Below are 229,530 nucleotides of genomic sequence, written 5' to 3' on the forward strand. Positions count from 1 at the left end.
CGATGTCGTGCGACAGCTGGAGCGACACTGATCGGTCGGCGCTGTTGACGGCTTTGGATTCGCCGAAACTCGAAGTCGTCACCGAACCGTTGAACCGCAAGCAGTTCTTGATGCGCTTCCCGGACGCCATGACGGCCATCACCCAGAAGTCGATGGATAACCAAAAGTTCCTCAACTACGTGGTGCTTGCGACCGCCGCTGGCGTTATCTTGTGGGCCATCGTCAGCAACTAGTTTCCTCGCAACGGGTGCTAGCCTTCGAGCGTGCTTCCACTCCTCGTGCTGAGACCCGCTCATCCGCTGCGAGGTTATTTCAAGTCCGCCGCATTTCGCGCACACCTCCTCTTCCCGTTCGCGGTGTGGTTCGGGTACTTCGTCATAGCCCCGGCAAACGGGCGGACGAGTGCGGCGGGGATCGTCCTCATCGTCCTGTCTTTGGCCGCGGTTCCCTACGGGATCCGGCTCGCTCGCCACCTGTCGTTCGAGGTCAACGACGAGAACATTGTGCTCCGAACCACTCCCGCCCGCACAACCATCATTCCTCTTCGCGATATCGCCAGCGTGTTGCTGGTGCGGTCCCTCGCACAGCCGCTGGGGCCCGCGAACACCGTTTACATCGTTCGCAACGCAGCGGGCAACGCTCTGTTCAGGTGGGTACCAGACGCGTGGGCACCGGAACAGTGGACGGCGCTACTGCACCGCCTACCGCCTGGCCCTGTTGAAGTGGTGGACCAGCCCATCACAACCAAAGAACTGCGGGTTCGCTATCCGAATCTGGTCCGACCCGAGGAACTTGGCCGCGCTAAGAAGCAACAAAAGACTGCCCGGATCGTCCTAGCGGTCTCGGTCGGTGTTTTCGTTCTTCTGAACGTCACCAGGTTGACCGGGCGCTGAGCCCAACCCACTGTCCGCAGAACCGCGGGCCAGCACCAACACCCCGATGACGGCCACGCTCGCCGAGATGGTCATCACCAGCGCCATCGGAACGGCGGTGTCCTCCCCGCCGAGGCCGACTAGCGGCGCGACGATCGCTGCCAACCCGAATTGACCGGCGCCGATCACCGCCGAGGCACTGCCGATCGCTCGCGGAACTTGGTTCAACGCCAAGCCGGTGGCGTTACCCAGAATCAGCCCGACGCTGGCGCACGAGAAGCACAGCACCGGCAGCACCACCCACGGTGAACGCACTCCCGATGACGTCAACACCAACAGGCACGACGATCCGCCGAGGATACTCAGCACTCCTACGCGCAGGAGCGACCTTGCCGCAAAGCGAGAAACAAGTTGGGCGTTGAGGAACGAGATCGACGTTAGCGACAGGGCATTGACAGCGAACACCAGCGAAAACGACGTGTTGGACATTCCCAGAACGTTTTGCACCAAGAAGGGTGACGCCGAAATGTAGGCGAACAGCACCCCGAACCCGAAGCAGAAACCTGCGGTGTAGCCAAGGAAGTGGCGGTTCCGCACGACCGAACCAGCGGTGTGGACGAACTGGCGCAACCCACCGGAATGACGAAGTTCGGCTGGCAGAGATTCCTTCACCACGAACAGGATCGCGAGCACCATGACGGCGGCAATGCCCGAGATCACCCAGAAGATCCCGCGCCAGCCGATCCAATGGAACAGAGCGCCGCCGGCCAGTGGCGCAATGACAGGGGCAATACCGGTCACCACCGAAAGGAATGAGAACACCTGCACCGCAGCGATTCCCTTCGCCCGGTCAGACACCACGGCTCGACCCAGCACGATGCCCGCCGAGCCACCGAAGCCGGTAACAAACCGGGCGAGGATCAACAGCGACACCGTGGGCGCGAGCGCGCAGGCGATGCAGCCCAGCAAACACAACACCGACCCGATCAGCAGCAAGCCGCGCCGGCCCCAGCGATCGGACAGCGGACCCAGCACCAGCTGGCCGAGCGCGACCCCGAGCAGGAACGCCGTCAAGGTCAGTTGGATGCTGGTGGCGTCGGTCTTCAGCTCCTGCGCCATGGTGACGAATGCGGGCAGATACATATCGATCGACACCGGCCCGACAGCAGATAGGAGCGCCAAGGTTGCAAAGAGAGCCGCGGGAATCGCCTTCGCTGGTGCGCCCGTTGGCCCGGCAGTTTGCCCTGCCGTCTGACCTGCAGTTTGCCCGGCCGGCTGACCGGCAGTTTGACCGGCCGGCGGCCCGGCCGTCTGGCTCGCCGGGGACTTCTGCTGCATGACGGGACATCTCCACTCGCGTCTGGACGTGAATCAGGTATCGATAAGGGCGCGTACCAATGATGGGAATTCACGCCCGGGCAACAATAACTGCTGCGGCCGGTCCGGTCCTTGCACTGCGCAGCTTCCAGGCGCTCCGCAGCTTCCAGGCGCTCCGCAGCTGTCAGACGCTGCGCACCAGTCAGGCACTGCGCAGCAGTCAGACACTGCGCAGCTGCACGACCAACGCCCGGTGATCACTCGCGCTGGCACGAACAGTCCAGGTAGCAACGGCGCTGAAACTTTGCGGGTCGAGGATCACGTGGTCAATGGGGGCGGCCAGGAATGAGGGCAGCCACGAAGGCCATGTGCCGGACCCGCCGGCACCCGCCTGGGTCGCTGCGTCGGCACACGGCAGGAGTGCAAAAGCCGGGTGGTCCACGGTCGCATTGAAGTCGCCAGCGACAATCGTGTTCGAACCTGGGGTGCAGAGCCGAGCCGCCGTCGACGTCTCTGACCGCCATCCGGTAAGCGTCGACGTAAGCCCGGGATTGACCGGGTGCACCGCGATAATCGTTGGGGCAGAGCCGGATTCGCTGACCGGCTCGAGTTTCAACGAGCCATAGCTCAGTAGTGGACCGGGGGCTTGCCGGTAGTCGCCCATGCTTCTGCGGACCATCGCCGATACCGGCAAGGGGTAGGGCTCCGGGGTGCTCATCGAGAACACCTGGAAGATGAGGCCGCCAGCGGCGAGCAGCTCCGCGGCAGCCTCCGTGGTCTGCTGGTCAGCCTCCGGGAGCGTCACGATGTCGGCGTCGGCGGTTCGTACCAGGTCGGCGAGCTGCTGGGGGGTGGTGGCGGTGTCGAAGGTGTTGAACTGCACGACGGTGATGTCGGGGTCCGCAACAGGTTCGCTCTTGCCTCCCCGCGCCAACACAGTGCCGGCGTGAATCGCTCCGGTGAACAGCAGCGCTGCACAGATTGTCAGCACCACAGGCGACCGGAGCCGGCCGCGGGTCACTGCGACGACGGCCACCAGCGCCGCAAGTGTGGCGCAGACCAGACCAGCGATGACCTTGAGACTGATTATCTGGGCGAGGACCGGCCAGCCCGACACTCCGAGTGGCCGGGCTAACAGGCTCACTACACACAGCAGTACGACGATTGATGCTGATGTGCGACCTAACAACCGGGTCCAAGAGGTTCGCAAGCCCCGTTCGGCAGTATTCGTCATACTCACACCATGACATGAGCAGCAGCCGCCGCCTGATCTGATAGGGACATCTCCACGGCGCTTTTTGCTCGTAGACAGGGAGAGCCTTGTTTCAACTTCCATGCCCGGACTAAATTGCTCGACGGCCAACCCCGGGCTGTTGTTCACCGAGATTAGGCACGTGACCTGTCGCTCTGGTCCGTCAAGTTATCAGAGCGGCAACGCCCGTTGGACGCGATGGGTGGGTCTACCCGTAACCGGAGCCAGCAGTGCGAGCCGGGGCTGAAGCACAGACGGCGCGTGAGCAATTGCAACTGCGGGACATCAGTGGAGACGCCGGACTGGAACGTCGACCTCGACTGCACCGTGCCTGGCGGATTGCTCGACGCGCAATACGGCGCGTCCGGGCTGCTCCGCCACCGCCTCTACCAACTCACCATCGCGAAAGAGGATGGCGGCATAGTCGTCGACTGCGTATCCGTTGGCGAGCGACCCGTCGGCTACCCAACCCACGTACTTCTCACGCCGGCCGGGCTCCCCCAGGTAATGGGGGCAGGCACTGGCATTGATGAAGCCAAGGCCGTCTCCCAAGGGTGACAGCGGGCCGAACGAGTCGGTCGACGAACTCTCGAACCAGCAATTCATGCCAGCGCTGACACCGGCGAGGATCGCGCCTTTCGCGGCGGCCTCAGCGAGAATGGCGGGCAATCCGTGCAGCCGCCAGACGGCAAGGAGATTCGCAGTCGATCCCCCGCCGACGTAGATCACGTCCTGTTCCAGGAGCATTTCAGGCTTGGTGTAACCCCACGGGTCATGGCAAAACAGCGAGAGCACCGAGGTCTGAGCACGCCCGTTGAACGCAGCTTCGAATCGCTGACTGTAGCTATCAGCGTCGCCGCTCGCGGTCGGCACGAAACAGACTCGCGGGCGATTCTTGCCTGTAAGGTCCAGGAGGAAATCGTCGATGGCGGACTTGCCGTCATCGGACATCGAGAAGCCGCCACCGCCGAGCGCGAGGATTGTGCCAAGCATGCGCTCAGACTAACGCGATCCGTAGCCGGGGGTTGCATCTGAAGTGACTGAAGTTGGCACTCCTGAGGTCCTTGTCCGGACGCGAGAAGCCATGCCGGACGGAGCATTGGCGACCTTCATCGCCAAGAACTGGCTGGAGTCTCACTGCGGATCTGGTGGGCGTACGTCGCGATCTTTCTTACTCGGCGTTGCACCGCCGCTCGGCCTCGGCTTGCGCGGCACGCGAGCGCGCCGCCCTTCGGTCATAGATCATCTGCGCCGGGATCGATACGAACAGGATCAGCAGCGCCCAGAAGTTAATCGGTCCCACGAGCACACCGACTACCAGCGCGACCAAGAACGCGGCCGTGACCGCGACACTCGTAAATATCTGCAAGGCGGAGATCGGATTCGCTGTGTCCTCCAGCGTGGGATTCCGGTGTACCAGCAACACCATGGCCGTCAATACCAGCGCGTTCGCCGCCATCGTGCCGATGTAGAAGCCAACCGTGAGCGATGACGTTGGAAACTGCGAGATCATTTCGGTGGGAAACGGGAGCAGCACAATGGTGAAGACCCACACAATGTTGAGCAGCATTAACGGTGCGTTATAGGCCGCAACGTGCTCGAACGTTGAGTGGTGGGAGACCCACAGGCGAGCAATCACCGCGAAACTCATGGTGAGCCCGATGAGCTGTGACTCGTTCTGGGCTAGAAACTGCCCTGCGCTGTAACCAGTGGTCGAAGCTTTGGCGACTGAGTCGACCACCGGCAAAATTAGTAGCGTGATTGCGATGGCGGTAACTGCGTCCGTGAAGAACACCAGTCGATTCAGGCCCAGTGTTGTCTGCATGCACTTAGGCTAGAGCCTGAGTGAGAGCACAAGGCACGTTTGGAGCTCATACGGGAGGCGCTGGCGAAGGACGCCACATAAAACGGCACCCACGGCGTCTCACAAAAGGATGCAATGCTGGCGGCTTAGGAGCCAACCGGGAACAAGGACCTTGACGGGGAATTCACCGGGCGATAGCTGCAACTTAGCGCTCAGGGCCGTCCCCTCCCGTCGAATGGCCTTAGGGGTGCGGGAGGCAGGATCGACGCGCGAATGGTTCCGCAATCCGCGGCGGGAGGACAGCCAGCAGTAGTCTCCGCCGCCTGGGGTGACTACCTTTACGGGCCGCCGAGAAGGCCGTAGGACAGGTAACTATCGGACTCCTGCTGCACGTACATCACAGTGCTGCGGGTGGCCCCGCAGTCAGTGCGCTGGTCCTGCGAGGTGGTCTTCACCCACAAAGTCCAGCCAAGTACCGGAACGGCTGGCCTGATTGAGGACAGCGGATACGACGGACCTCCTGGCAGCGACATTGGGTCTGCGTCGATCTGTTCGCGCGTGGAAGTCGTACCTTGCGTTTGATAGTCGCGGTCGCAGTAAGTGATTCGCTCGGGGCAGCCCAGAAGGCGAAGGAGTGATACACGAGGCGGTATTACAGGAGTCCGCCGCCGCACAGCATCGCGAAGAGCAGCACAACGACCATCAGCGCCGTCCGCCACCGCCGGGCAAGCCACAACTCTGCGTTAGCCACAACACGACCCTAACAACGGCGGATGCCCCACGTGCCTCAACGCAAGAAGTCTTCATCGACCACCGAACCCAGCTCATGAGTGTCAGGCGAGAAGATCACGCTGATCTCCTACGCGCCGTTCGAGCACCCGTCTCTGTGGAGGGAGGTGGGACCCGTCTACATTCACGCGGCGCGCTGCGAAGGTTATGTATCGACCGGCAAGCTACCAGCGCAGCTGGCCGTCGGTCCCGTGTGCTGCGCACCCACCGAACCGATGGCTCGAACTAAGCGGATCTCAGTGGTGAACCACACAGCAGCAATCCCACCGCTTCAAGCCCACCATGAGGCGCAGTTTTCGGCCCGAATGATGAACGATGGCGGGCCCGGCAGAACGGCTAGATTTTCGCCATCTCGCTGGCGTACCGCCCGGATAAGTGATGACCTTCGCCACTTCTCGCGTGTCTGCGCATCATTTAGCGTGGAGCACAAGGCCGTGTGCCCTCACGATTGTGGGAGGGACTTCCATAACGATGTTGGCGCAGTCGCAAGCGGTGGGTGCCTTGGCTGGCAGGGATTACCTTCGGCGGCGATGCGGTGGCTAAGAATCTGGGCCATGTCCAACCAGGTCAAACATCGTTCGCCTTCGAGACACGAATCGCAGGGCCAACGAGCGGCGGGTCCGAGGAGGAAGAAATGGCACGTTGGCCCTTCTCCAATGACGCCCTCCGGGCCATGTACGCAGGGGGACACGGCAACGCGACCGCCCGCCGGTTCGCGCAGTTCTGGGCAACTGTCCAGAGCGCTGGTGTGGTCCCCAAACGGTGGGTGACCCTTGAGGTCGTTGGCCGCCGCACCGGCAGGATTACCCGGTTTCCGCTCGGCATGGCCGACTGCAACGGGAATTGGTACGTGGTGTCGATGCTGGGAAACGACTGTAACTGGGTCCGTAACGTGCGGGCAGCAGGCGGGTTTGTCACCATCCGACACGGGCGCTCAATGGCTCGCCGCTTGGTCGAAGTGCCAGTTGATGAGCGGGCTCCCATCCTTCGGCGGTACCTGCAGAAAGTTCCGGGGGCTCGACCGCACATGCCGGTACGTCCAGGAGCCCCCTTGGCGGAGTTCGAGCTGATCGCCTCGGACTACCCCGTTTTCCGCGTCGATGCTATTGCCCCTAACCCCCCGTCCCGTGCGCGCAGCGGCGCATAGACGTCAGCGGACGGATAATCCGAGCTGCGCCCCCTTCGACAAGCTCCGATGTCTGGCTGTGTCGCTTCCCACGGGAGGCAGATTGGTCATGACAGGCCCCCAGTGCAATAGAGCCGGAATGTGGCGATCATCGTCATGGCAGCAGAGAACAGCGCGGACGTCGGAGCTTTGAAAGTGCGCGGCTGCTGAGTGAAAGGGCCAGACACATTCAGAACTGATTCGTGAGGCGGTGGCGAATGACGCCGTCTGAAAGGGACAGCTCCCACCCCGGGGTCTCACCCGAGGACGCGACACAGGCGGCGGCGTGGCCGATCTGGATCGACGATCTCGACGGAAATTTGCCTGGGCGACACTATCGGTCCAGAGATTGTCAGCTCGCCGAGTTCAGAACTGCCCCGTGCCATCGCCCTTAAGCAGTCAATCTAATTACATAGACCTGTCTCTCACATGGCCCCACACGGTCCGATTCCAGCTTCGCGGCATACGACCCGCTAACATCAGCCAGCACTTGCGAATCCGCGTCGACAAGTTTAAAGCTAACAGCGTGTTTTGTTGAGCCATTTGTCAGCGTCGTGGCGATCGAGGCCCTGGTGCCAAGTTGACCGCCGAATTGGCTAGAAGCGCAATCCGCATCCAAACAAATACGCACTTCAAATGGCGCTATACCTTTTTCGGCAACATTTGTGAAATCAACTTCTAGCCCAGAGAACAGGGCAGACGCGTCGCAGGCGACCCCAGTCCCGCAAGATACAAGTGTGACCACTCCCGTAAACGTAGCCAACAATAACCGGCGACGTGCGAGGAAACCTCCTGTTAAAGCCATGAGGGAAAGCTACCTGACTTAAGCACCTAGTGAAAAATTCGAACTAAGAATACGGAGCTGAAATGCCTGCCCGATAGCAGAGGACTAGCTTCTGCTTGATTTGTTAATTCAGGCCCATGAGCGAGAGCGACTGCGTCCGGGAACCCGCCGACTTCGCGTCTTTTTACCGCGTGGTAAACGGAATGAGATTGCCGGGTGCCTCCGCGACTACTCAGACGGACCTGGTCCGGCGGGAGTCGTGGCCTGACGCCATCAACGTCATCAGGCGGATCTTCGACTAGCGGGACTCAGTGAAGGGGGAATGTCCTCGGCCCAACGGCGGGCCGACGGTCATCGTGGCGCTTTGAGCACCAACCTGACTTCAACGACCTGGTAGTTGGCCCTGTGGAAAGCTGCCGCCATCGGCAGGTTCGTCATATCCGTCGTTGCAGTGATCCGGTCGGCCCCCGCAGCGGCGTGCATGCGGGTCACCTCGCCTAGTAGGTCGTCTACCAGCCCCTTGCCGCGATAGCCCGGCAGCACACCGAGGTAGCCCACGTTGCGGTTGTACGGCGTCGCCGACGGGACGATGAACCCCACCGGTGTTCCGTCGCCGGCGGTCGCCACCTGCCACCATTGTCGGTCGCCGGGGCAGCTCTCGTAGAACTCGAAGTCGTCTTTGGCTTGGGTGACCTCGTCCATGGACTCCAAAGCCTGGAGCGTCTCGACGTCCAAGGTTCCCCGGGCTGCCGCACCGAACAGTTGAATGAACTCATCGTCCGAGCCGTGCCGGAACGTGACCCGGGTGCTGCTCGCCGGTACCCCGTTGTCCGGCGTCCAGGCGTATTGGCGCCGCTCAATCGAACCAACAATGCCCACGTCAGCCATAGCTGCGATCCGCCAGTCGGCAGCACGGACTGATTGCGGGTCGTCGCGCCAGCCGCCGCGCAGACGCACGGTGTACGGGGGCACACCGCAGTGGCCGGACGACTCTAAGTCAGCATGGCCAGCGCGCAACAACCCGACTGCGGCCGACCGGGGGTCTCCGACCTCGGGCAATAAGTCCAAAGCGTCCAAAGTGCTCGGCGAAGATTCGCCACGTCCCCACCACAGTGCGCGTCCCAGAAGCCGACCCTCATCCTCGATGACCCAGGACCACTCGGGCCGCATGCGGCCGGCCTCGAAGTCGTCGCGAACCTGCTTGCGGGACAGGCTCACCACTCCGGGGTCGTCGGGAAATTCAACAAGGGCATCGACGTCACCAGCGGTGGCTCGGCGAGTCTTCACACACTTATCCCTACCAGTGATGAAAATTTGCCGGCGGCCACTCCCCTGGAACTAAGACCGCAGACGCACAGCCGCTACCACACAGCCGGCTTCTGCCTCCGCGCACAACATGCGCCTACCGCAGGTGGGGTTGAGATAGATCCCGTGCAACCCGCGAGAGGCTCTGAACGGAGCTGTCGTCGGCTTCGATTTGATGCCCTCCGAATTTTTACGGTTTGAGGATTCGGACCCGGCTGAGCGCGAATGTCACCCAACCGAAGAGCACGGTGAAGGCGGCTATCGCGAGGCAATACAGAGCCACCGATCCGTAGCCGGTCGCCGGGTCCAAAAACGGATATGGCACCCAGCCATCAGTCGCACCGCGGATCAGGATCACGACCAGCCAGACGACGGGGTAGACCAGCACGATCCAGAGCCGCTTGTATGCCAGAGGCTTACGGTCGGCGAATAGCACCCAATCGACCAGAGCATAGATCGGGATGATGATGTGCAGGATGTTGCTCGACCACCGGAGGTCGAACGATCCGGCGAGCGAGGCGCCGGCCAAGAGCGTGTTGTAAACGATCCCGACAATCACGATGATTGTTGTCGCGACCGCGCGGAGGTAAATCACCCAGGGAGGCTGCTCCTTACGGCCAAAGATGAAATAGGCGGACGCCAAAAAGGCCACCATGGTGATGATGTTGCTCTGAATAGTGAAGTAACCGAAGAAATTGAACGGATTGATCACGGTGCGGGCCGCGCTATAGGCGTACTGGCCGATGACTGCCACCAGGATTGCGAGACCGGCTACGAGCCTGAGAGTCCCAAAGAGTCGCTTCACTGATGTCCACCAATCTGGTTGCACTGCGCGACCTCGATGAATAGTGCGTGCACCACAACTTTCGTTGAGCATAGTGTCGGGCGCTAGCCGTCCTGCACTGATGACGTATGAAATGCGAGCTTCTCGGACCCGCCCTTCTCGTCAAAACGGCTACTTCAAGGCCGGACTCGCCCGTGTACCCGCCGGCCCAGGGTCCTGGCAAACGGTCGAGAACCTCGAGCTCGCGACCCTCGGATGGGTCCACTGGCACAACATCCAGCGACTCCAGGGCTACCTCGGCGAAATCCCGCCCGCCGAGTTCGAGGACACGTTCTATGCTGGCCAAACCACGAGCACTCAGCTGGTGGGAATCAAATAGCGTAAGTCTCCATCAGACCCAGGGCGCTCCATCTAACTCCTCGAGGCACTTCGGTATGCACTTCAGTACCACCAAAGGGCACAAATGTGTCAGCCGAATTGCACCATGCGCTCCCTTGTCGCCGCCATCCTGACGCGGTAGGGAAACAATCACCATTGCGACTGGAGGCATCATGGGCAAGCTGATCTACGCGGCCAACATTTCACTGGACGGCTACCTCGAGGATGAGAGCGGCTCCTTTGGTTGGTCATTGCCGGATGCGGAAGTGCACCAGTTTTGGAACGAGCACGAGCGGCGCATTGGCACGTCCTTATACGGCCGTCGCATGTACGAGACGATGGCCGTCTGGGAGGACGACGACTGGTTGACGGGCGAGCCGGCCGTCGTCCGCGAGTACGCCAACATCTGGCGCGATACGGACAAAGTCGTGTACTCCAGGACACTCGACCGAGCCTCCACAGCGCGCACGAGGATCGAGCGGCAGTTCGAACCTGAGGCGGTTCGCAAGCTCAAGGAGACATCTCGCTCGGACTTGAGCATCGGGGGCGCGGAGCTAGGGGCGCAGGCGTTCCAATACGGGCTGGTCGACGAGTGCGTGCTCCTCCTGAGCCCCGCGGTCGTGGGCGGCGGCAAACCGGCGCTTCCCCGCGGCGTGGGCCTCACCCTCGAGCTACTGGACCACCGACGGTTCGCCAACGGCGTGATCTTCCTGCGCCACGCAATAAGGAGCGCATCGTCCGGAGCGGAGCTAAACGCCACTTGAAGGAACCAGTCGTAGACCGATTTAAGATTCAGGCAACTAGAGTGTGCGCGGTTTAGTCGATGGCGTCATTCCGACAATCTATTAAATTTCTTTCTAACATCTCCACGTGGATGGCAAGGGAGCCTATGAGTTCCTCTGCTCCGATAAGTCCAAACTCTCGGTTTGCCCAATTAGTTCTTCCGTTGTCACATCGTAGACGGAGTAATATACATGCGCTCAAAATCTCCCAATCCGGGAGGCCGATGGGAAGTCGGTGGCCTCATACGAGATCCGAAGCTCGGCGTGGCCGGACGAGAATATGTGTCGAGGATCCGGGCTACTTTCACCACCGCATCGGCTTGTCCGCTTTTATAAGCCCCCAACCATCCCCTTTCTAACTCGTCTGACATGTTGAGCGGACGAATCGGGACACCCACCGCCACCGACCACTGGAAACCCGCATTGAGTCGATTCCTCCTGCGACCAGTGTGCTGCAAGGCAGAGCGCCTAGATCCTCGTCGTGACCCAGCAACGCGGCGTGTTGCTGTTGATGAACTCCGCGCTCGGCCCCAGGTCAGACTGCGACCTTTCGAGCAGTCTTGTAACCGTGCGGTAATGGTGTCTCGCCGCGCCTGAGTGAGCGATGAGCTGACGCTCAAGCGGAACGGCTACTTCGGTTAACTGTCTCGCGCTCTCACGGAAGGGAGAACCTTGGCGATGATCACCACGAGCAACCCCACTACTGGAACGATCGTGAGTCCGAGGCGCAGCGTCGCGGCATCCGCTATCGCACCGACGAGAGGTGGCGACACGAGAAAGCCGATGCGCAGCAACCAGCTGACCAGGGTCAGCGCCGTTCCCGGGCGAAAGCCGTCGAGTTCGTCGGCGGCTTGCATCGCAGAGGGGATGAGCGTCGCGACGCCGAGGCCCGCGAGGCCGAAACCTACGATGGTTGCGGGTATCGACGGAAACCACAGCGCCATGCCCATGCCGACGACGACGATGGCACCGCCGCTACGGGCGACGGCACGCTGGCCGAAGCGGTCGACGAGGCGGTCGCCGAAGATTCGGCCCACGAACTGCATCCCTTGCAGGGCGACGAACCCGATGCCGGCGACGAAAGCGGATGCTTCGAGCGGCCCGTTGAGGTAGATCACCGACCATGACGCCCCTGAGTCTTCGACTATCGCGCCCGCAGAGGCGATGAGCACGAGTGCCACAAGGATCGCCCACTTCAGGACTCCCGCGCCGCGTCGAGGCGTGGGGTCGCTTGAGGTGACAGGGGGTTTGGCGACCTCCGCGGGTTCGGGTCCGGGGAGAAGAAAGCGATAGGAGAACACCGCAAGTCCGCCGAAGATTACCGCCGAGATCGCGAGATGCAGGGGAATGGGTATACGCGCCTGGGCCGCGGCCGCTCCGAGCACGCCGCCGAGTACGGCGCCGACGCTCCAGATGGCGTGAAACGAGTTGAGTATTGACCGGTTGAAGAGTCGCTGCACCCGCAACCCGTGTGAGTTCTGTGCGACATCGGTGATGGAGTCCATCGCGCCGGCCAATGCCATGCCTAACGCGAGAGTGAGCCAAATCGAGCCCGAACCTGCGAGGACGATGCCGGCCGCCGTGACAAGGGTCGACACCACTGCGACCCGGGATGACCGAAACCGTCTGACGAGGAAGCCTGCGCTGAGCCCTGCGACGAGCGCGCCCAGCGGAAAAGCCGCTACAGCGAGCCCGAACGCGGTGTTGGTTAGCTCAAGGTTGCGCATCACTTCCGGGTAGCGCGGCAAGAAGTTGGCGAAGAGAGCGCCGTTGGTCAGAAATAGACCGGAGACCGCGAGGCGAGCGCGACGGGTCTCGATACTCGGGCGGCTTTCGCTCCGCGCTGTCCGCGTCACATCTATCCCGTTTCACCTAAGAGAACCTACGAAAAACCGTGAACGTTCACGGCATCTTGTCACCACAGTACGGTGGGCACATGGCAACCATCAAACGCCGAGCAACGATCATCGACGTCGCGCGTGTCGCCGGGGTTTCGAGACAGACCGTGACGCGCGCACTCAATGGCCTGCCAGATGTGAGTCCCGCAACCCGAGCGCGTGTCGTGGACACCGCCCGATCTCTGAGATACCGACCGAACCGCGCGGCGCAGGGACTCGTTCACGGCGGCGGAGTGACGGTCGGCTTGGTGGTTGAAGACCTCCGTAACCCGTATTTTCCCGAGCTCGCGTCTGCCCTTAGCCGTATCGCTACCGATCGAGGCTGGAGCCTTGTGCTGTGCGACATTGGCGCCGAGGAAGGAAGAGCGCGACTAAGCCTGGCAGCCCTAGTGCATAGGGTGGATGCCCTGTTGCTTACTGGATGCCGGACGGACACCGTCGCGTTGTTGCCTCCCGAGGCATTGCGGGGGGTCGGGCTGGGAATACCTCTCGTGATGCTCGACGGTGAAGAAAGCCCCCATCTGGACGCGGTGGTGCGCATTGACAACAGAACAGGGGTTTACGCGGCACTATCCCATCTGCGCGATATCGGCCGTCGCCGAATCGGCTTTATCGGGTCCCTACTGGGAAGTTCCCTTCGGAACGATCTTTATCGCAGCTTCCTTACCGAGAACGGACTGGAATGGTCCGAGCAGTCCCAAGTCGTAGTTGAAGAAACTCATCAGGGCGGCATTGATGGGGCAGAACAGCTCATCGCTCAATACCCGGAGATGGATGCTGTGCTTGTCTACAACGACGTGATGGCAATCGGCGCACTGAAAGGCTTCCAGCACACCAAAGTCGAAGTTCCCGCGCGCATCGCGGTTATCGGATTCGACGGCCTCGATATCGGATCGCTTGTCAGCCCCGAACTGACGACGCTGTCGATTGACAAAAGTGAGATCGCTCGCCACGCCATTGAACTGGTATCCAACATTCTGGACGGAACTGCGACCCCCGACGATGGCAGTCGCGAAGTCGGATTGAGTCTGATCCTTCGCGGATCCGCCTGAACCCTCTCATGATCTCCGTCGCGATATGACGTGACGACCACTACGTCGATCTGAGGCGCTTCGGTCCGCTAATTTTCTGCCCCGGTTCGAAAGCCCCAGTTCGAAAGCCTCAGCCCGAAACACCCAGCCCGAAACACCCAGATGGACGGAGCCCAAGGCCTGTGTCACTATGGGGAAATGGCTCAGCGGCAGTTTCTTCTTGGGTACCGGATCCCGGTGCCCGTCAGCGGCTGAAGCCATCCGCCCCGACGACGCGCCCTGAGGTCCACCAGACCCGGGGTGTTTTTCATGTTCGGACCTGGACGCGAGCGTGGGCAGAATGAGCAATGACGATGAATAGTACTCAGATCGGAAAGGTCGCCATGAGCGAGAAAGATACGACCCTGCCCGTCGTGGAGGTTCCCACCGATGAGGCCGGAATTGGACTGCTCCGGGTCGAGATCGATGCCATAGACGCAGAACTCGTCCGCTTGATCAAGAAGCGCACCGCGGTGTCGCACGCCATCGGAGCGGCCAGGATGGCGCAGGGCGGGCCACGTATTTCATACTCTCGCGAAATCGCCATCCTCGATCGGTTCCGCGATTTAGGCCAGCCGGGCTCCGACCTTGCGATGTTGCTGCTAGCAATGGGCCGCGGGAAGCTGGGCCGCGGCACCGCCGCCAACCCCACTGGCTCGCAGGCTGCCTCCCCTGCTGCTGGCGATCCTGCCTAGATGAGACGGCGGTCCGTGGCCCACCTGGAAAGCTCGTAGCGGTTGGACATCTGGGTCTTACGCAGCACGGACGAGACGTGGGTTTCCACCGTTTTGATCGAAATAAACAGCTGCGAAGCAATCTCCTTGTACGCATACCCCCTGGCCAGAAGGCGGAGTACTTCGCGCTCGCGCGGCGAAAGCAGATCCAGCTCAGGATTTACCGCTGGAACGGCCCCGTCGCGGTCGGAGAAAGCATCAAGCACGAAACCCGCTAGCCGCGGCGAAAACACCGCGTCCCCGCCTGCGACACGGACAATGGCGTCGGCAAGTTCTGGTCCGGAGATGGTTTTGGTGACGTACCCGCGGGCTCCCGCTCTGATCACATTGATGACATCTTCGGCGGCGTCAGAAACGCTGAGCGCCAAGAACACTGCCTCTGGGTAGAGGGCATGGACCTTCTCGAGCACTGCTCGGCCACCACCGTCGGGCATGTGAACATCAAGCAGCACGACATTCGGCCGCTCGGCAGTGATGCGGGTGACGGCTTCTGCTACCGAACCTGCTTCGCCGACGATGGCGATGCGATCGTCATTGAGTCCAGCGAGTTCGGCTTTGACGCCGGCCCTGAAGAGCGCGTGGTCGTCGACGAGGAAAACCGTGGTGGGACAGGCTATTGGGTCAGACATGGCGCTCTTTCGTCATTTTGGTGCTCATTTCTCACATGGCCACAGAGCAACTCTGCGCTCATCATGCCGACACGGTCTGCTCAGGTTCCTCCTGCTCCGCACCAGCGGAAGGCACTCCTGACTGTTTCTTAACCGGCATCACCAACTCCACCTCGGTACCTTCGCCAGGTGTCGAGGTGATCCGCGCCCGGCCACCGTGACGCGTCATCCGGCCCCGAATGGAGTCCGCGAGTCCATGCCGGTCCTCAGCAACCTTGGATACGTCGAAGCCTATTCCCCTATCGCGGACAAAGACTTCAACCGACGAGTCCAAAACCTCCGCATAGACGCTAATGTCCACTCCCCCAGCGTGTTTGGCCGCGTTCACCATTGCCTCGCGAGCGGCCGCAACTACCGCCGCCACCTCTGGGTCCATCGCCACGTCGCCCACCACGACCGGGGTAACCTTCACCGCGTAGGTGTCCTCGACCTCGCCTGCTGCGACCGCCAAAGCGTCGCTCAGCATCTGCGGCCGATGCGACGACGCCCGGTCGGGGTCTGTCGCGTATCCGGCCGGGCCGTACAGCCAGGCACGCAACTCTCGTTCCTGAGATCGAGCCAGCCGCAACACTTCTCGACTGTCTGAGGATTGGCGTTGGATCAGCGCAAGCGTTTGCAGCACCGAATCGTGCAGGTGAGCGGCGATGTCTGCTCGCTCTTTCTGGGTGATCAACTGTTGACGCTCGAAGGTGAGGTCGCGAACCAGTCGCATCCACCACGGGATGAAGATGATCGCCACGCCAACGAGAGTGAGGCCCACAGCTACCAGCACACTGCGGGCAGCCGTCAGGTCGACTTGGCCAATGGAAAACAGCACAAGCCCGCCAACTACCAAGCTCGCGCCACCGACGACACGCCAGAGTGGCGCCCTGGCGGGTCGCACAAAACCTGCCGCACTACGACGCCAACGCTGGCGGCGGTTTTCGTCCGCTTCCCGCCAGATGAACGCGCCGCCGATGGCCATGACACCCAACGGACCTACCAACCAACTGATCGAGGTCCCCATCCCGGAGGCGGCGAAAACCAGAACAACCGCAGCGGCGATCGCCGCGATTCCTACGGCTTGGCGCCGTTCGGTGCTGGAGGGCTCCCGTCCTTTGATCTGGCTTACGGGTCCGGACACTAGGTCGCTGCCCTGCGGCACAAAGATCCATAAAAGCGAATACGCCAGCACCCCCACGCCGCCCAACACGGCAAGCACCCCGAACGCCACCCGTACCCACACTGCATTAACCCGCAGGTGATCGGCGATTCCCTTGGCCACCCCGCCGATCACCCGGCCGTTCTGAGCGCGAACGAGACGCGGTATGCCTTCGGCGGTGAACTGCTCCGGGCGTCCGCCGTGCACAGCGCGATACGTCGCAGCAGTGGGTCCTGCACCTGGATGCGGACCCGGATGAGCTGCGGCGCCCGTTGCACGCGCGTTGTCGGGGGAGGGACTCACCACTAGATGGTCTCAGGTGGCAGCTCCGAGCACACCAGGGATCGCCCTGATTGGGTAAACCAGGGTGATCCCCGATAGCGGCCAAGGCCGCGGGACGACAGAGTGATCACCATGAATGAAACGCAGAACGGCACGAACCAGGGCGGCAGTGATTGGTGGTCGCGTAGGCCCCGCCGCTCCCGTGAGGATCGCAAAGTCGCCGGGGTTGCTGGCGGCGTCGGTCGCTACCTCGGCGTGGACCCGGTGCTGCTGCGGGTCGCATTCGTGGTGCTCACCATCTTCGGGGGCTTCGGCCTGTTTGCCTACGCAGCGGGATGGCTGCTGTTGGCAGCGGACGGCGATGAGGTCTGCGCCGCTGAGGCGCTCGTTGGCCGCGGTAAATCCTCTGTCTCAACAGGTTTCGCGCTGGTACTGGGCTTCGTGTGCCTCACGAGCATCGCCTCCGCCTTCTCGTGGGGACTCCCGTTCTGGCCAGTGGTGATTACCGCTGGGGTGGTTTTGTACGTCGCCCGCAAGCGCGGCTCGGGGCCGTTCCGGCCGGGAAGTGACTGGCAGCAACGGATGCAGTTCGGTGGGCAGCAGTTCGGTGGGCAGCAGTTCGGTGGGCAGCAGTTCGGTGAGCAGCCGCAGGACGGCCGCACTCCACACTCCAGCGGGGTCTACGGTGAAGCACCGGCGAGCCCGTTTGACGCTCCCTCGTTGTGGGACCAGCCAGCCACACCTTCAGAGAACCCCACGCCGGTGTCGATGACGAAGACGGCGCAGCCCGGCGTCTCCCAGGTAGCCGCTCCCCCAACGCCACCGGCATGGGACCCGTTGGGCGCAGCGCCTTTTGCGTGGGACCTGCCCGACATCGACGTGGGACCGTATGGCTCCACTCAGTACAGCCCGGATCACTTCGGCGTGACGGGCGCCAGTTCCACCGCTGTCGCAACCAGAAACCGAAACTACGTCATCACTCGGTTGACCCTAGGTTTTGCTCTCCTCACTGGCGCTGTGGGCGCGTTGGGCGTCCTCGGCGGTTGGATCTCTTGGCCGTGGGCAGTGGTCTCGGCGGCAATGCTTGCAGTCGTGGCGTTAGGTCTCTTCGTCGCGTCGCTACGTGGCCGTGCACCCTCGCTGATCGGGCCCGGCATCTTCCTGTCGGTACTGACCTTGGCCCTGAGTGTGAGCGGCATATCTGGCACCGCCGGTTTCGGAAACCAGCTCTGGGTCATCAGCCAAAGCAGCCAACTGCAGCCCGAATACCGGATCAACGCGGGTGAGGGAGTGCTCGATTTGAGCGGCATCTCACTCACCGCTGGCGAGTCAGTCACGACCTCGCTCAAGGTGAGCGCAGGTTCCGGCAGTGTCACACTGCCTGCGGGTGTCAACCTGAACGTGCAGTGCCGCACCGATGCCGGCGACATGGATTGCCTCGGCGAAATGCGCGACGGACTCCGCAACGCCTACACCTTCACCGACCTTAAACCGACCTACACCGGCACCATCAACCTGACCGTCCAGGTCAACGCAGGAGAATTGAAGGTAAGCCGTGGCTGAGAATTGGTCTACCACCACAGGAACCGGCGCCCAGGCTAAATACCCGCCCGGCCAACGCGCTGATTTCCGCAAGGCCGGGGTCAGCGTTGCCGGGCTTGTCTTCGCGCTGGCATTCGCCTGCATCGCCTCAGTCGGGATCACCGGCGACCCATGGTGGCTCCTCAACCAAGGAACCAAGTGGGTAGCGGTCGGCCTCCTCGCCGTGGTGGGAATCGGCCTGGTGTTGACGACCTTGCCCGGTAGGGGCAAGCGGTAGGAGGTCCCCCGGCCTCAGCGACCGCTCACTCCCACACTGCCTACTCCCATTCCGCCTACTCCCACACTGCCTACTCCCACACTGCCTACTCCCATTCGATGGTGCCCGGCGGCTTGCTCGTAATGTCCAGCACCACACGGTTGACGTCAGCAACCTCGCCGGTGATCCGGTTCGAGATTTTCGCCAGCAGGTCGTACGGGATCCGAGACCAGTCGGCCGTCATGGCGTCCTCGCTGGAGACCGGCCGCAGCACGATGGGATGCCCGTACGTCCGGCCGTCGCCCTGCACACCCACCGAGCGGACCTCGGCGAGCAACACGACCGGGCACTGCCAAATTGCTGTGTCGAGGCCTGCCGCCGTTAGCTCCTCGCGGACGATCGCGTCCGCAGTGCGAAGCAATTCAAGTCGGGCGTGCGTCACCTCGCCGATGATGCGGATACCCAGCCCGGGTCCTGGGAACGGTTGCCTACCAACGATTTCCGGCGGCAGGCCTAACTCGGCGCCGAGCAACCGGACCTCGTCCTTGAACAATGCGCGTAGCGGCTCGACGAGTGCGAACTTGAGGTCGTCAGGCAGGCCGCCGACGTTGTGATGGGACTTGATGGTCGCTGTTCCGGTGCCGCCGCCGGACTCGACCACATCCGGGTACAGGGTGCCCTGGACGAGGAAATCGACGCCGCCTTCTTCCTGCGCTATGGAGGCAGCCGCGTTCTCGAAGCTGCGGATGAACTCACGGCCGATGATCTTGCGCTTCGCCTCCGGCTCGGTGACGCCAGCAAGTGCGGTGAGGAACTGCTCTTGCGCGTCGACGGTGACGAGCTTGATACCGGTGGCCGCGACGTAATCTCGCTGTACCTGCTCGCGCTCACCCGCGCGCAACAGCCCGTGATCGACGAACACGCACGTCAGCTGATCGCCGACGGCCTTATGCACAATTGCGGCAGCAACCGCCGAGTCCACCCCGCCGGATAGCCCGCAAATCACTTTGCGGTCGCCGATCTGCGCCCGGATCAGGTCAATCTGGTCGGTCAGAATCGAGTCTGCAGTCCAGCCCGGTTCCAAGCCGGCGACGTCGTACAAGAATCGTTTTAGTACCTCTTGCCCGTGCTCGGAATGCACCACCTCGGGGTGGTACTGGACGCCAGCGAACCTGCGTTCCAGATTCTCGAAGGCTGCGATCGGGGTGTCGACCGTGTGCGCTGTCACCGTGAAGCCGGCGGGGGCTTCGGCGACCGAATCTCCGTGGCTCATCCAGACGTTGACCTGGTCTGGCAGGTCGCGCAACAGACGTGAATCCTTACCCGTGACGTTCAAGGTGGTGCCGCCATATTCGCGCCGGCCCGTCTGATCAACGCGGCCACCGAGGGCGGTCGCCATCGCCTGGAACCCGTAGCAAATACCGAATACCGGAACGCCCGCATCGAAGAGGGCGGCGTCGATCTGCGGGGCACCTTCGGCATACACCGATGACGGACCGCCCGAGAGCACTACGGCCGCAGGCTCTTTGGCCAGCATTGCCGCTAGCGACATCGTTGACGGGACTATCTCGGAGTAGATGTTGGCTTCGCGGATCCGCCGCGCGATCAACTGCGCGTACTGGGCGCCGAAGTCGACCACCAAAACTGGGTGCGACTGCGTCTGCGAGGCCGGACCGCTGACAGCTGCTGACGCTTCGGATTGCGGGGACGTGGATGCTTCGGACACTCGTCCGCCTTTCGCTGCTGACACACGCGATGAAATGGTTCGTCGCGCAAGGGCAAAGTCTATCCTCGCCCGCAGCCGCGCACGTGCCCGTCAACGGGCTTGAGTGCCCGTTACGCTTGGCACACGCGGCACCAATACAACTTGCGGCCAGCTAACAGCTGCATGCTGACATCGGTTCCACACACCCGGCAAGGCAGGCCAGCGCGCCCGTAGACCCAATGCCGATCAACCCGGTCAGCCACGGCTGCTGCTTTGGCCTTTGCCGAGATCCCCTCCATCGTCAGCATTTTCCCGGTCCGGACGCCAATTTTCAGCAACCCCACCCAGTCCACCCACAACGCGGCGACAGCTTCCGCGCTGAGCTCGCGGCCAGTCACAAACGGATTGAGCCGAGCCCGGAACAGCATCTCCGCGCGGTAAACATTGCCGATCCCCGCCACCACCGACTGGTCCATCAGCAGCGCCGCGATGGGAACAGACCGGTTCGCGATTCGGCGGGCGAATTCGGCGGCGGCCTGCGCGCGGGTGCCCCGGTAACTCAGCGGATCCGGTCCCAGTTTCGCCATCACCGTTGCGGCAGATTGCGGGTCGAGAATCTCGCAGGTGTTCGGCCCACGTAGGTCTGCCATCCGCCACGCCGGTCCGGGGGTGAGAAGCCTGAGCCGGACTTGGCCAATTGGTTCCGGCGGATCCTGATCCGCGCCGACGAGAGGCTTTATCCCGGTCCGTCCGATCCTGGCGTCAACCTCCACCGGGCCGGCCATGGCGCCAGCGAAATCCCACATTCCGTAAATGCCCAGGTGTACGCGGAGCACGGTCGCGTCGCCGAACGTGAGGAACATCTGTTTGCCGACCGCCCGCGAATCAGTGAGCATCTTGCCCGTGATTTGTTCCGCGCCCGCCGAGAATCGACCCTGCGGTGAAGACGCCTCTATCGGTACCTGGGCAAAATCGGCTGCGAACGCCTTCGCGACCCGGTGAATCTTGTGCCCCTCAGGCATCCGCCGAGACCGCTCCACGAGGGAGGGCTTGGGGGCCCGGAACGTGAATGGCAGGCATCGGGTCGGCGATTACGGTTCTCACTCTTTAACTAATACCCCAATCAGATTCGGCGGCTATTCTCGTCGGCGTGACTGTTCTGATCGATCCACCGCGCTGGCCCGCACACGGTCGTCTCTGGGCGCACCTGGTGAGCGATGTTAGCTATGCAGAATTGCACGAATTCGCTGCTGCTCACGGCATCCCGGCCCGCGGCTTCGATCACGACCACTTCGACGTGCCGGGTGAGAGCTACCAGTTACTGATTGCTGCTGGCGCCGTGCCCGTTACCTCCCGAGAGCTGGTGGCGAGGCTTAGTGCGAGCGGGCTCCGGCGACCAAAACGGGAACGTCGTCTTGCCGCGTCCTCATAGCCAGCACTCACCTCGACAGGCGATGATGTGCTGATGGATCGAAACACCCAGACCCCTGCTGCGCAGAGCAGTGTCACGCACCACGCGGGCATCACTGGTGCCCCGCCACAAAGCACCCGGCCGCGGCACGTCATCGAGAACGATGCGGTCTCTTCTATCCGCTGGGTCAATCAACGAATCGAAACCTTCTTCAGCGGCGATATTCTCGCCGACCTCCTCAGCGACGCTCCTGAACCGGGCGATACCATTCGCTGGGTGCACCTGTTGCGTGCCTGCGCCGCGGAGATCGACCAACTGGCTACGCGGTTCTCACTCGACGGAGCGGCCGTCGAGGATCTGCTTGCCGAACATGAGCGGCCCAAGTACGACCTCGGAATACAAAGTCTGCTCATCATCACTCGTGGAGCACACTTCGATTCCGACAGCGGCGATGTGTCTACCTATCCCATTTCCGCGATCATGACGCCCACCGTGCTGGTGACAATCGCGGACGATCATTTCCCCCTTGCCGCATTCAGCGCCCGGTTGCAAAAATTGGACCGAAAGCTCAGCGGCGCAGCTCTATTGCACCAACTGATGGATTTAGTGGTGGACGATTACTCGCAAATATTTTTCGACCTCGCCGACACCATCGACAACCTTTCGGAACGAACTTTTCAAGACACACCGTTGACCCGCGACGAGCAAATAATGACCTTCCATCTTCGGCGAACCCTCACCGCGATGCGCCGAGTGCTTGGCCCCACCATGGATCTCGCGTCCTCCTTGGCGCTGGCATCAAAAAGCAAAAGCGCGGACGATGCGTTGGCTCTGATGCTGCCACCAGACACCGCCCGCGGCTTCGCGGACGTCAGCGAGCATGTGGCTCACACCAGCGACGGCATTAATGGGCTCCGCGAAGTGATGGGATCCCTGGTGGAGACCAACCTCTCACTCGCAGACTTCGCGCTGAACACCGTGATGAAGAAATTGGCGGGTTGGGCGGCACTGATCGCTGTCCCGACTCTGATCACAGGCTTCATGGGGATGAACGTCCCCTACCCCGGTTTCGGCACCACCACCGGGTTTATTGTCGCTGGGTTCGTCATGGTGGGAGCGGTTGGCGTGCTCTACAGCGCCTTCCGCCGCAAGGGCTGGCTCTAGTCGGCCTGACCTTGGCGAGCCTTAGCGAGCCTTAGCCCCGGACGGTGAGCCCGACCTTCTGGAAATCTTTCAGGTCGCAGTAGCCCGTCTTGGCCATCGCCCGGCTGAGCGCGCCAAAGATGTTGGTATCGCCCAAGGTTCCGGAAGCCGGGCCCGTGAGAAGCGTCTCGAGGGACACATCATTGGAGCCACAAAACCCGACGTGTCCACGAGGGAGTCGGGGATGTGCTGCGGCGCTGACCCAGTAGAAACCCTCGCCCGGCACGCTATCGGCAGCGGTCAACTGCTCGCCGAGCATCACGGCGTCCGCTCCGCAGGCGATAGCTTTCACCACATCGCCGCTCGTGGCCATATCGCCATCCGCGATGACATGCACGTAGCGCCCACCCGTTTCGTCCAGGTAGGAACGCCGAGCCGCAGCCGCGTCCGCGATCGCTGTGGCCATCGGGACGTGAATCCCCAACACCGAATCGGTGGTGGTAGTCGAGCCAGCGCCATAGCCGACGATGACGCCCGCGGCGCCCGTCCGCATCAGGTGCGTGGCCGTCTGATAATTCGTGCAAGCGCCAACGATCACAGGCACGTCCAAACCAGCGATGAAATTTTTGAGATTGAGGCCTTCGCCGCCGTCCTGGACGTGCTGCGCCGACACGATCGTGCCCTGGATGACGAGCATGTCGATTCCCGCAGCCACCACCAGCGGGGTCATCGCGGCAGCGTGCTGCGGCGACACCCGCACCGCCACCGTGTTTCCCGTGCTCTTCATTCCACGAATCACTTCAGCGAGCAGGTCGGGATCGATGGGCGCCGAATACAGCTCCTGGAGTTTGGCCACCGAGCCGTCAATGACGCCCTCGGACTCCTCCTCTTTGGCACCGTCCAGGATCTGCGCGATCTGGGCGGCCGGATCCGCATGGCGAGCCCACAAACCCTCTGCATCAAGGACACCCAGCCCGCCAAGTCGACCGACCTCGGCGATCACCGAAGGCGAGGACACCGCGTCCGTGGGGTGGGTCAACATCGGGATGCCGAACCGGTAGGCGTCAATCTGCCAGCTCGTCGAGACGTCGCCAGAGGAGCGGGTGCGCCGCGATGGCACGAGGGACACGTCGTCCAAAGTGAAGGTGCGGCGAGCACTGCGGCCCATCCCGATCTCGATGCTGTCCGCCACTGCGGGCTCCTCGTCATTGGTAGATCTACTGGGTTACATCTCTTGGATATTGCTTGACCAAAATCTCAAACATCGTGCAGCAGATGGTTTTTCAGCTAACCGTTGCAGTCATCAGTGGCCGAAGTAGTTCGGCGCCTCTGAGGTAATGGTGATGTCGTGGGGGTGTGACTCTTTGAGCCCCGCCGAGGTGATTCGCACCATCTTGGCTTCTTTCAGCTCGGCGATTGTCGCGGATCCGGTGTACCCCATGGCGCCCCGAAGACCGCCGACGAGTTGATGGGCCACATCTTGCAGCTTGCCCCGGTACGGAACCCGACCCTCGATACCTTCGGGCACCAGCTTGTCGTCGGAAAGTACGTCGTCTTGCGAGTATCGGTCTTTGGAATAGGAACGCGCGTCGCCGCGCGATTGCATCGCGCCGAGCGAACCCATCCCCCGGTAAGACTTGTACTGCTTGCCGTTGACGAAGATCAACTCGCCGGGCGATTCCTCCACACCAGCCAGCAATGAGCCAAGCATCACGGTGTCCGCGCCGACCGCGATGGCCTTGGCGATGTCGCCTGAGAACTGAAGCCCACCATCACCGATGACGGGGACGCCCGCTGGCCGACAGGCCTTGGACACCTCATGAATCGCGGTCACCTGCGGGACGCCAATTCCGGTGACAACCCTGGTGGTGCAGATAGATCCGGGCCCGACTCCGACCTTCACCGCATCTGCGCCAGCGTCTACCAAAGCTTGGGCGCCAGCGCGCGTTGCAACATTGCCGCCCACGATATCGATCCTGTGACCGACCTCCGCCTGCAGTCGGGCCACCATTTCCAGCACCCGTTGGGAGTGTCCGTGCGCCGTGTCCACCATGATGACGTCGATGCCCGCATCGACAAGAGTCATCGCGCGCGCGTAGCCTTCGTCGCCGACGCCGATCGCCGCCGCTACGAGCAACCGTCCGTCGTTGTCCTTGGTGGCGAGTGGGTACTGCTCGGTCTTGACGTAATCCTTGACCGTGATCAGACCGCGCAATTTGTTGTCGGCATCGACCAGTGGGAGCTTTTCGATCTTGTGCTTGCGCAGCAGACCCAGCGCTGCCTCTGCGGTGACACCGACCGCAGCGGTGACAAGCGGCATTGGTGTCATAATTTCGCGGACCGGGCGGGACCTGTTCATCTCGAACCGCATGTCGCGGTTGGTGATAATCCCGACGAGGTGCCCCTGCCCGTCGGTGACAGGGACCCCGGAAATTCGGAACTTCGCGCAAAGGCTGTCCGCGTATTCCAGCGTCGCGTCCGGTGGGCAGGTGATCGGGTCAGTGACCATCCCCGCCTCGGAGCGCTTGACGATTTCGATTTGAGCGGCTTGGTCATCGACCGAAAGGTTGCGGTGAAGCACGCCGATCCCGCCCTGCCGAGCCATTGCAATCGCCATCCGAGCCTCGGTGACGGTGTCCATCGCACTCGAAACTAACGGAACCTGAATTCGTACATTCCGCGTGAGCTGCGTGGAGGTGTCGACCTCGCTCGGCACCAAATCCGAGGCATCCGGTAGCAGGAGAACATCGTCATAGGTGAGCCCAATGAGGGCAAATTTGCTATCGAAGTAGGCTTCTCCGAATTCGGAGTCGCCTGGCCGGGAACCCTCGCTGTTACTCACTATTTACATGCCTTTCGTCCACGCTCACGTCTGGTGAGCGTTCTCGGCCCGCTCACGAAGCGAACCAACCCATCAATCCTAGTGCGTCCGTTCCGGTGCTCCGGCGACGTCCGTGACGGCCTGATAAACGGTGCGAAGGTCGCTCAGCCGGCGGCCGGTATCGTGCCCTCGGGGTGGCCGCGGGCGAACTGCTCACAGTGTCCGGGTTGCGTACAGAGTCCAAAACCGATTAAGAAGCTAGCGAGGGCTGGGTCGAGGTCAAGACCGCTGAGGCCCCTTCGACCGTCACAGACGGAGAACTTGAATCTGTGGTGGTTGGCGTGGTGGGGCCCGTAGTGGTGGGCTGCGTCGATGTAGTCGTGGACGAGGCGGACGTGCTCGGGTTGGCAGTAATTGGTGACGTTGCAGTTGGTGACGTTGCAGTTGGTGACGTTGAATTTGATGACGTTGTATTTGATGAAGTAGCAGGAGATGTCGTAGTAGGCGGTGTCGTAGGGGTTGACGTCGTAGTGGGGCTGGTAGTGGTCGAGGTCGTTGTCGAGTCAGCCGTAGTCGGGCTGGTGGTGGTCGACGTCGTCGGGTTCGAAGTAGTGGGTGATGGCGCAATAGTCGTAGCCGAGGTGGTGGGCACAGACGTCGCAAGCGGCAAGTTTGGCGTCGTGCCGGATGGCGGTGTGGCCGTCTGCTGGGTGCTGCTCAGCGAAGGAGTTGCCTGCGCTGAATCCGAGCTCGTTCCGGAGAACGGGGAGGAACCGCTCGCCGGCCCGCTGTCTGATAAGGGAGTGCCTGCTGGCTTCGATCCAGCCCCGGTTGAGACGCCTCCCGCCAGTGGACCACCGGTCGTCATTGCTTGAAGCGCGGCAGAGGCCCGGTTGTAATCGGACTGCAGCGTCTGCTTCCCGTCCTTTTCTTGCACCTTCGGAAGGATGACGGTAACGGCCTCCAGCGCCACGACAGCATCCTCGGGGTGCCCAGCCGAAATTGCCGCATTCGCGACATCAATGCCCTCGCGAGCATCCCTGCCCGCGACCACGGAGTCCGCACGGTCGTTCCAGATCAATTGGGTGACCGGCCAGAGCGCATCTCCCGGCGCGGCATCCCGCGCGCCAATCGCGGCAGAGCCCAGCAGCAATGCAAAGATTGCCGCCGCTATCGCCATCACGGGCCGGAGCGGACTTCTCGGATTCGGCGCGGAGAGAACCAACCGGCCAGCTTCGGCTAGCGCGATCGGAGCGGGCAACGCCACCTCGTTGATTTCGCCCTGCCACGCGCTTAACAACGCCCGTAACTCGGCGTCGGCTTTACTCCGCGCCTGCGTGCTAGGGAAGTCGTGCGTCCTGACGTCATCTGTGCTGGTGACGTCATCTGTGCTGGTGGCGTCATCTGTGCTGGTGACGTTCGGTGCAAGGATCCGCGTGTTCACGGGGCGAACTGGGTGCGCGGATACTGAGAGGTCGAAAAGGTCGCCCTCTCTCCCGCGGCCACTCTGCGAATGGGGCGCTTGTACGACTGAAGGTTGCTCAACGGCCTGGCTGAGCTGATCGATAAATGCGTCGTCAGCGTGGACGGCGGCGATGTCGATGGGGGCGTCTTTGGCGAAACGCGAGAAGATGCCCATCAGAGAAGCTCCTGCGTCAAACCGGCATCGGCCTCAAGAATGCTGCGCAGTTTTGCCAGCGCGCGGTGCTGCGCCACACGGACAGCACCTGGCGTGGTGGAAAGCGCCTCAGCAGTCTCCTCGGCGGTGAGACCGGCACCGATTCGCAGGCTGAGAATTTCGCGTTGGTTACTGGGGAGCTGGTCCAGCAACTGGAGCATCCGCGTCGTCACCGCTCCCTTCATCGCCAGCTCCTCGGGATCGGCGTCCTCAGAGACGACATCTGGAACTTCGGCAACCGGGTGGCTCCGCGAACGACTGGCACTGCGGTGCGCATCAACGACCTTGTTTCCGGCGATACCGTACACGAAGGCCAGAAATGGCCGGCCCTCTCGGCGGTACTTCGGCAGCGCGGTGAGCACGGCCATACACACCTCCTGGGCAACATCATCAGCGGTCGAGAGGGAACGGTGGCCATCGGACAAACGTGATCTGCAGTAACGCACCACCATCGGGTGGATACGTGCCAGCAACTCGCCCAACGCCCCGGTGTCACCACCGATCGCACGGTCGAGGACCGCATCGAAGTCGTCCTCTATTTGGTCCATCGTTTCAGAGCACGCTCCCGTTACACCCGGCTGGGCGAAAAGCCGGAGTGCCGGTTCACCCACAAGGCACTTTTGCCCAGACCACTGTGACGCTTTGCGATAGATTCCCCCGCCTGCCCAGCTCCCTGGGCCACGCGTGCGCCTCGGGTTCTAGCGAAGCAGGGGGCGCTCATGCGGTGAACCTTGTCAGGCAATTCGGCCGCTGCATCCAGGCTGCCCTAGGCCACGAGCCCCCGACGGAATCCAATCGCCACCGCCTGGGCGCGATCGCGCGCACCCAGTTTGCGGAACAGACGTCGCGCGTGGGTCTTCACGGTGTCTTCGGAGAGAAACAGTTCGCGCCCGATTTCGCCATTGGACTGCCCCTGGCTCATACCGCGCAGCACCTGCAGCTCGCGCTCGGTCAAGTTGACATGGCCGTCCTCGGCTGACCGGGGAGACGGCAGCCGATGAGAGGACACTGTGTCGGCAAGCGCGGAGATAATCTCCGGCTGCGTCGCGTCCCAACGGAGGAATCCACGCGCACCGCAGGCGATCGCAGCCGCAATCGATGCCGTGTCGTCGGGAGACCCGAAAACGATGACCACGCCGTTCGGGTGCACCGCCAGCAGTCGCCGTGTCGCCTCGATCCCGCCGGTCAAAGCGCGCTGCGTCCCGATGAGAACGATGTCGGCGCTCTCGCGGCCATATCGAGCGAGCAATTCGTCCCCGTCGGCGACACAGTCGATCGTGCCTACCGATGGGATTGCGTTCATGACCCGGGTAAGTCCATCGCGGGCACTTCGTCGCTCGTCACAGATTAAAACGCTGGTCACAGAGGACTTCTCTCTGGGGGCAGGGGCAGGGACAGTGGAAGGTGAAATGGCACTAAATACGGTGAGCGTAGATCTGGGCGCCGCACTACCCATGTTTGACGTAACGGCTGATGTGACGGCTGCGGTGGCATACCCCGTCGAATTTTGATTCATGGTGTTACTCCTGCTCCGCGGGAGGTGATTGCCGGTCGGCGGTGACTGCTGAACCGCTCGTAGCGAGGACCACAAAGTCCTGACGATTCATCCATACGAGTAACGTCTGATTCATCCGACAGCGAATCATCACCGTAGGTGTGCCTCAGCTTCGATTCCTCGTAAGGGGGAGCAGAAAATTTTGCACACTCTCTGGCTCGGGCGGAGGACATGCATGGATGGTAGCCCAACTTCGGGACACTGTCACTCCTTAGCGATCCGCGTTTCGTCACCCGATGGCATGACTTGAGCCAATCCCGCCCTGTTGCGTTGGCTTGGGGTCGCGTACCCGGTCCCCAAATTAGTGAAGACGCCTCCGCAGGTGTGTGGATCGTAGACACCGCGCCCAAACTTGCGCACGGTAGTGGCATCTGCCCCTACAGCGCAGCAATTGCGGAGGACTTAGCCGCACAGAGACCCTCAAATACCCCCAGCGCTCCCTACCGACTGCCTGCCGTCATTGGCACAACTGGTCACCCATCAGAATGATGACCTGTGGTTTTTCCCATCACATGCAGTCCTTGAGGATTCGACGGGCCTTGTTGCGCAACCTGTTCAGATCACGCACCTTGCGCAACAGAGGGCCAACCACGCGTGTGTCCCTCCTTTTAAGCACTGCGCCGCAACTCTGTCGTTATCTGTGGCTGCTCCCAGCCCCATCTACCGGCCGTAGGCAGGACGCGCGCTTGTGAGAAATGCGCTCCGACGAGGAGAGAAACAGACAGAGGCGAGGCCCAGCCTCACGGCCAAGCCCCGCCTCTGCACTGCTACACACAGCGTCACTGCCACACACAACTTCGCTGCAGATAAGAAGCAGCGAACTTACTAGTGGTTATGACCTGCGTGTCCGCCACCAGCAGCTGCCGGCTCTACTTCTTTGATGTCCACGATCGTCGTCGCCGTCGTCAGCAACATGCCAGCGATAGACGCGGCGTTGACCACGGCGGAGCGTGTGACCTTGACCGGGTCGATGACGCCGGCTGCGATCAGGTCGCCGTACTCTTCGGTCGCAGCGTTGTAACCGTGGCCCAAACCGAGCTCGGAGATTTTGCCGACAACAACGGAACCTTCGGCGCCACCGTTGGCAGCAATCCAGTAGGCGGGTGCGGACAGCGCACGGCGCACAATCTGCACTCCGAGTGCTTCGTCGCCGGTGAGGCCGATGCCGCCTTCCAACTCCTTGGCAGCGTGCACCAGTGCGGAACCACCACCGGCAATGATGCCTTCGGCGACCGCAGCCTTGGTGGCTGCGACTGCGTCTTCGATCCGGTGCTTGCGTTCCTTGACCTCGGTCTCAGTGGCAGCGCCGACCTTGATCACAGCAACGCCGCCGGACAACTTCGCGAGCCGCTCTTGCAGCTTCTCGCGGTCCCACTCGGAATCGGTTTTCTCGATCTCGCTGCGGATCTGCGCAGCGCGCGCGAGGACAGCAGCGGGGTCGCCGCCGCCATCAACGATGGTGGTCGCGTCCTTGGTGACAACGACGCGGCGCACTTTACCGAGAACATCCAGCCCGACCTCAGAGAGCTTGAGGCCCACTTCCGCGGACACCACTTCGGCGCCGAGAACGATCGCCAAGTCCTGCATGAAAGCCTTGCGACGGTCACCGAAGAACGGTGCCTTGACAGCAACAACTTCGATCGACTTGCGAACCGCGTTGACGATGAGAGTCGAGAGTGCTTCGCCATCAACATCTTCGGCGATGATCAACAGCGGCTTCTTCTCCGCAACGACCTTCTCGAGCAACGGCAACAGGTCAGCAAGTGCGCTGATCTTTTCCCGAACCAGCAACACAGCGGCATTTTCCAACACTGCTTCGCTGGCCTCGGCATCGGTGACGAAGTGCGGGGAGATGTACCCCTTGTCGAACTGAACACCGTCGGTGTACTCGAGCAAGGTGCCCAGGCCCGAGTGCTCCTCCACCGTTACGACGCCGTCGCCGCCGACTTTGGTGAGGGCCTCGCCCAAGAGCGCACCGATTTCTTCGTCACGCGAAGCAATGGTGCCGACCTGCGCGATAGCCGCCTGGTCGCCGGCAACCGGGGTGGCCCAGCCGGTCAGGATTTCGCTGACCTTGGCGGCCGCGGCCGAGATTCCGTTGCGCAGGGCTAGGGGGTCCGCGCCTGCGGTGACATTCTTCAGGCCTTCGGCAACAAATGCCTGGGCCAACACGGTAGCGGTGGTGGTTCCGTCACCCGCGACGTCATTGGTCTTGGTGGCCGCAGTCTTGGCCAACTGAGCGCCGAGGTTCTCCTGCGCGTCGTCGAGCTCGATATCGCGGGCGATGGTGACGCCGTCATTAGTGACGGTGGGGCCGCCGAACTTCTTATCCAGAACTACATAACGGCCGCGCGGCCCAAGGGTTACCTTGACCGCATCAGCTAGCTTGTCGACACCGCGCTGCAAAGCCTTGCGCGCCTCGGTATCGAAGTTGATCTGCTTCGCCATGGGGCGTTTGTCCTTCTTCAGTCATCACAATTTATTGGGACACAACTCACGCTGCCGGGGGCAGCTGGTGAAACAAGCAACGCCCCAGCGGCCTAAAGGATTAGACCGCCGGGGCGCAGATGCTCAGGCGGCGGGGTGGCCGGCTGCGAGATCAATCTCGCTTAGCAAGCAACACCGCCGCACATCACTTGGTGACCTTGGCCAGCACGTCGCGGGCAGACAGGATCAGGTAATCCTGGCCGCTGTACTTAACTTCGGTTCCGCCGTACTTGGAGTAAATGACGGTGTCGCCTTCGGCTACGTCCAAGGGGACGCGGTTGCCGTTGTCATCGATACGGCCGGGGCCCACTGCGAGGACGGTGCCCTCTTGCGGCTTTTCCTTGGCTGTATCAGGGATGACGATGCCCGATGCGGTTGTCGTCTCGGCCTGGTTGGCCTGTACGAGGATCTTGTCCTCGAGCGGCTGGATGTTCACGCTCGCCACGGTGTTCCCCCTTCTGGGGATCGACTCTTCAATAGATTGTCTTGGTGTGCAGAACCGCTCACGCTGACCCCGTCGTCGCGGGTTCCGGAGTCGATGCGAGTTGTTCAACTAGCACTCTAGCCATGAGAGTGCCAGTTCTCAACTGGAGGGCCGTGGGCAGGCTGTGATGAGTGCCCGGGCGGGTGATTCGCGCACTTCGTGCGCGCCATCCCGCTCTCCCCGGGTCTTCGCGTGCGCCATCCCGCCCTCCCCGGTGCTTCGTGCGCGCCATCCCACCCTCCCCGGTGCTTCGCGTGCGCCATCCCGCCCTCCCCGGTGCTTCGTGCGATCCAGTTATGTTGGCGCGACCCCAATAGCGATCGCGCGAACCCAAACCGATCGCACGAAGCGATATTCCCCGGCCAGAACCGAGCGAAGCCACCAACAATCAGCCCGCGAGCACCTGCGACACCAGCATCCCCGGGTTTCCCGACAGCGTGCCCGACGACGGGAAGGCCCCGGCCCGCACCACGTGCGCGCCGACGGCGGCGATCATCGCGCCGTTGTCCGTGCACAACCCTGGCCGTGGAATCCGCAGGGTCAGGCCCGCTGCCTCGCAGCGCTCAGCGGCCAGCGCTCGGAGCCGCCCATTGGCTGCGACACCGCCGGCTATCACTACCGTCGACAGCTTCAGGTCTGTGGCTGCGCGCACCATTTTGGCCGTCAGGACGTCCACCACGGCTTCCTGGAACGACGCGCAAATATCGTTGATGGGCAGCTCGCGCCCGTCCCGTTCGGCCTGTTCGACCCAGCGGGCCACTGCGGTTTTGAGTCCAGAGAACGAGAAGTTGTACCCGTTGTCGCGCCCTCCGGTGAGTCCGCGTGGAAACGCTATGGCTTTTGGATCGCCGGTGGCGGCTAGCTTGTCGATGACGGGTCCGCCGGGGTACCCCAAGCCGAGGAGTCGAGCGACCTTGTCGTAGGCCTCACCCGCAGCGTCGTCAATCGTTGTACCCACTTCGGTGATCTGCCCAGCCAGACTCTGCACGTGCAGCAGTTGTGTGTGGCCGCCAGAAACGAGCAGGGCCAACGTGTCCGACGGGAGCGGGCCGTGTTCGAGCGTGTCGGCGGCTACGTGGCCGGCAAGGTGGTTGACGCCGAAGAGCGGCACACCCCAGGCTGCGGCATAGGCCTTGGCCGCGGCCACCCCGACCAGAAGTGCACCAGCCAAACCGGGACCCGAGGTGACGGCGATGGCGTCGACAGCACCAAAGGGCACCCCCGCCTTGGTAAACGCACCGTGCACCGTGGCGGTCATCGCCTCGAGGTGGGCCCGCGAGGCGATCTCGGGGACCACACCGCCGAACCGCGCGTGTTCGTCCTGGGATGAGGCCAACTCCTGGCCCAACAGCTCGACGCCGTCCTCGGTGAGCCGGACAAGGCCAGCCCCAGTCTCGTCACAAGAGGACTCAAGACCCAGAATGACGGCGCCTGGGCCGAGGGTGACCAGGTCTGCGGATGCAGTCACGCTTTTCTCTCCATCGTGTAGGCATCAGCGCCGCTGGGCTGATAGTAGTTGCGGCGCAGCGAAAGTCGAACGAACCCTAAGGACTCATACAATGCAATCGCGGCGGTGTTGTCGGTGCGCACCTCGAGCATCACGGGCAAGCCCGCGGCCGCTTCGAGCAGGTTGTCCATCATGTTTCGGCCCAAACCGCGACCCTGATATGACGGATGCACCCCAATGGTCTGCACCTCGGCTAGATCGACACTTCGCGCCAGGCCGGCGTAGCCCAGGACGCGCTCCCCCTCGCGGGCGACTACGTAGTGGTGGCCCTGAGCCAATTCGGACCAGAACATTGCAGCAGTCCACGGAGAGTCGGCGGGGAACAGCACTTCTTCCAGGTGCGTGACCTGTTCGATGTCCCACCAGCGCATCGGTTCCAACACCGCACACCCCCGCTTTAGGTCGAGTCCTGTTGGGCTGGAAGGGCTGTGCGTCACTTGGCCCGCACTCATCTGCCCAATACCGACTTCCGCTTACCCGAGGGCTCGGTGGCATCCGGACGCCGCAAGTACAGCGGGGTCAGCGGGCCGGGCGTGCGGCCCGCAGCAATGTCTGCGGCGACCGCGGTGATCAGACCAAAACCGAGGTCCCTGGTGGGTACGTGCACCGGCAAATCGCAGAAGGGTTCCAGCAGTCCCGCTCCCGGACCAACGATGAATTCTGGGTGTACGTCGTTATCGGCGAGCAACTGCGGCACGGCGGCGGGGGTCACCGAGACCGGGCCGAACAAGGCGGTGCCACCTGGATGGAACACTGTGAGGAACACCTCTTTGCGCCGAGCGTCGGTAACAACTAAAAAGTCGCCCGCCGGTCCGTCAACAGCTAAACCGCGGTGCGACGGCACGCCGTAGACCCCGATACCGAGGCCGTCCCCCAACGCGGTGCCAGTGGCGATCCCTACCCGCAATCCTGTGAACGGCCCCGGTCCGATGCCCACGACGATCGCGCCAAGATCTGCGAGAGTGACGCTCGCTTCGGCCAGACACTGTTTTGCCAGGGGGATGAGTTGCTCCGCATGGGCAAAAGCGTTGTCCAGCTCTGCATGTCCCAGAAAGCGGACTTCAGCGGCTTCAGCGGTGGGTTCAGGCGGTGCGTCGATCTCAGCCAAGGTGAGCGTTATCAGGGGCGTCGAGGTATCCATCGCGAGCGCAAGCACGAGAACAATCTTATGGTGCGCTGCCAGCGCACTCTGACCGCGCGGGCAGCATGCTGCGGCCATTTTTCTTCACCGGGCACTGGTCGTACGTAACGCCCTGCGCTGAGAGTTTCTGAGGCACCGCGATGCGGCGCGTTTCGGATGGGTCAAATAGTGCGAAACTGACCCCACCACACATCGGGCGACAGGCGGAGCACCCGGATCACCTCACACATCCCGTCAGGCAGGAGAACGCAGATGGCCCAGCACGCGACACTGGCCGATGTTGCTCTGCTGGCGGGGGTTTCGCTCGCTACCGCCAGTCGCGCCCTCGCCGAGGGGCACGGCCGCACCGTCGGTGTGGACCTACGAGCCAGAGTCCACGCCGCGGCGCTGGAGCTGAATTACTCGCCCAACGCTAACGCGCAGGCCATGCGCGGGCGCCGGTTCACCATCGGCATGGTTGTGCACGATATTGCCGACCCCGTCGCTGCCACCATTGCCTCCGGGGTGCTCGCTGCAGCCCGCGAGAAGGGTATCCCAGTGAGCATTGCCACCACCGGCACCGACGCCGACGCCGAGGTGCGCCACGTCGAGATGCTCCGCCAGCTGCGGGTAAGCGCGATCATCCTGGCTGGCTCCCGGTTCGTCGAATCCAGTGCCCAACGGTGGTTGGAGGAAGAGGTTGCAGCGATGCGCGGCGGCGGCGGAAGCGTCGTGGTGATCGGTCAGCCACAACTTCACACCGACACGATCGCCGTCGACAACTTCGGCGGGGCAGCGCATCTAGCCCGTGTCCTTTGGTCGCAGGGATACCGGCGCTTCGCGGTTCTGGCTGGCCCCGAGGAGCTATTGACCTCACAAGATCGCCTCGCCGGGTTCCGACAGGGACTGGCGGACAACGGCCGTGCGCTCCCGGAGGAGAACGTTCTGAGTAGCGAAATGACGCGAAAGGGCGGCTACACCGCGATGACGGAGCTGCTCGAGCGAGACATCGATGTCGACTGCGTTTTCGCCGTCACGGACATGATGGCCGTCGGCGCGATGGCGGCGCTGCGCGACCAGAGACTCTCGGTACCCACCGATATGGCCATCGCCGGCTTCGGCGACATTCCGGTGCTGCGCGATATTCAGCCCAGCTTGACGACGGTTCGATTGCCGCTGGAGCAGATGGGTCGCCGCGCGCTGGCGCTTGCGATTTCCACCTCGGGTTCAGTGGACGTGACCGAACCTGTCGTGGAGAGCGTCGAAGGTGAAGTCGTCGTCCGGGCAAGTACCCCTGGGCTGGCCGGCTAAAAAAAGAGCCGTCAGCTCAGTTGCGCGAGCCGTTGTTCCCAGAATTGCCCCACGCCGCGCAGCTGGGCGCGCCGAGTATCGTCCGGAAGCCGCTCCAACGTCACCACCAAGTGGTCCCCAGCGAGGCGTTCGGCGACTCCCTCACCCCATTCGACCACCACTGCGGCCCGCTCCAAGTCGCTGTCCAAATCCAGGTCGTCAAGCTCCAACGGACCCGAAAGCCGATACGCATCAACGTGAACCAGGCCCGGACGTCCTTCCTCGCCGGCCGGGTGCACACGCGCGATGACGAACGTGGGTGACGTGACGAGCCCGATGACACCCATCCCCGCCGCGATCCCTTTCGTCATGGCGGTCTTGCCGGCCCCTAAACTTCCGGACAGGATGACGACGTCGCCGGCGTGGAGTAGCGCGCCAAGTCTGCGACCAAAAGCGTCGGTGTCTTCGGCCGAGTTCAGTTTCAGGTCAAGCACTTTTAGTCCTTATCGCGGCGAGGTCCATTGATCGGTGTAGCAACCTCCGGAGCGCGTCGTTGGTTTCCTCTGGAGCTTCCAACGGCGCCAAATGTCCGGCGCGCTCCACTATTACCAGCTCCGCATCGGGCAACGCGTTGGCGATAAACACCGATTGCTGCGCAGGCGTAATGCGGTCCGCATCCCCTGCGAGCACCAGGACCGGAATCCCCACCACATGAGCGAGCGAGGCGATCTGGTCGTGCGACACAATTGCAGGCACAAAATCCGCGATGACCTGAATAGACGTGCCGGTCAACATGTCATCGAGGTAGTCAACCAGTGCGCCCGAAACGTCCTTGCGCGCGAAACCTATCGCCCGCGTGAGGAGCCAGACAGCGTCGCGAGTGGACGCACGCCCCCGCTCAAGGAGGCCTGGGTATCGGACGGCTGTCGCGGCCACCACCCGCACCAACGCGTTAGAGCTGTGCAAAAACTCGCGCTTGATCTGTGGATTCGGGCGCTCCGAGACTGAGGTACAGAGCAAACCCACCCCCACCACCCGATCTCGAAAGAGGCCAGGGTTAATACCCGCGAGGGCGAGCAGCGCCATCCCGCCCATCGAGTGGCCCACCAATACCAACGGTCCGGTGGGCGCGCAAGTGGCGATGACCGCAGCAAGATCAGCGGCCAAGTCCGTCATGGTCGGGTGCTGGATTTTGGATTTGCCCGAAAGCCCGTGTGATCGGTGGTCATAGAACACCATCCGCACCTGCGGGGCCCGTGATGCAGACGTGCCCCCAGCACTTTTGCCCGCAACACTTTTCGACGCCATACTTTTCGACGCCATACTTTTCGACGCTGTGCTTTTCTCCGCTAAACCTTTCGCCGCTGTGCTTTTCTCCGCTACACCTTTCACCGCAGCTATCCCCGCGGCCGCGATCCCAGGCGTCGCCCCGAAGTCCGGGCCGGCAAGGCCCAGCCGCTGGAAGTGCCACGCGCCCAACCGCAGCGCCCAACCGTGCGCGAACACCACGGTCAGTGGTGCGTCGGCCGGGCCGGTCTCCTCGACGTGGAGTAACGCGCCGTCTTCGGCGAGAACGGAGTAGGACCTGTCGACCGGGAGAGCATCGAATTGGTCCGCAGCTTCCAACGTGACGGCACGGTATTTCTTCATTGCGGCGCGCTGGGCAGTGATCCCGCCGAGAGCCGCGGCTCCTACCACCCCGAGAACCACTCCGCCAGCGCCAAGGGCTCTACTAACCACGCTCATCGCGGATCCTGACCGACGTATTCGCGGCCGACCCGCGCACTGATCCTGGTAACAATTTCATAGTCGATAGTGCCCGCGGCATCCGCCCAATCCTGCGCAGTGGGTTCGCCCCTATCTCCGCTACCGAAGATCACCACTTCAGTCCCCGGCACCAGAGCCGGGTCCGGATCCGGCCCCAGATCGATCACCATCTGGTCCATCGCAATCTGGCCCACCACCGGGTACCTCCGGCCGCCGATCCAGACCTCGGCGTGGCCGCTCGCCGCTCGCGGGATGCCATCGCCATAGCCGAGCGGTACCAATGCCAAGACCGTCTCCCGCGGCGTGCGGAAGATGAAGTTGTACGAAACCCCATGCCCTGTAGGCACTTTCTTTGTCAAGGCGAGTGGCGCTCGTAACGACATCGCGGGTTTCAGGCCGTGGCGGCCCGATTTCCCGTGCGGATCGAGCGGGTCGAGTCCGAAGATGGCGAGCCCGCATCGCACCATCGTGAAATACGTCTCGGGAAGCATGAGAGTGGCAGCCGAGTTTGCCAGGTGCACGTGCTCGGGTTCTAGGCCAGCGGTATGGGCCACCCGGACGGCGTTGCGAAAGATCTCAAGCTGCTCGGCGACGCTGGGGTCGTCCAGCACTTCGGCGCTGCCCAGATGCGACATCACACCCGTTACCCGCACTGCACCGCGGTTTTCCGCCGCGGCGGCGGCCGCGACCAGATCGGTCCACTGCCAGCGGCTGGCGCCACCGCGCCCCAACCCGGAATCCATCTTGAGGTGGATGTGCGCAGGTTTCCCGTTACCGGCATCGGCGGCGAGGACGGCGGTGAGTTGCTCGAGAGACGAGACCCCCACTGTCACGTCCGCTGCCAGCGCCTGGGCGATGTCGGACGTGGGAGCCCAGAGCCAGCACAGCAGTGGCGCTGTGATTCCGGCCGCGCGCAACGCAACGGCCTCCTGCGGGAGCGCGACACCGATCCAGTCGGCGCCGCCGGCAAGCGCTGCGATCGCGGCGGCGACGGCGCCATGCCCGTACCCGTTAGCTTTCACTATCGCCATCAACGCTCGCGGGGGTTGGCCCGCCACTTGGACTCCTTCGCGGAGCAACGCCACGTTGGCCGCAATAGCGCCAACGTCCACGCGCGCAACGGTGGCGCCCAGAGAAGTGGCGCCCAGAGAAGCAGCGCCCAGAGAAGTGGCGCCCAGAGAAGTGGCGCCCAGAGAAGCAGCGCCCAAGGAAGCAGCGCCCAAGGAAGCAGCGCCCAGGGGAGCAGCGCCCAGGGAAGCAGCGCCCAGGGAGGTGGTGGGAGTGCGCGCGCTGGTCATGCTGTGATCCAAACACGATTACTAGCGGCAGCCAAACACGATCGCAGCGCCGCCGCTGGACCACCGTCACTAGCGCGAGCCACACAGGGGCACCACAATTGCGTTTGCGGCCCGCACCTCAGCGCAGGTGGTCCCAGAGTTGCGAAGCCCCCGCCAGCCCTGCCGCGTGCAGCCGTTCCCCCGCCAGACCATGCAAGAACACCCCTGCCGCGGCGGCAGTAAGCGGCGGCGCCCCTGTCGCCAGCAGCGACCCGATGACGCCGGACAGCACGTCGCCCGTCCCGGCCGAGGCCAACCATCCGCAACCCGTGCGGTTGACGAACGTGTGCGCTCCGTCAGAGATGATGGTGGCGCTTCCTTTAAGCACGACGACGGCGTGCGAGCGCAACGCCGCGGTCCGCGTGGCCGTCAGTCGATCCGAGAGATCAAGGTCTGGGAAGAGGCGCGCGAATTCGCCCTCGTGTGGCGTCAACACGGTGGTGCGCCCCCGAAGCTGGCGGCTCACCAGCAGGTGGGGGTGCCGAGATACCAGCGTCAGGCCGTCGGCGTCGACTAATACTGGCTCTGGCTTGTCGATAACCACCGTCAACCGATCCAGCGCATCCTGGTCCGTACCCATACCGGGCCCCACCACCCACGCCTGCGACCGGCCTGCCCCCGAGACCGTCCCGGTAGCAACGGCTTCCGGCCAATGACGGACCACCTCGGCCGCTTGGGGGCCGGCGTACCGCACCATTCCCGGCCGCAACCGCACGGCGGCTCCGACGCACAAAATGGCGGCGCCCGGATACGTCGTCGAACCCGCCACCACGCACACCACCCCGTCGCTGTATTTGTCGGCACGAGTCCCGGGATCACCCAGCAGACCCGGTATCTCAGTCAGGCTGCAGGCATCAACCGCCTCTGCAGATACGTCCATGCCGACTGCGGCCAAAACCAGCTCACCCGGCTGGGCCAGCAATCCTGTCTTTACCCCGCCGAAGGTCACGGTGACATCGGCGGCGAAGCTCACCCCGGGCGCCGCCCCCGTGTCGGGATGGACTCCACTGGGGATATCGACCGCGACCTTGTACGCGGATGTCGCATTCGCCAACTCGACTAGCGCGGCGGCAGCGGGTCGCAGCGGCGGTGTCGCCCCAATTCCCACCAGCCCGTCGATGATGACGTCGGCTCGCCCGAAAAGTGTTGCAACAGAGGTATTTTCCATCCCAACAACGACTCGCCCGCCCGCCTTCAGGAACTGCGCCAGCGCCGCCTCGTGCACCTGCTTCGGGTTCGCCAGAAACGCGGTCACCGCAACCCCGCGCCGGCGCAAAATCGTTCCCGCTACGAGCGCGTCGCCGCCATTGTTCCCACCGCCGACCAACAACAGCGCGCGACTGCCGGGAATGAGGTGGCCCGAAAGCCCGGCCAGTGCTGCCTGCGCCACTGCGAACGCGGCCCGATACATCAGCACCGTTGGACCATGTCGCTGCAGCGCCACGCTTTCAGCCCGCAGCACACCCGCCACGGTGTAGGCGGAGATCACAAGCCTGGGCCCTGGCCCAGCGCCACCACGACCGCCGCGGCGATGCCAGCGTCATGGGACATCGATATCTGCCATCGCGTAATCCCCGCGGCGACCGCCGCTGCCTGCACGGTGTCGACCGTCACCAGGCTGGGTGCGCCATTGCCCGAGCTGACGACACTGCAATGATGCCAATCCATCCCGGCTGGCACGCCCAACGCTTTGGCCACCGCTTCCTTCACCGCAAAGCGCGCGGCAAGTGATGCTGCCCGGCGCGGCGCACCGGTCGAGGTCACCTGCTCACCAGCGGTAAAGAGCCGCTCTCGGAGCGCGGGGGTCCGCACGAGCGAAGCAGCGAACCGTTCCACCGCCACCACGTCGATTCCCACGCCCAGCACGCGGGCATCGGGGGGAAGCGCCGGAAAAGAGGTCATCGGAGCTATTCGACCGTCACTGATTTCGCCAAGTTGCGTGGCTTGTCGACGTCGAACCCGCGGGCTCGGGCGATTTCCGCGGCAAGGATCTGCAGCGGAACTGTCGCGACCAGTGGCTGCATGAGCACCGGCACCGAAGGCAGCGAGATCAGCGTGTCCGCAAAAGGCGCCACGATATCGTCGCCGTCCTCGCAGATGACGATGGTCCGTGCGCCGCGCGCCTGAATCTCTCGAATATTGGACAGCAACTTCGAGTGCAGCAGCGGTCGCAGTTTCGGCGATGGCGTCACCACCACCACCGGCAGGCCCTCCTCGATCAGCGCGATCGGGCCGTGCTTGAGCTCGCCCGCGGCGAAACCTTCCGCGTGCATGTACGCCAGTTCCTTCAGCTTGAGTGCGCCCTCCAGAGCGACCGGGAACCCCACGTGCCGGCCCAGGAAGAGCACAGCCTTCGCATCCACCAGCTCCTGGCCGAGTGCCCGGACCGGATCCATGCGGGTCAACGTTTCCGCCACCGCAGCGGGCATCGCCGACAGGTCGGCAAAATCGCGGGCCACTTCGTCGCTGTACTTCACGCCACGGGCCTGCGCCAATGCCAAGCCGACGAGGTAGTTAGCAACGACCTGGGCCATGAATGCCTTCGTCGAGGCGACACCGATCTCCGGACCGGCATGGGTGTAAAGAACCGCGTCGGATTCGCGGGGGATCTGCGACCCGTTGGTGTTGCACACGGCGAGGACCCGAGCCTTTTGTTCGCGGGCATGGCGGACCGCCTCCAACGTGTCGGCCGTCTCACCAGACTGAGAAACCGCCACCACCAACGTGTCCCGCGTCAAAACCGGGTCGCGGTAACGGAACTCGCTGGCGAGCTCGACCTCTACGGGCAGCCGGGTCCAGTGTTCGATCGCATACTTGGCGACCAGCCCGGAGTGGTAGGCGCTGCCGCAGGCCACGACGACGACCTTGTCGATGGTGCGCAGCTCGTCGTCCCCCAGGCGCTGCTCGTCGAGCAGGATGGAGGTGCCGTCGAAATGGCCGCGCAGGGTGTTGGCGATCGCGTCGGGCTGCTCCTGGATTTCCTTGTCCATGAAGTACTCGAAGCCGCCCTTCTCCGCAGCCTCAGTGTCCCAATCGACGTGGAAGGCACGGAAGTCTGCGTCTCCCCCGGTAAACGAGCTGACTTCGTAGGTGTCCGGGGTGATGACCACCAGTTGGTCCTGGCCGAGCTCCACGGCCTCGCGCGTGTGGGTGATGAAAGCGGCGACGTCGCTCGCGACGAACATCTCCCCCGCACCCACGCCGATCACCAGCGGAGAGTTGCGGCGGGCGGCCACCAACACGTTCGGGACGTCTGCGTGGGTAGCAACCAACGTGAACGCTCCCAGCAGCCTGGCGCACACGGCGGCCATCGACGCTGGCAGGTTCCCGGCAGCTGTGCCGCTGTTGTACTCGCGGGCCAGCAGGTGCGCGACGACCTCGGTGTCGGTATCGGAGGTCAGCTCCACCCCAGCGGCTTCGAGCTCCGCGCGCAGCGGTGAGAAGTTCTCGATGATGCCGTTATGGATGACGGCCACTCTGCCGGAGGTGTCGCGGTGCGGGTGGGCGTTGCGATCCGTCGGGGCGCCGTGGGTGGCCCAGCGGGTATGACCGATTCCCGTACTGCCCGGGAGCGCCACGCTGCCGCCGTCGATCAGCCTTTCGAGGTTTGCCAGAACGCCAGCTTTGCGGGCGACACCCAAGTCCCCGTCGTTGTCCAGGATCGCGACGCCGGCAGAGTCGTACCCGCGGTATTCCATCCGCCGCAGGCCCTCCAAGACGAGAGGCAACGCTTGACGTGATCCGACATATCCAATGATTCCGCACATTCTGAGTATCCTAACGGCCCTCCCCTCGCGCTAAGCCCTTGCCAGGGTTCATTGCCAGGGTTCATTGCCAGGGTTCATCGGCCAGGTCATCGGCTGGCGTCAGCTTTCGATGGGTCGCCCGCCACGTTGTTTCACGACCTCCGCGTCCGGGACCGGAGCCACCACACTGTTCGCTGGCGTCACATACCCGGTTCGATCGGCCTTGGCAGAGGCCGAAACCGCTCGCACGTCGGCCCACTCCCGCAGGGCCGCGATCTGCTCGGACTGCGTCACCGACAATGGCACCGTGTTGCGAACGGATCGGTGTAGGTCGTCAACCTGGAGATGTCGCCGGCCGTCGAAAGCGTCAAAGCAGGCGGCGATCACGGCCTGTTCGATCTCGGCCCCGGAGAAGCCCTCCGTCATCAGCGCCAGATCCGTCAGGAGTTCGTCGGTGATTGGGAGAGGGCCGAGGCCTTTGCCCTTCCGGAGCCTGCTGTCCAGGTGCAATCGAAAGATGTCGACCCGCTCTATCGCGGTAGGCAGGTCGATAAAAAAGATCTCGTCGAATCTGCCCTTCCGCATGAATTCCGGGGGGAGCCGTGAGATGTCGTTCGCGGTTGCGATGACGAATACGGCCGCGGTGCGCTCCTGCATCCAGGTCAGGAATGATGCGAACACGCGGGCACTGGTGCCGGAGTCCCGCTCGCCGCCCGCGGAGCCGAATCCCTTCTCGATCTCGTCGATCCACAGCACGCAGGGGGCGATGGCCTCGGCCGACTTCAGCGCCGTGCGCATGTTCTCCTCCGATGCACCCACCAACCCGGCGAATACCTTGCCCACATCGAGCCGAATCAGCGGGATCTGCCAGGCCGAGGCCATCGCTTTGGCGGTCAACGACTTGCCACAACCCGGGATACCCGTCACCAGAACGCCTTTGGGCGAGGGAAGCGCGTATTCGGCGGCCTCGGCCAGCCACGCGCCGGACCGTTTCACTAGCCACGTTTTCAGATTTGCCAGCCCGCCAATGTCGGCTAACCGAATCTGCGAGTCCACCACCTCCAGCAGCCCGGACTTGCGAATGATCTGCCGCTTCTCTTCCAGCACCACACTCACGTCATTCACGGTGAGCCCGCCGTCGGCGCCCATCGCGCGAGCGAACGCGTTCTCGGCCTCTCCCAAGGTCAAGCCGAGGGCCGCCTTGGCGATCTGTTCTTTACCCGAGTCCTCGATATCAACCCGGACGGTGCCCGCGGCAGAGTTTCGCTCGATCATTCCGTCCAACAGCGTGCGGACTTCCGCCTCCGACGGCAACGGGAAGTCGACAATGGTGGCCACGTGTTCCAGCTCCGGCGGGAGACGCAGCAACGGCGACACCAGGATCAGCGTGCGCGCCTGCGAACCGTCGCGGTAGAGCTGTGCAATGTCACGAAGCTGCCGCACCAGCTGCGGATCAGCCGGTTGGTTCGGCGCACCCAACCACGGGTGGAGATCGAAAAAGATTGCTGCCGAACCCAGGTCGAGGTTTCGTGCCGAGTTCAACGCCACCTGGGGCTGTGTGGTTTCGGGCGGGCCGGGCTTGCCGAGCGCGGCGAAACCGTTCGTCACCGACCACGTATAGACCGTGCGGGGGCTCCGGATCAGCTCCCGGCTCGTGAAGAGTGCGGCCAATTCTGCCAACACCCGTGTCTCCTCCGATGTCTGGATATAGAGCAAGGGAAAACGAGCGCGGATCAGCTGCCGCATATTCTCTCGGAACACCGATACTGCTTCGGCCACGTGTGCCTGCCCCTCGTTGCACCACCGCGGGCTGCTCCCGCGAGGGCCTTAAGGCTATTCTTCCAGTAGGCAAGGCGCTCTTCGCAGACCCGGTGCGCCCACCACTTTCACCAGCACCACTTTCACCAGCACCACTTTCATAAGGAGGCCTCTGCCGATGGCTCGCACCGCTGCCAGCGTGGAAAACCCGTCGCTCGAGTACCTCGCGCACCTGGGCCCCTATCGGGTGGCGCGCGGCGAGCTCGCCCTCGCTGGGATCCCTGGAGTCGTCTTTGCCCCGTTGTCGGGAAAGAATCTTCCCGCCGTCGCCTTCGGTCACCACTGGATGCAGCCCATCGAGCGGTACGCGGACACGTTGCGCTACTTCGCTTCCTGGGGGATCGTCGCCATCGGCCCCAGCACCGAACATGGGCCCTTACCGTCGTTCGCCGGGCTTGCCGTCGACCTCGCGACCTCCCTCTCACTCATTGCGCACACCCGGCTCGCCGAAGGAGCGGTCACCGTCGACCCGGCGAAGATCGGTGTCGCTGGCCACGGCCTCGGCGGCGGCGCTGCCGTGCTGGCGGCCGCGCAGGACAGTGAGATCAAGGCCGTCGCTACGGTCAACGCCGCCAACACCCGTCCGTCGGCAATCACCGCCGCGGGCCTGGTGACCGTGCCCGGCTTGCACCTTTCCGGCGGCAAGGATGTGCTCTCCCCGCCGGAGGCGAATGCCACTCTCATCGCCGAAGGGTGGGCTGGCCCCGTCCAACTACGCACCATCAAGAAGGCCTCGCACTTGGGCTTGGCCGAGGGCAAGCACTGGACCAACAAGCTGACCGGCTCCGAGGCGGAAAGGGCGACACAGCAGGTGGCTCGGATGCTGATGACGGCGTTCTTCCTGCGTCATCTGGATGGACAAGAGCAGCTCGCCGACGACCTGGACGGCAAGATCAGCGGCACCAAAATTATCGAGATAGGCCACGGCTGAGAAGTTCTCGTCCTGAACTTCGCCCCATAGCACCCAGTAACCGCCGCTGCGCGCGGCCAACCACAGAAGGACTTCCATGACGGTCCCCGCAGCTCCCCGCTCCTTCCCCGACGGATTCACGTGGGGTTCGGCCACCGCGTCCTATCAAATCGAAGGCGCGGCAACCGAAGGCGGCCGCGGCCCCTCCATCTGGGACACCTTCAGCCACACGCCGGGCAAAGTTCTGGGCGGCGATACCGGCGACGTGGCAGTCGACCACTACCACCGGTACGAAGAAGATCTCGATGCGATGAAGGCGATGGGCCTTGGTGCGTATCGCTTCTCGATCGCGTGGCCCCGAGTGCAGCCGGGCGGCCGTGGACCGCTCAACCCCGAAGGCGTTGCCTTTTATTCGAAGCTGCTGGACGGCCTCATCGCCCGGGGAATCAAACCCGTTGCCACGCTGTACCACTGGGACCTCCCCCAGGAGCTGGAGGACGAAGGCGGCTGGACAGCTCGCGAGACGGCGCTGCGATTCGAGGAGTACGCCCGGCTGATCGTGGCTGCCCTGGGCGATCGAGTCCACACCTGGACCACCTTCAACGAGCCGTGGTGCACCGCGTATCTCGGCTACGCCTCCGGTGTCCACGCTCCCGGCCGCCACGACGGCGCCGCGGCCCTGGCCGCCGTCCACCACCTCAACCTGGCCCACGGGCTCGCCGGCCGGGCCATCAGAGAACTGGCGCCGAACGCGCAACTCTCGATCACCTTGAACCTGCACGTGATCCGACCCCGTTCGAGCTCGACGGATGATGCCCGGGCCGTCCAGCGATTGGACGACCTCGGCAACGGAGCCTTCCTCGGCCCACTGCTGGATGGTGCCTATCCGGAGCGCCTTTTCGGCGACACAGCAAAAACCACGGATTGGTCGTTCGTCCTCGACGGCGATCTCGAGCTCATCAACATTCCCATAGACGTGCTCGGCATCAACTACTATTCGACCACCAGAGTTGCGCTATGGGACGGGGTGTCGGACCGCGTGATGGCCGATGGCCACGGCGACTCCCCCTACAGCCCCTGGGTGGACTGCGACGACATCGACTTCCTCGTCCAGCCCGGTCCGTACACCGCGATGGGCTGGAATATTGACCCCAGCGGCATGACGGAACTACTGCTGCGCACCTCGAAGGCCTACCCGCACCAGCCGATGATGATCACCGAAAACGGCGCTGCCTTCGACGATGTCGTGGTCGACGAGGATGGGGTGGCCCGCATTCACGATCCGCTACGGGTCGACTACCTCTCCCGCCATATCGATGCAGTCGGGGTAGCAATGGACGCTGGCGCGGATGTCCGCGGATACTTTTTATGGTCGTTGCTGGATAACTTTGAATGGTCGTACGGCTACTCCAAGCGGTTCGGGATTATCGGTGTTGACTTCGACACCCAGGTCCGCACGTGGAAAGACAGCGCCCTCTGGTACCAGGAGCTGATCCGCACCCACCAGCTCCCCGCGATCTAGGCCTGTTGCACACCCGCCGAGCCTAGCGACAACAATCCGCCGAGTGGTGCCCTATCCGACCCGCTGTTGGGCGTAATAGTGCACCGCTCGGCGGTGCGGGGAACCGGGTTAGGACTGAGCGACCACTTCGGCAACGCGCTCCGCGATGGACAGCGCGAGTTCGGCAGTCGAGGCCTCCACCATGACCCGCACCAGCGGCTCGGTGCCAGAGGGGCGCAACAGCACCCGCCCACCCGCGGCTGCTAGTTCCAGCTCTGCCTGCGCGACCGCAGCGGCCACTGCGGCAGATGACGCGACCGCGGCCTTGTCGCCGACGCGGACGTTAATCAGGGTCTGCGGGAACATGGTGACCAGGCTGGCAAGCTCAGCGAGCGACTGGCCAGTCACCGCCATCTGCGCCATCAAATACAACGCGGTGAGTAGTCCGTCGCCAGTGGTGGCGTGCTCAGCTAAAATAAAATGGCCCGACTGCTCGCCGCCCAGCGTGTAACCACCCGACCGCATCTGTTCAAGAACGTACCGGTCACCCACCCCGGTGGTTTTGACCGTAATGTCGGCCAGTTCCATCGCTTTGTGGAAGCCAATATTGGCCATCACGGTGGTCACGACAGTATTGGACGCCAGTTCGCTGCGCGCCTTCATCGCGGTCGCGAGGATCGCTAAAATAGCGTCGCCGCCCACGTCGTTGCCGCCGGCATCCACAGCCAAGCAGCGATCAGCGTCGCCGTCATGGGCGATACCGAGATCGGCGCCGTGCTGGACGACTGCTTCGCGCAGGCCCCCCAGGTACGTCGACCCGACGCCGTCATTGATGTTGAGGCCATTGGGTTTTCCGGCAATCACGATCACTTCCGCGCCCGCCCTGCGATACGCCTCGGGAGCCACCTCGGAGGCTGCGCCATGGGCGCAGTCCACCACAATTTTCAGTCCCGCCAGCGAATGCGGCGTCGCGAGCAGGAGGTGATCCAGATAGCGGCGGCTCGATTCATCAGCCTTCTTAATGCGGCCGATGCCCGCGCCCGTGGGCAGAACCCGGCTGGCCACCTGCGCGGCGTTCATCCCAGCCTCGATGGCGTCCTCGGCAGCGTCATCCAACTTGTGGCCGCCTGCAGCGAAAATTTTAATGCCGTTGTCCGGCATAGCGTTATGCGAAGCGGAGATGACGACGCCCAAGGTGGCGTGCAATTCTCCGGTGAGAAAGGCGACCGCGGGGGTGGGCAAAACACCCAGTAGCAGCACATCGCAACCGGCGGAAGCGAGGCCGGCGGCGACCGCGGCTTCCAGCATTTCGCCGCTGGCGCGCGGATCGCGGCCCACCACCGCGACAGGGCGACGGCCGGAGAAACCGGAGTCGGCGTCACCGGAATCAGCGGGGTCGAGAGAGTCCGCGTCGGTGTGGTCGGTTGCGGGTACAAGACCAAAAATGCCCTGCCCCCGCCCCTGCGACAGCACGAATGCTGCCGAAGTGGCTAGGCGCAGGGCAGTTTCCGGAGTCAAGTCGACGTTCGCTAAACCGCGAACGCCGTCCGTCCCAAAAAAACGGGCCACGACTGATTAACGCTTGGAGTACTGAGGTGCCTTCCGGGCCTTCTTCAAACCGGCCTTCTTGCGTTCCTTGATACGTGCATCGCGGGACAGGAAGCCAGCCTTCTTCAGCGGCGGGCGGTCTTCCGGTTCCAAGTCGATCAGGGCGCGGGCGATGCCCAAGCGCAGCGCACCGGCTTGGCCAGTGTTGCCGCCGCCAACAAGGGTGGCGTGGATGTCGAAAGACTCAGCCTTTTCCAGCAAGACCAACGGCTCTTTGATCAGCTGCTGGTGGACCTTGTTCGGGAAGTACGAATCCATGGTGCGGCCGTTGAGGGTGAAGACACCGGTGCCAGCGGTCAGGCGGACCCGAACGACGGCTTCCTTGCGGCGACCCACTGTCTGGATCGGACGGTCAACGACGATGACGCGCGGCGCGGCCGGAACAGCTGCGGGCGGAGCGTCTTCGGTGCTGGCGTCAGCAACCTCGGAGCTGGCAACAGCATCACCAATGGTGTGCTCGAGCTCGGTAACCTCGGAGTACTTCTCTTCGCTCACAATGTCCTCAAGATTCTCAGGGGAGTTCTGCTCAGTCACTGGGAGACCTGAACGATCTCGAACGGTGCTGGCTTCTGCGCGGAGTGCGGGTGCACGGGTCCGGCGTAGACCTTCAGCTTGTTGGCCAAGCTGCGACCCAGCGGGCCGTGGGGCAACATGCCGGTGATGGCCTTTTCGACCAAGGTCTCGGGCTTGGTGTCGAGCATCTCGCCAACGCTGCGCTTGCGCAGACCGCCCGGGTAACCCGAGTGACGGTACAGGAACTTGGTCTCCCGCTTGTTGCCACTGATGGCAACCTTTTCCGCGTTGATAATGATGACAAAGTCGCCGGTGTCGACATGCGGGGCGAAGATCGCCTTGTGCTTGCCGCGCAGCAACTGAGCCGACTGGCTGGCCAACCGGCCAAGCACGACGTCGGTCGCGTCGATTACATGCCAGGCGTGGGTGATGTCGCCAGGCTTGGGGCTGTACGTGCGCACAGGTCTGCCTCTTCGTCTTATCGCAATTGTCTTCGGTCGTGAGGCTCTACTCCTGCGATGAGGCAAAAGTGGATAACCCTCAGGTGTTTCGCCGGTGAACTGCTGGCAGCAAAAAACTCTCGCGTACTCGCCTGTTCATGGGCAATGCAGACTTCGCTGCACACCGAAGAGTCAGATTACCGCGCCGAGTGCCTCGAGGTCAAAGTGAGCCAGAAATCGCTCGACCACTCAGCGCGTCGGAGCGGTTCATCCGCGCCCAGGTGGGGTACTTGTGCAGCGTAAGGCGCTCACGCCTGCCCGCATACAGGCTTTCCCTAGTGACTTATCTGACGTACTCAAGTTGCCCACCGGCAAACAACGCAACGTGCGCGACAGGCCGCCTTGCGCAAGAATCGGGCTATGAACCACGGGGGAACCGCCACGGGCCGCAGATCTGAGGATCACACATGCTGATTGGGTTTGGCTTAGCGGTCTTGGCCGCCGTGCTTTCCGGGTCCGGCTCCGTCCTGCAGTCGATCGGGGTACGCCGCGCTGGTAGCGCTGGCGGCTCAGCGGTGGCGCTGGCCGACCTGCGGAAGCAGCCTTTCTACTTCGCCGGGTTACTCTCCGACATTCTCGGTTTCCTCTGCGCCGCCACCGCACTGCACCGCTTACCCCTGTTCTTCGTGCAGTCCGTCGTAGCCTCCAGCGTCGGCGTCACAGCATTGATCTCGGTGATTCTCGGGACTCGGATTGGCCGCGCCGGATGGACGGCCCTGGCCATCGCGGGCGCGGGGCTTGTGGCGCTTGCCGCATCCGCTGAACCGGGCCCTTCCACGCCGCTGCCCCGCACCTGGCACTGGATCCTCCTGCTCGGCGTCGTCCCGATCGCTGGCATTGGCTACCTCGGCTACCGGGTGCACAGGCGGTACTCCGCGCCGGTTCTCGCGCTTGCGGCTGGCTTGAGCTATGCGGCCGTTGCCATCTCGGCTCGGTCGTTCCATGCACCGGACGAGTTCTGGCAGATTCTGGGCGAGCCGGCGGCCTGGGCGATTCTGGTCAACGGCCTGAGCGCTGCGATTCTGTTTGCGCTGGCCTTGCAGAAGGGTACTGCGACAACTGTTGCAGCAGTGGTCTTTTCAACGCAGACGGTGTTTCCCTCCGCGGTGGGTCTTTTAGTGCTGGGCGACAGTGTGCGCTCCGGGTTTGCCGTAGTGGCCGCCATCGGATTCTTCTGTGCCGTCGGCGGCGCGGTATCGCTGGCGCACTTCGCGGCGCAGAAGAAACATGTGCCGAGCATTCGGGCCGTACCCCGCGCTTAAGGCCGTCTGCGACTTACGAGTCAAGCGTGCGGAACGCTCTCGTCATCTGCGCTCTCGCCGCTAACTCGCTCGCCAGCGGATAGTCAACACCCATTAACGTCAACCCGCGTGCCGGCGCGACGTGGATCGCCGACGTTCGCTGCCGCGCAGCAAGCTTGACCGCTGGGTCGGTGATCGGCAAGCGACCTTCACCGACGGCCAGCAACGCGCCCACCAGTGACCGCACCATGGAATGGCAGAACGCGTCAGCGCTGACATCGATGGCTAGCACCGGCTCCTCGTCCAATGCGTTGACCACCAGGCGCTGCACTTCGCGCACGGTCGTCGCGCCGACCCGCGGCTTGCAGAATGCAGCAAAATCGTGCAGGCCAACAAGCCCATCGGCGGCCTCCTGCATCCGGGCTGCGTCCAACGCACGGGGCCAGCCCAGAGTGTCGAAGCGGCGCAACGGTTCTACCCCCGAAGGCTCGGCCGTGACGCGATAGCGGTAGTGCCGTCGCAGCGCCGCGAACCTGGCATCAAAGCCGCGGGGCGCAATCACTACCGTGCGGACGCGAATGTCCAGCGGCAGCAGACCGGCCAGCCGCCTGACGAGTCCCCGCAGCGGCTCGAAATACTGCAGAGCGGGGCCACGTGCTGCGCTCTCGGCGCCGGAGATCTTCGCGACTCCAGCGGGTGTCCGCGGAGCCAAGGCCAGTAACGCCGCGGCGTCGACGTCCGCGTGCGCCACCTGTCCCCTCGCGTGTACGCCGGCGTCCGTTCGGCCGGCAACGACTAAGTCGATGGGGCTGCGGAGCAAGGTATGCAGGGCTGCGGTGAGTTCACCCGCGACCGTTCGAAGATTTGGCTGGATTGCCCAACCGGAAAATGCTGTCCCATCGTAGGAAAGGTCTAGGCGGAGCCGAATAGTCTTCTCCGCCAACGACGAAGGCCCGCCACCCGGCGCGGTTCCCATGACGGGTTCCGGTCGGGCGGCGGGCCGCACGTTCGGGTCGAGATTTACTTCTTATCCTGCGCGTCGTCAGAAGCAACAGCGTCGTCAGAAGCAACGGCGTCGTCAGAAGCAACAGCGTCGTCAGCTGACGCGTCATCAGAAACAACAACATCCTCAGCCACAGCATCGTCAGAAACCACGACGTCGTCAGCTGCAGCGTCGTCAGAAACAACAGCATCGTCAGCCACAACGTCTGCGGCTACAGCATCGTCAGCGGCGTCAGACTTCTTGGCAGCCTTCGGGCGAGCGGCGTTACTGGACGTGCCAGCGGCGCGGCGGGTGACCCGACCGGCTGCGGAAGAAACGGTCTCTTCCTTGACGAGCTCGATGATGGCCATCGGAGCGTTGTCGCCCTGGCGAGCAAGGGTCTTGATGATGCGGGTGTAACCGCCGGGACGGTTCTCGAACAACGGTGCGATATCAGCGAAAAGCGTGTGGACCACGTTCTTGTCGCGGATGACCTTCAAGATCTCACGACGAGCGTGCAGATCGCCGCGCTTGGCGGTGGTGATCAGCTTCTCGGCGTAGGGGCGCAAGCGCTTCGCCTTGGCCTCGGTGGTCTTGATCTTGCCGTGCTCGAACAACGACTGCGCAAGGTTGCGCAGGATCAGGCGTTCGTGCTGCGGGGATCCGCCGAGACGGGGGCCCTTGGAGGGAGTAGGCATGTGGTGCTCCTGTAATCGTGTCCACACCCATGGCGGGTGCGGGTGGGGCGGTCGACCGGGAGCGAACTCCCGGCCACCGACGGTTTCCTCGTGTGTTCGGCCGGCCTCCGAAGAGGCAGACCGCCCGCCTCAGATCGAGGCGGACCGTACTGCGTCATTTGCGGGCGGTGAAAACCAAACCCGGAAAACTAGATTTGTTCGGTCTCCGCGTAATCCACGTCGGCCTCGCCAGCGGCAGCTGGCTGCTCGTCAACAACATCGCTGGCGGGCTCGGTTGCCTCTTCGTCGTCAGACCAATCGGCGTCGGCGTAGGCCAGCGCCACCGCGGTCGGGTCGAACCCGGCCGGTGAGTCCTTGAGGCCCAAGCCCAAGCCGTGGAGCTTGACCTTGACCTCGTCGATCGACTTCTGGCCGAAGTTGCGGATGTCGAGCAGGTCGGCTTCCGTGCGGCTGACGAGTTCGCCCACCGTGTGGATGCCTTCGCGCTTCAAGCAGTTGTAGGAACGGACCGTGAGGTCCATTTCTTCGATCGGCAACGAGAACGCCGCGATATGGTCTGCCTCGGCCGGTGACGGGCCAATTTCGATGCCTTCGGCGTCGATGTTGAGCTCGCGAGCCAAGCCGAACAGTTCCATCAACGTGGTACCGGCCGAGGCCAGTGCATCACGCGGGGAGATGGAGGACTTGGTCTCGACATCGAGGACCAAGCGGTCGAAGTCGGTGCGCTGCTCAACACGAGTTGCCTCGACGCGATAGGTGACCTTCAAGACCGGGGAGTAGATGGAGTCGACCGGGATGCGGCCGATCTCTGCGCCGACAGCCTTGTTCGGCGACGCGGGAACATACCCGCGGCCGCGCTCGACGACGAGTTCGATCTCCAGCTTGCCCTTTTTGGTGAGGGTGGCGAGCTTCAGATCGGGGTTGTGCACCGTGACACCGGCCGGGGGCGCGATATCGGCTGCGGTGACGTCGCCCGGGCCCTGCTTACGCAGATACATGGTGACGGGCTCGTCCTCTTCCGAAGAAACAACAAGTTCCTTCAGGTTCAGGATCAGCTCGGTGACGTCTTCCTTCACACCGGGGACCGTGGTGAATTCGTGCAGCACACCGTCGATGCGGATGCTGGTAACAGACGCGCCCGGGATGGACGAGAGCAACGTGCGGCGAAGGGAGTTACCGAGGGTGTACCCGAAACCGGGCTCCAACGGCTCGATGACGAACCGCGAGCGGTTGTCAGCAATGGTCTCTTCGGTCAAACCTGGGCGCTGAGAAATCAGCAAGGTGATGCCTCCAATGAAGTGATGCCGTCCGCTATATGACGACAAACAGGGATACAACGCGACCCGCAACTTGCGGCCGCTTGACACACCTCACCCGCCGGGGCGCTAAGCCACCGGCGGGCGAGGACAACTTTCGAGCTGGAAAGCTGAATTACTACTTGGAGTAGTACTCAACGATCAGCTGTTCGGTCAACTGCGAGTCGATCTGAGCGCGCACCGGCAGCTGATGGATCAGCACGCGGAGCGAGTTCGGAACAACCTGCAACCACGCCGGCGTCGGGCGGTCGCCGAAGGTCTGGCGAGCCAGCTCAATCGGGAACTTCTCGACAGACTGCTTGCGGATGTCGATGATGTCGTATTGGGAAACCCGGTAGGACGGAACATCGACGCGCTGGCCGTTGACGTGGAAGTGGCCGTGGGTCACGAGCTGGCGAGCTGCACGACGGGTGCGAGCCAAACCTGCGCGGTACACGACGTTGTCCAGACGCGATTCCAGGATCTGCAGCAGGGTCTCGCCGGTCTTACCCGGGCGGGATGCTGCTTCCTTGTAATAACGGCTGAACTGCTTTTCCATAACGCCGTAGGTGAAGCGAGCCTTCTGCTTCTCCTGCAGCTGCGTCAGGTATTCCTTCTCCTTGGTGCGCGCACGACCGTGCTGCCCGGGAGGGTAAGGACGCTTCTCGAATGCCTGATCGCCACCGACGAGGTCGACCTTCAGACGACGAGACTTCTTGGTGATAGGACCGGTATATCTAGCCATGAGTTATTTCCTTCCCCGTATCAGACCCGGCGCCGCTTGGGCGGCCGAGTTCCGTTGTGCGCCTGCGGAGTGACGTCGGAGATGGAACCGACCTCGAGACCAGCAGCCTGAAGTGAACGAATTGCCGTCTCGCGACCCGAACCGGGGCCCTTGACGAACACATCCACCTTCTTCATGCCGTGCTCCATCGCCTTGCGAGCGGCGGATTCGGCGGCCATCTGGGCGGCGAACGGGGTGGACTTGCGGGAACCCTTGAAGCCAACGTGGCCGGCGGATGCCCAGGAAATCACAGCTCCGGAAGGATCAGTGATCGAAACGATGGTGTTGTTGAACGTGCTCTTGATGTGAGCGTGGCCGTGGGCGACGTTTTTCTTCTCTTTACGTCGGATCTTCTTCGGCGCACCCTGGCGAGTCTTGGGGGGCACAGTTTTTACCTAGCCTTCTTCTTGCCGGCGATGGTCTTCTTCGGACCCTTACGGGTACGGGCGTTCGTCTTGGTGCGCTGTCCGTGAACCGGGAGGTGACGGCGGTGCCGGATTCCCTGGTAGGAGCCAATTTCCATCTTGCGGCGAATGTCGGCCTGAACCTCGCGGCGCAGATCACCTTCCACCTTGAAGCTGGCTTCGATGTGGTCGCGCAGTGCGAGCACATCTTCATCGGTCAGGTCCTTGGAACGCAGGTCGGGGCTGATGCCCGTCGCGGCAAGGAGTTCGAGCGCACGAGTGCGGCCGACCCCATAAATGTACGTAAGTGCGATTGCCATCCGCTTGTCGCGGGGCAGATCCACTCCGGCGAGACGTGCCATATGGCGCGGTACTCCTTCACGGCTGCAGAGGTGTCGGTCGCGAGCCACCCGGTGTCTATTCCGGCCCCGGCCTCTGCCCGGGGGTGTCCGTCACCACGTACATGACGGATGGTCTCGCGATGGAAATCTCCTGTGCCCGCTGGGGAGCTCAGGAGGGGCCTGCGATTGTCAGCCTTGGCGTTGCTTGTGGCGGACGTTCTCGCAGATCACCATGACGCGGCTGTGGCGACGAATCACCTTGCACTTGTCACAGATCTTTTTGACACTCGGCTGGACCTTCATGTGCCTTCTCTTTCTTAGGTCCGGACAGATGGACTACTTGTAGCGGTAGACGATCCGGCCTTTGGTCAGGTCGTAGGTCGAGAGCTCGACCACCACCCTGTCCTCGGGGAGGATCCTGATGTAGTGCTGCCGCATCTTGCCGCTGATGTGAGCAAGGACGCGGTGGCCGTTTTCCAGTTCAACCCGGAATGAGGCGTTTGGGAGTGCTTCCACTACCCGGCCTTCGACCTCGATAGCGCCGTCTTTCTTGCTCATATCCTCCGCAATCTGAAACCGTCAGAGCCGGGATTCTTGTTCGAACCTCAGCCACTTCTACTACCACTGGCAAAAACACTCCGCCCACTCCAGCCATCCGCACGTTTTCGCTGATCAGCGATAGTGTGAACACACCGTTCCAGGCACAGCTTTGCCCCCTTCAGCGTGAACTGATGGAGGCGATTGGCCAACAAAATGGGGCATCGAGACGCACTTGGGACGGCAGTGGCGAGAAGTACCTACCACTTGAGACCGACCATGCGCCGACACGACATGCTTGCCGAGGATCGAGTCTACGTTGAAAGGCCTGATAGAACCAACTCGGCAGCAGGGGGGCGCCCCCCGCTGGCTATCCCCGATCACTGTCACCTATCACTGTCGCGATCACTGCCGCCGAACTAGGCGCCCTTCTGCGACAAGTTGGTCAGGTACGCCGCCATTCCCGCTGGGGCCCTGCCCGTCATCCGCGCGCTGGTCAGCACCGGGCTCTCCCCCGTTCGGAGAATGCGACCACCCAGCCCTTGCACGGCCTCAGCCAGCAGTGCGTCTTCATGGGTCTGAACCGCCGCAAATCCACCGGAAGTTCGATACATCCGATTGCTAATCCCGAGATTCGCCCCATGGACATGGGGATGCCCGTCAATCAGCAGGTGTGCGTCCCGCCACCGCCGAAGCAGGTGGTCCTGCAACTCGTCAGGGTCGGGACGGACGGTTCCCAACAGCATGTCGAACCCTGCACTGGCGGCTTCCAGGTGCGTGCGAAGCCAGCGCGCAGGTACCACCGAGTCCGCGTCCGTACACGCAATCCAGCCGTCATCACCCAACAGCTCGCAGGCGTACCGCGCTCCCACATGACGGACGGCGCCGACCACGCCGAGTTCGCACTCCAGGATGTCCACCCCGCCGAATGCCGCGGCTATGTCGGCGCTTGCGTCGGTGCAACTGTCCAACACCAACACGATCCGCACGCACGCGTCCGAATACGACCGCACATCATCGACCGATTCGAGCACAGCCTCGAGACTGCGGCCCAGTCGGTCCGCCTCATTACGGGCCGGTATGACGACTGCTATCCCGTTAGTGGCAGCCCGAGTTCCCGGCCAAGACGTCATAGGAGCCCCTCACTGCGGGCCACGGAGGCGACATCCGGCCCGGCGAAGACGTCGAGCAGGAAGTCCTCCTCGACATGGCTTGCCAACACGGACAACTCGGAGCGCTCCCGCAATGCCGCGTGCACGTCATCCCCGCGCAGCGGGTAGTCCGCCACCGGGTGTCGCCAGTGGCACGCGAGGATGACGCCGCCGGGTGCGAGGGAGGAAACAGCACGGCTGATGAGCAACGCCAAGTCGGGGGTGTCGCAGTAATAACCGATCTCGGAAAGCACGATGAGGTCGAAGAGGGCTTCAGGCCACTCGGCCGGGACTGCGCGCTGCTCGAATCTCACCCCGAGCGCGTCCCCAAGCCGTTGGCGCGCAGCACTTAAGGGCTTTTCGGCGATATCGGTGGCCAGCACTGTGTCGCACCGGGCGGCCAGCTCGGCAGTGAGAACACCAATGGAGCAGCCGGGCTCAAACGCGGCGGCGAACCTCTTCCGGGGCAGCGCCGCGAGGGTCAGTGCGCGCTTTCGTGCTTCATACCAACGGGTTTCGAAACCCCAGGGGTCTGCGCGGTCGCCGTAGAACTCGTCAAAGAACGCGCGTGGCAGGCTACCGACCTGCAGCCCAGGGGCAGGAGCGCTCTCGAAGTAGGACTCGTACGGCCGATCGAAATGCGCCGCAAAGTCCGGCGGCACTATGCACTCATCCCCCGCTGCTGGCGACAGCGGCAGCAACTGGCTGACATGCGCCCGCATCGCGGCGCGCTTTTTCCGGAGCTCGTCAGGTCCGAGAACAAACTTTGCCGTCGGCAGGTCCGCCGCCTCGACCTGCGACGGGATGGCCCAATGCCACCACCAGATGGGGTACTCCCACAACCGCGCGCCGGTACCGGATACCAGCGCTGCCGCGGCGTGCCCGGCAGCTTGATGGTCCGGGTGCCCGTCCCCTCGCCAGGGGGCGACGACCAGCGTGGCGGCGTCACATGTGAGAGTGTGCAGGTCGCGTGTCAGAGCCGAAAGGTGTCGCTCCAGGCCGCCATCGGGCAGGCCGAGGATGCGCACCGATGCACGCGGCGCCACTTCCCCGAGCGCGGCGTAGAGCTCCCTTCGGCGAATTCGCGCAAGGTCGGCCGGCTCATGGGTCGGCGAACCCGGGTGGGACGCCTCCCCCAGGGTTGCCACCCACACATGGATTTCGATGCCCGCGCTGCTGGCCGCCGCCAACAGACCGCCGGCCCCGAGCGATTCGTCATCCGGATGCGCCGCCAGCACGATCAGTCGGGATACTCCCGCAAGGTTCACAATTGAGGCGGCTTCGGCGTCGAGCCGGACGTCCCAGACGAGTTCGTCAGTTCCCGCATCGCGGTGGTCGAACCGGGGTGCCTGGGCGGGCGTCACCATGGCAGATCACCGGCCAGCACGTCGCGGCCCAGAGCCGCCTCATCCTTTTCCGCATGATGTTGCCGCAGGTAGATCTGCAGGTCGGCCACTCGGCGAGCGTGGTCCTCGTCCAAGGCCAGAGGTGCCGGTCCGAGGAGATGCCCCACCCTCGTGATGACGTCTTCGGCAGCGTCCGCCACCACGCAGCGCACCCGGGTAGCGAGCAGGCTACCGGCGACGCCAGTCGCGGCGCCGGAATCTACCGCCATAGCCGCAGCGGCGAGCACCGAGCGCGCTGCGGTGAGCTGCACATCCACCGCTCCCACCTGCATCTGCGAGATCTGGTCCACGTCGCGCTCGGCCAGCTTTCGGAAAAGGAACCGGGCAATGCCCACGGCGCCGCCGTACCAACATGCTGCGACACCCATTCCGCCCCAGGCGAACCCTGGCCGCTGCAAATACCAGTCCTCGTCGCCGACCGGCGTTGCTGACACCTGGTCCAGCTCGATCGCGGTCGACACCACCTGCGCCAGACCCAACGACTTCCACGCGCCTGTCTGGACCTCTATCCCAGCATCACGCAGCGAGATGGCGAACAGCCTCCGGTGGCCACCGGGAGTGTGGGCGGTGACCAACGCATCGCTCACCGACCCCGCTAAGGAACACCAGGGCTTGGTGCCCGTCAAGAGCCAGCTGCCGTCCGGCCGCTCACGGGCATCGACGGTGGCTCCGGGAGCCTCTGCGGCAAATACTCCCCACGTCGACCCGGCTGCTGCAAGGTTCAGCCCCGCTTCGGACAGTATTGCCAGCGCGTCCAGGTGGGCCTCGGCGACACGGGCCGCAGTAAGGTCGATAGCCGCGATGTCGGACAACATCTGCCAGCGCGCCGCCGTCCCACCGGAACCCGGCATCGGCGCCGCTGCGCTGAGCTCACTGGCAAGCGACAACGCCTGTGCGGCATTGCCTTTGACCCCTGCGGCTTGCACCAGGAAAGCCTGGACATCGAACGAAGATACAACGGTGACCGGCATGGCGCCCCGATCCTGAAGGCAGCACACGCCGCACAGCGAGGAGGGCCATCTGTTTGACCTGTCGAACTAATAACCGTTACCGGGTGCGGGCAAACCTCCACCGCACGCGGTTCAGTCCAGGCTGATGGGCGTGATGCCGTACGGGGCGAGCATCGCCGCTCCAGCGTCGGCGGCAGTCAGGACGCTGATGCCGTCGTCGAGGATCGCCACCGAGTGTTCGACGTGGGCGGCCCGTGAGCCGTCCTTCGTGACCACCGTCCATCCGTCGTCGAGTTCTTTCGTGACCCCGGTGCCGAGTGTCAACATGGGCTCGATCGCCAACGCCATCCCGGCGACCAACTTCAAGCCCTTGCCCTGGCGGCCAAAGTTCGGCAGAAACGGATCCATGTGCATGGCGGAGCCGATGCCGTGACCGCCGTAGCCAGCTACCTCGCCGTAACCGCGGCCGTCCCGTCGCACACTCGCTTTCACGCTGCCTTCGATGGCCGACGTGACGTCACCCATCTTGCCGCCCGCCCTCATCGCCGCGATCCCTGCCCACATCGAATCCGTAGCTGCCTGAATGAGACCGACCTCCGCAGTCGGCGCCGAACCGCCCACGTGAAAGGAAATGGCCGAATCGGAGTGCCAACCGTCGACGATGCACCCGCAGTCGATCGAAATCAGATCGCCGTCAGCCAGCACCTTCGAAGGGGAGGGAATGCCGTGCACCACTTCGTCATTCACCGACGAGCAGATGGTGCCGGTGAACCCGTGGTAGCCCTTGAAGTTGGAGATAGCGCCAGCCTCGGTGATCACCTTCGAACCGATGGCGTCGACGTCGTACGTCGTCATTCCTGGTTCGACAGCCGCGCGCATCGTCTCCAGAGCCCGAATCAGGATCAGCCCGGACGCGCGCATTTTCCGCAGTTCGTCGCGCGACTTTATTTCTATACCTTTGGACATTCGGACGCTCCCTCAACTAGAGAAGGTCTTCGCGACCCAGTGCTACAAGAATGCGATTCTGGACGTCCTCGATGGCGCCAACGCCATCGACCCGCACCACCTTGGGACCGTAGTGGTCCAGCAGCGGCGTGGTTTCCGTGTGGTAGATGCTCAAGCGACGGCTGATAGCAGCCTCGGTGTCGTCGGCGCGGCCGCGGGCCATCATCCGTTCCAGCAGCACCTCGTCGGGGGCGGTCAGCAAAAGCACGGCGTCGAGAACCAACCCGCGCTCCTCGCATAACGAGTCGAACCACTCGGCCTGCGACAGGTTGCGGGGAAATCCGTCCAACAGAAAGCCTGTGGCATCCGGCTCGGCCAAGCGATCGGCCACCATGGCGCTGGTAATGGTGTCTGGAACAAGATTGCCCGCATCCATGAACTTCTGTGCTTGCAGCCCGAGCTCCGTGCCGTGCCCAACATTTGCCCGAAAAAGATCGCCGGTGGAAACATGCGGAACGTGAAGGTGCTCGGCGAGCAGCGCTGCCTGCGTTCCCTTGCCGGCGCCCTGCGGCCCAATGATGAGCAGCCGCATCAGCGCAAGAACCCTTCGTAGTTGCGCTGCATCAATTGGGTTTCGATCTGCTTAATGGTGTCCAGACCGACACCGACCATGATCAGCACCGCGGTTCCGCCGAAGGGGAAGTTCTGGTTGTTATTGCTGCCGGTGATCTCTAGGAAGAGGTTCGGCAAAATCGCGACGATACCCAAATACAGCGAGCCCGGGAGCGTAATGCGGCTCAGGACGTACTGCAGGTATTCGGCGGTGGGGCGACCCGGACGGATACCGGGGATGAACCCGCCGTACTTCTTCAGGTCGTCGGCGCGCTCGGTGGGGTTGAAGGTAATACCGACGTAGAAGTAGGTGAAGAAGATGATCAACGCGAAGTACAGCAGGATATGCGACCAAGAGCCCTGGTCGACGATGTAGCGCTGCACCCATAGTTGCCAGCCGCCGCCGACGTAATTGCCGTCTGCGTCTCTGCCGACACCGCCGCCGATCAGCTGGATGAGCAGCGTCGGGATGTAGAGCAGCGACGTAGCGAAGATGACGGGGATGACGCCGGCCTGGTTCACCTTCAACGGCAGGTAGGTCGAGGTGCCGCCGTATTGGCGTCGGCCGATCATCCGCTTGGCGTACTGGACTTGAAGTCTGCGCTGGCCCTGTTCCACGAACACGACGGCGGTGATAACGACGAGGGCGATACCGCAGAAGATCGTGAAGATGACACCCTTTTGGTTGGTCAGGATGTTCCCGCCCTCAGCCGGGATTCGAGATGCGATCGAGGTGAAGATCAACAGCGACATACCGTTACCGATTCCGCGGTCCGTAATCAGCTCACCCATCCACATGACGGCGGCGGTGCCAGCAGTCATCGTGAGGACGAGGGTGATCAGGGCCAGTGCGCTCTGGTCGGGGATCAGCTGGTCCTTCACGGCGCAGTTCGGGAACATGCTGCCGTTCATTGCCAAGGCGATAAATGCGGTGGACTGAAGGATGCCCAGAGCGATTGTTAAATACCGGGTGTACTGCGTCATCTTCGCCTGGCCGGCCTGGCCCTGCTTCTTCAGTTCTTCGAAACGCGGGATGACGACCGTCAGCAGCTGGGTGATGATGCTCGCCGTGATGTACGGCATGATGCCAAGGGCAAAAATACTGAGCTGTAGCAGTGCGCCGCCAGAAAACAGGTTCAGCAGCGTGTATACATCCGCGGTTCCGCCCACGTTTGCATCAATGCACTGGTTGATAGCCTTATACGACACCCCTGGGGAGGGGATCGATGTGCCGATACGGTAGATCGCCAACATCCCGAGGGTGAAGAGGATCTTCTTACGTAGGTCAGGCGTCTTTAACGCCGACACGAACGCGGTGAGCAATGATCCTCCTGATATCACCGTCCCTGCTACGTAGCAGGTCCGGCCTTCGCGGGCTGACGCCCGGTCTGGCAATCTTGGCTAATGCCGTCGCAGAGTGCGGCGACACTTGTGATGAAATTCGTGGGCCCGGTAAACCGCACCATGGGGCTTGTGAGGCCCTGCCAGCGTCGCTGCGGTGAGATCGCCGTCCGTCCCGCGCACGTGGCGCAGAACAATTGGGCGCGGAACCCTGCAGAGCGCTAACGCACCCGACTCCGAACTGTAACGCACCGCAAGCCAGAACCTGTATTTTTCGGATCTGTCGGACAGTGAATCGCCGCGAGGAAGGCGAACGAGCGGACACGCGCAGCGGCCCCCGGCTGCTCCCGTACAGGAGGAGCCAGGGGCCACTGGATGAAACTGGGCTACAGAGCCGAAACGCTTCCACCGGCGGCGGCGATCTTTTCCTTCGCCGAACCGGAGAATGCGTGCGCGGTCACGTCGAGCTTGACGCCGGCAATTTCGCCTTCGCCAAGAACCTTGACCAGCTTGTTGTCGCGAACGAGGCCAGCGGCCACGATCTCGTCAACGCCCACGGAGCCACCTGCGGGGAAGTGCTCGGCCAGCTGGCCGATGTTCACTACCTGGTAGCTGACGCGGAATCGGTTCTTGAAGCCCTTGAGCTTCGGCAGACGCATGTGAATGGGGATTTGCCCACCCTCGAAGCCTGCGGGGACGTTCTTCCGTGCGCCGGTACCCTTGGTACCGCGACCGGCGGTCTTACCCTTGGAGCCTTCACCACGGCCGACGCGAGTCTTGGCAGTCTTGGCTCCAGGAGCGGGACGCAGATGATGGATTTTAATCGTCATCTACTTCACTCCCCTTCAGTGTCTGAGACCGTCTCGACCGAGATCAGGTGACGGACGGTGTGGATGTACCCACGGTTCACGGCGTTGTCCGGGACAACGACCGTCTGGTGGATCTTCTTCAGGCCGAGCGAACGCACGGTTTCCCGCTGGTTCGGCTTGACGCCGATGATGGACTTCTTCTGAGTGACGGCGAAAGCCATATCAGGCCCCCTGTCCAGCACGCGCCCGCAACATAGCGGCCGGAGCGACGTCTTCGATCGGCAACCCACGACGGGCAGCGACCTCTTCGGGACGAACCAGACCCTTGAGACCAGCGATCGTGGCATGCACGATGTTGATCGGGTTGTCCGAACCGAGCGACTTGGACAGAATGTCGTGGATTCCGGCGCACTCCAGCACGGCCCGCACCGGACCACCGGCGATGACGCCGGTACCCGGGGAAGCCGGACGGAGGAGCACGACACCAGCAGCCGCTTCACCCTGGATGGGGTGCGGGATGGTGCTGGCGATACGCGGAACCTTGAACATGCTCTTCTTGGCCTCTTCAACACCCTTGGCGATTGCCGCGGGAATTTCTTTGGCCTTGCCGTAGCCGACACCGACGGAACCGTTTCCGTCACCGACGACGATCAGGGCGGTGAAGCTGAAGCGACGACCACCCTTAACTACCTTGGACACGCGGTTGGTGGCGACAATGCGCTCCATCAGCGGGTTCTTCTCTACGACAGCGTCGCGGCGACCGTCACGACGGCCTCCATCACGACGGCCTCCATCACGACGATCGTTGCTGGCACCGCCAGCACCGCCGGCGCCGCCTGTAGCCTGCGACGAGTTGCCGTCGCGGCGTTGGGGTCCGGGCATTAGATGTCCCTCTCGATCTTGTTCTTCATGATCAGAACTCCAGTCCGCCGCTGCGAGCAGCGTCGGCCAGGGCCGCAATGCGACCGTGATACTTGTCGCCGCCGCGGTCGAAGACCACGGAGGAGATGCCGGCAGCCTTCGCGCGGTCGGCGATCAATTCGCCTACCTTGCGGGCTTTGGCTGTCTTGTCGCCGTCTGCGCTGCGCAGGTCGGCTTCCAGGGTCGAGGCCGAAACAACGGTCTGGCCGATGCTGTCGTCAACAACCTGAACGAAAAGGTGACGCGAGGAGCGGTTGACAACCAGACGCGGACGAGCCGCGGTGCCGACAACCTTCTTGCGAAGCCGGAAGTGGCGACGGGTACGTGCGGCAGAGCGGACCTGCGAGATGCTCTTGCCGGTGCGCTTGCCGATCCTTGTGTTTACAGAGTTGGCAGCCATTACTTACCTGTCTTTCCGACCTTGCGCCGGACAACTTCGCCGGCGTAACGCACGCCCTTACCCTTGTACGGGTCAGGCTTGCGCAACTTGCGGATGTTGGCGGCGACTTCGCCGACCAACTGCTTGCTGATTCCTTCGACGCGGAACTTTGTCGGGGTTTCGACCACGAAGGTGATTCCCTCCGGCGCGATAACCGGCACCGGGTGCGAGTAACCGAGTGCGAACACCAGGTCCTTGCCCTCGACTGCGACACGGTAACCAACACCAACGATTTCCATTGGCTTGACGTAGCCCTCGGTGACGCCAACAACCATGTTGCTGACGAGAGTGCGGGTCAGGCCGTGGCGGGAGCGTGAGTCGCGCTCGTCGTTGGGGCGGGTGACGGCAAGGGTGCCGTCTTCTTCGCGGGTGACGGAGATCGGCTCGACAACCTGGTGGGACAAGGTGCCCTTGGGGCCCTTGACCACGATCGAAGCGCCGTCGATGGCTACGTCAACGCCCGCGGGGACGGTGATGGGCAATCTTCCAATACGTGACATTGTGGCTCTCCCTTACCAGACGTAGGCGAGAACTTCCCCGCCCACCTTCTGCTTCGCGGCCTGACGATCAGTCATCAAGCCGGTGGACGTGGAGATAATCGCAATGCCAAGGCCGCCAAGGACCTTGGGCAGCTCGGTGGAGCGGGAATAGATCCGCAGTCCGGGCTTGGAGACACGCTTGATGCCGGCCAGCGAGCGTTCGCGGCTGGGGCCGTACTTCAAGGTGATCTTCAACGTTTTACCAACGGTGGCATCTTCGGTGGTCCAGGAGCCGATGTAGCCCTGCTTTACCAGGATGTCCGCGATATTGCCCTTCAACTTGCTGAAGGGCATGGAGACCTCGTCGTGATACGCCGAGTTTGCATTACGGAGACGCGTCAGCATGTCCGCAATCGGGTCTGTCATTGTCATGGCAGGTAACGCCTTTCCCGCCGCGGTTCCTCTCACGCGATCACTCACGAGGGGCCTTCGACGAAGTGTGCTGGGCGTGATGCTCAGCGGTGCTTTCTGCTGGTCCGAATTGGCCAGCAGAATATCTGGGGCAGAACTGACTACCAGCTGGACTTGGTGATGCCCGGCAGTTCGCCGCGGTGAGCCATCTCGCGGGTCTTGATACGGGACAACCCGAACTTGCGGAGGAATCCACGCGGACGACCGTCAGAGGCATCGCGGTTGCGGTAGCGGGTAGCGCTCGAGTCGCGGGGCAGCTTCTGCAGAGCGGATTGCGCCGCCTGCTGCTCTTCCTGCGTCGTGTTCACGCCGACGATGATGGCCTTGAGTTCCGCGCGACGTACCGCGTGACGCTCAACCAACACCTTGCGCTTGTTGTTCTTGACAATCTTTGAAGTCTTGGCCATATCAGATCTCCTTGAAGGGGAAGCCCAGGAGCTTCAGCAGTGCGCGACCTTCGTCGTCGGTGGCAGCCGTGGTAACCACGGTGATGTCCATACCGCGCGGACGGTCGATCCGGTCGATATCGATCTCGTGGAACATCGACTGTTCGTTCAGACCGAAGGTGTAGTTGCCGTTGCCGTCGAACTGCTTGCCCGAGAGGCCGCGGAAGTCGCGGATACGGGGCAGCGCGATGGTCAGCAACCGGTCCAGGAACTCCCACATGCGGTCGCCGCGGAGGGTGACCTTTGTGCCGATGGGCATGCCTTCGCGCAGCTTGAACTGTGCGATGGACGTCTTGGCCTTCTTCACCTCGGGCTTTTGCCCGGTGATGGCTGTGAGGTCGCGAACGGCGCCTTCGATGAGCTTCGCATCACGCGCGGCCTCACCGACACCCATGTTCACGACAACCTTGACCACGCCAGGAATCTGCATGACGTTGCCGTAGCTGAACTGCTCTTGCAGGCTGCTCTTGATCTCGGCCGCGTAGCGAGCCTTGAGACGCGGAACTTCCTTGGCGTGTACGTCTTGGAATTCTGCGGTTGTCATTACAGGTCCTTCCCGGTGCGACGGGAAACGCGAACACGGCGCACCTTGTCGCCCGTTTCGTCCAGACGGGTTCCGACGCGGGTCGGCTTGCCTTCGGCATCAACAACCATGACGTTGGAGATGTGGATGGCTGCTTCCTGAGTCACGATGCCACCGGTCTTGGCGCCACGCTCGGTGCTGGAGACCGCGGTGTGCTTCTTGATCCGGTTGACGCCTTCGACCAGGACTCGGTTGGTGTCGGGGTAAGCCTGAATGACCTTGCCCTTGGCGCCCTTGTCCTTGCCGGCGATGACGAGGACGGTGTCGCCCTTTTTCACCTTCATACCCATGGTTACAGCACCTCCGGTGCCAGTGAAATGATCTTCATGTACTTCTTGTCGCGCAGCTCGCGGCCGACCGGCCCGAAGATGCGAGTGCCGCGGGGATCGCCATCAGCCTTGATCAGGACAGCGGCGTTCTCGTCGAACTTGATGTAGGAGCCGTCTTGACGACGCCTCTCCTTGACGGTGCGAACGATGACGGCTTTGACGACGTCACCCTTCTTGACCCCGGCGCCCGGGATGGCATCCTTGACAGTTGCGACGATGATGTCGCCAATGCCTGCGTACCGACGGCCGGAGCCACCGAGTACACGGATGCAGAGGATCTCCTTGGCGCCGGTGTTATCGGCCACCCGGAGTCGCGATTCCTGCTGAATCACTGCATACCGCTTTCTTATCGACTGCTTGCTGGTTCTGTCGCCGACACACTAAAAGGCAAGAGGAAGTTCAGGCGTCATACCTGACTTTTCACTCTTGCCCTGCTCGCCGCACTGCGGCGGGCTTTATGCTTCGGTTATTGACAGTTCCCTGGCGGGATTTCCGACCTCGCCAGGCCAGATACGAGACGCGGCTCTCGCGAGCCATGTCCCAATGGGCCAGACTACGGCATGAGGCGGGTCTGCGCTAATCAAGCGGCTGCTGTCTTGCGGCTGCTGTCTTGCCGCTGCTGTCTTGCCGCGGCGCGCTCCCTGTATTTACCGCCCAGTGAAGGTTTTCCACGCAGTATCACGTGATTCTGCGTGAGAAACCTGCACTCGAGAGGTCAGTGCGCCGGAATAGCACGGCCCTGCAGCTGGCTCAGAGTCTGCCGGATCGTCCGGACCACCCACGCGGGATCATTGACGATTTGGCGCCACGTGAAGCGGAGCACCGTCCAGCCCACCGCGGTGAACTCGGCGTCTCGGAGACGATCGGACTCGAACGCTGCCCGCGTTCCATGACTCTCGAAACCGTCGATCTCGATCAGCAGCGGGACATCTTCGAATCTGAGGTCGGGAATCCGGTACGCCTTGCCCACGCGTATTTTGCTGTTGGCCACCCACCCTCCGATGCCAGCGGCGCGAAGATCTGCGTGAAACCTCCGTTCGGCAGCGGACCAGGGATGAGTCGCGCACTGGGCGACCGCCTCCCTGGCAGCGGCCCATCCCCTGCTTCCGCGGCCGAGATCCAAGGTGCGCTCCAGAACCGGCGCCCTGAGCCTGCTCAAACGCGCCAACGTATCGAGCACGTCTGCGTTGCCCACCGCGCTCAGATCCACGGCTGTTCGATGCTGCGACGTCAACTGAAGTCCGTCATGAAAGCGCGTGTCGGCGGTAGGCACACTGCGCCGTCGCACGATTAGCCCGGATCGACCAGGTTTGCCTTGGCTGGGCGGGATCCACACCTCTACCGACGTTGGAGCCGAAGTGGTTACGCCCCACCACCAGGCCGCGGCATCCATGGCGATGACGGCGCGCTCCCCCGCCCACAACCAGGTAGCCCGAACACGCGTTCGGCCGTGGTCACGTGCGGCGTCTGAGTCGGCCAGGTACACGCCCGGATGCAGCCGGCGCCAGCTGCCACGAGTCACCCATTGTTCGTACCGCCTATCTGCGAGGCCGGTGGCTCGCGCCTGCGCCCTGGTAATCAGCCCCTCTTGGAGTTCGATGGTTTTATCGAGGCCGAATGTCTGTGCCAGGTCGATGAGGTTCATCGTCTCAGTGGACTGGGTTTGCTAGGGCGACACCGTTATGCCCGGGCGATTGTGGACAGCGGAGCGCTTGTGGACAGACCCCAACTTTGGCCGAGTGAATGTTTTCCACGCGGGAATGGGCATTTTTGCGTGGCATACCTGCACTCGGCGAGCATTTCCGGCTTGGTCGTCGCAGTGGTCCCCATCGCGGGATGGTCTGTGTGGCGCCCACCAGCGCAGGTTTCTTCAGCTGCCACGGGTCACGCGATGAATCTTCCGTGGTTCTGGACGAACGCATCACCGTCCAGAACCATCTGGACACCAGCGGCACGATCACCACCATCTGAATGAGGCCACCGCTTCGCAGGACGGAACCCTAGTTCAACACTGAGCGCCGTCTCTGGATCCCAAATAAGTCAATCGAACGGGTCCACCGGAAAGAGCGCGGTCTGATCAATGTGGCATTCTGCCGAGACCACGGCCCCGGACCGGTCCGGCCGCCCACGTCAGAAAGCACTTGGACCCGGCGAAGCGCTGACAGCACTTCTAGGCCGCGCGAGAACCAGGACATTCCCAGTCGAGGCCTGGACTTGGCCCACCGTAGGTGGGCCCTTCCCGAAAACCACAGCAGCCCCGGAGCCAATCGGCGCCGGGGCTGCTGGGTACTAGGACTACTTAGCCTTTTCGAGGATCTCGACAAGGCGCCACCGCTTGGTGGCGGACAACGGACGGGTCTCCATCACGAGAACGCGATCGCCAATACCGGCGGCGTTGGCCTCGTCATGAACGTGCACCTTGGAGGTGCGACGGATGACCTTGGAGTAACGCGGGTGCTTGACCCGATCTTCCAACGCCACGACAACAGTCTTGTTCATCTTGTCGCTGACGACGAGGCCTTCGCGGACCTTGCGGTCGTTGCGCTTGTCGACGGCAACTTCTTCGGTACCCGCAGCAGCGGTGTTCTCTTGCTCGCTCACGCGGATACTCCATTTCCTTCAGGTCCGGTCGAAAGACCGAGTTCGCGTTCACGCATCACGGTGTAGATGCGGGCGATATCGTGCTTGACCGTACGCAGCCGACGGTTGTTGTCCATCTGGCCAGTGGCCATCTGGAATCGGAGGTTGAAAAGCTCCTCCTTGCCCTCCCGCAGACGCAGAAGGAGTTCGTCACCGTTAAGCTCGCGCATTGCGTTCGCCGCAGTCTGTTCAGCCATCAGATGTCACCACCCTCTCGCGTAATGATCCGGCACTTCATGGGCAATTTGTGGATTGCGCGGCGCAGGGCCTCGCGGGCGATCTCTTCAGTCGGGTAGCTCATCTCGAACAGGACGCGGCCTGGCTTGATGTTAGCGACCCACCACTCCGGCGAACCCTTACCGGAACCCATGCGGACTTCCGCAGGCTTCTTTGTGAGGGGACGGTCCGGGAAGATGTTGATCCAAATCTTGCCGCCACGCTTGATATGACGGGTCATAGCAATACGAGCGGATTCGATCTGTCGATTGGTGACGTACGCGGGCTCGAGAGCCTGGATGCCGAAGTCACCGAAGGTGACGGCGGTGCCGCCGGACGCCATGCCGACCCTGTTGGGACGGTGCTGCTTCCGGTGCTTTACCTTGCGGGGAATGAGCATGGGTCAGCTCTCCGTGTTCTCAGCGGCAACCGGAGCTGCTGCTGTTTCAGGATCGGCTGCGGCACGGCCGGCCTCGGTGGAGGTCGGGGTGGTGCCGGAAGCGCCGGACCGTCGACGAGCCGGGCGCTCTGCGCGGTCGTCACGACGACCCGCCGGGGCACCAGCTGAACGCTGAGCTGCAGCTGCAGCTTCGGCCTTCTGCTCGCCAAGGGTGCCCAAAAGGTCACCCTTGTAGATCCAGACCTTGACGCCGATGCGGCCGAATGTGGTCTTGGCTTCGAAGAAGCCGTAGTCAATGTTCGCGCGCAGGGTGTGCAGCGGCACACGACCTTCGCGGTAGAACTCTGCGCGGGACATTTCGGCCCCACCCAGACGACCGGAGCACTTCACACGGATGCCCTTGACGCTGCTGGACCGCAGAGCGGTTTGCATCGACTTGCGCATCGCGCGACGGAAGCTCACGCGGTTAGACAGCTGCTCGGCAACACCCTGAGCGACGAGCTGAGCGTCGGACTCCGGGTTGCGCACCTCGAGGATGTTGAGCTGCACCTGCTTGCCGGTCAACTTCTCCAGCTGGGTCCGAATGCGATCGGCTTCGGCGCCGCGGCGGCCGATGACGATGCCGGGGCGTGCGGTGTGGATGTCCACCCGTACACGGTCCCGGGTGCGCTCGATCTCAACCTTGGAGATACCAGCGCGGTCCATGCCCTTGGACATGAGCTTGCGGATGGCAACATCCTCAGCGACGTACTCGGCGTATGCCTTGTCGGCGTACCAGCGTGAAGTCCAATCGGTGGTGATACCGAGTCGGAATCCATGCGGGTTGATCTTCTGACCCACTAGGAGGCCCTACCCTTCAAATTCTTGGTGCCGCTGGTGCGGCGGGCCCGTGAGCCATCAGCACCGGCCGGCACCGAGGCGACGACGATCGTGATGTGGCAGGTCCGCTTACGGATGCGGAAGGCGCGACCCTGTGCGCGAGGCTGGAACCGCTTCATGGTCGGACCCTCGTCGACGAACGCGGTCTGGATGAACAGCGAATCGCGGTCCAACCCATCGTTGTTCTCGGCGTTGGCCACGGCGGAGGCGATAACCTTGGCGACCGGTTCGGCTGCTGCTTGCGGAGCGAAGCGCAGGATAGTCAACGCTTCGGCAGCGGCGCGGCCACGGACCAGGTTGATGACGCGTCGCGCCTTCATCGGGGTCATGCGGACGTATCGTGCGGTGGCGCTGGCCGTCTGCAACGGCTCGGCGTTCTTATGGGACTGAGTCATGGAAATCAGCCTCTCCTTGAACGGCGGTCGTCCTTGACGTGACCCTTGAAGGTCCGTGTCGGAGCGAATTCGCCCAATTTGTGGCCGACCATCGACTCGGTGACGAACACCGGGACGTGCTTGCGGCCGTCGTGAACGGCGATCGTGTGACCCAGCATGTCGGGGATGATCGTCGAACGACGCGACCAGGTCTTAATTACGGCTTTGGAACCCTTGTCATTAGCGACATCCACCTTCTTGAGCAGGTGGTCATCGATGAACGGGCCCTTCTTGAGGCTGCGTGGCATCTGTGCTCTACCTTCCTACTCAGATTTGGGTTGCTGTTAATGGGGCGACGGTGAATTTCAGGCTCATCGCTTCTTGCCACCCTTACGACGACGACGAACGATCAGCTTGTCGCTGGCCTTGTTTGGCCTGCGGGTACGCCCTTCCGGACGACCCTTCGGGTTAACAGGGTGACGACCACCGGAGGTCTTACCTTCACCACCACCGTGCGGGTGGTCGACCGGGTTCATGGCGACACCACGGACGGAGGGGCGCTTGCCCTTCCAGCGCATACGGCCGGCCTTGCCCCAGTTGATGTTGGACTGCTCGGCATTGCCGACCTCGCCGATGGTGGCGCGGCAGCGGACGTCGACGTTCCGGATTTCACCGGACGGCAAACGAAGCTGAGCGTAAGGACCGTCCTTGGCAACGAGCTGCACGCTGGTCCCTGCGGACCGAGCGATCTTGGCGCCGCCACCTGGGCGGAGCTCGATGTTGTGGATGACCGTACCGACCGGGATGTTGCGCAGCGGCAGGTTGTTACCGAACTTGATATCAGCGCCCGGACCAGTTTCGATCGCGGCGCCCTGAACCAGCTTGTTCGGGGCAATGATGTAGCGCTTCTCGCCGTCCGCGAAATGCAGCAGCGCGATACGCGCTGTGCGGTTCGGGTCGTACTCAATGTGGGCGACCTTGGCGGGCACCCCATCTTTGTCCGCACGACGGAAGTCGATGATGCGGTAGGCACGTTTGTGCCCGCCGCCCTGGTGGCGAGCGGTAACTCGGCCGTGAACGTTACGACCACCCTTGGAGTGCAGTGGGGCGATCAGCGACTTCTCTGGTGTCGTACGAGTGATTTCAGCAAAGTCTGAAACCGAGGCGCCACGACGACCAGGAGTGGTCGGCTTGTATTTACGTATACCCATGGTGTTTTCTCTGCGTCCCTATTTTTCAGGCGCCGTTGAAGATCTCGATCGGCTTGCTGTCCTTAGACAGCGTGACGATCGCGCGCTTGGTCGACTTGCGTTGTCCGAATCCGGCCTTGGTCCGCTTGCGCTTACCAGTCCGGTTCAAGGTGTTCACGGAAACGACCTTGACGTTGAAGATCTTCTCGATAGCGATCTTGATCTGCGTCTTGTTCGAGTCCGGGTGCACAACAAACGTGTAGCGGCCGGTCTCGAGAAGTGCGTAGCTCTTCTCCGAAACTACGGGCGCCTGGATGATGTCGCGAGGATCAGTAAGGTCGCTCACTTGTCGTCCTCGCTTTCTTCTTTAGCAGCCTTCGCAGGCTTGTCTGCCTTTGCCGGCTTCTCAGCCTTGGGGGCCTTTTCTGCCTTTTCAGCCTTGGGGGCTTTCTCAGCCACGTCAGCCTTCTCAGCCTTGGGTGCCTTCACTGCGGCGTCAGCCTTGGGTGCCTTCTCGGTGCTGACCGATGCACCCGAAACAACCGCAGCTTCTTCGCCGTGGAAGGTCAGGAACTCATCGAACGAAGACTTGGTGAAAACCACGTCATCGGAGCGCAGCACGTCGTAGGTGTTGAGCTGATCGGCCCACAGCAGGTGAACCTGCTCCAGGTTGTTCAAGCTCTTCACGCCAACCTCGTCCTCACGAGAGATCACCACAAGGATGTTCTTCGCGGTGGACACGTAGCCGAGTGCGGAGCGAGCACCCTTCGTGGAAGGAGCTGCGCCAGCCACCAAGCTGGACAGGATGTGGATGTTTCCGCCGCGCGCCCGATCGGACAAAGCACCGCGCAGGGCGGCAGCCTTCATCTTCTTGGGGGTGCGCTGGTCGTACTTGCGCGGAACCGGTCCGTGCGAGATACCGCCGCCGACGAACTGCGGGGAGCGGGTGGAACCCTGGCGGGCGCGACCTGTTCCCTTCTGGCGATACGGCTTCTTGCCACCACCGGAAACCTCGCCGCGTGTCTTGGTCGAGTGGGTGCCCTGGCGAGCTGCAGCCAACTGGGCCACTACCACCTGGTGCATGAGCGGAATCGAAGCCTGAGCATCAAAGATGCTGTCTGGCAATTCAACGCTGCCCTCGGCCTTACCAGCGGGGGAAGTGATCTGAACGGTTGTCATATCAGGCACCCTTCACTGGCTTGGCGGTCTTCGCGACGCTCTTGATGGCGGTCTTCACCAGCAGTAGTCCACCCTTGGGGCCGGGAACGGCGCCCTTGATCAGGATGTAACCCTTGTCAGCGTCGACTGCGTGAACGGTGAGGTTCTGGGTCGTGACCTTGTCATGCCCCATCCGGCCCGCCATGCGCATGCCCTTGAAGACACGGCCGGGGGTCGAGCAGCCACCGATGGAGCCGGGGCTGCGGTGCTTGCGGTGCACACCGTGACCAGCGCCGAGGCCCTTGAACCCGTGGCGCTTCATTACACCGGCGGTGCCTTTACCTTTGCTGGTGCCGGTGACGTCAACTTCGACGCCAGCCTCGAACACCTGCGAAGCGGTCAGCTCCTGGCCGATTTCGTATCCGGATGTGTCATCGGTCCGCATTTCGACGAGGTGACGACGCGGCGTCACCCCTGCCTTGGCGAAGTGACCAGCCTCGGGCTTGGTCACCTTGCGTGGGTCGATCGCCCCGAACGCGAACTGGACGGCCGAGTAGCCATCCTTTTCTACGGTCCGGACGGCGGTGATGACGACCGGGCCAGCAGCAACGACGGTGACCGGGACAACCCGGTTGCTCTCGTCGAAGACCTGGGTCATTCCGAGTTTGTGACCCAGAATTCCCTTGATCGTGTTAGCCATAGTTGAAAAACCTTTTCTCCTCGAGATTTCTCATCCCAAGGGGTCGTGAGATCCCTACTGGATGTTGACGTCAACCGACGCCGGCAGATCGATACGCATGAGAGCGTCAACGGTCTTCGGCGTGGGGTCGAGAATGTCGATGAGGCGCTTATGGGTGCGCATCTCGAAGTGCTCCCGCGAGTCCTTGTACTTGTGCGGCGAGCGGATAACGCAGTACACGTTTTTCTCCGTGGGCAACGGCACTGGGCCGACCACACGCGCTCCCGTACGAGTCACCGTTTCCACGATCTTGCGCGCTGAGGCGTCGATCGCTTCGTGGTCATAGGCCTTAAGCCTGATGCGGATCTTTTGTCCCGCCACGCTTGCCGTCCTTTGTCTTGGGTGAAGCAATGGTCATTACTGGGGAATTGCCGTAATTTCTGGTGACGCTGTGGTTCTGGTGACGCTGTGGTTTTGGTGAAGCTGGTCGTGCAAGCGTGAGGGCGAAATTCACCCTGGCGGGGCAGCGCACGTCCTTAGCCAGGAGGCGCAACAAAAGCTGCCGTACGTATTCGTTTCCGCTGCCACTATTCACATGTCCGGGGTCCTCCGGTCCACGCTGTCGGGCGTGTCGCCCTACTGCGCTCACGCGCCATTCACCGTGGAGGCGACTGACGGGTGGGTGGACCGAATGCGCTCACGGGGAGCGCGGTGGTTCCTGGTGCTGCTGTCAAGTCAAGCTGTTGCGCTGGGATCGGGCTGCGTTGTCGTCATGCTGAAAGCACGTGTCACTAGCGAGCCCTACAAAAGGCAACCTGACGAGTATGCCCCATAGCGCCGGTCGAGGGCAAATCGACAGCCACACAGTGCTGCCAGACACACCTCCCCCTCCCCCGCAGACAAAGGAACCCCCGCAGCCAAGAGCTGCGGGGGTTCCTTCAACGAACTACGAGATCGTGGATCAGACCAGGATCTTCGTGACGGAGCCGGCACCAACGGTGCGGCCACCTTCACGGATGGCGAAGCGAAGGCCGTCTTCGATGGCGATCGGCTGAATCAGCTTCACGGTCATCTCGGTGGTGTCGCCGGGCATGACCATTTCGGTGCCCTCGGGGAGGGTAACGACGCCGGTCACGTCAGTGGTGCGGAAGAAGAACTGCGGGCGGTAGTTGTTGAAGAACGGGGTGTGGCGTCCGCCTTCGTCCTTGCCCAGGATGTAGACCTGAGCTTCGAACTCGGTGTGCGGGGTGATGGAACCCGGCTTGACAACAACCTGTCCACGCTCGACGTCGTCGCGCTTGGTGCCGCGCAGCAGCAGTCCGGCGTTGTCGCCAGCCTGCGCGTTGTCGAGCAACTTGCGGAACATTTCGATGCCGGTGACGGTGGTCTGGAAGGACTTCGGCTTGATGCCGACGATTTCGACAGTCTCGTTAACGTTGAGAATTCCACGCTCGATCTTGCCGGTGACGACAGTTCCACGACCGGTGATGGTGAAGACATCTTCGATCGGCATCAGGAACGGCTTGTCAGTGTCGCGGAGGGGCTCCGGCACGGACTCGTCGACTGCGTCCATCAGTTCCTGGACGGTGGCAACCCACTTGGGGTCGCCTTCCAGTGCCTTGAGGCCCGAGGTGCGGATGACGGGGACGTTGTCGCCGTCGAAGTCCTGCGAGGACAGCAGTTCGCGGACCTCCATTTCGACGAGCTCGAGGATTTCCTCGTCGTCGACCATGTCAGACTTGTTCAGGGCCACGAGGATGTACGGAACCCCAACCTGGCGAGCCAAGAGCACGTGCTCCTTGGTCTGCGGCATCGGGCCGTCAGTGGCGGCGACGACCAAGATCGCACCGTCCATCTGTGCAGCGCCGGTGATCATGTTCTTGATGTAGTCAGCGTGGCCGGGAGCGTCGACGTGCGCGTAGTGACGCTTCTCGGTCTGATATTCGACGTGCGCGATGTTGATGGTGATACCGCGCTGGCGCTCTTCCGGCGCCTTGTCGATCTGATCGAACGCCGCGGCGGCGTTCAATGTCGGGAACTTGTCGTGCAGGACCTTCGTGATGGCCGCTGTCAGGGTCGTCTTGCCATGGTCGACGTGACCAATGGTGCCGATGTTGACGTGCGGTTTACTCCGGTCGAACTTTGCCTTCGCCACTGCTGTCCTCCTCAGGACTATATTTTTTCTACCCGTGCGACTTCTAGGTTGTGACGTCTGCAGGGCTTGTACAAGGGTGGTAGCTACCGGGGCACATGAAGCGCACCGGCAGCCCGATCAATCGTAATGCGAGATGGGCCGAAACCCACTACTCACGTAAGTGGTGACTATTCGCCGTTCTGCTTGGCGATGATTTCCTTGGCCACGTTCGCGGGAACCTCGGCGTAGGAATCAAACACCATCGAATAGCTGGCGCGACCGGCGGTGCGCGAACGCAAATCGCCGACGTAGCCGAACATCTCAGACAACGGAACCAACGCGGTAACCACGCGGGCGCCACTGCGCTCGTCCATGCCCTGAATCTGGCCACGGCGAGAGTTAAGGTCGCCGATGACGTCGCCCATATTTTCTTCGGGGGTGACGACTTCGACACTCATCATCGGTTCGAGCAAGACAGGCTTGGCCAACCGGGCCGCTTCCTTCATTGCGATCGAACCGGCGATCTTGAACGCCATTTCGGACGAGTCAACGTCGTGGTAGGCGCCATCAACCAGGGTCAGCTTGACGCCGAGCATCTGGTAGCCGGCCAGGATGCCGTACTGCAGAGCATCCTGTGCACCCGCATCGACCGACGGAATGTATTCGCGAGGAATACGTCCACCGGAGACAGCATTGACGAATTCGTACGTCGCACCATTGGACGTGGTCATGTCCAACGGTTCGACGGTGATCAGGATCTTGGCGAACTGGCCGGATCCACCCGTCTGCTTCTTGTGGGTGTAGCTGTACTTTTCGACTGTGCCGCGGATGGTCTCGCGGTAGGCGACCTGCGGCTTACCGATGTTGGCCTCGACACCGAATTCACGGCGCATCCGGTCAACCAGAATGTCCAGGTGGAGCTCGCCCATACCGGAAATAACGGTCTGGCCGGTCTCTTCGTCATTCTCGACCTTGAACGTCGGGTCTTCCTCGGCCAACTTCTGAATGGCAGTACCCAACCGCTCCTGATCGGACTTGGTCTTCGGCTCAATAGCCACCGAGATCACCGGTGCGGGGAAGCTCATCGACTCCAAGATGATCGGGTTGGCCGGATCGGCCAACGTGTCACCCGTGGTGGTCTGCTTAAGCCCCATGACGGCAACGATGTCGCCGGCGCCGACCGAGGCCAGCTCCTCACGCTTGTTGGCGTGCATCTGGTAGATCTTGCCGATCCGTTCCTTGCGGTCCTTGGTCGCATTCGTGACCTGGGTACCGGCCTCAAGGGTGCCGGAGTAGACGCGGACGAAGGTCAGCTTGCCCAGGTGCGGGTCGGTCTGAACCTTGAACGCGAGGCCGGAGAACGGAGCCTTTGCATCTGGCTCGCGGATCGCCTCGGTCTCGCCGTCCTTCAGCAGACCATGGGTCGCACCGATGTCCAGCGGCGACGGCAAGTAGGCAACAACCGCGTCGAGCATGGGCTGAATGCCCTTGTTCTTGAACGCGCTGCCGCACACCACCGGATTGAGCTTGCCTGCAATGGTGGCCCGACGGATCGCGGCGTGAATCTGCGGGATGGTGAGCTCTTCGCCGGCCAGGTAGGACTCCATGGCTTCGTCGTCGCCCTCGGAGACCGCTTCGATCAGCTTTTCGCGCCACTCGACTGCGTCGTCATGCATATCGGCAGGGATCTCTTCGATCGAGTAGTCCTCGCCCTTGACGGTCTCGCCGCGCCAGGTCAACGCACGCATTTCGATGAGATCGACAACACCGATGAAGTCGCCTTCGGCGCCGATCGGGAGCTGCAGAACTGCGGGCTTGGCCTTCAGCCGATCGACCATCATGTCGATGCAGCGGAAGAAGTTGGCGCCCGTACGGTCGAGCTTGTTGACGAAGCACATCCGCGGGACCTTGTACTTCTCAGCTTGACGCCATACCTGCTCGGTCTGCGGCTCGACACCGGCAACACCGTCATACACGGCGACCGCGCCGTCGAGGACGCGGAGGCTGCGCTCCACCTCGACGGTAAAGTCAACGTGACCGGGGGTGTCGATGATGTTGATCTTGTGCTTCTTCCACCACGTGGTGGTGGCGGCGGAGGTAATGGTGATACCCCGCTCCTGCTCCTGCTCCATCCAGTCCATGACGGCGCCGCCGTCGTGCACTTCGCCGATCTTGTACGTGACACCGGTGTAGAACAGAATGCGCTCGGTCGTCGTGGTCTTACCCGCGTCGATGTGCGCCATAATCCCGATATTTCGGGTCATATCAAGGTCAAGGGCTATTGCCACTTGCGCTTCTCTTCTCGTCTTGTTGATGTGTTGTGCCGCAAGGCTTGTAGCGACACGCAAAGCTCAAAAATGCCAGCCTGAGCCAGCAGAACCCTCGACTACCAGCGGTAGTGCGCGAAGGCCTTGTTCGACTCGGCCATCTTGTGGGTGTCCTCGCGACGCTTCACTGCGGCACCAAGGCCATTGGAGGCGTCGAGGAGCTCGTTCATCAGTCGCTCGGTCATGGTCTTCTCGCGGCGAGCCTTGGAGAATCCGACCAACCAGCGCAACGCCAACGTGGTGCTGCGGCCGGCCTTTACCTCGACCGGGACCTGGTAGGTGGCGCCACCAACACGACGGCTGCGAACTTCCAGGGTGGGCTTGACGTTGTCAAGCGCACGCTTGAGCGTGACGACCGGGTCGGTCTGGGTCTTTTCGCGGCAACCTTCGAGGGCGCCGTAGACGATTGCCTGGGCGACGGAACGCTTACCGTCGAGCAGAACCTTGTTCACCAGCTGGGTGACCAGCGGGGAGTTGTAGACCGGGTCGGCGACCAGTGGGCGCTTCGGTGCTGGGCCTTTACGAGGCATATCAGTTGCCCTTCTTCGCGCCGTAGCGGCTGCGTGCCTGCTTGCGTCCCTTGACACCCTGGGTGTCGAGGGAGCCGCGGATGATCTTGTAACGGACACCGGGGAGATCCTTCACCCGGCCACCACGCACGAGCACGATGGAGTGCTCCTGCAGGTTGTGACCTTCGCCCGGGATGTAGGCGGTGACTTCGACTTGGCTGGTGAGCTTGACGCGAGCCACCTTACGAAGCGCGGAGTTCGGCTTCTTCGGGGTGGTGGTGTACACGCGAGTGCACACACCGCGACGCTGGGGCGAACCCTTGAGCGCCGGAGTCTTCGTCTTGGAGATCTTGTCCGTCCGGCCCTTGCGGACCAGCTGTTGAATCGTGGGCATGTACTAGTGCTCTTTCCTCGTTGGCTTGTGAATAATTCGGGGGTGTGCTGATCCTGGGCTAAAAGCCCAGGTCAACTGCGGCGCACCCTCCCCCGAGGTCGGGCGTGTCGCAAGCGGATGCCTACGCACGCCATGCAACGCAATTCTTGGCCTCACTGTTGAGTCTGCGGGAAACTCGAACTACCCCCGGCGGCGCAGTCAACTACGCGCGCGAAGGGTTTTGTGCAGGGCCTCTAGTGACGATACCGGTTAATCGCTCTGGGTTCAATCTGAGCGGGGTGGCCTGGGCTGAGTGGGGTGGACTGGGGCTGAGGCCCCGCCCTGGCGGGCTTGGTGCGATCGCATTCGTTTCGTGCGACCACTATTGCGATCGCACGAGCGGAAACCGATCGCACGAAGCGGGTCGCCCGCACCGCACCCGGCTCCACACCGCACCCCGCCTAGAAACGCCGAAAGGCCGGGACCCCCGCGGGGGTACCGGCCTCTCGCCGTCACGACAAGCGCGACCAGTTGCCTTCTAGCGGTAATCGCGTCCCAGGTCGTAGTCGTCCAACGGCACCGCAGCGCCGGCAGACTGACCGAAACCGTCCGAGGAGTAATAGTTGTCGTCGAAACTCGGCAGTGCGTAGGCAGCTGCGCGGGCCTCTTCGGTCGGCTGCACCGTGAGGTTGCGGTACCGATTGATACCGGTTCCGGCCGGGATGAGCTTACCAATGATGACGTTCTCCTTGAGGCCGACGAGCTTATCGCTCTTGGCGTTGATAGCCGCGTCGGTGAGGACCTTGGTCGTCTCCTGGAAGGAGGCGGCCGAGAGCCACGAGTCGGTGGCCAAGGAGGCCTTGGTGATACCCATCAAAGCCGGGCGGCCAGCTGCGGCCTCCAGACCTTCGGCGAGCATCCGACGGTTCTGCGTTTCGAATTCGCGACGCTCGATGACGGCGCCGGGCAAGAACTCGGTCGAACCGGAATCGATGATCGTGACGCGGCGCAGCATCTGCCGAATGATGACTTCGATGTGCTTATCGTGAATGGACACACCCTGCGAGCGGTACACCTGCTGGACCTCGCGGACCAAGTGCAGCTGGACGGCGCGGGGACCCATCACACGCAAAACCTCGTGCGGGTCGACGTTGCCCTCCATCAACTGCTGCCCGACAACGACGGTGTCGCCATCCTGCAGCAATCGCTCGGAGCCGTCCACGACGGTAGTTGCCAGACGCTGAGTCTTGGGCAGCTTGTCGTATTCGACTTCTTCGCTTCCGTCATCCGGAACGATGGTGATCTTCAGGAACTTCTCGGTGTCGTCGATCCGGATCCGACCGGCGGCGTCCGCGATGGGCGCACGTCCCTTCGGGATACGGGCTTCGAACAACTCCTGCACTCGGGGCAGACCCTGGGTGATGTCTGCGGAACCGGACGCACCACCGGTATGGAAGGTGCGCATGGTCAGCTGGGTACCGGGCTCGCCGATGGACTGTGCGGCAACAATACCGACTGCCTCACCCACATCGACCAGTTCACCGGTGGCCAACGAGCGGCCGTAGCACACTGCGCAGGTACCGATGATCGACTCGCAGGTCAACACCGAGCGCACCTTGATGCTGGTGATGCCAGCGGCGATCGCGTCGTTGACGTGCGAATCCTTCAGGTCGGTGCCGCGCGTGACGATGACGGTGCCATCAGCGGAAACCGCGTCGGAGGACAGGATCCGGGCGACCACCGAAGTTTCGGTGAACTCGTCCTTGTTCAGCACCCCACCAATACCCTTGTGCGCGATGGCCAGTTCGGCGCCACGCTCGGTGCCACAGTCTGTATCGCGAACGATGACGTCCTGGGACACGTCGACCAGACGACGGGTCAGGTAACCGGACTCCGCCGTACGAAGCGCGGTGTCGGCCAAGCCCTTACGGGCGGAGTGGGTGTTGATGAAGTATTCCAACACCGAGAGGCCTTCACGGAAAGATGACCGAATCGGACGAGGAATCTGCTCGCCGCGGGAGTTAGCCACGACGCCCTTCATCCCGGCCAGCGACCGAACCTGAATCCAGTTACCAGCGGCGCCGGCGGCAACCAGGGTGTACACCGGGTTGTCCTTCGGGTAGGCCAGCGGGATCGCAGCTTCAATTTCCTTCGTGGCAGCTTCCCAAATCCGAACCAGGTCCTCGTTGCGCTCCGGGTGGGACAGGTTTCCGCGCTGGTAAGCCGCTTCCACCTTTTCCGCCTGCAGATCGAACTTGGCCAGGATCTCGGCCTTCGCCGGGGGGATGATGACGTCGCCGATGGCGATCGTCATACCCGAACGGGTGGCCCAGTGGAAACCGGCCTCCTTGAGTGCATCAAGGGTGCGGGCTACCAGCGACATCGGGTACCGCTCGGCCAGGTCGTTGACGATCGTCGCCTGACGCTTCTTCGGCATCTCTTCGTTGATGAAGGGATAGTCCGCGGGAAGCAACTCGTTGAACAGCACGCGCCCCAGTGTGGTGTGCGCGATCCAGGGATCGCCCGCAGTCCAGTCTTCGGGCATGACTACTTCAGGCAGCGGCACAACATCTTTCAGGCGGATCTTGATCGGGGTCCGGACGCTGATCTGCTTCAAGTCCAAGGCCATCAAAGCTTCGGCGGTGGACGAGAATGTGCGCAGTTGGCCAGCGGCTTCGTCAACCGAACCGTCTTGGATGTGCTTGTTGCCTACCGCGTTGTCGTCCCAGCCGCACAGGAAGTACAGACCGGTGACGAGGTCGAGGGATGGCATTGCGAGCGGCTTGCCGGATCCGGGGGACAAAATGTTGTTGCTCGAGAGCATCAACACGCGAGCCTCGGACTGGGCCTCGGCGGACAGCGGCAGGTGGACTGCCATCTGGTCACCGTCGAAGTCGGCGTTGAACGCGGCGCAGACCAGCGGGTGCAGCTGGATCGCCTTACCTTCGACGAGCATCGGCTCGAAGGCCTGGATACCCAAGCGGTGCAGGGTGGGTGCACGGTTGAGCAGCACCGGGTGCTGGGAGATGACCTCTTCGAGGACGTCCCACACCTGGCTGCGCTGACGCTCGACCATGCGCTTGGCGCTCTTGATGTTCTGTGCGTGGTTGAGGTCAACCAAGCGCTTCATCACGAACGGCTTGAACAGCTCGAGGGCCATCAGCTTGGGCAGACCACATTGGTGCAGCTTGAGCTGCGGCCCGACGACGATGACGGAACGACCGGAGTAGTCCACGCGCTTGCCGAGAAGGTTCTGACGGAACCGGCCCTGCTTGCCCTTGAGCAGATCGGACAGCGACTTCAGTGGACGGTTACCCGGTCCGGTCACTGGCCGGCCACGGCGACCGTTGTCGAACAGTGCGTCGACGGCCTCCTGCAGCATCCGCTTTTCGTTGTTGACGATAATTTCCGGTGCGCCGAGGTCCAGCAGTCGCTTCAACCGGTTGTTGCGGTTGATGACACGGCGGTACAGGTCGTTGAGGTCGGAGGTAGCGAAACGACCTCCGTCGAGCTGCACCATGGGGCGCAGATCCGGGGGGATGACCGGGACGCAGTCGAGAACCATGCCGAGCGGTGAATTCTTCGTCGCCTGGAACGCTGCGACGACGCGGAGCCGCTTGATGGCGCGGATCTTGCGCTGGCCCTTACCGTTCTTGATGGTGTCACGAAGGCTCTCGGCCTCTGCGTCGATATCGAAATCGGCGATCAGCTTCTGCAGTGCCTCGGCGCCCATGCCAGCTTCGAAGTACTCGCCGAAACGGTCGTGGAGTTCGCGGAAGAGCACCTCGTCGATGATCAGTTCACGCGGGGTCAGCTTCTTGAACGTGGTCAAGACCTCGTCAAGACGGTCGATGTGACGCTGCGCGGCGTCGCGAATATGACGCTGTTCGCGCTCTCCACCCTCGCGCACCTTGCGGCGTACGTCGGACTTGGCGCCCTCAGCTTCGAGTTCGGCCAGATCAGTTTCGAGCTTCTTGGCGCGCGCGTCGATGTCGGCGTCGCGATCGTCTTCCATCCGCTTACGCTCGACGCCCATCTCAGCTTCGATGGTCGGCAGATCGGTGTGCCGCAGCTCCGTGTTCACCGAGGTGATCAAGTAAGCCGCGAAGTAGATGATCTTCTCGAGGTCTTTCGGAGCCAGGTCGAGCAAGTAGCCCAACCGGCTCGGGACACCCTTGAAGTACCAGATGTGGGTGACGGGAGCGGCGAGCTCAATGTGGCCCATCCGCTCACGGCGCACCTTAGCGCGGGTGACCTCGACGCCACACCGCTCGCACACGATGCCCTTGAAGCGGACACGCTTGTACTTGCCACAGGCGCATTCCCAGTCGCGGGTCGGACCGAAGATCTTCTCGCAGAAGAGTCCGTCCTTTTCCGGCTTCAGGGTGCGGTAGTTGATCGTTTCCGGCTTCTTAACCTCGCCGTGCGACCACGCGCGGATGTCCTCGGCAGCAGCGAGGCCAATACGCAACTCATCAAAGAAGTTGACGTCCAGCACTGAATGTTGTCCCTATCTTTTAATCTTCAGGTGAACGGGCCGCGTCACGCATACCCGTTCGGGGGTGTCTTACCTTTTTCCCAGGTGGCGCCGGATGTCGATGTCGACAGCCCGGCGGCCACCCGGGGTAAAAAGCAGACTATTTAGTTAACAATCTCATCAACGGAAGCCGATTCGTTCCTGGAAAGGTTGATTCCCAGGTTCGCTGCGGCCCGCTCGAGGTCGTCGTCATCGCTGTCGCGCATTTCAATGGTCTGGCCATCGCTGGACAGGACTTCCACGTTCAGGCACAGGGCCTGCAGTTCCTTCAACAACACCTTGAAGGACTCGGGGATGCCTGGCTCAGGGATGTTCTCGCCCTTGACGATGGCTTCGTAGACCTTGACGCGGCCGACGATGTCATCGCTCTTGATGGTGAGCAGTTCCTGCAGGGTGTAGGCGGCGCCGTAAGCCTGCATGGCCCAGCACTCCATTTCACCGAAGCGCTGTCCACCGAACTGCGCCTTACCGCCGAGAGGCTGCTGCGTGATCATCGAGTACGGACCCGTGGAACGAGCGTGGATCTTGTCGTCAACGAGGTGCAGCAGTTTGATGATGTACATGTAGCCCACGGAGACCGGGTACGGGAACGGTTCCCCGGTACGGCCATCGATCAGCTGAGCCTTGCCGTCTTGCTTGACGAGGCGCTCGCCATCCCGGGTGGGGGTGGTGGAGCCGAGCAAACCGATGACTTCTTCCTCGGTGGCGCCGTCGAACACGGGGCTGGCGGTGCGGGTCTTAGGACCGTTCTCGCGCTGTTCTTCGCCCAGGTTCTCAGCCCATTCGGGAGAGCCCTCGATCTTCCAACCCTGGTTCGCCACCCAACCGAGGTGGGTCTCCAAGATCTGACCGACGTTCATCCGTCGCGGCACACCGTGCGGGTTGAGGATGATGTCGACGGGCGTGCCATCCTCCAGGAACGGCATGTCCTCGACGGGGAGGATCTTGCCGATAACGCCCTTGTTGCCGTGACGGCCGGCGAGCTTATCGCCGTCCTGGATCTTGCGCTTCTGGGCCACATACACGCGGACCAGCTCGTTGACGCCGGGGGGCAGCTCGGTGCCTTCATCTTCGCGGCTAAAGACGCGAATACCGATGACCTTGCCGGTCTCACCGTGCGGGACCTTCAGCGAGGTGTCGCGAACTTCGCGAGCCTTCTCACCGAAAATGGCGCGCAGCAAACGCTCTTCCGGGGTCAGCTCGGTCTCGCCCTTGGGCGTGACCTTCCCGACCAGCACGTCGCCGTCCTGGACCTCGGCGCCGATGCGGATGATGCCGCGATCGTCGAGGTCGGCCAGAACTTCGTCGGAGACGTTGGGGATGTCACGGGTGATCTCTTCCGGGCCAAGCTTCGTGTCGCGGGCGTCGATCTCATGCTCCTCGATGTGAATCGAGGTGAGGACGTCGTCCTGGACGATGCGTTGGCTCAGAATGATGGCGTCTTCGAAGTTGTGACCCTCCCATGGCATGAAGGCCACGAGCAGGTTCTTGCCGAGGGCCATTTCGCCTTCGTCGGTGCACGGTCCGTCAGCCAGAACCTGGCCGGCTTCCACGCGCTGTCCCTCGTGGACGACCGGCTTCTGGTTGAAGCTGGTGCCCTGGTTGGAACGGCGGAACTTGTGGAGGCGGTAGGTGCGGTGCTGTCCGTCATCTGCCATCACCGAGACGAAGTCGGCGGTAACCTCTTCGACCACGCCGGCTTTTTCGTTGACAACAACGTCGCCAGCATCGACTGCGGCGCGCAGTTCCATGCCGGTCCCGACCAGCGGAGCTTCCGAGCGCAACAGCGGCACCGACTGGCGCTGCATGTTGGCGCCCATCAGCGCGCGGTTGGCTTCGTCATGCTCCAGGAACGGAATCATGGCGGTTGCGACGGAGACGAGCTGGCGCGGCGAGACGTCCATGTACTGGACCTCTGAAGGTGCGACAGAGTCGACCTCTCCCCCGCGGCGGCGAGCCAAAACCCGAGCCTCGGTGAAGTTGTTCTTCCCATCGATCTTGGCATTCGCCTGCGCGATGATGAAGCGGTCTTCCTCATCCGCTGTCAAGTAGTCGACCTGGTCCGTGACCTGGCCGTCTTCAACAAGGCGGTACGGGGACTCGATGAAGCCGAACGGGTTGACCCGGGCGAACGTGGACAGCGAACCGATGAGGCCGATGTTCGGGCCTTCCGGGGTCTCGATTGGGCACATCCGGCCGTAGTGGGACGGGTGCACATCGCGAACCTCGAGGGAGGCTCGCTCACGAGACAAACCACCCGGGCCGAGTGCGGACAGCCGGCGCTTGTGAGTCAGGCCCGCGAGCGGGTTGGTCTGGTCCATGAACTGCGACAACTGGCTGGTGCCGAAGAACTCCTTGATGGAGGCAACGACGGGCCGGATGTTAATCAGGGTCTGCGGGGTGATGGCTTCGCGATCCTGGGTGGTCATCCGCTCGCGGACAACGCGCTCCATCCGGGACAGACCCACGCGGATCTGGTTTTGGATGAGCTCGCCAACCGTACGAAGGCGACGGTTACCGAAGTGGTCGATATCGTCCGTTTCAACGACGCGCTCGACGCCGTTGGGTGCCCACATCTCGTCTCCCTGATGCAAACGCAACAGGTACTCAACGGTGGCGACCAAGTCGTCCTCGGTGAGGGTGCCGACGGAAATAGGCGCGGTTTGACCGAGCTTCTTGTTCAGCTTGTAACGGCCGACCTTGGCCAGGTCGTAGCGCTTGTCCTTGAAGAACAAGTTCTCCAGCAGGGCCTGCGCGCTTTCGCGGGTGGGCGGCTCGCCAGGACGAAGTTTGCGGTAAATATCCAGCAGTGCCTCGTCGGTGCCGGCGATGTGGTCCTTTTCCAAGGTGCCCATCAATACGGGGGACCAGGAGAAACGCTCACGAATGCGGTCAGCATCCCAGCCGAGGGCCTTCAACAGCACGGTGACGGGCTGGCGGCGCTTGCGGTCGATGCGGACACCGATGGTGTCGCGCTTGTCGATGTCGAACTCCAGCCACGCTCCACGGCTCGGGATCACCTTGACGGCGAACACTTCTTTGCCCGCGAGCTTGTCCATGGTGCGGTCGAAGTACACACCGGGGGAACGGACGAGCTGGGAAACCACGACACGCTCGGTGCCGTTGATGATGAAGGTGCCCTTGCTCGTCATCATGGGGAAGTCACCCATGAAGACTGTCTGGGACTTGATCTCGCCGGTCTCGCCGTTCATAAATTCGGCGGTGACGAACAGTGGTGCCGAGTAGGTCATGTCCTTGTCGCGGCACTCCTCCTCGGTAGCTTTGACCTCGTCGAATCTAGGGTCGAAGAAGCGCAGCGAAAGTTCGCCGGAGAAATCTTCGATGGGGGAAATTTCGGCAAGGATCTCGTCGAGTCCGCTGAGGGTAGCTGGATCTTCCTGACGCGCCTTCCATTCCGCTTTGCCGACTAACCAGTCGAACGAATCGGTTTGCAGGGCGAGAAGATTGGGAACCTCCAACGGTTCCCGGAGCTTCGCAAAGGAAACTCTTCTGGGAGCACCGGGATGGCTCTTCAACAAAGAGTTACCGGAGGTTTCGGGCGTGCTGGTGACTGCCAAGATTCGTCCTTCCAAGGACATGCGCCGTCTGTATCTTCACTTTTCTGGCGGCCGCAGCGAGGTGCGTTACCACGGCCTGGTAGATCTGTGGTGCTGTAAATCTGAAGCTGTTCTTCCGAAACTGCCTTCGCTGTCTGCTGACACTCGCTCTGATGACCGCTGACCAGGCAAGTCGTCGTTGTGCGAGCACAAGGGTGACTCAAGGGTCGAGGGGCTTCAGCACGAGGGCAGCACAAAGAGGGCAGCGCAAAGTTCCAGCATAGCGACGGCAAGCAACTATGTCCACTCATCGGGCCTGTGACCCGCTACACTGCTGCCTCCCCTGCCCTGGGGTGGTGCGCAGCGGGCACATCCTCTTCCCTGATCAAGCGGGGGCCGCGAAGCCTTGGTAATCGCGCTCGAGTCGTAGAAAGAGCTGGTCAGAACCGGCAATGAGTGGACCGACTTTGCTGAAACCAAGCCTGAACCCTGAGCGTCGATTCGTCAAGACTCACACGCTGCGCGAGTCCTTTCCGTGACCTGTTCGCTTCGCGTTCCGCACCCCCAAATCCGGCGCGGCCTGCGCAAACACATCTTTCAGGGCAGTTTTTGCCGCCAGATACCCGGCCATCCCGTTCACACCCGGACCCGGCGGTGTCGATGACGAACACAGGTACACCCCGGAAGGGGGGTACGCCACGGGGTACGGCTTAGTATGGGCCGCTTCAGCAACTGCCGGATGCTTACCTCACCAGCGCTGAAGTCGCCGCCGATGTAGTTCGGGTTGTAGTCGGCCAGGCCTGCGGCGGTGACGCTCCTACTGCTGACGATGACGTCGCGGAAGGCGGGCGCGAATTCTTCGATCCGTCTGATGATCGGCTCCGTCATATCCAAGCCGCTGCCCGATGGCACATGGCAATACGCCCAGAGCGTCGAAAAGCCCTGCGGTGCGCGCCCCGGATCGCAGATCGAAGGCTGCGACAGCAGGACGTAAGGCTTCTCCGGAACCCGCCCGGCAGCCACATCCGCTTCGGCCGCAGCTACCTCCGCCCGACTGCCGCCCAGGTGCAGGGTGGGGGCCGCCGCGAGTTGCGGGTCTGCCCATGGGACGGGTCCGGACAGCACGAAGTCGACCTTTGCCGCGCCGTCCCCGTACCGGAAGCCTTTGAGGGTTCGCCGATATTTGTCCGGAAGCCGCGAGCCGGCAATGTCGAGCAGCCCTCTCGGGGCGACGTCGAGCAGAACGACCTTCGCGCGTCCTAACTCGGCGAGATCCGTTACCAGCACGCCCGTTTCGACCGTTCCCCCATGCTCGAGGATGTCGTCGATCATCGCGTTGGCGATCGATACCGAGCCGCCGATGGGGACCGGCCACCCTACGGCGTGGCCCAGGGTGGCGAGCAGCAGGCCAGCGCCGGAAGTGGCGAGGCTGGGCATCGCACCGATGGAGTGCGCGTTGACCCCGGACAGCATCGCGGGCGCAACGTCACCACGAAATCGCATGTTCCACGCCGGGCTGCCCTGCTCCAACACCCGCAGCCCGAACAGCGCGGTCGTAACCGGGTGACGCGGGAGCTGCAACAACTGATTCGAAGTGAACTCGACAATGTCGCGGTACCGGCCCACCAGGGGATTAAACAGTCTGCGCCAGGAGTCGCCGTCGACGCCCAGTTCAGCCGCCGTCCGGTCCAGGTCCTTGTACGCAATTCCGGATACCCCCTGCCGTAGCGGATGGGCATAGGAGATCTCCGGCACGACCAACTCGATGCGGTTGACGAGCTCGAAATCTCGGAAAAAGGGCGACACCAACGCCAGCGGATGCACCGCGGAGCAGATATCGTGCACCGCGTCGGGCATCATCAACTCGGTCGTTCGCAGCCCGCCGCCGAGGGTAGGCGCCTGCTCCAGAACGGAAACCTTCAGTCCCGCTCGGGCCATCGTCACAGCCGCTGCAAGCCCGTTGGGCCCGCTCCCGACGACGACGACATCAGGGTCGCTCACGCGGTGCTGCCGCTGTCGGTGTTCACCCTTGTAAAGGTACGCAACCGGGGAGGCGCTCGGTGGGCCACATCTGCGCCGAGCGGTGCGCTGTTACGAGAATCTCGGCGGATTTCTTCGCACAGCCCACCGCTCGGCGATAGGGGAGCAACTAGGCGGGCTGCTGCTGCGTGATGCAGTGGATTCCCCCGCCGCGGGCGAATAGCTCCCGCGCATCAACCGAAACCACCGTGCGTCCCGGATAGGCGTCGGCGAGGATCCCCGCGGCCGCGTCGTCGTGCGGGTCGCCAAAGGAGCACGCGATGACGCCGCCGTTGCAGACCAGGTGGTTGACGTAGCTGTAGTCGACCGGGCCGTGCTCGTCGCGCAAGGTCTGGGGCGCCGGCAGGGAAAGGATCTCCCAGTCCGGAAGGTCAGCCGTCAACCTGGCACGCAACTCGGCGCTGACGGTGTAGTCGGGGTGACTGCTGTTTCGCTGGTCGTGGAGCAATACAGCGCTGGAGTCGGCAGCAGTGGCCAACAGATCAACATGGCCGCGCGTGCCGAACTCGTCATAGTCCCTGCTCAGACCGCGTTCGAACCAGACAACCGTGGAAGCGCCGATGGTGCGGGAGAGTTCTGCCTCCACCTGCTGGCGGGTCCAATCCGGGTTGCGTCCCGCGCCGCGCTGAACGGTCTCGGTGACCATCACCAGGCCGGCGCCGTCCACGTGGATCGCGCCGCCCTCGTTCACCATCGGGGAGCTGACGATGGTCGCGCCCGCCCACTCGGCGACCTGACGGGCCACCTTTGCGTCCTTCTCCCAGCTCGCCCAGGACTGCTGCCCCCAGCCGTTGAACACCCAATCCACGGCACCCAGGGTCCCGGTGGCTTGGTCGATGACGAAGCTGGGGCCCATATCGCGCATCCAGGCGTCATCGAGCGGACAGCAGAGCAACTCGATGTCGCCGCTCAGCCACTTCCTCGCGACCTCCAGTGCCGCCGGATCCACGACCATCTTCACCGGCTCGAACTCAGCGACGGCGTGCGCTACCGAGGTCCATGCCGCGCGCGCCGCGTCAGCTTCTGCCGCAGTCTCCCCCAGCGTGTACCCACTGCTGGGCCACGCCATCCAGGTCGCGGCGTGGGGCGCGGTCTCTGCCGGCATCAACCACCGGGGCGCATCCTCTGGTGGTGGGGTCACTGCGCGATTCCCGCGACCGGCACCGACAGGGCGCCATACGTCTCAGGCCTGCGGGTACGAAGGAACGGGAATAGATCGAGCCAGTCCCTGCGCATGTCCAGATCCAAATCTGCCAACAGCACCGCCTCTGTATCCCGAGGGGCCTGCGCCAGAATCCGACCGTACGGATCAACGATGAATGACGAACCGTAAAACTCTACCAATCCCTCGTGCCCGATCCGGTTGGGGACGGCGATGAACACACCGTTGGAGATCGCGTGACCGACGATGACCTGCTGCCACAGCGGCTGCGTGTCGAAGGCCGGGTGGCCCGGTTCCGACCCGATCGCGGTCGGGTAGGCGAGCAGGTCGGCGCCGCCCAACGCGTATATCCGGGCCACCTCGGGGAACCACTCGTCCCAGCAGGTCGGCAGCCCCACGCCCACGTCGCCCAGATCCGAGAAACGGTGTACCGCATAGCTTTCCGGATTAGCCGGGCCGGGGCGGAAGAACTTGTCCTCGTAATAGCCCTCGGTGACAGGGATATGCAGCTTGTGGGTGCGCGCCACCAACTCCCCCGCCGGGTTCACCACGAACGCGGTGTTCAGGCCCAACCCGTCAGCTGCGTCGGCCTTTTGGTACAGCGAGGCGTGCACCAGCACCTCGTGGCGCGCAGCGGCGGCGGTCGCAAAAGCGAAAGTCGGACCCGTCATCAGGTCTTCGGCGATGTCGCTAGCCACACCTGTCGGCAGCGTATCGGCCGGGTACCGGGACAGCGTCAACTCAGGCAGGAAGACGATCTTTGCGCCGCCGTCCGCGGCCTGGCCAATTGCGCCGGTCAGTACGTCGACCAATTCCGCCGGGTCAGCGCGCCACCGGTGTTGCACAAGGCCCACCCGAAGCGATCCGCGTTCGGGGTCGTGCACCCTCGCCGGCGAATCGTACGCGGCAGCCGAGGTGATCACCGGCATTGAGGAAGTCATGTGAGGTTCTCCATCCATTATTGATGGTTGGAATCTACCCGTCGCCAGGGTGGCCAAAGCCCATAATCGCGGCGCGCATCGCCGCCACCGGATCGAAATGCATCTCATTCATTGCCATCTGATCCACTACGAGACCGTTGGCGTAGGAAAGGAGCCAACGGGCTCGGCGCTCAACATCATCTGTGATGCCTGCGCGCCGCAGCAGTCGTTCCATGGCTCCGCACCAAAGTTCGTTCGTTGCAACCACACTGGCGTGCAGTGACGGGTCGATGGCCGCCTCGGTAAACATCACTGCGGCAGCGCCCGCGACGGTGATTCCGGGGCCGAGCGTCATCTTCATGCTGAAACCTAAGGCCTGGATCAAGCCCTCGATATCGGACACCGGGGCAGCATCAACAGAGGAAATTGTTGCCTCGATCAGCTCGGCGAGACGCCCGAAAGTTGCGGTGGTTAAATCGGCCCGAGTGCGAAAGTAGTTGGACGTGGTCCCAGCGGGTACCGCGCTTTGCAGATCGACGGCTCGGTGTGTGAGGCCCCGGATACCGCCGCGTGCCACGACCGTAATAGCCGCGTCTAGCACTTCTTCCCTGCGTCCCATAACCCCACCTTCCCAAGTTCCCACTATAGAAAAAAGGGGCGGACCCGAATACCGGACCCGCCCCTTTTCGTGGTGCGGCACTACTAACTCCGGCTAGCCGGAGTGTGAACAACGAACTACTTGACGGTGGCCTTGGCGCCGGCCTCTTCGAGCTTGGCCTTGGCTGCCTCTGCAGCGGCCTTGTCGACCTTCTCCAAGATTGCCTTCGGAGCGGCGTCAACCAGGTCCTTGGCTTCCTTGAGTCCCAGACCGGAGACGAGCTCGCGGACGGCCTTAATGACCTGGACCTTCTTCTCGCCAGCGGACTCGAGGATGACGTCGAACTCGTCCTGCTCGGCTTCGGCCTCGGCCGGAGCAGCAGCGCCACCGGCGGCGGCAACGGCAACCGGAGCGGCCGCGGTCACGCCGAAGGTGTCTTCAAACTGCTTGATGAACTCGCTGAGCTCAATCAGGGTCAGTTCCTTGAAGGCTTCGAGCAATTCGTCGGAGGAGAGCTTTGCCATGATGGCGTCCTTTCAATACAACGCCCGCGATGCGGGTAGTCGGTGTGGTGTCAGATCGGGCTGAACTGACTTAGGTGGAACGTGTCAGCTCAGGCCTGGTCGGCCGGGGCCTCGGTGCTTGCGGCTTCTGCCTGCTGAACTTCCTCGTTGGGGACTTCTTCAGCAGGAATGTCTCCACCAGGAATGTCTGCAGCGGGAGCGTCAGCGGCGTCGACAGTTTCATCGACTGATGCAGCTTCGCCTGCTGCATCTTCGGCCTCGGCGCCATCGGGGAGGGTCTCCCCAGCTTCGGCCTTCTTGTCCGCGAGAGCCTGGGCAAGCCGGGCCATCTGGGACGGAAGCTGAGCGAAGAGAACAGCAGCCTTCGTCAGGTTGCCCTTCATTGCGCCAGCGAACTTGGCCAAGAGAACCTCGCGGCTCTCCAAATCTGCCAGCTTCGCAACATCGGCGACCTGGAGCGGCTTGCCATCAAGCACACCGCCCTTGATCACCAGAAGCGGGTTGGTCTTAGCGAAATCACGAATGGCCTTGGCCGCTTCGCTGGGCTCGCCCTTCACAAATGCGATGGCCGTCGGACCGATGAGCAGGTCGTCGAGACCTTCCACTCCGGCGTCGGCGGCTGCGCGCTTGACGAAGGTGTTTTTGGCGACGGTGTAGCTGGTGGTCGAACCGAGGTCGCGGCGAAGCTGCGTGAGCTGCTTCATCGTGAGGCCACGGTATTCGGTGATGACTGCGGCCGAGGAGGTGCGGAATTCTTCCGCGATCTCGGCGACGGTCGCAACCGATTGTGCCTTTACCATCTCGTCTCCTTCCTTGAAATCTGTGCGTCCCGATAGCGAAGAGCTATCGGCCACTGAAAATAGGCTGCAGAGGGCTTGGACAAAGAAAAACGCCCCGGCGCGGTGGCACGGGGCGTGAAATATCGCTGATCAGCGCAATCTAACCTCGTCCTCCTACGCTGGCGTCCGGCTGGGCCGAACCTTCGTCTTCGCAACCCCATAAGGGCGCGGAGCAACCGACGGTCTGTGGTGGATCTAGATAGACACTAGTACAGGGGCCTGCGCAGGGCAAATTTTGAATTTCGACCACGGTTCACAACTTTTGTAGTTGAATCAGACAATCCACTCTAAAGTCCCAACCGTCATCGGAGATCCCCGTGTCCACAGGTCTAGAAATTCGTTCAACAGGGCGACAGGCGAGCGCTCTTGTCGCGACCGTCGCGCTGGGCGCCATGGTCGCCCTCGCTTTCGCGCCCGCAGCATCCGCAGCGCCCGCAGGTGTCGCCGTTTCGGTGCAGAAGGCATGGGTCGATGGCCAGCAAGGCGACGTCGCAACCCCCACCATCTTCAGCGGAGAGAATGGCAATAGCGCTATTTCCACCGCTACGGGTGCGCCAGGAACTTTCGTAGACACTGCTCACGTCGCCTCCATCACCGTCGATCCTAATTCGACCGTTGGAATCTATGAGACCCTCGGCGAAGGCAACGTGGCCAGCTACAACGCGAAGGTCAACTGTATCGACGCGAATGCCGTCCCCGTGACAACGAAGGTGACCGAGGGCGGCTGGTCCCTCGTTGCTGGCCAGGGAGTCGTCGCTATCACCTGCACTCTTACCAACACCAACAGCACCCCCACCCTCACTCTGCACAAGGTGTGGGTCAACGGTCAACAAGGCGACAGCGCGGAGCTCAGTCTCACCCCCATGAGCCAATTAGCGGGTCTTACCCCGGATAACTTGGGCACCGTCACCGCGTCCTCTACAGTCCCGGCTAATCCTGGCCCCGTCTACGAGGACATGACCAACGTCGTGACCGTGCCACTTCCAATGGGTTCCATCGATCTCAACGAAGTTCTTGGCGCAAACAATGTCGGCGGTTACACATCGTCGCTATTCTGCGATACGTCGGGCTTGCTCAACACCAGCGAAGAGGGTCAGGTCACACTCTTTCCTGCGACATTTGAAGTGTCGGGCGAACCGTCGGACGTCGATTGCACTTTGACCAACACGCGCACCCAGGCAACGGTCAGCGCCCAAAAGGCGTGGAATAACGGCATTGCTGGTGACATCGCCAACATCCGGGTTGCCTCCGAGACACCCGGCAACGTGGGACTCACGGCGTCAACCGCCACCGGGCAGGCCGGGCTCTACACCGACGTAGCCCACATCGCTTCTGTCACCGGATTTTCTGGCGAACAAATGCTGGTCCGCGAGGATCCGACCGGGAAAGAAATTCATGACTACACCTACACGGTGCAGTGCACAGACGGCGCCAACGCAGTACCCGCGCTGAAGGCAGACGGCGGAGGCTACTTGGTCAACGCCTCGAAGACGTCCAAGCCAATCCTGTGCACCGTCACCAACACACCCGTGGTTGTCACCACCACTTCCACGACACCCACCACTTCCACGACACCCACCTCGAGTGCGACATCGCCGACATCGGCGACCTCGACTGCCTCGACCACCAGCGTGTCGACTTCCGGAACTCCCACTACCTCAGCCGCAGCTGGCACTGCTGGCTCGATCCAATCAGGCGGCAAGGCCCTCGCTACCACTGGCTTCAACGTAGCTGGCGCCATCGCGGCGACAGCGATGCTGGTGTTGGCTGGCGCCGGCTTCTTAATCGCCGCACGGCGCAGAGCGCGCGCCTGACAGGCCGCACTTACCGCGTTGTCACGACCGCTGGGTCCGGGGCAAGAATAGTGAGCGGTTCGTCAAAGTGAGCAAACGCGATGATGTTCTGTTCGGCCCCGGGACCAGCGCCGACGTCTTGCATGATCTGTATCGGCAGCCCGCGATCGGGATCAAGCCAGAAGGTGATCGGCAGTGTTGATCCGCCTCGCTCAGCTATGTCGCGGAACAACATTTTGTGCTGTTCGGCAAGCGCCAGTTCTTCAATACGGGACAGATCTATATAAGACTGGTAGCTGTCGGCATTTGTTCCGTTCAATGAGCCGACGCCAAGATGCGTGGTATCAGAGGCCAGCTTCAAAAGTTCCGCGTAGATCCCTACCGCGGTGGTGGTAGCCGCCAGGTGCAAAGACTCGTACAGGCCCATTGTTTGGGCGTCTCGTGCCTGCTCCGACAGTTCCACCCATTCGCCAGGCTGGGTGATCCCGGTGGCAGAGAAATAGATGACGCCATTCACATAGATCGTCGCTAAGTCCCGGGTGCCCGACCCGTACAACTGTTGGCTGCTCGCGGTGATATTTCCCGACTCGAAAATCTGGCTCATATCGGCAATATCGACGATCGAGCCGTTGCTCCGGACGCTCGTCACCGCAGTCATTCTCGACAGGCCCGTCATGCCTTCTTCCATCCGCTGCAGCAGTTGAGCGGCGATAGGGTCGCTAATGTCGTCGAGACTGGCGGGCCCAGCGGAAGTGGGCCCAGCGGAAGTAGGCCCAGCGGAGGTAGGCCCAGCGGAAGCGGGCCCAGCGGAAGTAGGCCCAGCGGAAGTAGGCCCAGCGGAAGTAGGCCCAGCGGAAGTAGGCCCAGCGGAAGTAGGCCCAGCGGAAGTAGGCGCCGAAGTAACAGGCGCTGAGGTTTTTCCCAGAGACCGACTGACTGCGACGGCGTTCCCCGCCTCAAGTTGCACGCCGCAGCCGGTCGGCAACACTATCCCCGGCAGAAGCAATCCCATGATAAGCACTATCCGCGCCCGCAGCACCCTCACTGACACCACCGCTTGCACCGGGCGCGTCATTCGATTAATCCACCCCTGTTGCGTCATACCGTCCCCCGTACAACTTGTCGTGAGACGTCAGCGTAGCTGCCCACCAACGCACTCAGCCCCGATGCGCACCTGGCAGGCGCATCGGGGCTGAGTGAAAAAGCTGTGCTCGCGAGAGCGTTTCGAAGGACTATTCAGCAACTTCCATCAGGTTGCGCTGGCGCATCGGGTCAACGGCTATGCCGGGGCCCATCGTGGTCGCAAAGACGACCTTCTTCAGGTAGCGGCCCTTAGCCGTGGAGGGCTTCGAGCGAAGGATTTCGTCCAATGCAGCAGCGTAGTTCTCGACAAGCTTCTCGGTCGGGAAAGAGGCCTTGCCGATGACGATGTGCAGGTTGGCAGCCTTGTCAACGCGGAAGTTGATCTTTCCGCCTTTGATTTCGGTGACAGCCTTGGTGACATCGGCGGTGACGGTGCCGGTTTTCGGGTTCGGCATCAAGCCGCGCGGCCCCAGGACACGCGCGATTCGGCCAATCTTTGCCATCTGGTCCGGGGTAGCAACAGCGGCATCGAATTCAAGCCAGCCACCCTGGATGCGGGCGATCAAGTCGTCTGAGCCAACGACGTCGGCGCCAGCTGCTTCAGCTTCAGCGGCCTTGTCGCCAACGGCAAAGACGATAACGCGAGCGGTCTTACCGGTGCCGTGCGGCAAGTTGACGGTTCCACGAACCATCTGATCGGCCTTGCGGGGATCGACACCCAACACCATGGCGACCTCAACGGTGGCATCCATTTTGGTGGGTGAGGTCTCCTTGGCCAGCTTGGCAGCCTCGAGCGGCGAGTACAGCCGATCACGGTCAACCAGCTCTGCAACCTTGTTATAAGCCTTGCTGCGCTTCATGGTGTATCTCCAATACTTCGTTAAAGGGAGTTGTGGTTATTCGGAGCCAGCGCGGGCCCCAACCACGTACTGCTGTGGTGTACTGCGAAAGCTCACTACTACGCGGTGACGGTGATACCCATGGAGCGGGCGGTACCGGCGATGATCTTCGCGGCGGCATCAACGTCATTGGCGTTGAGGTCGACCTGCTTCAAAGCCGCAATTTCGCGGATCTGGGCATCCGTCACCGAAGCAACCTTGACGGTGTGCGGGGTGCCGGAACCCTTTTCGACGCCAGCAGCCTTGAGGATCAGGCGTGCAGCGGGCGGGGTCTTGAGCTTGAAGTCGAACGAGCGATCTTCGTATACGGAGATTTCGACGGGAACAACGTCGCCGCGCTGGGATTCTGTGGCCAAGTTGTAGGCCTTGCAGAACTCCATGATGTTGACGCCGTGCTGGCCGAGGGCTGGGCCCACGGGCGGTGCCGGGTTAGCGAGACCCGCTTTGATCTGCAGCTTGATAACCGCTGCAAGCTTCTTCTTCTTGGGAGGCATTTTTCTTCCTGGGGGGTTGGGGTGTTGTGGCTCAACAATGCTGCAACGAAATAACTGCCAGGGTTATTTCGCGCCGATGAGCCTTAGAGCTTCGAGACCTGGCTGAATGTCAGCTCCACCGGGGTCTCACGTCCGAAGATGGACACCAAGACCTTCAGTTTCTGCTGGTCAGCGTTGATCTCATTGATAGTCGCCGGCAGGGTGGCGAACGGGCCATCCATGACCGTGACCGACTCGCCGACCGAATAGTCGACCTCAGTGATGACCGGGGCGCGCCCGGACGAGTTGGCCTTGTCGGATGCCTTCTTCGGGGCAACCGGGGCCAAGATCTTGACGACGTCGTTGATGGACAACGGCGAAGGTTTGGAGTTGGCGCCGACAAAGCCGGTGACGCCAGGGGTGTTCCGCACCGCTGACCAAGAGCCATCGGTCAGTTCCATCCGGACCAAAATGTAACCGGGGTAGACCCGACGCAGGACCTTCTTGGGCTGACCGTTCTTGATCTCGGTGACTTCTTCTTCCGGGACCTCAATTTGGAAGATGAAATCCTCCATGTCGAGGGACTTGATGCGGTTCTCGAGGTTGGCCTTGACCTTCTTCTCGTACCCAGAGTAAGAGTGCACTACGTACCAGTCGCCCGGTGCTCGAGCCAAGGCCTGACGCATTTCTGCGGTGGGGTCGGGCTCACCATCTACTGCAGCTTCGATGACGGGCTCAGAAACGTCAGCCAATTCGGCCGCGGCTAGATCTGACGCGTCGGGGACCAGCAGACCTTCGGATTCGGCTTCGCTGTAATCGATCGATCCGTCGCTGGAATCGCTGTCAGCCAGCGACGCACCGGCGGCCGTGCTGGCGTCGGCAGCAAATTCCTGCTCGTCGCTTACGGGCTGGTCGGGGGTCGACATGCCTGACTCACTTTCCTTGAAAAGAACATGGGAACTGCTGTGCACTACTGAAATTCGCGTGGACAGATTTAACCGAAAATCTCCTTGACACCAAAGTGGAACAGGAGATCGAGCCCGGCAACCAATGCGACCATAAAGATAAGGAACGTAATGACGACAATCGTGTAAGTCACCATCTGCTTCTGGCTGGGCCAGATCACCTTGCGGAGCTCAGCGATTACCTCGCGGACGAACCGACCCAGGCGCGAGAACGGGTTGTCGCGCCCCTCTTCGGTGTCGCGGGCGCGGGTGGCCACACCCTTCTTCTCCGTTACACCGGAGCGAGCCCCAGCGCGGCGTGCGGCGGCTCGGTTGGAACCTGCTCCTGCCGCGGCGCCGACAGCGGCGGCTTCGAACTCGGCTTCAACGGTGGAATCCACCCCGTCAAATTCGGCTTCGGCTTTCGTCAGGTCGATGTGCGAGTCGGGCGCGACGCCTTCCTCTGCTGCCTCTTCGTCGATTTCAGCCTCGACTTCGTACACGTCGGGGGTGAGTGTCTCAGGGTTGGCCAAGTCTGCGTCGGCGCCCTCAGCTACAAAATCGTGCTCGGCAACAAAATCGTGCTCGGCAACTTCCTCTGCTGCTACCTCGTCCGCTCGTGCATCATTCGACGGCTCAGCGCCGGAAGCGATGCTGTCAGCTGCCTCAGCACCAGCGGTGGGGTCGAGGTTATCGTCCTCATGCCCTTCCCGATCCTTGCTCACACAACCCTCGTCTTCTGCTCTGAACTGCCGAATGTGTCATTAAAGCTCTGCAGGGGTGACAGGACTTGAACCTGCAACCTACGGTTTTGGAGACCGTTGCTCTACCAATTGAGCTACACCCCTTCACTACCTTCGCCTTGTGAGTAAACCAGCCACTCGCACAGGCAAAAGCAGGGCGCAATCCGTCACGGCCCTTTTCACGCGCACGCTCGGAGTACACCCTGGACGTCTTAGTGTAAGGCACCGCGTGCCGGATCGACTAACTGCACCCACCGCATCCTAGATCCATGCCATCTGAACTGAACGGGAAACGGGGCGTGCGGGTTGCTGACCGGCCCTGGAGCACTCTGCAAGGCCGTGAAACGATGATGGCATGACACCAGGAGAGCCCACTACGCCGCCCACCCCCCGGAGCCGGATTTCCCGCCGGGTAGCCGGCATCGCACCTTCAGCCACTCTCGCCGTCGACGCCACAGCCAAGGCGCTCAAGGCCGCGGGCCGACCCGTCATCGGATTCGGGGCGGGCGAGCCCGACTTCCCGACGCCCCAGCCCATCGTGGATGCGGCAATCGCGGCGTGTTCGGTAGTAGCAAATCACCGCTACACACCAGCAGCCGGCCTACCCACCCTGCGGGAGGCAATAGCGGTCAAAACCATGCGCGACTCGGGATACCAGGTCACCGCCTCCCAGGTCCTTATCACCAACGGCGGCAAACAAGCGGTGTACCAAGCCTTCGCAGCACTACTCGACCCGGGCGATGAGGTCCTGTTGCCAGCGCCGTAGTGGACCACCTATCCCGAGGCGACTACTTTGGCCGGGGGTGTGACGGTTCCGATCATCACCGATGCCTCTAGCGGCTATCTGGTGACCGTCGCTCAGCTTGATGCCGCTCGTACCCCGCGCACCAAAGTGCTGCTGTTCTGCTCACCATCTAACCCGACGGGCGCGGTCTACCCGCCAGCCCAGGTGGAAGCCATCGGCCGCTGGGCGGTGGCGAACGGGATCTGGGTGATCACCGATGAGATTTACGAACATTTGGTGTACGGCCAGGCAACACACGTATCGATGCCGGTGGTGGTGCCGGAGTTGGCCGACACATGCATCGTCATCAACGGGGTGGCGAAAACATATGCCATGACGGGCTGGCGCGTTGGCTGGATGATCGGCCCGAATGACGTCATCGCAGCGGCTTCCAATCTGCAGTCGCACCTGACGTCGAACGTCTCAAACGTCGCTCAGCAAGCGGCCCTCACTGCGGTATCCGGTTCCCTCAAGGCCGTCCAAGCAATGCGGGGCGCGTTCGATCGTCGGCGTAAAACGATGGTGGAAATGCTGCGCGCCATCCCCGGAATCGACCTGCCGGGACCGTTCGGAGCTTTCTATGCCTACCCCAGCGTTGTCGGACTGCTCGGCAAGGACTTCGACGGATTCCGACCCGAGACTTCTGCCGAATTGGCGGCGCTCGTACTCGAGAAAGCCGAGGTCGCGGTGGTTCCGGGCGAGGCTTTCGGGACACCCGGATACTTTCGGCTGTCCTATTCCCTCGGCGATGCGGATCTGATCGCTGGAATCGAGCGCATGGGGGCGTTCCTCCGCACCGGGCGATAGCGCTCCTGCCGCACGCCCACTCTCCCTTCGGCTGGCACCCCGCGCGGCGCCACCCCGACGCCCCCCTGGTCACTCCACTCGCGGGAAGAAGCTCCACCTGCAACTGAAGCAAAGCCCTGAATGGGGGCTTGAGAAATGACGACTTCGGAAATGACGGCAGCTGGTCCGGTCAGATAGTCCATCGCGGCTATAGACGGCCCATTCGATTTCACCTAGTGTTCACACAAAGGAGGACGTTTCGTCGCTGAGACGCCCTTATCGTGGACGCAATGACTTCCGACGCGGCAACCACTGTTTCCCTCGTCTCCGGTCATCAGTGATTTACGGTCCCTCAGAGTCCGGAGGCGGGCACCATCGACACCATCATTTTCGATTTCGACGGCACAGTGGCGATCGGCCACGGGCCCGTTCTCGCTTACGCGCGCTCCGCCGCTGCACTGCTGGGGCCCGACGGCGCCACCCTTGAAGAAGCAGTTGCCAGCGGGGTGCAACGCGCCGATCAACTGGGATTCTTCGCCGGCGATGTCACGGACGGCTACGGCCTCGTGCACAAGCTAGCAGTTGCCGCCGGGGCCACTCCGGAGATGATGAACAGCGCCTACCAAGAAAGCCGCGCGTTGCTCGGCACTCAGGATGCGCCGATCAGGGCACCAGAGGACCTTGCAGCAGTACTCGCGCGGATCGGCGCAACCAGCCGCGTCGTCCTCGTGACGAATGCCCCCGACATCCAGCTGGACTACGCGCTCTCCTCGCTAGGACTCGACGGCCATTTTCACGCGGTGCACAGTTCGGCGGCCAAGCCGGCCGGGTTGCGAGTGCGCGTCGAGAACTGGTTGGCCGAGGGCCGAGTGCTCAGTATCGGCGACATTTGGGAAAACGATCTTGCCCCCGTCGCTGAGCTCGGCGGCCAAACCGCACTTGTTGGCAATCCGTCAGGCAACGCCAGACCGGATTTCGCCAGCCCCACCCTGCCCGGCCTCTACAACGCCATCATCGCGTGGGCCGAGACCGACTCACCCGTCCTCCATTCACCCGGCAACTCCACTCACGCTGCCGTCCGAACTCAGTCCGCCACCGATAAGGAGCACTACCAGTCATGAAAAAATTCCGTACGGTCATTGCGCTTGGCGCCATCGCCGCCATCACACTCACCGGTTGCTCATCTTCGAGCGACGCTGCAGCAAAACAGGGCCCGTTGGTCGTCCAGTTTGTCCCCACCCGCACTGACCAAGACATGCAAGCGCAGGCTCAGCCCCTGGCCGACCTTCTCTCGAAGCAACTCGGGCGTGAGGTCAAGGTCAACATCGCGACTGACTACTCGACCATCATTGAGGCAATGTCGTCCGGCAAGGTCGATGTCGGGATCATGCCGCCCGCCAGCTACGTACTGGCCCACGATGCTGGCGCTGCCGACGCCATCCTCCAGGCGCAGATCCCGGCGGCCGACCCGGTCACTGCTATCCCGAACCCCGACAAGCTTGTTGCCGGATTCCACGGTGAAATTTTGGTCAAAGCGGACAGCGACATCAAGACCCTCGCCGACCTCAAGGGCAAGTCCATCGCCACCCAGAGTGCGGCTTCGGCGAGCGGGTACATTTTCCCGATTGTTGAAATGGCCGAAGCCGGCCTTGATATCAACAAAGACGTCAAACTGACGACCGTCGCGGGGATCGATAGCTCGATCCTGGCGGTACTCGACGGCACCGTGGATGCAGCATTCTCCTTCGAAGGCGGCCGCATTCTGTTGAAGAAGGACATCCCCGATATCACCGATAAGGTCCGGGTGCTCTACCTCACCAAGTCGCTGATTCCCAATGACGCTATCGCGGTCAACACCAAGTTGGACGCCGCGACCAAGGATGCCGTTAAGGCGGCCTTCCTGGCCATCGCTGCCGACCCCGCCGGCCTCAAAATCATCTCGACGCTGTACTCACACCGCGGCTATGTGCCTGCGGACGAAGCGGCATACGACGTAGTGCGCGACTACATCGCCCGGGCATCCAAGCTCTAAGCCACCGGCCGGGTGGGCGGAGTGATCTTCGCCCACCCGCTCCGCTGAAAGGGATAAGCCAATGATTACCTTCCAGAACGTCAGCAAGACCTACCCCAACGGTGTGGTCGGGGTCCGTGACGTGAGCCTGACCATTAACCGTGGCGAGTTCATTGTGTTAATCGGCCTTTCCGGGGCCGGAAAGTCGACGCTGCTGCGCACGATCAACCGGCTGACCGAGACGACCGAAGGCGTCGTTCTCGTTGACGGCGAATCTGTTACGGGAGCATCGTCCCGCGACGTGCGCCGTATTCGGGGCACGATCGGGATGATCTTTCAGAGCTTCAATCTGGTCGGGGTCAGCACTGTGCAGCGCAACGTCATCGTCGGGCGGCTCGCGCATATGCCCGCCTGGAAGGGCAGTCTGGGGCTTTTCAGCAAGGCCGATTACGCGCTCGTCGATGACGCTCTCTCGCGCGTGGGGCTCAGCGACAAACTTTTCAGCCGCGCAGACCAGCTCTCCGGCGGCCAGCAACAGCGGGTGGCAATTGCCCGCGCTCTCGTACAGCAGCCGAGTGTCCTGCTCGCCGACGAGCCCGTAGCATCCCTGGACCCGGTGAGCACCGATCGAGTGCTTGCCGACGTTCGGGCGATCAGCCAGCAATTAGGGATCACCGTCATCACCAGCCTGCATTCCGTGGCGCTGGCCCGAAAATGGGCAACGAGAGTGATCGGTATGCGCGACGGGGGTGTGGTCTTTGATGGCCTCCCGGAAGAGGCCACCGACGCGCGGCTCGCCGAGATCTACGGCGACGAGTACGCAGCTCTCAAGAGCGAGGACGCGTCGTGAAACTAGCCGCCAGCATCCACCGGAAACTGCCGGTGCAAGCGGCGATTGCAGCAGTGGTGATCGTGATTCTGGTGGCAAGCGCGAAGGCGATAGACACTGACCTTTTCTCACTGGCAGGCAACCTCGACCAGATGGGTGTTGTCTTCAGCAAGTTGGCATCCCCGGATTGGTCCTACCTCCCGAAAGTGCTGCCAGCCGTCGCCGAGACGTTGCAGATGGCGATCACCGGCACCATTCTTGGCGCTGCCGCAGCGATCCCCATTGCATTTCTGGCAACCGCCCCGATGACGGGTAGCCGGCTCCTTTCCACGATTGTCCGGGGTTTCCTCAACATCATCCGTACCGTTCCGGACCTGCTGCTGGCCGCTCTTTTCGTGGCGGTGGTGGGCATCGGCCTTTTCACGGGGATGCTCGCTATCGCCGTCTTCACCTTTGGCGTCGTCAGCAAGCTCGTCTACGAGGCGATCGACACCATTGATCAAGGCCCGGTCGAATCGTTAACGGCGGTCGGGGCGACGCGCACCCATGTAGCCCGGTACGCCGTCGTTCCGCAGATTTTGCCCAACATGATCAGTTACACGCTGTACGCGTTCGAAATCAATGTGCGGGCATCCACCGTGTTGGGCTACGTCGGCGCCGGCGGCGTTGGCGTCACCTTGCAGGCATCCATGGGCCTGATGCGCTATGACCGGGTCTCAGTCATCATCATCTCGATCTTTGTGGTCGTGCTGGCCATTGATGCTTTCAGCGCGTGGGCTCGACGGAGGTTGCTCTGATGGCGGTGAAGGAATTACGACCGCCTTTGGCGGGAAAACCACGACTCTCCCTTGGCCGCATCCTCACGATCATCGCGGTGGTCTCGGTGGTGGTGTGGGCGTTTGCCGGGATCGGTTGGGTGCGCATCGGCTCGTCATGGTCGCTGGTGCTGGGCGCTATCGTCAGGGGCTTCCTGCACCCGGACTGGGGTTACGTCGAGGACGGGACCAGCGAGGATCTACTGAGCCTGCTACTCCTCACGCTCGCAATTGCCTTCTGCGGCACGGTGATCGCCGTCCTCGGCGCTGCCCCACTCGCCTTTCTTGCGGCCACCAGACCCGGCCGACGGCGCGCGCCGGTTCCCGTGGCGACTGGCATTTTCTTCACCATCGTGCGGACATTTCCAGAAATTGTGCTGGCGGTGATTTTTGTCAAGATGGTGGGCCCCGGCCCCTTCGCCGGGGCCCTGGCTATCGGCGTGCACACCATCGGCATGCTGGGCCGACTCTATGCCGAGGAAATCGAGAAACTCGACGTCGGCCCGGATCAGTCGATGGTGGCCGTGGGGGCGACGCGAGCGCAGATTCTTATCTACTCGCAGCTACCGCGCCTCATCCCGCAGTTCCTCTCGCTGGCCCTCAACCGGTTTGAGATCGCTGTGCGTTCGGCGGCCATCTTGGGGATTGTGGGCGCGGGTGGAATCGGTACGCCCATCATTTTTGCTGTGGCATCTCGCAGTTGGGATCGGGTGGGGATCATCCTGATTGGGGTGGTGATTATGGTCAGTCTGATCGACTGGATCTCGGGCATGTTGCGCCGACGCCTGCGATGACACCCAAGCACATCGTGGTCTACGCGACAAGTGATCTGCACGCTCACTGGCGGCTGCCTGCTCGGGGTACTGGTGCCAGCCCGGGCGGGTTGGCGCACGTTGGGGCCTTTCTTGCGGGCGTCGACCGCGAGCGTTGCCTGATAATCGACAATGGCGACCTGCTTACCGGCTCGCCGCTGGGTTCGTGGATCGCTCGGCAAGACTGGCCGCGGGGGCATCCCATGGTCATGGAGATCGAACGCCTCGGTTTTGACGTTGCTGTGCCCGGGAATCATGATTTCGACCGTGGAGTTCAACAGCTCAGAGAGCACATCGGTGCGTCCGGCCAGATACAGTTCCTCTGCGCAAACTGGCGAAATTCTGATGGGTCTGCAGCGCTTCCCGCCTCAACTGTGCTGGTCCGCGACGGCGTCCGGATTGGCGTCATCGGTGTCGTCACGGGTCACGTCCAGCGGCTGAGCATCTATGACGAGCTGGACGGCGCATATTTCGTCGATCCGGTCGAGGCGGTGCGCGCCGAAGCCGAACGCCTACGGCCCCAGGTGGACCTCCTGCTCGTGAGCTACCACGGCGGGCTTGAACGAGATCTCGTTACCGGGAAGCCCACTCAGTACGACACGGGCGAGGATCAGGCCGCCCGCATCATCGCGCAGGTTCGAGGAATCGATGGCCTGGTAGCTGGACATCAACACCGCACCGCAGCGGTCCTCGCCCCGGTCAGCAGCGTCCCCGCCCCGGTCAGCGGCGTCCCCGCCCCGGCCAGCAGTGTCGCGGTGGTGCAGCCCGGGTATGGCGGCGAGTACATCGGAGTGCTTAAGTTCACGCTCCTTGACGGTGTCATCATCGAACGGACCGCCACAGCGGTGCCTCTCACCGGGCTCGATACCGCACCAAGGACCGCCGACGGTGCCTTTGGACCGGCGTCGCCGTTGGCCGAACTCGACCGGAAGGCTCAACAGTGGTGCGACAGCCTGTGCTCGCTCACCGATACGCAGATTCACGCAGCGGTTGCCGCGAGGCTTGGTGGCCCGGCGTCGGTGCTGGCTCTCCCCCCGGAGCCTAGGAGTTGGCGGCAAATCAGTGCGGCTTTTCAGGCCCCATACGGCGTTCAGCACTATCGGATGCCTCGACGCGAGCTTGTGTCAGCGCTCGAAGTGGCGCCGCGGTGGACAATGTGGGGACTGGACGTCAGGCCTTCCGGCGGCAATCAGGACGCAGCCGTAGATTTCGTTGCCAATGCCGCGCTGAACGCGGTGCTTCCACCCTGGCGGGTTCAACGGGCCGAGGTCATCGATTGGTTTGAGGAACTGGCAGTCACCGAAGCTCGAGTGTCTGGCACGTATTCTCGTGGCTACGAAGCGGAGCACGTTTCGGGCGATGCGCCATACCCGGGTTATCAGCACGAGCACGAACAGGACCACGACGATGCCTGAGGCAACCAGTACTTCGACGCTGGCGGCGCGCCTAGCCACACTTGCTGATTCGCTGCACCCCACCGAGCGCAAGGTTGCCAACGAGATCGCCAGTGATCCGAACGGTGTCCTGGAGTCGACGGCGCAGGAGCTCGCCGATCGACTCAGCGTGGCTCGATCCTCCGTCATCCGCACGTGCCAACGGCTGGGATACCGCGGCTATCCGCAGCTGCGGGTTGCGCTGGCACGCCAACTCGCCGTCGCCCCTCCCCCGCCCGTGGCACCTGATGACGCGCTCGGCGCCCTGCGAGCCGACGTGGCACGGATCGCGGCCAGGCTGCCCGAATCTCTGGGGATGCTCACGACAGAGGTACTGAACGCGGCGGTGACCGCGATCGCCACGAGTACTCGGGTGCTGTGCGTGGCTAACGGTCTCTCCGGGCCGCTGGCAGTGGACCTTGCGCTCCGTCTCACCGCGACGGGCCGGCCAGCTGAATACATCGGCGACAGCTTGGGGCAGCAAATTGCCGCCCGCCAACTTACCGCTGAGGACACGCTGGTCGTGATCAGTGGATCCGGCGCAAACCGAGGCAGCCTGGCTGTGGCGGAGGCGGCGGCGCTCACCGGGGCGACACTCATCGTCATTACGTCGTTCGCGGCCACCCCGCTGACCGAATTGGCTGATGTGGCGATCGTGATTGCGTCGGTCCATGATTCCTTCGGTGGGGAGCTTGAGCACCCGTCGCGCATTGCCCATACGGTCTTTTTGCACGCCTTGCTACCGCAGGTGGCAGAACGTTTGGGCGCCGCAGGACGCGCAGCTCGGGACCTCGTACTCGAGGTTCTGTCAGACAATCTCAGCGACGAGTCAGGCCCCCGTGGTGGCCGCCCGACTAAGAATCAGCTCAGCTGAACAACACAGCGGGCTTTGCCCAGTACCGTTTGGCCTTCGAACTTGGCAGTGATGTCGACTCTGGCGGTCCGCGCTTGGGCGTCAACTGCGCCCACAACGGCAGAAATCTCGAGCGCGGCGCCGTGGTCGTCGTCGGGGACTATCACGGGACGGGTGAAGCGCACCGAGAGGTCGCGGACCGCCGATGGGTCGCCGATCCAGCCGGTCACGATTCGGGCCGAAAGCGCCATGGTGAGCATGCCGTGGGCAATCACATTCGGCAGACCTACCGCTTCTGCGATGCGTTGATTGAAATGGATGGGATTGAAATCGCCGGAAGCTCCCGCATAACGGACGAGTTGAGCGCGGTCCACCGTCAAGTTCAAGGACGGCAACGCGGTGCCTACCGGAACCGATTCGAACGCGATCATGACGCTGCGGCCCGGGAAACGAGAGTTCCCCATGCGCTGCACACGGGGGCATTTTCGATATCAGTCACATCGGTTCGCACGGTCAACACGTCGTTACCCGCGAGGACCTTGATCGACTCGACCGTCACGACGCAGGACAGCACGTCGCCCGCGTAGATAGCGCGAAGGTGTTCAAACCGTTGGTCAAGGTGCACGACGCGGGAAAAATCGAGTCCCAGCGCCGGATCAAACATCACGGCATCTTGCGCGCGGGCGATCACCTGGATAGCGAAAGTCGGGGGTGCAACGACGGAAGGGTGGCCGGCGTGTTGCGCGGCCACCCTGTCGTGGTAGAGCAAATTGTCATCACCGATGGCTTCCGCAAATTGGCGGATCTTCTCGATGCCCACCTCGTAAGGTTCGGCGAAGGGGAAGCTGCGGCCCAAGAATGCCTGGTCCATCGGCACGGCTTTTAGCGGGTTTCTTTGTGGTTCTTGTGGGTGCCGCAGTTCGGGCAGAACTTCTTGATTTCAAGACGATCTGGGTCATTGCGGCGGTTTTTACGGGTGATGTAGTTACGGTGCTTGCACTCTTCACAGGCGAGAGTGATCTTCGGGCGTACGTCGGTCGCGGCCACGGTGGGGCCTCTTTCTTCAGCTGCGGGGACCGAAGTGGTCCACGTCTATCTTTGGTATCGGGCTGCTTCGCGGTGACCCACGAGCAGTCGGCTACGGTCACTAGCCCCATCTCGGGGCTATAACCGCTAGTAGCGATGGCCGGACTCGAACCGGCGACCTAGCGATTATGAGTCGCTCGCTCTAACCAGCTGAGCTACACCGCCGTGCGTGAAAGACAGTCAGCCGACACCTGTCCCCACAGAAAACGGCCGCAAGACAATTGCTAAACCAGCGAATGTCCTACAGCCGCCATCCTGAGCCCCCTAACGGAATCGAACCGTTGACCTACTCCTTACCATGGAGTCACTCTACCGACTGAGCTAAGGGGGCATGCTTCACCCGCCGTATCTGCTCATACCCTAGGGGCACAACGTCAGCGGCGGACTTGGATGACTGTACAGCAGTACTGCCCTCGGAAAGAAAACGGCTGGTCAGCCAACCACCCGCAGCACTGGAGCCTCGGTGCTTTCGTGTACGGATCGGACGGTCCGAGCCGCTAGCCAGGCCTCGAACCGATCAATGGGCTGCGGGCGGCTGAACAGGAAGCCCTGCATGCCATCGCAGCGCATCGACCGCAGAACCTCGCGGGATGATTCCTCCTCGACGCCTTCCGCGATCACTTGCAGGTTGAGGGAGTGCCCTAGATCGATGATGGACCGCACGATGGCCAGGTCACCGAGAGCGGTAGACATGCCCTGGATAAACGACCGGTCGATCTTGAGTTCGTCGACCGGTAGCCGGCGAAGGTAGGCAAGCGAGGAATAGCCGGTGCCGAAATCATCAACCGCAATCTTGATGCCCTGGGCGTGCAGCGCGCTGAGGATCGGCAGCGACTGCTCGGGGTCGGCCATCATGTTGGATTCGGTCAGTTCGAGTGTGAGCAGCTCCCCCGGCACCTGGTGTGTGGCAAGCGCCGCGGCGACGCGGTCCGGGAAGTCGGCGGTGAGGTTGCGGACGGAGACGTTGACCGCGACCGGTATCCGCAAGCCGCGCCCAAGCCACAAATTCGACTGTTTGAGGCAGGTGTTGAGAACGTGATCGAAAAGGATGTCGATCGAACCGGTGGCCTCGATCGCCTTGACGAACTCGGCCGGGTTAACCATCCCGAACTCGGGATGCTGCCACCGGACAAGAGCCTCCACCCCGCGAAGCTCCTGGTTTCGCAGCGTAACTTGCGGTTGGTAGTACACCGAGATGTGGCCTGATTCAACGGCTTGCCGGAACTGGGTGACGAGGTTGAATCGGCGCCGATATGTTTCACCCATTGTCGGTCGGTAGATCTCAAGGCTTTCGTTGCGGTTCCGTCCGGCAAGAAGCGCCATCTCCGCACGCTGAAACAGCGCCACTCCTTCCAGGGCCGGGTTTGCGTTTGGCTGGACAAACGCGATTCCGGCATGTGGTTCGGCCTCGACATCGACGCCGGCCAGCGAGAACGCGGCGCCGACGGAGTTCAGGACGTCCCGCACCTGACGAGTCAGGATCTCCTCTTCCATCGGTTCCATCAAGATGGCGAACAGATCCGATTCCAAGCGCGCAACTCGGCGGGTTGCCGGGTTGAGGTTTCGGATCCGTTTGCCAGCTGCCACTAAAAGTTCTTCGCCGTGTTGGTACCCCAGTGCGTTATTCACGGCAGAGATGGTTCCCAGCTGGATCAGCACCACGGATCCAAGCTTGCCCAACGTTAACGCGAGCTCGGCGTCAACCGCCATGCCCGTACGGCTGCGCAATCCAGTGACGGAGTCGCGGTAGGCCTCATCACGCAGATTCGACATCAGCCGGACATTTTCGAGCGCGGTGGCGAGGTGGCCCGACATCGTTTCCAGGAATTCCGCGTCCTCGTCGGAAAATTCGCCCCATCGGCTCAGCCGGTTGCGAACTTCGAGGTACCCGCGGATCTCGTCGTTGCTCCGCAGGACGACAACCATGACGTCGCTGGCGCCACGGATCCGAAGGCTTTCGGCGATCTCTGGGGAGTTAGCCTCATCGACGCTGGCGCGTGCGGGACCGCCGGTGCGGGCCTGTTCAAGCAACGCATCGGTCGTCGGGATCGCTGGCAAAGCCTGCGTGCCCTCTGGATTCACGGCAAGTGCGACGAGGTGATCCGCTACGGGCCGGACGTCTCCGAAACCCGTTTCCAGGTAGAGCGCCGCGATGGCTGCGTTGTGGTGCTGCCGCACCATCTCCAGCATTTCGGGCCAACGGGAGGTGTCTTCGCGGGCGATACCGACGGCCTTGACGATGTCGTACATCTGGTTCAGGTTGGCGTGCTTGGTCATCATGGCCCGGAACGTCAAATAAATGGCCACCATGACGACGGTCAGCGCGGCGACCAAAGGTGGCCCGGCAGTGCCGCTGTTCCAGAGTGTGAATAGCGCGAGCGACACGATGATGACGAACCCAGCGGAAAACGCGGCGCGACTGACGACATGTCCCAAGGGCTCGGCGGGGCCCAGTTGTTGGTAAGCCACCCCGACTATCAGCGAGGACATCAACGCCCCGGCGAGCACGCCCACTGCAACCGGCAGCAAACCCGTTGCTGCTTCGCCGGTTATGGCATGCACCACAACCATGGCGCCGAGGGCCGTGCCCGTTTCAGCAGAGATGAGGGCGAGATTGAGAAAGGAGTTACGCCAGCCGTCTTTGCGGAAGATGTACACCGCGATCCCGGAGATCACGTGGGTCGCAATGACGAGGTACCACGGCAGCACCAGTAATCCGATGACCAGGGGCAACTCCGACAGGCTTACCATCAGGGTTTCGCGGCGGACTTCGACCTTGACGGGTACGACTTCAGACCACACGAAAACGGTGAACATCACCGCAAAACCGGCAGCTAACTTGAGAGGCGTCTCGAGACCGATGCCGGTGGGCGAAGCAATACCGACGACGCTGATCCAGATCCACAGCGGAAGGCTCAGTGCGGCGATAACAGCAGTCGTGATGGGGAAAATTACCGACGGTGACTGGTAGCGCCGCGGCCTACGGTTGGTGATGGTGGATTCGGTCTGTCTCATCGCATGGTCCTGCATCCCCTACCGGGAAACCCGAGACTGGGGTTGCTGCTCGCACGTGAGCACCAAACTGTTTTCACAGTGACGACCGCAACATCACAGCAGCGTAACTGCATTAAGCGTCGATAAGTTCACCCGTGGAACAAAAGAATTCATGACGACCTGCTTCCACCCAATCGGGGGACATTTTGTACCCTTTCGATCGCGGTCGAAAGAAGAACCGCTGCATATGCGGTGTTTGTCCTGATTCTACCGTTCTGTGTCGCCTCGGGCCACCCATCCGGCCAACTAAAAGCACAAACGCCCCCCTTCTGGTCCTTCGAAGGTGGGCGTCTGGCCTATCGACTACTGGTGTGGCAGGTGAGAGATTCGAACTCCCGTAGCTTGCGCGGCTGATTTACAGTCAGCTCCCTTTGGCCACTCGGGCAACCTGCCGTGCTTCTTGCTAGCGCTCTCGCTGCCATGCGGTCGCGCTCGGGAGAATAATACAAGGACGGCGCGCGCAGAGCCCAATCCGCAGGTCCAACCGGTCGAGCACGGTGCAATGGTGCCTCGCGAGCTCACACCGTGAACAATGAGCTAGGAGCAGCCACCAATGGGCATCCGGGCAAGATTCACCGCCAGCGACGCTTCATCATAGGAAAGAGGTAGGGACCATGGCCGATCCGTCATTTGACGTAGTGAGCAAGGTTGAACACCAGGAGGCCGACAACGCCCTCAACCAGGCGGCTAAGGAACTGTCCCAGCGATTCGATTTCCGCGGGGTCAACGCAAGCATCGTCTGGGCCGGTGACGACGGTGTGACCATCACCGCCGACACCCAGGAGCGGTGCGCGGCCGCCATTGAAGTCTTCCGCGAGAAGCTGATCAAGCGTGGAATCTCGATGAAGTCCCTGGAGATTGACGAACCGCAATCGTCTGGCAAAATTTTCAAGGTCACCGGAAAAATCGTTGAAGGAATCGCTTCGGACAAGGCGAAGCAAATCGCGAAGTTGATCCGCGACGAGGGCCCCAAGGGGATCAAGGCAGAGATCCAGGGCGAGCAGCTGCGCGTCTCGGGTAAGAAGCGCGATGACCTGCAAGAAGTGATCGCGCTGCTGAAGGGCGCTGACTTCGAGATCGCCTTGCAGTTCACGAACTACCGCTGAGCTCCGTGCTTATCGACGACATAGACCAGCACATCGTCTCGTGTTTGGTAGTGGACGGGCGGGCCTCGTTTCGGGAGATCGGCGAAATTGTCGGTCTCTCGGCGCCTGCCGTCAAACGCCGGGTAGACCGCCTGCAAGCCTCCGGGGTGATCAGCAGTTTCACCGCACGGCTGGATCAGGGAGCGTTGGGCTGGAATACGCAGGCGTTTGTCAACGTCACGTTTCGCAACAACGTGAGCCCGGCTCGCATGCAAGAAGCGCTGGCCCCCATTCCGGAAGTGGTTGCTGCCTACACGGTTTCAGGCGACTCGGACTTGGTGGTGCATATTCGAGCGTCAAATATGCAGCATTTTGAGCAGGCTTTGGAGCGCCTACGCGCGCTTGATTCGGTCGACCGCACCGAATCCACCATTGTGTTGTCGACCCTGATCGACCGGCCTTCCCCGGTGGACAGACACTGATGAAACGCGGTGTGTTGTACGGGCTTACGGCCTACGTGCTGTGGGGCGCTTTCCCGTTGTACTTCCCGCTGTTGCAACCGGGTTCGGCCCTCGAGATCCTCTCGCACCGGGTTGTCTGGTCGTTCGTCACGATGGCGATTGTGCTGCTCGTGGTGCGGCGTTGGCGCACGTTCTCTCAGTTGCCGATCAAGGTGTGGGCCCAAATCTGCGCCGCCGCAGTATTTATCGCCGCGAACTGGGGTATCTACATCTACGCGGTCAATAACGGGCACGTCGTCGAAGCCGCGCTGGGTTACTTCATCAACCCATTGGTGAGCGTCTGCTTGGGGGTGCTGGTGTTGAAGGAGCGGTTGCGCCCCCTGCAGTGGACTGCGCTCGCGGTTGCCGCCAGCGCCGTTGTTGTCATTGTTGTTGATACTGGACAGATCCCGTGGCTGAGCTTGGGACTGGCGGCATCGTTTGCCACCTATGGACTGATCAAAAAGGTAGTGCCGCTGCGGGCTACTGAATCGTTGGGCGCCGAGAGCATGGTGCTGATGCCGGTGGCCCTGGGCTACCTCATTTACCTGCAGATCAGCGGCGGATCGAACCTGCTCACCAACGGTCCGTGGCACGTGGCGCTCCTTGCCTCCGCCGGACTGGTGACGGTAGTTCCACTGGCGGCGTTCGCGATGGCGGCGCCCCGACTCCCCCTGTCCACCATGGGCTTTTTGCAATATTTGACGCCGGTACTCCAGTTCCTTTTAGGTATCTTGGTGTTCCAGGAGCAGATGCCGCCTGCGCGGTGGATCGGTTTCATCATCATCTGGTGCGCGTTGGCGCTGTACACCTTTGACGCGCTTCGCGCCCAAAAGCGCGCCCCTAGAAACCGGCAAGCAGTGCGTACTGTGCCCGCACCTGGGCAGTGACGTCTTCCACTGTTTCCGCCGCGGCCTCTACCGCGTATCGGCCGCGGGAAAAGACGCAGACGAAGAACGTTCCCGCGCTTCCGGCGCACTGGACCCCCGGAACGTCGGTGGGCCCCTCGTATTCGGGGGCGGCCGGGTAGTAGGTGCCGTACTCGGACCAAAAAGCGGCCTGCACCACGAGTGCTCCGGCCGGGTCCGCCGCCCGGTACATGGTGGTGACACCGCGGCTGACGAGGTCGACTCCGGCCGCGGTAAGAGCCTCTTCGTCATCCAGCGGGTTGACGAAAAAGTGTTTCATCCCTTGGAAATCGAATACTTGGTTCTTGTTGACACTTCCGCCTTCGCTGCTGCCAAGCACGGTGTGCGCCAGCAGCCCTTCTCGGTCCGCGGGAATCCCCGCGAGATCGACTAGTTGCGTGGGCACAAATACTTCGCTGATCGGTAGCTGCGCGGTCAGCATGGATGCCACCTTTTGCGCCAGCAGTTCGATGCTGTCCGGAGAGGATCCGCCTGACGATGATGCCCAGACATAATTGACGACGGAACCCCGCGCAACGAACACATCCACCGACTTCGAGGTGGCTTCTGCCGCCACGCGCGCCGTCACAGCGGCGTTAAAACCGTTCAGCAGCACCACGTCTGCGGAGTCTGCGCCTTTGGCGATACCGATGCTGGCATTCAGATCGGTGGCCGCCACTACTGCCGCAGCGGGTGTGGCAAAACTCAAAACAGCATTAATGACGCTGTCGCTCCGGCCGCTGGAATCGGCGACGGTCTTCCTGGCGGAGGAAAACCCGGCGATCATGCCGTGTTTCGCCGCCACCTGCGGCGTGGCGCGCGGCACCAGGATTGCCAGGGCATCCGGGTTTTTGAGAATCGTGGTGGACAGCGCTGCGCTGGCGGTCATTTCCGGGAAAACAAAGGTGGGAACAAGCACATAGGCGGCCAGACGAGCTCCCTCGGCGATCCGGCCGGCAGCCTCGCTGCCTGCGGTTGGCGGCAGCGGTGCTGGAGTTGTGGGGTAGCTGGCATCCGCGACGCTCGACGGCTGCGGATCACTGGCACCAGCGGCGCTGCTCGGGTTGGCGCTGCTCGGGTTGGAGCTGTATCCGGGAAGGCCCTTGGTGTCAGCGGAAGAAGCCGCACTGATCGGCGCAAAATTAGTGGCCACATTTGTCGCAACCCCGACATCACCGGTGGAGCAGCTAGCGATCAGCGCACAGAGGCCGATGCCGGCAAGTTTTATCCGCAGATCCCCCGTCATGCACCTGACGTTACCGGCGACGCCGCTGATGGGGGCCCAGAAGCCTTCCTCAGCGGGAGCGGGCTACCACGAACTGGGTGAGTGATCCGAGCGCATCCCGGGACGGTGACTGTGGAAGTTCGCTCAGCGCGGCCGCTGCCTGAGCGGCATACCCGTCGAGCGTAGCGACCGCATGCTTCATCCCATCGGATGCGCGCAGCAGCGAAACAGCTTCCGCCACTTCACTTTCACTCGTTAACGGGCGGGTTACCAAGTCGATGAGCCGAAGATCGGACCCGCCCTGAATGGTGTACAGCGCAGGCAGCGTTGGGACACCTTCGCGCAGATCAGTACCGGGGGTTTTGCCGGAATCGGTGGAGGTGATGTCGATAATGTCGTCGGAGATCTGGAACGCCACCCCGACGGCCCGGCCGTACCGGCGCAGCGAGGCAATCTGATCGTCGGTAGCGCCGGAGAACATCCCCGCATACCGGGCGCACGTGTCGATAAGCGAGGCTGTCTTTTCGTCCAGCACCAGTAGGTGGTGTTCGATCGGGTCCACACCTTCGGCTGGGCCGATGGTTTCGCGTGTTTGGCCCGTAACGAGTTCGGCGAAGGTATCGGCAATGATGCGGACAGCGTCGGGGCCAAGGTCGGCTACCAGCCTGGAGGCGCGGGCAAAGAGGAAATCACCCGTCAAGATGGCAACCGAGTTACCCCAACGAGCATTCGCCGAGGTGGCCCCGCGGCGTACCTCGGCCTCGTCCATCACGTCATCGTGGTACAGGGTCGCAAGATGGATCAGCTCGACAACCGCTGCGGCAGTGGCGACTTCGGGTGCTTCGGGATGCGGACCGATGCCAGCGGCAACGAGGGTGAACAACGGCCGGAACCGCTTTCCGCCCGCATGCATGAGGTGCAGGGCAGCTTCGGTAACGAACGGGAAGTCTGAGGCAAGCTCCTGGTCGAGAAGTTTTTCCACCACGGCCAATCCCGTTGCCGCTCGGCCAGCGAGACCTGGATCTGCCAGATCGATGCCTGCAATCACACCCGTTGAACTCACCCTTTAAACCCTACGGGAGAAAGCCGTGGGCACGTGATTCTCGTCAGCGGCCCAGGGCTACTGTTTGGCCAGTTCGGTGGCTACCTGGCCGCCCAGCGCCACGTTGCCGCGGTAGACGTCGATGTTGACATCCAAGCTGCGCCCGCCGGTTGCGAGCTGCACGTAGTCGAGCAGGAACGGGGTCGACGCATTGCCGGTGATGCCTTGTTCAGCTGCCGCAGCAAGGGCTTTCGCCAAAACCTCGCCGTGCACCTTCGGATCCAACTGCTTGTCCTCGTCGATCGGGTTGGCCAGCAAAATTGCCGACTCCAGCCCGAGTGCGTTGCGCGCCCGGATGACGTCTGCGGCCTCGGCGGGGGTGTCGACCCGATAACCGATCTCGTAACCGGAATCACGAACGTAGAAGCCCGGGAAGGTGGTGGTGCGGTAGCCGATGACGCCGATGTTGAGCGTCTCCAGCCGCTCCAACGTCGCTGGAATGTCCAAAATCGATTTAACGCCCGCACTAATTACCAAAATCGGCGTGACGGACAGCGCGACGAGGTCGGCGGACTCGTCGAAAGTAGTGGACGCGCCGCGATGCACACCGCCAAGGCCGCCGGTGGAGAAGACGGCGATCCCCGCACGGTGCGCGAGCAATGCGGTCGCCGCAACCGTGGTGCCTCCCGAGAGGGTGCGCGCCATCGCGATCGGCAAGTCGCGGATGCTGATCTTCACGTTGTCTTCTGCAGCAGCGAGGCGCTCGATCTCTGCGGTGGAGAGCCCGATGACGGGGACCCCGTCAACCACGCCAATGGTGGCAGGCACGACACCCGCCGCACGCAAGGACGCTTCAGCCTCCATCGCCACTTCCAGGTTGCGCGGCTTCGGCAGTCCGTGGGTAAAGATTGTCGACTCCAACGCGACAACCGGCTGGCCCGCTGCGAGCGCGTCGCGGACCTCTGCGGAAATGGAGACAACCGAACCCTGCGTCATAGGTGTATTCCCTTGTTGTGTCGTTGAGCCATCAAGAACCGTAACTCAGCCAAGTCTGCCGATCGACTCCACCACAATGTCGAAAAACCTGCTGTGGTCAAGGCCGGTAGCAACCTGGTGTCGGCAGTCCGGCGCGGCGGGCAGGCGTAAGTCCACCACCGTGCGTCCCATGGTCAGCTCACTCGTGGTGTCCACTGCCACCGGGGCGCGGACAAGGTTGAACACTGTCGGGTCAATCAGGTAAATCACCGGGCAAAGATCGTGCACCGGGGGCGACTCAAAACCCTGATGCTGAAGATACTGTGCGCCAAAGTAGTCGAGCAGTTCCACACAGAAATCACCCACCGGCGACGACAAACTGGTCAGCCGATCCAATACTGCGGGGGTGGCGAGCGCCTGATGCGACACGTCTAGCCCCATCATCACGATCTTCCAGGGTGCCTCGAAGACTATCCGGGCCGCGTGCGGGTCGACGTAGATATTGAATTCGGCGCTGGCGGTCACGTTCCCCTGCCCGATCGCGCCGCCCATGATGGCGACCTCGGCGACTCGCTCGGCGATCCTGGGTTCGAGTCGCAGCGCGAGGGCCAAGTTGGTGAGCGCAGCTGTTGCCACCAGGGTGATCTCACCGGGTTCGCTTGCCATCACCAGGTCGACGATCAGGTGGGCAGCGCTGCGCGGGTCCAGGGAGATGGACGTCTGCGGGAGGGATGGCCCGTCGAGGCCGCTGTCGCCGTGAATCTCGGGCGCGGCCTGGTGCGGCTTTATCAACGGGCGGGCGGCGCCTTGGGCAAAGCGCACCGCGTGCATGCCTGCCAACTCCCCCACCCCGAGCGCGTTGCGGGTAACCCGCTCCACCGTTTGATTCCCGCAGACCGTCGTTACCGCAACCACTTCCAGGGCGGGATGGCCGTGTGCGACGAACATCGCGAACGCGTCGTCGTGCCCCGGGTCGCAGTCCAGAATCACCTTCTTGGGCGTCGCCACCACGTGTGCTCCTCCTGTTGTCAGTACAAACTTGAAGTGCCGAGTACATCAGCGATCAATACTGCAGGCTAATCTGCACTTCTATCCAATTTCAGCGGCGAACAAAGGATGCCCCGTGGCCTACGTCCCCGTCATCGATCTCAGCCTTGACGACCTCGAGTTAGCGCCGGTGCTGAGCCAGGTCTGCACCGAAGTCGGCTTTTTTCAGGTGATCAATCACGGCATGCCCAGCGCGGTGGAGCAACGCACGTGGTCGGCGCTGACGGCGTTCTTCGATTTGCCCTTGGCGGAGAAGCTGGCCTTGACGCCAGAAAATATCGGCGACCCTTACGGGTACATCCCCGTAAGCGCGGAGTCGCTAGCCGCCTCCCTGGGGGTCGAAACCCCGGGCGATGTCAAAGAAAGTATCAACATCGGACCGATCGATCCACCGACCCACGAACTCTCCGGCCCCGACGAAGCAATTATCTATACCGAGAACCGTTGGCCGGAGAGTCTTCCCGAACTCAAAGAGACTTGCCGCGAGTATTACGACGCGATGACGCTACTCAGCGAACGCATCATGCGACTATTTGCGCTGGCGCTGGACTTGCCAGCCGAATACTTCAACCCTCTGATTACCCACGCACCCAGCGCCTTGCGCGCCGTCAACTACCCGGCTAACGAGACACCGCTCGCGAAAGGCCAACTCCGCGCGGGCGCCCACACCGATTACGGCTTGCTCACGATCCTGCATCAGGACACCGTCGGCGGGTTGGAAGTTGTTGACTCGAGCGGTAAGTGGGTTGCGGTCCCGAGCATCGACGGTGCCTACGTGGTCAACATCGGCGACCTGATGGCCCGCTGGACCAACGACACCTGGCGCTCCACGTTGCACCGCGTCGTCAATCCGGTGGAGGGGGAAGCGTCCGCGGCGCGCAGGCAAAGCGTGCCCTTCTTCTACAACGCCAACTGGGACGCCATCGTCGAATGCCTCCCGTCATGCTTGCCTCCTGGCGAAAGCCCGAAGTACGAATCAGCCGTCGCAGGCCCGCATCTGATGACGAAGTTCCACCGCACCGCTACCCCAAGCTGACGCTCATCGCGCCTCCCGTTACCCAGGACGCGGACCCCGGGGGTTACGGTGAGGGGCTCAAACCTGTTCTGTACCAATCACGTTCAAAAAATGCCACCTACCCTCAGGAGCACACCATGACCGACGCCGCCACTTCGATTCGGGTCCCCCGCAATAGCGTCGCCGACGCAGCCCTCCTGGCTGACTTCCTCACGATGTCAGAATTCGGAGCGACCCCCGCGGGCGGGGTCGAGCGGCAGGCGGCCACAGCGGAGGATGGCCACACCCGCGCGTGGTTTGCGCAATGGCTTACCGCACGCGGCTTCTCGGTCAGCTACGACCGGATCGGCAACATGTTCGGGTTATACGAATTTGTGCCGGGTGCGCCATACGTGCTGGCCGGCTCCCACATGGACAGCCAGCCTCGAGGCGGCAAGTATGACGGAGCCTACGGCGTTCTCGCCGCTGCCCACGCAGCCCAGCGGCTGGTGCAGTACTACTCCACGGGAGCAGCCACCCCCACTTTCAACATCGGAGTCGTGAACTGGTTCAACGAGGAGGGTTCCCGATTCAAACCGTCCATGATGGGCAGCAGTGTATTCGCCGGCAAAATCGAACTGGAAACCGCACTCTGCGCCACTGATCCGGCGGGAGTAACCGCGCAGCAAGCTCTGATCGACATCGGTACCATTTCGAGCAATGATGTATTCGGTGCAGGCACCGGCCGATCGGTTGCCTGCTACGCGGAGATCCATATCGAACAGGGCCGCGAGTTGGACAAGGGCGGAATTACCCTCGGACTAGTCGACAAGACCTGGGCCGCAAACAAATACGAGATCTCCGTCATCGGCGCGCAGGCACACACCGGCGCCACCGCCATGGTGGACCGCCAGGACGCGCTGTACGGAGCGGCGCTGGCGGTGGTCGCCGTCCGCGAGCTCGCCGAGCGCTATGGCGAGGATCTGCACACTTCGTGCGGGCAGCTCACCGTCTACCCGAACTCCCCGGTGGTGGTGGCACGCGAGGTGCACATGCACCTGGACCTTCGCTCCCCTTCCGACACGCTGCTCGACGAGGCAGACGCAGTGCTGCGGCAGGAGTTTGCGATGATCGAACTGAAGGCTGACGTCCACATCGAACGTCGATACGCCCACACCTGGAAGGGCCACACCTACCAACCGGAAGGCGTCGAGCTCTCTCGTCAGGTCGCTGCCGATTTGGAGGTGTCGCAGATGCTGGTGCAGACCAGGGCAGGACACGACTCCACTAACATGAAAGACATTGTGCCGTCGGTGATGTTGTTCATTCCCAGCGTAGACGGGGTCTCCCACGCTGAGAATGAATTCACGAACAACGAGGACCTGGTCACAGGAGTCGACGTGTTGACAGAAACCCTGGCACGGATGCTCGAAGGCGCACTAAACCCGTAAGTCTGGCGCGTCCAGTGCTTGGCGAGGGTCCTTCGACACTGCGGCCATCGCGGTCATGATAGAGGGCCCCTGCGCCCCATCGGTGGCAAGTGCGGTGTCGGTGATCCGCTGGGCCATCCTGTCCCCCAGCTCGTCGGTGCTGGCGCCCATTTCGGCGCCGGCAAGCGCCGGAAGCTCAGCCAGGACGCTGGCGGCCGCGGCTTCCAGCGCGAGGGCGGCTTGGCCTTCACCGAGCGAAGCCAAACACAGGGCTGCGGACAGTACCGCGGCGGCCGGGTTGGCCCAGCCCCTGCCTGCAATGTCGGGCGCGCTGCCGTGGACAGGTTCAAACATGCTCGGAGCGCTGCCATCGATGTTGAGGTTGCCGGATGCTGCCACTCCGAGGCCGCCCTGGATCATCGCCCCGAGATCGGAAATGATGTCGCCGAAAAGGTTGTCGGTGACGATGACGTCAAACCGCTCTGGGTTCATCGGCATGTGTTGACACATCGCGTCGGCGTGAACATAGTCGACCGTCACGTCCGGGTAGTTCGCTCCGACCTCGTCGACGATGCTTTGCCACAGTTCACCGGCGTGCACCAGGACGTTCTTCTTGTGGCACAACGTCAAACGATTCCTCCGGTGGGTAGCGAGCCGAAAGGCGTAGTCCACTACATTGGTGATCGTCGGGGCAGTATTGATCGACTCCTGCAGCGCCACTGCGTTTTTCGTCCCCGCGTACAGCGTTGAGCCGCCGCTGACGTACATGCCTTCCATATTTTCCCGGATCACCACCATGTCGCAGCGCTCCGGCGTGAGGTCGCGAATGGGGGTCGGCACGCCGGGGTAGAGGCGGACCGGCCGCAGGTTGACGGCCTGGCGAAAAGCACTGCGCAGCCGCAGGATCAGGCCCCGCTCGAGGACTCCAGGGGCCACCCGCGGGTCGCCCATTGCACCGAACACAATCGCTTGATGCCTACCTAGTTCAGCGATGATGTCGTCATCGATGACGACGCCGGTGGCGAGGTAGTGATTTGCGCCGAGCGCGTAGTCCGTCTGCCGCGTCTGAAATCCGAATCGGTTCCCCGCAGCGTCAATGGCCTTCAGCGCTTGATCCGTGACCTCACCGCCGATACCGTCGCCGCGCAGGATGGCCAGATCGTAGACAGTCACGTGAACTCTTTCGGTAGCTTGTTTCCCGTTGCGGGGGTGTCCCTATCTTGGTACACACTGCCTGGCCGCCGGGAACTGCGGGGTCGCGCTACCCTGAGACGACTCTAGATTGGGGTGTTATGACCGACGCGTTCGTCCCCGCCTATCCGGCCGGGCTGCCCATCGCGGGGCAATGGATAACAGACGGCGTCGCGACCGTTGACGTCCTCTTCCCCTATGACGGTTCGGTGGTCGCGAAGGCTCCCGTGGGAAATGTCGAACACGCAAAACTGGCATTGGACGCGGGTCTTCGCGCGCAGCCGGTGGCGGCTCGACTCTCGGCTGCGCAGCGCCGGGATATCTTGCTCGGGGTCCACGCCGAGCTCGCGGCCCGCCGCAGCGAGTTCGAGGATCTGCTGGTCCTCGAGACCGGCAAGCCATTGTTCGATTGCCGCATAGAGGTGGAGAGAACGCTTTTCACCTGGCTCTCGACGGCAGAGGAAATCTCGCACCAACGCGGCGAGACGGTGCCGCTCGACCTGCAACCCTCGGGCGTGGGAATGATCGGCTACTGGACGCGTAAACCGGTTGGCCTGGTAGTCGGGATCGCCGGGTTCAATTATCCGTTGCTCCTCGCCACTCACAAGATCGCGCCATGTATCGCCGCCGGCTGCGCCGTAATTGCTAAGCCAGCACCTAATACGCCCCTTGCCACTGTGTGGTTGGTCTATCTGATCCAGACTGTGCTGCAACGGCTTTCGCTCACTGTTGACCTTGTCCAGCTCGTCACCGGGGGCGTGGAAGTAGGGCACACGCTGACCTCTGATCCGCGGATAGGTGCTGTCAGCTTCACCGGCTCCGCTGCGGTGGGACACCAGATCGCGAAAGACTGCGCACCCCGAAAGGTACTGCTCGAGTTGGGCTCCAGCTCCGCGCTGATCGTCGCTGCCGACGCCAACCTCGTCAAGGCTGCTGACGCTGTTATCCGTGGAGGCTTCTACGCCAACGGGCAGGCCTGCATTTCCATCCAACGCGTCTTGGTGGAAGCCGCCGTCGCCGATGAATTTGGTGCACTCGTCCTTGCCGGGATGCCCCGCGTGCTCCTCGGCGACCCCCGCGACATCGCCACTCGGGTAGCGCCTTTGATCAACGCGGCCGCAACCGCTCGGGTGTTGGACTGGGTTAACGAGGCCGTGGACGCGGGCGCCAAGGTGGGCGGTGGTGGAGCCGTTGTTAACTCCGGCACGGCCGTGGCTCCCACCGTCCTGTTCGACGTTCCCGACGGCGTGCGGGCATGGGATGAGGAAATCTTCGGACCAGTAGTCGCTATCCGCACCGTTCCTGACCTGGACACAGCAATCGCCGTGGCAAACGCCTCCCGCTACGGGTTGCAGGCAAGCATCTTTACTCGTTCGCTCGCTACGGCCTTTCGAGCCATCGAGGAGCTGGAAGTGGGCGGCGTGGTGGTGAACGAGATACCCGGCTTCCGGTCCGACATCATGCCCTACGGCGGCGTCAAAGATTCCGGGATTGGCCGCGAGGGCCCACGTTTCGCCATAGAAGAGCTCACAGTCACGCGGATGGCCATCATCCGGCCCGAGTAGAACAGGCACCATACATGGATTACAGCAAGCTTTTTCGGATGGACGATCGTAAAACTTTCGTTCTCGGATCCGGCAGCGGAATTGGGCGGGAGTCAGCGTTAGCGCTGGCCGCACAGGGCGCCGTCGTGGTGTGCGCGGATCGGGACCTCGCGGGCGCCACCCAGACCGCCCAACTGATAGAGGCTGCCGGCGGGCTAGCGTCTGTCTACCAGCTTGATGTGCTGGACGCCGAGGCGATTTCGGTCGCGGCACAGGAACATTCGGACAGTGAGACCCTCGTCTTCACGGCCGCGACCAATGTCCGAAAGCGACTGCTCGACTATTCCGCCGAAGAGTACGAACGAGTTGTGTCGTTGAATATGCGATCCAGCTTCGATCTGATCCGGGCATTTGGCGCGACGATGGTAGAGCGCAAACGCGGCAGCATTATTGGGTTTTCGTCGATCCGGCACTTGGTGGTAGAGCCGGGCCAGGGGGTATACGCCGCGACGAAGGCCGCTACCGTCCAGTTATTGCGCACAGCGGCGGCCGAGTTCGGGCCCTCCGGCGTCCGCGCTAATGCTATCGCGCCGGGGGTGGTGGAAACGCCCTTGACCGCGCCCATTAAGGCAAACCCCGAGTGGTACAACGCTTATGCCGCCAAAGGTGCCTTGGGCCGCTGGGCTGTCCCCAGTGAGTTAGCGGGCGCGGTCGTGTTCTTGGCCTCGGACGCGGCGAGCTACGTGACGGGCACGGTGTTGTATGTGGACGGCGGCTGGACTGCGGTAGACGGCCGCTTCGACCCGCCACGGGGGTAGTCGGTCCTCTGTCACCGGGGCGCTGCATCACAGCCTCACCCTGGCCAAAGGATTGAGCGCCGCAGCCTTCAGAGGGACCATTGGTTTCGGAACAATGGCACAAACGGCGCCGTACTCCGCGCTACACACCGGTTGACCTACACGGCGCTGCCGTCCCAGCGGCGCTGTCGTCCCAGCGGCGCTGTCGTCCCACGAGCTCGTCCCACACCCCTGACAGCACCGCCCAACTTCCGGCGTCGGCGCTTACCCCAACAGCGGCAAGTGCACGTTCAGGAGATCGATGACCCACGATGGGAAGAGCCCCAGCAGGACGGTGATGGCGAAGCAGGCCGCTGTGACGATCATCGTCAACGGGCCTGGGACCAGCACGGATGGCCCGTCATCGACGGGCGAGGCGAAGTACATCAACACCACGATCTTCAGGTAGAAGAATGCGGTCACGGCGGTGGCCACCATGGCAATGACGACCAGCGCCCCCATGCCGGACTCGGCTGCGGCGGTGAATACCTGGAACTTGCCGATAAAGCCTGCGGTGAGGGGAATCCCGGCAAACGACAGCATGAAAATCGTCATCTGAGCCGCAAGCATGGGCGACTTTTTCGCGAGCCCCGCCCACGCCTGCATCGACGATGCTTCCCCGTCCGGAGTCCGCACCAAGGTGAGCAGTGCCAGAACGCCGATGGTGGCAAAACCGTAGGTCAGCAGGTAAAACATCGTGGCTGACATGCCATCTGCGGTCAGGGTAATAACACCCAGCATCAGGAACCCAGCGTGGGCCACCGAGGAATATGCGAGCATCCGCTTGATGTCAGTCTGGGTGATACCTATGACGGCGCCGATCACCATCGATGCGATGGCGATCCCCCACATCGTCCCTTCCCAGTTCCATTTGCTGGGACCGAAAGCGCTGTAGAACACCCGCACCATCGTGGTAAACGCGGCAACCTTGGTGCAGGCCGCCATAAACGCAGTGACCGGGGTCGGTGCGCCTTGATAGACATCCGGCGTCCACGAGTGGAACGGGCCCACCGAACCCTTGAACAAGAGTCCAACGACCAGCAGCGCCATCCCTATCAAAAGCATCGTGTTGCTGCGGCCGCCCGCCTGGCTGGCCAGCGCGACATCGGAATACTTCAACCCACCGGCGTAGCCGTAGAGCAGCGCAATTCCGTACAGCAGGATTGCCGAGGCAAATGCTCCCAGCAAGAAGTACTTAACGGCCGCTTCCTGCGAAATTAACCGTCGACGGCGGGCCATACCGCACATCAAATACAGCGGCAACGAAAGCACTTCGAGGCCGACGAACAAAGTGATGAAGTCTGCAGACGCGGGGAATACCAGCATCCCGCCGATGGCGAACAGCGCCAGCGGAAAGATTTCCGTCTGCATTTTCGTTGCCGTCGCAGTGAAGGCCCTGTCTCGTTTTGATCCCGGGCGCGCGGCAGCCTGCGCCGCGAAGGCGCCACCGGGCTCGGACACCCGATCCGCCATCAACAGCACCGACGCCAACGCAAGCACCAGCAGCACCCCCCACATAATGTAGGTAGCTTGATCCACTGCCAGCGATCCGTCGAAGGTAAGCGCGTAGTCCTTCCCGATGGCGCGAATTACTGTCACGACGCCCGCGGCCACGATGGCGCCGACCGTCACGATGAGTTGCGCCACGTACCGCAGTTGCTTGGGTACGACGGCCTCGACCAACACGCCCAGGCAGGCGGCGCCCAAGATGATCAGGATCGGCATGATGACCCCGAAGTTCACCGCGGGCGCCTTGATGCTGTTGATATCGCCGCCCAATGGCGCCGCGAGAGTATGCAGTAACGACATCATTTGCCACCTTCGATGCTCGGTGCCGGATCGCTATGCCCGGAGTCCACAATGATCTGGGCGGACACCGGATTGATCACGTCCAGAAGAGGCTTCGGGTACACACCAATCACCACAATCAACAGCACTAACGGTGTCAAAACAGCGATCTCGCGAATGTTGAGGTCGCCGAACCGGAACTTGGTCGGCGTGCGGAAGATCGTTTTGTGCCCCAGTGCAACGGAACTCGAGCCAGAACCGGCAGACCCGGAGCCGACCCCGAAATCACCCTCAGCAACAGCTGCATCAGCGGGGGATCCCAGTACTCCAGCGCCGCGGATAGGGCCCGTCATGGTGCGCTGGAAGATCCACAGCATGTAAACAGCGGCGATCACGATCCCCACAGTTGCCGCGATGGCCCAGGCAGGCTGTGTGGAGAACGTTCCCAGCAACACCAGGAACTCGGCCACGAAGGAGCTGGTCCCTGGAAGCGCAATGGTGGCAAGGGATCCGATCAGGAACATTCCACCGAGAATCGGCGCCACCTTCCACACACCGCCGTAGTCGCTGATCAGCCGGGAGTTTCCGCGGGAGGTCAGCATGCCGACGACGAGGAAGAGGAGCCCGGTGGCGAGACCGTGGGCGACCATGTAAATGACGGCGCCGGACATGGCCTGCGAACTGAACGCAAATACTCCCATGGCGATGAAGCCGAAGTGTGCGATGGACGTGTAGGTCACGAAGCGCTTCAAATCCCGTTGTCCCGCAGCGACTATGCCACCGTAGAAAATGCCGATCACCGCCAAAGTGATGATCAGCCAGGCGAGTTTCGAGGACGCCGCGGGCAACAGCGGCAAGCAGATCCGCAGGAACCCAAAGGTGCCGACCTTATCGAGAACACCTACAATTAACGTGCCGGAACCGACTGGCGCCTCGGCACCGGCATCGGGCAGCCACGTGTGGAACGGCACCAATGGCGCCTTGATCGCAAACGCAATCGCGAACCCGGCAAAGATCCACATCTGGGTGGACTCCGGGATTTGAGAAGCAATACCGCGCAGCGTCTCCCAGTCCAGAGTTCCACCGGGAACATGGTCACGGCTGACGACATACAGCCCAATGACGGAGGCCAACATCATCAGTCCGCCGAATAAGGAGTACAGGAAAAACTTGGTCGCCGCGTAGGTCCGCCGCGGTCCGCCGTAGGCGCCGATCAGGAAATACATCGGGATCAGCATCAGTTCGAAGAACACGTAGAACAGGAACACGTCGGTGGCGGCGAAAACGCCGATCATCAGCGACTCCAGCATCAACAGCAGCGCGAAGTAGCTCCCGATGGAGCGTCCCGGCGGCAGTTTTTCCTCCCAGGAGGCGCCGAGCACAATCGGCACAAGCAGGGCGATCAGTGCGATCATCACCAACGAGACGCCGTCCACGCCGACCGAGAAGTTGAGTCCGAGGGTCGGGATCCATTGCGCCGTAGACACATATTGGAAGCCGGGCGCGCCGGGGGTGAACCCGATCCACAGCGCCACACCGATGGCGAATGTGGCCAGCGAAAACGCCAACGCCATTGTTTTCACCGTCTTGGCGGGTGCGTGACGCATCGCCCCGGTCACTGCGGCGCCCGCAGCTGGAACTGCCACCATTAACAGGGTGAACGGGAAATCGCTCATTGTCAGAATCCCTTCACGGCGAGCAGGGCGAGCACGAGTATTAGCGAACCGCCGAGCATCGACAGGGCGTACGACCTGACGTATCCCGTTTGCGTCCTACGCGCTCTTTCCGACAGCGCCGCGAGCACTGTCCCAAAGCCCGTCATGGTGCGATCCACCACCTTCTCCTCGACATCGACCAGCGACGCGGTCAACGCAATGGCGGGGGTAGCGAACAGCGCCTCGTTCAGGGCGTTACCGCCGACATCTGCTCGCGCCCAGCGAACCGGCCACGCGACGTTTTCGGGGGCGAGAACCGGGATGGGGCGTCGGCCAAACATGGCGTAGGCCACGAGCACTCCGGCTGCGATCAAGACCAGAGTGCCGATCGTAATGAGGATCGGCGCGATGGGCGGCTCCGGGTGTTCGAATTCGCCGAGGGATGGAGTCAGCCAATGAGGCAGCCGGTCGCCGAGGGCAAGGAACGCGCCTGCGCCAGCCGAGCCAATGGCCAGAATCACCATCGGCGCCGTCATCGATGCGGGCGATTCGTGCGGGTGATAATCGCGGCCGTCGGCGGACTTCAGTTGCTCATACCGCGGCTTGCCGAAGAAAGTCATCAGCATCAGGCGTGTCATGTAAAACGCGGTGAGCCCAGCTCCGATCAATGCGGCGCTGCCCAACAGAATGCCCTTGATACCGCCTGCGGCGAATGCCGCCTCGATGATCGGGTCCTTGGAGAAGTAGCCGGAGAAGAACGGGAACCCAATCAGCGCAAGGTATCCGGCGGTGAACGTCCAGAATGTGACCGGCATCTTTTTCCACAAACCGCCGTAGCGGCGCATGTCGACGTCGTCATTCATGCCGTGCATCACGGAGCCCGCGCCCAGGAAGAGACCAGCCTTGAAGAAGCCGTGAGTCAACAGGTGCAAGATTCCCAACGCGTAGACACCGGCGCCGAGTCCAACAGCCAAGAACATGTAGCCGATCTGCGAAACCGTCGAGTAGGCAAGGACTTTCTTGATGTCGTCCTTGGCGCAGCCCGCGATGCAGCCGATCAACAGCGTGATGGCGCCGATGATGGTGACCACCAAGCGGCCGTCCGCGGTGAGGTTGTAGATCGGCGCGCACCTGGCGATGAGGTAGACGCCAGCCGTCACCATGGTGGCCGCGTGGATCAAGGCCGACACCGGGGTCGGCCCCTCCATCGCATCCGGAAGCCAGGCCTGCAAGGGGAACTGGCCGGATTTACCGCAGGCACCGAGCAACAACAGCAGCGCGATCGCGGTGACGGTGCCCGGGGACTGCTCGGCGACAGCGCCGATCTGGGAGAACACGCCATCGAACGAGGTGGTACCCATTTCCTTGAACATCAGGAAAATGGCGAGCGCCAAGCCGACGTCGCCGACGCGGTTCATGATGAAGGCCTTCTTCGCCGCCGACGCTGCGCTAGGCCGATCCGACCAGAAACCGATCAGCAGGTAAGACGCCAAGCCGACGCCCTCCCAGCCCGCGTACAGGGCCACGAACGAGTTGCCCAAGACCAGGAGCAGCATGGAGCCGACGAATAGGTTGAGGTAGGCAAAGAACTTTCGACGCTCGGCATCGTGGTGCATGTAACCGATGGAGTAGATGTGAATCAGCGAGCCAACCCCGGTGATCAGCAGAACGAAGGTCAGCGACAGCGGATCGATCCGCAGTCCAAACTCCAGCTGCAGCGCTTGCACTGGCATCCAGGAGAACAGGTGCGAGTCCATCACGTGGTTACCGCCGCCGCCGCTGCTCGGATGGTTCACAAACATCACCACACCGAGGACAAAGGCGAGCAGCACCATCACGATTGCCACCAAGTGGCCCGCTCGGTCCAGCCGGCGGCCGCCGATCAGCAGGATCACAGCACCAATAAAGGGCAGCAGGACCAACCAGATAGCCAGGCTCGCCGTACCGGAGGCTGCGACAGCCCCCACAGATTCAGTCATCGCGTCAGTCCCCTAATACTTCAACAGGTTGGCGTCATCGATCGACGCTGATCGGCGGCTGCGGAATATCGACATGATGATGGCCAGGCCAACCACGACCTCGGCGGCTGCGACCACCATCACGAAGAAGGCCATCACCACCCCGTCGAGGTCGCCATTGATCCGCGAGAAGGTGACGAACGAGAGGTTGACCCCGTTCAACATCAACTCGATGCACATAAACACGACGATGGCGTTGCGCCGGACAAGGACGCCGACAGCGCCGATCCCGAACAGCAGCGCTGAGAGCACCAGATAGTAGTTCGGGTTCACGGCTTTTCACCTCCCGTGTTCAGTTCTTTGACCAGGGCTACGGGGTGGTCGACCCCGTCGATGGCAACCAGATCCGCCGCTTCCCGATGACGCATGGCCACCAGTTGGCTCTCATGTTGATCGACCAGTGTCGATACCGACTCAGGAGCCACGGATCCGTCGGGGAGCAGTGCGGGGGTGGCGTTAGAGGACGAGGTGGCAAAGACGCCGGGGCCAGGCAGCGGCGACATCCGGCCCGAACGCATGCGCGCCTGGACCATTTGCCGTTGGCTGCGCTTCTCGCCGGGGCGCTTTTCCACATGGGCCAGCACCATCGCGCCGACGGCGGCCGTAATCAGCAGCGCCGATGTCAGTTCGAAGGGGAAGAGGAAGGTGGTGAATAACGTGTTGGCGATCGAACCCATCTCACCGCGCTCTGCGGTGGCTCCCTCGAGACCGACCGCTTCGATCCCGCTCACCGCGTGGACCAGACCAGCGACCACGAGACCGACGAATCCAAGCCCCACCAGCAGGGCAGCAACTCGTTGCCCGCGAAGGCTCTCGATCACCGAGTCGCCGGATTCGCGTCCGGTAAGCATCAGTACGAAGAGGAACAGCATCATGATGGCACCGGTGTAGACGATGATTTGCACGAAGCCCAGGAACTGGGCGCCCTGGGTCAGGTACATGCACCCGAGGCACAACATGCTCATCACCAGCCAGAGCGCCGAGTGCACCGCGTTTTTCGCAAAAATCATTCCGACCCCGCCCAAGAGGGACAGTGGGCCGAGGATCCAGAAGGCGATTTGTTCGCCCGTCGTCGTCACGCGTGTGCCTGGGTGGTTTCGACCGGCTCCATCGGCAGGCGCCGGCGCAAGAGTTCCGGGCCATTCACGTAGTAGTCGTCTTCCTCGCCCAGCCGCATGGGGTGCGGCGGCTGCTCCATACCCGGCAGCAAGGGCGCCAACAACATGTCCTTGGTATAAATCAACCTTTGACGTTCGTCGTCGGCGAGTTCGTACTCATTGGTCATGGTGAGCGAGCGGGTGGGGCAGGCTTCGATGCAGAGGCCGCACCCGATGCAGCGCAAGTAGTTGATCTGATAATTCGCGCCGTATCGCTCACCCGGGGAGTAGCGCTCCTCCTCTGTATTGTTGCCGCCCTCGACGTAGATGGCATCCGCCGGGCAGGCCCATGCGCAGAGTTCGCAGCCCACACACTTTTCCAGCCCATCCGGATGACGGTTGAGTTGGTGACGGCCGTGATAACGCTCGGCGGTGGGTACCGGGTTTCGGGGATAATCCTCCGTCACGACGGTCTTGAACATCGTGGCGAAAGTGACGCCAAAACCTTTGACCGGATCAAGAAATGACATTGTGATCAGCCTTTCTGACGGGGCTGGGAGGAACTTTGAGGTTCAACGGTGGGATCGGATAACCGGGTGTCGCGGGGATGACGACGCTACTGGGTTCAATGACGTCAGAATCCCAGTCCGGATCACCAGACATGTCGAACTCGTCTAATCCCGGTTTCTTAGCTGGCCACAACAGGTAGATGACCATGAGAGCGAGGATCGGGATTCCCATCCACAGCATCACCTCCCGGGTGCTCATGTCGGTCGTATTGTTCAGTACCCGCGCAGTGCCGACCAGCACGATCCACACCAGCGAGATCGGCACCATCACCTTCCACCCGAGTGCCATGAACTGGTCGTAGCGCACCCGAGGGAGCGAGCCGCGGAGCCAGACGAAGAAGAACATCACGAGCAGCACCTTGGTGAAGAACCACAGCAGTGTCCAGTACCCGGTATTCGCCGCTTCCCAGCGCGAAAGCGGCCAGGGCGCTTGCCATCCGCCGAGGAACAGGGTGGTGGAGATCGCCGATACGTTGATCATGTTGATGTACTCGCCGAGGAAGAACAGCCCGAACCGCATCGACGAATATTCGGTATTGAACCCGGCTACCAACTCGCCTTCGGCTTCCGCCATATCGAATGGAGCCCGGTTGGTTTCACCGACCATTGCGATCGAGTAGACGATAAAGGAAACCGGCAAAAGCCAGACGTACCAGCCTGTTTCCTGCTGGTAGACGATGGCCGAGGTGGACACGGTACCCGCGTAGAGGAACACTGCGACGAAGCTGAGACCCATCGCGATCTCGTACGAGATGAGCTGCGCCGCAGATCGAAGCCCGCCGAGCATCGGGTACGTGGAACCGGAGGACCACCCGCCGAGCGCGATTCCGTAGACCCCAATCGAGGCAAAAGCCAGTAGCGCCAACGCACCCACCGGCAGGTCCGTCATCTGCAGGGCTGTGTCGTGACCGAACATTCGCACCGGACCACCCAGAGGGATCAGCGAGAAGGTCAAAAATGCGGGGATCGCAATCATGCAGGGGGCGGCGATATAGACGAACTTGTCGACCCGAGTGGGCATAATACCCTCTTTGAAAATCAACTTGAACGCATCCGCCAGCGACTGCAGAAGGCCCCACGGACCGTGCCAGTTCGGGCCGGGCCGATGCTGCATGCGACCCACGACCTTGCGCTCGAACCAAATCGCGAACAACGTCATAAGGAGCAACAGCACAAAAACAAGGAGGGCTTTCACAGCCTTCAGCCATAACGGATCACCCGCTAGCAGCCCCGCTACCGAACCGTCTACGCCCAACCCGGGTGCGGGTGCGGCGGCGAACAGGTGCTGCATCATCGGGTGCCTCCAGTAACTAATGCGGCCACGTTCACAACGTCCCCATGACGGGCCCGCAAGCTCACTGTGAGCGGAATCTTGCCAGTGCGCGACGGCATCCACACGGCGCCATCCACCATGTCGGTGATCTCGAGAGGCAATGTCACCGAGCCCGACGACGTCCAGACCTGCACCAGATCTCCGTCGGTGGCGCCCATCTCGGCGGCGGTGGCTGTCGAAAGCCGGATGACGTCCGCGCGTGCGGTGCCCGCCAGGTGCGTTTCGCCGTCCAACATGGAGCCGCCGTCCAGCATCATCTGCCAGGTGGCGAGGCGGTGGCCCGCTGAGTGGTGGCCAGGGGCGTTCTGCGCTGCCGGGTGTCGGGCCAGTTCGTTCTGGGCTGCTTCAGGGGTCGATGTGTGGCGTGAATAGCTGCCGATCCGATGCATCTCCGCGGTGGTGACCTTCGGGGTCTGGGTGTAGAGGTCGACATCCATTTCGACGCCCAGGGTGTCGAGGATTCGCGCGTCGTCGAGCGTGCCCTTGCCCGTGATGGTGGCATCGAACGGACGCAGGCGGCCCTCCCAGTTGAGGTAGGCACCGGCCTTTTCCACCGACGCCGCTACGGGGAACACCACGTCAGCGAGTTCGGTCACAGCGGTGCGACGCTGTTCAAAACAGACCACGAACTTGGCCCGATGCACAGCGTCGACCGCCATCGACGGGTCGGGAAGGTCCTCGAACGAAACCCCCGCGATCACGAGGCCGTCCAACTCGCCCGCAGCTGCGGCCCTCAACATCTGCTCGGTGTTCAGTCCCTCGGTTGCGGGAACCGATGCGCCCCAGGATGTTTCGATCTCCACTCGGGCCACATCGTCCGAAACTGGACGACCGCCGGGCAGTAAGCTCGGCACCGCGCCGGCTTCGACGGCGCCGCGGTCGCCTGCGCGGCGCGGTACCCACGCCAGCTTGGCATTCGACGCCCGGGCCAACTCGCCAGCTGCCGTCAGCAAACCGGGGACCTCTGCGGCACGCTCCCCGACGAGGACGACGTCGAACTCGCCGGCGAGTCCCTGGACCACTGCGGTTTCTTGTCCGGGCGCTGCCGGGATCAGTACACCGCCCATTTTCTCGAGCCCACGCGAGGTCAGCGCGGCCACCGAAGAGATGGCAGTCTGGCTGTGCCGCCACGCTTTGCGCAGGCGCAGGAACAGGATCGGGGATTCTTCTTCTGGCTCCAGCCCGATCAACAGCACCGACTTCGCCTTCTCGAGGCCCTCGTACGTCACTCCCCCGTTTTTCGGGTTCACGCCGACCACGTGCTGGCCGAGGAACTGCTCCTCCTCGGCGGTGGTGACCCGAGTGCGGAAATCAATGTTGTTGGTGCGTAGTGCTAATCGGGCAAACTTCGAATAGGCGTACGCGTCGGAGACCGTCAACCTGCCGCCAGTCAATACGCCTGCCCCGGTACCTGCCACCGCTGCGGACAGGCCCGCTGCGGCCTTCGCCATCGCGTCCGTCCACGAAGCCTCGACCAGTTCGCCGTCCTTGCTCCGGACCAGCGGCCGAGTGAGCCGGTCATCTTGGGTGACATAGGTGAAAGCGAAGCGGCCCTTGTCGCAGTTCCACTCCTCGTTGACCTCTAGGTCGAGTGCGGCCATCTTGCGCATCACTGCGCCCCGCCGCCAATCCACCCGCGTCGCGCAGCCGGAAGCGCAGTGTTCGCAGACCCCCGGGGTCGAGAGCAGATCAAAGGGCCGCGCCCGGAACCGGTACGCCTCGCTCGTCAAAGCCCCGACGGGGCAAATTTGGATCGTGTTGCCCGAGAAGTACGACTGGAACGGCTGATCCGCGCTGATCCCGATCTGCTGGGCCGTGCCGCGCTCCAGCAGTTCGATGAAGTTGTCGCCGGCAATTTGATCCGAGAACCGGGTGCAGCGCTGGCACAGCACGCATCGCTCGCGGTCCAGCAGGATCTGGGTGGAGATGGCCAGCGGCTTGGTGAAAGTCCGCTTGGCGTCGATCATCCGGGATTCGGCGGAGCCGTTAGCCATGGTCTGGTTCTGCAATGGACACTCGCCGCCCTTATCGCAGACGGGGCAGTCGAGCGGGTGGTTGAGCAGCAGGAACTCAAGGTTGGAGCGCTGCGCCTTCTCCGCTACCGGCGATGTGAGCTGCGTCTTGACGACCATGCCTTCCGCGACTGCTTGGGTGCATGCCGCCTGGGGTTTCGGCATGGGCCGTCCGCCCATTTCGACCTCGACCAGGCACTGCCGGCAGGCTCCGACCGGTTCCAGCAGCGGGTGGTCGCAGAACCGCGGGATTGCTGTGCCCATCCGCTCCGCGGTGCGAATCAATAGCTCGCCCTTCGGGGCGATCATCTCCACGCCGTCGATCGTCAGGCGAACGTGGCCTTCGGGAACCGCGACCGGTTCGGCTGGCTTGTCGTCGACGATGGTGCTGGCGGAGTTGGCGTTATTCGCCGACGGCACCGACAGAGCAGGTACAGACACAGCTGAAACAGACGGAGCGGGCACGGGGGCGCTCATATCAGTGGGCTCCAACCAGGTCGGCCGCCACGATGATCGGCGGGGTCTTACCGGTGATCAGGTCCTCGAAGTCCTGGCGGAAATACTTGAACGAGCTGAGCACCGGGGTGGCAGCGGCGTCGCCCAAAGCGCAGAAGGAGCGGCCCGCGATGTTGCTTGCCGCATCGGTTAGCACGTCGAGATCGGCCATCACGCCCTGACCGCTGACGACGCGGCGCAGGATCGACACCAGCCAGCCGGTCCCCTCGCGGCACGGCGTGCATTTGCCACACGATTCGTGCTTGTAGAACTCAAGCCATTTCCAGACCGCCCACGGCACCGACACGGTTTCGTTGAAGCACATCAGCGCCGTTGTGCCGAGCATCGAACCGGCAGCAGCAACCGAGTCGAAGTCCAACGGCACGTCGATCTGCTCAGGGGTAAAGATGGGCGTGGACGACCCGCCGGGGGTGAAGAACTTGAGCGGAATACCGTCCTTCATCCCGCCCGCCATTTCGAGCAGTTGGCGAAGCGTGGTGCCCATGGGCGCCTCGTACTGGCCAGGGCGCGTGACGTGGCCGGACAATGAGTAGATCTTTGGGCCGGGCGACTTCTCGGGGCCCATCGAGCGATACCAGTCGGCGCCGCCGAGCACGATCGGCGGGACGGAGCAAATGGTCTCGACATTGTTGACGACAGTAGGGGCGGCATAGAGCCCGGCGACCGCGGGGAACGGCGGCTTGAGCCGCGGCTGGCCGCGGCGGCCTTCGAGCGAGTCCAACAAAGCGGTTTCCTCGCCGCAGATGTAGGCGCCGGCGCCGGCGTGAATCACAATTTCCAGGTCGTAGCCGGTGCCCAGGATGTTCTTGCCCAGGAAGCCTTTGGCTTTTGCTTCGTTGACCGCGGCTGTCAGTCGGCGCAGCGCGTGCAGCGCCTCGCCACGAACGTAGATTGCACAAAACTTCGCCCTGATCGCGTACGAGGTGATGATGCAGCCCTCGATCAACGAATGCGGGTCGGCCATCATGAGCGGAATGTCCTTGCAGGTGCCCGGTTCTCCCTCATCGGCGTTGATGACGAGGTAATGCGGTTTCCCATCGTTGAGCGGCAGGAAGGACCACTTCAGCCCGGTCGGGAACCCGGCGCCCCCGCGGCCACGCAGGCCCGAGGCCTTCATCAGCTCGATCAGTTGGTCCGGATTTGCCGCGAGCGCGGTGCGCAGCGCTTGGTAGCCGTCGAGCTGGAGATAGGTGTCGATGGACCAGGAGCGCGGGGACGACCAACGTCGTGTGAGCACGGGAGTCAGCGGCGCCGTGGTTGCCTGCCTCGGATCGGTCATGATCTGCTCACGCATTCCCTTCATTGGGGTGGCCGAAAAAATCAGCCGATAAACGAGGTCGGGCTACTTCTTTTCGGGCACCGGGGGGAGCTCGACGGATTCGGCCATTGCTGGCGCCTGCCAGTTGTTGTCGTGCGCGAGAACACTGCCGCGCAGGGTCTGGTCCGTCGCGGACGGGCCCTCAACCTCGGCAGTTAAGTTCTCAAAGATGCCAGCAATCTCCAGGGATGCCGTTCGAAAGTCCGTCAACGGCGCGCCCCGGGTGGGGTCCGGCTTCTCGCCGCGCTGCAGCGCCTGCACCAGATCCAGTGCGCTGTCCGGACTTTGATGATCGTAGAACTCGTAGTTGACGGTCACCACCGGTGCATGATCGCACGCCGCCAGGCACTCGGCTGATTCAAACGTGATGGAGCCGGTGGTGCCCGCCTCCCCAGCGGTACCGTTTTGCCCCACGCCCAAATGCTCGCTCAGCGTGCGGTAGATAGCGTCGCCGCCCAATGCCGCGCAGAGGGTGTTGGTGCACACGCTGACCAAGTGCTCGCCGCAGGGCTTGCGCTTGTACATCGTGTAGAAACTCGCTACCGCTGCGACTTCGGCTGTCTCGAGTTTCAACGCGTGCGCACAGAACTGAACGCCCGCGACGGAAACGCACCCCTCCACCGACTGCACCAAGTGCAGCAGTGGCAGCAGCGCCGACCGGGCCACCGGGTAACGGCCTATTAGTTCCACCGCTCGCTCGGCGGTCAGGGCGTCGAAAACGAAACCTGTGTCGAGGAATTCGGGAACCCCGATCCGGGTGTTCATCGGTCCACTCCTCCCATCACGGGGTCGATGGAGGCGACAGCGGCCACCAGGTCCGCGATCATCCCGCCCTCCGACATGGCGGGCATAGCCTGCAGGTTGACGAAGCCGGGGTCGCGCAGGTGGACTCGCCACGGTCTGGTGCCGCCGGCCGAAACCAGGTGGCAACCCATTTCACCGCGCGGGTTCTCGATCGCGACGTAGGCCTGTCCCGCGGGAACGGAGAAACCTTCTGTCACCAGTTTGAAGTGGTGAATCAGCGACTCCATCGACTGGCCCATAATCTTGCGGACATGTTCCAGCGAGTTGCCCATCCCGTCCGAACCGATCGACAGCTGCGCGGGCCAGGCGATCTTTGCATCCGCGACCATCACCGGTCCCGGCTCGTCAAGGCGCTCCATGGCCTGCTTCATGATCTTCAGCGACTGGTGAATCTCTTCTAGCCGCAACAGGAATCGCGCGTAGCAGTCGGCGTCGGTGGAGGTCGGAACCTCGAAATCGTACGTTTCGTAGCCGCAGTACGGTTCGGTCTTGCGGATATCCCATGCCAAGCCCGCGCTGCGCAGAATCGGCCCGGTGATCCCCAGCTGCATGCAGCCTTCCAACGGCAGGACGCCGATGCCCTGCATTCGGGCTTTCCAAATCGGTTGCCCAGACAGGAGTTTGTCGTACTCCGGCATCCGTTTGTCCATGACGTCAAGGAACGCCTGAATTCGCTCGCGGGATCCGGCAGGCAGATCCTGCGCGACGCCGCCGGGACGGATGAACGCCATGTTCATCCGCAGGCCGGTGAGGAACTCCATCAGGTGCAGAGCTTCTTCACGCTCGCGGAAGCCGGCCGTCATCCCCGTCAGTGCGCCGAGTTCCATCCCGCCCGTGGCGATGGTGACCAGGTGCGAAGAGATACGGGTCAGTTCCATCAGCAGCACGCGGATCGTCTCCGCGCGCTGTGGAACCTCGATGTCCAACAACTTTTCGATCGCCATGCAGTAGGCGGCCTCGTTAAAGGACGGCGACAGGTAGTCGGCGCGGGTCACAAAAGTCACGCCCTGGGTCCAGTTGCGGTACTCGCATGATTTCTCGATACCCGTGTGCAGATAACCGATGACGCTGCGGGCTTGCACCACCGACTCGCCCTCGATCTCCAACACGAGCCGGAGCACGCCATGGGTCGACGGGTGCTGCGGACCCATGTTGATGATGAGGCGTTCTTCGTCATTGGGGTTGTCACCGCCTGCGATGTCGGACAGCATGGCGTCCCAGTCGCCGCCGGTGACGGTGAATACGCGACCCTCGGTGGTCTTGTAACTCGAAGCCGGGGTGGGTCCGGTGTGGGTTGTCATGAATACGACCTCCGCTGGTCCGGTGGCGGGATAGTAGCGCCCTTGTACTCGACGGGAATGCCGCCGAGTGGATAATCCTTGCGCTGCGGGAAACCTTCCCAGTCGTCCGGCATCAGGATCCGGGTGAGAGCCGGGTGGCCGTCATAGATGATGCCGAACATGTCCCAGGTTTCGCGTTCGTGCCAGTCCGCGGTGGGGTAAATCTCGACCGCCGACGGGATGTGCGGATCGCTGACGTCGACAGCGACCTCAAGCCGGATGCGGCGGCGGTACGTCATCGACGTCAGGTGGTACACCGAATGCAGTCGTTGCGGCACGCCCTCGCCATAGTCCACTCCGGAGATGGAGGAGGCCAGTTCGAAGCGCAGCGCGGCGTCGTCGCGCAGGGCCCACAGCAATGAGCGAAGATGTTCGCGCGCAACGTAAAAGGTGATCTCTCGGTGCGCGACGGTCGTCTGGTAGATCGCACTTGACGGGATGGCGCGCTCTGCCATCGCAGCCGTCAGCGCATCCGCCACCTCGTCGAAGTAGCCGCCGAAAGGACGGTCGCTGGGGACAGGTGTGTAGGGCGCGGTGACCAGGCCGCCGAAGCCGGAGGTATCCCCCGAGTCTGCGGAGTGGAACATCCCAGAGCGCTCAACACCCGTGGTCGGGGCCTCCCGGGTCGCTGTTTTCGCCACCGGTTGGATGGAGGGTGGATTCGTCATTTGGCGGCCTTTTTCCGAGACTCTGGGCCGTACTTGATGCTCGAGGCGATCAGCTCGGTGCGCCTGCCCTGTTCTTCCCACTCCGCGGCCCGCTTGGGCCCCATCGGGTCGTCGAGAATTTTCGCGTGCAACTTGAGAATGGCGTCGATCAACATCTCGGGTCGCGGCGGACAGCCCGGCAGGTACATGTCAACAGGCACAATGTGATCCACGCCCTGCACGATCGCGTAGTTGTTAAACATCCCGCCGGATGACGCGCACACGCCCATCGCGATAACCCACTTCGGTTCCGCCATCTGGTCGTAGATCTGGCGAAGCACGGGCGCCATCTTCTGCGACACCCGGCCGGCCACGATCATCAGATCCGCCTGCCGCGGGGACGCCCGGAATACTTCCATCCCGAACCGGCCCAAGTCATAGCGCGGCGCGCCCGTCGTCATCATTTCGATGGCGCAACACGCCAGGCCGAACGTCGCCGGGAACAGGGACGCCTTGCGGGTCCAGTTCACCAACTTCTCAACGCTCGTGAGCAAAACACCGTTCGGAAGCTTCTCTTCGATTCCCATAGCGCGCCCGTTTCCTAATCCCAGTCCAGTCCGCCGCGGCGCCAGACATAGGCGTAAGCGACGAATACGGTGGCCATGAAGGTACCGATTTCCACCAATCCAAGTACCCCGAGTTGTTCCGCCGAGGCGGCCCACGGGTACAGGAAGACAATTTCGATATCGAAAATGATGAACAGCATGGCGGTGAGATAGAACTTGATCGGGAAACGTCCCGCAGCGCCAGCTGGAAGGGGGGTGGGCTCGATTCCACATTCGTAGGCATCGAGCTTCGCCCGGTTGTACCGACTCGGACCGATCTTGTCAGTCACGACCGTCGCGTTGGTGATGGCGAATCCGGCGGCGAGAACCAGCAATATCAAGATCGGCAGATAGGCATCTAACACGAGCGGTACTTCCTTCCAGCGGCGGCGATGGATCTCAGTGAGGTGGGGGTGGGCCGGGTTTCTAGGCCCGGTTCCCCCCAAGCGGCCCGCTAGACACGGGGGGCCATCTTGGTTAATGCGACGACCATCTTGTCGGCCCAGTCACCATCTCGGGTGTCGTACAGGCCAGCAAGCAACTTCAGCACCAGGTACATCAGCTTCTTGCGCGGCAGGCCAAGCTTGGTAGCCGCCGCCATGATCTTCGGCTGCCCGATGAGCTTAGAGAACACGTTGCCCAACCGGTAATAGGACCCCAGGTGATCGCTCATTGCGAGCGGATACCCGGCCAAGGCTTGTTCCCGGCCCAAGCCGTCGGGTCGGCCCAGCGCTTGCAAAATGGCCTCGGCCGCCATCGACGCTGACTCCATCGCGTAGCCGATGCCTTCACCGTTGAACGGATTCACCGATCCGCCGGCGTCACCGACGAGCAGAAGACCGTCCTTGTAGTGCGGGGTGCGGTTGAAGCCCATCGGCAACGCGGCGCCGAGGATACCGCCGGTGGCAGTCTCCTCGTTCAGCTGCCACTCTTCGGGGGTGCCAGCCATCCAAGCCTTCAGCAGCGCCCGATAGTCGGTGCGGCCAAATGCTTTGGACGAGTTCAAAACGCCGAGTCCGACGTTGACGGTGCCGTCGCCCATTCCGAAGATCCAGCCGTAGCCGGGCATCAGGATCGGATTCTTGGGGTCGGAGCGATCCCAGAGCTCAAGGTGGGACTCGAGATACTCGTCGTTGGTGCGGACCTGGCTTTGGTAGTAGCGGCGGACGGCGACCCCGATAGGACGCTTCTCGTTCTTCTCCAAGCCCATCCCGATGGCGGTGCGCGCGGAGACCCCGTCAGCGGCGATCACCAGCGGCGCATGGAAGGTGACAGGGCCGTCGGCGGTCTTGGCGTTTACTCCGGTAATGCGGCCGGTCTTGTCGTCCAGGATGGGCGCGCCCACGTTGGTGGCCTGCCGCATCCGGGCTCCGGCGCCAACGGCGAGGTTGGCCAGCATCTCGTCAAAATCCAGCCGAGCGCGTACTACCCCGAAGTTGGGGTAACTGGTCAGCTCTGGCCAGTCAAGGTCGAGGCTGACGCCGCCACCGACCACTCGTAGGCCTTTGTTCTTCACCCAGTCCGAGGAACTGACGTCTACGCCCAGCGCCAACAGTTGCTTGACGCCGCGCGGGGTCAGGCCGTCGCCGCAGACCTTTTCGCGGGGGAAGGTGCTCTTCTCCAAGAGCAGCACGTCAACTCCGGCTCTGGCCAGATAGGTTGCCGTGGTCGAGCCCGCCGGGCCAGCACCCACGACGATAACGTCGGCGGTGTTGTCAGAGCGGGGCGCTTGCATGATGTCCTTATTTCCAGTGGTGTCCACAGAACAATCATTACTGGCAATTCGGGCGGGGCGTAGGCCCAGCGAAGAGCTTGTGATGTCGTTCACTAACGCAACAGGGGTAAGTGTAGGACGCCTCACACGAGGCTGACACCCGGGGTGTGGGCACACCGCACCGGATTTCGCCCGTCGAGGCGCGCTGACCTGCTAACGCAGTGCTGAAAAGGAATCAGGATTCGTCGCGAATAGCGTGGTGCAGCGCGACCACGCCGAACGTCATACTGCGCCAGGCGACAGACTTCCAGCCGGAATCGGCGATGGTGTGCGCCAGCGTCTTCGGGTCCATCCAGGCCTCGGTGGACTCTCCCAGGTAGGTGTAGGCCTCGGGGTTGGTAGAGAACCGTCGAGCGAGCATCGGAAGCACTTTACGCAGGTGGACGCGGTGGCCAAAACGAAGAATCGCCATCCTGGGTCGAGAAACCTCGCAGACCAACAATTGGCCACCCGGGCGCGTGACGCGAGCGAATTCGGCTAAGGCGGCGTTCGGATTTTGCACATTGCGCAGGCCGAACGAAATCGTCACCGCGTCAAACGTGCCGTCGGCGAACGGCAGATACATCGCGTCACCGGCAACCTTGGGTACCTGGCGCTTTGATCCTGCCCGCAGCATTCCCAGGGAGAAGTCGAGGGCGACTGCCCACACTCCCGAGGTGGCAAGTTCGGACGTCGACACCGCGGTCCCAGCAGCGACGTCGAGGACTTTGGCACCGGGCATCAACTGCAGGGTGCGCACCATATGACGACGCCAGCGCCTGTCCTGGCCAAACGAAATAAAGGTATTCGCCCGGTCGTAGCCGTCGGCAACCTCATCAAACATGCCGGCGACCTGCTGCGGATCTTTCTCCAGACCGGCTCTTCCCATAACCGCCAGCTTACTGGCTCGCAGGTTCGCCGGTGGTTGTTTGCTGCGGCACAGGCGACTCGGCCGGTACGGGCCGTCCGTCGGTCTTGGAGCCCTCAGCCCTGCCACCCAACACTGCGGCGATAGCTGCGTCGTGTCTGCGTGCCTGCCTCACCCCTTGCCCGCGACCACGCCGCCGCAGTAACCAGAAGGCCGGAACGGCTATCGCCCAACTCGTCACGACAACGATCAGCAGCATCACGAGGCCGTCAGCAGCGCTGCGGCCGGCCACTCGGGCCAAGGAGGGGTGTTCGGCGTCGTATTCGATCAGGAACTGCTGCCCGACAATCAAGTCGCCCGGATACAGAATTCCTGCTGGCGGCCGCTGCGAGACGCCTTCGTTGTCAACATATTCCACTCCGGTCCGCAGCGCCGATACCGAAAGGACTGTGCCGGTGGCCCGCACCGGGTGAGCGTCGATGGCTGCGTCGTTACGCCACATCCCAACTCCGAGGGACAGCATCAGGCCCGTCAGGATCGCAGCCACCACAACAACGAGGCGGGCTGCGGAGTGAAAGAGGGTGGGACCGAGCAACCGGCGCCGAACGTCTACAGCGGGCGCGTCGGGTGTCACGCGCGTCAGCTTAGCTCCGGGGCGAAATGAACGCGTGGCGTACAAAAGCTAGAGATACAATTTGACGGTGAGCTGATCCAATGCTGGTTGCATCAGTGCATCGTTTTGTGCGGCCCACTGACCACCCCCGCAGGTAATGCCCACGATAAGTGCGTAGGCGCCGTTGCGGTAGGCCAGCACTTGGCCTTGAGTGTCCTCGTTGTACTGGACATTGACACCCGTGAACGTGACCTTGCTGATCCCCGGAGCCGCTGGCTCCTCAGCGACTCCGAACATCCGCTGGAAGTCCTCGCTGACGACTGGGTCAGAACTGGAAAACGTTTTGGCGATGCGCAGCAGATATTTCTTGGCGATTTGCGAATCAGTCGGAATAGAAGCTTCGTCATACAGATCGGCCGGCTGAGCGATATAGACAAAGCAAGGGGTATCGCCGTGCTGAAACGTGTATTCGCCGGGCTTGTCAATGACGAGATCCCACTGGGCACCCAGATCCTCGTGGAAATACATGTCGGACACGATTCGCCCAGGTTTGGGGTCGGCTTGTGGCGGTGGCGTGGCGGCGCTACGGGAAGTACTCGCCGAGGCTGCCGCACTCGAGGCTGCGGCACTGGACGCCGCCGCACTCGAGGCTGCGGCACTGGACGCCACCGGGTCCACCATTGCTGTCCCAGCCTGCAGGTCGGGCTTGATTAAAAAAATGCTGGCAAGAATGGCAGCTGCGACAACGAGCGCCCCGGCAGCCAGTATGGGGACGGTGCGTGATTTCCTCGGTTTAGGCTGCGGCGGTGGGCCCTGTGGGGGTGCGGCTTGCGGAGGGACCCACGTGTTGCCTTCGTACATGGAGTTACCTTCTCACCCAGAGTCCGTGGGCTCAGATCGAGCCATCTAGTACATACCGCTCATCGAACGGGCCTAGCTCAATCTGCTGTCGCTCCCGGCAAAAGTAGCAGCGAAGGAGCTAGTGCCCATCCGAGGGGTTGTGGTGTCTACCCGCTGAGTCGTCAGCGCACCGGGTTGAACGGCGCTAACGCAGCGGGGACCTTCCCGGTCATCATTTGCTCGGCCAGGAGCTTTCCGGTGATGGGGCCCAGGGAAACGCCCCACATCCCATGGCCGCCAGCGACATAGACACCGGGAACCTTGGTGGCGCCGACCAGTGGCAGGCTGTCCACGGTTACCGGGCGGCTACCGACCCACGTATCTTGCCGGTTGTCCCAGTCAACGCCTGTCAGCAGTGGCCGGCCCGCGGTCACAATCGACTCGACCCTAGCCTGGTAGATAGGGTCGTCGGCGTTGCGGAATTCCATCGTCCCGGCCACCCGCAGCCGGTCCCCGAGAGGCGTGCAGGCAATTCGTTGCAGCGGGAAATAGACCGGACATGGCACACTTTTTTCGACCGGAACGCTGAACGAATAGCCGCGGCCAGCGACCATGGGAACCTTCACCCCGAATTGCTTCGCCAGATCTGGCAGCCAGGCGCCGGTCGCGATAACCACCGCATCCCCGCGGACCGGGGCGCCGTCCGCCATCTCAACGACCACCCCGCCGTCAGCGGCATTGATGGTGCGCACCGCGCTGCCGGTCTTGATCTGACCGCCCTTGGCGACAAAGGATGCTGCCAGGGATTTCAGGTACTCGCCGGGGTTGATGTACTGCTGGCCAGAGATCTTGATCGCCATTTCAACGTCGCCAGCGACAATCGGCACCTGCGCCCGCAACGCAGCGCCGTCGATTGTCTCGACTAACAAATCCAGACCGGCTTCGCGGATATGCCCGATTTCAGCAATGAGGCCGCCGGAATCTGATTCTTTGGCAAATGCGGCCATGATCGGCGCGTCGAGGGTCGGAGCAGTGACGCCGCCGGCGGCCAGCTCATCAAAACCCGCGATCGCCATCTGATTGACCGGCACATACGACGCCATCGTCTTGCGCCAAGTACTCATGGTGCAGCGTCGCGCGAATCCGAGCATGAAGCGCCACAGCGCGGGGTCTACTTTAAATGGGATGTAGAGCGGAGAGTTCTTGTCCAGCAGCGCTTTCACTCCGTATCGCAGCACGCTGGGTTCGGCCAATGGAATAGCTAAGCCTGGCGAGATCCAACCGGCATTTCCCCATGACGAACCGGCAGCCACTCCCTCGCGGTCGATCACCACCACTTCGACTCCGGCGTCCTGCAGGAACCAGGCGGTCGAAAGCCCGACCATGCCAGCACCTACAACGACAGCTCGCTGGGGCTTTATGGGCTCGGTGTTGCTCAGCTTCATGTACTTCCCTTTCACGGTTACTGCGTTGGAATTACTCTCTGGAATACCTTGGAGAACTTAGTAGGAGGCGATCACATTTCTCGCGGGCAAATGCTGCGCGCCGCGGCCCCGCCTGGCCCGGAGTTGAGTTGGCGCGGAGTTGAGTTGGCACAGTGATCGCACCGTTGCGAAGCTGCACCAAGTTGCCCACCTCATTACTTTAAGATTACCTTGCCGCGCAGCTTTACTGCACTCTGCGTCCGGTGCCGACTACTCTGGAATGTCATGTCCGCCTCCCTTTTTCCCTCCGCGCAGACGATCGACTTGGCGCCACAGCCAACGGTCGAGTCAGCGTCCCGGCCTGCGGCTTTCACTGCTGTGACGGTCCAGCTCCCCGGAAGTCGTGACGACCTCCTCACCAACGTCCCCGTCCCGACCGGCGTGCTGTCCTTCCTTTCCGAAGGCGAAGGCTTAGTGGGATGGGGCACATATGCCTCATTCACCGCATCCGGACCCGATGCAGCCGCCCACATCGCCGCCTGGTGGGCTGACCTCTCAGCAGACCTGATCGTGAGCGATGACGTCGGCGTGCCCGGATCGGGACCGATCGTCTTCATATCGTTGGGATTCGACGACACCGATACCTCGGTGGCATTGGTACCGCAGACGGTGCTTGGGAGCCGGGACGGGCGTAGGTTCCGGACGACAATCGGGCCCGCAACTATGGCTGCGCCCCCTGCGCAGCTTGTCCCAGTCACCGCGCCCGGGCGGATTAGCTATTCCGACGCCGCAGTCTCGGTGAGCGACTACATCGAAGCGGTCACCGCCGGGATCAGCCGGATCCGCGCGGGCGAACTCAAAAAGGTGGTGCTGGCACACGACCTTGTAGCGACGGCCGAAAACGTCGTCGACGAGCGATACGTGTTGTCTCGACTTTCCCAGGCTTACCCCACCTGCTGGACGTTTGCCGTGGCCGGACTTGTTGGCGCGACTCCGGAAATGCTGTTGCGCCGCAGGGGGTTGCGGATCAGCTCCCGGGTGCTGGCTGGCACGGCCTGGTCGGACCGGGCAGGGGCCCACACCGCTGGCACGGTCGCAACGGGGCTGCTCGCTTCGAGCAAGGATTTGGCCGAACACGCTTACGCGGTGGATTCCGTGGCCTCCGTTCTCGGCGCAGTCAGCGCAGACCTGCAGGTTCCGGGCGCACCCCGAGCATTACCGCTGGCAAACCTGACCCATTTGGCTACCGATATCACCGGCACCCTGCCTGCTGAGTCTGATGGGCCATCCACTTCGGCGCTGGCACTGGCCGCGGCCCTACACCCCTCTGCTGCTGTGGGCGGGTTCCCGAAAGACGTTGCGAGAGGGCTCATCCGCGAGCTCGAGCCGATGGAACGCGGACGTTACGCCGCACCTGTGGGTTGGATGAATGCCGCCGGCGAAGGCGAATTCGCGATCGCCTTGCGGTGCGCAGAGATTTCCGGAAACACGGTTCGGATGATGGCGGGTTGCGGGATCATGGCCGACTCCGACCCGGAGAAAGAAGCCCGCGAGGCGCAGATCAAGATGATTCCGGTCCGCGACGCCCTCGAAGGGTGAGAGCCCAGGCTTTAAGACGGGTGGCCCGCTATCGCGCCGAGTGCAAGGTGAAACCCTGTGGGCCAGCAAATGGGTATAACCCGCGTTGGTGCGCGTGAGTTAGACCACTTCGGGCCCGGATTGGGAAGTATGCCCCCAAATCCGAGGTTCAATGAAGTGCCGGCCCTGGATGCGATGGTGGGAGACCACCGACAGACGACACTTCGGTGTGGCAGTTGAGTATGGGCGATGTGGGAGGTTCGATTCCGCCTGACGGCACAAAAGAAACAGGCTCGACACCGCGAGGTGCCGGGCCTGTTTTGCTACCAGAAGGGTTTCTGCCTCTAGAGCCCTGCCAGCGCCGCAGCCACCGCAGCTTTGAGCTGGCCATTGAGTGCGCGCAGGTCGTCGCGGGTAGTGCGAACCTCGATGACGCGGATACCACCACGCTCACCTATCGCACGCGCAAGTTCTGCCGGGGTCTCCACCCGCGCGTACGAGGCGCCCAGACCAGCAACCACTCCTGCCAACGAAACCCTATGCGGCGTACCGAATACCCGCTCAAACGCAGCAGCATGCGCAGCGTCCCCCGACTCCAGCGTGCTGAAAATACCGCCACCGTCGTTATTGGACACCACGATCGTCAGGTTTGGCCGGGGCTCGGCCGGTCCGATCACCAACCCCGTCAGGTCGTGTAGGAAAGTGACATCGCCAACGTAGGCGAACGAGGGACCCGCAGCGGCGAGCGCCGTGCCGATCGCGGTGGAGTTGGTGCCATCAATACCTGCCGCACCCCGATTCGCGCTGAGCTGCAGCGTAGCTCGCGAGCCGGCTGCGAGGCCGACATCTCGAACTGGTTGGGAGGAGCCAACTATCAGGTTGCTACCAAGTGGGAGTAACGACACCAGTTCGCGGGCTAGCCGGGGTGAGGCCGAAATAGGGCTGGCATCAAGTACTTTCGTGAGTGCGTCGAGGGCCAACATGTTGGCCCTCGACCAGGCCAGCTGCCACTTCGACCCCGTATCGCCCTCACCGAGGGGCTGCAGAGTCGCCGACACCCGGCGGGCGTTGCCAGCTATCCCCCGCCACCCCACCGGCTCCGCAACCACGTCGACTGTGACCGCAGGATTGGTCAGCAGCACGGTGACCTGCCGGTACAACGTCGGGCGGCCGAGCACGATTACCCGGTCGGGTCGGTGTTCCGCCATAAACGCGGCGTCGGCAAGCAGGTGCATGCCAGCGGCAAGCACCTGGGTGCCAGCGGCGCCACCGGCCTCGGAAATGACGAGATACCCAGCGGCAGCGACCACTGCCGCCAGTGGGTGCGCGAAATCGGCGACGAACAAACACTTTTCGTCATCATCGGGCATGTCAATTCCGGCAGACTGCGTACCTGGGAGATCAATGACGGTCCACGCGGATCCGACACCCTGCAGCGATTCCGGCCAGGCTTGAAGCGAACTGTCTGGCATCAGCGGCTCGGCGAGTGAGAGATTGAGCTGTACCGGACCCGGCGCACCCGCCGCGCCCGTGGCGTAGGCGATGGATCGACACACCATCGAGCGCCACCGCGCATTCTGGCCGGGAATTTGTGCGGGGGTCTCGAACTCGTGGAAAAAGCGCAGCGCATTGCCGAATAGCCGCACCTGGTCAATCACCTGGTTTGCGCCAACATCTCGCAACTGCGGTGGCCGATCGGCGCTCAGGACCAACAGCGGAACCCCTGACAGGTCGGCCTCGACCACAGCCGGATGGAGGTTGGCCACCGCTGTACCGGAGGTGGTGACCACGGGCACGGGGCGTTCTGAGGTTTTGGCCAGGCCCAACGCCAAGAAACCCGCGGTCCGCTCGTCTATCCGCACGTGCAACCTGATCCGGCCCGCAGCATCAGCAGCGTGCAACGCCATCGACAGCGGGGCGTTGCGAGAACCGGGCGACAACACCGCCTCGGTTACCCCGCAGGCGATCAATTCATCGACAAGGACTTGCGCTATCGCGGTGGACGGGTTCACATCTGTCATTGTGCAGCACAGCCGGGACGGCCCCAGGTACACAGCCGGGACGGCCCCAGGCTCGTCAGAGGAGCGCCGCCACCCGCCGAAGTCGGGCACGCCAATAATTGGCCACTTCGCCGGAAGCGCAGACGTGGGCAAGGAGATCGGGCTCTGGCGCCGCTCTCGGGACCGTCATCCGCCCCCGATGGGAAGCAGCGCAGATGACGAGACGTCCGCCGTCATGAGAGTTCCTGTCCCCAGACCGCAGGCGTAGGGAAGGTCTGGCAGGGCGCCGGCCAAAGCCAACGCTGCGGTCAGACCCACCGATGTATCCAGCGCGGACGACACCACCACCGTTAATCCGCTGGCCGCCGCCACGTCCAAGGCAGCACGGACCCCACCGAGCGGGGCGCATTTCAGCACCGCAATATCGGCCGCGCCCGCCAACGCCACCAGCAAGGGGTCAGCGGCCAAGCGGATGGACTCGTCGGCGGCGATGGGTACGTCGACCGCTCGTCGCACAGCGGCCAGCTCAGCCACCGTCCCGCTCGGCTGCTCGACGTATTCCAACCCGCCTGCAGCGGTATCGAGTGCACGGATCGCGGCGATCGCCTCGTCCACAGTCCACGCACCGTTGGCATCCACCCGCACCTTGCCGCCGGCACCCAATGCGTCGCGGACAGCGGCGACCCTTTCGACGTCGTGACCCGGCACCGACCCAGGGTCGGCTACTTTGACCTTGGCGGTGCGGCAACCGGAAGCCGTCACAAGCTCATACGCCTTCTCCGGCGATACCACCGGCACGGTCGTGTTCACTTCTATAGAGTCGCGCAACCGCTGGGGCCAGCCAACCGTCGCGGCCTCCACGGCCGCCAGCAGCCACGGCACGCATTGTTGGTCGGTGTAGTTGTGGAAAGGGGCGAACTCCGCCCACCCCGCAGGTCCGCGCAGCAGAACGCCGTCGCGCACTGTGATGCCGCGAAAGCGCATCTTCATTGGCAGTGCAAAACTCTCGGCGGTATCCCACAGCTCGCTCAGATCGTCATTCACTTAGCCCATCCTGCCCGCTGGCAGCGCCGAACCGGGCACAGCCCAAAGGCAAGTACTCTCGAAACCATGGCCGAACCAGGAACCCATCCCGCAGTAAGCGGGATCTTCGACCCCACCCAATGGCGTGAGGTTGCTGGCTTCGACTTCACCGATATCACCTACCACCGCCACGTCGGCCTCGACGCCGCTGGCGAATCCGTCGATCAGGGCACCGTCCGCATCGCCTTCGACCGCCCCGAAGTGCGCAATGCCTTTCGCCCCAAGACAGTTGACGAGCTCTATCGCGCACTCGACCACGCGCGAATGACGAGCAGTGTCGGCTGCGTATTGCTCACCGGTAATGGTCCGTCCGCCAAGGACGGCGGCTGGGCGTTCTGTTCCGGCGGGGACCAGCGGATCCGTGGCCGTACCGGCTACCAGTACGCACTTGTTGGGTCGGACGACGCCGAGTCGGTCCCCGACCCTGCTCGTGCGGGCCGCTTGCACATCCTTGAAGTGCAGCGACTGATCCGGTTCATGCCGAAAATCGTCATCTGCGTGGTGCCCGGTTGGGCGGCCGGCGGCGGGCATTCCCTGCACGTGGTCTGCGATCTCACCCTCGCATCCGCCGAGCACGCCAGGTTCAAACAAACTGACGCAGACGTCGGCTCCTTCGACGGTGGATACGGCAGTGCCTACCTGGCCAAAATGGTGGGCCAAAAATTTGCCCGCGAAATCTTCTTCCTTGGACGCGAGTACACCGCCGCGCAGATGCACGCGATGGGCGCCGTCAACGAAGTGGTCCCGCACGCCGACCTTGAAGCCACCGCCCTCGAATGGGCCGCCATGATTAACGCGAAATCCCCTACCGCGCAACGGATGTTGAAGTACGCCTTCAACCTCACCGATGACGGCATGGTCGGGCAACAGCTGTTCGCGGGCGAAGCTACGCGCTTGGCCTACGGTACTGACGAAGCCGTCGAAGGGCGGGACTCCTTCCTACAGAAAAGGTCTGCTGATTTCAGCGACTACCCGTGGGCATTCTGAGATGAGGACCCTTGGCTAACAAGACATCCCGGACCCTGCAGGCACTCCCGGTTCCGACCGGACCCGCTGTACTGGGCCTACTGGAGCCGCTCGCCGCTGCATTGGCTGGCACGGGGCCCGCACTGCTTCCCGTGCCATCCGGTAACCCCGCGCTCGCCGATACCCTGTGCCAGACCCTCCGAGCCGGCGAAGCCCTTGACGCCGGAGAGGACGACGACTCAGATCCCACCGCCCTCGTCATTGCCACCTCCGGCTCCAGTGGCATTCCGAAGGGGGCCCTCCTATCCACCGGGGCCCTCTCCGCATCGGCGACTGCGGCCCACTCCCGGCTCGCTGGCGACAAACCCGCCACGTGGTTGCTCGCGTTGCCCGCTCACCACATCGCTGGCATGAACGTGCTGCTGCGCGCCGCCCGGGACGGAGCGGAGCCCTGCATCCTCGACACCGCAACAAGTTTCACCCCCGGCAAGTTCATCGCGGCGGTGCACGCGATGCCGTCCGGGCCGCGCCTTGTTTCACTTGTTCCCACGCAACTGCAGCGACTGTTGCCGGTGCCGGAGGCAATGGCGGCGCTCGCAACCTTCACCTCGGTGCTCGTTGGCGGTGCGGCTGCCACGCCCGGCCAACTCCAGCAGGCACGCGATGCTGGAGCAACCATCGTCACGAGCTACGGCATGAGCGAAACCTGCGGCGGCTGCCTCTACGACGGTCTCCCGCTCGACAGCATTGATTCCTGGGTTGACGTCCCCGCCGGAGGCCGGGTCTGGCTCTTCGGCCCCAGCGTCGCCCGCGGATACCGCGGCATGCCCGGCCACCCAGCCTTCACGACACGTCCCCCCGAACCCACCTGCAAGCGTGACGGGCGGGCACCCGCGCTGCGCCAGTTCCGTACCGACGACATTGCCCGCCGTTCGCTGGACGGTCGGGTGGAGATCATCGGCCGTATCGACGACCTCATCATCACCGGCGGCGCCAAGATCGCCCCCATCGCTGTAGAAGCCGTCCTGGCAGCGGTTCCCGGCGTCCGAGATGTAGTGATCACGTCCATTCCCGATGACGAATGGGGCCACGTGCTCGTCGCCGTCGTAGTTGCCAACAGTCACAGCCAGCCGCCCACACTCGCCTCCCTGCGCACAGCGGCATCGTTCGTGCTGGGAACTGTCGCCGCGCCCAAACACCTGCTGTTGGTCGATGAGTTCCCAACCCGTGGCCCCGGCAAGCATGACCGTGCAGCGCTTGCCGACCTCGCGGCGCACACCCTGAAGTGAGGCTCTGGCGCCTGCTCCTCCGATCGGGCACCGTCGCACAGGATCAGCTAGTCCGCGCCGTGTTGACGCCCACCACAGCGCCCCTGACCTGCAGCGGTCGGTCCTCCGCGCCGACCCAACTAGGGTTCTAGGCGTGGCTACACCTGCTGATTGGCTTTCCGCTTCCCGCCCCCGCACCCTCCCCGCGGCTATCGCTCCCGTATTAGTCGGCTCCGGCTGCGGCCACGCCCTCGGCGGGTTTTCCTGGTGGAAGGCGGTGTTGTGCCTGGTAGTAGCGCTAGCGCTGCAAATCGGGGTCAACTTCGCCAACGATTATTCCGACGGTATCCGTGGTACCGACACCGACCGGGTGGGGCCGATGCGCCTCACCGGCAGCGGCGCCGCCCGCCCCGGACAGGTCAAGGCCGCCGCCTTTCTGTTCTTTGGCATCGCGGGCGCAGCAGGTCTCACATTGGCGTTGACATCAGCCTGGTGGATCATCTTGGTCGGGATTGCAAGCATCGCCGCGGCCTGGTTTTACACCGGCGGTCCCTCGCCCTACGGATACGCCGGTTACGGCGAGGTTTTCGTTTTCGTCTTCTTCGGCCTGGTCGCCGTGACCGGAACTGCCTACATCCTCTCCGGACGCACCTCGGTCACCACGCTCGCGGGGGCCATTGGCATCGGCCTTTTAGCGTGCGCGTTGCTCGTGGCAAATAATCTGCGCGATGTCGAATCCGATACCGAGAGCGGCAAAAGGACTCTCGCTGTCCTACTCGGCGCGCCGATGACCCGCCGGCTCTACGCCGTCATCATCGCAGTTGCGTTCTTGGCAGTTGTCGTAGTCGGAATTCGCCATCCTTGGTGCCTGATCGCGCTTTTGGCGGTGCCGCTGGCCGTGCCACCGATCCGAAGTGTGCTCGCTGGCGCCCGCGGACCGAAGCTGATCTCCGTCCTCGGCGCCACCGGACGCCTAGAACTGGTCTACGCGGTGCTTCTCACCGCTGGCCTTTTGTTGAATACAACCACGGCGGCATGACCCTGCGCCTGCTTACCGCCCGCTCAGCCGCGCCAGGTTCCGGTTGCTAGGAACTCCCGGACGATGCCGCGATAGGGCTGCAGATCCCAGCCCTGTTCCGCCACCCAGGCGTCGTTGTAGTACGTCTGCCCGTAGCGCTCGCCGCCATCACACAGCAGCGTGACGATCGATCCTCGCTCGCCCGCCGCAGCCATCTGCGCAGCCAACCCGAAGGCCGCCCAGAGATGAGTCCCGGTGCTCGCGCCGACTCGTCGCTTCGTCAGCACTTCAACCTCGCGGATGGTGGCGACCGACGCGGCGTCCGGTACCTGCACCATCTCGTCGATCACCTGCCCGACGAATGACGGCTCCACGCGCGGCCGCCCGATTCCTTCGATCCGCGAGCCCACCCCGGTCCTTGTCGGATCCGAGTCGCGCCACGCTTCGAAGAACACCGACCCTTCCGGATCGGGAACGCACAATTGGGTCTGATACCCGCTGTATCGGATATGACGACCGATCGTTGCGCTTGTTCCTCCCGTTCCCGCGGCAACCACCACCCAGCGTGGAATAGGGTGCTCCTCCTTGCTTAGCTGCGTGAAGATCGACTCCGCGATGTTGTTGTTGCTTCGCCAGTCGGTGGCACGCTCAGCGTGGGTGAACTGATCCATATAGTGGCCGCCGCACTCGGCAGCCAGAGCGCGCGCAACGTCATAGATTGCGCACGGGTCGTCCTCCAGGTGGCAGGTGCCGCCCTGCGCCTGGATCAGGGCGATCTTTTCCTGTGATGTTCGCGCTGGCATTACGGCGATGAACGGCACCCCGATGAGCCTGGCAAAATATGCCTCGGACACCGCGGTAGATCCCGAGGAGCTCTCTGTCACCGTGGTGTGCGAGGTCATCCAGCCGTTGCACAGCGCATAGAGAAACAGCGATCTCGCCAAACGGTGTTTGAGCGATCCGGTGACGTGGGTGGACTCATCCTTGAGGTACAAATCGACACCCAGGGAGGTCGGCAACGGGAATCGAATGAGGTGCGTGTCGGCGCTTCGCTGTGCGTCAGCCTCGATCTTGTGGACTGCTGACGCCACCCATTCCCGTTCGGCCGGATCGACGCGGCTCAACGAGATGGTGTGATCGGGCACGCTCGCTGGGATGTCAGTCGTCATTTGAGCAGCCTAAGGCCGCCGAGACCTCTCGCGTGCTTCAGTCCCCGCGTAGCGCCGCTCGCAGGTTGGCGCGCTCGACGTTGCGCGATGTCTCGAGCGCCGCGGAGAGTTCGTTACGCGGCTTCGTCAACACCAGCAGAGACAATGGCATCTGCATGATGATGCCGAATACCAGTGCCACAATCGGCGGCAGGAAGATGCTCACCACGGCAGTGACGACAACTATGAGAAGCAGCCGCCACGCCGTGTACACGGCAATGGCCTTCCGCAGCCGCTTCTTCGACGCAGGGCTGGCTGCCAGCGACACAGTGCCCGTGGGAGGAGCTGCTGCGGTAGCCGCGGCGCGGCCATCGACAACGCCGGCTGGCTCGGAGTCCGGCTCAGTCCGCGCGAAGCCCGCCAGTGGTGCGGATGCACCCTGGTCGACAGATTGGTTGTGCGGATTTCCGGGCTTGACCGGATGATTCTCGTCAGTGGGTTCCACACATCCCAGGGTAGGCGAGCCAGCCCCGCGGCGACGGAAAGCCTGACCGTTAGTGAGCTACTTCGCAGATCCTCGACCGCTGGCGGGCGATCCGCCGGCGTCCTCACCCGGGCTGGTCAGTCGATGTTGTCGTCCCTCAAACCACGTGGAGAGCACCACCGTCGTTCTGGTGCGAGCGACACCATCAATGGCCCGCAAGCGCCCGAGCATCAGGTGCAAGTCGTCGACCGACGGCACCCGGACGGTGACTACAAACGCCTCATTGCCGGCGACACCGTAGCAACTCTCGATTTCCGGAAAGGTTTCCAACGCCCGTGCGATATCGGAGTCCTTGCCGTTTTCCCCCGGTTCGATGGCAATCATTGCGGTTACTCCGAATCCGACAGCTGCCGCCGCCACCACCGCGCGATAGCCGGTGATGACGCCTGAGGACTCGAGTTTTGCCACCCGCTCATGCACCGCAGACGACGAAAGCCCCACTGCCCTGGCCAACTCCGCGTAACTGGCCCGCCCATCGGCGCGAAGCGCATCAATGAGTTGCTTGTCGAGATGGTCCATGATCGTAAGTTGCCTCTCTGCAGCGTGAGTATTTGCCGGTTGCGCCTCAGCTCCTCATTTTAGGGCGCCGCACTTCTCCCGTTCCCTCCAAATGCCGGAGAGCCTACGGCGCCGATCGACGCGACTTCTCACCCGCTGTCTACAGATGCTCAACAGACCGTAGTCACATCACTGACCTGCAAGCACTCGGCACACACTACGACTCTGACGGATTATTTCAAGGTCGATTCCATCACGGACGGACTTAAACGCACGCGCGGGTGGAAAGCACTGGCGTCCTTCAGCACAGATAAAGGAGAAAGCCACAGGAATTCAACAAAATCTAACAAGCAATTTCGGCGGCATTGCCCCCCGGCCCCGAATCTGCACCGTTCGCCAGAAAAAACTTTGCAAGTTTTTTTGCATTCGCTCTGTTGACATTGAATCCTCTTTTCACTCCTTAGAGCATTGGGCCACCGATACAGCCGTATGTTTGATGTGAACTTTGTGCCCTAATTCACTGTTAGTTGTAGGCCGCTGAGCCATTCGGGTAACAGTCAAACCTCGCGAAATGCCCTTTGTCGCCGACGTTCGATATTGAGTATTTGGCGTCGTATGTCGCATACTCGACGTACTGCCGCTTGGCAGGATGGCCAGTTGAGGCCCAATGAGGAGGCGGCAGCATGTCGATCGAAACTAGCGAACGACTTTTGACCCCTGGAGAAGTGGCACTGATGTTCCGGGTCGACCCCAAGACGGTGACACGCTGGGCATCAGCAGGCAGAATCGGATCTATTCGGACGCCGGGCGGGCACAGGCGATTCCGCGAGGCCGAAGTCCGTTCCATGCTCGAGAAGCTCACTGAGGACGCGCGGTACAGCGCTTAACACTGGGCGAGTACCAGGCCCCGAGCACTCGAGCTCGGCAGGAACTAAGGCTGTGAGGTAAGGAATTGATGGCAGATTCCATTCCCTCACAGCCTTCCTGCGTATCTGGCCCCTATCACTGGCCCACCACCTGCCCGCTGGGCGTGTGGGTATCCTGGAAGTACCCGTAGGTATCCTGAAAAGCAGAAGGAGGAGTTCATGCCATATCTGCTCATAGCGTTGTTAGTAGCCATGTTGGTGGTTGGTTTAACTTGGCGCGGTTTGGGCTCCCAAGGGGATGGATCCGGCGGTAACGGGGGAACGCCCCGCCCACGCCCGCGGCCCAGACCCACTCGCCCGGTAGCACCGGACGACGACGCGGACTTCCTGAACGAAATTGACCGCAAACTCCGCGGCGGTGGCGGCGAAGATAAGAGCTAGAACCTCAGTTAACACATGCAAGCGGGGCCGGTGCGATGAATATTCGCGCCGGCCCCGCTTGCATTTCCCTAGCTCACACAACAACTTCGGTTCAAGGCTTGGTTGAACCTAGTTCAGCCCGGCGTAAGAGTGCAGCCCAGCCACCACAATGTTGATGAAGAACAGGTTGAACAGCACCGTCACGAACCCGAACACCGAGATCCAAGCGGCCCGCGAACCACGCCAGCCAGCGGTAGACCGCGCGTGCAGATACGCCGCGTAGACCACCCACGTCACAAATGCGCAGGTTTCTTTCGGATCCCAGTTCCAGTAGCGGCCCCACGCCACCTCGGCCCAGAGAGCGCCGGTGATGACGGCGAAGGTGAACAGGGGGAAGGCCATAATTGCGGTGCGGTAAGCGATGCGGTCGAGTGTCGCGAGCTCAGGAAGTTTCGCCCAGACCGACTTGGGGTTACTGCCCTTGCGCTCGAAACGCGCCCGCTGCACGTACAGCAGTGAGGCGACCCCGGAGAACATCAGGATCCCACTGGACAGCGACACCGTGCTGACGTGGATCCACTTCCAATAAGACTTAAGAGCCGGCTGAACGTCCATTGCTTCGACGTGCAGCACGGCGCCGGCAACGTACATCAGAATAATGACGGGCACCATGACGAAAACCCCGATGGCCAGCGTGCGCTGCCGGATTTTGAAGAACAGCCATGCGCCGACCGCGGTGGCGCAAATCAGCGAGGTGAACTCGTACATGTTGCCCAGCGGCACGCGACCCGCTGCCATCCCTCGGGTCACGATGGAGACGATGTGGGCCAAGAAACCGAGAACCGTGACGACCAGCGCAACCTTGCCAAAGCGCTCACCCCAGCCCGGTTCGCTGGCCTTATCAACGCGGCCGATGCTTTCGTGCGGCATCGCGGTACCGATCACGGGATCGCCGGTCGGGGTGCCGTCTTTCGTCAGGTAGCCACCCGCGGCGCCAACACTTGCGTATTCACGGGCGGACATTTCGACACCGACCTCGGCAGAGGCATGAGCCAGTGCCCTCTTGCTCCGTTGGGAGGAAAATTCCACCGCGGCGCACAGGAGGGCCAGCGTGTAGCTGGCGGCAGCAGCTCCGAAGAGCTGATCGGACACAGTCGCAAGTCCAGCATCAATTGTCATGTTCGCGTTCCGGCCTTTCAGGGGTGCAGCGTGCACCCTCTACGATACGTCTCATCGGCGCGCGACGGCTGCGCTTTTGGTCTTCGTCACAGGCAACGCCAGCAACGAGGTGAACTCTTCGCCGTACCCTGCTTGGTCGGTCCGCGCCAATCCGCCTACCTGCACGAACGAACCGTAAACAGGGCCAGTACCATCGGCCCCAGCCGGCAGGATCCGGAACCATACCCGCCGCCGTTTGATGGTTAACGAGGCCATCAAGCCCATCAGCAGTGTGATGGCAAACACCAACGCGTACCCCTGCGCCGGATCGTAAGAGGTCTGCATGGAGACCCACTCCTTGTAGCCGGTGAACTCAATGACGGTGCCATCGTCGATGGTCATTGATTCACCGGTCGAAAGATTCGCCCGAGTCAACTTCTTGAGTTCGCCGTTGGCGACCTGGCCTGGGTCAATGGCATAGACGGACTGAGCTGCGCCATCCTCCAACCCCAAGTTGCCTCGGTAGATCTGGATGGCCACACCAGGGTTATCCGGAGCGGGGAAGCCGGAGGTCATGATGTTCGTGCCGTGGGACATCACCGCTGTCGGCGCGAAGATCCCGACAATCGCGAGCTGCCGGTTGCGCACCTCCTTGCCCACATACCCCGGAGGGTCAGTGATCTTGACGGCGCCTTCGGACGTCAGGTTTCCGTCTTGGGTCTGGAACGGCTGCTCGTACTCACGCATTTGGCCATTGGGGTAGGTGACCTTGAACGTCGGGGTGAATCCGTGCCCGATCAGATACAACCGCTCCCCGTCCACCCGTAGCGGATCGTTGACGCGCAGGTTGTACTGTTGCGGCGCCGCCGAAGCCGAGGCGGTATAGGTCAGGTCGGACGAGAACGAACTTGCCATCCCGTTGGGATTGTAGGCGGCAGTGAACTTGTCGACCGTCGCGCAGAACGGCGCCATCGCCGTGCCATCCACTAGTAGCCCGGGCCGGAAGTTGTCATAGGCGGCAGGTGATCCGGAGCAGAAAGTTTGGCCTTCGGTGACGATGAGGCTGCCCTCGAAGCCGAACATTTTCCCGACCGCAATCGCCGCGAGCAGTCCCAGCAAGGAGACGTGGAACACCAGGTTGCCCACTTCGCGTAGGTAGCCCTTCTCTGCGCTCACGGTGACGACGCCACCGGGCTCGCTGCGCCTCGTCAGGCGCCACCCCCGCAGCCCCGCCTCGATCTGGCCGGCCACCTCGTCCGGGTTCCGCTTATCCGCCAGGCGGACCTGCCCGTGGTGCGGCAGCCGCGCCAAGTTGCGGGGTGTGGCCACCGGTTTCGACCGGATCTGCCCTACAAACTCCCAGCTACGCGGAACCAAGCACCCGATTAACGAAATAAACAGCAGAAGATAAATCGCCGCATACCAGGGCGAGCCGAAGACTCCGAAGAAGCCCAACCGGTTGAGCCAAGGCCCGAGCGTCGGATAGTCGAGGATGTACTGCGCCGTCTTGGCGGTGTTCAAGTTCCACTGCGGCAGCAGCGCCCCGGGAAGTGAAGCGAGCGCGAGCATAAAGAGCAGGATCAACGCGACCCGCATGCTGGTGAGCTGACGCCACACATTGCGCAGGAACTGAAGAACCGACCGGGCCAGTCCGGGAGCCGCGGGCAAAGTGGCACCGCCTGAACCCGCACCGCCTGTACCCGCACCGCCTGTACCAGCACCGCCTGCTTCTGGGTCGCCGCCTTCCTCACCCGGTATCACGTCCAACCGGACGTGCGTCGAGTCGCGCCGGCTCACAGCAGCACCCCGCCGTCGCCGGAGACCACGCCGCGCAATGACGCGATGAACTGGCCCCAGAGGCCTGTCACCATCAGCACTCCCAGGCATATCAGCAGCAATCCACCGACCACCTGAATGGTGCGGGAATTACGCTTCATGAACGACAGCGCGGAGGCTGCCCAACTGAAACCGAAGGCGAGTAACACGAACGGAACTCCGAGCCCGAGACAATAGAAAAGGACGAGAAACAGCCCGCGCCAAGCGTTCCCGTTCCAGTCGGTGGCATTTGCCAGCGACAGCACCGCGATCAGCGTCGGGCCGAGGCACGTCACCCAGCCGAGGCCGAAAACCACCCCGAGCAGTGGAGCCCCAAGGATCCTGCCCCGGGGGCGCACGTGCAGCCGAGCTTCGCGCTGCAACGGCTTGATAAAGCCGAGCATCACCAGCCCCATCACGATGGTGATGCCGCCGCCGATCCTGGTCAGCAGGTCCAGGTTCCCGGAGAGGGTGCTGGAGATGCCGAGTACCAGAACGGATTGCGCGAGGAAGACGGCAGTAAATCCGAGGACGAAAAACACGGTGGCACGGACCGCGCGGGCGGTGGTGACCTTGCGGGTTTGCACGGTGCCGGAGCTTTTGGTGCTCGCAGAGCTCGAGTCCGACGTGCCCGCCGCGTTTTCTGAGCCGACCAACCCCACCAGGTAGGAGAGATAACCCGGCACCAGTGGCACCACGCACGGTGAAGCAAACGACACCGCGCCCGCCGCGACCGACAGCAACGCGGCGAGAACGAACGGGCCGGAGCTGATGGTGTCACCAAGCCCGGAGGCGAGCATCACCGGGTGGCCGAACTGCTTGCGGTAGAAGAGTTTTCCGCCGCGAGAGCGGTGGCGGCGACGTCCACTTCCTGCGCTGAAACGTTGCGCAGGAAGATATTGGCGACCTGGTGGCTCTTGTCGAGGATGACGGTGATCGGGATCCCGGTCGTGGGCAGACCCTGCATGGACAGCAGCGTGCGCATCGTGGGGTCAAATATCGACGGGAAGGTGACCTGTTTGGAGGCTACGAAGTCGGCTCCGGCGGAGCGGCTGTCCTTGATGTTGATCCCAAGGAACTGCACGTTGTCGTCGGCAGTGAGTTCTGCCGCGACGTTGAGATCTGCGGCCTCGGCGCGGCACCCCGCGCACCAGGAACCCCAGAAGTTGATGACGACAACACGGCCCGCGAAGTCCGAGAGTTTGATGGTCGTGTTCTCATCGAGCAGGCTCGTGCCGGTGAAGTCGCCGACAGTTTGCCGTTCACCTGGAGGGTAGACGAACTCCCTTTTGCCCCCGGGAGAGGTGAAAGTGAATGATCCGCCGTAGACCGTGGCGTCGGTGCCGGTGCTGCAGCCGGACAGGATGAGGAGCAACCCGAGGGCAGCGGCGGCAAATTTCTTCTTCAGGCCCATCAGAGTGCCCCCATCGCCGAAATCCGGTTGTTCACTGCGGGGATATGCGCGGCGGGCTCGGCATACGAGTCCCCTTGGTAGACCCCGTCTTCGAAGCGCAGCGACGTGATGGAGGCGACAGAGCACTCGCGGGTGGCAGGGTTGTGCCAGAGGCGTTGCCCTGCCAAGAACCTGCGGGCGCTGACGATAGGTAGCTGGTGGGACACGATGACGGCTTCACTACCAGCGGCGGCGTCTACCGCGGCGTAAATGGCGCCGAGCATCCGGTGCGCGATGTCGAGGTAGGCCTCGCCCCAGGACGGGGTGAAGGGGTCCCGCAGCTTCATCCAGTTGCGGGGGTCCACCAATGCGCCGTCGCGGACTGCAACGCGACTGCCTTCGAATTGATTTGCAGCTTCAATGACGCGATCGTCGGTGCCCACCGTTAAGCCATGCGAGGCGGCAATCGGCGCGGCCGTCTGCTGTGCCCGCTCCAAGGAGGACGCGCTCACGCGGGTGATGTTGTTTTCGGCCAAGTGGGCGGCGACCGCTTCCGCCATTTCAATTCCGGAATCTGCCAACACAAACCCGGGCAGTCTGCCGTACAGAATGTTGTCGGGATTTTGCACCTTGCCATGCCGCAGCAGGTGTACGACGGTTAACGTCATCTCCGCGCCTCCATTAGGTGGCTCACAATTCTCTGGCGGTACTTACCCGGCTGCACATCCTCCAGTGTTCCAGGTTTGCCGGCTTCTACAACTTGTCGAGGCTCACGTTCGGGGCCGCGGAGGGGGTGGGGGCCGCAGGCTGCGGGCGCCTGGGGTGCCGGGCAAATCCGACACCCGCTGCCATCAAGAGCACCCCGCCCACAATCAGCAGACCCGCAGCTCCGGCTACCCAGGGCGGCGAATAGCGGGTGATCGGCGTCAGGTCGCCGGCGGCCAGATACGCGGGGAAAAGGTTCACCGCCATGCTGTGTCGGTAGCTCGCGAAGGCGCCCACGAGCGTGAGCAAACCGACAACACCGAATGCACAGGGTAGCCACGGAAGTGCGTGGTGGCGCCGGGCGTTCTGCTGCGTCATTTACTTGCGGCCGGCGGCTTTCGCCCGGATGAAGTAATTCGCGCCCTTGCCGACAAAACACATGCCCATGGCAGCAATCAACATGACGCCCGAGAGCAACATCAGGAGCCCGGTGGAGAAGTTGAGCACCGTCATCGCAAACAGCAGCAATGCCATAACCGCGAGCGACCGGCGTGCGCCAATGCTTCCCTTGCGGAGGAACCAACCGCCGACCAACATCCCCAGGCCGATGGCGATCGAGATCACGATAACGGTGGTGATGGCGCTGTTGAAATTTGCGATGGTCGCGGTAGTGGCATCCGCTGAAGCACGACACGTGACCGCGTCGGCGGACGTCTCCGTTGCCGGAATCGCATCGCCAATCTGGCCATTGAATAAAGACTTGCAGATCTGCGCGTTGTCTTTAAACGTCTGCACGTAGGCGTTGCGGTTGAAGACAAAAGTGAAGCCAGCGAACACGTTCAGGAGCCCGGCGCCCAGAGCTAGCAGGCCGGCGATCTTGACGGTCTTGGGTAGCTCGTTAGGGCTATCCGGGTCGAAGTCAATCTGCCTCGGCGCGAACGCGCCTGCAAGGCCGTTGAGCATGGAGGGCCTGCGCGGCTTGTCTGAAGGGGAGGTCATAGAAGCTGAACTTACCGTCCTTGAGTGGGAAACGCCTTTTTAGCGACGCTTGGGGGTGCGACGCGGTGGCGGAAGTGCCCCCTCGGCGCGGAGTCGATTCGCGTGTTCGGCGACCGCCTCCACGAGCAAGTCGATCTCTGGGAACTCGGGTTGGACGTCAACGCGCAGGCCAAATTCACGGGCCGTTTCAGCCGTTTTCGGGCCTAAACAGCCAACGAGCGTCCGGGAGTGCGGCTTGCCGGCAATACCGACAAGGTTGCGCACCGTCGAAGACGACGTGAAGAGCACCAGGTCAAACCCGCCGGCCTTAATGGCTTCGCGGATCGGCGCGGCCGGCGGCGCAGCGCGGACGGTGCGATAGGCGGTCACGTCATCAATTTCCCAGCCGCGCTCCCGCAAACCCTCGGCCAGAGTCTCGGTAGCAATGTCGGCGCGTGGCAACAGGATTCGATCAACAGGGTCGAGAATCTCGTCGTACTCGGGGAACACTTCCAGCAGCCCCGCGGTGAAGACCGCGTTGGTCGCCACCAGTTCGGGGAAGATTCCGAGAGCGCGCACGGCGTCAGCACTGGCGTCATCGGAACAGGCAATGCTGACTCCGGAGAACGCCCGCGCGTCCAGCCCAAATTCGGTGACCTTTTCCCACACGGCCCGGACTGCATTGACGGAGGTGAACACCAACCATTGGTAGCGGCCATCGACGAGGCCCTTGATGGCGCGTTCCATCTGAGCGGGGGTCCGCGGCGGTTCCACAGCGATCGTGGGCACCCGCTCCGGGGTGGCGCCATGACGGCGCAGCAGTTCAAACATTGCCTCGTCACGATCGCGGGTCTGCGGGACGAGCGCCCGCCAGCCATACAGCGCCCGCGATTCCCACCACGACAACTTTGCCCGCGATGCGACGCCCGCCCCGATGGTGACGACCAGCGGACCCGCCATATCGCGGCCAAGTGCGGCAACCGTTGCAATGGTGCCATCGACGGTGCGCTGGGTCGGCAGTGTCGCCCCGCAGGTGAGGGACGCTGGCGTCTCTGGCGCGAGGCCATGCTGGACAAGGCTTGCGGCGGTGTTGGCGAGGTGACCGGCGCTGGCCTGCAGCATCACGGTGCCCGGTGCAGTGACCAGTCCCGCCCAATTCAGATCGGATCGGACATCGACAGTGGTGTAGGCCGAACCGACGGCGATGCCGGCGTACGAGGCTGCGGCGGCAGCGCTTGCCACGCCGGGGATGACGTCGAAGGCGATGACCGACTTGGCGACGGACTGGATTTCGGCGACCACCGGGTCTGCGGTGAGGACGTCGCCCGCGACCAGACGGACCACGTCCTGGCCAGCCTTCGCGGCGGCGATCAACGACTTAGCCACATCTGCGGGCTCGCCTACCGCTGGCCGAATCTCGGCTCCGGCTGCGACCGCGGTGATGCCGGTACCGACGTCAGGATCGGTGACGACCAGCGAGCTGGTCGCCAGGGCCGCGTGGGCTCGCACGGTGAGCAGGCCGGGGTCACCGGGGCCGGCACCGATAAACAGGATGCGGCCAGCGGGTTTGCGTGCACGGGTCATCTGATGCTCCTTGTGCGGTGGGTGCTGCCGACCGACGGGGCCGACCGTGGTGCCGATGAAGCGGGACAGGTGCGAGGTGCGCAGGACGCGCCCCTCATGCTGGTACCCAAATGTGAACAAGTCATGACGACACCGCCACCGCGGGGCTGATGTTCTCGGTGTCACCGTCGGCAGCGGGCGACAGGCTGGATTCAGAATGCTCCGCTGTTTTACGGGTTTCATGGAAGGCTAAAATCTGCAGCTCAATTGCGAGATCAACTTTCCGCAGGTCAACGTCAGCGGGGACGGTAATAACGCCCGGGGTGAAAGCGAGGATCGACCGCACCCCGGCGCTGACCAGCGCGTCGGCCGCAGCCTGCGCCGCCGGTTCGGGCGTGGCGATGACGCCGATCGAAACATCCTCACGTGCGCACACGTGAGCAATGGAGTCAAAATGTTCCACGGTGATCCCGCCCACCGTCTGCCCCACACGATGTGGGTCAACGTCGAATAGGGCTCCGATGACGAGCCCGCGAGAAAGAAATCCCGGGTAGCCGGCAAGGGCCGCGCCGAGGTTCCCGACGCCCACGAGTGCCACCCGGTGCGGGCGATGGGCACCCAGCGCCCTGCCGATCTCGGCTGTGAGCAACTCGATGTCGTAACCGACACCGCGAATTCCGTACGTGCCCAGGTAGGACAGGTCTTTGCGCAGCGTCGCGGAGTTGACACCCGCGGCGGCTGCGAGCTCTTCAGAAGAAGCGGATCCGGATTTTGCAGTCGCCGAGAGGTCGGCCATCAAGGTGAGAGCCCTCAGGTAGGCGGCCAGACGCGCAACGGTGGCTTCGGGAATATCCCGGGGGCGTGCACCGCCTCGGTCTGGCTCCAGCTGGGAAATCTTCATTGACTCACCTTCTGCGGGAGGGTGTTTCCGCACCCCACCGAGGTCGAAATGGCGCATATGTGACAAGCCAACGACCTTCATCACCCTAGTCAGGTGACCAGCCTGGGACAAAGTTGCGAGTGGGCATATTTCCCGCCATGTGGGACAAATCCCGCATCCGCGCCACGCCCTCAGTCCGCGAGAGCCCGCCGTAGGCGCCCCTCGTCCAGCCGGAAATAACTGTGCATCTGGCCATCTATCAGAACCACCGGCACCTGATCGCCGTACTCGCCGCGCATTTCGGCGTCGGAATCGACATCAACTTCATTCCAACCGATGCCGACTTCAGCTGCCACTCGAGACAACACTTGCGCCGCTTCCGTGCACAAATGGCAGTCCTTACGAGTAATAAGAGTGACGATCATCACTACTGGCCATCGTCGTCGGCGTGGGAGTCACTTCGTTTCGTGGGGAAGTTTCTAGCGCCGGGCTGTTGGCCGGTGTTATCAGCCGTCCTGTCGGCGGTGTTATTAGCCGTGCTGTCGGCCGTGTTATTAGCCGTGCTGTCGGCCGTGTTAGTAGCCGTGCTGTCGGCTGCGTGAGGTTGCGACTGGGGTTCCGGTTGCTCTCCGAGAAAGTCTTCGCCGAAAAGGTCGTCGTCGGTGTCCATCCTGCTGCGCTGTGAGCGTCCGTGTACCCCAGGCAATCGCGAACCCAAGCCCTCAAGATTGGACACGTCGATCACTTCGGGTACCTGCTGCGGCTTGTCCAGCGGCGGCAGTGGCGCAATCGGCGCGGCCCCGGGTGTCACCACCTTCAACCCTGCCGCGCGGGGCGGAGGGAGGCGCAGGTCGATTCCTGCCTTAGCCGCCCATTCCTCGCGGACAGCGTCCCGATCAAGCCGGCCGAGTTCGGTCCGAGGCAGGATCGGCACCACGTGGTAGGCCGAAGGTCGTTTGAAAGCTGGCAACAGGGTGGCCACGTGTTCAGCGAGGTCGTCGGCCGTCGGCGTAGTGCCACGGGAGGCGACAATGACGGCCACCAGCTCAGTCCCCACCCGCCCAGGCAGGCCGATAACAGCAACATCGCGGACATACGGGTGCGACAGCAACGCTGATTCGACCTCCCGCGGATACACCGTAAACCCGGACACGGTCACCGTCTCCGATGCCCGGTCGATTAAATGCAACTCCCCCGCCGGGTCCAGATAGCCAACATCAGCAGTGGCGAACCACCCGTCGGCATCGGGCCCGCCAGCGCCATCTGGCCAGTAACCGCTGAATAAGTTCTCGCCGCGGATGCTGATCCGGCCGGGGTCGGATTCGTCATCAAAGTCGGCAAATCTGGCGTCATCGGACAGGAACCCCGACTGTTTGGGGCGCTGGTTTTTTGCCTCCGGTTTCTGATCACCCTGACCCCGAACACCACCTTCGGCGGCGCCTGCCTGGCCAGCACTGTGATCATTCGCCTCGGGACCACCGCCGCCGAAACGGATCTCGATTCCAGGCAGGGGCACACCAACGGAACGGGGCTTCGGGCTTTTCGTCATCAGCGTCGTGGCTACCACCGAAGCGCCTTCGGAGATGCCGTAGCCCTCCCAGACCGCGGAGCCGGTCTTCGCCTTCATTGCCGCAAAATCCTGCGGATTGAGCGGGGAGGCACCCGAGGTCATCAACCGCACCGATGCCAGCGAGCGCTCCAAGCTTTCCGCGCGGAGCAGCAGGCGGTAGAGAGCGGGGGCGCCCGGCAGCACCGTCACGTGGTGGTCGTGAATCGCGCTCAACACCGAATCGGTGTATCCCGTCCACGACGCGGTACCACTCACATTCGGGCCCGTGACCTGCGGCGTCTGCGGAATCACGGCAGCGCCGCCCACCTGCGCCAGCGGCAGAAACGTGGTGGCAAACCCGGCGAGGTGAAATAGTGGCAACGCCTGCAGCACCCGATCGTCAGTCTGCAGGTTGAGGTTGGTGGTGTTGTTGATCATCTCCACGGCTGCCAGGAGCGCCCGGTGCGAAAGCATCACCGCCTTGTCGCTGCGTGAGGCCCGCGCCAGCATCGCGATGTCTTCGCCGCCGGTGGTCGGATCAATGCGAGCGGGACTCTCAGCGCTCCACCATTGGGCTATGTCACCTTGCGTCATGTGGGGTGCGGAAGCTTCCGTCTCGAAACCTGCGGGCGCCGAAACCTGCGGACCGCCGATAACGAGGGCTGCTTGAACACGGCCCGCGATGCGCGAGGTATCGGCGCGGGCCGGATCGGTCGGCACCACGATGAGGTCCGCCCGAGCGCCAGCGAGCAATGCCAACGCGAGCTCCGGCGAGGTTGGTAGCTGGATCAGCAACCTGCTTCCCGCCGTCAAGCCTGCGGCCCGCAATGCTGCCGCGCCAGCATCGGCAGCCCGATCAAGGTCTGCCCAAGTGTGGGTGACGGAATCGGTAATCAGCGCCGGTCGTGACCCGTGATCCGCAGCCGCCTGCCGAAGCAGGTCTGCGACGTTGCCGGTTCTCACATCACCCTCGTTCCGTCTGGTTGCTCATGCCCGCCCGGCTTTTTTCCGTTTGCTCTCCGTCGTTGCGCCCAACGAAGATTCCGCGGAACCCCTAGCGGTGGATCTACCGCTGACGATAGTGCCGAACCACCCCGAACGCGCATCGGGGGAAGCGGATCGAAGTGGGGTCGCTAGGCTAACCCGCAACGGATGCCGCAGCACAAGATGAGGAGGACGAGCGTGGTGATAGGCAGAGCACGCCGCCGCGACGAGGCCGCCAAGCGCGCCGAAATCGCCGGGGCCGCCTCCGCCGAAGCGGCAGTGTCGGGGGCGGCGGAAGTCAACGTCTACCTCCCCGGCGTCGATCTGACGGCGGCAGCATTCTTCGACGTCGACAACACCATGATGGTCGGATCCTCCCTGTTCCACTTCGCCCGCGGTCTTGCAGCACGAGATTTCTTCTCCACCAGCGACCTGTTCCGCTTCGCGGGCCGGCAGCTGCGATTCCGGTTGTGGGGCAAGGAAAACATGAACGACGTCGCCGACGCCCGCGAGGAGGCCCTTTCTTTTATTGCGGGCCGCACGGTCGAGGAGATCGTCACGATGGGCGAGGAAATCTATGACGACCTGATGGTCGACAAGATCTACCCGGGTACCCGCAAACTCGCGCAACAGCATCTCGACGCTGGCCAGCGCGTCTGGCTTGTGACTGCCACCCCGGTCGAGTTGGCCCAGCTCATCGCCCGCAGGCTCGGCCTGACCGGCGCGCTGGGGACCGTCGCGGAGAACGAGGACGGCGTCTACACCGGCAAGCTGGTGGGTGAGCTGCTGCACGGCGCGGCGAAGGCCGCCGCCATCCGCGCGATCGCCGCCCGCGAGGGCTTGGACCTGCGGCGCTGCACCGCGTATTCCGATTCCGTCAATGACGTTCCCATGCTGTCGGTGGTCGGGACCGCAGTCGCCGTCAATCCAGATTCGGAATTGCGCGATGTGGCCCGTGAGCGCGGCTGGCAGATCCGCGATTTCCGCTCCAGCGCGAAGACTGCGGTCAAAGTCGGTGTCCCCTCAGTGTTGGGTGTGGGCATCATCGGCGGGGCGGTTGCGGCCGGATTCGCGGTGCGCAGGAAACGGCGGTAGGGCGGAGGTTTTGAACCCCTTATTCGTCCTGCACCCATCGGCTGAGTTGACAGTGTCCCCTGCGCGATTTTCTGCTGATCGCGCCGACTGTAGCCGTCGGCAGGCGGCGGGACTCGGCTCACCCGGTGCATCTGCAGCATCGTTAGAGTGAGGATTACACACCGTGTGGACAGTGGTCGATGTGGCGCCGGAGGGAAAGGGAGCGTTGCAATGGTAAGCGTGGCCCGTTCTCCGGTAGTGGTTCTGGGCCTCGGGCCTGCTGGTCGTGCCACCGCTCATCGCATCGCACGGGCTGGAATCGCCGTAGTCGCAGTTGACCCCGCCCCCCATCGACGGTGGACTCCCACCTACGCCGCGTGGGCTGATGAGCTGCCGGCCTGGCTGCCTTCCGGAGTCCGGGGAACGCAGACAAGCGGGGTGCGGGCGTGGGCGCTTAGACCGCACCTGATCCCACGGACCTACGTCGTTCTTGACACACCAGGTCTGCAGGACGCCCTTACCCTCGACGGCGTGCAGGTGATTACCGGCACGGTTGCCGCTGCTGATAGCCACCAGGTGACGCTGACTGACGGGCGTCAGCTTTTCGCCGACGTAGTGCTAGATGCTCGGGGAACCCGACCGCAGCCCACCCTCGCCCAACAGACCGCTGTGGGGGTGGTGGTGACAGCCCAGCAGGCGGCTCCGATCGGTGGCTCTGTGTTCATGGATTGGCGGCGCGATAACGGCACCCGGGCCGAGGACCACCCGTCGTTCCTCTATGCGTTCCCCCTCGACGAAGATCGAGTGCTGCTCGAGGAGACCTGCCTTGTCGGACGGCCAGCGCTCGGATTGCGTGAACTCCGGCAGCGCTTGGAGCACCGACTGGCCACACGCGGGGTTGTCCTGACCGGGAACGAACCGATTGAACGGGTCCGGTTCTGCGTCGAGCCCGGAACCAGTTCTAACCCCGAATCCGGACCCGTGCGAATTGGGTCGCGCGGCGGCTTGATGCACCCGGCGACCGGTTACAGCGTCGCGGTGTCGTTGAATATGGCCGACACCATCGCCGGTGCGGTGACTCATGGTCGCTGCGTGCAAGAAGCCCTGTGGCCGTTGGGGGCCCGGCAGACGCACCGCCTTCGTGGTCTCGGATTGACGACGTTATTACGGCTTCCCGCCTCCGGGATCGAAGAATTTTTCGCCGCTTACTTCGCGTTGCCCGTGTCGTTGCAGCGGGCCTACATCACCGACCGCGCGCGGCCGATGCTGACCGCTACCGCGATGGCGGCGATGGCCGCGCGCCTGCCTCCCCGGCTCACCCGGATCGCGGTGACCTCGGCCCTAGGCCGCAAACCCCGAGTTGCCCACTAGCCCTCTTCTGCCGGCGGCGCCCTGGTGCTCGCCGTTGCCAGCGGCGGTAAATGTGGCCAGCGTCAGGTTCGGGCAGAGTCGGGTTCGGGCAGAGTCGGGTTCGGGCAGAGTCAGGTTCGGGCAGAGTCAGGTTCGGGCAGAGTCAGGTTCGGGCAGAGTCAGGTTCGGGCAGAGTCAGGTTCGGGCAGAGTCAGGTTCGGGCAGAGTCAGGTTCGGGCAGAGTCACATTCTCCCAGCGTCACGATCTACCAGTGTCACACCGACGGGGTGCGTCAGCCCAAGAACGGGTGCCCGCGGCGCACGAGCAGGCGATAGAGGGACTGTTGGATCGTCTCTCGCACATGGTCGGTGAGGTTGAAGACCACCATGGGGTCTTCTGCCGCGGCCGCTCCGTAGGTGTCTGTGGGGATCGGCTCCCCGAATTCGATGAACCATTTGCTGGGGAGTGGGATAGCGCCCAACGGACCCAACAACGGAAACGTCGGCGTCACCGGGAAATACGGCAGGCCCAGCGCCCGGGCCAACGGCTGGATATTGGCCAGCATCGGATAAATCTCCTCGGCTCCCACAATGGACACCGGGATGATGGGTACCCCCGTACGCAGCGCAGCGGCGACAAATCCGCCTCGGCCGAACCGTTGGAGTTTGTAGCGCTGGTTGAAGGGCTTACCAACGCCCTTGAATCCCTCGGGGAACACCGCGACCAGTTCGCCGCGGGCGAGCAGTCGCTCGGCATCAGCGTTGCAGGCCAGCGTGTTTCCAGTTTTCCGAGCCATCGTTCCGAGCCCCGGGGTCTGGAACACCAAGTCTGCGGCGAGCATCCGCAAGGCCCGGTGCCCGGGATGGTGATCCGCAATCGCCAGGGCCGTCATCACGCCATCCACCGCGATGGTTCCGGAATGGTTGGCTACCAGTAGCGCTCCCGTGTCTGGAACGTTCTCCATCCCAAGCGCCTCGACCCGGAACCAGTGGTCGTACAGAAGACGGAGCGGGGGCAGTACGACGGTGCGGGTGAAGTCCTCGTCGTAACCGAAGTCGTCGACGGCAAAATCGCCCGTCATCCGGCGGCGAAGGAATGCCAGGCCGCCAGCGAGTGAGGACTTCCATGCGGGCTCACGCTCTTGCGTGCTGGCGCCGCCTTGGGGTGCTGATCCGCCGCTGGCTTCGCCGCCGCTATCCGGGTGCGAGCCGCCTCCGTCCGCGATACCTCCGTCCGCGATACCTCCGTCCGGATTGGCTTGCCCCGCGCCAGCTTCGGACCCTGATTCGGCGCTGGGATGTACCGAGTGTGGCTCCGCTGAATGTGGCATTAAATCCGCACCTTCCGTGCTTTTCGCGGCCCGGTACGTCCGCCGGGCAGCGCCACCAACCCGAGCGCGTCAACCGCCGCATTTCCGGTCAAGGCTGTTTCGGGCGAGACTGTTTGGCCGTCTAACGGGTTCCGGTTCCGATCCTCGGGCATCGGTCTGACGCCGATGCCCCGGGCGAGCGTCATCTCTACATCGCGGATCTGCGCACGAGAAACGGACGGCGTCAGCGTGGCCGCAAAATCGTCAAATGCGGCGGCGGTGCTGAACTTCGGGGCGAACCGCACGCCATCACGCAAGACGGTGGTGTCGACCACCCGGCCAGCCATCAGCAGTTCGATCTGTTCTGGTGCAAAGCCGCCGATCCGCAGCGCCCGCAGTGTCCCGCCCAACCGGTTGAGGGTCGCCATCGGTACCGGAAGCGGTATCCGCCCAGCGCGGTGAATCGCTTGGGAGAGCATCACTATGCCATCGCCAGCGACGTTGACTGTGCCCGCGAAGTCGCCGAGCACGAGGTGCTCCAGCACTCCTACGGCATCGGTTTCATGTACGAGTTGCAGCCGCGAGTCGTGGCCCATCGCGGTGGGCACCACGGGGGACAGGGAGAAGTACCGGGTCAGCGGCGTCTTCACCGTGGGTCCAATTACTTCGGCGAAGCGAGGTACAGCTACCCGAACATCAGGTCGACGACGGGCGAAACCCCTGACGTAGCCTTCGATGTCGATCGCGTCGCGAGCCGGCCCCCTGGCTGGCAGGGACATCGGTTCGGTGGATTCGGTGAAGATCGCGGGATCGCGGGAGCTCGCTCCGTACACGGAAGTGGTTGACCGCAGAATGAGATTGGTGACGCTGGCCGATCGCTGGCAAGCGGCAAGCAACTGCATGGTCCCCAGCACGTTCATCTCCTTGACCATGGTGCGGGCCTTGGAGTTGGCGGGGGTGGCGGAGGCAGAGGCGTGAACCACGGTATCAACGCCCGCTGTTTCGATGATTCTCGCGATGAGCGGGTTGCGAATATCCGCGCGGGCAAACTCGGCGGTTCCCATGCGCCTGCGCGCAGCAGGTTCAGGGAGCGTGGCATCGACGCCGATCACGCGCTCCACATCGGGGTGACGCGCCAAAATCCCGGCCAGTTCGGAGCCAAGATATCGGGTCACGCCCGTGATCAGCACTACATGACCGGACACGAGGTTCACCCCCAGGATGGGTTACGCGGGTACAACATGCACCCGCCTACCGACCGCAAGTAGATGCGGTCGGGGCGGGTTGGAACAGCAAGGGCTACTTGCCGGCCTTGCGACGTGCGACACGGGTCTTGCGAAGCAGCTTGCGGTGCTTCTTCTTTGCCATCCGCTTGCGGCGCTTCTTGATAACAGAACCCATGAAATAACCTCTTCAGCTGATGTATCGGCGCGTTGGCGCCGACGGACATGTCGGTGGCACCGGCCGATGACGCCGCGGGGACCCGGGCGCCAATACAGCTGGCTTTACGATTGCATGCGACTGCGTCGCACCCCGTTCATGGTAGCCGCTTCGCGGCGTGCAAATCGCCTTCCGCGGCGAAGTCGCCTTCAGCCGACGTCGTTAAAGGCGCGCTGGAGGTATTCGTGCACGGCGCGTTCGGAGACGCGGAAGGATCGTCCAACACGTACTGCCGGTAGCTCTTCGGAGTGCACCAGCCGGTACACCGTCATTCGTGAAACACGCATCAAAGCAGCGACCTCGGCGACCGTGAGGAACTTAATCTCGGCCAGGGCAGGGTCGTTCGGCGTACGAGCCATCGGATACCGCTTTCTCAGCACGCGTCACGGCCATTGGCTTCCCCACCGATGGACATTCGCGCGAACGTGCTTGTTCCCTGCGCACTCTAGCGGTACCAGTGGGACGAAAGCGATGCCGAGTGAGCAAAAATAGCCTTGGCAATCACAATGTTGTCAAAATGTCACGTTCTGTGAGGTGCGTGTCGGAAATTTTGTGCTGAGCGTGTTGCGGATGGTCGAGTAACCGTCGGATTGGCTTTGGCGCCCCACAGATGCTCATCGTCCTGCTGCGCCTGAATTATTGGTGAGCAGAGTTACTGATGCGCCTTGCCGAGTTCGGCGCTGCGCAACTGGGCGGCTTCGATGGCCGCCAGGAAAGCCGCGCGTACGCCATGCACCTCAAGCTCCCGGATCGCGGCGATGGTGGTTCCGCCGGGCGATGTCACGGCCTCCCGCAAAGCGACCGGGTGTTCGCCGGATTCGCGCAACATCTTCGCCGAGCCGACAGCTGACTGGATGATCAATTCAGCGGCCACGGTGCGCGGCAATCCGAGCAAAATACCGGCGTCGATCATCGCCTCGACGAGGAAAAAGAAGTAAGCGGGCCCGGATCCGGACAGCGCCGTGACGGCGTCCTGTTGGTTCTCTGGAACGCGCACCACCTTGCCTACGGTGAGCAGGAGATCTTCGACGATCTGCAGGTGCTCATCGGTGGCGTGGGTCCCCGGCGAAATCGCTGACATTGCTTCGCCGACGAGCATGGGGGTGTTAGGCATGACGCGGACGACGGGCGTGCCGTCGGGAAGGTTGCGCTCGTACAGGGCGGTCGGCAGCCCGGCGCAGAGCGAGACCACCAGTGTTTTCCCAGTGACGTTGGCACGCAAGTCAGCGAGCACCGCATCGATATCCTGCGGTTTAACGGCAACGATAATGACATCAGCGGTGGCACCGGCCTCGGCAACCTCCACGCCCCGCACCCCGTACTGCTCGGTGAGCTGCGCCGCCCTCGTCGGGTATCGCTCGGTGAACATCAGGTCAGCAGGGTCAAAACCGCCATAGATCAAACCGGCCAGCAAAGCTTCGCCGATCTTGCCGGCGCCAAGGATCGCAATCGTCATACCGCTCAGGGTGTCACGGCGCCGCCCAGTGCAGAAATAGGCGCGACCGGAACAGGCATGACGCTGCACCTGCGATTCCCGCCAGCGCGGCCGCAGCGGGTGCGGTTGCCGCGCTAAAGTCTTTGCAGTGACCTCTACCAGCAACCGTTCGTCGCAGGCCCTGGTGCTGACTGCGATTATCGCGCTCAGCCTGAACCTTCGACCGGCAGTCAACGGCCTCGGGTCACTGGTCCCAGAGATCAGGGTGGCGCTGAATTTGTCCGGTGCCGCGTCTGGAGCGCTCACCGCATTGCCGGTGGTGTGTTTCGCGTTCCTCGGTTTAATCGCACCGTCGCTCGCCTCAAAGTGGGGTCCGCACAAGGTGATCGTCGGGGCTATTTCGGCGATGGTCATCGGGCAGCTCGTACGATCACTGATCCCCCAGACCTTCTTCCTCTTCCTCGGGTCGTTCATTGCCTTGGCCGGTTTGGCGCTGACCAACGTATTGATGCCCGGCATGGTGAGAAGGCACTTCCCGGACCGCATCCCGACCATTACCGCCGTCTACACAACGTGTTTGGCGATCGGCGCGGCCAGCAGTTCGGCCTTCACTCCTACGTTGGAAAAAGCGCTGGGTGGTGACTGGCAACTCGGTCTGGGGATGTGGGCGGTGGTCGCCGTCATCGCCTTGATCCCCTGGCTTTTCCTGGTTTTCGGCTCCACGCTACCGACGACCACAGTGCACCCGACCAAGGTGCCGCTCCAGCGGTTAACCCGGAGCCCGCTCGCCTGGGGGATGGCCTTTTACTTCGGGTTGCAGTCGATGCAGGCCTATGTGCTGATCGGCTGGCTCTCTCAAATCCTGGTAGACGAAGGGATGACCATCGAGCGGGCCGGCTTCATGCTCGGCATCTACGCCGCGGTCGGAATCCCGCTGTCGGCTGCACTGCCGTTGTTGTTGCGCCGCAAGGGAAGTATCCCTGTTCTGGTCGTTTCCTTTGCGGTCTCCTTCATCATCGCTTACACCGGATTGCTTGTTGCACCAGCAGATGTCGCCTGGCTGTGGGCACTGTTGCTCGGCTTCGGCAGCGGCTCGTTCCCGTTGGCGCTGACCTTGGTAGCGCTGCGCGCACGGACTCCCGACGGAGTGGTGGCGCTGTCCGCGTTCAGTCAGTGCGTGGGGTACCTGATGGCGGGTCTGGGGCCGATTACGTTCGGGGTGCTGCACGACATAACGGGCAGCTGGACCGTCCCCATCGTCACCATGATGGTGGTGGTCGGGATCACCGCCGGCTGCGGGTTGTATGTGGCGCGACCCAAAATGCTAGAGGATCAGCTCGGGCTGTAAACCGTTGCTGCTGTTCGGCTTTCGAATTCTAAATGGGTCGGGTCGCACGTGCGCGGGTCTGGAAGATGAGAGCCGTCGCAGTTGCCGCTCGCCCTTCGCCGCGGCCGGTAAGCCCCAAGCCGTCCGTGGTGGTTCCCGCCACCGACACCGGCGCGCCGATGACGGCGGTCAGCGCGTCTTGCGCCTCCACCCTGCGGCCCGCGAGCCGGGGTGTGTTGGCTATGACCTGAACAGCAACATTCCCGATGACGAAACCGCCGACCGCAAGCAGCCGGACTACCTCAGCAAGCAGCGTAGAGCCGGAGGCACCCGACCACTCCGGACGATCAACACCGAAGACTGTGCCGAGATCACCCAATTGCGCCGCCGACAACAGCGCGTCACAGATGGCGTGGGCGGCGACATCGCCGTCAGAATGCCCCTCGCAGCCGTCGGCCTCCGGAAAGTGAAGACCCGCAAGGTAACAAGGGCGCCCGCGCTGGATGGGGTGCACGTCGGTGCCGGTGCCCACGCGGGGCATCGGGTTCGGCAGTGCAGCAGTTTCCGGTCCCGGCAGGGGGTCGGTCGCGAACCCGGGATCGACCGCCAGCCCGGGGTCGACCGCCAGTCCGGGGTCGGCCGCCAGTCCGGGGTCGGCCGCCACGGACGCTCGGGCGACCCGGGCCGGGAGTATCCGGTTACCTCCTCGATCGCCGAGAATCAGATCGGCAACCACGCCTCGGGCTTGGGCGAGAGCGACTTGATCGACTGCGTCCTCGAGCTGTTTGGGCAATGCCTCGCGGTGAATGGTGAGAAGGCCCTCCCACGTGAATCCCTGCGGGCTTTGGATCGTGCGCAACTGGTCGCGGTCCACCACGGCGCCGACTGACGCGCTCCCGCCGCCCGGGGCGTGGTCTCGCACCCGTGCAGCGTGACCCGCTGGCCCATCGCCGCCGAAATGACCGAGGCGTCGAACGGTATCCACAGCGGGGATCGCGGGAGCGACGGCATCGGCTCCCGCTCGAACGGCGGCAATAACACCGACGATGACGTTCTCTGGCATAAGGGCACACCGATAGTCATGGACGAGGACGATCTCGACGACGCGGCCATCCACCTGCTCCACCTGCGAGTGTGTTGCGGCTTCAAGGAGGTGCCGCACGCTTTCATGCTGCCCCGCCGGGGCCGCGAGCACGCGAACTTTGCCGGGGAGTCCATCGAGCTCGGTAGTTGCAGTGGAAAGTTCGTCGTTGTTCACCCCTACGAACACTTCGTCCGCTCCCGCTGCGAGAAGCCGCCCCACGGCATGCAGAAGCAAAGACTTCCCGGCGACTGCCAGGAAGGGGGAAACGGCGGGGCGCGGGAAAATCGCTGAGCCAACCCCACTCGCGGGTACGAGAGCTATCACCGTCACGGTTACTGACCTTAGGCGAGTGGGGTCGGCTCGACGCTTCGATTAGGAAGCAAGGACCTCGTCGAGACGACCATTGGCGCGGTCCTCATCGATACCTTCCGCCAATGCCAGTTCGGAAACTAGGACCTGGCGGGCCTTGGACAGCATCCGCTTCTCACCGGCGGACAAGCCGCGGTCTTTGTCGCGGCGCCACAGATCGCGCACCACTTCTGCCACCTTCTCGACATCACCCGACGCCAGCTTCTCGGCGTTGGCTTTGAAGCGGCGCGACCAGTTGGTCGGCTCGTCGGTGACTTCCACTCGGAGTACGTCGAAGACGCTGTTGAGCCCGGCGATGTCCACGACGTCGCGGACACCGACAAGTTCAGCGTTTTCTGCTGGGACTTTTACCGTGAGGTCGCCCTGGGCGACCCTGAGTACGAGGTATAGCTTTTCCTCGCCCTTCACCATTCGGAGCTCGGTTGCTTCTATCAGAGCGGCCCCGTGATGGGGATAGACGACAGTCTCGCCAACGTTGAAAACCATGTGTCTGTGGCCCCTTTCGATGACCCATTCTAACACGCTTTGGCGGTGTGACGAACCCGTTGCCGCAGGTCAGGCACCGTCATCCGAAGTGCGACCAATTTGGCTCCGTCGAGGTTTCCCGAGATCGGCGTGCCAAGGCGCCGTCCGGCGTTGCCTGCACGGGTCCCCCGAGCACCTGCCGAGGGCGACTTCCAGCATCGCTACCTGGTGTGACGGAACCACGTATCGCCCAAGGAGGCCTGGTTCGTAGTGCTCGGAGCGGTGGTGTCGACCACTGAGTTGGCCCCGGGGGTGTGGGGTCTCGCGGGTGCCCCCGGGGGCCGGAGATTTCGCGTGTTCGACGGGTGCCCGATCTTGGCGTGCGCGCGGCTCCGAGTGCAGTGGTGCGCGTCCTCACAGCACCCGCGCGCACAGGCCCGAAAACGGCGACTACTCTGGAGGTGACTCGGCCGCACCGCGACCGAAATTCAGGTGTCTCTTTTTCACCGCTTCACCCTCGGCTTTCACCGCTTCACCCTCGACCGTTTTGCTCTGAAAGGGGACCCTCGTGGCCCGGATCGCCCAGTACTCGCGCCTTCGCTTCGTGCCCGCAGCGGGTGTCGCACTGGCCCTCGTGCTGTCCGGCTGCGCCGCGGGACAGATCGCCCAGACCGCCAACCAAGTCGCTGCAGTCGATGGCGCTAACGGCGATTCCGGCAAGATCGGGGTCCGCAACGTCCTGCTGGCCACAGCGCCCACCGGCGGGTATCCAGCTGGGTCGGACATCCCGATGTCGCTGGTAATTACGAACTCTGCCCTGACAGCCGACAAGCTCGTGTCCGTTAGCACTCCCGCGGCCGCGAGCGTGAAGGTATCCGGCGACGGCGCTATCGCTTCCAAGTCGCTGGTAAAGGTGGGCGGCGACAACCCATTGACACTGACCCTGACGGGACTTGTCGAGCAGCTCCCGTTTGGGCACTCCATTCCGATGACGTTCTCGTTCGCCAGCGGCGGCACGGTGAAGGTCAATGTTCCGATCGAGATTCCGGCGGAGCGCGACCCTTCGCTCACCCGTGAGACGGTCAACATCCTTCCTGCAGAGCACGGCAGTATCTGGTCCGGTGGCACCGAGGGCGAAGCGGGGCACTGACTTCCCGCGCCCACGTTCTGGGCGCGAGCGATCTGCCCCTGCTCCCCTCGGTAGTGCGCATTGTCTCCACCCCTCAATCCATTCGAACACGTGTCGCATCGGCCCAGTGTCGGTGCTTACCCTTACCGTGATTCCCATGGCCACACCCGCTGTTTCCAAAACCTCCGCTGCCAAAGCTGCTCGCCCCTCGTATTCCTGCACGGAATGCGGCAACGCGTCGGTTAAGTGGCACGGCCGGTGCCCAGAATGCCAAGCGTGGGGCACCATGGCCGAGGCTGGCCCCGTCAGCGGCGCGTTGCGCAAAATCAGTGCGGGCCCAGTAACCGAACCTGCCCGGCCGTTGTTCAAAATAGATGCATCCGCAATCTCTGTACGGCCCAGCGGTATTGGCGAATTGGACCGGGTCCTCGGTGGTGGACTGGTGCCGGGATCCGTCGTGCTGCTTGCAGGCGAACCCGGGGTCGGCAAATCGACCTTGCTGTTGGCGGCCGCGCAGGCGTGGGCCGCGCGCGGCAATGGTCCGGTGCTCATCATCACGGGTGAGGAGTCGGCCGAACAGGTCCGTCTCAGGGCCGGTCGAATCGGCGCCCTGCATCCGGATGTGTATCTCGCCGCGGAAACCGAGCTGTCGGCAGCGCTATCGCATATTGATGCGGTGTCACCCGGGTTGCTCATTGTCGACTCCGTGCAAACCATCGCCGCGGCCGAGGTTGATGGGTCGGCGGGCGGGGTCACCCAGGTGCGAGCGGTCGCATCGGCATTGACAGCAGTCGCGAAGAAACGCGGTATGGCCACCGTCCTCGTCGGCCACGTCACAAAAGATGGGGCAATCGCTGGCCCGCGAGTGCTGGAGCATCTCGTAGACGTGGTGCTGCACTTCGAAGGCGATAGGCATTCCAGCTTGCGGTTGGTCCGCGGGGTCAAAAACAGGTTTGGTCCATCCGACGAGGTCGGTTGCTTCCAGATGGCTGGCGACGGCATTGTGTCACTCGCCGACCCCTCCGGGCTCTTCCTGTCGGCGCGGCGAGCTGCGGTCCCTGGCACGTGCGCGACCATCGCCATCGAAGGGCGCCGTGCTCTGCCAGTGGAGATCCAGACTTTGGTCACCAAGTCCTCGGGAGAACACGGCGGCCGCCGGTCCGTCGCGGGCCTGGCGACTCCGCGGGTGGACATGGTAATTGCGGTACTCCAACGCTGGGCGGGGCTGCACTTTGCCAATAACGATGTGATGTCGGCAACGGTGGGAGGGGCAAAAATGACGGAACCCGCTGCCGACCTTGCCCTGGCCATGGCGTTGTGGTCTTCCCAACGAGACATCCCACTGGCTCAAGGGTTGGTGATCATCGGTGAGCTGGGCCTTTCCGCTGACGTGCGGCCAGTATCCCTGATCAGCCGCCGCCTCGCGGAGGCAAAAAGGCTGGGTTTCAATCACGCACTGGTCCCTGTGAGCCCGGATATCGAGTGCCCGGAAGGCATGCAGGTCGACCAAGTCGACGACCTCGGCGCTGCCTTCCGCGCGCTGGGCAACGATGCGGGCATCACGAGTTGGCTTAAGCAACGCGCCAGCTAGCGGCGTCCGCTTACACTTGGCTGCGGCGGTGTACTGCTTCACCAGGGTTGCCTAGCCTGGGTATGTCGATGGACGGGGGGATCAAGCATGAGCGAGCGAACCACCAGCAGCGCACTGCGCGGAGTACTCGCACAGTTGGCGCCGGGTACGGACCTAAGGGAGGGCCTCGAGCGAATCCTTCGCGGGCGGACGGGGGCGCTGATCGTCCTCGGTTTCGATCGGACGGTCGAGGACTTGAGTGACGGTGGCTTTCAGATCAACATCGACTTCTCACCGACGCGCCTGCGTGAGCTCTCGAAAATGGACGGTGCCGTCATCCTCAACGACGGGGCGACGAAGATTCTGCGCGCCAATGTGCAGCTGATGCCCGACCCGACCATCCCCACCGTCGAGTCTGGGACCAGGCACCGCACGGCGGAGCGCACCGCAATTCAGACTGGACTCCCGATCATCTCGGTGAGCCACTCCATGTCGATCATCAGCCTGTATTTCGGTGGTTCCCGGTACGTGGTGGCAGACTCTTCGTCGATTCTGGCGCGCGCCAACCAGGCACTGGCCACCCTGCAGCGGTACCGAGATCGACTCGACGAGGTTTCCCATTCGCTGTCGGCCCTGGAAATCGAAGACTTCACGACACTGCGAGACGTGATGACGGTGATGCAGCGGCTGCTGATGGTGCGCCGGATCGCCGACGAGATCGCCAGCGACATAGTCGAACTCGGCTCGGACGGCCGTCTGCCAGCGCTGCAGTTGGAGGAGCTGACCGGTGCAACCGAGGGTGCCCGGGAGCTTTTGGTGCGAGACTACTTGCCCGACAGCAACACTCGCGCGGTCGAAGAAATCGTGAGCTCGCTCGACTCGCTCGAGGAGGACACCCTGCTCGACATGACCTCGATGGCACGGGAGTTCGGGTACGTGATTCTGCCGGACACGTTGGACCACCACGTCAGCCCTCGCGGTTACCGGTTGCTCGCCGGGATCCCCCGCGTACCACCCGCTATTCAAGAGCGGCTCATCAGCCACTTCGAGAATTTGCAGGGGCTGCTTGCGGCAACCGCTGGTGACCTGCAGATGGTCGACGGCGTAGGCGAGGCCAGGGCCAGGGTGGTTCGAGAAGGACTCTCCAGGCTCGCGGAGTCGTCCATCGTGGATCGGTTCGGAGCGACGCTGTAACGAGTGGAGCCAACCCTGACGCGCCCCGATCCTGGCGCGGCTTGATCTACTGCAGCACTGAGGCCCCGCGCAGTTGCGCGGGGCCTCAGTTTCTTGCTGCCGGTCAGTCCTATCGCGGCGCTGAGCGACGTAAAGCACCTAGCTCGTAGCTGGCGCCGAACTGGAACTGGATCCCGAATCCGCGGGCGCGCCCGGGGCAGTGTCACCAGCGCCCGGGGCAGTGCCGCCGCGATTGCCAGCCACGCCCACCGGACGCTCACCCTTTTTGCCGATGTGCTCAGCGGTAACGACGTCACCGACCACGCTCGCCCTGACAGTGACTTCGTCGCCGACAGCCAATGTGGAGACATTCACCTTCGCCCCAGGGACGTAGGTGGCGCTGAATCCGTCCGTGCTCAGCACGGTCACCGACGTCGCGTCTGCCCCGGTGATCTTGCCGAACTGCACCCGGATGGTCTTGGTCTCGGTACTGGCGGTGGCCTTGCCCTTGCCAACGGGCACCGAGACAACGAATTCCCCATGCAACGCATGGTTTTTCAACCATTGGCCCGGCCTGTGCCCGCCAGGGCGACCAGCTTTCGACGCCGCGCCAGACGCAGCAGCCCCGCCCGGTGCGTCCGACGCGACCACCGAGGTCCCGGCCGAAGTACTGGGCGTATCCGCATTGGCCAGGCCGCTGATCCCCAAACCTGCCCCGATAACGACGGCGACTACGGCCGCCCCCGCCAGGGTCTGCTTGCTCCAGAACCTCAGAGAGTCTTTTTTGGGGGGTAAGGGTGCGGCGGGGACACCGGTGTGTTGGAAGTCGCTGCTGTCGTTCGTCATCTGCTGTCCATCCTTTGTGCTCGGAGTTAACGGTGAACTTCTCTGTGGCAGCTCCGGCGAGGGCCCGCCGAATCAACTACCTCCTCAGCCTCGAGCGCGAACCTGTACGCCAGCTGTGCGCACAGGTCGGAGCCGCTGTGCATTCCTGCGAGCACGCCGACCGCGACTGGGGAAGTTCGCGCCGAGCCTGTTCGACACCCGTGCGCGGCACGCGACACAGGAGGCGCACAGGTTTTTCATAGCCTTCAGGGCGCTCACCAGACGATGATCACCGTCATGAGTGCACCGTCATCTCCTGGAACCGGGCTTGCAGAACTACGCGGCGCCGACGGACGTCCGCTGCGCGTCCTGATTGTGGATGACGAGCCCACGTTGGCCGAGCTGGTCTCGATGGCTTTGCGGTATGAAGGTTGGAAGACCCACACCGCTGGCGACGGCGGGTCTGCGATCGCCGCGGCGCGAACATTTCGACCGGACGCAATCGTGCTGGACGTGATGTTGCCGGACATGGACGGATTGCAGGTCCTTCGCCAACTGCGCTCCGGCGGCGAAGAAGCTCCGGTGCTTTTTCTGACCGCCCGGGACAGCGTGGAGGACCGGATCGCGGGTCTCACCGCCGGCGGTGATGATTACGTGACGAAGCCATTCTCGTTGCAGGAGCTGGTGTTACGGCTTCGCGGACTGATGAGGCGGGCGCACGACACCGTGTCCATGGACACGCAGGTGGTGGTAGGTGATCTGGTGCTCAACGAAGACAGCCGCGAGGTGACAAGGGCCGGGAAGCTGATCGGGTTGACGGCCACCGAATTCGAATTGCTGCGCTACCTCATGGTCAACAGCAAGCGGGTGCTGTCAAAAGCTCAGATTCTGGACCGGGTGTGGAACTACGATTTCGGCGGCCAGGCCAACATTGTCGAGCTCTACATTTCCTATTTGCGCAAGAAGATTGATGCCGACCACCCCCCGATGATCCACACGAAACGGGGTTTCGGATACGTCCTCAAACCTGCAACCAGTGAAACGGCCAGCTAGAAGTGTCCGAACCTGGGTCGCTGCGAACCTGGCCACGCAAACCTTGGACCCTCCGGACCAAGCTCACCCTTTTCTCGATGTTGCTCGTCCTTCTGGTCGCAGGGGTGGTGGGGATCAGCACCCAACTGATCCTGAACCGCTACGTGGTGAAGCAGATCGACAACCAGCTGAGCACGGACCTTCGAAGCGATCCCGTGGAAATCGGGCGCCCTGCACGTCCCGCGGCTTCGGGAGCAGCTGGCGCAGCGGCAACCACAGAGGGTGCCTTCCTGGCGATTTGCTCCGCCAATAACCCCAGCAAGGTTGGTCCGCAGCCGCGCTACCAAGAAAATCTGGTCGCAATCATCGATCAGAACAGTGTTCTAGCAACTGTTTTCAATCGCCAGACCGGTTGTCAAGCCGTACCCGACGACGCCCGCGAGCTGCTCCGTCAGATAACGGCGAGCTCAAGTCCAAAAACCGTCGTCCTGGGCAGTTTGGGGCCTTACCGCGTTCAATCCACCAGGATGGCCAGCGGCGCCACGCAGGTGGTGGGTTTGCCGCTTTCTGCTGGCGTGGGGGTTTTGAACCAACTCAGCCGGACCATGATGCTCGTCATCGGTGGTGGCCTACTGGTAGCCGCAATTGCCTCCTATCTCTTAATCGGTCGCACGCTGCGACCGCTGGACCGAGTGGCGGCCACCGCACGTCAGGTTTCGGGTGTTCGCCTCGACAGCGGAAAGGTGAATTTGCCCATCCGAGTACCAGAGGCGGACACCAGTCCGTTCACCGAGATCGGTCAGGTGGGTGCTGCGCTGAACCAGCTTCTGGGCCACGTGGGGCAAGCCCTGGATGCGCGGGAGCGGAGCGAGCAACAGGTTCGTCAATTCGTGGCCGACGCCTCCCACGAGCTTCGGACCCCCTTGGCCGCTATCCGTGGGTACGCAGAGTTGGCAACGCGGCCCTTTGCCGACCCGGAAACCATCAACCACGCGCTGCGCCGGGTCGATTCGGAGTCGGTTCGGATGAGCCATCTGGTCAACGATTTGCTGTTGCTCGCCCGCCTGGACGCGGGCCGCCCGATGGAGCAGAGCACGGTGGACCTCACGAGCTTGGTCGTCGACGTGGTGAGCGATGCTCGAGTCGCCGGACCTGAGCACCGGTGGCAGTTGGATTTGCCTGCCACCCCGGTGATCACGGTCGGTGATTCGGCAGGGCTGCATCAGGTGCTGGCTAACCTCCTGAGCAACGCTGCAACCCACACGCCACCGGGCTGCACGGTGACCGTCACGCTGGCCGCGGATGGTAACCATTGCGCCGCTGGCACTCTGGCCGCTGCGACCTTGACGGTTTCCGATGATGGGCCGGGCATTGCTCCCGAGGTGCTACCCGATCTGTTTCACCGCTTTGTGCGATCGGGTACTGCTCGATCCCGCGCCGCCGGCTCAACGGGTCTGGGGCTTGCAATTGTTGCGGCAGTGGTGCGCGCCCATGGTGGCACCGTAGCGGTGAACACGCGGCCGGGCAGCACCGACTTCACCGTGCACCTTCCGGCACAGATCGAGCTATCAGCGCCGTAGAAGTGGTGGCTCGCGGGATACCAACGAGATGGTTGGTATCCCGATGGACGCGCGCTCACACCCGAGCGCGCAGGGCCTTTTTGGACTTAGGGTATTCGTCATGAACCCGCTCGCCGCCGCAGGCCTGCCCCGCCCGGATATGAGCGTTGCCGAGGCCAGCACGCTGGCCCAGGAACTCTTCGGCCGCACCGGCCACATCACCGAGCTGGGTAGCCAACAGGACCGCAATTTCCGCATCCAGGCTGCTGAGGGGCCCAGCTTCCTGCTCAAGGTGGCTAACCCAGAATTCACCAATGACGAACTACTGGCGCAAAACGAAGCCCTCAGGTTCTTGACCGCAGCTGGAATCACTGTGCCACAGGTGGTTCTCGGCCTCTCTGGGGAGAGTGTCTACCGGTACAAGGACTCCGGTGTGCGCCTGCTGACCTTCCTCGACGGCAGCCCGTTGACGAGCGCCGGTTACCTATCTCCTGCCTCCGCTACCGCGCTCGGCAAGTTGGCGGGTCGAACTGCAGCGGCGTTGTCAGGACTGAAGTCGGCGGGGCTGACACCCTCCGGTCTTGGCCGGGATCAGCAGTGGGATCTTCGCAACGGTGTCGCAGTGGTCGAGCGGTTGCAGCACCATATTCAGGGCCAGGCTCGACGCCAGCAGGTACTTCAGGCCACCGCTCACGTCGCGGCCGCCCTCGAAAATCTCGCCGGCGAGCTCCGTGTGCAGACCATCCACGGCGACATCACCGACGACAATGTGGTTGCCGAGCCGAATCGGGCAGGCCAGGCAATCGCCTGCGGCGTCATCGATTTCGGCGACCTGGGCTACGGCTGGCTGGTCGCCGAACTCGCCGTCACGCTCTCTTGTCTGTTGCACCATAATCCCGGCGAGGTAGGTGCTTTGATAGCTGCGGCGCGGGCGTTTGATGAGCAGATCCGCCTTACCGACACCGAGATAGCCGCGCTGTGGCCGTTGGTATTGCTTCGCGGAGCGGTGCTGGAGGTCAGCGGCGAACAGCAGGTCGCTATCGACCCAACTAACGCTTACGCCGCTTCAGGACGCGACAAAGAATGGATGATCTTCGAACAGGCGCTCGCGCTGCCTTTCGACCTGATGCGGGAGCTGTTTCGATCGGCCCTCGGGCGCCCGGCGGAGTGTGCGCCTGCTCCCGACGGACCTGTAGGTGCGCGGCTCCTTCCTGCCATAAAACACGCTGTCCCGCTGGACTTCTCGTCAACGAGTCCAGACCTGCACGGTGGGCGGTGGCGCCGTTCGGATAGCGAAGCCGCGCTGGTGCGGGACCGCATTGCCACAGCGACACCCGCATCTGCGCTCCTGGCTCCTTACGGTCAGTTCCGGATGACGCGGACCGAGGTGGACACCAGCGCCGAGCAGGCCACCTGCGCGCTGGGCACGGAGCTCTTCGTCCCCGCGGGAAGTGCTGTCCACGCACCTGTGGGCGGCACTTTCACCCCCACCCCTGACGGCGCAGTTCTTGTGTGTGCGGGTTTTTCGCTCATTCTGCAAGGACTTGAATGCCAGCTCGAGGCGGGAACAACCGTTGCTGCTGGCGAGCTCCTCGGCACGGTGCGGTCGGACCGCACCGTTGAATACGGCCGCCTCTGGGTACAGCTGTCCACGGTCGCCGACCTAGCGCCGCCACAGTTTGCTACTCCCGATCACGCCGCTGGCTGGCTCCGCCTCTGCCCCGATCCGTCTCAGATCTTGGGGTTTAGAGCTGCTGCCACCTCCGCGACCGGAGACGATATGTTGCGCCGCAGGCAGTTTCACTTCGCGCAGGTGCAGGAGATCTACTACCAACAGCCACCGCAGATTGAGCGCGGCTGGCAACATCATCTCATTGACATTCGGGGCCGCAGCTATCTGGACATGATGAACAACGTGACCATCCTTGGTCATGGCCATCCCGAAATCGCTGCTGCTGCAGCGGATCAGTGGCAGTTGCTCAACACCAATTCACGGTTCCATTACGAGGTGCTCGGCGAACTCTGCTCGCAGCTGTCCGACCTCGCGCCGGCGGGGTTGGACGAGGTCCTGCTCGTTAACAGCGGGACCGAAGCGGTTGACCTCGCGCTGCGGATGGCGGGGGCCGCAACCGGCCGGAGCGCAGTGGTGACCGTCAAAGAGGCCTATCACGGTTGGTCCATGGGCTCTGATGCTGTGTCAACATCGTTGGCGGACAATCCTTCCGCCTTGGAAACCCGCCCGGAGTGGGTGCACCTGGCCGCGGCGCCCAACACCTATCGCGGTATCTACCGCGGCCCCGACTCCGGCCCGCGTTACGTCGCCGATATCGCCCGGCAGCTCAGCGAGCTGGACTCGCGCGGTATCGCGGTTGCCGCTTTCATCAGCGAATCGTTTTACGGCAATGCCGGCGGTGTGCCTTTGCCACGCGAGTATCTCGCCGGGGTGTACGAATTAATCCGCGCCCGGGGTGGCGTCTGCATCGCCGACGAGGTCCAGGTCGGGTTCGGCAGGCTTGGTGAATACTTCTGGGGTTTCGAGGAGCAACGGGTGGTGCCAGACATCATCACCGTCGCTAAATCGATGGGCAACGGCCACCCATTGGGCGCGGTGATCACCACTCGGGAGATCGCCGACGCCTTCCGCGGCGAAGGGAGCTTCTTCTCCTCCGCTGGCGGGAGCGGCCTGAGCTGCCGGATCGGACTCACCGTCCTGCAAGTATTGGAGCGAGAAAACCTGCAGCGCAACGCAACGGAGGTGGGCGCGCATCTGAAGGCGGAGTTACTGCATCTGATGGAAACGCATCACATAATCGGCGCCGTCCACGGAATGGGACTGTATTTGGGCGTGGAGTTGGTGCGAGATCGCGACACCCTGGAAGCTGCTCGAGAAGAAACCTTCGCGATCTGCGAGCGACTACGGGAGCGCGGGGTGATCGTGCAACCGACGGCGGACCGACAGAATGTGCTGAAAATCAAGCCGCCGCTGTGCCTGTCCATGAGCAGCGCTACGTTTTTTGTCCAGCAACTCGACGAGGTCTTGACGCGGGGCTGGTGAAGCGGCGCAGATTCTAGCAAGGACTGGACTGTGGAGGGGCACGACCCCGCTCTCGCTCCATTCCGTTTCCGAAAGACCTAGAAGGTAACGATAATTCCTAACCTGTCCGCCGAAATCTCCAATTCCGACAGATCTTGGATAGTGGTCCCGAGCAAATCGTCGTGGGTGGTTCGCAGTCCCAGTACCTGGCAACCGGCGGCTAGCCCGCTGCTGATGCCAGCGGGTGCGTCCTCCACGACAAGGCAGCGGGCGGGGTGAAACCCGAGCCGCTCGGCCCCCAGCAGGTAAGGGGCGGGGTCAGGCTTGCCGACCGTGACGTCGTCCGCGGTGATCATTGTGCGCGGAACTGGGAGTCCCGCCGCGAGCAGCCGGGCGGTGGCGAGGCGACGAGTCCCACTGGTGACGATCGCCCACCGATTCGCCGGGAGTTGTTCGAGAACGCTGAGAGTGCCTGGTAGAACGATAATGTCGTCGGTATCGCCTGCTTCGAGTTCAACGAGCCACTCGGCGGTCTCATCGACTTCGGTGGCGCTCGCGTCGATCATCAGCCTGGTCAATGTTTGTTTCGCTGGCACCCCGTGGAAACTGCCGTTAATATCCCGATCGAAGTCGAGTCCGATCCGCTCCGCTAATAGCCGCCAGCTGCGCTCCACACTCGGTGTGGAATCGATAAGGGTGCCGTCGAGATCGAACAGCACTGCGTCAACTACCCATTGCGTCATGGGATGAGTGTCGCCGATCCGGTGCAGGGGACGCGAATGCGGAGTTTCACATCGCCGCCAGCGCTGGGCGTGGCGCAGGCAGAAATGCAGGTGTTGCGACGGCAGGCGATAGAGCCGACCACGTTGCTCCCCTACCATCGGGTTGGCCCGCGGGACTGGTGGGTGTCGGATGTCGATTCGCCGCGCTACAACACGCGCCAGGTCTGCGATAGGGACGCCTGCCCTTTTGACACCAACGTTTCCGAACAACTGGGCGCGATCATGCCCGAATACGAGTACGCCGTGGTGATCGACTACAACACCGCGGCGCGCATCCCCGGGGCTGGCAGCACCTTTTTCTTGCATGTCTCCGCCGGCGTGCCCACGCAGGGGTGCGTCGCACTCTCTCGCGACGACATCTTGGCGCTGATGCGCTGGTTGGATCCAACGCGGATGCCCGTGATGGCCATCGGCGCCAACGAGGTAAATGCACTGTTCATCACCACCAAAGCGCTTGCCTTAGGTCGCTGAACTGGGCCAACATGCGGCTCCGGCCTCCTTCCCAGGACGCTGCTCTACTCTCGGAGGTCGGGCAGTGTCTACACGGCCCACCAACGGTGAGGACCGATTATGACGAATTGCGAAGCCCTACACGAACTCGACCCCTCCCTGGCAACTGGCCCCTGCCAGGCGTGCGCCATTCCCACGAAGGCTGCCGTCCTGACCAGGCGCGCCGCCATTGGGGCGGGGGTCATTGCCGGCGCTGGCGTACTGGCGGCGTGCGCCTCCGCGTCCGATACGCCCATGTCCAGCACTGCCACGTTTATGTCCAGCACCGCCGCTTCCAGCGCTGCTTCTTCCAGCGCTCCCGCCTCCAGCACTGCCGCCTCCAGCGCTGCTTCTTCCAGCGCTCCCGCCTCCAGCGGGACATCAGCAGCGGCCAGCGGCGCTCCAGTTGATGCATTGACCGGAGTTTCCGCTATTCCTGATGGCGGGTCACTGGTAGTAAAAGTCGGCGGCGAACCGATTGCCCTGGCTCGCAAGGGCAATGACGTACTTGCCTTCACCGCCGTCTGTCCTCATCAACAGTGCACAGTCGGCAGCGCTGGCGCCACGCTGCAGTGCCCCTGCCACGGGTCTGAGTTCGACGCCTTCACCGGAGCAGTTCTGCAGGGGCCCGCAAAAGTGCCGTTGGCAGCTATCCCGGTCAAGGTCCAAGGCGACCAGGTCGTTCGCGCCTAGCTGGCCCGCCCGGGTGTCAAGCCACAAGGATCGGTCTTCAGCGATCCCGGCGGATCAGGCCGCGCGCTTCGGCGGCGGCCACGGCTGCGGTCCGCGAATCTACGCCGAGTTTGGTGAAAATATGCACGAGATGCGACTTGACGGTGGCCTGAGACAAGAACAGGTGCTGTGAGATCTGTTTATTGGAAAGGCCTTCGGCCACCAAAGCAAGCACCTCGGCTTCGCGGCTAGACAGCGACTGGCTGGGTAGGCGCATGCGCTGCATCAGCCGCAGCGCGATGGCCGGGGCTAGCGCTGACTGCCCACCCGCCGCCGCGCGCACCGCCGCGGTTAGTTCCTCCGGCGGCGCATCCTTGAGCAGATAGCCGCTGGCGCCCGCCTCAATGCCTGCGAGGATGTCGGCTTCGCTGTCGTAGGTGGTGAGGATCAGCACGCGCGGCCCCGAAGAGAGGGCGGTGATGATTTTGGTCGCCTCGGCCCCACCCATTCCAGAGCCAAACTGCAGATCCATGAGCACCACATCGATGTCGCCCGCAGCAGACCTGGTAACGGCATCTTCCGCGGTGGCGACGTCGGCGATCACTACCAGGTCGCACTCCGATTCCAAGACCGCGCGCAGGCCGGCGCGTACCACTGGGTGGTCGTCGGCCAGCAGGAGCCTGATGGGGTTGGTCATCGGTCTTGTTTCGACGGCGTGCGAGCCAAGTCGATAGTCACGGCGATTGCAGTGCCTTGGCCCGGCTCGGATTCGATCGTCATCACGCCGCCCAGTTCGGTGGCGCGCGATCGCATCGACGTCAGACCGAACCCGCCATTCGGTCCGGGAAGTGTTGCGGGATCGACCACGTCGAAACCCATTCCATCATCGACGATGTCAAGGCTCACCACGGTGTCCATGACGGTGAGGGTGATGGCGGCGCGAGTGGCGCATGCGTGCTGGGTGGTGTTCCCCAGTGCTGTCTGGGCGATCCGCAGGAGCGCCACTTCGACCGGAGTGGGCAACGCAATCATCGCCCCTTCGAGACGAAACACCACGGGGAAGCCCATGTGCTGCGAGGTTGTCTCGCAGAGTCGCTGCAGCGCCGCCACCAACGATGACTGTTGCAAGGCCGGCGGCGCCAGCGCAGCCACAAAGCGCCGCGCCTCAATGAGGTTGTCCTGGGCCGCGGCTCTAGCCTGCTCGATCAGTTCAGCAGCCCGAGCCGATTCCGGTGGCAAGGTGCGACCCGCCGCACGGAGCAGTAATTGGATGCTCGAGAGCCCCTGCGCCAAAGTGTCGTGGATCTCTCGCGCCAACCGCTCTCGCTCGCCCAACATTCCGGATTCTCGTTCTGCCGCAGCGAGTTCCGCGCGGGTGTGGTGGAGCTGCTCGATCAGTTGCCGGCGTTGTTCACTTTCTGCGTGCAGCGCTTGGTAGCCCCACACCGTGACAACCGCAACACCGGCGCCCAGGATCGGCCCTATGGCCATCGCGGCGGTGAAACGTGTTTGATGCCAAGCGAAACCGCCAATTGCAGCGATCGCTGTCGCTGCCAGCACAGCCAGGCCAGCTCGGCGAGGCAGAAGGTGCAGGGTGAGAAAGAACCACGGGAACGCCAGATAGATTGCATCGGGCGTGAGAAACAGCAGTCCGAGCCAGCTGATTAACAGCGCCCCAAGCCACATCGCCGCCGCGGATGACGAACTCTTAATCGCCGGCAGCTTTGCCTGGGTCGCGTAGATGATTCCGACCGCCATGGTCGTCAGCAGGATACCCACCACGGGGGAACCTTTGTCAGCCACAGCTCGTAGCGCGATCAGCAGTAACAGTGCCGCGACCAGCAAGTGCATGCACCACCGCAATAGTGCGGGTACCGCAACGGGGCTTGAGAGAGCACGGATTTCAGGCATATTGCCTCCAGCCTAAGCGCCGCTGCCTCCGGCGCATCCATCAAAAGGTTGATCTCGGCATCCGACTTCCGGCTCCGTGTAACCGGTCTTTCCGTCGATGCCCCACCTCGCACCATCGACGATTGTTGGTCGTGGTGCCGCAGTGCGCGGCATCTGACGCGCCTTCGCTTGTAGAACCCGAAGGCGCGCCCGTCATGGAAGGAAACCGGCGTGTTCGTCGCCATTCGAGATCTTCGCTTCGCCAAGGGGCGATTCGCACTCATGGGCGCGGTCGTCACGCTCATCACGTTGCTGGTGGTGCTGTTGTCCGGGCTCACCGCCGGGTTGGGGCGTGGCAATACCTCCGCCATCACCGACATCAGCGCCGACCACTTGGTTTTCGCCGCACCCGCGAGCGGCGCAAGCCTGTCGTTCAGTGATTCGATTCTCAGCCCACAGGTGCAAGGGGAGTGGGCGAAGGTACCCGGTGTGGACCGTGCCGAACCGATCAGCATTGCCATGAGCCGGGCGAGCGCTGGTGACCGCAGCGCGGGTGTCGCCGTCTTCGCGGTGAACCCCGGCTCGGCGCTGGCGCCTGACGTTCGCGCCGGCAGTGTCGTACTTAGCACCAAAGCCGCTGTGGCGCTTGGCGTCTCAGGCGGTGATCAGGTCGACCTAGCAGGTAAGTCCGTCATGGTCGCGTCGGTGGCCGGGTCCGATGAGTTCTCTCATGCACCGCTTCTCTGGGCGTCAATGGCCGACCGGCCGGCGACGGGCCAGGCGGCGGGGGTGGCAAGTGTCATCGCGCTGCAAACGAGCGATGCCGATTTGGCCGCCGCCGACCAACAGCTCGGCACCACCACCGTCACACCGGATAATTCGCTGGCGGCGATCGGCTCCTACACCTCCGAAAATGGCTCGCTGCAACTGATGCGGATGTTGCTCTTCGCGATCTCCGCGTTGGTGATCGGCGCGTTCTTCACCGTGTGGACGGTGCAGCGCAGCGGCGAGATCGCGATCCTCAAGGCCGTCGGCGCCTCCACCGGATATTTGCTCAAAGACGCCCTCGGCCAGGCACTGGTCCTGCTGTTGATCGGCACCACCACCGGCACCGCGCTCGCCGCCGGAATCGGCGCGCTCGCTGGTTCAACTGTGCCATTTGTTCTCAGCCTGGGCACGCTCCTGTTCCCCGCTGCGGTGATGATCGCGCTCGGCCTCGCCGGGGCCGCCATCTCGCTGCGCCGCGTCACCACCATCGACCCCCTCACCGCGTTAGGAAGTGCCCGATGACCCTGCAACTGGAAGACATCACCCTCACCTTTCCCGACGGCGATCGTCGCCTCACCGCGCTCGACAACGTCAGCTTGACGGCCGACCCTGGCACCCTCACCGCCATTGTCGGGCCGTCCGGTTCCGGCAAGTCGAGCCTGCTCGCGGTCGCCGCGACGCTGATGACTCCCGACTCCGGACGCGTCATACTGGACGGCGAGGACCTCGCCTCCCTGAGCCGCAAAGATACCGCTCGGGTGCGACGGGAGAAGATCGGCATCGTGTTTCAAAGCAGCAATCTGCTGGCCTCGCTCACCGCCCTCGAACAGTTGGTGGTGATCGCCCACCTGGCTGGGAAGCCACTGGGTCCGGCGCGCAAGCGGGCCCTGGACTTGCTGGATGCCGTCGGCTTGGTCGAGCACTCTCACCGCCGCCCGAATCAGCTGTCCGGCGGCCAGCGGCAGCGGGTGACCATCGCGCGCGGACTGATGAACGATCCTTCGGTGCTCCTGGTCGACGAGCCCACGAGCGCGTTGGACAGCGAGCGCGGCCAGGCGATCCTGGACTTGCTCCGCAGTCTCACCACCGAGCGGGCACTCACCACCGTCATGGTGACGCACAATCGCGACCTCTTGGCCGATGCCGACCGCGTCACAGAGATCGTGGATGGCAAGACCACCCAGCTCGCGAACTGGTGACGGGCTTTTCGTTCTGCGCTATCGCGCCCGGGGTTTCGCCGAGCGGCTTGGGTTCTAGTGCCCGGGGTTTCGCCGAGCGGTGCGCTATCGCGCCCGGGGTTTCGCCGAGCGGTGCGCTAGAGCGCCCAGGGCTTCGCCGAGCGGTGCGCTAGAGCGCCCAGGGTTTCGCCGAGCGGTGCGCTAGAGCGCCCGGGGAGCCGGAATTTGCGTCATAGCGCACCGCTCGGCGAAATCTAGCGCCGCTGCGAGTCTCGTTTGACGGCCGGCGCTACAACCGGGCCCGAGACTGGAATTTGGTACCAATCACCCGCTCACAGCGGGCTAATGGTCCCAGATCTGAAACTTACCGACCCAGCCAACACAGCCAACCCAAACAACCCAGCGCACCCAGCCAACCCAGCCCCCCAGCCGCGCGCTCACTCCGGCGAATACGCGCTGACCGGTCCGATCACCTGCAGGTCCACGGACGTGCCGACGCCCGGCATCCCCGGGTGGTCCAGCGCCCGGCAGGTGACGGTGAGCGAAGGATCGTCGGCGAGCTTGACCGTCATCAACGAGTCGTGCCCGCGATAGCTGAGCCCGGCCACTACGCCGCGCGGGCATGGGTGCGATGCATCGCACGGCATCACGGCGATCTGCTCGGGCCGAATCATCACCGTGACATCACCTGCAGCGCAGGCCTTTTCGAGCTGTAAGGCGCCGAGAGCACAGCGTACCGTACTCCCCGAGGCCACCCCGGGGAGTTGGACGGTGTCCCCCAGGAAACCGGCCGTCCACAGGTTCTTCGGGCCGTTGTAAATATCGCGCGGCGCGCCCGCCTGCTGCACCTGGCCATTTCTCATCACCAGGACCTGGTCGGCGAACGACAGCGCTTCCTCTTGGTCGTGCGTCACCAACACCGTGGTGACTCCTTCTTTTGCTAGCACCGCGGCCACGAGATCCCTGGTGGCGCTGCGTAAACCAGCGTCGAGGGCGGCGAACGGCTCATCCAGCAGCATTAAACGGGGGCGGGTCGCGAGCGCCCGTGCCAGCGCCACGCGCTGTTGTTGCCCGCCGGACAGTTCGTGCGGGCGTCGGCCCAGAATCCCTAAGTCCAAGCTAACAAGTTCCATTAGTTCCGTGATTCGAGCATCGCCGCGACGTTCCTTGCGGCCCAACGCGAATGCAACGTTTTGCCGGATCGTCAGGTGTGGGAACAACGCACCTTCCTGAGCGACGTAGCCAATCGCACGGCGTTCCGGCGGCACCCAGCGCGCCGCAGAAGTGCCTCCCACGGTAACCACTTCGCCGCCGATCACGACGGAGCCAGCGTCGGGTCGCTCGAATCCGGCAATGATCCGCAGCAGTGTGGTTTTACCGCAGCCGGACGGACCCAGCAGCGCGGTGGTACTGCCGGCAGCCACCTGAAGGTCGACGCCGTCCAGTGCGCGGACGGCGCCAAAGCTCTTGTGCAGACCTGTTACGACGAGGTGGTTCATCGGCCGAGCACCCGCCGGGATTGTTGCAGCAGCAGGAAAGTCACAGGAACTGACACTCCAATCATTAAAGCCGCATACGGGGCGGCGGCCACATAGTCAATACTGCCCGTCAAACTCCAAAAGCGCGTAGCGAGCGTTCTAAAACCTGTAGGACCCAACATCAGCGTCGCGGTCAATTCAGTGGTCACCGCGAGAAACACCAATGACGCCGCCGTGGCGATCCCCGGCGCGGCGAGCGGGAGCGTCACGCGCCATAACGTCACGAATGACGCCTTACCCAAGGCGCGGGAGGCCTCTTCCAGTTCCACCCGAGACTGGGCGAGGCCCGCGCGGATAGACACCATTGCCCGCGGCAGAAACAGCAGCAAGTAGGCCACGAGCAGGGTGAACTGTGTCTGATAGATGGGCTTGAGGTAGTGCACGGTCACGGTGACCAACGCCAGCGAGATGACGAGTGAGGGCATCGAACCGGCCAGGTAGCTGATGCGTTCGGTGGTCGCGCTAACCACGCCGCGACGGCGCACAGCCAGGTAGGAGGCGGGGAAGGCCAGCACCGTCACCATCAATGCCGCGATCGCGCCGATTTTGAGGGTCGCCGCAGCGGCAGACCACACGGAGCTGGTCCAGACGGCGGGCCCACCGAGCCCCAGCCAGTAAGCCACACTCGACAGCGGCACCACGAGTGCGCCGATGACGACGGTCGACAGCGCCAGTAGCGCTGGCGCCATCCAGCGGCCCAGCCGAATCGGTTCCTGGACCCGGGGACTCCCCGCGCCCACTCGCGCTGTTCGGCGGCGGGAGAGCAGATACTCCCCCACGACGAGAATCAAGCAGCAGCCGACTAAAACGATGGCCAACATGTTGCCTGCGGTGCTGGCGAATGACGACTGGAACTGTTCGTAAATAGCTGTTGTAAAGGTGGAGAAGCGCAGTGTTTGAAAAGCGCCGAACTCTGCCAGCACGTGGATACCGACGAGCAGGCAACCACCGAGCAGCGCCGGTCGCAGCTGTGGGAGCGTGACGGATACGAACGACCGAATCGAGCCCATTCCGAGCGAACGCGCCTGTTCGCGCCAAGCGGGGTCGATGGTCCGAAGTGCCCCGGCGACCGGCAGGTACACGAGCGGGAAATAGGCCAATGTCAGGATCAGCGTGGAGCCGCTGAGGCCGTCGATGCTGGGGACCACCGACACCCAGCCGTAGCTGGTGACGAACGCGGGAATAGCAAGGGGCGCCACCAGCAACGGGCCCCAGATCCGTCTGCCAACAACGTTGGTGCGCTCCACCAGCAGCGCGCAGCCCAAGCCCAGGAAGGTGCAGGCCAACATCGTCAGGATGGTGAGAAAGCCGGTGTTGAGCAACAATTCGCCAACGCGGGGCCGAAAGATCAGCGCGCGCGCACGTTCTGGGCCGGCTTGAATCAGCGACCACACCACGAACCCGATCGGCACTAGCGAGACGAGGGCCACCAACCCCGCTAACGACATCAAGACCGGCGACGCTCCCCCGAGGGAGAATCTAGCCGGCCTGATGCGAGGGGCCAACGATGTTGACCCCGATTTCTCGGTCAGAGCAACCCAACTTCCGTCATCAGGTCCGTGACGGCAACGCTGTTGAGCGAAGCCGGGTCCACTACTGGCGCTTCGAGGCTGGACAGCGGTTTGAGCGCCTTGTTCGTCTCAGACGTGATGTCTGCCAACGGGTATTCCAGCACGTTGTTCGCCACGATCTCCTGGCCCTTTTTACTGGTCAAGAATTTCAGGAACTTTTGGGCCAGCTCCTTCTTGTCGCTGGAGGCCAGCACTCCGGCCCCGGAAACACTGACGAAGGCTCCCGGGTCTTGGTTACCAAAGAAGTGCAGCGCGGTGTTCGAACTGTTTTCTTTCGTCTTCGCTTGATCGCCGTACCAGTAGTAGTGGTAGATCACGCCGCCGTCGACTTCGCCGGCGTTGACCGCTTTCATGACGGTCGAATTGCCCTTGTAAATCGCAGCGTCGTTCTTCATCGCGGTCAACCACGTTTTAGTAGCGTCGGCGCCCTTCAATTCATATAGCGCGCTAATGATGGCTTGGAAGTCGGCGCCACTGGGCGATGCGGCCCAACGGCCCTTCCACGCCGGGTCGGCGAGATCGATGAGGGACTTGGGCAGCTGCGCCTGCGTGAGCTTCGAGGTGTTGTAGACGAAAACAGTTGACCGGGCGGCAACTCCCACCCACTTACCGGTACTTGGCGAATACTGGGCCGGGATCTGCGAGGTGGTGCCTGGATCTACCGGTGCGAACAGGCCGGCCTGCTCCACGAGGTTCATCCCTGGCGAGTTTTCGGTGATGAACACGTCGGCAGGCGAGTCTGCACCTTCGGCAACTATCTGGTTCGCCATCTCCAAGTCGCTGCCGTTGCGCAACTGGACCTTGACGCCACCGTTTTCTTTACTGAACTCGTCGGCCCACGCTTGGGTCAGGTTCTCATGCTGCGCGTTGTAAATCACGAGCGCTGACGGGTCCAGAGGCTGTTCTTCGTCGGTCGGCGCTGCGCCACTGGCCGTAGGTGCATTCGAAGTGTTTGATCCAGAACCGCCCTGGGCAGCCGGGGTGGATGTGGAGCCGCACGCTGCGAGCACGACCAAGGCAGTGATGCTGGAAGTGACCAGCACCAGATGACGTTTGGTGAACATTAGAAGATTTCCTCTTTCGATCCAACGACGGCGCTAGCCGTGAAATGTGTGTAGCTTCGAATTGCAGCCAGGCAACCTTGCAGTTTCTGACGGGCTTAGGTACTGAGGTAAGGCTACCCTTTGCAAGACGTGGTCGGCAATCAAAACTGAGAGCAACCTGAGTGATTGGCGTTACAGCAAGCGCTCCCCCACCGCACCAGGGATACTTGCTACAGGTAGGGCTAGCCTTTCAACGGGGGAAATCGTGCGCATTTTAGTAGTCGAAGACGAGCCCTTATTGGCCAAAACCATTGAGCGGGGCTTACGTGCCGAGGGCTTTGTGGTGGAGCTCGCCGCCGACGGCGAGGTAGGGCTCGAAATGGCCCTGGTAGGGGCGTTTGACGTCATCGTGCTCGACATCATGCTGCCAAAGCTGAACGGATACAACGTTCTGCGCGGTCTCCGCAAAGCCGAGGTGTGGTCGGCCGTCCTCATGCTGACGGCGAAGGACGGGGAGTACGACCAAACCGACGCATTCGATTTCGGCGCCGACGATTACTTGACGAAGCCATTCTCGTTCCCCATTTTGCTGGCGCGGCTTCGCGCGCTGGCACGCCGAGGCGCCCCTGCACGCCCGACTGTGTTGACTGCGGGCGAATTGACGTTGGACCCTTCTCGCCATCTCGTGACCAAGCGGGGAGAGGTAGTAGCGGTGACTCCGCGCGAGTTCGGGGTGCTGGAATTCCTGATCCGGCACCAAGATTCGGTAGTGACGAAAAATGCTTTGCTGCAGGGCGTCTGGGACGCGAACTACGAGGGCGACGACAATGTTGTAGAGGTGTACATCGGCTATTTAAGACGCAAAATTGATGTGCCGTTCGATACCAAAACCATTGAAACAGTGCGCGGTGTCGGTTACCGACTCTTGGGTTGAACCAAGGTTAGCTACCGGCTGGTTGGTTGCGTACGGGGCAGCAACAGTGTGACTTTCGCGCCGCCCCATTCGGATTCGTCGATCACCACGCGGCCATGGTGAGCGGCGACGATCTCCTGGGTAATGGCCAGTCCCAGCCCCGTCCCGCCGCCGCTGCGCGCCCGGTCATCATCCAAGCGTACGAAGCGAGCCAAGGCGCGCTCTCGGTCGACGGTTGCGATACCAGGGCCATCGTCGCTGACGCTGACTGCTACGTGCTCAGCTAGTTCTTCGACGACGATGTGAACGCGAGACCTACTGTGGCGCAGCGCATTATCCGAAATATTGCGGATCGCTCGGGTCAGTTGGGACGCATCGCCGACAACCTGCACTGCAGCGATGCTATGCGTAATGGCCACCGCCGGCGCATCAGGACCGCGGTGGTGCACATCTTTGATGCGACGAAGTTCGGAATGCAACAGGTCGTCGATATCGACGTCGGCGAAACGGGGATGTAGACCACGTTCGTCCGCGCTGGCGAGCAAAAGAAGGTCAGATACCAACTGTTGCATTCGCCGTGCCTCCGGCAAAAGCGTGCCGGCAACCATCTCTTTATCCAACAGTGCAGGCCGGTATTGCACCAGTTCAAGCCCTGCCACGATGGTCGACAGCGGACTCCTGAGCTCATGCGAGGCATCACCGACAAACCTGCGCTGAGCCAGCTGCCCGGACTCCAACCGCGCCAACATATCGTTCATTGTTGTTGCTAATTGGGCTATCTCATCCGATGCAGCCGGCACCGGCACGCGTTCGGAAAGGTCGGCGCTGCTGATCTCCGAGACACGTCGGCGAATCGATTCGACCGGCCGCAATGATCGCCCCACCAACCAAAAGTTCGCCACGCCCGTCACGGCGAGTATCAGTGGGATTCCACCCACCAGAAACAGTGCGACGGTGTGCAGCACGGATTCCGTGGCTTCTTGGGACGAGCCGACGATGACGACGTAATTCCCGTCAATTCCAGCGGCCCCTTGGGCGACGACCAAAAATCTACCGAGGTCATCCCCCAGTTCGGTTCGGCCGGCATCAACGTACTCGCCGACGCTGGGCCGCTCGGGCGTCATGGGAATGGCTGGCGCCCCTGCTGATGCTTGGACGATGGCTCCCGAGCTGTCCAGGATCTGGGTGAGAAGGGTGTTCCCGTCGTTGGCCAGCAGTATCTGATCCAGCTGCGCTGCGGGTTCGGTGCGTAGAGCCGCCACCAGTTGTTGCGTCCGTGTTTGGGCGTCAGCTCGTCCGGCATTTTCCAGCGAGTGTTTAAGCAGAAACAGGAGCAGTCCGGATGCTGCCACCAACGCAAAACCCACGACAACGACGGAGGCAAACGCCGAGCGGAGTCGAACATTCCACCGCTCGGGGTTCAGTTCCACCCGCATTCAGCGCCTGCCTCTCGCTCGCTACGTTCGCTACAAATGCCGAGGTTCGCCTCCGCCGACGATGTCGATCCAACCAGACAAACTGTCAGCACAGGAGATGCGACAACGAATGTCGTAGTCGGCTAGTTATCGCCCTGGTTTTCGACGCTGCCCTGGTTTTCGACGCTGCCCTGGTTATCGCCGCTGCCCTGGTTGTCGACGCTGCCCTGATTACTGTCACTGCCCTGGTTGTCGCCGCGTTCGGACTGCGAGGACTCCCTGGAGTCCCCGTGGCCGCCTTCGCCCTCCGCTACCAGCGCGAGTGTGCCTGCGCCAATACCTACCCCGATGATGAGGGTTACAACGAGTTGGGTGGCACGATGCCGGACGAAACCTCCTACCCGGGTGGCCGTTTTCCCCCGGACCTTTTCCGGCGAGCCGGCCACAGGGGCAGGGTCATCCACAGCCGCACTGCCGCCGGTCGCGAAGGCTCCGCTTGTCTGAGGCTCCGACGCCTGCGCAGCGGGCACTTCTTCGGCTACTTCAGGGTGCACCGCATTCACGTCTTGGTGGTACTGCTGTGATGCCGAACGGTCGTCCATGGGTGATGAGGAATCTGGGGTCGTCATGTGGCTCCTTAATTGATGAAGTGCGAACAACCCAAGCCTGGCAAGCCAACTTCAGGGCTGGGTCAGAGTTCTTCGGTGAAAAGACCTAATTTGCAGGATGTTTGGGGTGAGCATCTTGCCAGCGCACGAGCAGGGGCGCCGATAAAATCCACAGTGCGGTCGTGAAGAGCAACAACGCGGCACCTAATGTGATCGACCCAGCGAGGTCGCTCAGCCAGTGCACTCCGAGGTACAGGCGGTCCCACGCAACAACGAGCATTGCGACAACAGCAACGACAGCGGTGAGCACTGTGGTGCGAACACTTCGTGCCGAGGAGATCAGTACCAGGGCGATGCTTCCGTACACCATCACCGCGCCTGTCATGTGACCCGAGGGAAACGATCCGTTGGTCTCGAGAACGAGTTGAGTGGCTAGCGGCGGCCGGACCCTGCTCACCATAGCCTTCGCGACCACGATGCCGAACCCTGCGACGCCGAGGGTCACCATGATGTAGGCGGCATTGACCCATTGCCGACGGCGCCACCAGAGCCAGGCGGCGAATAGTGTGGCCGTGAGCGCGGCGCCGACCGGATCGGCAATCAGCGAGATCAGCCGAGCGAGCACCGTCAGAAAGTCATGACGGGCTGAGACGAACCACGTCAAAGTTGGTTGATCGAGGCTGCCGGTGGGTCCGCTGACGGACACCGAAGTCGCAAGAACCACAAAAGCAATCAGCGGGACAACCGCGACACCGACAAGAATCCCAGCCCTGCGGTAAGCGGGATCGTGATGAAGGCGGGGCCTCTCCCGCTGGATCATATTCATGACCACATCATGAACTTTTGATGCTGAAGGGAAGCTGAGAACTTCGGGAGCTGCTGGCCAACCGGCTATCGCGCCGGCTGGCGAAGGCGCTGCCGAATCAGGTGTGCCAACACAGGTAGGACGGAGACTGCAACGATCGAAACAAGAATCAACTCGATGTGGTCTCGAACAAACGGCACGCCGCCCAGCGAATATCCCAGCAGCGTCACTCCCGTACCCCAGAGGACACCGCCAAGGAGGTTGTAGATCACAAAGGTGCGGGGGCGCATTCCGGACGCGCCGGCGACCGTCGGGGTGAAGGTGCGCACGATGGGGACAAAGCGGGCCAGCGCAACGGTTCTCGCCCCGTACTTCTCGAAGAACGCCTGCGCCTTTTCCACATGGCTTCGGCGGAAAAACTTCGAGTCCTCGCGCTTGTACAGGCTCGGCCCTGCCCGACGTCCGATCTGGTAGCCAACCTGATCTCCGAGTACCGCCGCCACCGGAATAGTCACGAGGAGCAGCCATAACGGTGCAAATGGCGCGGCCCCGGCGGCGAGAAGTCCAGCAGTGAAGAGCAACGAGTCGCCCGGCAGAAAGAAGCCGAGCAGTAGTGCGGTTTCAGCGAAGACAATTATTAAGACTCCGAGGAGACCAAAGGCCCCTAGCAAAGTAGTGGAATCCATGAAGGCGGGCAGGGCAGCAGTCGTCATCGGCGGAAGCCGGACTTGACTGGTCCACTGCGTGCAACACGCACGAGCTCGCACGAACATACTGCCTGCGCTATAACAACTCTCGAATCGGGTGTGGCCATATTTTGATCCATGTACCCCAGTATGACGAGTGATTACTGTGGGGACGCTGAGATTTAATGCTGTCCGTCGAACATGAGTAGCCGCACATCTTCGCTCAGGAACATCTCAGGTCTAGTCCGCCACAGTTGTTGCCAGGAGCCACATTCGGTGGTTTCACGGAAGGGACAGACCATGAAGCTCAACAGGAAGATTGTTTTCCCACTGCTGGCAGCATCCGCCATTGCTCTGGGCGGGTCCGGTATTGCCGTAGCTAATGCGGCATCCGCTCCAGAAACCGGGAACGTTCAAGACGCACCAGGCGCCGCCGACACCCCCGAAGCAGGCGACACCCCCGACGCACCAGGCGCCGTTGACACCCCCGAAGCAGGCGACACCCCCGACGCACCAGGCGCCGCCGACACCCCCGAAGCAGGCGACACCCCCGACGCACCAGGCGCCGCCGACGCACCAGGCGCCGCCGACACCCCCGAAGCAGGCGACACCCCCGACGCACCAGGCGCCGCCGACACCGCCGGCAACTGATCTGGGCCGCAGAGCCGGCTCACACGGAACCAGTCCTTGCCATTGAGCGGGGTGCTCGAACGATACGTTCGAGCACCCCGCTTTCTCTGTATGGACCGGCGCTTGATTTCAGTGCCGATCCGGCGGTTGACCACCGCTGAGAAAGAGTGGCAGCCGCGGCAGCGAGGGCGAACGCGGCGACGATGCCCCCGAGAAGCCTCCCTCTGGTGCGACCCTCGCCGATTCTGATAGCGCCGCTCCCGGCGTCAGGACCGAAGCTTGCGCAGCAGAACTGAGCCTTGCCGTGGGCTGAAGTCCGGGAGGTAAGACTTTGTAATGGCATTGGCGATTCCGGGGAGCGCTGCTGATTCGGGGTAGGCCATCCAAAGCGGCTGATACGTGGGCTGAAACTTTGCTTTGAAGTCCAGTAACGACCGGAATCCGTACACCGGCTCCAGGATTCGACCGAGCATGTCGAGGAGTCGTTGAACCGAGTCCGGATTATCGCCGCGGTCGATACGGGCTAAGGGCGCTCCCGAGAGGCTCAGAAATTCAGCTCCTTCGTCGCGGAATTGCAGAGCAGCTGTCGCTATCAGGTATTCCATAACACCGGAAAAGCCGGTAGTTCGACGGCGCATGAAATCCAGTGTCCAGCCAACTATTTCCTCGTCGCGGTACACGGGCAAAAAGCTGGTGATCCCGTGCACCGTGTGATCGCCGTCAATGGCAACGAGGCACCGCACCTCAGGGTCATCCAACTCGTCCAGACCGCCAAGGGTGAAACCCATTTCCGGCAAACCTTTGTCGGCTACCCATTCCTCGGAGATGGCCTTGATTTGCTCAGTGACGTGAAGCGGGGTGTTCGGGTAGGCCCACCACTGAGCGGTGATGCCGGTTTTGGAAGCCTTGTTCAAAGCCGTCCGGATGTCCTGCCACTTCTTGCCAGTGAATGCGAGATCCGGCAGGTGCAGCATCGTTTCCTCGGCGACCTGCACGGCCCGCCAGGCCAACTGGGTTTCGGCAACCGATTTGACGTCATCATCGATGCTGTAAAGGCAGGGCGTGATGCCCTGATCCGCGCAGAACTCGGCAAATGCAACTACTGCCGCTGGTCGCTCCTGCCGCGCGCCGACCGGGCCGGTAACGCTCACTGCCACCGTTCCCACGAGCCGGTAGGCGACGAAGGCTTGCCTATCAGAGGTGAAAAAGTAGCTGTTCCCCGGCCATAGCGTCATGTAGGCCAGCGAGGACCCGCCGTGTTTCTTGAGCAGGGATCGGGCGCGCGCAATGTCCGTCGCTGGATCCGCAGGCCGGTTCCGCCGGAACGACACCATGAGCGCCCCCGCCAGTACTGCGAGGAACAACACTCCCGTCCACTCGGACAGTAGGGTGGCGATAGGCCCACTAGGCAAGAACGGGAGCTCGATTTCTCCGAGGTAGCCCGGGGGAACCAACCGAATGGGGAACAACCCGATCAATTGCCAGATAGTCGGAGCCTGATCAAATTGGCCGCGTGCTGCATAGCCACCGACAACATAGATGGCACACAGTAAAAGCAGTGTTCCGCCCGCCAACAAACCCAGTCTGCGGTAGGTGCCGGTGGGCGCGCGCACAGTAAACGAAGTGCGGGTTGCCACGAGAAGTCCGGCCACCACAAGCGGCAGGGTGAGCGGGAGCAGAATCGCCAGCAGGGTCTGAGTAGCGCCAAGCCCGCCAAAAACTACCAACTGTTCGCGGGGCGTGCCAAACAGCTCAGTAGCCAAAAGGACGGCCATTGCCGCCAGAGCCAGATTTACCACCAGTGCTGCCCACCAAGCAGCTCGCCTGCCCCGACGCAAGCCTGCAGCGCTAACCACCAGGAGGATCACTGGCATCAGCGCCATAATCGCGGGACCAAAACCGGACAGTCGAAGTTGTGCGCGGAGAGTGCGGCAATCGTCCAGCGTGGTGGGGTCGAGGCAGATTTGCTGCACCGCACTTGCATCCGGTGGCGTAGTAAGCAGCAAATACCGAAGCACGGAAAGGGGCCCGATGGGCGTATCTGATAGCGCTGCGATCACCGGCCCCACTGCCGTGCCTGCAACGATCAGTGCGACCAAAACGCGCCGCTCAGATTGAGAGGTGCGCACACCTGCAGCCCGCGGGGATCGTCCGAGGAGAAGCGGACCAGCCACGAGCCCGACGAGGCCCGCTGCGAGGCGGAGCACGTCCAGCAGGGTCCCCGAATAGGCAACCAGAAGCAACAACGCCATCAACGTCAGCAAACGCACTCGCCTACGCCACAGTGCCGAGAGCCTGCTCGTCATCGCCAATCCGACCCCCACAGCGGCGGGGCTGGCGCCGACGGTAACAACCGTCGTCAGCTGTTCGGTCCATTCGTCCCCCGCGCGCGAGGCGAGGTAGACGATTGCGGAACCTGCGAGTGTGCCAGTGATGTGGGTGAGCAGCAGAAGCGAGAAAGTTTTTGCCACCCCGAATCGGTGTTCAGCGGGAGCAACAAATGCGAACAGCAGAAGGGTGCTGAAAATGTATGACGTCAGGTCGTCGCACCACAGCAGTGAGCTCGCGGGAGTCCACCAAAGCCCAGCGCCTAAGCTGCCCGGTCCCACTCCCACAGATGACAGCAGCGATGCGGGTGGACCGTTGAGAAGGCTGCCGGAGATAATTCCCACGACCCACAGCAACACCACAAATGCAAGGGTGAACGGGGCGCGCCGCAGGAGGGCCTTGGCTTGATTCGCTGCTTCTGTCAGGCGCGGTATCCACTTTTGATAGCGAATGTATTCGTCGGATTTTGCAGCGTTGCTCACCACGCGAGTTTACTCGAAACTCGGCGTGCTCCCTCGCGCCTTGGGAGGTGCCGGGTGGGGTTGGCTAGGGTGATGGCATGGCAACTGTACTGGTGGTCGAGGATGACGAGACAATCGGACAGACCCTGATTTCGAGCTTGCGGATCCACGGCCATACTGCGCAATGGTGCACAACAGGTTCTGCTGCAATCGATTCCGCCAAAAATCAGCCATTCGATCTGGCGTTGCTTGATCTGGGCTTGCCGGACATGGACGGTATCGACGTATGTCGGCGCTTGCGGGCGGCACTGCCGGTGTGCGTCTTGGTAGTACTGACCGCGAGGGCCGACGAGATCGACGTGCTGGTCGGGTTGGAGGCCGGCGCGGACGACTATCTGACGAAGCCGTTTCGGCTCGCAGAGCTGTTGGCCCGAGTACAGGCGCACCTGCGCCGTGGGCCCGCTACACCCTCGGCCAGCACCAGCGCAACAAGCCCATTCGGATTGGATGAGTTGCAGATCGATACTGCGGCTCGAAGGGCCTACCTCGGCGATTCCGAGATGGTTTTGCGAGCAAAAGAATTCGACCTGCTCTCGAGGCTGGCAGCCGATCCGGGTGTAGCAATCACCCGCTCGACGTTGATGGCAGAGGTCTGGGATCAGAACTGGTACGGCTCGACCAAAACATTGGACGTCCATATCGCTGCCCTGCGACGCAAACTTGCGGCCGCAGCCGCAGCGAGCGGATGCCGAGCTCCGGAAATCGTGACTCTGCGCGGGCACGGTTTTCGCTTGGAACCTTCCGTGGCGGTTGACGACTCGATGTAAGCACCAGTCCCGAGCGGCCGCCTTGTATCTCACTGCTACCAGCCCACTCCTGGGGCGTGTTCTGGACATCGTCACAACTCCCGAAGTATTCCGACGGCCGGCCGACTCGCAGCTCGAGTGGCACCTACAGCGACGACGGCAAGTGCGACAATGGTTACCGCTACAACGATTCCGAGGTAGCCCCAGGGAACGGCGATCGTCGAGGGGGGCGGGTCAAACACCCCAGTGAGCACGGTGACGAGCATGACGGAAAGACCAGTGCCCGCCAAAGCTCCCGCTGCCAGCCCAACGATGGCAAGCACCACGGCATCGCTGCTGATCATTGCTCTGAGGTGTCTGCGACTGGCTCCGAGGGCCGTAGCGATAGCAAACGTACGCCGCCGCTCGGTCAGGCCGAGACCGAGGACAAGCCCGCCAGCAGCGGCAGCAAGCAGGAGCGCAAAACTGAGTTCGACACGGGTCAGTCCGGTCAGGTCCACAGCGGTGAGACTCGATCCGATGGTGTTCCTGGTGCTGGTGATGTCGGTGACGGTGGTGTTCGGACCGAGCTGGCTCTGCAGTTGCTGCGCAACCGCCGATTCGTTCTGCCCGCCGGTATCAACTAGAAAAGTGCCCGGGGCATCGCTCCCGGTCTGGGCGGTGATGTAGGAGGAGTTTGCGACGAAGAAACTGTCCTTCGGGGCGGTGGGGAATTCACTGACCACTCCCACGTAGTGAAACGGCACAGCGGTCAGTTGGTTAGTCCTTCCGTCAACCAGCCTCAGGTTGATCTGATCACCCACCTGCAGTTGATAGTCTTTGACGGTCTCAGCCGAAACAAGGATGGAATCCGGTTGCGTAGCAAGAGTTTTCATCAAATCGGAAGCGGTGCCACCGGAAAAATACGTGTCCTGAAGAGCGGTTGCCGCAGTGATCGTACCCGGACGAATACCGTAGAGATCTTGCAGGTCGGTGCCGATGTAAGCGAAGCGATGCTGCACCGGTTCTACGGCCCGGACACCGGAAGCAGCCCCGATTGCGCCCAGCTGGGCGGCAGCCAATTGTGTCCCAGGGGCCAATGTGACGGTCACATCGGCGCCGTTAGTCAGCTGCGCGTCTGCCTCTGCTTGTTGGGCATACGTTGCGTTAAAAGTGGCAGTGGATGCGGCGAATGCAATGGCGAGGGCAAGCAGCACAATCGCCCTCACCAACGGGCGGCGTTGCCGAGACATCCCGGCCGCGACCGGGCTGGACAACCCACGGGTCAAAGGGCGAAGGAGCAGCTGCAGCAGCGGCCGGCCACGTCCGAGCAGAAGATCCGCCAATCGCCAGATGAGCAAACCAGCGCCGACCCACAAGAGCGCGGGTCCAGCAAGCGCCCAATAAGACACCGCAATGGTGGGGACGCCTTCGGGGCGAGGACCAGTTGGTAGTTGGTGCCGCTGGTGGCGGTAAAGACCAAGCCCGCCATAATCAGTAGGATCGCGTCCAAACCGTACCGCGCCCACGTTGGGTAGACCTGTGCTGCAATGGTCGCTCGGCCCGAAGATACGGTGGCCCTGCGTAAGTCGCGCCTGGCAGGGACCAGTATCGTAGCGGCAGCAATGGCCATTCCAGCAGCGGCAGAAGCACCCGCCCAGATCACTGCAGCACTCGACGTTGTACCGAAACTGGCCGTACCAAAAGCGATTTGGCCAACGAGCGCAGCCCCCGTCAACCCGAGGGCCGAGCCGAGAAGCCCAGTCGCAAGTGCCTCGGCACCGGCAAGCCGGGTAAGCTGCGCGGCGGATGCACCACGCGTGCGGAGTAGCGCCTGCTCACTGCGGCGGCGCGTGGCGGCGGATGAAGCAATGGTTGCCGTGAGCAAAGCGGCCAACACTGCACCCGGCAAACCGAGGAATCCAAACAGCGCCAGCGCATAGGCTGCATCGGCGCGGGCCGCGTCCAGCGCAGCGCCAAGATTGTTCCCGACGGTGGCGCCGCCCGTGGTAGTGGCCTCGAAATTATGCGCCGCAGCAGTCACGTCGGTGTAGGCGGCGGCCGGGTCGGCGGGGAGCTGATGGGCGAGTTGGACGTGGATCTGAGTGGTGACAAGGTCCGGGCGGGCTGTGGCAAGCGAATCGAATATTTTGTGCCACACCGAGGTGGGCACCAACAGCACGTTGTCCGGAGGGGCTGTTCGCTGGGCACCAGCAGGGGCGCCAATTTTCCTGAACAAGCTGTCCGCCTGGGGCAGGTCTACGATCCCGTCAACGGTCACGGTAACCGGCGCTAGGCCAGTGCGGCCGAGGGTGATGCTATCGCCTGGGGCGGCATGCAGGTTTGCGGCAGTCTGCTGCGCCAGTAAAACGCCTGTTTCGGCGCCCGCAAGGGTGCGAATCTCGGTGGGGAATAGTGCGCGATATTCGGTAGGAATCCCTAGAACTACTGCGGCACCTGTGGTTTGGGTGCTGGTACCGGTAGTGCTCGACAAGCCGCTACTGGCGCCGAACCCCACGGTTGCACTCCCTGTGATGCCGGCGGTGCCGCGCACTGCATCGGCGATCATGGTGGGGTCAGTGCCTGGCTGAATCTGAACCTGCCAATCAATGCCGACCCCACGAACAGCTCTGTCGGTCATAGTGGCCTGAGAGTGAGCAAGGAAGGCACCCAAAGACGCAAGCAACGCCACTGCAACCGAGATCCCAGCCGCCGCTGAGAGAAGCCGACCTGGGCGGCGGCGAAGCAGTCCCTGCATCCAGAGAATGATCACAACAGACCTCCAGGAGTTGGGATGGTTGTAGCTGGCGCGAGCATGCGGCCATCCCGCATTCTCCATATTTCGGGCAGTCGAGCAGCGACGACCGGATCATGCGTGGAGACCACTAGGCCGGCACCAAGCTCGTCGGCAGCCTGCAGGAGTAGGTCCATGACCAACGAAGCGGCGTGATGATCGAGTTGTCCCGTGGGTTCGTCTGCCAGAATCAGCGATGGATTGGCCGCGATAACCCGCGCGACTGCCACCCGTTGCGACTGTCCGCCGGACAATTCCTGGGGAAGCTTGGCAGCGAGATCAGCGATCCTGAGGCGCTGCAGGGCGGCGAGGGCTAACTCGCGTGCGTCCAAGTCGGAAGTACCAGCCAGCAGGAGTGGAAACGCAACATTCTCCATGGCGTCTAGGGCCGGAAGCAGGCTAGGACCCTGAAAAACGATGCCGATTCGGCCGGGGCGAGCGAGTGGACGTCCGCCCAGGCCAGGCCACTCCATCACCCCGGCGGTTGCAATCTCCAGCCCGGCCATCAAATGCAGCAGAGTGGATTTACCAGACCCCGAGGGTCCGGTAATCGCTACTCGCGTGGAAGTGGTGACCAGACAGCTGATGTCTGTGACGGCTTCAACCGCGGTTACCCCGGTGCCGTAGGTGTGCGCCACCTTGGAGCAGCACACCAAGACATCTGGCTCATTCTGCGGGCTCGCTTCAGGTTCCGTGGACGGAAGTGCAGCGTTCACCGGACAACCTCGCCGTCACTGAGGGTGATGACCCGATCCGCAGCAGCTGCAACAGCGGGGCTATGGCTAGCCACGAGGATGGCCACGCCTGTACCGGAGAGATCGGTTAACAATTCGAGCACTTGGGATTCTGTGTGGGCATCAAGCTCGCCAGTGGGTTCGTCGGCCAACAGGACCACCGGGTTGTTGGCGAGCGCAACGGCCAGTCCAGCTCGGGCGAGTTCCCCACCTGAAAGCTCGCCAGGGTAGGCGGCAGCCCGGCTGCGAAGACTCAACCCGGCCAACAGTTCAGCGATGTCGCGCCTCACCGCGTGGTCGGAAAGACGTTGTGCGATCTCGATGTTCCCGGTGACTGTCAGATGGGGAAGCAGGTTGCCAGCTTGGAGCAGCACTCCGATCATGCGACCCCGCAGCCTGGCTCGCGCCTGTTCACTCTGGTGGCTCAGCCGTTGACCATGGACGAAGACAGCGCCACCGTCAGGCTCGTCCAATCCGGCGAGTAACGACAATAAAGTTGACTTGCCCGAGCCTGACGGCCCGACGACGGCCACCATTTCGCCAGCGGCCACACCGAGTGACACACCTCGCAGCGCAAGAGTTTCTTCATTTCCGGCGCGAAAAAACCGGTAGAGGGACTCGGCCTCCAGCGCATCTCGCGAGATTCTTCCACTCGCATCGGAAGGGTTGACGGCGACGCTGCCGTGCAAGGCTTGGGCGTTCATCGTGAGAATCGGAAAGAGTCTGTGACTGTGCGCCACGGATCGACGTTGTCAGACCCCAGCGGCGCAGACAGCGTGAGTGCCACTGTTTTTCCACTGCTAAAGAACTCGTACCGTTGGATGTCCTGAGCGACGACCTTCCCGGTCACCGCGTTCGCGGCGGAGTCTGCTTGATAGGTAATCAGGACAGCCGGACCGGCTTTGCGCTGTTCGAGGGTCACTTTCCCTGGTGTGAAACCTGTTGCTGCTGAACTGATCGAGGTCAGTTCAGACTCGCCGGATTGAACTGTCGGGGCTGCAGCCGCAGCCGTTGTATCAATCCGAATGCTGTTGTACTTGTCGCTGAACAGCGTTGACGCACCACCGTTTTGGGTTGGGGTGTCGGTTCTCGCCCATCCCTCCGGCACCTTCACGGTGTAGCCGCCCTGAGCAGGGGTGTACTCAACGAATGCCTGAGTATCGGGGATGTCTCCGACGGGGTTGGACTCTGTCGCCGGTGCGGCGCCAGGGGTTACACCTGCGCTGCCAGGTATTCCGGGAGCCAGGGACGACGCCGGCGACTGCGGGGGCTTGCTTGACGCAGAGGCGGTCGCTGGAGCGGCAGCACCGCTGGAGCAGGCCGTCAGGACACCGACCCCGATTAGCAGTGCCATGCCGGTGCGGAAGATCCGATTTCTGACTGTCATAGTTGGCTCCCTGCCGTTGTCATTTTCGTGAGCTCGAGCGCAATTGATCTGTTTCACCGACGGTAGAAGGTGTTCGGACAACTGCGATGTCGGGAATGGTTAACGCACGGCAAAACACCAGCCGGCGCGTGCGAGATAGCTGGTTCAACTTTTGTTTCGTGCACACTGGTTCGAGCACATTACTGCGACCGGCAGCAGTAATTCAGTGGCAGTGAGGGGTGTGAAGTGCGAAAACGAATTGTGCGGCTCACGGTGACACTCGCTGCTGTCACCATTGCGATTTTTGGCGTGCCACTTGCGGTGGGGCTTGCACAGTATTTGGTGACTAACCAGTACAACGATTTGGAGCGGGTAGCCGACTCGGTCGCTCTGGCGGTGTCGGGCGATCTCACCGCCGTACCCGCAGCGACTGGCTCGCCGCTGGTCGCGGTGTACGACAGCGCCGGGGTAAAAGTTAGCGGTAGTGGACCGAATGGTGGGGCGTTGGTCACTGCTGCGTTGAGCGGGGTAAGCAGCCGTGGCAGAGTGGACTCGCGCCTCGGCGTCGCCGTTCCCGTGTCCGACGGCGACGCAATAGTTGGATCCGTATTGGTGACTGAGGAAGGTTCTGCGGTCTACCTGCAGATTGCCCTTCTCTGGTCGTTGATGTGTGCGCTCGCAGCTGCTTCGCTAGCGGTTGCGTGGCTGCTCGCGCGACGCCAGACTCGCAAGTTGGTGGGTCCCTTGCAGTCGTTAACAACGGTTGCCGAGCGACTGGGCTCTGGCGACTTCACGGTGCGCACCATGCCGGTCGGCATAGCCGAAATCGACTCCGTCGGTGAGTCAGTGAACCGTACCGCCGTTCGTCTCGGAGATTTGGTGACCCGCGAACGAGCCTTTTCCGCCGACGCCTCGCACCAGCTGCGCACCCCGCTTACCGGACTACGCCTGCAACTAGAGACTGCGCTGGATCTGCCGGAAGTAAGTTGGCGGACAGCAATTACGGAAGCACTGGTCACCACCGATCGGCTCCAAGCCACCATCGATGAACTTCTCTCCCTAGCCCGGGACGTCTCCGCTCCAACTGACCCGCTGGACGTGGCACTGGCCATACACCAAGTCGGACTCCGGTGGGAGCCGATACTGCTAGCCCGCGGACGTCAGCTACGCATTGTCAACGCCTGCCACCTGCACACGCGCATAGCCCCTGCGGCACTGACCCAAATCCTCGATGTCCTGATAGACAACGCCGAACGACACGGCGCCGGGACTATCACCGTCACCCTCCGCGGCTTTGGCGACTTGATTGCCGTGGACGTCGCCGACGAGGGGCCGCCGCTACTGGCGGACCCGGCTGCCTTGTTCGAACGCCGAAGCCAGCAGGCCGCCGGTCATGGAATTGGACTAGCTCTGGCCCGTCGACTCGCAGAGTCGCAGGGTGGTCGCCTGCGACTGACAGCGTCTGCGCCGCCCACGTTCACGCTCTTGCTTCTGGGAGCAGAGTCCGACAGCTGAAGTGCAAACGCCAGAATGCCTCCTAGCCAAGTACTTTCAGCAACTCCTGCAATGCCGTAGTTTCAGTCACCGGATTGGGGGTAGTCGAGCGGAATTCGCGCAGCACGGTGTCAATCCGCTTGTCCACGACGGTCCACTCGGCCTGATCCTTCGCTTTGAGCAAGGACGCCGCAGCGTCCCACTCGAACTCCAGATCAGCGATCCGGGTGGTGGCCCCGGCTTGATCGCCGGCGGTGAGCATGGTTAATGAATCTTGGGTGATATCGCGGAACACCGAAAGGTCGCCCAACACTGACACTGGAACCCCAGAGCTGGCCGATTGTGCTGCTTCCATTGCTCTTTCGTTATTCAGGGTGTTGGTCCGCAGGTAGTACCCCGACGTGCCAGCAATGACGAATAGGCTCACCACCAGCAACGTCTGCCAGCGACCGCCGCGCTCGACAGTTTCGGTTTCAGGAGCTGCCTGATCGATAGCGGAGACGTCAATCTTTTTGACCGCTAAGTAGGCGACGGTGGCTCCGATGGCGGTGAAAAAAATGACGCTCGTCAGGGGCGCTCCGAGGCCCAGGCCGCCGTGCTTGGCCGGTTGGGACAGGTAGTCGCCGATGGCCGCACCCAGCGGTCTGGTGAGAACGTAGATGATCCAGAACGACAGGATCGAGTGCAATCCAAAACGCCAGGCCACGGCAACAAGAGTGATGATGGACGCCACGATCACACCTGTCAGGGAGTAGCCCAAACCAAGTTTTTCGGCCAGCAGGTCCCCGGTGGCGGTACCCAGCGCAAAGGTGAAAAGGATTGTGAGCCAATAGAATGCCTCGCGGCGGGTGGTGAAGATGGAGTGCATCGACAGCGTTCTTTCAGCCCTGTACCAGGCAAAAAATGTCGCCCCGAGCAGTGTCGCAAATATCAGTGTGCTCGTTTCGAGGGGTAGCCCCGCCTTGTCTGTCAGGTTGTCGGTGACGAGGGTTCCGAAGACACTGACCAGAGCCACCGCCAACCAGTACAGGGCTGGCACATAGCGACGCGACTTGAATTGCAACACCAGCACGACCGCCAGCAGCAGGCCCATCACCACCGAGGTAGCCGACAGCCCAAGGTTTAAGTTCACATTCAGGTAGTCCGCGGCGGTCTCACCGACGGTGGTGCAGAGGATCTTGATGATCCAGAAGTACACGGTAATTTCCGGCACTTTGTTTAAACGCTGCAGGGTCGCAGGTTCGGTAGAAAGACGAGTCACTGTGTTTGTTCCTTTTCATCGAGATGACGGCGACCCGCCAAGGCACACCGCTGGTGCAGATGCCCCATGCCGCACGGAGGGTGAGGTTATCCAGGGCAAGCTGAGATTTTGCTGAGTACGCGCTGCCAGGTTCGCGGTGCAGGGCTGCGAAAAACTCCCGCAGCGAGGCAGGAGCATGATGGGAATAACGCTCGTGCCTCCGGGTCCAACGGACTTGGGGCTTGTCGCGCGGCCCTTATCTGCCGCCCTTTTCGAACCTGGAGTGAAGCTATGGAATCTGACAAGGTATTTGTCGTCATCGGCGGCGGCGAAGCTGGTGGCAAGGCCGTTCAAACCCTGCGCGAAGAGGGATTCGGCGGGAAAATAGTGCTGGTCGCTGCTGAGGACCGCCTCCCCTACGAGCGGCCGCCGCTGTCAAAGTCCTATCTTCAGGGTGAGCCGTACAAGTCCGAAGGGTCGCTCCAGGACGAGCAGTGGTACCAAGACCACGACATTGACCTTCGGCTGGGTTGCCGCGCGGTGTCCGTGAACAGGGCAGACCACGAGGTGCAGCTTGATGACGGGACGAGGCTGGCCTACGACAAACTTCTTATTGCCACCGGTGCGCAGCCTCGCACCCTTGACGTTCCTGGCGCAGACCTTGCTGGCGTGCACTATCTGCGCACGATGAAAGATGCTGATGCACTTGGTAATTCGCTGGAATCAAAGCCGCGAGTCGTCATCGTCGGTGCTGGCTGGATCGGCCTCGAAGTAGCCGCCGTCGCCCGCCAGCGGGGCTGCGACGTCACCGTCATCGAACCGAATGACATCCCGCTGCAGGCATCCATGGGGTCTCGGATCGGCAAGTTTTTTGCGCAGGTGCACCGCGAGCACGGGGTCAGCTTCAGCTTCGGCCAGGGCGTCACGGCCTTCACAGGAACCAGCACGGTGGCTGCGGTCGTGACCGAGGACGGTACTGAAACTCCTGCACACGTAGTGGTTGTCGGGGTCGGAGTGCGCCCAGACGTCGCCCTGGTCGATGCTGATCTGCTCGCAGACGACGGCGGCGTGCTGGTCGATGAGCAGATGCGGACCGCGGACCCGGACGTTTTTGCCGCTGGTGACATCGCCAGCGTCGACAATGCGCTGTACGGCCACCGAATCCGAGTCGAACACTGGGCCAACGCGTTGATGGGCGGCAAGATTGCTGCCCAGTCGATGCTGGGACGCGATTCCGAGTTCGACCCTGCACCGTTCTTCTTCACCGACCAGTACGACCTCGGGATGGAATACGCCGGATGGGTCGACGCTCAGGCCGCGGGCGACCCCGTCATCCGCGGCGATATGGACGCGTCCAGCTTCCACGCATTCTGGCTCACCGACGGCGTCGTGGTGGCAGGCATGCATGTGAACAGCTGGGACGAGGGCATCGCGCCGGTGCAGAAGCTGATCCGCGGCAAGGTCCGGGTCGACCCCACTCGACTTGCGGACACGTCGGTGCCGCTTTCCGACCTGATCCCGAAAGACTGACAGCTGCAACGGGTCCCTGACGGCGCAAATCCCTTAGTGCGACGGGACTCTGCGTGATGCCCCAGCGTCATGCGGTCGCTGGGGCAAAATCAGCGTCCGAGCAAGATGCACCAGCATGGCGCCGAACGTCAGCGTCCACACGCCGAGGGCGATCCAACTCTCGCCAGCCCCGATCGCCTTCACGATGGGAAGGTGGTCGGCCTGGCCGAGAAAATATCCGCCCACGCCGTACATACCGAGCGGGAACACCACGCTCCACAGGGCCGCCTCGTACCTGAGCGGAATGCGGTGGACCAGGTGCCGCCAGATCCCGGCTGCGAGAAGCGGTGGGATCAGCCATGTTCCGAACGCCCAGAAGAGGACAGAGACACCGGCCACGAGGCCACGGGTGGCGGACACGATCGGGGCATCGGCCATCTGCACGATGCGCGCTCCGGCGACCACGGTGATCGCGGTGGCGCCCATCGACACCCAATAGGGCGGGGTCAGGTCGGCCGGACGCAGGTCGTACAGCAGCATCCGCGCGGCCACAAAGATCGCTGCTGCCGCGTACAGGAAGGTGCCGACCGACCAGGAGAATACTGCTAACAAGGCGATCTCGCTCCGCCCTAGGGCAACGGACGGTTCCAGGGTCGCGGCCAACACTGCAATTGATTGGCTGGCTACCACCCAGATAAACCACGTGCCGTTGGCATGCTGCAGCATGGGTCGGCGCGGGTTGGACAGCAAGGCGGTCCACGGCACGACGTAGCCGAGAATGAGCCACGAAACGGCGCCCACTCCCAGCAGCATCAGGGCGGATCTGTGGTGTTGATCGATCGCCAGCCGCGCGCCCAGCACATCGGTCGCTGCCACGAAAGTGAAGAACCCGAACGCTCGGGTCGGGTCTGCGACGTCGGCGCGCACTGCGGCCGCAAAAGCAGCGAGTCGCCAACCGTACGCTGCCACCAGTACGACATATTCGATACCGGTCAGCCAGAGTAGCGCGACCGAGAGCGGTTGCACGCCATGGTCGACCATCGCGATAGACACGATTCCGGTTGCCATCACCAGCGCAAAGTATCCCGGGCTGAGGGTTTCTACAGCCGCCCGAACTCTGCCACCAGGTGCGGTCTCCGCGGGGGTGGGATTTCTCGCGCTCAGCACGATGCGGCCTCGAAAACGTGCAACCGGCCACACTGTGGCTGGAGCGCAGATTCGCCTGCCGGGGGGCGTCTACCGCCCATCGAGACCGCTGGTGCGCGTGCGGTCCAACGTGATCTTCGGCGTCTCGCCCACAATCGCATTGTGGCTGCGGTGCCAGAAGAGGTACTTCGCACTCAGGTTGAGCATCGTGGCAAAACGATTGCGGTTGCCCAGGAGCGAGAAAACGTGCACGACGATCCAGATGATCCAGGCGGGGAAACCCGTCAGGTTGGGGAGTCCCTTCACCTGGGCCACCGCCGCATTACGTCCGATCGTCGCGAGCGTGCCCTTGTCGCGGTAGCGGAACGGCGTGGTTTCTGTTCCGGACAGCGCCGCCTTTACTTGGTTCGCGACATAGGCCCCGCCCTGTTGAGCGGGCTGCGCGAGTTGCGGCAACGCCCTGTCGCCTGGTTCGACCGCAATATCACCCACTGCAAACACGCCGTCGAGTCCATTGACCCGCAAATGGTCGTCGATGACGATGCGCCCACCCCGACCCTGCGGAAGATTCCACTGTGCCACCTGTTCATGCACCGTGACTCCACTGGCCCAGATGACGATGTCGGCGGGCAACTCCACCTCACCTGCTCCTTTCGCATCCCCGAGGATCACGCTGCGCGGGCGCACTTCCTTCACCGAGGTGGACATCCGCAGGTCCACGCCACGTTTTTCGAGCGAGGCATACGCGTAGTCCCGCAGCTTCGGATCGAACGGCTTGATCAGTACAGGTTCTCGCTCGATCAAGGTGATATGCACCCGTCCGGGGGAGATCTCGGGGTAGTTGACGGGCAAGTCGTTGTTACGCATCTCGGCCAACGTCCCCGCTGTCTCCACCCCGGTGGCGCCGCCGCCGACCACCACCACCCGCAGGTCGCGGTCCCGTCCATTGACCACTGCCTCTTCAAGTTCGGCAAACACCTTGTCGCGCAGGGCAAGCGCTTGCGACCGGAGGTAGAGCGGCATCGAGATCTCTGCGGCCCCGGGGATACCGAAAAAATTCGCCGTGACACCGGCCGCAATGATCAGGAAGTCGTAGCCAACTACTTGGCCACCGTCGAGGGCAATCGTCTTAGCCTCGTGATCCATGCTGACGACGGTGCCCTTCAGGAACTCAACGTTGTCTTGGTGGGCGCGGATTGACCGCAGAAACCACGTGATGTCTCCCGGGTTCAAAGTCGCGGTGGCCACCTGATAGAGGAGAGGCTGAAACGTGTTGTAGGTATGGCGATCGATCAGCGTGATGTCGACGTCTGCGCCGCGTAATCCGTGCACCGCAGCCAGCCCGCCGAAACCGCCGCCGACGACAACAACGTGTGGGCGGGCACGCTTCTCGGGAGTGACATCAGGATTGCTCTTATCGGCTCCGTCAGCTGAGACTCTCATGTCACTTCATCACCTTTCGAAATGTCGTGCATCCGCGACAACCGTTGCTAACAGAAAGTGTTCACACGACGATGCGTAGTGGCTCTTCGAGTACGTGCGTCAAGTCGCGCAGGAACGCCGCAGCCGTGGCGCCGTCCAGAACGCGGTGGTCCACCGTCAGCGTGATCTTCATGGTGGGCACGTTGATGAGTTGCCCGTCACGGAGGGTTGGTTGCGGGCTAGCCGCGCCCACTGCCAAGATCGCCGCCTCCGGCGGATTGATCACGGCGGTGAACTCGTCGATACCAAACATTCCGAGATTACTGATCGTGAATGTACCGCCGCTAAATTCGTCCGGCTTCAGCTTTCCTGCTCGCGCGCGAGCCGCCAACGCCCTTGTCTCGGTGGATATCTCGCTCAGCGTCTTTCGGTCTGCATCAGTGACGACGGGAACCATTAAGCCGTCTTCGATTGCCACCGCGAAGCCAACATTGATCCGCCCGTGCCGCACAATGCTGTCCCCTGCCCAGGATGAGTTGACGTGGGGGTGCGCGCGAATGGTGAGCGCTGCCGCACGCATCAGCAGGTCGTTCACGCTGATTTTCGCCCCTCCGGTTGTGGCTTCGCCGGTTGTGGCCCCGCCAGCCGCCGCCAACGTCGCGTTGACCTGCGACCGAAACGCGAGCAGTTTCTCCGCGTCCACCACCATAGTGAGCGAGAAGTGCGGCACCGCTTGGCTTTCGGTGAGCCGCGCGGCCGTGATGCGACGGATGTTGTTCAGCGGAATCCGCTCATCCCCCTCCGTGGTGTGGGGAGTCGGCGCCGGAGCGGCTCCGCCAACTGAGCTCGTCGGGTGCGCCCGGGTTTGCCCAGGAAATTCAGGGTGCGCAGCGGATTCAGGGTGCGCAGCGGCATGGGCATCTCGAGCGGCTGCGATGGCATCGGTGATATCCGCGCGCACCACCCTGCCCTCTGGTCCTGTTCCGGTCACGGTCGCCAGGTCGATTCCGTTGTCTCGAGCGACCTTTCGCGCTAGCGGAGAGGCCCGGAACCTTCCATCCTGAGCGGTCGGCACCGGGGCGGCTGGAGGTTTCAGCGCCGACGTTTGTGCTTGCGCGGGCAGGGGTTGAGCTAGTTGCACGCTCGGGGGCGAGCTGAGATCAGGCGCCGAAGAGTCGTCTCGCGCCGCAGGCTCGTCGGCGCCACTCCCATCACCCACCAGGGCTACCGCCGTCCCGATCGACACCGTGGAGCCCGCCTCTACGAGCAGCCGCTCCAGGACGCCCTCCTCAAACGACTCCAAGTCCATCGTGGCCTTGTCGGTTTCAATCTCGGCGAGTACATCCCCCTTGTGAACTTGGTCCCCCACCTTTTTCAGCCACCGGCTGAGTACGCCCTCTTCCATCGTGTCGGACAAGCGCGGCATCACTATCTCGGCCATGGCATTCTCCTATCGGGCAAACCGGGTGGCATCGAGGATTTCTCGGATCACCTTGCTCAGCGCCGCTGCATCGGGAAGAGCCGCACGTTCGAGTGGTTTGGAGTACGGCAACGGCACCTCAGCGGCCGCGACCCGGCGAACAGCCGCGTCCAAGTAGTCAAAAGCGCCCTCGCCGATGGTTGCCGCGATCTCGGCGCCGATCCCGTAGGAAAGCCAGTCCTCTTCGAACACGACCGCGCGGCTTGTCTTCCGCACGGACTCGCAGATGGTGTCCCGATCGAGCGGGCGCAGGCTCCGAAGGTCCACAACCTCCACCGAGACGCCTTCCTCCTCAAGCTTGTGGGCAACCTCGAGGGCAATGACGGTGCCGTGGGAGTAAGAGACGACGGTGAGGTCGGTTCCCGGCTTCACCACCGCTGCCTTGCCGATCTCGGCTGCTTCGTCCCCCGCGGGAACCGGGCCTTTCGTGTTGTAGAGGCCGAGGTTTTCGAGAAAGATCACCGGATCGTCGTCCCGGATGGCCGCGAGTAAGAGGGCCTTGGCATCCGCCGGCGTCGACGGCGCCACCACCTTCAGTCCGGGGATATGCGCGTACCAGACCTCGAGGTTCTGCGAATGGGTCGCAGCGAGCTGCTGGCCCCCGCCGCCAGGGGTGCGGATCACCATGGGCACCGAGGCCTGCCCACCGAACATGGAGTGGATCTTTGCTGCGTGGTTGACGATTTGATCGACTGCTTTGAGGCTGAAGTTGATCGTCATAATTTCCACCACTGGGCGCATGCCCAGCATGGCGGCGCCGATGGCTGCGCCGGTGAAACCCTCCTCAGCGATCGGGGTGTCTACCACTCGCTTGGGGCCGAACTCGGCAAGAAGTCCCGCGGTGATCTTGTACGAGCCTTCGAAGACGCCGATCTCTTCGCCCATGAGGAATACGTCGGGGTCGCGAATCATTTCCGCGCGGAGGGTCTCGTTCAGCGCCTGCCGATAGGTGATGATGGGAGCGTTCTGTTCCGCAGCGGGCGCGACCGTCTCTGGAGCGTGATCGTTTGTCATGACATTTGCCCCGGTCCGGTTTGTGCTGCGAGTAACGGGTCTCCGGGGAACGCCAGAGGTGCGTTGGCCACCGGCGTCGCATAGGCGTTGTCGAACAGGGCTTTTGGCTCCGGATCCGGGCTTTCCTGCGCGAACTTCACCGCCGCGTTTACCCGCTCATCGGCTTCAACATCGATCTCACTTGCCTGCTCCGCGTCGAGAGCGCCGTCTGCGATGAGCTTCGCCCGGAACGCCGGAACCGGATCCAATCGCTGCGCCTGCTGCGTGTCCGCCTCGCTACGGTAGCGGGCGGGGTCCACGACCGAATGGCCCCGCAACCGATAGCTCATCGCTTCGATAAGGCCGGGTTCGCGGGTGGTGCGGGCGCGCGTCAATGCTGCTCGGGCCGCGTCGCGCACCGCCACCACATCGTCGCCATCGACGCGGACGCCGTCGATCCGGTAGGACGCCCCCCGTTTGTACAGGTCCGGTTCGGCGGCGGCGTGCTCCACCGAAGTGCCCATTCCGAGTCGGTTGTTGATGATGACGTAGACGATCGGGAGCTTCCACAGACCGGCCAAGTTCAGGGACTCGTGGAATGCACCGATGTTGGTGGTCCCGTCGCCGAGCAAACACATGACGGCCTCGGCATCCGGCCCGGCTTCCGCGCGCAATTTCAGTGCCAGCGCGGCGCCGGTGGCGGGTGGGATCTGACCGCCGACGATGCCGTAACCACCGAGGGTCCGGCGAACGGCATCGAACATATGCATTGACCCCCCGCGCCCGCGGGAGACCCCGGTGGACTTGCCGAACAGCTCTGCCATTACCCGCCCCGGTTCCATTCCCCTGGCGAGGGAGTAGCCGTGGTCGCGGTAGGTCATGAACAGGTAATCCTTCTCGCCCAACGCATCCATCAATCCGACGACTGTCGCTTCCTCACCGAGATTGAGATGGCAGTAGCCCCCAATTTTTGCTCTGGCATACATTTCGCTGGCCCGCAGTTCGAAGGCCCGGATAAACGACATTTGCCGATAGAAATCGATCAAAACTTCCGGCGACTCATCGCTCGGCGCTTCCGGCAGGCTGTCTGTGGCACTCGGGCTTGCTGAGGCGGTGTTGGTCATCGCGCACCTCCCTGTGGGTATCGGTGGATTTGACCCTACGCCCCGCCAATTCACGCAATCGATGACGGTGGTTTCCTTTACACTCAGTCAGCTGCCCGCTTCACTGTGGACATCCAAACTCCGCCATAAAGGCTACTGTGCAACAAATCTCGCTGAGAGCATTACCGAGCGCCCGGGGTGCTTTGCAGTGCCTCGCGCACGCGGGTGCGGAGCTCCGGCAGTACCTCGGCGGCGAACCACGGATTCTTGGTCTGCCACCGAAAGTTCAGCGGCGACGGGTGGACGAGAGGGAATTGACGGGGGCCGAATTCGGCGAAATTGCGCACGGTCTCCGTCAGCGAATCACGCCGAGACTCGGGCAGGTAATAGTTTTGCGCGTACCTGCCAATCAGCAACGTGAGCCTGATATTGGGCATCAGGGTGAGCAGCGGCGGGTGCCATCGTTGCGCAAAACCCCTGCGCGGCGGCAGGTCTCCGCTGCGCCCGGGGCCGGGGAAGTAGAAGTCCATCGGCAGTAGCGAGAACAGTGCCGGGTCGCGGAACTGCGCCGGCGTCACCCCCAGCCACTCCATCAGGTTCTTCCCGCTGGCGTCATCCCATGGCACACCGCTGGTTTGTGCCTTGATCCCGGGGGCCTGCCCGATCACCGCAATGCGGGCCGTTGCCGACGCCGTGTAGATGGGGTGCCACCCGCGCTCCCGCATGACGGCGTTGGGTTCATCATCGGCTATGGCGCTGCGGATCGCGTCGAAGGATGCGAGGGCCTCGGCTCTGTGGACTCTGCGCATATCGACTCGATCGCCACGAAATGGCACCCACTCAGATTCCAATAAAGCTCGGGCTGCGCCGTCATGGCACATTGCAGGGGTGCCGTCGGCGTAGAGAACACGCCACCACGGTGCGCCGTCCTCCAGCAGCGACACGGCCTTGCCCGCCTGTCTGGGACCAATTCCGACCGCTTGGCCGATCTCGCCGTACGTAGCGACGCATCCCGTCGGAATGGCCATCACGAAAGCGCGCACCTCGGCCACGATGTCTGGGCTCATGATCCTGCTTCAGCTGTTGCGGGATAGGTGATCTCACCGTTTCGCACCTGCGCGAACGGTGTCAGTTCCGCAGGCTTGGTCGAGGTCAGGGACATGATGTTAAATACCGCCGCCCCCGCCACGATCAGTGCGTCGGTGATCAGCCGCCGGTGGCAGCGCCACGGTACTGCCTCGCTGCACATGATCGCCGGCACCGATCCCTGCGCAAGTTCGAGCAACTCCACTAGCCCGGCGGCGAACTCCGGAGTCGTCATATAGTCCGCGTAGTGACTGAAAGCCCTGACGCGCCAACCGGTGTTCGGACTTACTACCCCGACCGGGGTGTGCCTGCGACCGCCCAAGTCCTTTATCCACCGGTACCCGATATCGGAGGGTAGGGCCTGCTCGATCGCGTCCTGGTTCCACTGCGGGTACTTACGCGATGACGGAAACGAACGCACATCCACCAGGGAAGTCACGTTGTTTGCGCGCAGCATTGCCACCACCTCATCGAACTCCCGGGTGGAGTGGCCAAGAGTGAAAACCGTTGGCGCCAAGTCCGTTGTCTGCTTTTTCGTCATAGGAGCGAGGTCAATCCACCTGGGTGAGCGCTTCGCCCTTGTGCATCGCCAAGTGGTCGGTCTTGTCGCTCTTGATCTCGTATTGCGGCTCGTCTTCGCTGCAGCGCCGAGTGCGACCCATAAACTCCACATCCTTGGTGTGGACCTTCGTGATCACACCCTGCGTTCGGCCGGATTCGTAATTCCACCGCACGGCGTCACCGACTGAGAACTTCTTCGTCATCAGGCTTCTCCTTCTTCTTTCTTGTTTCTTCCCCGTCTGGAACGTTCGGCAAACGTCCCGGGCTAGGAAGCGAGCGCGATGATGTTTTCGCTGGCAACAAAGGCGGCGATCGCGATCAACATTCCGGCGAACGCTCTGGTGAGCGATACGTCGGGCAGCTTGCTGGCGATAGCTTTTCCGGCCAGCGAGGCGACCATCGCAGCGACGGCGAACGGGATGATGACGTGCCATTCGACATGTACGTGACCCGCTCTGGCGATGAGTGATGCGGTGGAGTTGAGTGTGACGATCAGCAGTGAGGTGCCCGCGGCCGTGGCCATGGACAGGCCGAAGATCAATACCAACACGGGAACGATGACGAAACCGCCGCCGACTCCGAAGAACCCGGTCAAAAATCCGACGCCTAGACCGGCCAGCAAGACGCGCACGCCAGTGGTGAGATCCCAGCTAGTGACGAACGGTGCGGGGCCCGGGCCACCCGCGGGGGTGGGCACTTTTGTTGTGGCTAACGCGGTCTTGGCAGCGGCGTCATTGCGCGCCCGGATCAACATGGCGACTGCAGCGAGCACCATGACGACGGCGAAACTGAGCAGCAGCCAGCGTTGGTCAACCTGTGCGTTGAGGGCAGTGCCAGCGACAGCCGCCCCAATACCGGCGATTCCGAACAGGACGCCGAGGCGCCACATCACGTGGTGGCTACGCGCGTATCCGCTCATGCCGGTGATGGACGCGGCGCCCACGATAACCAGGCTGCCAGTGGTCGCCTCCTGCGCGGTCTGACCCAACAGATAGATCAAGGCTGGGACGGTGAGAATCGCGCCGCCGCCGCCAAGCGCGCCCAGGAAGGCGCCGATCAGCAGACCTAGGCCGATGGCCGCCGCGACTATCAAGGTTGGACTCCGGCTTTGAAGATGCTGTTGCTGAAAAGGATGACTGCCTCCGTGCGCTCGCTGCCAAGGTCTGGGCTCTCCAGGGCAACGCTTGCCTGGCTTGCGGTGGCGGTGATTGCGCGGGAGACCCCGTACTCAGCTTGCCACTCCCCACAAGCGACAACCGCACCACCGACCGAGTTAGCGAAAAGCCGACAGCCCCGTGATCGCCTGCCCAACAACCAGAGTGTGCATCTCCACCGTGCCCTCATATGTGAGCAGCCCTCATATGTGAGCAGCCCTCATATGTGAGCACCGATTCGGGGTTGTTCATGTGCCGGATCACCGGGTACTCCAGGCTGACGCCACCCTACTCCGAGCGTTCGTATAAATGGCGGGCCCCAAACACCAAGCGGAAAATCCGGGCTCTTCCGACTTAGCAGGGGCGTAGGCGTTTGACCCTGGATGGCACTGGCCTGGTTTGGCGGGTGCAGGCCCACCGTACGCGGCGGCGTTGGTTGTCCTGGTTTCGGAAGCCGAATGCGATCCGGCCGATCATGGAGCCGTCGCTGTGGGGCGTAGCCGCGATGGGGTTCACGATTCGGTTCTCGCCTTCACTTTTTGCATTTGACAGATTCGTTTCGATCGCGGTGATCATCGGTTCCTGCCAGGTATCGACGGTGGTAGCCAGTCGGTGAATCTCGGGGGTCGAGCACCGGGCGGCGAAGGTGTAGAACTCGTCGAGGCGCCGCCAGATCTCATACCGAAGGCCGCCGTTATCTTTGCAGGCCAACACATCACGAAGAAGTTCTTTGGCGATCCAGGCGGCCGCAACATCGCCGTTGACATCCAGGTCCATGACTTTGTCGAACAGGTTCTGCCGCTGCTGGGCGGTCAACCTCTCAGCCTCGCGCAGCAACCGTCGGCGGCTGAGCCACTCCGGATCTGCCTTACGGCCGCGTCGCCCACGCAGTTCCTGAGTGGTCCTACGCCGAACTTCGTCGACCATCTCCTTCGCCAGCCGGACAAGATGAAACCGATCCACGACGATCTTCGCGTGCGGCAACGCCTCCCGGATCGCTTTCGCATACGAGGCAGACATATCGATCGCGACATGAGTGATACCGGCCTTAAACGCGGCGCCGCACCCATCGAGCCATCCCACCACCGCCTTAGCGTCCCGGCCGTTGACCTGAGCCAATAGGCCCTGATTCCCGCTGATACCGACGAATCCGGTATCGAAGGGGTCAACCCACCGGCGGAGCCCAGTGACCGGGTCGGTAACCCATTTCGGTTTACCCCGCCTGGTTTCGTCGATCCCGAGAACGAACACCGGATCAGGGTCAACACCTAAAACCGGGTCCAACAATTTCGAGAAGGACGGCAGAGACAAGATAGCAAGGAAAAGTTTCCAGAAGGCGCCCCCAGCACTGCCCGCTGCTGCCTGCGCCACGGACCGTGGACAGGATATCCGATGTTGTATCGTTGAAGTATGGCGAAACCTGGACCCACGACATCGGGCTACCACGAACGGCTGCCTGGCAACATCCTGAAACTGGCCCGAGCACAAAAAGGATTGTCGCAGCGGCAGCTTGCTAACGCAGCTGGAACCGCGCAGTCCTACATCGCCCGCATTGAATCTGGCACAGTGCAACCATCCATGCTGGCACTGTGCAAAATTCTCGCTGCGGCGGATCTGGAACTACGACCGCAACTCGCCTCGTATGACGATCACGATGATGTTCTCGACCGCCGACGTTCAGCACTGACCGACGACCAGCGTAGCGAAGCCGACGGCCGCCACCAGTCAATGGTCAATCTGTTCACGTCGGGCCCTGCAGCATGAGCGAACCATTCGACGCCGAAGCTATCTTCCGGGTCCTCAACCAGCACCACGTGCAGTACGTCGTCATCGGTGGATACGCCGCACTACTCCACGGCGGGACAAAACCAACTGTCGACGTCGATGTCACCCCCGCAACCGACACTCAAAACCTCACCAACCTCACCGCGGCGTTGGTCCATCTGCAGGCCCGCATTAGGGTCGACGGAATCCACGGCGGCCTTCCTTTTGCAACCGACGCGAACGCGCTAGCAGGAATGACTGCGTTAAACCTGGTAACTGCCTACGGTGAACTCGACCTGAGCCTCTCTCCGTCAGGCACGCAGGGCTACCCCGATCTAATCCGCGCCGCTGCCCCGCATCAAGTCGGAAATCTGGCCGTCCAAGTCGCCTCGCTACGAGACGTCATCCGCTCCAAAACAGCCGCGGGACGGCCGAAAGATTTCGATGCCCTACCCGAACTGATCACTATCGCCAATCGTCAACGCCCCCACGACCAGGTCCAAAACTTTCGCGGGGACTGATGCACTTATGGTGTGCGTGATCGGAGTTGACATTCTGGCAAGTGGACGTTTTGGATTGTTCTTATGACGACTTCTGATGGCCCCGCCCACCCGGTTTCCTCGCTCACCATTCGAACTGTCGATGGCGACGTTTTCAGGGAATGGCGCACCCCTGACGGCGAACTCCATGACGGGCCAAATGGGGAGCCTGCTCAGACGGAAATTTGGCCGGAGGGCAACCAGATCACTAGGTATTACACCGCTGGCGTGGCGACCAATGGGCGTGGGGGCAAGCCTGCCACTTCGTGGTTTTCCGGCGACGGCTCCTTTGGCTTTGAGAGGTGGACGGACGGCAAACTCACCGACGGACCTCAAGGCGAACCCGCCCGGGTGAACGTGGCCGAAGACGGCGCGATCATCGTGGAACGGTGGAATGACAGCCTGCGCAACAACGGATCCAGCGGTGAACCAGCCTGGCTGGAACTCAACATGGACGGAAGTGTGACGCGAAGCAACAGCCCGGTTCAGGGCGGTGCGGAGTCACTTGATCTGAAATGGGTGCTGGGTTGATGCGCAGGGCTGTGACTTTGAGGATCGAGCGGAGATCTCTGCGGGGCTGAAGGCGGGCTGGTCTCTCACCCAGATCGCGCAGGACCTGGTCGGTCGAAGTCGGAGATCATTCGAGAGGTCAAGCGCAACAACGTATCCGGCGTCGGTGGGTATCGGCCGGTGGCAGACGATCAGCGGGCTACGGCAGCGTAAAAAAACAAATTCCGCTGTCCGAAATCCACGCGGCGGATCAGATCGAGGCTAGCGCGTAAATATCCGCACTACCTACTGGGCGAACTGCGGGAATTTAGCTAACCACTGCTGCTCAGTAAATTCCGACCTAACAGGATGCCACTCAGGAATCTCCGCGTACGGACGAGGGAAATGTTCTAAGTCATCAATGTATGTCTCGTCATACGGTTCTACTGCCCATTCCGGTCGGTCATCGTAGTTGTAAGCGATCTCCAATGAATTGAGGTCTCTATCAAGAACGGTCTTGCAACTAAACCAAACCCCATGATTCGGCGTGGCCATTGCTTCCCTGAGACTTATTAACGCTCTCACTGTCCTGGACGGCACTTTCACGCTTCGCTCCTCGCCTTCACTGCTGAAGCTGGTGACTAAAAACTCCGACGCGCCTTGCGTACTATTCATTTGCACTACGAAGCGAACCCATCCATCGCTGTACTCATCGAGAATAGAATTCTGAATTTCGGTCTGTAATTCTTGAACTTCCTGATCCATAATATCTCCTAATTTGCTAAATATCTAAAAAATTCTTGTCCGTTGATTGTATAGGCAATGTCGTATCCAGCGGGACGCGTACTATTGCCCTTATAGCTAAACTCTATCTTAACGTTCACAGGTGTGCCCGCATCTGCCGCTTTTTTCCAAATGTCCTCTAACTTTCCGTATTCTCTCGTCCCCACAGCATTAAGTTCCGCCTTCATTCCAGTTATGTTGATATCCTCGTCAGGGCCACCGTATTGCGTCCCATAAATATGACCCCCTTGATCGCCGGGTTGACGGTCATTCCGTCCCCCTCGATTACCTGCTGTGCGTTGCTGGTGTGTGTTCCTCACCCCGCCAGATGTTGAATCCAGAACCGCTTCGCTTTTTACTACCCGCCCGGATGAATCGGTATGGTACACGAACTTGTTATCG

The 229,530-nt window shown here is 62.7% G+C and carries 220 protein-coding genes, 4 tRNA genes and 8 pseudogenes (2 of these 232 running past the window's edge); 61 read left to right on the plus strand and 171 right to left on the minus strand.

Translation table 11 applies throughout. The features are described from left to right. Both EH165_RS11250 and EH165_RS11255 read left to right on the plus strand, forming a co-directional pair. Positions 1-233 carry the final stretch of a hypothetical protein gene (locus EH165_RS11250; protein WP_124799532.1) on the plus strand. 409 nt of this gene lie to the left of the window's left edge, so 233 of the gene's 642 nt are visible here — the last part of the coding sequence; its start codon lies off the left edge, out of view; its stop codon occupies positions 231-233. A 30-nt stretch (positions 234-263) separates the two neighbouring features. Further along, a complete protein-coding gene (locus tag EH165_RS11255) occupies positions 264-893 on the plus strand; it encodes a hypothetical protein (protein WP_124799533.1) in 630 nt (209 codons plus the stop codon). Here EH165_RS11255 and EH165_RS11260 read toward each other — a convergent pair. The 5 genes from EH165_RS11260 to EH165_RS11280 form a co-directional block, all read right to left on the minus strand. Continuing rightward, a complete protein-coding gene (locus EH165_RS11260) occupies positions 834-2,210 on the minus strand; it encodes a multidrug effflux MFS transporter (RefSeq protein WP_124799534.1) in 1,377 nt (458 codons plus the stop codon). The genes EH165_RS11255 and EH165_RS11260 overlap by 60 nt on opposite strands. Before the next feature lie 199 nt (positions 2,211-2,409). Then, positions 2,410-3,423: an endonuclease/exonuclease/phosphatase family protein gene (locus EH165_RS11265; protein ID WP_164479205.1), complete on the minus strand. Its 1,014-nt coding sequence runs from the start codon at positions 3,421-3,423 to the stop codon at positions 2,410-2,412. Positions 3,424-3,726: 303 nt separating this feature from the next. Next, complete coding sequence (locus tag EH165_RS11270) at positions 3,727-4,434, minus strand: Type 1 glutamine amidotransferase-like domain-containing protein (RefSeq protein ID WP_124799536.1); 708 nt, start codon at positions 4,432-4,434, stop codon at positions 3,727-3,729. 178 nt (positions 4,435-4,612) lie between these two features. Next, positions 4,613-5,266: a TMEM175 family protein gene (locus EH165_RS11275; RefSeq protein ID WP_124799537.1), complete on the minus strand. Its 654-nt coding sequence runs from the start codon at positions 5,264-5,266 to the stop codon at positions 4,613-4,615. Positions 5,267-5,583: 317 nt separating this feature from the next. Continuing rightward, the gene (locus EH165_RS11280; RefSeq protein WP_124799538.1) at positions 5,584-5,778 is read right to left on the minus strand and encodes a hypothetical protein; all 195 of its coding nucleotides are present in this window, start codon (positions 5,776-5,778) and stop codon (positions 5,584-5,586) included. Positions 5,779-6,075: 297 nt separating this feature from the next. Here EH165_RS11280 and EH165_RS16875 point away from each other — a divergent pair, with 297 nt between their 5' ends. From EH165_RS16875 to EH165_RS15475, 3 genes are all read left to right on the plus strand, one after another. Further along, positions 6,076-6,804 carry a DUF1203 domain-containing protein gene (locus EH165_RS16875; protein ID WP_124799539.1) on the plus strand — a complete coding sequence of 243 codons (729 nt, stop codon included), beginning with the start codon at positions 6,076-6,078 and terminating at the stop codon, positions 6,802-6,804. Then, complete coding sequence (locus EH165_RS11290) at positions 6,708-7,181, plus strand: nitroreductase/quinone reductase family protein (RefSeq protein ID WP_422392112.1); 474 nt, start codon at positions 6,708-6,710, stop codon at positions 7,179-7,181. Before EH165_RS16875 ends, EH165_RS11290 begins: the two co-directional genes overlap by 97 nt. Positions 7,182-8,120: 939 nt before the next feature. Next, complete coding sequence (locus EH165_RS15475) at positions 8,121-8,285, plus strand: hypothetical protein (protein WP_164479206.1); 165 nt, start codon at positions 8,121-8,123, stop codon at positions 8,283-8,285. Positions 8,286-8,334: 49 nt separating this feature from the next. On the opposite strand, the gene EH165_RS11295 is transcribed toward EH165_RS15475, so the two are convergent. Both EH165_RS11295 and EH165_RS11300 read right to left on the minus strand, forming a co-directional pair. Next, positions 8,335-9,270: a GNAT family N-acetyltransferase gene (locus EH165_RS11295; protein WP_124799541.1), complete on the minus strand. Its 936-nt coding sequence runs from the start codon at positions 9,268-9,270 to the stop codon at positions 8,335-8,337. 208 nt (positions 9,271-9,478) lie between these two features. Next, a complete protein-coding gene (locus EH165_RS11300) occupies positions 9,479-10,093 on the minus strand; it encodes a Pr6Pr family membrane protein (protein ID WP_124799542.1) in 615 nt (204 codons plus the stop codon). 145 nt (positions 10,094-10,238) lie between these two features. Here EH165_RS11300 and EH165_RS11305 point away from each other — a divergent pair. Next, positions 10,239-10,451: pseudogene (locus EH165_RS11305) on the plus strand (IS3 family transposase); the annotation flags it as partial. A gap of 172 nt (positions 10,452-10,623) precedes the next feature. Then, positions 10,624-11,214 carry a dihydrofolate reductase family protein gene (locus EH165_RS11310; protein WP_124799544.1) on the plus strand — a complete coding sequence of 197 codons (591 nt, stop codon included), beginning with the start codon at positions 10,624-10,626 and terminating at the stop codon, positions 11,212-11,214. Positions 11,215-11,870: 656 nt separating this feature from the next. Here the strand turns inward: EH165_RS11310 and EH165_RS11315 are convergent. Then, the gene (locus EH165_RS11315; protein ID WP_206425934.1) at positions 11,871-13,088 is read right to left on the minus strand and encodes an MFS transporter; all 1,218 of its coding nucleotides are present in this window, start codon (positions 13,086-13,088) and stop codon (positions 11,871-11,873) included. 80 nt (positions 13,089-13,168) lie between these two features. On the opposite strand from EH165_RS11315, the gene EH165_RS11320 reads away from it, so the two are divergent. Both EH165_RS11320 and EH165_RS11325 read left to right on the plus strand, forming a co-directional pair. Then, positions 13,169-14,182 (plus strand): LacI family DNA-binding transcriptional regulator, encoded by a 1,014-nt coding sequence (locus EH165_RS11320; protein WP_124799545.1) that lies wholly within the window; start codon positions 13,169-13,171, stop codon positions 14,180-14,182. A gap of 362 nt (positions 14,183-14,544) precedes the next feature. Further along, entirely contained in the window at positions 14,545-14,895 is a 351-nt protein-coding gene (locus EH165_RS11325; protein ID WP_206426236.1) for a chorismate mutase, read from the plus strand. Here the strand turns inward: EH165_RS11325 and EH165_RS11330 are convergent. Beyond that, a complete protein-coding gene (locus EH165_RS11330) occupies positions 14,892-15,563 on the minus strand; it encodes a response regulator (RefSeq protein ID WP_124799546.1) in 672 nt (223 codons plus the stop codon). The two genes, EH165_RS11325 and EH165_RS11330, sit on opposite strands and share 4 nt — an antisense overlap. A 61-nt stretch (positions 15,564-15,624) precedes the next feature. After that, on the minus strand, positions 15,625-17,046 hold the full coding sequence (locus EH165_RS11335; protein WP_239020549.1) for an ATP-binding protein: 1,422 nt from the start codon (positions 17,044-17,046) through the stop codon (positions 15,625-15,627). Positions 17,047-17,157: 111 nt separating this feature from the next. Here EH165_RS11335 and EH165_RS11340 point away from each other — a divergent pair, with 111 nt between their 5' ends. Together EH165_RS11340 and EH165_RS11345 are read left to right on the plus strand one after the other, a co-directional pair. Continuing rightward, positions 17,158-18,588 carry a PspC domain-containing protein gene (locus EH165_RS11340; protein WP_124799547.1) on the plus strand — a complete coding sequence of 477 codons (1,431 nt, stop codon included), beginning with the start codon at positions 17,158-17,160 and terminating at the stop codon, positions 18,586-18,588. Continuing rightward, positions 18,581-18,844, plus strand: a complete 264-nt coding sequence (locus EH165_RS11345; protein ID WP_124799548.1) for a hypothetical protein — start codon at positions 18,581-18,583, stop codon at positions 18,842-18,844. Before EH165_RS11340 ends, EH165_RS11345 begins: the two co-directional genes overlap by 8 nt. Positions 18,845-18,929: 85 nt before the next feature. Here the strand turns inward: EH165_RS11345 and guaA are convergent, their stop codons facing one another. After that, positions 18,930-20,465, minus strand: coding sequence for a glutamine-hydrolyzing GMP synthase (gene guaA / locus EH165_RS11350; protein ID WP_241864236.1), 1,536 nt, complete (start codon positions 20,463-20,465; stop codon positions 18,930-18,932). 194 nt (positions 20,466-20,659) lie between these two features. Then, the gene (locus EH165_RS11355; protein WP_124799550.1) at positions 20,660-21,550 is read right to left on the minus strand and encodes an Fpg/Nei family DNA glycosylase; all 891 of its coding nucleotides are present in this window, start codon (positions 21,548-21,550) and stop codon (positions 20,660-20,662) included. Positions 21,551-21,678: 128 nt separating this feature from the next. On the opposite strand from EH165_RS11355, the gene EH165_RS11360 reads away from it, so the two are divergent. Together EH165_RS11360 and EH165_RS11365 are read left to right on the plus strand one after the other, a co-directional pair. Beyond that, positions 21,679-21,960: a DUF4031 domain-containing protein gene (locus EH165_RS11360; protein ID WP_124799551.1), complete on the plus strand. Its 282-nt coding sequence runs from the start codon at positions 21,679-21,681 to the stop codon at positions 21,958-21,960. Positions 21,961-21,993: 33 nt separating this feature from the next. Continuing rightward, on the plus strand, positions 21,994-23,103 hold the full coding sequence (locus tag EH165_RS11365) for a magnesium transporter CorA family protein (RefSeq protein ID WP_124799552.1): 1,110 nt from the start codon (positions 21,994-21,996) through the stop codon (positions 23,101-23,103). A gap of 31 nt (positions 23,104-23,134) precedes the next feature. Here EH165_RS11365 and EH165_RS11370 read toward each other — a convergent pair whose 3' ends face one another. From EH165_RS11370 to tsaB, 10 genes are all read right to left on the minus strand, one after another. Further along, positions 23,135-24,274, minus strand: a complete 1,140-nt coding sequence (locus tag EH165_RS11370) for a GuaB3 family IMP dehydrogenase-related protein (protein ID WP_124799553.1) — start codon at positions 24,272-24,274, stop codon at positions 23,135-23,137. A gap of 111 nt (positions 24,275-24,385) precedes the next feature. Further along, the gene (guaB, locus tag EH165_RS11375; protein WP_239020788.1) at positions 24,386-25,849 is read right to left on the minus strand and encodes an IMP dehydrogenase; all 1,464 of its coding nucleotides are present in this window, start codon (positions 25,847-25,849) and stop codon (positions 24,386-24,388) included. Between the two features lie 304 nt (positions 25,850-26,153). Next, entirely contained in the window at positions 26,154-27,542 is a 1,389-nt protein-coding gene (locus EH165_RS15480) for a hypothetical protein (RefSeq protein ID WP_164479207.1), read from the minus strand. Continuing rightward, entirely contained in the window at positions 27,542-28,129 is a 588-nt protein-coding gene (locus EH165_RS11390; protein ID WP_124799557.1) for a sigma-70 family RNA polymerase sigma factor, read from the minus strand. Before EH165_RS11390 ends, EH165_RS15480 begins: the two co-directional genes overlap by 1 nt. Positions 28,130-28,347: 218 nt before the next feature. Continuing rightward, positions 28,348-28,944 carry a LuxR C-terminal-related transcriptional regulator gene (locus EH165_RS11395; RefSeq protein ID WP_124799558.1) on the minus strand — a complete coding sequence of 199 codons (597 nt, stop codon included), beginning with the start codon at positions 28,942-28,944 and terminating at the stop codon, positions 28,348-28,350. A 1,017-nt stretch (positions 28,945-29,961) separates the two neighbouring features. Further along, entirely contained in the window at positions 29,962-31,584 is a 1,623-nt protein-coding gene (gene groL, locus EH165_RS11400; protein WP_124799559.1) for a chaperonin GroEL, read from the minus strand. A 184-nt stretch (positions 31,585-31,768) separates the two neighbouring features. Beyond that, the gene (gene groES, locus EH165_RS11405; protein WP_124799560.1) at positions 31,769-32,068 is read right to left on the minus strand and encodes a co-chaperone GroES; all 300 of its coding nucleotides are present in this window, start codon (positions 32,066-32,068) and stop codon (positions 31,769-31,771) included. A gap of 427 nt (positions 32,069-32,495) precedes the next feature. After that, on the minus strand, positions 32,496-33,575 hold the full coding sequence (gene tsaD, locus EH165_RS11410) for a tRNA (adenosine(37)-N6)-threonylcarbamoyltransferase complex transferase subunit TsaD (protein WP_239020551.1): 1,080 nt from the start codon (positions 33,573-33,575) through the stop codon (positions 32,496-32,498). Then, the gene (gene rimI, locus EH165_RS11415) at positions 33,572-33,997 is read right to left on the minus strand and encodes a ribosomal protein S18-alanine N-acetyltransferase (protein ID WP_239020552.1); all 426 of its coding nucleotides are present in this window, start codon (positions 33,995-33,997) and stop codon (positions 33,572-33,574) included. Before rimI ends, tsaD begins: the two co-directional genes overlap by 4 nt. A gap of 65 nt (positions 33,998-34,062) precedes the next feature. Beyond that, on the minus strand, positions 34,063-34,770 hold the full coding sequence (gene tsaB / locus EH165_RS11420) for a tRNA (adenosine(37)-N6)-threonylcarbamoyltransferase complex dimerization subunit type 1 TsaB (protein ID WP_164479208.1): 708 nt from the start codon (positions 34,768-34,770) through the stop codon (positions 34,063-34,065). Between the two features lie 237 nt (positions 34,771-35,007). On the opposite strand from tsaB, the gene EH165_RS11425 reads away from it, so the two are divergent. Then, positions 35,008-36,045 (plus strand): LacI family DNA-binding transcriptional regulator, encoded by a 1,038-nt coding sequence (locus EH165_RS11425; RefSeq protein ID WP_124799562.1) that lies wholly within the window; start codon positions 35,008-35,010, stop codon positions 36,043-36,045. A gap of 11 nt (positions 36,046-36,056) precedes the next feature. Here the strand turns inward: EH165_RS11425 and tsaE are convergent, their stop codons facing one another. From tsaE to EH165_RS11460, 7 genes are all read right to left on the minus strand, one after another. Further along, entirely contained in the window at positions 36,057-36,518 is a 462-nt protein-coding gene (gene tsaE, locus EH165_RS11430; RefSeq protein ID WP_124799563.1) for a tRNA (adenosine(37)-N6)-threonylcarbamoyltransferase complex ATPase subunit type 1 TsaE, read from the minus strand. Further along, positions 36,511-37,770 (minus strand): alpha/beta fold hydrolase, encoded by a 1,260-nt coding sequence (locus EH165_RS11435; RefSeq protein WP_124799564.1) that lies wholly within the window; start codon positions 37,768-37,770, stop codon positions 36,511-36,513. Before EH165_RS11435 ends, tsaE begins: the two co-directional genes overlap by 8 nt. Next, a complete protein-coding gene (gene alr / locus EH165_RS11440; RefSeq protein ID WP_124799565.1) occupies positions 37,767-39,089 on the minus strand; it encodes an alanine racemase in 1,323 nt (440 codons plus the stop codon). The genes EH165_RS11435 and alr overlap by 4 nt, the downstream gene beginning before the upstream one ends. A gap of 118 nt (positions 39,090-39,207) precedes the next feature. Next, on the minus strand, positions 39,208-40,617 hold the full coding sequence (locus EH165_RS11445; RefSeq protein ID WP_124799566.1) for an NAD(P)H-hydrate dehydratase: 1,410 nt from the start codon (positions 40,615-40,617) through the stop codon (positions 39,208-39,210). Further along, positions 40,614-41,030 carry a holo-ACP synthase gene (locus EH165_RS11450; protein ID WP_124799567.1) on the minus strand — a complete coding sequence of 139 codons (417 nt, stop codon included), beginning with the start codon at positions 41,028-41,030 and terminating at the stop codon, positions 40,614-40,616. Before EH165_RS11450 ends, EH165_RS11445 begins: the two co-directional genes overlap by 4 nt. A gap of 5 nt (positions 41,031-41,035) precedes the next feature. Then, positions 41,036-42,895, minus strand: a complete 1,860-nt coding sequence (gene glmS, locus EH165_RS11455; RefSeq protein WP_124799568.1) for a glutamine--fructose-6-phosphate transaminase (isomerizing) — start codon at positions 42,893-42,895, stop codon at positions 41,036-41,038. 99 nt (positions 42,896-42,994) lie between these two features. Beyond that, positions 42,995-44,620, minus strand: coding sequence for an AAA family ATPase (locus EH165_RS11460; protein ID WP_124800485.1), 1,626 nt, complete (start codon positions 44,618-44,620; stop codon positions 42,995-42,997). Between the two features lie 190 nt (positions 44,621-44,810). On the opposite strand from EH165_RS11460, the gene EH165_RS11465 reads away from it, so the two are divergent. Together EH165_RS11465 and EH165_RS11470 are read left to right on the plus strand one after the other, a co-directional pair. Continuing rightward, on the plus strand, positions 44,811-45,623 hold the full coding sequence (locus EH165_RS11465; protein ID WP_124799569.1) for a dienelactone hydrolase family protein: 813 nt from the start codon (positions 44,811-44,813) through the stop codon (positions 45,621-45,623). Between the two features lie 76 nt (positions 45,624-45,699). Then, the gene (locus tag EH165_RS11470) at positions 45,700-47,124 is read left to right on the plus strand and encodes a GH1 family beta-glucosidase (RefSeq protein ID WP_124799570.1); all 1,425 of its coding nucleotides are present in this window, start codon (positions 45,700-45,702) and stop codon (positions 47,122-47,124) included. Positions 47,125-47,232: 108 nt separating this feature from the next. On the opposite strand, the gene glmM is transcribed toward EH165_RS11470, so the two are convergent. From glmM to rplM, 3 genes are read right to left on the minus strand one after another with little or no spacing between them, the layout of a single operon-like run. Then, positions 47,233-48,672, minus strand: a complete 1,440-nt coding sequence (gene glmM, locus EH165_RS11475) for a phosphoglucosamine mutase (RefSeq protein ID WP_124799571.1) — start codon at positions 48,670-48,672, stop codon at positions 47,233-47,235. A 6-nt stretch (positions 48,673-48,678) separates the two neighbouring features. Beyond that, positions 48,679-49,245, minus strand: a complete 567-nt coding sequence (rpsI, locus tag EH165_RS11480) for a 30S ribosomal protein S9 (protein ID WP_422392113.1) — start codon at positions 49,243-49,245, stop codon at positions 48,679-48,681. Next, a complete protein-coding gene (gene rplM / locus EH165_RS11485; RefSeq protein WP_124799572.1) occupies positions 49,242-49,685 on the minus strand; it encodes a 50S ribosomal protein L13 in 444 nt (147 codons plus the stop codon). Before rplM ends, rpsI begins: the two co-directional genes overlap by 4 nt. A gap of 446 nt (positions 49,686-50,131) precedes the next feature. Here rplM and EH165_RS11490 point away from each other — a divergent pair, with 446 nt between their 5' ends. Beyond that, a complete protein-coding gene (locus EH165_RS11490; protein ID WP_124799573.1) occupies positions 50,132-50,986 on the plus strand; it encodes a hypothetical protein in 855 nt (284 codons plus the stop codon). 13 nt (positions 50,987-50,999) lie between these two features. Here the strand turns inward: EH165_RS11490 and truA are convergent, their stop codons facing one another. From truA to EH165_RS11615, 25 genes are all read right to left on the minus strand, one after another. Continuing rightward, positions 51,000-51,941 carry a tRNA pseudouridine(38-40) synthase TruA gene (gene truA, locus EH165_RS11495; RefSeq protein ID WP_124799574.1) on the minus strand — a complete coding sequence of 314 codons (942 nt, stop codon included), beginning with the start codon at positions 51,939-51,941 and terminating at the stop codon, positions 51,000-51,002. Between the two features lie 44 nt (positions 51,942-51,985). Then, positions 51,986-52,645: a 50S ribosomal protein L17 gene (gene rplQ, locus EH165_RS16880; protein ID WP_124799575.1), complete on the minus strand. Its 660-nt coding sequence runs from the start codon at positions 52,643-52,645 to the stop codon at positions 51,986-51,988. Positions 52,646-52,833: 188 nt separating this feature from the next. Beyond that, positions 52,834-53,925 (minus strand): DNA-directed RNA polymerase subunit alpha, encoded by a 1,092-nt coding sequence (locus EH165_RS11505; protein WP_124799576.1) that lies wholly within the window; start codon positions 53,923-53,925, stop codon positions 52,834-52,836. Between the two features lie 154 nt (positions 53,926-54,079). Continuing rightward, complete coding sequence (rpsD, locus tag EH165_RS11510) at positions 54,080-54,685, minus strand: 30S ribosomal protein S4 (protein WP_124799577.1); 606 nt, start codon at positions 54,683-54,685, stop codon at positions 54,080-54,082. Positions 54,686-54,705: 20 nt separating this feature from the next. Beyond that, on the minus strand, positions 54,706-55,110 hold the full coding sequence (gene rpsK / locus EH165_RS11515; protein ID WP_124799578.1) for a 30S ribosomal protein S11: 405 nt from the start codon (positions 55,108-55,110) through the stop codon (positions 54,706-54,708). A 5-nt stretch (positions 55,111-55,115) separates the two neighbouring features. Next, positions 55,116-55,490, minus strand: coding sequence for a 30S ribosomal protein S13 (rpsM, locus tag EH165_RS11520; protein WP_124799579.1), 375 nt, complete (start codon positions 55,488-55,490; stop codon positions 55,116-55,118). 168 nt (positions 55,491-55,658) lie between these two features. Further along, positions 55,659-55,772, minus strand: a complete 114-nt coding sequence (gene rpmJ, locus EH165_RS11525) for a 50S ribosomal protein L36 (RefSeq protein WP_111766509.1) — start codon at positions 55,770-55,772, stop codon at positions 55,659-55,661. Between the two features lie 33 nt (positions 55,773-55,805). Then, positions 55,806-56,027 carry a translation initiation factor IF-1 gene (gene infA / locus EH165_RS11530; protein WP_124799580.1) on the minus strand — a complete coding sequence of 74 codons (222 nt, stop codon included), beginning with the start codon at positions 56,025-56,027 and terminating at the stop codon, positions 55,806-55,808. A gap of 398 nt (positions 56,028-56,425) precedes the next feature. After that, on the minus strand, positions 56,426-57,139 hold the full coding sequence (locus tag EH165_RS11535; protein WP_124799581.1) for a glycosyltransferase family 2 protein: 714 nt from the start codon (positions 57,137-57,139) through the stop codon (positions 56,426-56,428). Further along, complete coding sequence (locus EH165_RS11540) at positions 57,136-58,524, minus strand: PIG-L family deacetylase (RefSeq protein WP_124799582.1); 1,389 nt, start codon at positions 58,522-58,524, stop codon at positions 57,136-57,138. Before EH165_RS11540 ends, EH165_RS11535 begins: the two co-directional genes overlap by 4 nt. Next, positions 58,518-59,534, minus strand: coding sequence for an acyl-CoA/acyl-ACP dehydrogenase (locus EH165_RS11545; protein WP_124799583.1), 1,017 nt, complete (start codon positions 59,532-59,534; stop codon positions 58,518-58,520). The genes EH165_RS11540 and EH165_RS11545 overlap by 7 nt, the downstream gene beginning before the upstream one ends. A gap of 111 nt (positions 59,535-59,645) precedes the next feature. Next, complete coding sequence (gene map, locus EH165_RS11550) at positions 59,646-60,479, minus strand: type I methionyl aminopeptidase (RefSeq protein ID WP_124799584.1); 834 nt, start codon at positions 60,477-60,479, stop codon at positions 59,646-59,648. A gap of 16 nt (positions 60,480-60,495) precedes the next feature. After that, on the minus strand, positions 60,496-61,050 hold the full coding sequence (locus tag EH165_RS11555) for an adenylate kinase (RefSeq protein ID WP_124799585.1): 555 nt from the start codon (positions 61,048-61,050) through the stop codon (positions 60,496-60,498). Then, the gene (gene secY, locus EH165_RS11560) at positions 61,050-62,393 is read right to left on the minus strand and encodes a preprotein translocase subunit SecY (protein WP_124799586.1); all 1,344 of its coding nucleotides are present in this window, start codon (positions 62,391-62,393) and stop codon (positions 61,050-61,052) included. Before secY ends, EH165_RS11555 begins: the two co-directional genes overlap by 1 nt. A gap of 404 nt (positions 62,394-62,797) precedes the next feature. After that, positions 62,798-63,241 carry a 50S ribosomal protein L15 gene (gene rplO, locus EH165_RS11565; protein WP_124799587.1) on the minus strand — a complete coding sequence of 148 codons (444 nt, stop codon included), beginning with the start codon at positions 63,239-63,241 and terminating at the stop codon, positions 62,798-62,800. Between the two features lie 5 nt (positions 63,242-63,246). After that, positions 63,247-63,441 (minus strand): 50S ribosomal protein L30, encoded by a 195-nt coding sequence (rpmD, locus tag EH165_RS11570; RefSeq protein WP_124799588.1) that lies wholly within the window; start codon positions 63,439-63,441, stop codon positions 63,247-63,249. Position 63,442: 1 nt separating this feature from the next. Further along, complete coding sequence (rpsE, locus tag EH165_RS11575; RefSeq protein ID WP_124799589.1) at positions 63,443-64,102, minus strand: 30S ribosomal protein S5; 660 nt, start codon at positions 64,100-64,102, stop codon at positions 63,443-63,445. Between the two features lie 31 nt (positions 64,103-64,133). Then, entirely contained in the window at positions 64,134-64,541 is a 408-nt protein-coding gene (rplR, locus tag EH165_RS11580; protein WP_124799590.1) for a 50S ribosomal protein L18, read from the minus strand. Further along, entirely contained in the window at positions 64,541-65,080 is a 540-nt protein-coding gene (rplF, locus tag EH165_RS11585; protein WP_124799591.1) for a 50S ribosomal protein L6, read from the minus strand. The genes rplR and rplF overlap by 1 nt, the downstream gene beginning before the upstream one ends. 12 nt (positions 65,081-65,092) lie before the next feature. Next, positions 65,093-65,491, minus strand: a complete 399-nt coding sequence (gene rpsH, locus EH165_RS11590) for a 30S ribosomal protein S8 (protein WP_124799592.1) — start codon at positions 65,489-65,491, stop codon at positions 65,093-65,095. Positions 65,492-65,631: 140 nt separating this feature from the next. After that, a complete protein-coding gene (gene rpsN / locus EH165_RS11595) occupies positions 65,632-65,937 on the minus strand; it encodes a 30S ribosomal protein S14 (protein WP_124799593.1) in 306 nt (101 codons plus the stop codon). Between the two features lies 1 nt (position 65,938). Beyond that, the gene (gene rplE / locus EH165_RS11600) at positions 65,939-66,520 is read right to left on the minus strand and encodes a 50S ribosomal protein L5 (protein WP_124799594.1); all 582 of its coding nucleotides are present in this window, start codon (positions 66,518-66,520) and stop codon (positions 65,939-65,941) included. Beyond that, the gene (rplX, locus tag EH165_RS11605) at positions 66,520-66,843 is read right to left on the minus strand and encodes a 50S ribosomal protein L24 (protein ID WP_124800487.1); all 324 of its coding nucleotides are present in this window, start codon (positions 66,841-66,843) and stop codon (positions 66,520-66,522) included. Before rplX ends, rplE begins: the two co-directional genes overlap by 1 nt. An 8-nt stretch (positions 66,844-66,851) precedes the next feature. Continuing rightward, a complete protein-coding gene (rplN, locus tag EH165_RS11610; RefSeq protein ID WP_119384519.1) occupies positions 66,852-67,220 on the minus strand; it encodes a 50S ribosomal protein L14 in 369 nt (122 codons plus the stop codon). 383 nt (positions 67,221-67,603) lie between these two features. After that, complete coding sequence (locus EH165_RS11615; protein WP_124799595.1) at positions 67,604-68,533, minus strand: endonuclease domain-containing protein; 930 nt, start codon at positions 68,531-68,533, stop codon at positions 67,604-67,606. Between the two features lie 200 nt (positions 68,534-68,733). Between EH165_RS11615 and EH165_RS16555 the strand changes: the two genes are divergently transcribed. Beyond that, on the plus strand, positions 68,734-68,859 hold the full coding sequence (locus EH165_RS16555) for a hypothetical protein (RefSeq protein ID WP_277870499.1): 126 nt from the start codon (positions 68,734-68,736) through the stop codon (positions 68,857-68,859). Positions 68,860-69,183: 324 nt separating this feature from the next. Here the strand turns inward: EH165_RS16555 and rpsQ are convergent, their stop codons facing one another. The 23 genes and pseudogenes from rpsQ to rplJ all read right to left on the minus strand — a co-directional run. After that, positions 69,184-69,489, minus strand: a complete 306-nt coding sequence (gene rpsQ, locus EH165_RS11620) for a 30S ribosomal protein S17 (protein WP_239020554.1) — start codon at positions 69,487-69,489, stop codon at positions 69,184-69,186. Beyond that, a complete protein-coding gene (gene rpmC, locus EH165_RS11625; RefSeq protein ID WP_124799597.1) occupies positions 69,486-69,725 on the minus strand; it encodes a 50S ribosomal protein L29 in 240 nt (79 codons plus the stop codon). The genes rpsQ and rpmC overlap by 4 nt, the downstream gene beginning before the upstream one ends. Next, on the minus strand, positions 69,725-70,144 hold the full coding sequence (rplP, locus tag EH165_RS11630) for a 50S ribosomal protein L16 (RefSeq protein WP_124799598.1): 420 nt from the start codon (positions 70,142-70,144) through the stop codon (positions 69,725-69,727). The genes rpmC and rplP overlap by 1 nt, the downstream gene beginning before the upstream one ends. A 3-nt stretch (positions 70,145-70,147) precedes the next feature. Beyond that, positions 70,148-70,984, minus strand: coding sequence for a 30S ribosomal protein S3 (gene rpsC, locus EH165_RS11635; RefSeq protein WP_124799599.1), 837 nt, complete (start codon positions 70,982-70,984; stop codon positions 70,148-70,150). Continuing rightward, positions 70,984-71,418, minus strand: coding sequence for a 50S ribosomal protein L22 (gene rplV, locus EH165_RS11640; RefSeq protein ID WP_124799600.1), 435 nt, complete (start codon positions 71,416-71,418; stop codon positions 70,984-70,986). Before rplV ends, rpsC begins: the two co-directional genes overlap by 1 nt. A gap of 5 nt (positions 71,419-71,423) precedes the next feature. Further along, the gene (gene rpsS, locus EH165_RS11645; RefSeq protein WP_119385171.1) at positions 71,424-71,705 is read right to left on the minus strand and encodes a 30S ribosomal protein S19; all 282 of its coding nucleotides are present in this window, start codon (positions 71,703-71,705) and stop codon (positions 71,424-71,426) included. Positions 71,706-71,768: 63 nt separating this feature from the next. After that, positions 71,769-72,608, minus strand: coding sequence for a 50S ribosomal protein L2 (rplB, locus tag EH165_RS11650; protein ID WP_124799601.1), 840 nt, complete (start codon positions 72,606-72,608; stop codon positions 71,769-71,771). 25 nt (positions 72,609-72,633) lie between these two features. Then, positions 72,634-72,933 carry a 50S ribosomal protein L23 gene (gene rplW, locus EH165_RS11655; protein ID WP_124799602.1) on the minus strand — a complete coding sequence of 100 codons (300 nt, stop codon included), beginning with the start codon at positions 72,931-72,933 and terminating at the stop codon, positions 72,634-72,636. A 221-nt stretch (positions 72,934-73,154) separates the two neighbouring features. Beyond that, positions 73,155-73,766 (minus strand): annotated as a pseudogene (gene rplD, locus EH165_RS11660) (50S ribosomal protein L4); the annotation flags it as partial. 1 nt (position 73,767) lies between these two features. Further along, positions 73,768-74,445 carry a 50S ribosomal protein L3 gene (gene rplC / locus EH165_RS11665; RefSeq protein ID WP_124799604.1) on the minus strand — a complete coding sequence of 226 codons (678 nt, stop codon included), beginning with the start codon at positions 74,443-74,445 and terminating at the stop codon, positions 73,768-73,770. Between the two features lie 54 nt (positions 74,446-74,499). Beyond that, positions 74,500-74,805 (minus strand): 30S ribosomal protein S10, encoded by a 306-nt coding sequence (gene rpsJ / locus EH165_RS11670; RefSeq protein ID WP_003938093.1) that lies wholly within the window; start codon positions 74,803-74,805, stop codon positions 74,500-74,502. Positions 74,806-75,385: 580 nt separating this feature from the next. Then, the gene (tuf, locus tag EH165_RS11675; protein WP_124799605.1) at positions 75,386-76,579 is read right to left on the minus strand and encodes an elongation factor Tu; all 1,194 of its coding nucleotides are present in this window, start codon (positions 76,577-76,579) and stop codon (positions 75,386-75,388) included. Positions 76,580-76,746: 167 nt separating this feature from the next. Next, complete coding sequence (gene fusA, locus EH165_RS11680) at positions 76,747-78,846, minus strand: elongation factor G (RefSeq protein ID WP_277870500.1); 2,100 nt, start codon at positions 78,844-78,846, stop codon at positions 76,747-76,749. Between the two features lie 98 nt (positions 78,847-78,944). Next, complete coding sequence (gene rpsG / locus EH165_RS11685) at positions 78,945-79,415, minus strand: 30S ribosomal protein S7 (protein ID WP_124799606.1); 471 nt, start codon at positions 79,413-79,415, stop codon at positions 78,945-78,947. Between the two features lies 1 nt (position 79,416). Then, complete coding sequence (rpsL, locus tag EH165_RS11690; RefSeq protein ID WP_124799607.1) at positions 79,417-79,788, minus strand: 30S ribosomal protein S12; 372 nt, start codon at positions 79,786-79,788, stop codon at positions 79,417-79,419. A 517-nt stretch (positions 79,789-80,305) separates the two neighbouring features. Continuing rightward, entirely contained in the window at positions 80,306-84,265 is a 3,960-nt protein-coding gene (locus tag EH165_RS11695) for a DNA-directed RNA polymerase subunit beta' (RefSeq protein WP_124799608.1), read from the minus strand. Between the two features lie 143 nt (positions 84,266-84,408). Next, a complete protein-coding gene (gene rpoB / locus EH165_RS11700; RefSeq protein ID WP_124799609.1) occupies positions 84,409-87,903 on the minus strand; it encodes a DNA-directed RNA polymerase subunit beta in 3,495 nt (1,164 codons plus the stop codon). 469 nt (positions 87,904-88,372) lie between these two features. Further along, positions 88,373-89,799: pseudogene (locus EH165_RS11705) on the minus strand (phytoene desaturase family protein). A gap of 211 nt (positions 89,800-90,010) precedes the next feature. Continuing rightward, the gene (locus EH165_RS11710) at positions 90,011-91,006 is read right to left on the minus strand and encodes an agmatine deiminase family protein (protein ID WP_124800489.1); all 996 of its coding nucleotides are present in this window, start codon (positions 91,004-91,006) and stop codon (positions 90,011-90,013) included. Between the two features lie 32 nt (positions 91,007-91,038). Continuing rightward, the gene (locus tag EH165_RS11715) at positions 91,039-92,004 is read right to left on the minus strand and encodes a nitrilase-related carbon-nitrogen hydrolase (protein WP_239020555.1); all 966 of its coding nucleotides are present in this window, start codon (positions 92,002-92,004) and stop codon (positions 91,039-91,041) included. A 34-nt stretch (positions 92,005-92,038) separates the two neighbouring features. After that, entirely contained in the window at positions 92,039-92,602 is a 564-nt protein-coding gene (locus EH165_RS11720; RefSeq protein WP_124799610.1) for a TetR/AcrR family transcriptional regulator, read from the minus strand. 116 nt (positions 92,603-92,718) lie between these two features. After that, entirely contained in the window at positions 92,719-93,105 is a 387-nt protein-coding gene (gene rplL, locus EH165_RS11725) for a 50S ribosomal protein L7/L12 (protein WP_124799611.1), read from the minus strand. A gap of 278 nt (positions 93,106-93,383) precedes the next feature. Beyond that, positions 93,384-93,905: pseudogene (gene rplJ, locus EH165_RS16560) on the minus strand (50S ribosomal protein L10); the annotation flags it as partial. 356 nt (positions 93,906-94,261) lie between these two features. On the opposite strand from rplJ, the gene EH165_RS11735 reads away from it, so the two are divergent. Further along, complete coding sequence (locus EH165_RS11735) at positions 94,262-95,758, plus strand: hypothetical protein (RefSeq protein ID WP_124799613.1); 1,497 nt, start codon at positions 94,262-94,264, stop codon at positions 95,756-95,758. Positions 95,759-95,768: 10 nt separating this feature from the next. On the opposite strand, the gene EH165_RS16235 is transcribed toward EH165_RS11735, so the two are convergent. The 6 genes from EH165_RS16235 to EH165_RS11765 all read right to left on the minus strand — a co-directional run bounded on the left by EH165_RS16235 (position 95,769) and on the right by EH165_RS11765 (position 99,984). Beyond that, a complete protein-coding gene (locus EH165_RS16235; RefSeq protein WP_239020556.1) occupies positions 95,769-96,812 on the minus strand; it encodes a hypothetical protein in 1,044 nt (347 codons plus the stop codon). Between the two features lie 157 nt (positions 96,813-96,969). Continuing rightward, positions 96,970-97,680 carry a 50S ribosomal protein L1 gene (rplA, locus tag EH165_RS11745; protein WP_124799614.1) on the minus strand — a complete coding sequence of 237 codons (711 nt, stop codon included), beginning with the start codon at positions 97,678-97,680 and terminating at the stop codon, positions 96,970-96,972. 98 nt (positions 97,681-97,778) lie between these two features. Next, complete coding sequence (rplK, locus tag EH165_RS11750; RefSeq protein WP_124799615.1) at positions 97,779-98,213, minus strand: 50S ribosomal protein L11; 435 nt, start codon at positions 98,211-98,213, stop codon at positions 97,779-97,781. Between the two features lie 83 nt (positions 98,214-98,296). Beyond that, positions 98,297-99,118, minus strand: coding sequence for a transcription termination/antitermination protein NusG (gene nusG / locus EH165_RS11755; protein WP_124799616.1), 822 nt, complete (start codon positions 99,116-99,118; stop codon positions 98,297-98,299). Between the two features lie 68 nt (positions 99,119-99,186). Further along, positions 99,187-99,861: a preprotein translocase subunit SecE gene (secE, locus tag EH165_RS16240; RefSeq protein ID WP_239020557.1), complete on the minus strand. Its 675-nt coding sequence runs from the start codon at positions 99,859-99,861 to the stop codon at positions 99,187-99,189. A 50-nt stretch (positions 99,862-99,911) separates the two neighbouring features. After that, a tRNA-Trp gene (locus EH165_RS11765) sits at positions 99,912-99,984 on the minus strand. 250 nt (positions 99,985-100,234) lie between these two features. Between EH165_RS11765 and EH165_RS11770 the strand changes: the two are divergent. From EH165_RS11770 to EH165_RS11805, 8 genes and pseudogenes are all read left to right on the plus strand, one after another. After that, positions 100,235-101,470 (plus strand): annotated as a pseudogene (locus tag EH165_RS11770) (pyridoxal phosphate-dependent aminotransferase). A gap of 386 nt (positions 101,471-101,856) precedes the next feature. Continuing rightward, complete coding sequence (locus EH165_RS11775) at positions 101,857-102,570, plus strand: HAD family hydrolase (RefSeq protein WP_124799617.1); 714 nt, start codon at positions 101,857-101,859, stop codon at positions 102,568-102,570. Continuing rightward, positions 102,567-103,481: a phosphate/phosphite/phosphonate ABC transporter substrate-binding protein gene (locus EH165_RS11780; RefSeq protein WP_124799618.1), complete on the plus strand. Its 915-nt coding sequence runs from the start codon at positions 102,567-102,569 to the stop codon at positions 103,479-103,481. The genes EH165_RS11775 and EH165_RS11780 overlap by 4 nt, the downstream gene beginning before the upstream one ends. Positions 103,482-103,542: 61 nt before the next feature. Beyond that, complete coding sequence (phnC, locus tag EH165_RS11785; RefSeq protein ID WP_124799619.1) at positions 103,543-104,310, plus strand: phosphonate ABC transporter ATP-binding protein; 768 nt, start codon at positions 103,543-103,545, stop codon at positions 104,308-104,310. Then, positions 104,307-105,086, plus strand: a complete 780-nt coding sequence (gene phnE, locus EH165_RS11790) for a phosphonate ABC transporter, permease protein PhnE (RefSeq protein WP_124799620.1) — start codon at positions 104,307-104,309, stop codon at positions 105,084-105,086. The genes phnC and phnE (EH165_RS11790) overlap by 4 nt, the downstream gene beginning before the upstream one ends. Beyond that, positions 105,086-105,898 carry a phosphonate ABC transporter, permease protein PhnE gene (gene phnE / locus EH165_RS11795; RefSeq protein ID WP_124799621.1) on the plus strand — a complete coding sequence of 271 codons (813 nt, stop codon included), beginning with the start codon at positions 105,086-105,088 and terminating at the stop codon, positions 105,896-105,898. Before phnE (EH165_RS11790) ends, phnE (EH165_RS11795) begins: the two co-directional genes overlap by 1 nt. After that, positions 105,895-107,331, plus strand: coding sequence for a metallophosphoesterase (locus tag EH165_RS11800; protein WP_124799622.1), 1,437 nt, complete (start codon positions 105,895-105,897; stop codon positions 107,329-107,331). Before phnE (EH165_RS11795) ends, EH165_RS11800 begins: the two co-directional genes overlap by 4 nt. After that, positions 107,324-108,223, plus strand: a complete 900-nt coding sequence (locus EH165_RS11805) for a MurR/RpiR family transcriptional regulator (protein ID WP_124799623.1) — start codon at positions 107,324-107,326, stop codon at positions 108,221-108,223. The genes EH165_RS11800 and EH165_RS11805 overlap by 8 nt, the downstream gene beginning before the upstream one ends. Here the strand turns inward: EH165_RS11805 and EH165_RS11810 are convergent. The 7 genes from EH165_RS11810 to EH165_RS11840 form a co-directional block, all read right to left on the minus strand. Further along, positions 108,211-108,666 (minus strand): MaoC/PaaZ C-terminal domain-containing protein, encoded by a 456-nt coding sequence (locus EH165_RS11810; protein WP_239020790.1) that lies wholly within the window; start codon positions 108,664-108,666, stop codon positions 108,211-108,213. The genes EH165_RS11805 and EH165_RS11810 overlap by 13 nt on opposite strands. Next, a complete protein-coding gene (locus EH165_RS11815) occupies positions 108,630-109,079 on the minus strand; it encodes an FAS1-like dehydratase domain-containing protein (protein ID WP_124799625.1) in 450 nt (149 codons plus the stop codon). The genes EH165_RS11810 and EH165_RS11815 overlap by 37 nt, the downstream gene beginning before the upstream one ends. 5 nt (positions 109,080-109,084) lie before the next feature. After that, positions 109,085-109,249: a 50S ribosomal protein L33 gene (gene rpmG, locus EH165_RS11820; RefSeq protein ID WP_124799626.1), complete on the minus strand. Its 165-nt coding sequence runs from the start codon at positions 109,247-109,249 to the stop codon at positions 109,085-109,087. A 130-nt stretch (positions 109,250-109,379) separates the two neighbouring features. Beyond that, positions 109,380-109,453, minus strand: a tRNA-Met gene (locus EH165_RS11825). 93 nt (positions 109,454-109,546) lie between these two features. Continuing rightward, positions 109,547-109,619: transfer RNA gene (locus EH165_RS11830), tRNA-Thr, on the minus strand. A gap of 101 nt (positions 109,620-109,720) precedes the next feature. Next, positions 109,721-112,303: a putative bifunctional diguanylate cyclase/phosphodiesterase gene (locus tag EH165_RS11835; protein ID WP_164479209.1), complete on the minus strand. Its 2,583-nt coding sequence runs from the start codon at positions 112,301-112,303 to the stop codon at positions 109,721-109,723. Positions 112,304-112,654: 351 nt separating this feature from the next. Continuing rightward, positions 112,655-112,735 (minus strand) — tRNA-Tyr (locus EH165_RS11840). Between the two features lie 221 nt (positions 112,736-112,956). On the opposite strand from EH165_RS11840, the gene EH165_RS11845 reads away from it, so the two are divergent. Genes EH165_RS11845 through rarD form a run of 3 tightly spaced genes read left to right on the plus strand, consistent with a single transcriptional unit; the run spans position 112,957 to position 114,817 of the window. Next, positions 112,957-113,448 (plus strand): YajQ family cyclic di-GMP-binding protein, encoded by a 492-nt coding sequence (locus tag EH165_RS11845; RefSeq protein ID WP_124799628.1) that lies wholly within the window; start codon positions 112,957-112,959, stop codon positions 113,446-113,448. A gap of 11 nt (positions 113,449-113,459) precedes the next feature. Continuing rightward, positions 113,460-113,909: an Lrp/AsnC family transcriptional regulator gene (locus EH165_RS11850; RefSeq protein WP_124800492.1), complete on the plus strand. Its 450-nt coding sequence runs from the start codon at positions 113,460-113,462 to the stop codon at positions 113,907-113,909. Further along, a complete protein-coding gene (gene rarD / locus EH165_RS11855) occupies positions 113,909-114,817 on the plus strand; it encodes an EamA family transporter RarD (protein WP_124799629.1) in 909 nt (302 codons plus the stop codon). The genes EH165_RS11850 and rarD overlap by 1 nt, the downstream gene beginning before the upstream one ends. Here rarD and EH165_RS11860 read toward each other — a convergent pair. From EH165_RS11860 to EH165_RS11875, 4 genes are read right to left on the minus strand one after another with little or no spacing between them, the layout of a single operon-like run. Further along, entirely contained in the window at positions 114,771-116,081 is a 1,311-nt protein-coding gene (locus tag EH165_RS11860; protein ID WP_124799630.1) for a DUF7373 family lipoprotein, read from the minus strand. The two genes, rarD and EH165_RS11860, sit on opposite strands and share 47 nt — an antisense overlap. A gap of 49 nt (positions 116,082-116,130) precedes the next feature. Continuing rightward, on the minus strand, positions 116,131-117,123 hold the full coding sequence (locus EH165_RS11865; RefSeq protein ID WP_239020560.1) for a polyprenyl synthetase family protein: 993 nt from the start codon (positions 117,121-117,123) through the stop codon (positions 116,131-116,133). 57 nt (positions 117,124-117,180) lie between these two features. Further along, positions 117,181-118,098, minus strand: coding sequence for a pseudouridine-5'-phosphate glycosidase (locus EH165_RS11870; protein ID WP_124799631.1), 918 nt, complete (start codon positions 118,096-118,098; stop codon positions 117,181-117,183). 45 nt (positions 118,099-118,143) lie between these two features. Then, on the minus strand, positions 118,144-119,085 hold the full coding sequence (locus EH165_RS11875) for a nucleoside hydrolase (protein ID WP_124799632.1): 942 nt from the start codon (positions 119,083-119,085) through the stop codon (positions 118,144-118,146). A gap of 115 nt (positions 119,086-119,200) precedes the next feature. On the opposite strand from EH165_RS11875, the gene EH165_RS11880 reads away from it, so the two are divergent. Both EH165_RS11880 and EH165_RS11885 read left to right on the plus strand, forming a co-directional pair. Further along, entirely contained in the window at positions 119,201-120,160 is a 960-nt protein-coding gene (locus EH165_RS11880) for an isopenicillin N synthase family dioxygenase (RefSeq protein ID WP_124799633.1), read from the plus strand. A 116-nt stretch (positions 120,161-120,276) separates the two neighbouring features. Continuing rightward, entirely contained in the window at positions 120,277-121,569 is a 1,293-nt protein-coding gene (locus EH165_RS11885; RefSeq protein ID WP_124799634.1) for a M20 family metallo-hydrolase, read from the plus strand. Here EH165_RS11885 and EH165_RS11890 read toward each other — a convergent pair. Continuing rightward, the gene (locus EH165_RS11890) at positions 121,558-122,721 is read right to left on the minus strand and encodes a 3-isopropylmalate dehydrogenase (RefSeq protein WP_124799635.1); all 1,164 of its coding nucleotides are present in this window, start codon (positions 122,719-122,721) and stop codon (positions 121,558-121,560) included. The genes EH165_RS11885 and EH165_RS11890 overlap by 12 nt on opposite strands. Positions 122,722-122,840: 119 nt before the next feature. Here EH165_RS11890 and EH165_RS11895 point away from each other — a divergent pair, with 119 nt between their 5' ends. Further along, complete coding sequence (locus tag EH165_RS11895) at positions 122,841-124,304, plus strand: aldehyde dehydrogenase family protein (protein WP_124799636.1); 1,464 nt, start codon at positions 122,841-122,843, stop codon at positions 124,302-124,304. A gap of 14 nt (positions 124,305-124,318) precedes the next feature. After that, positions 124,319-125,101, plus strand: coding sequence for an SDR family NAD(P)-dependent oxidoreductase (locus EH165_RS11900; protein ID WP_124799637.1), 783 nt, complete (start codon positions 124,319-124,321; stop codon positions 125,099-125,101). A 243-nt stretch (positions 125,102-125,344) separates the two neighbouring features. Here the strand turns inward: EH165_RS11900 and nuoN are convergent, their stop codons facing one another. The 19 genes from nuoN to EH165_RS11995 all read right to left on the minus strand — a co-directional run bounded on the left by nuoN (position 125,345) and on the right by EH165_RS11995 (position 146,340). After that, positions 125,345-126,931 (minus strand): NADH-quinone oxidoreductase subunit NuoN, encoded by a 1,587-nt coding sequence (nuoN, locus tag EH165_RS11905; protein ID WP_124799638.1) that lies wholly within the window; start codon positions 126,929-126,931, stop codon positions 125,345-125,347. Then, on the minus strand, positions 126,928-128,583 hold the full coding sequence (locus EH165_RS11910) for an NADH-quinone oxidoreductase subunit M (protein WP_124799639.1): 1,656 nt from the start codon (positions 128,581-128,583) through the stop codon (positions 126,928-126,930). Before EH165_RS11910 ends, nuoN begins: the two co-directional genes overlap by 4 nt. 2 nt (positions 128,584-128,585) lie before the next feature. Further along, a complete protein-coding gene (gene nuoL, locus EH165_RS11915) occupies positions 128,586-130,541 on the minus strand; it encodes an NADH-quinone oxidoreductase subunit L (protein ID WP_124799640.1) in 1,956 nt (651 codons plus the stop codon). A 12-nt stretch (positions 130,542-130,553) separates the two neighbouring features. Further along, complete coding sequence (nuoK, locus tag EH165_RS11920) at positions 130,554-130,853, minus strand: NADH-quinone oxidoreductase subunit NuoK (protein ID WP_124799641.1); 300 nt, start codon at positions 130,851-130,853, stop codon at positions 130,554-130,556. Continuing rightward, a complete protein-coding gene (locus EH165_RS11925) occupies positions 130,850-131,659 on the minus strand; it encodes an NADH-quinone oxidoreductase subunit J (RefSeq protein WP_124799642.1) in 810 nt (269 codons plus the stop codon). Before EH165_RS11925 ends, nuoK begins: the two co-directional genes overlap by 4 nt. Beyond that, positions 131,656-132,207 carry an NADH-quinone oxidoreductase subunit NuoI gene (gene nuoI / locus EH165_RS11930; protein ID WP_124799643.1) on the minus strand — a complete coding sequence of 184 codons (552 nt, stop codon included), beginning with the start codon at positions 132,205-132,207 and terminating at the stop codon, positions 131,656-131,658. Before nuoI ends, EH165_RS11925 begins: the two co-directional genes overlap by 4 nt. Then, entirely contained in the window at positions 132,194-133,537 is a 1,344-nt protein-coding gene (gene nuoH / locus EH165_RS11935) for an NADH-quinone oxidoreductase subunit NuoH (RefSeq protein WP_124800494.1), read from the minus strand. Before nuoH ends, nuoI begins: the two co-directional genes overlap by 14 nt. After that, positions 133,537-136,068, minus strand: a complete 2,532-nt coding sequence (locus EH165_RS11940) for an NADH-quinone oxidoreductase subunit G (protein ID WP_124799644.1) — start codon at positions 136,066-136,068, stop codon at positions 133,537-133,539. Before EH165_RS11940 ends, nuoH begins: the two co-directional genes overlap by 1 nt. A gap of 1 nt (position 136,069) precedes the next feature. Continuing rightward, on the minus strand, positions 136,070-137,401 hold the full coding sequence (nuoF, locus tag EH165_RS11945; RefSeq protein ID WP_239020564.1) for an NADH-quinone oxidoreductase subunit NuoF: 1,332 nt from the start codon (positions 137,399-137,401) through the stop codon (positions 136,070-136,072). Positions 137,402-137,449: 48 nt separating this feature from the next. After that, positions 137,450-138,190: an NADH-quinone oxidoreductase subunit NuoE family protein gene (locus EH165_RS11950; protein ID WP_124799645.1), complete on the minus strand. Its 741-nt coding sequence runs from the start codon at positions 138,188-138,190 to the stop codon at positions 137,450-137,452. Further along, positions 138,187-139,530 (minus strand): NADH-quinone oxidoreductase subunit D, encoded by a 1,344-nt coding sequence (locus tag EH165_RS11955; protein ID WP_124799646.1) that lies wholly within the window; start codon positions 139,528-139,530, stop codon positions 138,187-138,189. Before EH165_RS11955 ends, EH165_RS11950 begins: the two co-directional genes overlap by 4 nt. Then, a complete protein-coding gene (locus EH165_RS11960) occupies positions 139,527-140,237 on the minus strand; it encodes an NADH-quinone oxidoreductase subunit C (protein WP_124799647.1) in 711 nt (236 codons plus the stop codon). The genes EH165_RS11955 and EH165_RS11960 overlap by 4 nt, the downstream gene beginning before the upstream one ends. Further along, positions 140,234-140,803: a NuoB/complex I 20 kDa subunit family protein gene (locus EH165_RS11965; protein ID WP_124799648.1), complete on the minus strand. Its 570-nt coding sequence runs from the start codon at positions 140,801-140,803 to the stop codon at positions 140,234-140,236. Before EH165_RS11965 ends, EH165_RS11960 begins: the two co-directional genes overlap by 4 nt. A 14-nt stretch (positions 140,804-140,817) precedes the next feature. After that, complete coding sequence (locus EH165_RS11970) at positions 140,818-141,186, minus strand: NADH-quinone oxidoreductase subunit A (protein WP_124799649.1); 369 nt, start codon at positions 141,184-141,186, stop codon at positions 140,818-140,820. A gap of 89 nt (positions 141,187-141,275) precedes the next feature. Beyond that, complete coding sequence (locus EH165_RS11975) at positions 141,276-142,556, minus strand: geranylgeranyl reductase family protein (protein ID WP_124800496.1); 1,281 nt, start codon at positions 142,554-142,556, stop codon at positions 141,276-141,278. A gap of 214 nt (positions 142,557-142,770) precedes the next feature. Further along, positions 142,771-143,463 (minus strand): class I SAM-dependent methyltransferase, encoded by a 693-nt coding sequence (locus tag EH165_RS11980; protein ID WP_124799650.1) that lies wholly within the window; start codon positions 143,461-143,463, stop codon positions 142,771-142,773. A 10-nt stretch (positions 143,464-143,473) separates the two neighbouring features. Continuing rightward, positions 143,474-144,076, minus strand: coding sequence for a DUF3592 domain-containing protein (locus EH165_RS11985; RefSeq protein WP_124799651.1), 603 nt, complete (start codon positions 144,074-144,076; stop codon positions 143,474-143,476). Positions 144,077-144,124: 48 nt separating this feature from the next. Then, on the minus strand, positions 144,125-144,916 hold the full coding sequence (locus EH165_RS15825; RefSeq protein WP_206425939.1) for a hypothetical protein: 792 nt from the start codon (positions 144,914-144,916) through the stop codon (positions 144,125-144,127). A gap of 161 nt (positions 144,917-145,077) precedes the next feature. Continuing rightward, positions 145,078-146,340 (minus strand): NAD(P)/FAD-dependent oxidoreductase, encoded by a 1,263-nt coding sequence (locus EH165_RS11995; protein WP_124799652.1) that lies wholly within the window; start codon positions 146,338-146,340, stop codon positions 145,078-145,080. Positions 146,341-146,604: 264 nt separating this feature from the next. Between EH165_RS11995 and EH165_RS12000 the strand changes: the two genes are divergently transcribed. After that, the gene (locus EH165_RS12000; protein ID WP_124799653.1) at positions 146,605-147,918 is read left to right on the plus strand and encodes an isochorismate synthase; all 1,314 of its coding nucleotides are present in this window, start codon (positions 146,605-146,607) and stop codon (positions 147,916-147,918) included. Positions 147,919-148,241: 323 nt separating this feature from the next. Here EH165_RS12000 and menD read toward each other — a convergent pair whose 3' ends face one another. Both menD and EH165_RS12010 read right to left on the minus strand, forming a co-directional pair. Beyond that, positions 148,242-149,909, minus strand: coding sequence for a 2-succinyl-5-enolpyruvyl-6-hydroxy-3-cyclohexene-1-carboxylic-acid synthase (gene menD / locus EH165_RS12005; protein WP_124799654.1), 1,668 nt, complete (start codon positions 149,907-149,909; stop codon positions 148,242-148,244). Positions 149,910-149,973: 64 nt separating this feature from the next. Next, positions 149,974-150,887 (minus strand): annotated as a pseudogene (locus EH165_RS12010) (o-succinylbenzoate synthase). A gap of 120 nt (positions 150,888-151,007) precedes the next feature. Here EH165_RS12010 and EH165_RS12015 point away from each other — a divergent pair. The 3 genes from EH165_RS12015 (at position 151,008) to EH165_RS12025 (ending at position 154,253) form a co-directional block, all read left to right on the plus strand. Beyond that, positions 151,008-151,967 (plus strand): 1,4-dihydroxy-2-naphthoyl-CoA synthase, encoded by a 960-nt coding sequence (locus EH165_RS12015; protein ID WP_124799655.1) that lies wholly within the window; start codon positions 151,008-151,010, stop codon positions 151,965-151,967. An 11-nt stretch (positions 151,968-151,978) separates the two neighbouring features. Next, on the plus strand, positions 151,979-153,235 hold the full coding sequence (menE, locus tag EH165_RS12020) for an o-succinylbenzoate--CoA ligase (protein WP_124799656.1): 1,257 nt from the start codon (positions 151,979-151,981) through the stop codon (positions 153,233-153,235). A 133-nt stretch (positions 153,236-153,368) separates the two neighbouring features. After that, a complete protein-coding gene (locus EH165_RS12025; protein ID WP_124799657.1) occupies positions 153,369-154,253 on the plus strand; it encodes a 1,4-dihydroxy-2-naphthoate polyprenyltransferase in 885 nt (294 codons plus the stop codon). Positions 154,254-154,276: 23 nt separating this feature from the next. Here EH165_RS12025 and EH165_RS12030 read toward each other — a convergent pair whose 3' ends face one another. The 3 genes from EH165_RS12030 to EH165_RS12040 are packed head-to-tail and all read right to left on the minus strand — an operon-like array spanning position 154,277 to position 156,443. Then, entirely contained in the window at positions 154,277-155,401 is a 1,125-nt protein-coding gene (locus EH165_RS12030; RefSeq protein ID WP_124799658.1) for a PLP-dependent cysteine synthase family protein, read from the minus strand. A gap of 37 nt (positions 155,402-155,438) precedes the next feature. Continuing rightward, entirely contained in the window at positions 155,439-155,885 is a 447-nt protein-coding gene (locus EH165_RS15830) for a DUF4229 domain-containing protein (protein WP_206425940.1), read from the minus strand. A 57-nt stretch (positions 155,886-155,942) separates the two neighbouring features. Next, entirely contained in the window at positions 155,943-156,443 is a 501-nt protein-coding gene (locus tag EH165_RS12040) for an Lrp/AsnC family transcriptional regulator (RefSeq protein WP_124799659.1), read from the minus strand. 662 nt (positions 156,444-157,105) lie between these two features. Between EH165_RS12040 and EH165_RS12045 the strand changes: the two genes are divergently transcribed. Both EH165_RS12045 and EH165_RS12050 read left to right on the plus strand, forming a co-directional pair. Next, positions 157,106-157,309 (plus strand): BldC family transcriptional regulator, encoded by a 204-nt coding sequence (locus EH165_RS12045; RefSeq protein WP_124799660.1) that lies wholly within the window; start codon positions 157,106-157,108, stop codon positions 157,307-157,309. 198 nt (positions 157,310-157,507) lie between these two features. Further along, positions 157,508-157,729: a hypothetical protein gene (locus tag EH165_RS12050; protein WP_124799661.1), complete on the plus strand. Its 222-nt coding sequence runs from the start codon at positions 157,508-157,510 to the stop codon at positions 157,727-157,729. Between the two features lie 108 nt (positions 157,730-157,837). Here the strand turns inward: EH165_RS12050 and ccsB are convergent, their stop codons facing one another. From ccsB to EH165_RS12105, 11 genes are all read right to left on the minus strand, one after another. Further along, the gene (gene ccsB / locus EH165_RS12055; RefSeq protein WP_124799662.1) at positions 157,838-158,887 is read right to left on the minus strand and encodes a c-type cytochrome biogenesis protein CcsB; all 1,050 of its coding nucleotides are present in this window, start codon (positions 158,885-158,887) and stop codon (positions 157,838-157,840) included. A gap of 51 nt (positions 158,888-158,938) precedes the next feature. Next, positions 158,939-160,663: a cytochrome c biogenesis protein ResB gene (gene resB, locus EH165_RS12060; RefSeq protein ID WP_239020568.1), complete on the minus strand. Its 1,725-nt coding sequence runs from the start codon at positions 160,661-160,663 to the stop codon at positions 158,939-158,941. Then, the gene (locus EH165_RS12065) at positions 160,660-161,481 is read right to left on the minus strand and encodes a cytochrome c biogenesis CcdA family protein (protein WP_124800499.1); all 822 of its coding nucleotides are present in this window, start codon (positions 161,479-161,481) and stop codon (positions 160,660-160,662) included. Before EH165_RS12065 ends, resB begins: the two co-directional genes overlap by 4 nt. After that, positions 161,481-162,095, minus strand: a complete 615-nt coding sequence (locus EH165_RS12070; protein WP_124799663.1) for a TlpA disulfide reductase family protein — start codon at positions 162,093-162,095, stop codon at positions 161,481-161,483. Before EH165_RS12070 ends, EH165_RS12065 begins: the two co-directional genes overlap by 1 nt. Beyond that, positions 162,095-162,742 carry a histidine phosphatase family protein gene (locus EH165_RS12075; protein ID WP_124799664.1) on the minus strand — a complete coding sequence of 216 codons (648 nt, stop codon included), beginning with the start codon at positions 162,740-162,742 and terminating at the stop codon, positions 162,095-162,097. The genes EH165_RS12070 and EH165_RS12075 overlap by 1 nt, the downstream gene beginning before the upstream one ends. Before the next feature lie 85 nt (positions 162,743-162,827). Continuing rightward, a complete protein-coding gene (locus tag EH165_RS12080) occupies positions 162,828-163,157 on the minus strand; it encodes a hypothetical protein (RefSeq protein WP_124799665.1) in 330 nt (109 codons plus the stop codon). Beyond that, a complete protein-coding gene (locus EH165_RS12085) occupies positions 163,158-163,778 on the minus strand; it encodes a hypothetical protein (RefSeq protein ID WP_124799666.1) in 621 nt (206 codons plus the stop codon). 39 nt (positions 163,779-163,817) lie between these two features. Then, positions 163,818-165,341 (minus strand): bifunctional uroporphyrinogen-III C-methyltransferase/uroporphyrinogen-III synthase, encoded by a 1,524-nt coding sequence (locus tag EH165_RS12090; protein ID WP_124799667.1) that lies wholly within the window; start codon positions 165,339-165,341, stop codon positions 163,818-163,820. Between the two features lie 121 nt (positions 165,342-165,462). Further along, positions 165,463-166,221 (minus strand): redox-sensing transcriptional repressor Rex, encoded by a 759-nt coding sequence (locus EH165_RS12095; protein ID WP_124799668.1) that lies wholly within the window; start codon positions 166,219-166,221, stop codon positions 165,463-165,465. A 170-nt stretch (positions 166,222-166,391) separates the two neighbouring features. Continuing rightward, on the minus strand, positions 166,392-166,625 hold the full coding sequence (locus EH165_RS12100) for a glutaredoxin family protein (RefSeq protein ID WP_124800500.1): 234 nt from the start codon (positions 166,623-166,625) through the stop codon (positions 166,392-166,394). A gap of 2 nt (positions 166,626-166,627) precedes the next feature. Continuing rightward, complete coding sequence (locus EH165_RS12105) at positions 166,628-168,712, minus strand: class I adenylate-forming enzyme family protein (RefSeq protein ID WP_124799669.1); 2,085 nt, start codon at positions 168,710-168,712, stop codon at positions 166,628-166,630. Between the two features lie 204 nt (positions 168,713-168,916). On the opposite strand from EH165_RS12105, the gene EH165_RS12110 reads away from it, so the two are divergent. Both EH165_RS12110 and EH165_RS12115 read left to right on the plus strand, forming a co-directional pair. Further along, the gene (locus EH165_RS12110) at positions 168,917-169,828 is read left to right on the plus strand and encodes an HAD family hydrolase (RefSeq protein WP_124800501.1); all 912 of its coding nucleotides are present in this window, start codon (positions 168,917-168,919) and stop codon (positions 169,826-169,828) included. A gap of 210 nt (positions 169,829-170,038) precedes the next feature. Then, on the plus strand, positions 170,039-171,178 hold the full coding sequence (locus tag EH165_RS12115) for a lycopene cyclase family protein (RefSeq protein ID WP_124799670.1): 1,140 nt from the start codon (positions 170,039-170,041) through the stop codon (positions 171,176-171,178). 272 nt (positions 171,179-171,450) lie between these two features. Here EH165_RS12115 and EH165_RS12120 read toward each other — a convergent pair whose 3' ends face one another. The 5 genes from EH165_RS12120 to proC all read right to left on the minus strand — a co-directional run bounded on the left by EH165_RS12120 (position 171,451) and on the right by proC (position 175,363). Further along, positions 171,451-172,488 (minus strand): lysophospholipid acyltransferase family protein, encoded by a 1,038-nt coding sequence (locus EH165_RS12120; RefSeq protein ID WP_124799671.1) that lies wholly within the window; start codon positions 172,486-172,488, stop codon positions 171,451-171,453. Then, complete coding sequence (locus tag EH165_RS12125; RefSeq protein WP_124799672.1) at positions 172,488-173,672, minus strand: NAD-dependent epimerase/dehydratase family protein; 1,185 nt, start codon at positions 173,670-173,672, stop codon at positions 172,488-172,490. The genes EH165_RS12120 and EH165_RS12125 overlap by 1 nt, the downstream gene beginning before the upstream one ends. A 94-nt stretch (positions 173,673-173,766) precedes the next feature. Beyond that, the gene (locus EH165_RS12130; protein WP_015746237.1) at positions 173,767-173,868 is read right to left on the minus strand and encodes a 30S ribosomal protein bS22; all 102 of its coding nucleotides are present in this window, start codon (positions 173,866-173,868) and stop codon (positions 173,767-173,769) included. Between the two features lie 188 nt (positions 173,869-174,056). After that, a complete protein-coding gene (locus EH165_RS12135) occupies positions 174,057-174,266 on the minus strand; it encodes a helix-turn-helix domain-containing protein (RefSeq protein WP_124799673.1) in 210 nt (69 codons plus the stop codon). Between the two features lie 293 nt (positions 174,267-174,559). Beyond that, complete coding sequence (gene proC / locus EH165_RS12140) at positions 174,560-175,363, minus strand: pyrroline-5-carboxylate reductase (RefSeq protein WP_124799674.1); 804 nt, start codon at positions 175,361-175,363, stop codon at positions 174,560-174,562. A 127-nt stretch (positions 175,364-175,490) separates the two neighbouring features. On the opposite strand from proC, the gene EH165_RS12145 reads away from it, so the two are divergent. Next, positions 175,491-176,690 (plus strand): CynX/NimT family MFS transporter, encoded by a 1,200-nt coding sequence (locus EH165_RS12145; protein ID WP_124799675.1) that lies wholly within the window; start codon positions 175,491-175,493, stop codon positions 176,688-176,690. Between the two features lie 28 nt (positions 176,691-176,718). Here the strand turns inward: EH165_RS12145 and ispF are convergent, their stop codons facing one another. Both ispF and EH165_RS12155 read right to left on the minus strand, forming a co-directional pair. Further along, positions 176,719-178,083, minus strand: a complete 1,365-nt coding sequence (gene ispF, locus EH165_RS12150) for a 2-C-methyl-D-erythritol 2,4-cyclodiphosphate synthase (protein ID WP_124799676.1) — start codon at positions 178,081-178,083, stop codon at positions 176,719-176,721. A gap of 42 nt (positions 178,084-178,125) precedes the next feature. Beyond that, positions 178,126-178,608, minus strand: a complete 483-nt coding sequence (locus EH165_RS12155) for a CarD family transcriptional regulator (RefSeq protein WP_124799677.1) — start codon at positions 178,606-178,608, stop codon at positions 178,126-178,128. A 547-nt stretch (positions 178,609-179,155) separates the two neighbouring features. On the opposite strand from EH165_RS12155, the gene EH165_RS12160 reads away from it, so the two are divergent. The 3 genes from EH165_RS12160 (at position 179,156) to disA (ending at position 182,480) form a co-directional block, all read left to right on the plus strand. Next, positions 179,156-179,737, plus strand: coding sequence for a copper chaperone PCu(A)C domain-containing protein (locus tag EH165_RS12160; protein ID WP_124799678.1), 582 nt, complete (start codon positions 179,156-179,158; stop codon positions 179,735-179,737). Positions 179,738-179,873: 136 nt separating this feature from the next. Next, a complete protein-coding gene (gene radA, locus EH165_RS12165; protein WP_124799679.1) occupies positions 179,874-181,307 on the plus strand; it encodes a DNA repair protein RadA in 1,434 nt (477 codons plus the stop codon). An 87-nt stretch (positions 181,308-181,394) separates the two neighbouring features. Further along, a complete protein-coding gene (gene disA, locus EH165_RS12170) occupies positions 181,395-182,480 on the plus strand; it encodes a DNA integrity scanning diadenylate cyclase DisA (RefSeq protein ID WP_124799680.1) in 1,086 nt (361 codons plus the stop codon). A gap of 138 nt (positions 182,481-182,618) precedes the next feature. Here disA and EH165_RS12175 read toward each other — a convergent pair whose 3' ends face one another. Then, positions 182,619-183,305: a hypothetical protein gene (locus EH165_RS12175; protein ID WP_124799681.1), complete on the minus strand. Its 687-nt coding sequence runs from the start codon at positions 183,303-183,305 to the stop codon at positions 182,619-182,621. A gap of 276 nt (positions 183,306-183,581) precedes the next feature. Between EH165_RS12175 and EH165_RS12180 the strand changes: the two genes are divergently transcribed. The 3 genes from EH165_RS12180 (at position 183,582) to EH165_RS12190 (ending at position 188,930) form a co-directional block, all read left to right on the plus strand. Then, positions 183,582-184,337 carry a response regulator transcription factor gene (locus EH165_RS12180; protein ID WP_124799682.1) on the plus strand — a complete coding sequence of 252 codons (756 nt, stop codon included), beginning with the start codon at positions 183,582-183,584 and terminating at the stop codon, positions 184,335-184,337. 77 nt (positions 184,338-184,414) lie between these two features. Then, complete coding sequence (locus tag EH165_RS12185; RefSeq protein ID WP_124799683.1) at positions 184,415-185,896, plus strand: sensor histidine kinase; 1,482 nt, start codon at positions 184,415-184,417, stop codon at positions 185,894-185,896. A gap of 100 nt (positions 185,897-185,996) precedes the next feature. Continuing rightward, positions 185,997-188,930, plus strand: coding sequence for an aminotransferase (locus EH165_RS12190; RefSeq protein WP_124799684.1), 2,934 nt, complete (start codon positions 185,997-185,999; stop codon positions 188,928-188,930). Positions 188,931-189,007: 77 nt separating this feature from the next. Here EH165_RS12190 and EH165_RS12195 read toward each other — a convergent pair whose 3' ends face one another. Then, a complete protein-coding gene (locus EH165_RS12195) occupies positions 189,008-189,652 on the minus strand; it encodes an HAD-IA family hydrolase (RefSeq protein WP_124799685.1) in 645 nt (214 codons plus the stop codon). Positions 189,653-189,688: 36 nt separating this feature from the next. Here EH165_RS12195 and EH165_RS12200 point away from each other — a divergent pair, with 36 nt between their 5' ends. Then, on the plus strand, positions 189,689-190,162 hold the full coding sequence (locus EH165_RS12200) for a L,D-transpeptidase family protein (RefSeq protein ID WP_124799686.1): 474 nt from the start codon (positions 189,689-189,691) through the stop codon (positions 190,160-190,162). Positions 190,163-190,261: 99 nt separating this feature from the next. Beyond that, on the plus strand, positions 190,262-190,873 hold the full coding sequence (locus EH165_RS12205) for a Rieske (2Fe-2S) protein (RefSeq protein ID WP_206425942.1): 612 nt from the start codon (positions 190,262-190,264) through the stop codon (positions 190,871-190,873). A gap of 37 nt (positions 190,874-190,910) precedes the next feature. On the opposite strand, the gene EH165_RS12210 is transcribed toward EH165_RS12205, so the two are convergent. Both EH165_RS12210 and EH165_RS12215 read right to left on the minus strand, forming a co-directional pair. Further along, positions 190,911-191,549, minus strand: a complete 639-nt coding sequence (locus tag EH165_RS12210) for a response regulator (protein ID WP_124799687.1) — start codon at positions 191,547-191,549, stop codon at positions 190,911-190,913. After that, positions 191,546-192,763: a sensor histidine kinase gene (locus EH165_RS12215; protein WP_124799688.1), complete on the minus strand. Its 1,218-nt coding sequence runs from the start codon at positions 192,761-192,763 to the stop codon at positions 191,546-191,548. Before EH165_RS12215 ends, EH165_RS12210 begins: the two co-directional genes overlap by 4 nt. A gap of 210 nt (positions 192,764-192,973) precedes the next feature. Between EH165_RS12215 and EH165_RS12220 the strand changes: the two genes are divergently transcribed. Both EH165_RS12220 and EH165_RS12225 read left to right on the plus strand, forming a co-directional pair. Beyond that, positions 192,974-194,032 (plus strand): ABC transporter permease, encoded by a 1,059-nt coding sequence (locus tag EH165_RS12220; protein ID WP_124799689.1) that lies wholly within the window; start codon positions 192,974-192,976, stop codon positions 194,030-194,032. After that, positions 194,029-194,709 carry an ABC transporter ATP-binding protein gene (locus tag EH165_RS12225; protein ID WP_124799690.1) on the plus strand — a complete coding sequence of 227 codons (681 nt, stop codon included), beginning with the start codon at positions 194,029-194,031 and terminating at the stop codon, positions 194,707-194,709. Before EH165_RS12220 ends, EH165_RS12225 begins: the two co-directional genes overlap by 4 nt. A 416-nt stretch (positions 194,710-195,125) precedes the next feature. Here EH165_RS12225 and EH165_RS12230 read toward each other — a convergent pair whose 3' ends face one another. From EH165_RS12230 to EH165_RS12240, 3 genes are all read right to left on the minus strand, one after another. Further along, positions 195,126-196,187, minus strand: a complete 1,062-nt coding sequence (locus EH165_RS12230; protein WP_124799691.1) for an ABC transporter ATP-binding protein — start codon at positions 196,185-196,187, stop codon at positions 195,126-195,128. After that, complete coding sequence (locus tag EH165_RS12235) at positions 196,184-197,674, minus strand: ABC transporter permease (protein ID WP_124799692.1); 1,491 nt, start codon at positions 197,672-197,674, stop codon at positions 196,184-196,186. The genes EH165_RS12230 and EH165_RS12235 overlap by 4 nt, the downstream gene beginning before the upstream one ends. 80 nt (positions 197,675-197,754) lie before the next feature. Next, a complete protein-coding gene (locus EH165_RS12240) occupies positions 197,755-198,861 on the minus strand; it encodes an iron ABC transporter substrate-binding protein (protein WP_124799693.1) in 1,107 nt (368 codons plus the stop codon). A gap of 244 nt (positions 198,862-199,105) precedes the next feature. Here EH165_RS12240 and EH165_RS12245 point away from each other — a divergent pair, with 244 nt between their 5' ends. Further along, positions 199,106-199,774, plus strand: coding sequence for a response regulator transcription factor (locus EH165_RS12245; RefSeq protein ID WP_124799694.1), 669 nt, complete (start codon positions 199,106-199,108; stop codon positions 199,772-199,774). A gap of 11 nt (positions 199,775-199,785) precedes the next feature. Here the strand turns inward: EH165_RS12245 and EH165_RS12250 are convergent, their stop codons facing one another. From EH165_RS12250 to EH165_RS12265, 4 genes are all read right to left on the minus strand, one after another. Next, on the minus strand, positions 199,786-201,189 hold the full coding sequence (locus tag EH165_RS12250) for a sensor histidine kinase (protein ID WP_124799695.1): 1,404 nt from the start codon (positions 201,187-201,189) through the stop codon (positions 199,786-199,788). A gap of 122 nt (positions 201,190-201,311) precedes the next feature. Continuing rightward, entirely contained in the window at positions 201,312-201,797 is a 486-nt protein-coding gene (locus EH165_RS12255) for a hypothetical protein (protein WP_124799696.1), read from the minus strand. Positions 201,798-201,882: 85 nt separating this feature from the next. Further along, the gene (locus EH165_RS12260) at positions 201,883-202,602 is read right to left on the minus strand and encodes a phosphatase PAP2 family protein (protein WP_124799697.1); all 720 of its coding nucleotides are present in this window, start codon (positions 202,600-202,602) and stop codon (positions 201,883-201,885) included. 65 nt (positions 202,603-202,667) lie between these two features. Further along, entirely contained in the window at positions 202,668-203,294 is a 627-nt protein-coding gene (locus tag EH165_RS12265; RefSeq protein ID WP_124799698.1) for a DedA family protein, read from the minus strand. A gap of 273 nt (positions 203,295-203,567) precedes the next feature. Here EH165_RS12265 and EH165_RS15485 point away from each other — a divergent pair, with 273 nt between their 5' ends. Next, the gene (locus EH165_RS15485) at positions 203,568-203,918 is read left to right on the plus strand and encodes a hypothetical protein (RefSeq protein WP_164479210.1); all 351 of its coding nucleotides are present in this window, start codon (positions 203,568-203,570) and stop codon (positions 203,916-203,918) included. Between the two features lie 245 nt (positions 203,919-204,163). Here EH165_RS15485 and EH165_RS12275 read toward each other — a convergent pair whose 3' ends face one another. Next, positions 204,164-206,707 (minus strand): bifunctional lysylphosphatidylglycerol flippase/synthetase MprF, encoded by a 2,544-nt coding sequence (locus EH165_RS12275; protein ID WP_164479211.1) that lies wholly within the window; start codon positions 206,705-206,707, stop codon positions 204,164-204,166. Between the two features lie 77 nt (positions 206,708-206,784). Here EH165_RS12275 and EH165_RS12280 point away from each other — a divergent pair, with 77 nt between their 5' ends. Continuing rightward, complete coding sequence (locus EH165_RS12280; protein WP_124799701.1) at positions 206,785-207,513, plus strand: response regulator transcription factor; 729 nt, start codon at positions 206,785-206,787, stop codon at positions 207,511-207,513. A 71-nt stretch (positions 207,514-207,584) separates the two neighbouring features. Here EH165_RS12280 and EH165_RS15835 read toward each other — a convergent pair whose 3' ends face one another. The 5 genes from EH165_RS15835 to EH165_RS12300 are packed head-to-tail and all read right to left on the minus strand — an operon-like array spanning position 207,585 to position 212,386. Further along, positions 207,585-208,817: an ABC transporter permease gene (locus tag EH165_RS15835; RefSeq protein ID WP_206425943.1), complete on the minus strand. Its 1,233-nt coding sequence runs from the start codon at positions 208,815-208,817 to the stop codon at positions 207,585-207,587. Continuing rightward, complete coding sequence (locus EH165_RS15840) at positions 208,757-210,244, minus strand: FtsX-like permease family protein (protein ID WP_206425944.1); 1,488 nt, start codon at positions 210,242-210,244, stop codon at positions 208,757-208,759. The genes EH165_RS15835 and EH165_RS15840 overlap by 61 nt, the downstream gene beginning before the upstream one ends. Beyond that, positions 210,241-210,981, minus strand: coding sequence for an ABC transporter ATP-binding protein (locus EH165_RS12290; protein WP_124799702.1), 741 nt, complete (start codon positions 210,979-210,981; stop codon positions 210,241-210,243). Before EH165_RS12290 ends, EH165_RS15840 begins: the two co-directional genes overlap by 4 nt. Continuing rightward, complete coding sequence (locus EH165_RS12295; RefSeq protein ID WP_124799703.1) at positions 210,978-211,703, minus strand: ABC transporter ATP-binding protein; 726 nt, start codon at positions 211,701-211,703, stop codon at positions 210,978-210,980. The genes EH165_RS12290 and EH165_RS12295 overlap by 4 nt, the downstream gene beginning before the upstream one ends. After that, the gene (locus tag EH165_RS12300) at positions 211,700-212,386 is read right to left on the minus strand and encodes a hypothetical protein (protein WP_124799704.1); all 687 of its coding nucleotides are present in this window, start codon (positions 212,384-212,386) and stop codon (positions 211,700-211,702) included. Before EH165_RS12300 ends, EH165_RS12295 begins: the two co-directional genes overlap by 4 nt. Before the next feature lie 225 nt (positions 212,387-212,611). Here EH165_RS12300 and EH165_RS12305 point away from each other — a divergent pair, with 225 nt between their 5' ends. Further along, complete coding sequence (locus EH165_RS12305) at positions 212,612-213,880, plus strand: sensor histidine kinase (RefSeq protein WP_124799705.1); 1,269 nt, start codon at positions 212,612-212,614, stop codon at positions 213,878-213,880. A gap of 22 nt (positions 213,881-213,902) precedes the next feature. On the opposite strand, the gene EH165_RS12310 is transcribed toward EH165_RS12305, so the two are convergent. Beyond that, positions 213,903-215,120 carry a COG4705 family protein gene (locus tag EH165_RS12310; protein ID WP_124799706.1) on the minus strand — a complete coding sequence of 406 codons (1,218 nt, stop codon included), beginning with the start codon at positions 215,118-215,120 and terminating at the stop codon, positions 213,903-213,905. A gap of 270 nt (positions 215,121-215,390) precedes the next feature. Here EH165_RS12310 and EH165_RS12315 point away from each other — a divergent pair, with 270 nt between their 5' ends. Further along, positions 215,391-216,629, plus strand: coding sequence for an NAD(P)/FAD-dependent oxidoreductase (locus EH165_RS12315; protein WP_124799707.1), 1,239 nt, complete (start codon positions 215,391-215,393; stop codon positions 216,627-216,629). A 33-nt stretch (positions 216,630-216,662) separates the two neighbouring features. On the opposite strand, the gene EH165_RS12320 is transcribed toward EH165_RS12315, so the two are convergent. The 11 genes and pseudogenes from EH165_RS12320 to EH165_RS12365 all read right to left on the minus strand — a co-directional run. Next, on the minus strand, positions 216,663-217,676 hold the full coding sequence (locus tag EH165_RS12320) for a tellurite resistance/C4-dicarboxylate transporter family protein (protein ID WP_124800503.1): 1,014 nt from the start codon (positions 217,674-217,676) through the stop codon (positions 216,663-216,665). A 168-nt stretch (positions 217,677-217,844) separates the two neighbouring features. Beyond that, on the minus strand, positions 217,845-219,197 hold the full coding sequence (locus EH165_RS12325) for an NAD(P)/FAD-dependent oxidoreductase (RefSeq protein ID WP_124799708.1): 1,353 nt from the start codon (positions 219,195-219,197) through the stop codon (positions 217,845-217,847). A 61-nt stretch (positions 219,198-219,258) separates the two neighbouring features. Beyond that, positions 219,259-220,617 (minus strand): dihydrolipoamide acetyltransferase family protein, encoded by a 1,359-nt coding sequence (locus EH165_RS12330; RefSeq protein WP_206425946.1) that lies wholly within the window; start codon positions 220,615-220,617, stop codon positions 219,259-219,261. Positions 220,618-220,626: 9 nt separating this feature from the next. Next, positions 220,627-221,670 carry an alpha-ketoacid dehydrogenase subunit beta gene (locus tag EH165_RS12335; protein ID WP_124799709.1) on the minus strand — a complete coding sequence of 348 codons (1,044 nt, stop codon included), beginning with the start codon at positions 221,668-221,670 and terminating at the stop codon, positions 220,627-220,629. After that, positions 221,667-222,773 (minus strand): pyruvate dehydrogenase (acetyl-transferring) E1 component subunit alpha, encoded by a 1,107-nt coding sequence (gene pdhA / locus EH165_RS12340; RefSeq protein WP_124799710.1) that lies wholly within the window; start codon positions 222,771-222,773, stop codon positions 221,667-221,669. Before pdhA ends, EH165_RS12335 begins: the two co-directional genes overlap by 4 nt. Before the next feature lie 161 nt (positions 222,774-222,934). Then, positions 222,935-223,561, minus strand: coding sequence for a uracil-DNA glycosylase family protein (locus EH165_RS12345; RefSeq protein WP_422392154.1), 627 nt, complete (start codon positions 223,559-223,561; stop codon positions 222,935-222,937). A 42-nt stretch (positions 223,562-223,603) separates the two neighbouring features. Continuing rightward, a pseudogene (locus tag EH165_RS16885) lies at positions 223,604-223,819 on the minus strand (MGMT family protein); the annotation flags it as partial. Next, positions 223,816-224,379, minus strand: a complete 564-nt coding sequence (locus EH165_RS12350) for a DUF488 domain-containing protein (protein ID WP_124799712.1) — start codon at positions 224,377-224,379, stop codon at positions 223,816-223,818. The pseudogene EH165_RS16885 and the gene EH165_RS12350, both read right to left, overlap by 4 nt. Before the next feature lie 10 nt (positions 224,380-224,389). Then, entirely contained in the window at positions 224,390-224,602 is a 213-nt protein-coding gene (locus EH165_RS12355; RefSeq protein ID WP_124799713.1) for a hypervirulence associated TUDOR domain-containing protein, read from the minus strand. Positions 224,603-224,664: 62 nt separating this feature from the next. After that, positions 224,665-225,492, minus strand: coding sequence for a sulfite exporter TauE/SafE family protein (locus EH165_RS12360; protein ID WP_124799714.1), 828 nt, complete (start codon positions 225,490-225,492; stop codon positions 224,665-224,667). A 415-nt stretch (positions 225,493-225,907) separates the two neighbouring features. Next, a pseudogene (locus EH165_RS12365) lies at positions 225,908-226,807 on the minus strand (ISL3 family transposase); the annotation flags it as partial. Between the two features lie 156 nt (positions 226,808-226,963). Between EH165_RS12365 and EH165_RS12370 the strand changes: the two are divergent. The 3 genes from EH165_RS12370 to EH165_RS12380 all read left to right on the plus strand — a co-directional run bounded on the left by EH165_RS12370 (position 226,964) and on the right by EH165_RS12380 (position 228,387). Further along, positions 226,964-227,317 carry a helix-turn-helix domain-containing protein gene (locus tag EH165_RS12370; protein ID WP_124799716.1) on the plus strand — a complete coding sequence of 118 codons (354 nt, stop codon included), beginning with the start codon at positions 226,964-226,966 and terminating at the stop codon, positions 227,315-227,317. After that, positions 227,314-227,838, plus strand: coding sequence for a DUF6036 family nucleotidyltransferase (locus EH165_RS12375; RefSeq protein WP_124799717.1), 525 nt, complete (start codon positions 227,314-227,316; stop codon positions 227,836-227,838). The genes EH165_RS12370 and EH165_RS12375 overlap by 4 nt, the downstream gene beginning before the upstream one ends. A gap of 63 nt (positions 227,839-227,901) precedes the next feature. After that, positions 227,902-228,387, plus strand: coding sequence for a hypothetical protein (locus EH165_RS12380; protein ID WP_124799718.1), 486 nt, complete (start codon positions 227,902-227,904; stop codon positions 228,385-228,387). Between the two features lie 264 nt (positions 228,388-228,651). On the opposite strand, the gene EH165_RS12385 is transcribed toward EH165_RS12380, so the two are convergent. Next, positions 228,652-229,110 carry a hypothetical protein gene (locus tag EH165_RS12385; RefSeq protein WP_124799719.1) on the minus strand — a complete coding sequence of 153 codons (459 nt, stop codon included), beginning with the start codon at positions 229,108-229,110 and terminating at the stop codon, positions 228,652-228,654. Positions 229,111-229,118: 8 nt separating this feature from the next. Then, positions 229,119-229,530: the 3' portion of a DNA/RNA non-specific endonuclease gene (locus EH165_RS12390; RefSeq protein ID WP_164479213.1), read on the minus strand. It continues 98 nt past the right edge of the window; the window shows 412 of its 510 coding nt (coding positions 99-510); the start codon falls outside the window, past its right edge — the gene reads right to left on this strand; its stop codon occupies positions 229,119-229,121.

The sequence above is a fragment of the Nakamurella antarctica genome, from assembly GCF_003860405.1.
Taxonomy (GTDB): Bacteria; Actinomycetota; Actinomycetes; order Mycobacteriales; family Nakamurellaceae; genus Nakamurella; species Nakamurella antarctica.

What these genes read in the sequence shown, in the direction of transcription:
- EH165_RS11490 (WP_124799573.1), top strand. Translation starts at nt 50,132, where the DNA reads ATGCTGATTGGGTTTGGCTTAGCGGTCTTGGCCGCCGTGCTTTCCGGG.
- rplR (WP_124799590.1), bottom strand. Translation starts at nt 64,541, where the DNA reads ATGGCTGCCAACTCTGTAAACACAAGGATCGGCAAGCGCACCGGCAAG.
- EH165_RS12030 (WP_124799658.1), bottom strand. Translation starts at nt 155,401, where the DNA reads ATGACGACTGACATCCCAGCGAGCGTGCCCGATCACACCATCTCGTTG.
- disA (WP_124799680.1), top strand. Translation starts at nt 181,395, where the DNA reads ATGAGCGAGCGAACCACCAGCAGCGCACTGCGCGGAGTACTCGCACAG.
- EH165_RS11460 (WP_124800485.1), bottom strand. Translation starts at nt 44,620, where the DNA reads ATGCGGCAGCTGATCCGCGCTCGTTTTCCCTTGCTCTATATCCAGACA.
- EH165_RS11950 (WP_124799645.1), bottom strand. Translation starts at nt 138,190, where the DNA reads ATGAACACCCGGATCGGGGTTCCCGAATTCCTCGACACAGGTTTCGTT.
- EH165_RS12325 (WP_124799708.1), bottom strand. Translation starts at nt 219,197, where the DNA reads ATGAGAGTCTCAGCTGACGGAGCCGATAAGAGCAATCCTGATGTCACT.
- EH165_RS11845 (WP_124799628.1), top strand. Translation starts at nt 112,957, where the DNA reads ATGGCCGATCCGTCATTTGACGTAGTGAGCAAGGTTGAACACCAGGAG.
- EH165_RS12190 (WP_124799684.1), top strand. Translation starts at nt 185,997, where the DNA reads ATGAACCCGCTCGCCGCCGCAGGCCTGCCCCGCCCGGATATGAGCGTT.
- EH165_RS12155 (WP_124799677.1), bottom strand. Translation starts at nt 178,608, where the DNA reads ATGGTTTTCAACGTTGGCGAGACTGTCGTCTATCCCCATCACGGGGCC.
- EH165_RS12300 (WP_124799704.1), bottom strand. Translation starts at nt 212,386, where the DNA reads ATGACAGTCAGAAATCGGATCTTCCGCACCGGCATGGCACTGCTAATC.
- EH165_RS12040 (WP_124799659.1), bottom strand. Translation starts at nt 156,443, where the DNA reads ATGGACCATCTCGACAAGCAACTCATTGATGCGCTTCGCGCCGATGGG.
- EH165_RS12320 (WP_124800503.1), bottom strand. Translation starts at nt 217,676, where the DNA reads ATGGCAACCGGAATCGTGTCTATCGCGATGGTCGACCATGGCGTGCAA.
- EH165_RS12250 (WP_124799695.1), bottom strand. Translation starts at nt 201,189, where the DNA reads ATGCGGGTGGAACTGAACCCCGAGCGGTGGAATGTTCGACTCCGCTCG.
- EH165_RS12260 (WP_124799697.1), bottom strand. Translation starts at nt 202,602, where the DNA reads ATGAATATGATCCAGCGGGAGAGGCCCCGCCTTCATCACGATCCCGCT.
- EH165_RS12135 (WP_124799673.1), bottom strand. Translation starts at nt 174,266, where the DNA reads ATGGCTCGTACGCCGAACGACCCTGCCCTGGCCGAGATTAAGTTCCTC.
- rplK (WP_124799615.1), bottom strand. Translation starts at nt 98,213, where the DNA reads ATGCCTCCCAAGAAGAAGAAGCTTGCAGCGGTTATCAAGCTGCAGATC.
- EH165_RS12045 (WP_124799660.1), top strand. Translation starts at nt 157,106, where the DNA reads ATGTCGATCGAAACTAGCGAACGACTTTTGACCCCTGGAGAAGTGGCA.
- EH165_RS11275 (WP_124799537.1), bottom strand. Translation starts at nt 5,266, where the DNA reads ATGCAGACAACACTGGGCCTGAATCGACTGGTGTTCTTCACGGACGCA.
- EH165_RS12050 (WP_124799661.1), top strand. Translation starts at nt 157,508, where the DNA reads ATGCCATATCTGCTCATAGCGTTGTTAGTAGCCATGTTGGTGGTTGGT.
- EH165_RS11290 (WP_422392112.1), top strand. Translation starts at nt 6,708, where the DNA reads ATGTACGCAGGGGGACACGGCAACGCGACCGCCCGCCGGTTCGCGCAG.
- EH165_RS11975 (WP_124800496.1), bottom strand. Translation starts at nt 142,556, where the DNA reads ATGCAAGCGCCCCGCTCTGACAACACCGCCGACGTTATCGTCGTGGGT.
- EH165_RS11535 (WP_124799581.1), bottom strand. Translation starts at nt 57,139, where the DNA reads ATGACGTCTTGGCCGGGAACTCGGGCTGCCACTAACGGGATAGCAGTC.
- EH165_RS11355 (WP_124799550.1), bottom strand. Translation starts at nt 21,550, where the DNA reads ATGCCTGAGGGGCACAAGATTCACCGGGTCGCGAAGGCGTTCGCAGCC.
- rplB (WP_124799601.1), bottom strand. Translation starts at nt 72,608, where the DNA reads ATGGGTATACGTAAATACAAGCCGACCACTCCTGGTCGTCGTGGCGCC.
- EH165_RS11860 (WP_124799630.1), bottom strand. Translation starts at nt 116,081, where the DNA reads ATGACGGGGGATCTGCGGATAAAACTTGCCGGCATCGGCCTCTGTGCG.
- EH165_RS15475 (WP_164479206.1), top strand. Translation starts at nt 8,121, where the DNA reads ATGAGCGAGAGCGACTGCGTCCGGGAACCCGCCGACTTCGCGTCTTTT.
- EH165_RS11940 (WP_124799644.1), bottom strand. Translation starts at nt 136,068, where the DNA reads ATGAGCGCCCCCGTGCCCGCTCCGTCTGTTTCAGCTGTGTCTGTACCT.
- EH165_RS11265 (WP_164479205.1), bottom strand. Translation starts at nt 3,423, where the DNA reads ATGACGAATACTGCCGAACGGGGCTTGCGAACCTCTTGGACCCGGTTG.
- nuoN (WP_124799638.1), bottom strand. Translation starts at nt 126,931, where the DNA reads ATGATGTCGTTACTGCATACTCTCGCGGCGCCATTGGGCGGCGATATC.
- EH165_RS12085 (WP_124799666.1), bottom strand. Translation starts at nt 163,778, where the DNA reads ATGACCTCCCCTTCAGACAAGCCGCGCAGGCCCTCCATGCTCAACGGC.
- EH165_RS12180 (WP_124799682.1), top strand. Translation starts at nt 183,582, where the DNA reads ATGAGTGCACCGTCATCTCCTGGAACCGGGCTTGCAGAACTACGCGGC.
- EH165_RS11425 (WP_124799562.1), top strand. Translation starts at nt 35,008, where the DNA reads ATGGCCCAGCACGCGACACTGGCCGATGTTGCTCTGCTGGCGGGGGTT.
- EH165_RS11900 (WP_124799637.1), top strand. Translation starts at nt 124,319, where the DNA reads ATGGATTACAGCAAGCTTTTTCGGATGGACGATCGTAAAACTTTCGTT.
- EH165_RS12200 (WP_124799686.1), top strand. Translation starts at nt 189,689, where the DNA reads ATGCGGAGTTTCACATCGCCGCCAGCGCTGGGCGTGGCGCAGGCAGAA.
- EH165_RS12330 (WP_206425946.1), bottom strand. Translation starts at nt 220,617, where the DNA reads ATGGCCGAGATAGTGATGCCGCGCTTGTCCGACACGATGGAAGAGGGC.
- EH165_RS12115 (WP_124799670.1), top strand. Translation starts at nt 170,039, where the DNA reads ATGGTAAGCGTGGCCCGTTCTCCGGTAGTGGTTCTGGGCCTCGGGCCT.
- EH165_RS12080 (WP_124799665.1), bottom strand. Translation starts at nt 163,157, where the DNA reads ATGACGCAGCAGAACGCCCGGCGCCACCACGCACTTCCGTGGCTACCC.
- infA (WP_124799580.1), bottom strand. Translation starts at nt 56,027, where the DNA reads ATGAGCAAGAAAGACGGCGCTATCGAGGTCGAAGGCCGGGTAGTGGAA.
- map (WP_124799584.1), bottom strand. Translation starts at nt 60,479, where the DNA reads ATGTCCAAAGGTATAGAAATAAAGTCGCGCGACGAACTGCGGAAAATG.
- nuoF (WP_239020564.1), bottom strand. Translation starts at nt 137,401, where the DNA reads ATGCGTGAGCAGATCATGACCGATCCGAGGCAGGCAACCACGGCGCCG.
- EH165_RS11995 (WP_124799652.1), bottom strand. Translation starts at nt 146,340, where the DNA reads ATGAAGCTGAGCAACACCGAGCCCATAAAGCCCCAGCGAGCTGTCGTT.
- EH165_RS11810 (WP_239020790.1), bottom strand. Translation starts at nt 108,666, where the DNA reads ATGGGGAACTCTCGTTTCCCGGGCCGCAGCGTCATGATCGCGTTCGAA.
- EH165_RS15480 (WP_164479207.1), bottom strand. Translation starts at nt 27,542, where the DNA reads ATGGGCATCTTCTCGCGTTTCGCCAAAGACGCCCCCATCGACATCGCC.
- rpmJ (WP_111766509.1), bottom strand. Translation starts at nt 55,772, where the DNA reads ATGAAGGTCCAGCCGAGTGTCAAAAAGATCTGTGACAAGTGCAAGGTG.
- EH165_RS12100 (WP_124800500.1), bottom strand. Translation starts at nt 166,625, where the DNA reads ATGATCGTCACTCTTATTACTCGTAAGGACTGCCATTTGTGCACGGAA.
- EH165_RS12295 (WP_124799703.1), bottom strand. Translation starts at nt 211,703, where the DNA reads ATGAACGCCCAAGCCTTGCACGGCAGCGTCGCCGTCAACCCTTCCGAT.
- nuoL (WP_124799640.1), bottom strand. Translation starts at nt 130,541, where the DNA reads ATGACTGAATCTGTGGGGGCTGTCGCAGCCTCCGGTACGGCGAGCCTG.
- rpsL (WP_124799607.1), bottom strand. Translation starts at nt 79,788, where the DNA reads ATGCCCACGATTCAACAGCTGGTCCGCAAGGGCCGGACGGACAAGATC.
- EH165_RS11895 (WP_124799636.1), top strand. Translation starts at nt 122,841, where the DNA reads ATGACCGACGCGTTCGTCCCCGCCTATCCGGCCGGGCTGCCCATCGCG.
- EH165_RS11780 (WP_124799618.1), top strand. Translation starts at nt 102,567, where the DNA reads ATGAAAAAATTCCGTACGGTCATTGCGCTTGGCGCCATCGCCGCCATC.
- nuoH (WP_124800494.1), bottom strand. Translation starts at nt 133,537, where the DNA reads ATGCAGCACCTGTTCGCCGCCGCACCCGCACCCGGGTTGGGCGTAGAC.
- EH165_RS11715 (WP_239020555.1), bottom strand. Translation starts at nt 92,004, where the DNA reads ATGACTTCCTCAATGCCGGTGATCACCTCGGCTGCCGCGTACGATTCG.
- rplE (WP_124799594.1), bottom strand. Translation starts at nt 66,520, where the DNA reads ATGACAACCGCAGAATTCCAAGACGTACACGCCAAGGAAGTTCCGCGT.
- EH165_RS12185 (WP_124799683.1), top strand. Translation starts at nt 184,415, where the DNA reads ATGTTGCTCGTCCTTCTGGTCGCAGGGGTGGTGGGGATCAGCACCCAA.
- rplP (WP_124799598.1), bottom strand. Translation starts at nt 70,144, where the DNA reads ATGCTCATTCCCCGCAAGGTAAAGCACCGGAAGCAGCACCGTCCCAAC.
- alr (WP_124799565.1), bottom strand. Translation starts at nt 39,089, where the DNA reads ATGACCAGCGCGCGCACTCCCACCACCTCCCTGGGCGCTGCTTCCCTG.
- EH165_RS12345 (WP_422392154.1), bottom strand. Translation starts at nt 223,561, where the DNA reads ATGCGCAGAGTCCACAGAGCCGAGGCCCTCGCATCCTTCGACGCGATC.
- EH165_RS11910 (WP_124799639.1), bottom strand. Translation starts at nt 128,583, where the DNA reads ATGAGCGATTTCCCGTTCACCCTGTTAATGGTGGCAGTTCCAGCTGCG.
- EH165_RS12385 (WP_124799719.1), bottom strand. Translation starts at nt 229,110, where the DNA reads ATGGATCAGGAAGTTCAAGAATTACAGACCGAAATTCAGAATTCTATT.
- EH165_RS12130 (WP_015746237.1), bottom strand. Translation starts at nt 173,868, where the DNA reads ATGGGTTCTGTTATCAAGAAGCGCCGCAAGCGGATGGCAAAGAAGAAG.
- EH165_RS12120 (WP_124799671.1), bottom strand. Translation starts at nt 172,488, where the DNA reads ATGCCACATTCAGCGGAGCCACACTCGGTACATCCCAGCGCCGAATCA.
- EH165_RS11260 (WP_124799534.1), bottom strand. Translation starts at nt 2,210, where the DNA reads ATGCAGCAGAAGTCCCCGGCGAGCCAGACGGCCGGGCCGCCGGCCGGT.
- phnC (WP_124799619.1), top strand. Translation starts at nt 103,543, where the DNA reads ATGATTACCTTCCAGAACGTCAGCAAGACCTACCCCAACGGTGTGGTC.
- rplQ (WP_124799575.1), bottom strand. Translation starts at nt 52,645, where the DNA reads ATGCCTACTCCCTCCAAGGGCCCCCGTCTCGGCGGATCCCCGCAGCAC.
- EH165_RS16235 (WP_239020556.1), bottom strand. Translation starts at nt 96,812, where the DNA reads ATGACGCGCCCGGTGCAAGCGGTGGTGTCAGTGAGGGTGCTGCGGGCG.
- rplA (WP_124799614.1), bottom strand. Translation starts at nt 97,680, where the DNA reads ATGAAGCGCAGCAAGGCTTATAACAAGGTTGCAGAGCTGGTTGACCGT.
- EH165_RS12095 (WP_124799668.1), bottom strand. Translation starts at nt 166,221, where the DNA reads ATGAAGATTTCCCAGCTGGAGCCAGACCGAGGCGGTGCACGCCCCCGG.
- EH165_RS11720 (WP_124799610.1), bottom strand. Translation starts at nt 92,602, where the DNA reads ATGGGACGCAGGGAAGAAGTGCTAGACGCGGCTATTACGGTCGTGGCA.
- rplL (WP_124799611.1), bottom strand. Translation starts at nt 93,105, where the DNA reads ATGGCAAAGCTCTCCTCCGACGAATTGCTCGAAGCCTTCAAGGAACTG.
- EH165_RS12175 (WP_124799681.1), bottom strand. Translation starts at nt 183,305, where the DNA reads ATGACGAACGACAGCAGCGACTTCCAACACACCGGTGTCCCCGCCGCA.
- EH165_RS12255 (WP_124799696.1), bottom strand. Translation starts at nt 201,797, where the DNA reads ATGACGACCCCAGATTCCTCATCACCCATGGACGACCGTTCGGCATCA.
- EH165_RS15825 (WP_206425939.1), bottom strand. Translation starts at nt 144,916, where the DNA reads ATGTACGAAGGCAACACGTGGGTCCCTCCGCAAGCCGCACCCCCACAG.
- EH165_RS12370 (WP_124799716.1), top strand. Translation starts at nt 226,964, where the DNA reads ATGGCGAAACCTGGACCCACGACATCGGGCTACCACGAACGGCTGCCT.
- rpsS (WP_119385171.1), bottom strand. Translation starts at nt 71,705, where the DNA reads ATGCCACGCAGCCTCAAGAAGGGCCCGTTCATCGATGACCACCTGCTC.
- rplV (WP_124799600.1), bottom strand. Translation starts at nt 71,418, where the DNA reads ATGACTCAGTCCCATAAGAACGCCGAGCCGTTGCAGACGGCCAGCGCC.
- rpsH (WP_124799592.1), bottom strand. Translation starts at nt 65,491, where the DNA reads ATGACAATGACAGACCCGATTGCGGACATGCTGACGCGTCTCCGTAAT.
- EH165_RS12210 (WP_124799687.1), bottom strand. Translation starts at nt 191,549, where the DNA reads ATGACCAACCCCATCAGGCTCCTGCTGGCCGACGACCACCCAGTGGTA.
- EH165_RS12355 (WP_124799713.1), bottom strand. Translation starts at nt 224,602, where the DNA reads ATGACGAAGAAGTTCTCAGTCGGTGACGCCGTGCGGTGGAATTACGAA.
- rpsG (WP_124799606.1), bottom strand. Translation starts at nt 79,415, where the DNA reads ATGCCTCGTAAAGGCCCAGCACCGAAGCGCCCACTGGTCGCCGACCCG.
- phnE (WP_124799621.1), top strand. Translation starts at nt 105,086, where the DNA reads ATGGCGGTGAAGGAATTACGACCGCCTTTGGCGGGAAAACCACGACTC.
- EH165_RS11280 (WP_124799538.1), bottom strand. Translation starts at nt 5,778, where the DNA reads ATGTCGCTGCCAGGAGGTCCGTCGTATCCGCTGTCCTCAATCAGGCCA.
- nusG (WP_124799616.1), bottom strand. Translation starts at nt 99,118, where the DNA reads ATGTCGACCCCCGACCAGCCCGTAAGCGACGAGCAGGAATTTGCTGCC.
- pdhA (WP_124799710.1), bottom strand. Translation starts at nt 222,773, where the DNA reads ATGACCAACACCGCCTCAGCAAGCCCGAGTGCCACAGACAGCCTGCCG.
- rpsD (WP_124799577.1), bottom strand. Translation starts at nt 54,685, where the DNA reads ATGGCTAGATATACCGGTCCTATCACCAAGAAGTCTCGTCGTCTGAAG.
- EH165_RS11805 (WP_124799623.1), top strand. Translation starts at nt 107,324, where the DNA reads ATGCCTGAGGCAACCAGTACTTCGACGCTGGCGGCGCGCCTAGCCACA.
- EH165_RS12265 (WP_124799698.1), bottom strand. Translation starts at nt 203,294, where the DNA reads ATGACGACTGCTGCCCTGCCCGCCTTCATGGATTCCACTACTTTGCTA.
- rplO (WP_124799587.1), bottom strand. Translation starts at nt 63,241, where the DNA reads ATGACGATTAAAATCCATCATCTGCGTCCCGCTCCTGGAGCCAAGACT.
- EH165_RS11615 (WP_124799595.1), bottom strand. Translation starts at nt 68,533, where the DNA reads ATGAACCTCATCGACCTGGCACAGACATTCGGCCTCGATAAAACCATC.
- EH165_RS11540 (WP_124799582.1), bottom strand. Translation starts at nt 58,524, where the DNA reads ATGGTGACGCCCGCCCAGGCACCCCGGTTCGACCACCGCGATGCGGGA.
- EH165_RS11465 (WP_124799569.1), top strand. Translation starts at nt 44,811, where the DNA reads ATGGCTCGCACCGCTGCCAGCGTGGAAAACCCGTCGCTCGAGTACCTC.
- EH165_RS12230 (WP_124799691.1), bottom strand. Translation starts at nt 196,187, where the DNA reads ATGAACCACCTCGTCGTAACAGGTCTGCACAAGAGCTTTGGCGCCGTC.
- EH165_RS12195 (WP_124799685.1), bottom strand. Translation starts at nt 189,652, where the DNA reads ATGACGCAATGGGTAGTTGACGCAGTGCTGTTCGATCTCGACGGCACC.
- rpsN (WP_124799593.1), bottom strand. Translation starts at nt 65,937, where the DNA reads ATGGCCAAGACTTCAAAGATTGTCAAGAACAACAAGCGCAAGGTGTTG.
- truA (WP_124799574.1), bottom strand. Translation starts at nt 51,941, where the DNA reads ATGGGAACCGCGCCGGGTGGCGGGCCTTCGTCGTTGGCGGAGAAGACT.
- EH165_RS11450 (WP_124799567.1), bottom strand. Translation starts at nt 41,030, where the DNA reads ATGACCTCTTTTCCGGCGCTTCCCCCCGATGCCCGCGTGCTGGGCGTG.
- EH165_RS12090 (WP_124799667.1), bottom strand. Translation starts at nt 165,341, where the DNA reads ATGACCCGTGCACGCAAACCCGCTGGCCGCATCCTGTTTATCGGTGCC.
- EH165_RS11835 (WP_164479209.1), bottom strand. Translation starts at nt 112,303, where the DNA reads ATGAGACAGACCGAATCCACCATCACCAACCGTAGGCCGCGGCGCTAC.
- EH165_RS11325 (WP_206426236.1), top strand. Translation starts at nt 14,545, where the DNA reads ATGAGCGAGAAAGATACGACCCTGCCCGTCGTGGAGGTTCCCACCGAT.
- EH165_RS11710 (WP_124800489.1), bottom strand. Translation starts at nt 91,006, where the DNA reads ATGCCGGCAGAGACCGCGCCCCACGCCGCGACCTGGATGGCGTGGCCC.
- ccsB (WP_124799662.1), bottom strand. Translation starts at nt 158,887, where the DNA reads ATGACAATTGATGCTGGACTTGCGACTGTGTCCGATCAGCTCTTCGGA.
- EH165_RS11800 (WP_124799622.1), top strand. Translation starts at nt 105,895, where the DNA reads ATGACACCCAAGCACATCGTGGTCTACGCGACAAGTGATCTGCACGCT.
- radA (WP_124799679.1), top strand. Translation starts at nt 179,874, where the DNA reads ATGGCCACACCCGCTGTTTCCAAAACCTCCGCTGCCAAAGCTGCTCGC.
- rpsM (WP_124799579.1), bottom strand. Translation starts at nt 55,490, where the DNA reads ATGGCACGTCTCGCCGGAGTGGATCTGCCCCGCGACAAGCGGATGGCA.
- nuoI (WP_124799643.1), bottom strand. Translation starts at nt 132,207, where the DNA reads ATGTCATTTCTTGATCCGGTCAAAGGTTTTGGCGTCACTTTCGCCACG.
- EH165_RS11555 (WP_124799585.1), bottom strand. Translation starts at nt 61,050, where the DNA reads ATGCGGCTGCTCATCATTGGGCCGCAGGGCGCCGGCAAGGGAACGCAG.
- glmS (WP_124799568.1), bottom strand. Translation starts at nt 42,895, where the DNA reads ATGTGCGGAATCATTGGATATGTCGGATCACGTCAAGCGTTGCCTCTC.
- EH165_RS12065 (WP_124800499.1), bottom strand. Translation starts at nt 161,481, where the DNA reads ATGCTCGCCTCCGGGCTTGGTGACACCATCAGCTCCGGCCCGTTCGTT.
- EH165_RS12015 (WP_124799655.1), top strand. Translation starts at nt 151,008, where the DNA reads ATGGCCGAACCAGGAACCCATCCCGCAGTAAGCGGGATCTTCGACCCC.
- rpsE (WP_124799589.1), bottom strand. Translation starts at nt 64,102, where the DNA reads ATGCCCGGACCCCAACGCCGCGACGGCAACTCGTCGCAGGCTACAGGC.
- EH165_RS15485 (WP_164479210.1), top strand. Translation starts at nt 203,568, where the DNA reads ATGAAGCTCAACAGGAAGATTGTTTTCCCACTGCTGGCAGCATCCGCC.
- EH165_RS11885 (WP_124799634.1), top strand. Translation starts at nt 120,277, where the DNA reads ATGACCGACGCCGCCACTTCGATTCGGGTCCCCCGCAATAGCGTCGCC.
- rarD (WP_124799629.1), top strand. Translation starts at nt 113,909, where the DNA reads ATGAAACGCGGTGTGTTGTACGGGCTTACGGCCTACGTGCTGTGGGGC.
- EH165_RS12110 (WP_124800501.1), top strand. Translation starts at nt 168,917, where the DNA reads ATGAGGAGGACGAGCGTGGTGATAGGCAGAGCACGCCGCCGCGACGAG.
- EH165_RS12070 (WP_124799663.1), bottom strand. Translation starts at nt 162,095, where the DNA reads ATGGGCCTGAAGAAGAAATTTGCCGCCGCTGCCCTCGGGTTGCTCCTC.
- EH165_RS11390 (WP_124799557.1), bottom strand. Translation starts at nt 28,129, where the DNA reads ATGGACCAAATAGAGGACGACTTCGATGCGGTCCTCGACCGTGCGATC.
- EH165_RS11870 (WP_124799631.1), bottom strand. Translation starts at nt 118,098, where the DNA reads ATGACGCAGGGTTCGGTTGTCTCCATTTCCGCAGAGGTCCGCGACGCG.
- EH165_RS11965 (WP_124799648.1), bottom strand. Translation starts at nt 140,803, where the DNA reads ATGGGAATCGAAGAGAAGCTTCCGAACGGTGTTTTGCTCACGAGCGTT.
- EH165_RS11960 (WP_124799647.1), bottom strand. Translation starts at nt 140,237, where the DNA reads ATGACGAATCCACCCTCCATCCAACCGGTGGCGAAAACAGCGACCCGG.
- rpoB (WP_124799609.1), bottom strand. Translation starts at nt 87,903, where the DNA reads ATGTCCTTGGAAGGACGAATCTTGGCAGTCACCAGCACGCCCGAAACC.
- EH165_RS11980 (WP_124799650.1), bottom strand. Translation starts at nt 143,463, where the DNA reads ATGGGAAGAGCCGGTCTGGAGAAAGATCCGCAGCAGGTCGCCGGCATG.
- EH165_RS12335 (WP_124799709.1), bottom strand. Translation starts at nt 221,670, where the DNA reads ATGACAAACGATCACGCTCCAGAGACGGTCGCGCCCGCTGCGGAACAG.
- EH165_RS12350 (WP_124799712.1), bottom strand. Translation starts at nt 224,379, where the DNA reads ATGACGAAAAAGCAGACAACGGACTTGGCGCCAACGGTTTTCACTCTT.
- EH165_RS12280 (WP_124799701.1), top strand. Translation starts at nt 206,785, where the DNA reads ATGGCAACTGTACTGGTGGTCGAGGATGACGAGACAATCGGACAGACC.
- EH165_RS11340 (WP_124799547.1), top strand. Translation starts at nt 17,158, where the DNA reads ATGAATGAAACGCAGAACGGCACGAACCAGGGCGGCAGTGATTGGTGG.
- EH165_RS11545 (WP_124799583.1), bottom strand. Translation starts at nt 59,534, where the DNA reads ATGCCGGTCACCGTTGTATCTTCGTTCGATGTCCAGGCTTTCCTGGTG.
- EH165_RS12240 (WP_124799693.1), bottom strand. Translation starts at nt 198,861, where the DNA reads ATGTTCACCAAACGTCATCTGGTGCTGGTCACTTCCAGCATCACTGCC.
- EH165_RS11435 (WP_124799564.1), bottom strand. Translation starts at nt 37,770, where the DNA reads ATGAGCGTGGTTAGTAGAGCCCTTGGCGCTGGCGGAGTGGTTCTCGGG.
- EH165_RS12315 (WP_124799707.1), top strand. Translation starts at nt 215,391, where the DNA reads ATGGAATCTGACAAGGTATTTGTCGTCATCGGCGGCGGCGAAGCTGGT.
- EH165_RS12000 (WP_124799653.1), top strand. Translation starts at nt 146,605, where the DNA reads ATGTCCGCCTCCCTTTTTCCCTCCGCGCAGACGATCGACTTGGCGCCA.
- rpmC (WP_124799597.1), bottom strand. Translation starts at nt 69,725, where the DNA reads ATGGCTGAACAGACTGCGGCGAACGCAATGCGCGAGCTTAACGGTGAC.
- proC (WP_124799674.1), bottom strand. Translation starts at nt 175,363, where the DNA reads ATGACGATTGCGATCCTTGGCGCCGGCAAGATCGGCGAAGCTTTGCTG.
- EH165_RS12205 (WP_206425942.1), top strand. Translation starts at nt 190,262, where the DNA reads ATGACGAATTGCGAAGCCCTACACGAACTCGACCCCTCCCTGGCAACT.
- EH165_RS12375 (WP_124799717.1), top strand. Translation starts at nt 227,314, where the DNA reads ATGAGCGAACCATTCGACGCCGAAGCTATCTTCCGGGTCCTCAACCAG.
- EH165_RS11320 (WP_124799545.1), top strand. Translation starts at nt 13,169, where the DNA reads ATGGCAACCATCAAACGCCGAGCAACGATCATCGACGTCGCGCGTGTC.
- rpmD (WP_124799588.1), bottom strand. Translation starts at nt 63,441, where the DNA reads ATGGCTTTCGCCGTCACTCAGAAGAAGTCCATCATCGGCGTCAAGCCG.
- EH165_RS12225 (WP_124799690.1), top strand. Translation starts at nt 194,029, where the DNA reads ATGACCCTGCAACTGGAAGACATCACCCTCACCTTTCCCGACGGCGAT.
- EH165_RS11330 (WP_124799546.1), bottom strand. Translation starts at nt 15,563, where the DNA reads ATGTCTGACCCAATAGCCTGTCCCACCACGGTTTTCCTCGTCGACGAC.
- rplF (WP_124799591.1), bottom strand. Translation starts at nt 65,080, where the DNA reads ATGTCACGTATTGGAAGATTGCCCATCACCGTCCCCGCGGGCGTTGAC.
- EH165_RS11310 (WP_124799544.1), top strand. Translation starts at nt 10,624, where the DNA reads ATGGGCAAGCTGATCTACGCGGCCAACATTTCACTGGACGGCTACCTC.
- EH165_RS12380 (WP_124799718.1), top strand. Translation starts at nt 227,902, where the DNA reads ATGACGACTTCTGATGGCCCCGCCCACCCGGTTTCCTCGCTCACCATT.
- rplC (WP_124799604.1), bottom strand. Translation starts at nt 74,445, where the DNA reads ATGGCTAACACGATCAAGGGAATTCTGGGTCACAAACTCGGAATGACC.
- rplX (WP_124800487.1), bottom strand. Translation starts at nt 66,843, where the DNA reads ATGAAGGTGAAAAAGGGCGACACCGTCCTCGTCATCGCCGGCAAGGAC.
- EH165_RS11365 (WP_124799552.1), top strand. Translation starts at nt 21,994, where the DNA reads ATGGATCGAAACACCCAGACCCCTGCTGCGCAGAGCAGTGTCACGCAC.
- EH165_RS11270 (WP_124799536.1), bottom strand. Translation starts at nt 4,434, where the DNA reads ATGCTTGGCACAATCCTCGCGCTCGGCGGTGGCGGCTTCTCGATGTCC.
- EH165_RS12215 (WP_124799688.1), bottom strand. Translation starts at nt 192,763, where the DNA reads ATGCCTGAAATCCGTGCTCTCTCAAGCCCCGTTGCGGTACCCGCACTA.
- EH165_RS12075 (WP_124799664.1), bottom strand. Translation starts at nt 162,742, where the DNA reads ATGACGTTAACCGTCGTACACCTGCTGCGGCATGGCAAGGTGCAAAAT.
- EH165_RS11955 (WP_124799646.1), bottom strand. Translation starts at nt 139,530, where the DNA reads ATGACAACCCACACCGGACCCACCCCGGCTTCGAGTTACAAGACCACC.
- EH165_RS12235 (WP_124799692.1), bottom strand. Translation starts at nt 197,674, where the DNA reads ATGTCGTTAGCGGGGTTGGTGGCCCTCGTCTCGCTAGTGCCGATCGGG.
- groL (WP_124799559.1), bottom strand. Translation starts at nt 31,584, where the DNA reads ATGGCGAAGCAGATCAACTTCGATACCGAGGCGCGCAAGGCTTTGCAG.
- EH165_RS11470 (WP_124799570.1), top strand. Translation starts at nt 45,700, where the DNA reads ATGACGGTCCCCGCAGCTCCCCGCTCCTTCCCCGACGGATTCACGTGG.